Here is a 230686-nt window from a genome sequence, read left to right as displayed (position 1 = left end):
GCGGATCGCCGAGCGACTGCGGGCCGCGCGGGCCGGCCGGACCACGATCCTGCTCACCACCTCGCCGCTGCTGCTCGGCCACGCGGACACCGTCGCCCACCTGCGCGCCGGCCGGATCGTCGCCACCGGCACCCACGCCGAGCTGCTCGACCGCGACCGTGGCTACCGGGCGCTGGTGGCCGGGGACGGCGACGCCGCCGACCTCGACCCGTCCGCCGGGGTCGAGGGGGTGCTGCGGTGAGCGGGCTGCCGGTGGCGGACCGGGCCGCCGTACGCCGGGCCTCCGTGGACCTCGTCGGCCGGGACCGGCGGGCGGTCGCCGTCGTGCTGGCGCTGCACGTCGCCGCCACGGTCGCCGGGCTCGCCGCGCCGTGGCTGCTCGGCCGCATCGTGGACCAGGTCGGCGCGGGCACCGGCGTGGCCACCGTGGACCGGCTGGCGCTGGCGATCGTCGGCTGCGTGCTGGCGCAGGCACTGATCTCCCGGTACGCCCAGTACGCCGGCCACCGGTTCGGGGAGCGGGCCGTCGCGCGGCTGCGTGAGGAGTTCGTCCGGCGGACCCTCGCCCTGCCCGTCTCCGTCGTCGAGCGGGTCGGCTCCGGCGACCTGACGACCCGCAGCTCGGTCGACGTGTCGACCGTCGGGACCACCGTCCGCGACGTCGTGCCCACCATGGTCATCGCGTCGGCGCAGCTGGCGCTGCTGTTCGGGGCGATCTTCCTGCTGCACCCGTTGCTCGGCCTGGTCGCGCTGGCCGGGCTGCCCTCGATCTGGGCGGTGACCCGCTGGTACCTGCGCCGGGCCAGCCCCGCGTATCTCGCCGAGGGGGCCGCCACCGCCGAACTGACCGAGACGCTGACCACCACCGCCGAGGGCGCCCGCACCGTCGAGGCGCTGCGGCTGGCCGAGGAGCGGATCGGGCACGGCACCGACCGCATCGCCCGGCTTTGGGCCACCCGGCGGGCGACCCTCGCGCTGCGGACGGTCTTCTTCACGGTGGTGGAGGCCAGCTACCCGCTGCCGGTCGCCGCGGTGCTGCTCGCCGGCGGCTACCTGCTGTCCCGGGGAGCGGTGTCGCTGGGGGAGGTGGTCGCCGCCGCGCTCTACCTGCAACAGGCCATCGACCCGCTGGACCGGATCCTGCTGTGGACCGAGCAGGCGCAGCGCGGCATCGCGTCGTACGCCCGGGTGCTCGGCGTCGGCGAGGTGCCACCGGAGCCACCCGGCACGGGTTCCGTGCCGCCGGGGCAGCGGCTCGTCGCGCGCGGGGTGCGCTTCTCGTACGCCGACGGCCGCGACGTCCTGCACGGCATCGACCTGGAGGTACGCCCCGGCGAGCGGCTGGCCGTCGTCGGCCCCTCGGGGGCGGGGAAGTCCACCCTGGCCCGGCTGTTCGCCGGCATCGACGCCCCGCGCGAGGGCGAGGTGAGCATCGGTGGCTGCCGGGTCACCGACCTGGACCCGGCCGAGCGGCGTCGCCGGATCGCCCTGGTCACCCAGGAACACCACGTCTTCATCGGCTCGGTCCGCGACAACCTCGCCTTCGCCGCGCCCGACGCCACCGACGATCGGATGCGCTCCGCGTTGGCCGCCGTGGGCGCCGACTGGTACGCCGACCTGCCCGACGGCCTCGACACCCCGCTCGGTGACGGCGCCCGGCAACTCGGCGCGGCCGAGGCCCAGCAGCTCGCGCTGGCCCGGCTGGTGCTCGCCGACCCGCACACGCTGATCCTCGACGAGGCGACCGCCGCGATGGACCCGACCACCGCCCGGCGTACCGAGCGGGCCCTGGCGGCGGTGCTCGCCGGGCGGACCGTCATCGCGATCGCGCACCGGCTCAACACGGCGCACGACGCGGACCGGGTGGCGGTGCTGGAGGACGGCCGGATCACGGAGCTGGGCAGCCACGACGAGTTGGTCCGCGCCGGCGGGACGTACGCTGCCCTCTGGCGCTCCTGGCACGGAACTGTCCAAGGATCACGAGTCATCAGTGGTGGGCGGGAGGACGTTTGAGACCCGCAGCTGCCCAGGGGCAGTCCCAAACACCGGGCTCATTCCGAGGATGATCGCTTGTGTGGGGGAAGTAGTTCGACCCCGACCCGCACCATTCCACCCTGCCTCCGCGCGACTGCGTGCCCGGGTCGGTCGATTCCATCGACTCGCATCGTGATTGGCCCTCCGTCTCTCGTGAAATTTCGCCACCAACCCTTGTGATTCGGGAGGGCGACGTCGATACTCACGCGCTCTCCTGTGCGCCGGTACGCCACAGGAATCGAGAAACTTCGACCAGATTGGCGTCCCGTGTAGGTAACGACAGTCATCCGGTTCCCCGTCAGTCGATTCAACGTGGGTGAAGACACGAGCGGAAGTACGACGTTGTTGACGACTTTCGCCATTCTCTGCAGCAATGTCACCGATTGACTCCTTGATAGTGGAAGCTCGTGTAGATCCGCTTCGTCGGGTATACGAGCGGATTATTGTGCCGCATCCTGCGTAGGGATGCGCGGAGCCGAGGCGTCGCCAGCGCTGCCGACCGTGCGGGTACGCAACCAGCCCGGCGCGGACGCCGACGGGGTGCGCCTGGCCACCTATGCACGCCATGAAAGGGCTGGAGTTCCGGTGCGTCGCGGTGGTGGGCGCGACGGCGAAGACGATGCCGTCCTTCACCGTAGCCGGGGTGCTCACCGACGCCCTGGCCCCGCCGGCCAGCGGATGGCGGCCCGACGGGGCCTGGGTCCCGTACCTGCCGAGCCGCCGGCGGACCTGCCGCGGCCGGCGGGTCGGTCGGCGACTCAGCCGGGCTCGCGCGGCGCGCACGTGCGGGGCGGGGGCTCGTCGGCGTACCGCAGCTCAGGGCAGTAGCGCAGTGTGCGGGCGGGGGAGAGGGTCCACTCGTACCGGGCGGCCTGGAAGCCCATGAAGGTGACACGTCCGCAGCACCGGAAGGGCCCGGTGCCGTTCCGCAGCCTGAGCGTCTCCGACCCCTCGTCGACACCGAGGCGCACCTCCAGGTGGTACTCGACGACACCGGACGGAAAGGCCTTCACCTTGCCCTCGTCGGACCACGCCATTTCGGGACCCACCAGCAGCTCGACCCTCTGCCCGGCGGCGAGCGCATGGGGCGTGTCGTCGGCCGGGTCGGCTCGCGGCGAACCGGCGACGGGACCGGGGACGGTGAGGGGCCCGGCGGCGTCGCGGCAGGCCAGCTCGACCCAGGGCCCGTTCTCCTCGGTAAGGGGAACCTCCGCGACCGGTACCGGCAGGACGCTGAAGACGTTCACGTCCACGGCGCGCCGGGCATGCAGCGACAGGGCGTGGACTGGATCCCAGCCCACCACGATGCCGCCCTCCCGTTGGGCCCAGGCGGCGAACTGGCGGCAGTCCCGCACGTCCTGCGGTGGGCCGTTCCTGGCCTGCTCCTCACGTACCTGGAAGGCCAGCTCCGTGCTGTGACGGGTGCCCACGAGCGTGGCGGTCATGTCCAGCGCGCCGACCGGGCCGGCGTCCATGGTGCCGGGCGGCGCTGCCTGGTGGCCCCCGCCGCCGCCGTCACCCGATCCGAGCGCGCGGACCACGGCAAACGCGAGTACGGCAGGCAGCACGCCGACGGCGACGAGTCGGGTGAGCCGACGGTGTCGGCCGCTCAAGACTGATACTCCGGAGGTCCGGCGCCGTCGGTGCGCCAGCCGCCCGTGATCCGGGCGTGGTACCTCTCCTGGTAGTGGCGGGCCAGGGCGGTGCTCCGGAACGGCCGGCCGTCGTCGTCCACGGTGATCACCCGCCGCTCGCCGCCCAGGGCGACGTCGAGCTCGATGACCCACTCGCAGTACGACCGGTCCGTCTGTGCCTGGACGTCGACGGTCAGCGGTTCCCCCGGCGACAGGGTCAGCGAGTGGCGGTCGATCCACGCCGCCCCGAGCCCGCCGCCGTCCTCGAGGACGCGCGCGACGCTGTCAGGCTCGTCCAGGTCGAAGGCGACCTCCAAGGGATCTTCTCCGCCCTGGCTTCCCCGGAACACGAACGCGCCGGCGAGTGGCGTCGAGCGCTGCCGCACCCTGGCCCGGATCTGGGTGACGAACACCGGTCCGGTCCACTGGCCGACCACCGACAGCCGGACCCGGGTGAACGTCCGGTACGGATGCTGGTCGGAGACGGTCACCACCGCTCGGATGCCGCCCTCGGTGACCAGCAGGTCCTCGGTCCCCATTCCCGACGGGGGCGTGAACACGCGCCGCCGCTGGTCCGCCGTCAATGGCTGGGCGAAGAGGTATGCCATGGCGTCGACGGATCGGTCGTAATAGTAGGCGTTGACGGACAGCGGCGGCTTCTGCCGGGCCGTCGACTGTTTGGCCGCCTCGACCGCGCGGTCGTCGCGCACCGCCTGGCCGGGGGAGGTGAGCCGGCCGGACATCTCTGCGATCGCCGCGCCGACGACCGCGCTGGCCAGGCCGCCGCCCGCCGCCAACAGCAGGTTACGCCGGGAGAACCGGTCCGGCGCCTCGTCGGGCTGCCCGTCCGCGGGGGCCGGCGGGGTGTCCGGGGCGGCCGGACGGGGCTCGGGGCTGCCCTGCCCCGCCGCCCCGGGCTGCCCGGTCTTCTCCCCGCGCTTGCGCCTGCGGGGCGGTGGGGAGGTGCCGACCCGCCCCGCCCCGCCCTCGGGCCGGGCGGCCTGCGAACCGCGCCGGCCCGGTGCCTTTCCGGAAGGCGGCACGCGAATCACCTCCGAGTGCGAACCAAATGAGTCCACAGTGTATTGATCTCGGCAACCCGACGGCCGCGCCGCGCCGCGCTCCGGCTGCTCTCCACGGGCGAGTGTCCACGGCCGGCGGTAGCGCCTGCTGTACCCCCGGGTCGGCAGGTCTCGGGAGTGACCCCGGCTGGGGCCGACTGGTCTTCACGCCGGCCTACGGCGCAGGAAGCTGTCCGGCTCTTCACCGTTGGGCCCCGTCGGGCCGATCCGTCCCGAAGGGACGGTGGTTTGTGCCGGCCGGTTACCGTCGGCGATAACGTCGACACCCGCGCGGAGGGCGGTGCGGGTGGTGGATCTCTCGATCGCTAGGGTAGGGACGTGTCTCTATGGATGGCCGCGATGTGGGGAATGGTCGGCAGCGCCGTCGCCGAGGCACTGAACCTCTACGGCATGATGCGCCCGACCACCGAGTCCGAGGGCCGGTGGCAGTGGCCGTGGCGGGACCGCCGGGACCGGCCGATCGTCGTCTTCGCCGTCCTGCTGCGGGCGGTGGCCGGCACCGGCCTGGCCGCCGCGGCCGGTGCGGGTGGCCTGGCGGAGACCGCGTTCGCCAGCTTCACCTTCGGGGTGTCCGCGCCCCTGGTGATCGCCAAGATGTTCGACCAGGTCCGGACGGTGGAGCCGCCGGCCGACCCGCCCGCCGCCGGACCGGACGGTGAGCACGATGACGGCGCGTGACACCCGGTGGAGCCGCCTGGTCGCCGCGCTGGCGGCCCGGCCGGCCGTCACCGCCACCACCGCCCCGGTGCCCCGGCGCACCAGGTTGGCCGCCGCGCTGGCGGCCCGGCCGGTCACCGCCCCCAGCCGCCCGCAGGTGGCCGGGCCGGCCGATCGGCACACCGGCGACGGCAAGCTGACGGAACGGGTGAAGGGGATCCTGGCCGCCGTCCTCGGCGTCACCGCCGACCAGCTCCGGGTCGACGCCGACGGCGACGTGGGCATCCGCGCCGGCTCCGCCATGATCTTCGTACGCGCCCAGGACGACCCGCCCCTGGTGGACGTCTTCTCGCCGCTGCTCACCGGCGTCGAGCCGACGGAGACGCTGTACCAGCGGCTGTTCGACCTGACAAACGGGCTGGTCGTCGGCCGGATCTACTGCACCGGCGGCACGGTCTGGGCGTCCATCCCCGTCTTCGGGCAGGACTTCGTCCCCACCCACCTGCTGCTGGCCGTACGCGCCATGATCGCGCTGGCCGACGACCTGGACGACCGGCTGCGCCACGAGTTCGGCGGCAGCCGGTTCTTCGGGTCCGAGGCCACCGGGCTGACCCCCGTGCCCGACCCCACCGGGTACCTGCGCGACCTCGCCGACTCCGGTGCCGCCGGCGCGATGGGCGCGGGCAGCGTCCTGGTCGACCTGCTGGCCGACCGGGGGCACACCGACGAGCTGCGGCTGCGCGCCGATCACGGCGACTGGCACGCCGCGGCCCGCCTGGCCGCTCTCCTGGCCGAGCGGGGGCAGGCCGACGAGGCCGAGCGGTACTGGCGGGTCGCAGCCGACCACGGTGACGTGCGGGCGTACGACGAACTGGCCGCCCTGTTGGCCGCCGCCGGTCGCCCGGACGAGGCGATCGACCTGCTCCGCAGGTCCGTCGACCAGGGCAGTCGGCGCTCCCTGCCGCTGCTGGTCACGCTGCTGACCGAGCACGGCCGGCTCGACGAGGGCATCGACCTGCTGCGCCGGTGGGCGGCCCGCAGCGACTCGTCTTCCGGTGAGCGTCCGAACGGTCACGAGGCGTAGTCGAGGGCTCCGACCAGGCACCGCGCGCCAGGATGGTCGCGGCAGCGACCGCGCGTTATTCTTGCCCCAGTTGCCGGAGAACGGAGTGAACGTGGCAGGTGACGACGACATCTCCGGGTGAGATCCCGGACCGGCCGCCGACAGGCGCGTGATCGCGCTGTCGCCGCGGCCATCTTGTCGTCCCTGTTTCCCGCCGGGCACCCCGCTGTGTGTGCGCCCGGATCACGCGTTCTGAGGATCTCACCATGTCCAACGGCTACATCGTCTGCTCCGCCCTGTCCTTCGCCTGGCCGGACGAGACCCCGGTGTTCAGCGGTCTCTCCTTCTCCGTGCCCGGTGGCCGCACCGGCCTGGTGGCGGCCAACGGCGCGGGGAAGAGCACGCTGCTGCGGCTGATCGCCGGGGAACTGCTCCCGACCACCGGATCCGTCACGGTGCGGGGCACGCTCGGCTACCTGCCCCAGCACCTGCCCTTCACCGGCGAGCAGAGCGTCGCCCAGCTCCTCGGCGTCGACCGGATCATCGCCGCGCTGCACGCCATCGAGGCCGGCGACGCGAGTGAGGGGCACTTCACGACAGTCGGCAACGACTGGGACGTCGAGGAGCGCACCCGCGCCGAGCTGGACCGGCTCGGCCTCGGCGATCTCACCCTGGACCGGCTACTGGGCACCCTCAGCGGCGGGCAGGTGGTGTCCCTGGGCCTGGCCGCCCAGCTCCTCAAGCGTCCGGACGTGCTTCTGCTGGACGAGCCGACGAACAATCTCGACAGCGAGGGGCGGGATCGGCTGACCGCGGTGCTGCGCGCGTGGACCGGCTGCCTCCTGGTCGTCAGCCACGACCGGGCGCTGCTGGACGAGGTGGACCGCATCGCCGCCCTGGAGCACGGCGAGATCGAGTGGTACGGCGGCACGTACACCGACTACGAGCAGGCCGCGCGCGGCCGACGCGAGGCAGTCGAGCGTCAGGTGCGCAACGCCGAGCAGGACCTCAAGCGGCAGAAGCGGGACATGCAACAGGCCCGCGAGCGCGCCGCCCGCCGGGCATCGAACGCGTCCCGCAACCTGCCCAACGCGGGACTGGCCCGGATCGTCGCCGGCGGGCTGAAGCGTGATGCCCAGGTCTCGGCGGCCCGGTCGAACGAGACCCACGCGGACCGGGTCGGCGACGCCCAGGCCCGCCTGGACCAGGCCAGCCGTGCCGCCCGCCAGGACGACCGGATCGCGATCGAGCTGCCCGGCACCAACGTGCCGGCCGGGCGCACCGTCTTTCAGGGCGAACACCTGCGGGCCGGGTACGACGGCCGCCCGGTCTTCGCCGGCGAGGGCGTCGACCTGACCATCCGGGGCCCGGAACGCATTGCACTGACCGGCTCCAACGGTGCGGGCAAATCCACCCTGCTCCGGCTGATCAGCGGCGACCAGCCACCGGTGGCCGGCACCGCCGTCCGAGCCGACGGCCGCGTCGCGTACCTGTCCCAGCGGCTCGACCTGCTCGACTCCGACCGTACGGTCGCCGAGAACCTCGCCGCGTCCGCGCCCGCCCTGCCCGACGCCGACCGGATGAACCTGCTCGCCCGGTTCCTGTTCCGCGGTTCCCGCGTCCACCTGCCGGTGCGGGTGCTGTCCGGTGGTGAGCGGCTGCGGGCGACGCTCGCCTGCGTCCTGTTCGCCGAACCCGCGCCCCAGCTGCTGCTTCTCGACGAGCCCACCAACAACCTGGATCTGGTCAGCGTCGGCCAGCTGGAAAGCGCGCTCGTCGCCTACCAGGGTGCCTTCGTGGTGGTCAGCCACGACGAGCGTTTCCTGACCGAGATCGGGGTGACCCGCTGGCTGAGGCTGGCCGACGGGCGCCTGACCGAGACCGGCGCCCCGGAGGTCGGCTGACGGCACCCGCGCTACGGGTGCGCCCGGTAGCGCCCGTTGGTGATGTGGGTGGTGCCGATCGCCTTGCCCGCCGCCACCACGTTGGTCACCCGCTGGGGCAACAGCGCCCCTCCTCCCGGGCGCACCGGACCGGCCGCACATGTTCCCGGGCGCACCGGACCGGCCGCGCCGGGACGTGCGCCGGGTGCCCCGGGCGCGGCTGGGCGGTCCTGGTCCGCGGGCCCGTAAGTCCCCGGCCGGCGGCATGGACGGCGGGGGAGCGGGAAGAAGCGCTTCGCGAGTCAGTGACACGGGCCGGGGAGAGCAGTCGTATGAGTGGCATCCGGGGCCGGGGTTGACTGGACCCGGCGATGGGGACGAATCCGATGGGTCGGTCCTGCCCAGGCGGTTGGTGGTCCGGCTGTTGGTGGTGTTGACCGCCGCGTCCGGCTGCCTCGACGTGTTCTGTCTGACCCGACTCGGTGGTTTCTTCGCGAGCGTGATCACCGGCAACCTGGTGCAGTCCGGCCAGGCGATCGCCACGGCGGATGCCCGGGTGTTGGCGAGTGGGGCGGCGGCGGTGGGCGGTTACGCGCTCGGGGTGGCCGGCACCACCCTGTACCTGCGGCGGGTCAGGCCGGGGTGGGGACGCCGGACCGGGGCCGTCGCGGTGGCCGAGGCGGTGCTGCTGGTCGGCGTGGCGGGTGGCTGGGTGGGCACCGGAGCGCGTCCCGGGTACGCCGGCGGGCTGGCGCTGCTCCTCGCCGCCGCGGCGGCCAGCGGGATGCAGAGCGTGGTCACCATCAGCTCCGGGGTACGGGGCGCGTCGACGACGTACCTGACCGGCTCGCTGACCACCGTGGTCCGCAGCGTGGTGCTCGATCCGCACCGGTTCGCGGCTGGCGCGGGCGGGGTCAGCCGGCTGCTGGGACTGCTCGGCGGCGCCGTGCTGGGCGCGTGGACGTTGCGGGTGGCACCGCTGTGGGCACCCGTCGTGGCGGCGGCACTGGTGGTCGGCGTGGTGCTGGTCGCCGCGGCGTCGGCGGGCGTAACCGCCCGGGGGAGGCACAGGTGAGGGCTGTCGTGCGGTACGGCCGGTCGCGTCGGTACGCCAGGCCCTGAGCGGCAGGGGCAACCGGGCGGCGGACGCGGTCGCGGATCACGGTCGAGCACCGCTGTCACCCTCCACCGCCCCGTCTGTCGCGCGGATCAGCAGGTCCAGTTCGGCGGCCCTGTCCGTGTTGCCCAGCCGGGTGAACAACGCGTGCGCCTCCTGGAACGCCTCCCGCGCGGCCCGCCGATCGGAGTCCAGCCGGGCCCGGCCGAGGATGGTCAGCGTCGCGGCCTGGAAGGAGTGCCAGCCTCGGGTACGCCACAACGAGACGGACTCCTCCAGGTACGGGACGGCCTGGGTCGGGCGGCCCTCGACCAGCTCGATTTCGCCGAGGAGCCGGAGCGCCTCGGCCACGTGGTGGGTCAGGTGGTATTCGCGGCTCAGCGCCAGCGACATCTCGGCTGCCTCCCGCGCGCCCGGGGCACCCCGTCTGAAGTGCAGCTGGGCCAGGGCCAGCAGGGTCAGCGTCGCGGTGTAGTCGTCCCGGTAGGTGCGGGAGATCGTCAGGGACTCGGTGAGCAACCGGTGGCTTTCGTCGAGTTTTCCCAGCTCACGGTGGGCGATGCCGGAGAACTGCAACGCGGTCGCCTCCCAGCGCGGATTGCCGAGCCTCCGGGCCCGGTCGAGAGCGGCGGCCGTGTGGGTGGCCGCCGTGTCGAACTGCTCCTGTTCGAAGGTGGACACCGCCAGCGCGAGGTGGGCCCGCGCCTCACCGCCGAGGTGATCCGAGCGCGAGGCGAGGCGCAGCGCCCGATCGCCCATCGTGACGGCTTCCGGGTACGAGCCGGCCGCCGTCAACGCCCAGGAGCACATCACGGCCGCGTCCGAGCTGCCCTGATCATGGCCGAGGGCACCGAACATCTCCAGCAGCCGGAACGAGTCGGCGTGCAACTGGGCCATCGCGGCGTCGTCGCTCTGGTTGGCGCTCCAGGTGGTGACGTCGATCAGACCGCGGAGCATGACGGCCTCGCCGAGCAGGTTGCCGGCCTGCTGGCAGACCGCCATCACCTCGGTGTTGAGGCGGGTCCAGTCCGCGTACATGCCGCGCAGGTCGAAGTACTTCTCCAGCAGGCCCGCGAGGTCGAAGGCGAGGTCGTCCAGGCCGAGCCGGCAGGCCTGGCGGGTGGCGGACAGCAGTGCGGCACGTTCGGCGTCGAGCCAGTCCAGGGGGTCGACGCCCAGCACGTGCTCCTCTGCCCAGTCGATCGACGGACGCGGCGCGGGGCTGGCGATGAGGGCGAAACACGGGCCCGGGATCGCCGGGACCATCCGCTCCGCGAGCGCGACCCAACCGCCGAGCCCACGCACGACTGCCCGGGCGATGGCCTCCTCCGACTCGTCCGCCGCGGCGGACTCGACCGCGAACAGCCGGACCAGGTCGTGGAAGCGGAAACGGACCTGGTCCGCCACGTCGGTGCCGGCGACGGTGAGGAGCTGAGCGTCGACCAGCGTCTCGACGTGCTCGGCGGCCTGTTCGAACGGGCAGTTCAACACCGTCGCGGCCAGCCAGGTGGGAAAGTCGGGGAGGTCGAAGTGGGCGAGCAGGCGAAAGAGCCGCCGGGGCTCCTCGTCGAGCTCGCGGTAGCTCAGCGCCAGCGACGCACGTACGGCGAGGTCGCCCGTGGCCAGCCGGTCCAGCCGCCGACGTTCGTCGCCGAGCAGCGCCGCCAGGTGCGCCAGTCGCCAGGCCGGGCGGGCCGCCAGCCGTGCCCCCGCTATCCGTACGGCCAGTGGCAGTCCGCCGCAGTACTCGGCGATCTCGGTGGCCTGATCGAGGTGCCGCATCACGCGCTCGCCGTCGGTGATCCGGGCGAGCAGCCGGATCGCCTCCGCCGGCGTGAACAGCTCCAGCCCGATGTGCCGGGCGCCCTCGATGCCGGTCAGCCGTAGCCGGCTGGTGACCACCACGGCGCACGTCGGGGCGCCGGGCAGGAGTGGGCGGATCTGCCGCTCGGAACTCGCGTTGTCCAGCACGACCAGCACCCGACGGGAGGCCAGGAGGGTGCGGTAGATCTCGGCGCGTTCGCTCTGACCGTCGGGGACGGCGCGGGGGTCGACCCCGAGGGCCCGCAGGAACCGGGCGAGCACGTCACCCGGGTCCAGCGGGGAACCCTCCGCGTCGCGCAGGTCGACCCAGAGTTGGCCGTCCGGGTACGCCCCGGCCAGCAGGTGCGCCACGTGCAGGGCGAGCGTCGTCTTGCCGACGCCGCCCATGCCGGAGACCGCCGCGACCACCTGGACGCCGGGGCCGCCCTCGTCGGCCTGGGGCCCGGTGAGCAGGTCCCGCAGGGTCTCCACCTGTGCGGCGCGACCGGTGAAGTCCGCGATGTCGGGTGGCAGCATGCCGGGCGCCGAACGGCCGGGACGGGCAGCCGTCGCCGGGGGCCCGTGCCCCGCCGAGGGCGGGCCCTGGCCGCCCGGCTGCCCGAAGCGGGCCACCAGCGCGTCACGGGCCGTCACCCAGTCGGCCACGGCCCGGTCGTCCAGCCCGCAGGCTCGGACGAATCCTTCGACGACCTCGCGCCTTGGGAGCGTGGACCGGCTCAGCACGGAGGCGAGTGTGCTCACCGCGAGATGGTCGCCCGACGCCCCCGCCTTGGCCGCCAACTGCCGGAAGGTCAGGCCGGACCAGAGCCTCAGCGCGCGCAGCGCGGCGATGAACTCGGCCGGTGTGGCCGGCTGCTCGGGGCGCGGCGGATCGAGACTGAGCTGGGTCATGTCCATCCTCCGGCACGAGGCAGCAGTCGATGCCCATCGTAGTGCCGGCGGACGACCGTCCCGTGCCCCGAGCGAGCCGGGCCGCCCGGGTTCCCGTCCGGATCGGACCGGACGGGAACCCGGGCGGTGGTCAGTACTCGCTGCGGTACTTCATGCTCCGGCCGCCGGTCAGTCGCACGGCCGTGTAGTAGGTGTAGGCGGTCGACCGGCAGTTGGCCCGTACCAGGATGTTGTAGCGGGGGCAGGTGTGGTCGCGCAGCAGGCTGTAGAAGACCGCGTCCACGGACGCCTTCTTGGACTTGTCCCACTGCTGCGTCTTGAGGTAGATGATCCCGTAGCCGTAGTCGTGCGCGTCACAGGCGCTGCGGAAGTCGAAGCCGGACGGTCGGTCGGGCGACGACGTGCAGTGGTCGTGGGTGACCCCGACGACGGCCTTCCGGGTCGGCGTCCGCTTCCACGACGGCTGGATCTTCCGCCCGCCGTACTCCATCGGCACCGGGCCGGCCCAGCAGCCGTTCTGGCCGAGGAGGTACTGCGTGGCGTATCTGCACTGCGTCGGTAGCGCCAGGGGCGCCGGGTCCGCCGTCGCGCCGGAGAGCTTCCCCGGTGCGGCGTACGTGAGGGTCCACGCCCCCTCCTGGGGCGTGTTCAGCCGGGTGATGTTGCCCTTCGTGTCGTAGGTGTACGCGGACACCAGTACCGGATCGCCGTCGACCTGGCGGACGTCGCGCACCTCCCGGAGCCGCTTGAGCTGGTCGTACGCGTAGCGCACCACGGTGACCGGGGTGGTGGCGCCGGCGGCGGTGCGATCGATCTGTTTGAGCTGCCCGGCCACGTCGCCGAGCTGCGTGGCGGTGGCGGTGGTGCTGGTCGCGTAGCCGAAGGTCGCCGAGGCGCAGCCGGCCGCGTTCGGCACCGTGCAGTCGTCCTGCTCCGAGGCGGGTGCGGTGATCCGGCTGATCCGGCCCTGTGCGTCGTACCCGATCAGAACCGTGCCGGTCGCGGCGTCGCCGATGCTGGTGATGAGCCGGTCCGCGCCGACCGTGCGCCAGACGTAGGTGAGGCCGTCGGGGCCGCCGCTCTGGGTGAAGCTGCCGTCCGCGTTCCGGACCACCGTGCCGCCGTCCTGGGCGACGAAGGTGCCGGGTCGCGCCGGGTCGGCCTCGAATCGGAGCGACTGGGTGCCGATCGAGAGCTTGACCTGGAGGTAACCGTTCGCGCTGTAGTCCTTGAGCCGGTTGCCGAGCATGCCGCCGAGGGGTTCGAGACGCCAGTTGGGGCCGAGCACACTCTCGTTGGGGTTGGTGAGGTCGATCCGCTGCCCGGCGCTGTGGCTGCGTACGGTGAGCAGCCCGTCTTCGGTGACGTCCGAGCCGCGGGTGACCCACGACCCGGTCTCGGGCTCCGCGAGGCCCGGCCACTGGTCGGCCGGCGCGGGGCCGGGATCGGCCGGGTCATCCCCCTCGCCGGGCGTGGTCGGGATCTCCGAGGTGACCGTCAGGGTGGGCGGAGGACCCAGCTCCTCGGTGTTCTCGGCGGAGGTGAACACCCGGTAGTTGGCCGTCCTGGTCTCGCTCGGCGCCTGGAGGACCAGGCCGTGGTTCTTCGCGGTTCCGGCGGCCCACTGGGCCACTATCCCGGTCACGTCCCAGGACATCCGTCCGCTGCCGCAGCTGCCCAGCTGCGAGCCCTCCCGGCTCAGCACGGCGTCGGTGGTGCTGCTGGTCGGCTGCGGTGTCCAGGTCTGCGCGGCGGGGTCCCAGAAGTCGGTTACCCGGCGGACCTGGATGCCCGCGCCGACCGTGGCGCCGCACCCGGGGGCGTCCACGTTGGTCAGGGTCAGCTCCGCCTTCGTGGGGACCTGGAGTCCGCGGGTGTCGAACGCCAGGTAGGCCCGGGCTTTCTCTCCGTCGGCCTCGGTGCCTGCCTTCAGGTACTCGCCGTCGGCGTTGTTCCCGTCGAAGTTGCTGTTGACATCGGTGTCGCCGAGGAGCGGAAGCGCCACCGGTGGGTCGATGGCGGACGGTGCGGTCGCGGTTCGGCCGGCGGTGGGCTTCGCCGGCCGCCGGATCAGCGTCCACGACCCGTCTGCCCCCCGTGCGCGGACGGGCCCGGTGGTGATCTCGGTGACCAGTTTGCCGTCCGGGGTCGCCCTGGTGATCGAGGTCGCGGTGGTCGCGGCCGGTACGATCACCGGCAGGCCCGTACGCCGCGCGTCGGTCGCCGCCGTCCGCAGCGCTTCGGCGTGGACGCCGGACACCGTGTCGGCCGGCCCCGTCGTTTCCGCGCTGCCGGGTGCGGCTGGTGCGGCGCCGGCGGGTCCGGCGGGCGTCCACGGCGTCACCAGGAGCACCCCGAGGGCGACCAGTGCTCCGGAGGTCGTCGTCCGTGACCGCCGGGGTGGTGCGGTGGTCAGTCTTGTTCTCATCAGGATCCTTAAGGGACTGGGGGACTGGGCGGGAAATCAGCGGTTGCGCTCCCGGAAGGAATTGCTGTCGGCCCGTTCGGACGCAGTCCTGCGCCGGGCGCGGTGCGGCTATCCGTCGTGCTGGGAGAGCCCTGTTGGACATCGAAGCACGGGCAGGTGGGAAAACGCGTTGTCCGAGCCTTCCGAGACTGTTCCGAACAGATCGGGACACGACAGGGCGTCCTGTGATGAGGCTGGTCGTCATCGTTCGAGGCTGTCCGGACCTGTTCCGAATCAATTCCGAACGACGGTCCTGATGCTAGAAAGGAAACGCATCCATTGTGTAGCCGAGCGCGTCGGGATCGCGCATTCGTGTCGACGGCGACCCGGTGCGTCTGGTCGAGGCGCATGTCGTCGGGCGCAGATCGCTGACTGCACGCCGTAGCAGAGGCTGCGGCCCATCCCTGGAGGACCGATGAACATCGTGAAAAGGACCGTCACCGCGGTTGTGGCTGTGACAGCCGCAGGCGCGGGCGTGATCATTCCGGCGACCGCCGCCCACGCCGCCGACACCAACCTGGGCATCGACGTCGGCAACATCGCGTACAACCAGCTCTACTCGGACAACGCCGAGGTGCTGGAGCGCTTGTCCGAGAAGGGCACCAACTGCAACTTCTACACCGGCTTCTGGGCCGACCCGAACAACGACCGGTACGACAACAACCCGGCCTCCACCTGTGGGAACTCCAGCAAGGGGTACGAGTACCGGGACGGGACGAAGTCCTGGGTGACGGTCAACTGGCGCGCCCGCGCGTGGTGCGCCGACTTCGCGAAGTTCGCCTTCTACTGGGGCACCGCGAAGTACACGGGCCTCAACGCGCTCGCCTCGAGCTTCAAGACCTACGGTGTGAACAACGGCACCTGGCACTCGAAGGGCAGCTACATCCCGCGCAAGGGCGACGCGGTGGTGTACGACTGGGAGGGCGACGGGGTCATCGACCACGTCGGCATCGTCACGTCGTTCTACGAGACCAACACCGACGGCACCTTCAACTCCATCGAAGGTAACCGCTCCAACAAGGTGCAGCACTTCCTCGGCACGTCGAACAAGGCGGCATCCGTCGTCGGCTTCACCTCGCCGGTGCCGAAGTAGACAACGGAAGGGCACGCTCGCCCGGTGGCGGAGGCGCTGTTGCGATCAGGCGCCGAGCCCGCCGGGCGAGCGTGCCCTTGTCCGGCCCAGCCCTACGCCGGGTTCAGGGGCCGTCCGGGTCAGTGTCCGAGCCGGTCGAGGATCCGGGCCGCCACGTCGAGGGTGTTCCCCTCCGGGACGGCGAGGTAGCCCCCGATCGCCCCCCGCCAGGACTCCTCGTGCTCGACGATGCGGGCCCGCAGGACGCCGACGTCCGGCTCCATCCCCGCCGCGGCGGCCCGGGCCAACCAGTCCGCCCACAACTCCCAACGGGGCAGGTAGTAGTCCCGGATGAGGCCGGCCCAGTGCCGTCCGGAGTAGTCGTGCAGTCCACTCGACTGGTGTCCCCAGACGGAGATGAGACTGCGGGCGTCCCGCTCCATGACGTCGGCCTCGGCCGGCGACCCGCCCCACGCGCGGGCGTCGGCGATCCACTGGCCGACCCGCGACTCCGCGCGCGTGCCGGCGAGCTCGTCGAGGTCGAGCAGTTCCGTCCGGAACCGGGCGAAGTGGCTGAGGACGCCGTCTGCGTCGCGCTCGGCGAAGGCCGTCACGATGCCGCGGATATGGACCCGGCACCCTTGCGCCACCACGTGGCCGACCAGGTCGACGACGTCCCGCTCGACCTGACCCCGAACCCCCGCTTCCGTCGCCCGGCCGAGCAGCAACCGCGCGGCCTCGGCGATCCGCGGCAGGCCGCCGAGCACCATCGGGTCGTTCTCGGCGTCGATGTTCGCCGACTGCCGCTGCGGCTCCTCGGTCTGCGGCACGAACTCGCCGGCGAGGCGCTGGGCGGCGAACGGCGTCTCGGCCGACCACGGCCGGGCGATGACCGGCGACGGGATGGATCGGGTACGTCCAGGCCCGTAGAGCGTGTCGGCCAGGATCTGCCAGGCGGAAGCGAAGTCGTCGTGCCCGGCCGCGTAGCGCTGCCGTGCGAACGAGCGCAGCCAGTCCTCCAGCTGCGGAACGTCCCAGGCGAGGTCGGTGGCCAGCTCGTAGAAGACCGTGTTGTTCTCGATCGCCTCCGGCGCGAGCCCGATACCCACAAGCCGGGACGGCCGCGCACGCCTCAGCTCGTCGACGTCGCGGCGCAGACCGCTCAGGTCGCCGAAGAGAGCGAAGCGACCGCCGAAGTTGTGGATCGCGCACCAGACCCAGCGCCGGTCGAACATGTCGTCGCGGCGCCACATGGGGGCGTGCTCGCCCCACAGGTCGAGCAGGACTAACCGCTCCTCCGGTACGCCGGAGAGGAACGCGCGCACGCGCTCCGGCCGCCAGAAGTCGCGCTGGTAGTGGAACGGCCAGCCCTGGAGCACCCAGGTCGCCTCCGGGTCGCCGTCCGTCATCGCCTGGTAGACCGCCCGGCCGACCGCCGCCAGGTAGCCGGGCTCGCCCGACGGGGGCACCGACTCGATGAACGGGTCGACGGCGTAGTGGTGGTCGGTGCCGAACAGGCCCCGCTGGATGCTCAGGAACTCCGCGGTCAACGACGCGAACCGCTCACTGTCGGGACCGAGGATCGGGGTGAGCCAACCCTGCCACTCGATCTCACCGGCCGAAGCATCGGCGAGCTCCGGAGGCACGTGCCCCCCGAACATCGGCAGGACCGGCGTCATGCCCAGCGAGCGTTGCCGATCGAGGATCCGCTGCGCCAGCTCGACGTGACGGCTGATCCAGTCCGCCGGCAGCGGCCCACCGAACGAGTTGGTGTTACCCATCCACGTCCACGGGAAGTGCGCCGCGCTGCCGATCCACTCGTCGATCCGGGCCGTGTCGAGCCCGGCGCGCCGGAACATCTCCGCCAGCACCGCCTCGTGGCCGACCTGCATGAGCGGGTGGGTGACGCCGTGCAGCGCCATCCAGTCGATCTCCTGCTCCCAGCGGTCCCAGTCCCAGTACGCCGCCGAGTAGCCGTAGGTCACGGCGTTGAGGTAGTAACGGACCGGGAACGGGCTGGAGAGTCTTGTCGCGGGTGCCTCCGGCCACGGCTGCGGCCGGGGCTCGAGCCGTGGCTGTTCCCAGGTCACCTGGCGGCCGGCGTGCGCCTTGAGGTACTGCGAGAACGCGGACGCCGCGGCGACGGCGTCCGAGCCGCGCAGGGTGAGGACGCCGTCGCGGCACTCGTACCCGGCGACGGCGGCGTCCTCCCCGGCGGGAACCCTCTCCACCCGCACGTCGTCGGCGGTGCCGGCGACGCGAGCCACGAGAGCGCGGACCTCGTCCACCGTCACAGCTCCTCGAGGGTGTGGTTCAGCCGCGACCGCTCGGCGGCGAAGGCGACGAAGTGGCTCTCCACGCTCTCCTCCAACGAGCTCGGCGCCGCCTCGACATCCTCACCGGCCAGCGCGCGCCGGACGCGCTCGGTGAAGTCCTTCATCAGCCCGGCGTCTCCGCCCCCGTGTCCGGTGAAGGCCTCGGTGACATCGTTGACGCCCCCGGGGTCAACGGCGTCGACCTGGAACGTCTCGTCGGCCGGGTGGGTCTCCAGGCTGGGCGGCGTCTCGACGAAGGGCGTCAGGTCGATCCGGCCCGTACGCATGTCCGCGGTGATCTGGCCATGGCTGCCCATCAACGTGATCGTCCGGGTGTTCCACGCGGTGAACGCCGAGACCACCAGCGACGCCGTGACCCCGTTGCCGAACCGCAGCGCCGCCGTCTGATGGTCGACGACGTCGTTGTCCATCCGGTAGACGCACCGCCCGTAGTCGGTCATCCGCAGGGCCTGCCGTCGGCCGGCCACGCTCGTGTCGTTCGTGACGACCGTGACGGGCGGCCCGTTGACGGCGGCGAGCTGGTCGACATACAGGCGTTCGGCGTTGTAGGGACAGGTGTCGGCGACCGCGCAGCCGTCGATGCAGCGCTCGGTCGACCCCTTCGGCGCGTGCTCGACCCGGAAGTGGCGGCGTTCGCCGAATGAGGCGACCGCCGTGCACGGCGACCCGACCAGCCACCGGAGGATGTCGATGTCGTGACACGCCTTCGCCAGCAGCATCGGGCTCGACTGGTCGGCACGGTGCCAGTTGCCGCGTACGTAACTGTGCGCGAAGTGCCAGTACGCGATGTTCTCGATGTGCGAGATGCCCTGTAGTTCGCCGATCCGGCCCTCGTCGAGCAGGCGGCGCAGGGTGCCGAAGAACGGGGTGTACCGCAGCACGTGGGCGACGGTCACCGTGCCGGGGCTGTCGCGGGCCGCAGCCGTCAGCCTGTTCAGCTCCTCGGGCGTCGGCGCGATGGGCTTCTCGAGCAGGACGTGGTGGCCCAGTTCGAGAGCGCGGAGGGTGGGATCGACGTGATCACGGTCCGGTGTCGCGACGATGACCGCGTCCCACGGCCCACGCGTCGAGAGGGCCTGCGGCCAGTCGGTGAAGCGTTGGGCAGCCGGGATGGCATGCGCGTCACCCAGCCGGTCGCGGCGCTCCGCGTCGGGTTCGGCGACCGCGACCACCCGAGCGGCCTCGGGGTGCTCCAGGCACCACGTGGCGTATGCGTGGGCGCCGCGTCCTCCCGCGCCGAGTACGAGCAGTCGCACTGGACCCGATCCCGGTGTCACAGGGCCTGTCACGTCGATGATCCTTTCGGTGTTCACTTGTCCGCCCCCGCCGTCAGGCCGGCGACCATGTAGCGCTGGGCGAGGAAGAAGATGGCGATGACGGGCACGGTCACGGCGATGGAGCCGGCCAGCAGCACGGTCACCGGCACCTGGAAGTCGGTCAGCTGGGCGAGACCGAGCGGAGCCGTCCATCGTGACCGGTCCTGGACGAGGAACAGCAACGCGTAGAAGTACTCGTTCCAGGCGATCATGAAGACGTAGATGGCGGTCGCCACGACGCCGGGCAGCGCGATCGGCAGCACGACCTTGCGCAGCATCGTCGGCAATGAGCACCCGTCGAGCAGCGCCGCCTCCTCGACGCTCTCCGGCAGGGCGAGGAAGTAGTTGCGCATCATGTACAGCGCGACGGGGACGGTGGCGGCGACGTAGACGACGAGCAGCCCGACGAGCGACCGGGAGAGTCCCAACCGGCTCAGGATGACGAACTTCGGCACCGCGAGCACGATGCCCGGGAACAGGTAGACGGCGAGGATGATCCCGCTCGTGAACCGGCGGCCCCGGTACCGCAGGCGCGCGACGGCGTACGCCCCGAAGATGCACGCGACGATCGACACCACGACGGTGGCGAGGGCGACCAGCAGGGAGTTGAGCACGAACCGGCCGAGCCCGAAGCCGCCCGCCGACTCGTCCTTCATCGCCGTGACGTAGCTGGACAGGTCGATCTCGCCGAGGCCGGGGACGATGTCGAGAGGCTCCAGCAGCACCGCGGAGTACGGGCGCAGCGAGAGCAGCACCCCGTAGAGCACGGGCCCCACCGCGCAGACGAGCGCGACGGCGATGAGCGTCCACCGCAGGACGTTGACCGGGCGCGAGGGCCGCATAGCTGAACTCACAACGCCTCCTTCCGCCGGGAGAGCAGGACGTAGCCGGCCAGCAGCACGCAGAGAACCAGCGACATCAGCAGTCCGTAGGCCGCGGCGCTGCCGATGTCGGACCGGGTGACCAGTTCGGTGTAGACCTTGATCGCCATGACCTGGGTGCCGCCGGCGCCCTCGGTCAACAGGTAGACGTCGTTGAAGTTCTGGAACGACCAGATGAACCGGATCAGCAGCAACAGCAGGAGCACCCCCCGCAACTGGGGGAGGATGATGTGGCGCAGGTTCTGCCACCGGGAGGCTCCGTCCAGCGCCGAGGCCTCCTCGATCCCGCCTGGCACGTTCTGCAGCCGCGCGGTGACGAAGAGGAAGGCGAGCGGGAACGACTTCCAGATCTCGAAGGCGATGACGACGAGCAGCGACACCGGGACGGGCAGGCCCGCCACGTCGGTCGAGGTGGTGCTGAGGAAACCGACGGGATTCTGCCAGCCGAGGTATTCCTGACCGATCGCGTTGACGATGCCGTACTGCGGATTGAGCATCGTTCGCCAGATCATGGCCGCCGCGACGACCGGCAGCACGTACGGGATCAGCAGCAGCGCGCGGACGATCCCCTGGCCGCGGAAGGGGCGGCGCAGGGCGAGGGCGAGGGCGAGGCCGACACCGATGGACCCGATCGTGGTCAGGGTCGCGTAGATGACGGTGGTCCAGAGCGCCCCCCAGAACGCCTCCGACTGCCAGGCGTCGACGATGTTGTCGAACGTCCACTCGATGGTGGAGGGCGACAACCGGGGGATGTCGATCAGTCTCGTGTCGGAGAACCCGAAGACGAGGACCAGGAGGAAGGGGAGCAGGACGACCAGGCCGATCAGCAGCAGAGTCGGGCCGGTGAGCAGCTGGCCGTTCAGGTTCTCTCGCTGGGAGCGGCTCAGCCGCTCCCAGCGAGAGAACCGGCCTGAGGGCGTGCTCACAGGCCGGCCTGGACCTTCTTGACCTCCTCGGCCATCCCCTTCGTCACCTTTGCGGGCGACTCCCCGCCGTAGAGACGCTCAAGGAACTGCGCGAGCACGTTCTCCGCGGTGACCGCCCCGGCCAGGGGCGAGTCCTTCGTGCCCATGCCCCACAGGCTCACGGCGTTGACGCCGTCGCGGATCTGGGTGACCATCTCCGGGCCGTACAGCTCGGCGACGGAGCTCTTGGCCTCCGGCCCGATGCCGAGCTTGCCCCACGCGTCGAGGTAGGCGTTCGGGTCGGCCTTGGTGCCGTTGCGCAGCGGGATCCGGCCCTCGGTCGCCGAGGCGAGCGTGTCCGAGTAGCCCTCCTCCATCATGAACTTGATGAACTCCTTCGCCCCGGCCGTGTTGGCGCCCTCGGGGATGCCGTAGCCGAGCGTGGCGCCGTACTGCGCCGGGTGGTTCCGGTCGAGCACGGTGATGAAGCCGGAGTTCTTCGAGAGGAACGCCGGGTCGGCCTTGCACTGCGGGCACGTCGGCGGGTTGGCCTTGTCCAGCCCGGCCAGCTCGTCGAGGATGTGGGTCGAGAAGAGCAGCATCGAGGCCTTGCCGGCGAGGTACGCCGCCCGCGCGCTGGTCACGTCGAAGTCGCCCTGCGCGCTCGAGTCGCGCAGGACCTTGAACTGCTCAGCCGCCCGGGTGCACTCAGGCGAGTCGATCTTGATGTTGCCGTCCTGCACGAGCTGGCAGCCCGCGCTCTGGAACATGGAGTAGATGCCCTCGGTGCCGGACGGGGTGCCGGCCTGGGTGCCCATGGCGATGCCGGTCACCCCGGTCGCCTTCATCGTGGTGGCGGCCTTCGCCACCTCCTCGAGGCTGGCGGGCACCTTGACGTTGGCGGCCTGGAGGAGGTCCTTGCGGTACACCAGGAGGTGCACCCAGCCGTCGCTCGGCACGGCGCCGACCTTGCCGTCCAGGCTGAACGCCTTCAGGGCGTTCGCGTTGAACGTGTCGGCACCGAGCTCCTCGACGACCTCCTCGGCGGCCTTCGTGTTCAGCAGCCCCTGGGACCGCCAGGCGGCCGTGGTCGTGGCGCCGTGCAACATCACGTCCGGTACGTCCCCGGAGGCGGCACCGGTCGCCAGGGACTGCTTCTGGTCGGCCTCGCTGAGCGGGACGACCTTCACTGCGATGCCGGTCTTCTCGGTGAACCGGGCCGCGACCTTCTCCTGCGCGGCGACCCGCTGCGGGGTCGTCTGCGGCGTCCAGAAGGTGATCTCTTTGGCCTTCTCCGCCTCCGACTCGCCCGATCCGCCGCAGGCGGCGAGGGTGGTGAGCGCGGTCGCGGCGGCGATCGCCGCCGCGAACCGGCGCTTGGTCAGGTGGGTCATGTCGTGCCTTTCCTTGATGTGCGTGTGGTGACGATCAGGACCGCTCGATGGCCCCGCGCATGACGCGCCCCTGTGAGGTCGCCGGCGGCTGGACGCCGAGCAGTGCGCTGATGGTGGCGGCCACGTCGACCAGGCCGACGTTGCGCAGTGGGACGTCGCGACGGATCCCGGCTCCGGAGAGCACCATCGGGACGTGCGCCTCCGGCAGCGCGCCGTGCGAGGCGCGCGGGGCGCCGTCGGTGAGCGTGGACAGGTGGTACGGCTCGACCGGCTCCACGACGAGGTCACCGAGCTTGTCGCTGGCGTTCATCCGGCGCAGGTCCCGCTCGTCGTGGACGGCCGCGATCCCCGGGATGCCCTTAATGATCTTGGCAATGCGGCGCGCGTTCTTCGCAGTGTCCGCCCTGCCGCTCAGGGTGATGTCGGCGGTGCGCGGGGAGGCCACGATGACGATCTCGCTCGTCGGGTCCGGTACGCCTCCCGAGGAGGAGATGACCTGGACCTTCAGGCCCGTCACGGACAGCCGGTCGAGCACCTCGGGCAGCAGCGGAACGGTCCACTCCCGGGCACCGTGGTCGGCGGTGACGAGGAAGGCCGTCCGGTCCAGGATACCGGCCTCGCGGGCGGCGTCGCGGACCCGCCCGATCTGGGCGTCCACCCGGGCCAGGGCGGCCGGAAGGTCGGGGTCGGTGAATCCGCCGTCGTGCAGCGCGCCGTCGACGTCGTCGCAGTAGACGGTGATCAGGTCCGGGATCGCGGCCGGGTCGACCATCGTGCCGCCGGAGTTGACGGGCTCGCCACGCAGCAGCGCGATCGCCTGGTTGGCGCGGGTCTCGCAGTTTCCGCCCGGCTGGGTGTACAGCGCGGCGGGGTCACCGTACGTGGCGCCGTAGTTCTGTACCGCGTACCACTGGAGGTAGGCCGAGGTGCGGTCCTGCCGCTTCAGCGACTGGGCGATCGTCTCGACGCCGGGCTCGATGTACCGCTCCTGGGAGACGCCACGGTTGGTTTCGTGGTTGTAGTAGTAGCCGGTGTTGCGGTGCACGGCGGGGTACGCGCCGGTCGCCGTCGTCGTCCGGGACGAGTTGGAATACGACGAGTACGACCCGTCTGCGACGCCGTGGGCGCCGTTCTCGATCAGTGCCCGGATGTTGGGCAGTTCCGCCAGGTCGGCGTAGCGCCCCTCAAGGAAACGGGGGTCGAACCCGTCGAAGTCGAACATGATCACGTGCTGCGCGGGCCGCGCTGGGCTCTTCGCCTTGTCGGACGACGCCGACGCCGTGCCCGCCGGCAGCACAGCCGCCGCGAGCAGTGCAACCGTACCCGCCGCGATGCCTCTGGCCGCGTTCGAGCGCCTGATCGGATGCGCCACCTTCTGCCTCCCTCAACCCCTTGGTAGCCGTGGACGAGAGTCTGCCGGAGGCACGAGGCAGATTGTCAAGATCGTGGTGTGAGATGCAAGATTCCGGTATGAAGAACCGCTCAGGTGACGGGATAGACGGATCCTTGGACGAACTCGACCGCCGGATCGTCGGCGCGCTGCTCGCTCACCCGCGGGCCACCCACGCGCAGATCGGCGAGGCGGTGTTCACCTCGGAGGCGACCGTGTCCCGGCGGATCCCGCGGCTTCTCCGCAGCGGAGCGGTCCGGGTCATCGGCGTCATGGACGGCGAGGCGACCCGCCGGGCGCGATCACTGTTCGTCCGGCTGCGCTGCCGTCCGGACGCCGCCAGCCGTTCGGCCGAGCACCTGGCCCGGTGGGAGGAATGCGGATCGGTCAAGCTGCTCACCGGCAGCGTGGACTGCCTGGCCGAGGTCTCCTACACCTCCAACGAGCACCTGCTCCAGCTCATGTTCAAGCAGTTGCCAGGCCTGGACGGCGTCCTCGCCGTCTGGAGCAACCAGGTGATCCGCAGGTTCGCCACACCACACAACTGGAGCCCGAGCCTGCTGCCGGCGGAGGTGGTCGACAGGCTACGGGCGCAACGGACGGATCGATGGGACGAACAATCGCTCGTCGAGGCGCCGCAGCGGCTCAGCCCGCTCGACGAGATGATCGTCGCCAGCCTCGCCAAGGACGGCCGCCAGGGTTGGCAGCAGATGGCCGAGCGGTGCGGCGCGAGCCCTGCCACCGTACGGCGGCGGGCCGAGGCGATGATGGCGGCCGGATTCCTGCGCATGCGGACGGTTGTCGAGCCCAGCGTGGTCGGGCTCACGGTGAACGCGTTCATCTTCCTCAGCATCAACCCCACCCAGCTCGGGCAGGCCGGTGAACTGCTCGCCGAGCACCCCGCCGTCCTCATGATCGCCGCGACGACCGGGGACCGGAACCTGTGTGGCGAGGTCGCGCTGGAGAACGACGCCGCGCTCTACGAGTTCCTGTCCGGCACCATCGGCCAGCTGCCCGGCCTGCAACACGCGGACATCGCCGTTGCCCTACGTTCCGTCAAGCGGGCGGGGATGGTCCTGCCGCTCATGCCGAGCCCTCGTTGACCGGACGCCAGGACGGTCCGCGCGTCGACCGGATCAGGGCCCGGTGCCCGGGGTCGGCCGACAGCCGCGAGCCGTTGCGCGACGGCGTCCTCCGGCCTGGCGGACCCGCTCAGCGGAAGATCGCCTTCCCCATGTCGGGCACGTCCCGCCCGAGCGACACCAGCTGTCGGATCGCCGTGAGGTACCCGGCCCGGTCCCGGTGCCCGATGGCGAGGTCACAGGCGCCGCCCGCCTGCCCCGCCCTGGTCAGCAGGGCATTCCAGGCAGCCTGGCCCTGCGGGTCGGGATGGCGGAAGTACCGGCGGGCGCCGGCGACCCGTTCGGAGAGGTCGACGCAGCGGGGCCGCACCTCGGTGTCGATGAACGCCCAGTCGGTCAGTGCCCGGTCCGTCCCGTCGGCGGTGAGCTGATCGAGCCGCCGCAGCACGTCGAGCAGGCCGGTCAGGACCTCGTCGGCCCGCTCGTCCCCGCCGAGCGCCCGCCAGGCGTGCACCTGCGCCGCCCGCACCGTGGGTGAGGTGGCCTGCGCACTGAGCACGGGAGCCAGCGCGGCGGAGGCGGTGGGCGTCGAGGCAGGTGACCGGAGGTCGGACACGGTCACGGCGGCGGTCAACGCCGCCATCAACAAACACGGCGCCACCACCAATGCCCGGCGCGGTGTCAGCCGGCTGGGGTGGACCGGGGCGGGGGAGTCGTCCCCGGCCCGCCGGGCGACCGCGGCACGGGCGCGGAACCGGCGGAGCGTCCTTCCTGCCAGCGTGCCGAGGGCGGCGACCGCGACGGCGAGGAACACGCCCAGGCCCAACGTCGTCGGAGCCAGCAACGTCAACAACGACCAGCCGCCCAGGGGATCGGGCCGGCACGACGACGCCAGGATCGTGAGGGGACGGACGCAACCGTCGACCGAGGCCAGCGTGGCGGTGGTGACCAGCCCGGCCAGCCCGGTGGCGCCCGCCACGACCAGGGCCTGGATCAGCGGGCAGCGGTCCGCCAGCGCGGCGGTGACCCCGGCCGCCAGCCACATGACACCGATGACGACGACCATGAGCCACGTCACGTAGGCGACGAGGTGGGTCTGTTCCCGACTGGCGATAACCGGCGACCACACCCGCAGGGCGGCGGTTGCCGCCACCGCCGCCACCGTGACACAGAGCGCACCGATCCCGGCGGCGGACAGGACCGGTCGCGGCCGGATGGGGCCGGTGGCGCGGGGGAGCCAGGCCAGGAACGGGAGGACCCAGAGTGCCCCGGTGGTCCAGAGCAGCTCCGGGCTCCTGCTCAGGGCCAGCAGCACCGGTAGTCCGGGAGCGAGGGCCAGCAGCGGTCCCTCGTACCCGTGGCCGCCGGTCAGGCTCTGCTCGTGTGCGTCGACGAGATCGCCGCTGAAGGACAGGAGACCGCCCGCGAGGATGGTGCCCTGGGCCTCCCACCATCGCCACCACAGGGCCAGCACGAGACAGCTCACGCCGAGCCCCACCAGCAGCGGCCAGCGTCGTCGCGCACCCGTCGTCCCGGCGGCCGAGACCTGGGCGTACTCCGCCGTCCACCAGACGGCCGCGAGCCCCGCGAGCACGGGCAGCACCAGGAAGACGGGCTGCTCGGGGAGCAGGTCCCAGACGCTGCCGGTGCGACCGACCGCCAGCTCACCCACGACCAGGCCGACCCCCAGCCAGCAGCCGGCCGGTAGCCCGGAGGGTGCCGGGCCGGTGGTGAGCGCCGCGTGGGTCACGGCCGGCCAGAGCAGCAGCCCGGTGGTCGTGGTGACCAGGACCGCGACGACCACCGCCACGGCCCAGCTCTCCCAGCTGCCGGTGACCCCCAGCAGGGACAGCAGCGCCGGCATCCTGGTGGCGGCGATCGTCGCCGTCGCGCCGGTCAGGAAGAAAGGCAGCGCCCGTGGCGTGAACAACGCCCCCGGATCGGCCAATGACCTGAGCCGCTGCTCCCAGCTCGGATGGGTGTGCCAGAGCGAGGCCCCGGCGGCCACCAGCCGCCTCGTGGCGAACCGGGGGGAGGCGGCCCGTTCTGCCACCTCCGGCCCGGCGGCGGCCTCCCAGAGCCGTACGTCCGCGCCCCAGCGCCGGGCCGTGAGGTCGGCGTGGAACTCACGGCTGCGCAGGATGTCCGCGCGCGCCAGGTAGACCAGGACGATCGTGACGGCCAGCATCGCCACGTGGTGCGCCACCCGGGACTGTTCCCGCGTCGCCATGTACGAGCCGGCCGTGTCAGGCAGGCTCACGGCCGCGATGTACGCCAGATCGAGGGGGACGACCACCCCCAGCAGGATCCGCCACAGCGAGACGGTCGCGTACGTGATGTCGACGTCGCGGTTGTGCAGGTGCGCCAACTCGTGCAACACCACCGCCCGGAAGCCCTCGGGCTCACGGTGGCGCTGGGCGACCAGGCCACCGTCCAGGCAGACGGTGTAGCGGCGCAGCCGGCCGAAGACCACAGCGCCGGTGGTCGGCACGGCGGGAGCGATGACGAAGCGGGGTGGGCGGCGCAACCCGGCCACGGCAACCAACTCCGCCAGGGTGGCAGTCAGCCCGCCGTCGCCGTCGACCTGCTCGACCGGCACGACCCGGCCCCGCCGCCCCTTCCACATCGGTAGCACCCAGTACAGCACCGCCGCGCAGACCACCAGCAACAGCAGCGCCGCAGGATTCCACCACCACGCCAGGGCCGGCACGAAGCGGTCCACACAGGTCTCGAACGCGGACTGTTGGTCGACCGTCCGCAAGCTCACGTCGAGGTCGCTCAGGCCCGGGTCGCCTCCGGCCGCGAGCCCGCAGCCGACCCGTACGCCGTTCGGGTCGGTGCGTGCCTTGATGAGGTTGGCCGTGATGACCGCGGCGGTCCCCACGAAGAGGACGATCAACAGGACGAACCGCGGGAGGGTACCCGCGTTCGACAGCCGCTGGTGCGCGGGCGGAGACTCCGCTGGCATCGTCGGGTCCGGGGGCGCCGACATCGTGGGGCTACCGCCCGCCGGCCTGGTCGACCGACCCCGACGGGGCGTCGCCAGCCAGGGACAGCCGGCCACCGGCTGGGCGGCCCGTGCCGAGCCGTTCGTCCGCGCGTCGCGCTACCGGCTCCATTTCCGACCCCCGTGGTGTCGCCGTCACCTGCCGTCGCTGATCCTATTGATTGGCGTCGAGAAAACACACCGGCGTTTCCGTGCCGAGGACGACGAGCTTGCCGGTCAGGGTCCCGCCGTCGCCGCCACCGGCTTCCGCCCCGACCACTCCATCGCCACCGAACTGCGCCTGGACCTGGGCCCGGTCATGGGCGCCACCCGCGCCCTCGCACCGCTGATCGACCCGAACGAGCACTCCTGCGGCACCGTCCCCCCGCACGGCGTGGACGAGTTGTCCCACCCCGAGGCCGGCTACCACGCGGTCGGCGCGAAGAGCTACGGACGGGCGCCGACGTTCCTCATGGCCACCGGCTACGAGCAGGTCCGCTCCGTCGTCGCCGCGCTGGCCGGGACCTGGGACGCCGCCCGGGACGTCCAGCTCGACCTGCCCGAGACCGGCGTGTGCAACAGCAACCCCGCCGACTCCACCGGCGACGACTGCTGCGGACCGACCCCCGCCGCCGAGCCCGCCGGGCGGGGCCTGGCCACCGGCATCTCCGGCGGCCTCCTGGCTGCGCCGCCGAGCCTGGTCACCCTCAACGCCGCCCCCGCCGCCCGGACCGGCGGCTGCTGCTCCGACTGACGCCCGCCACCAACAGCGGCACGGTGCCCGCCGGCCATCCGGTCGGCGGGCATCCACCACCCGCGGCCGGAGCCTGACCCCGCAGGAGATGCGGATCGCGCGGCTGTCGCGTAATGGCTCGACAATCGAGCCATTGTCGAAGGTCTATGATTTCCCTCTGGCAACGAAGGCGCTCCCATCCGGGATTCCTGTAATCGGAGGACAGCGTACGGCAGTGCGAGTCCGAATCACATATCTAACCATCGATGCCTCCTGGCCCTAGCATCTGTGTCAGGCAGATGCAGCGTTGTCGGTCGATGTGTCACAAGCGCGTCGACCGGGGATCGTAAGGAGGCTGGAAGGATGACAGGTTCGTCTCGGCGCCGTTGGCGTCTTGGACTGGCGGCCACCGCGGCCACCACAGTGGTGGCCCTCGGGACACCGGCGATGGCGGCGCCGGCGGAGGGGGAGATCCTCCATGCGGGCGGTGCCACCGCCGTCGCCGACTCGTACATCGTGGTCTTCAAGGACACCATGGTGACCCGTTCCCTGGTCATCGACAGTGCCAAGGCCCTCGCCGCCCGGCACGGCGGCACGGTGGCCCGGACGTACCAGAACGCTGTGCGTGGTTTCGAGGCGCGGCTGTCGGCACAACAGGCCCGTCGACTCGCCGCCGACCCGGCGGTCAACTACGTCGAGCAGAACCGCACCGTGTCGATCGCGGGCACCCAGACGCCCACCCCGTCCTGGGGCCTGGACCGCATCGACCAGCGCATCCTCCCGCTGAACAACACCTTCACCTACCCGAACAACGGCGCGGGTGTGCGGGCGTACATCATCGACACCGGCATCCGGTTCACCCACAGTGACCTGGGCGGCCGGGCGGTCACCGGGTTCGACGCCATCGACGGTGGCAGCGCCGACGACGGCAACGGGCACGGTACGCACGTGGCCGGCACCGTCGGCGGCACCGCCCACGGGGTGGCCAAGGGTGTCAGCCTGGTCGGGGTGCGGGTGCTGGACAACGCCGGTAGCGGCACCTACGCCCAGGTCATCTCGGGCATCGACTGGGTGACCGCGGACCACGACCCGGGCGAACTGGCCGTGGCGAACATGAGCCTCGGCGGTCCCCTCGACCAGGCGTTGAACGACGCGGTCACCGCCTCGATCGCCGACGGCGTCAGCTACGGCGTCGCGGCCGGCAACGAGACCACCGACGGGTGCACCAAGTCGCCGGCCAGCACCCCGACCGCGATCACCGTCGGCGCCACCACCTCCACCGACGCCAAGGCCAGCTACTCCAACTACGGCACCTGCCTGGACATCTTCGCCCCCGGGTCGTCGATCACCTCGGCCTGGAACACCAGCGACACCGCGACCAACACGATCAGCGGCACGTCGATGGCGGCCCCGCACGTCACCGGCGCCGCCGCGCTGGTGCTCGCCGCCAACCCGTCGTACACCCCGCAGCAGGTACGCGACAAGCTGTACAACGACGCCACCAGCGACGTGGTGACCGGCGGTGGCACCGGCTCGCCGAACAAGCTGCTCTACACCGGCAACATCATTCCGCCGACCCAGGACTTCAGCATCGCGGTCGCACCGGCCGCCGGGGCGGTCAACCCGGGCGGCTCGCTCACCGCGACGGTCAGCACGACCACGACGATCGGCAGCCCGCAGACGGTGGCCCTGACCGCGTCCGGCCTGCCCGCCGGCGTGACCGCGAGCTTCAGCCCGTCATCGGTCACCTCGGGTGGCTCGGCGACCCTGACGCTCAGCACCGCCGGCACGACGGTGCCGGGCACCTACTCCGTGACGATCAGGGGCACCGGCCCGGAGACCACCCAGAGCACCTCGTACGCGCTGACGGTCAACGGCCCGCCGGGCTGCTCGCAGACCAACGGCACGGACGCGTCGATCTCGGACAACAGCACGGTGGAGAGCTCGGTCACCATCTCCGGCTGCGCCGGCACCGCTTCGGCGGCCAGCACGGTCGCGGTGGACATCGTGCACACGTTCATCGGTGACCTGGTGGTGAGCCTGGTCGCGCCGGACGGCTCGGTCTACGCCCTGCACAACCGGACCGGTGGTTCGGCCGACAACATCAACCAGACCTACCCGGTCAATCTCTCCAGCGAGACCAGCAACGGCACCTGGCGGCTGCGGGTGCAGGACGCGGCCTCCGGGGACTTCGGCTACCTCAACAGCTGGACGCTCAAACTCGACGGCCCCGTGACCCCGGATTGCAACGGCACCAGCGACACGGACGTGACGATCTCGGACAACAGCACGGTGAGCAGCACCATCGCGATCGCCGGCTGCGCCGGCAACGCCAGCGCGACGAGCACGGTCGCGGTGAACATCGTGCACACGTTCATCGGTGACCTGGTGGTGAGCCTGGTCGCGCCGGACGGCTCGGTCTACGCCCTGCACAACCGGACCGGTGGTTCGGCCGACAACATCAACCAGACGTACACGGTCAACCTCGCCAGTGAGGTCCGTGCCGGCACCTGGACGCTGCGGGTGCAGGACGCCGCCGCCGGGGACGTCGGCTACATCAACAGCTGGACGGTGGCCCTGTAACACCACGCCGACCGGTTCCCGCCGGTCCCGACGTCCGGAGCTCCGGCCCAGGCCGGGGCTCCGGATCGACGCGTGCGGCCCTGCTCCGGCGGCTCAGGCGGCGCCCCCGTTGACGTACAGCACCTGGCCGTTGATCCAACGGGCCGGGCCGGCGAGGAAGGCCACCACGTCGGCGGTGTCGCTCGGGTCGCCGAGCCGGTTCATCGGCGACATCGCCGCCATCTGGGCGATCACCTGCTCGTCCTTGCCCTCGAGGAAGAGCGCGGTGGTGGTGGCGCCGGGCGCGACCGCGTTCACGGTGATGTCGCGCCCCCGTAGCTCCCGGGCCAGGATCAGGGTGATCGAGTCCATCGCGGCCTTGCTCGCGGCGTAGGCGGCGTAACCGGGCAGGGACAGCCGGGGCGTCGTGCTGGAGATGTTGATGATCGCGCCTCCGGGCCGGACCCGGCGGGCCGCCTGCTGGTCGACCACGAAGGTGCCGCGGACATTGGTGCGGTGCACCCGGTCCAGGTCTGCGAGATCCAGTTCGGCTATGGGGGAGTGCATCGCTATCCCGGCCGAGTGCACGACGACGTCGATCCCGCCGTACGTCCGCTCGGCGGTGTCGAAGAGGTCGGCCACCGCGAACTCGTCGGCGACGTCGGCCTGCACCGCGACGGCGTCTCCGCCGGCGGCGATGACCTCGGCCACGGCCTGCTCCGCCTCGACCTTGCTCGTGGCGTAGTTGAGCACAACCGCGAAGCCGTCCGCCGCCAACCGTTCCACGGTCCGCCGGCCGATACCATGGGAGCCGCCGGTGACGATCGCGACACGCTGCGAGACGGTCATGATTAGCTCTCCTTGATCCCTGAAGGGCCGTCGCGGTGGGGCTGCGCCGGAGACCGGATTAGATCAAACGAAGACCTTTGATGTGCACGGCCACCCCACCTGCCCTTCCGTCGGGTACCGGCAGGCCGCCCCGCTCGGCGTGCCCCGCCGCCTCGCCCGCCGACGACGGCGATCGTGGCGCGGCGCCGAACTTCCGCAGGCACCGGCGCACTTTCCCGCCACCCGCCGAGAGTTAGGACCCGCGTGCGCTGGGTAGGCGGCGTGCGCCCTTACCAACGGCTGTGGAGGTCGGATGACGGCGATCAGCGCCTTCTTCACGCGGTTGACCGAAGTTGGCCAAGACCCACGGTTCTGCAAGGTGCGCGGTAACGTCCGGTTCGACATCCGGGACGGGGATCGGGTGGAGCAGTGGCTGCTGGACATTGATCATGGGCGGTTGCGGGTGACGCGGGACGCTGGTCCCGCCGGGACCGTCATCACCACGTCTGCCGAGGTCGCGGATGCGATGGCGCGGGGTGAGCTGAACGGCCTCGCCGCGATCACGCGGGGTGAGATCCTGGTCGACGGGGACCTCGGCCTGGCGCTGCGGATCGGTCGGCTGTTCCCGGTGCCGCCTGCCGCACAGCGGCAAGCAGTCGCCCACCGCGGAGGAAAGTGACCCGATGGAGGACACTCCGGGCACCGTGTCGTGCATCGACGGAAGCACCTTCATCGTGTCGGACGCCAGCGGTGACGTGGACGCCTCGCCCGCCACCCCGGTCGGGTTGTTCGCCGCCGACACCCGTTTCCTGTCCCGATGGGTGCTCACCGTCAACGGCGAGCGGTTGACCGCGCTGTCGGTGGATGACAGCCAGTACTACGAGGTGGCGTTCTTCGTGGTGCCGGGCGGGCGGGTCGACTACGTGGAGGCTGACGTGTCGGCGATCCGGCGGCGGCGGATCGGGCCGGATCTGACCGAGTCGCTGACGGTGTTCAACTACGGCGAGCAGGACGTCGACCTCGACGTGCGGTGGGAGGTGGCGGCCGACTTCGCCGACATCTTCGACATCAAGTTCGACATCCGTGACAAGGCTGGCAGTTACTACACCCACGTCGGTCCGGACGAGCTGCGTCTGGGCTATCGGCGCGGCACGTTCCAGCGGGAGGTGTCCGTGTCGGCGAGTGAGCCGACCACCTTCGATCCGCACGGTCTCCGGTTCAGGCCTCGGGTGCGGCCCGGACAACAGTGGTCGACGCAACTGCGGGTGGTCATGCGGGCGCTGCGCCCGGACGGCGTCGACCTCCGTTCCGCGGTACGGACCCTGCGTCCGGACGAGTCCACCCTGCCGGAGAGCGTGCGCGCGTGGGTCGCGGCGGCCCCGCAGTTGGACACCGAGAACACCGCGCTGCAACAGGTGTACCAGCGCAGCCTGGTGGACCTGGCGGCGCTGCGCTTCGCCCCGCTCTCCCTCGGCGGCTCGACCGTACCCGCGGCCGGGCTGCCCTGGTTCATGACCCTGTTCGGCCGGGACAGCCTGCTCACCTGCCTGCAGACCCTGCCCGTCACGCCGTCGCTGACCCCGCCGACACTGCGGATCCTCGCCTCACTACAGGGCGCCCGGACCGACGACGTCCTGGAGGAGGACCCCGGCCGGATCCTGCACGAGTTGCGCTACGGCGAGTCGGCCGCGTTCGAGGAACAGCCGCACTCGCCGTACTACGGCACCGTGGACGCCTCGCCGCTGTTCGTGGTGCTGCTCGACGAGTACGAACGGTGGAGCGGCGATGCGGCGCTGGTGATCGAGCTGGAGCAGGAGGCCCGAGCGGCCCTGGCGTGGATCGACCAGTACGCGGATCTGACGTCCACCGGCTACGTCTCGTACGAACGACGCAACCGGGCCACCGGCCTGGAGAACCAGTGCTGGAAGGACTCCTGGGACAGCATCTCCTACGCCGACGGCAGACTGCCGGGTTTCCCCAGGGCCACCTGCGAGGTGCAGGGCTACGCCTACGACGCCAAGGTTCGCGGGGCGCGGCTGGCCCGTACGTTCTGGGGCGACCCGGCCTTGGCCGACCGGCTGGAACGCGAGGCGGCGGCGCTCAAGGACCGCTTCAACCGGGACTTCTGGATCGACGACCGCGGCTACTACGCCCTCGCACTCGACCGCGACGGCACCCCCGTCGACAGTCTGTCCTCCAACATCGGACACCTGCTGTGGAGCGGCATCGTCCCGCCGGAGAGGGCCGGGCAGGTCGTCGAGCACCTGATGAGCCCGGCGCTGTTCTCCGGCTGGGGAGTACGCACCCTGGCCGAGGGGCAACGCCGCTACAACCCACTCGGGTACCACAACGGCACCGTGTGGCCGTTCGACAATTCGTTCATCGCCTGGGGTCTGCGCCGCTACGGATTCGCCACCGAGGCTGGCCGCATCGCCGAGGGCATCATCGACGCCGCCGCCTACTTCCAAGGTCGGCTTCCCGAAGCCTTCGGCGGCTTCGCCCGTGACACCACCCGATACCCGGTCCGTTACCCGACCGCCGGCAGCCCCCAGGCATGGTCCAGCGGGGCCTCTCTGCTGCTCATCCGGACCATGCTCGGCATCGACCCCCACGAGGACCATCTCGCCGTGAACCCCGCGCTGCCACCCAGTTTCAGGCGGATCGCACTGCTGGACATCCCCGGCCGCTGGGGCAAGGTCGACGCCTTCGCCCGCCACCGCCCGGACCACCTACCGACCGACGACACAGGCCACCGTCTCGCACCCTCGCTGGAGTAGAACCCGGGTGTGGTCGCCACCGGATCTCCGACGGAAGGTCAGGGGGTCCCCGCATACGTCTGCGCCGTGCTCCGGCGGCGGAGCCTGGCGCGCGTCCAGGCCTTGTCGAGCTCACCGGCGATCAGGATGGTGGAGCCCGCCGCCACGCACGCCAGCCACTGGCCGGAGGTGAGGTCGACGGTGGCGAAGAAGCGGCGCAGGGGATCCATCTCGACGACCAGGACCACAAGCCCGACGACGACCGCGACGGCGATGAACGCCGACGGGTTCCGCAGTGTCTCGCGGGCGAAGACACTGCGGCTGAAGTGCCGGACGTTGAGCAGGTTGAACACCTGGAAGAACACGAAGGTGACGAAGGCCATGGTGCCGGCGACGGTGGCCAGCCCCGGCGCGGGTTCGGGGCCGGGCGCCAGCACCAGAACCGCGAGGGTGCCGGCGGCCATCACCGCACTGGCCAGCAGGATCCGCCCGAGCCGGTGCCGGGTGAGGATACGCTCGCCGGCGGGCCGTGGCGGCCGGCTCATCGCGTCCTGACTGATCGGGTCGACGCCGATGGACATCGCCGGTGGGCCGTCCATGACGAGGTTGACGAAGAGGATCTGCAGGGCGGTGAACGGCGTGCCGCCGGCGATGCCGGTCAGCGACGCGACCAGGAACGTCAGCACGAAGCCGAACGCGGTCGACACCTGGAAGCGCGTGAAGTTGACGATGTTGTCGTAGATGCCGCGGCCCTCGCGGACGGCGCGGACGATGGTGGCGAAGTTGTCATCGGTGAGGACCATCGTCGCAGCCTCGTTGGTGACCTCGGTCCCGGTGCGGCCCATCGCGATACCGATGTCCGCCCTGCGCAGCGCGGGGGCGTCGTTGACCCCGTCGCCGGTCATCGCCACCACGTCACCGCGGGCCTGCAACGTCCGAACGATGCGGATCTTGTGTTCGGGGGAGACGCGGGCGATCACCCCGATGTCGTCGAGTCGGCGGGCAAGCGCGGCGTCGTCCTCGATCCGATCGAGGTCGGTGCCGCTCACCGCCGTCCCCGGGATGCCCAGCTCGGCGGCGATCGAGCCGGCCGTGACGACGTGGTCCCCGGTGATCATCCGGACGCGGATGCCGGCGGCCCGGCACTCGGCGATGGCCTGTCGCGCCTCGGGCCGGGGCGGATCCACGATCCCCACCAGCGCGACCAGGACCACCCGATCGAGCATGTCCTTGGGGTCATCGGTGGGTTCGAACCCATCCGCCGGAAAGTCCTGCGCGCCGACCGCCAGCACCCGCATGCCCTGCTCGGCGAGCATCGCGTTGGCCTGGTCGTAGTGGGCCCGGGCGGCATCGTCGAAGGGCAGGATCTCCGCACCGCCGAGGTGGCGGTCGGCGCGGGCTGCCAGCACGTCCGGGGCGCCCTTGACGAAGGACCGGATCGTCTCGCGGCCGTGCTCGTCGGTCCATCGGTGGAACGTCGCCATGAACTTGTAGTCGGCGTCGAACGGAATCTCCAGCAGCCGGGGGCGCTCACGGCGCAGGCCGGCTACGTCGATGCCGCCCTTCTCGGCGAGCACCACCATGGCGCCCTCGGTGGGGTCGCCGACCAGGTCGCCGTCACGCAGCACGGCGTCGTTGCACAGCGCCATGGCGATCAACGCTTCGTCGAGTGTCCCGGGCAGCGGAGAACCGTCGGTGGTGCGGATCCGTCCGTCGGTGCGGTAGCCCTCCCCGGAGACGGTGAACCGCCGACCCGCCAGCAGTATCTCCCGGGCCGTCATCTGGTTGAGGGTCAACGTGCCGGTCTTGTCGGTACAGATCTGCGAGGTGCTTCCCAGCGTCTCCACCGACGCCAGCCGCTTGACGATGGCGCCGCGTCTGGCCAGCCGGCCGGTGCCCATGGCCAGCGTGAACGCCACCACCGCGGGCAGCCCTTCCGGGATGGCGGCCACCGCCAGCGACACCGCGCTGATGAACAGGTCCCCGAAGTCCTGCCCGCGTACCAGGCCCAGCACGAACACGATCACGATGACCGCGCCGGCGACGAGGGCCAGGGTTCGCCCGAGCGTGTCGATCTGGCGCTGCAGCGGCGTCGGTCCCGGCTTCGCCTGTTGCAGCATGCCGGCGATGCGGCCGGTCTCCGTCGCCATCCCGGTCGCGGTGACCACGGCCGCCCCCCGACCCCGGGTGACCATGGTGTTCATGAACAGCGCGGTCGTCCGGTCTCCCAACGGGGCCCGCTCGTCGATCTGCGCGTCCGCCGCCTTCGCCACCGCCTGCGCCTCGCCCGTCAGCGACGACTCCTGCACCTCCAACGAGGCCGACGTCAGCAACCGGCTGTCGGCGGGCACCCGGGCGCCCGCCTCCACCGCGATCACATCCCCGGGCACCAACTGCGCGGCGTCCAGCCGCACCAGCCGCCCGTCCCGGCGAACCGTCGCGGTCGTGACCAGCATCCGCCGCAACGCCTCCAGCGACGCCTCCGCCCGCGACTCCTGAACGAAGCCGATCGTCGCGTTGAACAGCACCACCACGGCGATCGCGGCCGGTGTCTCCCATTCCCGACTCACGATCAGGCTGACCAGCGCCGAGACGAGCAGGATCAGGATCAACGCATCCTGGAACTGCCGCAGGAACGCGCGCAACCGCGACTCCCGCGCCGCTTCGGTCAGCCGGTTCGGACCGTGGCGCTCCAACCGGCGGGCCGCCTCCTCGGACGACAGGCCGGTCGCCGGGTCCACTCCCAAGTCCCGGACGACGTGCTCGGCGGGAACGGCGTACCAGGCGTGCGCCTGCGTCGCTGATTGGGCCATTGTCCCATCATTCCCGGCCATACCCCTCCGTACCCCGCAAAGATCAAGACTGCCGTGGGCGGGCATCGGCTACTGCGGTGACCCGATCGTTCGTCGGCCCCTGTCCGCTCCGAACGTTCTTGGTCGCCGGTGCTGGATCGAGGCGGCGTCGGGCCAGGGGCGTCAGCTCCCGGCGGTGGCACCCCGGTGGTGGAGGATGGCCACGGGAGCGTGCGCGTGCTGGAGCACGGCGTGGCTGACCGAGCCGAGCAGCAGGCCGGCGAGCGCGCCCCGGCCGCGGGCTCCGACAACCACCAGTTGGGCCGTCTTCGACTCCTCCACCAGCACTCCGGCCGGTGAGCCCCGCATCAGCCGCTGCTGGACCGGCACGTCCGGGTACCGCGCCGCGAAGCCGGCCACGGACTCGGCGAGAGCGCGTTCCTCCTCCGCGGCGAGCGCCTCCAGGTCGTACACCAGCGGCAGGATGTCACCCGGGCCGAGCGGCGCCGGGTAGAGCCAGGCGTGCACCGCCACCAGCGGGACACCCCGGCGGGCCGCCTCATCGAACGCGAACTCGATCGCCTCGGTGGTGAATTCGGAGCCGTCCACGCCAACCACCACCGGGCCGTCGGCGCGCGACTCGCCGCGCACCACGAGCACGGGGCACGCCGCGCGGGCGGACAACTGCACAGTGGCCGAGCCGATCAGCAGCCCGGCGAAGCCGCCCAGGCCGCGGCTGCCCAGCACCAGCAACGAAGCGTCGCGCGACTCGGCGAGGAGCACCGGAGCCGGCGAACCGTCGACCACCGCGCCGGTGACCTCCACCTCCGGGGCGATCCTGCCAGCTTCGGTCACCGCCTCGGCGACGTACCGCTCGGCCTGGTTGCGCAGCCCGGCACCGGCCGGGGCGCCGGGCGCCGGATCGACCGTGACGCGCATCAGCGGCCAGATGAACGCGTGCACGACCCGCAAGGGGCGCCGACGGCTGGCAGCCTCCCGAGCAGCGGTGCGGACCGCGTCCAGCGCGATGGCAGAACCGTCGACACCCACCACGACCGGGGCACTGCTGTCCATGACAGCTCCCTTCCTTGGGCTCCTGCTGTCCCAACCCGCCCTGACGTTGATCAGGCTGGTGATCCAGCCTACCCAGCTCGCGGGTGGTGAACGGCAGCCGGCCCAACCGGGGTGACCTGCGTCAACTCTCGTCCCCTCGTCCCGTCGTCGATGTCGGTGGTGGCCGCCGGTGAGCCGTCACGAGGCCGGGTGGGGCACCGGGCCTCGTGGCGGCCCGGTGCCCCACCCGCGGACTACCGGGGGGCGCTGCCGAACGCGCTGGACAGGTACGCCCGGGAGTCCGCGATCGCGCCCTCGATGATCCGGGCCGCCTCCCGGGCCTCCTCGGGCCCGTGACCGGCCTGTACCTGGAGCCGGAACCGGGACGAGCCGGTCGGCGTGACCGGGAACTCCACCATGAACGCGAGGACCCCCCGGTCGAAGAGCAGCCGGTTCGCGGTTCGGGCGAGCTTCTCGTTGCCGATCAGCAGCGGGACGATCGGCGAAGGCTCCCCCATGCAGGTCAGGCCCCGGTTGGTCAGCTCGTCGCGGAGCGCATGGATCGCGGTGAACAGCCGGGCGCGAAGCGCGTCCCCCTCGGGGGACCGGATGATCCGCGTGGCCTCCCGGACCACCGCGGTCTGCACCGGGGAGAGCGCGTTCGAGAAGAAGTGCGAGCCGCCGAACATCTTGATGTACTGCTTCAGGGCCGGCGAGTTCGACGCCACGAAACCGCCGTTGGAGCAGAACGTCTTCGAGAAGGCGCCCATGACGATGTCGACCTCGCCGAGCAGGTTCTGCGTCCCCAGCACACCAGTGCCGCCCGGCCCCATCGAGCCGAGGTCGTGCGCGACGTCGACCAGCAGGGTGGCGTCGTACTCCCGGCAGACCCGCTGGAGGGTCACCAGGTCCGGCCAGTCGGCGTCCACCGAGAAGAGGCCGTCGGTGACCACCAGGATGCCGTTGCGGGTGTCGTGCGACCGGATGTCGACCAGGTGCTGGCGGACCGCCTCGACGTTGAGGTGCTCATAGCGCACCACGTTGCGGGTCGCCGCCCGGGCGCCCTGCTGAAGGCACGAGTGCGCGAGCCGGTCGATCAGCACGTGGTCGGACTGGCGGACCAGACCGACCACCGCGCCGAAGCCTGCCGCCCACCCGGTCGGGAAGAGCGTCACGTGGTCGAGCCGCACCAGGTCGCCGAGGGCCGCCTCGAGGTCGTCGGAGATCCGGGTGTTGCCGAGCACCATCGGCGAGCCGGCGCTGTGCGGACCGTAGTCGCGCATCGCGCGGGCCGCCGCCTCCCGGATCGCCGGGTGGGTGTTGAACGACAGGTAGTCCTGCGAGTTGAAGTTGATGCCCCGGGTCCGCCGGCCCAGGTCGTTGGTGATCTCGGCGATGCTGTCCGGGGCCGCCTCCAGCACCCGGGAGTACTGCCAGGTCTCCGTACGACGGCGGGCCTGCACCCAGCCGTAGAAGTCCTCGGTGCGGGCGAGCAGGTTCCGGCCGGCGGGGCGGTAGAAGTCGTAGGCGTTCTTGTCCAGCGCGTACTCCTCGTCCGGGTCGACGGGGTTGCGCAGGTGGGCGGGCTCCCACATCTCCGTCAGGTCCGCGACGATCTGGGCGAGTTCGCCGTCGGCCCCGGACCGGTCGAGGGTCGGGAAGTCGTCCCACGGGATGTGGACGGCCCAGTTGCGGGTCATCTCGGAGACCTCGGCCGCGGTACGCGCCATGGCCTCGACGTCGCGGCGCCGGGCCGCGTGCAGGATGACCTCGATCAGCTCGCCGTCGTCACGCTGGTGCAGGTCGGTGATGGTCACGGTGTCGGCTCCCTGGTGCGGCATCAGGCGAAGAGGTTCTGCTGGTACATACGGGACGTCGCGGCGAAGTCGTCGAAGACCGCGTAGTCGGCCGAGGACTCCTTCGCGGCGTCGTTGAGCAGGAAGAGGTTGGACGCCTGGAAGAACTCCGAGACCGGGGCGACGTCGGCGTGCGTGGCGATGAACCGGTCGGTCTCCTCCTGGTTGCCGCGCAACGCGAGGAACAGTTGCAGCTCGTCGTGCCGGTACGGCTGCATCTCCGCGAACGTGCACACGTAGTCGTAGTAGGCGGCGGCGTTCTGGCTGCGGCGGCGGCCCTCGTACGCGGCCATCGACTCGTCGATCGACACCTCCCCGGTCAGCCACCGGTCCAGGGCGGCACTGACCAGTTCCGCGTCGCGGAAGGCGTGGGTCATGCCGATCGCGGTGCACTGGTCCTTCGCGGACTCGGCGTCGCCGACGAGCACCCAGCCGGGCCCGTGCAGCGGTCGGAGGAAGGCCGACTGGTCCAGGGTGCCGTAGATCCGCTCCTGGCGCGTCCCCCGGGTGCGGACCACCTCGCCCAGCTCGGGGCTGACGAAGTCCAGCGCCCGCTGCATGTTGCCCGGCACGTCGGCGCGGAACTCCCGGGACCACTCGCTCGGCCCCCAGACCAGGACCATGTTCTGCGCGAAGTTGGTCGGCACCACCGCGCAGCCGAGCCGGCCACGCCGGTGGATCTGCCCGGACCCGAGATCGAACCCGGACCAGTAGCTCCAGTAGGCGAACGTGCACCGGGGCCGCTCGTCGTACTTGGGCAGATCGAGGGCGCGCGCGACGAACGAGTTCCGGCCGTCGGCACCGACCACGATCCGGGCCCGCTCCTCGAACACCTGGCCGTCGGCCGCTCGCCCCCGGACCCCGACGACCCGGCCGTCTTCGACGATCAGCTCCCGTACGGTGCAGTGGGTGCGGACCTCGGCACCGGCCTTGGCCGCGGCCTCGACGAGGATCTCGTCCAGCACCCGGCGGCGGACGGAGGCGTAGCTCTGCACCACGCCCGAGTCGTCGCCGTGCAGGTCCCGGAAGTACTCGCGCAGCAGGTCCGTCGGCACCGATCCGGTCAATCGGATGCCGTCGTTGACGATGTCGATGCTCGTGTGCGTGGGGGTGACCGCGGTGACCTGGTCCAACAGGCCCCAGCGGTTGAGGTAGGACATCCCGTGCGGCCACAGGAAGTGTGTCGAGATGACGTCACTGGGGAACGACGACCGATCCACCACGAGCACCCGGTGCCCTTGCCTGGCGAGCAGCAGGGCGGTGGAGGCACCCGCGCAGCGGGCGCCGACCACTATCGCGTCGTACATGATTCGCAGTTCCTCCGATGGGGGTTCGGCTGCCCAGCCGGCCGACCATCCGGCGCGGCAGCGACCGGTGCGGCCCGGCAACCGCCCAGAAGGTCGCCGGCCGAGCGGGAATTAGACCGCCACCGTACACAGTGGACCGAAGGGGATCGCCGAGCGGTCGGGGTTTTTGCCTCGCGGCCGGCTCGTGGCGCCACCGTCTCCTACTCAGGTCGCAAACCGATTGCGTCCCTGCGCCAGATGGCGCGGCGGCGCTGCTCCAGCAGGCTGTGCCAAGGGCATTCGAGTGACGCCGAACGGACTTCCTCCGGACACCCGAGAGCCTCGGAAGGCAGCAGACGACCATGTTCCACGCAGACGCACCCGTTCGGCTCACCGCACGACCCCGCCCACCCCGATCCGGGTCCCGCCCCTCGCGCCGCGCGGCGTTCCTGGCGACACTGTTCGCCCTCGCCGCGACGGCGGTCGCAGGCTGCGGCGCCGGCACGTCGCCGACCAACCCGGCCCCGCCCGTCGGCGCCCCGGCCGCCCCGGGCGCGTCGACCGACCCGGCCGCTCTGAGCGGCAGGGACGTCAACGCCTGGCTCGACGGCCTGCTCCCGGCCGCACTCCAACGGACCGGCATCGCGGGAGCCTCGGTCGCCGTCGTCCGCGACGGGAAGATCCTCACCGCACGGGGATACGGCCACGCCGACACGGGCACCGACGAGGGCGCGGTCCCCGTGCCCGTCGACCCCGACCGGCACCTGTTCCGGGTGGGGTCGGTGTCGAAGCTCGTCACCGCGACCGCCGTCATGCAGCTCGTCGAGAAGGGCGCGCTCGACCTCGACGCCGACATCCGCGACCATCTCGACTTCACCCCGCCCCGCAGCTACGACCGGGCCGTCACCCTGCGGCACCTGCTGACCCACACCGCCGGGTTCGAGGAGCGGGTCGGCGGCCTGATCGACCTGGCGGGCACCGGAACCGACCTGCGCGAGGCGCTGGCGACCGACCCGCCCGAGCAGATCTACGAGCCGGGCACCGTGCCCGCCTACTCCAACTACGGCAACGCGCTCGCCGGGTACATCGTCGAGCGGGTGAGCGGAACGCGCTTCGAGGAGTACGTCGAGCGCAACGTCCTCGGTCGCGCCGGCATGACGTCGTCGACCTTCGCCCAGCCGCTGCCGCCGCACCTGCGGGAGCGGCTGTCGAACGGATACGACGAGGCCTCCGCCCCGGCCGTACCGTTCGAGACCGTCGGCGTCCCACCTGCCGGGGCGCTCAGCGCACCGGCGACGGACATGGCCCGCTTCATGCTCGCCCACCTCGGCGCACCGGCCGGTGGGGCAGCCCTGCTCAGCCCCGCGACCCTCGAACTCATGCATCGGCCGGCGCTCGACGCGGCCTCGCTCGGCACCCTCGCCGGCGGCCCCCGGATGACTCTCGGGTTCTTCGAGGAGAACCGCAACGGCCACCGGATCCTCGGCCACGGCGGCGACACCTCGTACTTCCACTCCCACCTGCAGATCTACCCCGACGACCGGGCCGGCATCTTCATCTCGCTCAACAGCAACGGACGCGGCGCGATCGACAGCCACGAACTGCGGCAGGCGGTCCTGTCGGGGTTCGCCGACCGCTACTTCCCGCCGGCCAAGCCCCTGCCGGCCCGGGCCGTCGACGCGGCGACCACCGCCGAGCACGCCGCGATGGCCGCCGGCACCTACGAGAGCTCGCGGGCGATGCGCAGCACCTTCCTGACCGCGATCGGCCTGGTCGGCCGTACGACGGTGAGCGTCCAGGACGGCGGACGGCTGCTGTTCGAGCCCGGCCCGTTGTCGGAGTCTCCCGCCCTGTACGAGGAGATCACCCCACACGTCTGGCGGGAGGTCGGCGGGCAGCGCGTTCTCTCGATGCGGGCGGTCGACGGCAGGGTGCAGGCGATCGGCTTCGAGTCCGCGTTCGCCCTCCTGCCGGTCGAGCCCGCCCGCAGCTCCGCCCTCGCCGTCCCGGTGATCGCCGCGTCGGCGGGCGTGCTCGTCCTCGCCGTCCTGTCCTGGCCGGTCGGCGCGGTCGTCCGCCGCCGCCTCGGCCGCGCCCCCCGCGATCCCGCCGGGCGCACCGCGCGGATCCTGAGCCGCCTCGCCGTCGCCAGCGCCGTCCTCGCGCTCGTCGGCTGGGGGTGGAGCATCGTGAGCATCATGGGCCTCCAGGACGTCCCGAGCGCCGCCCTGCGGGCCGTGCAGGCGTTACAACTGATCGGTCTGCTCGGTGTGCTGCCCGCCGCCGTCCGGCTCGTCGACGACATCCGCCGCCGTGCCGGCTGGCAGCGGAGGGCCGCCAGCGGCCTGATCCTGCTCGCGCTCGCCGGTACGGGATGGTTCGCCGTCGAGTTCATGCTGCTCGCCCCAAACATCTCCTACTGACCCGCCGACGCGCGCCGACCCCCGACGAAGGATGCTGATCGCCATGGCAGATCACCCCGGTGCTGGCCGAGCGCCCGCCGACACCCCCGGCTTGCCAGGGCTGACCCGGCAGTTGGACGAACGACTCACCCGGATCGGAGTGACCGGACGGTTCGCGCGGGACTGCCTGCTGGCAGCCGGTGTCACCGTGGCGACGTTCGCGACGCTGACGACGTTCCTCCGGTTCGCCGCGCCCGTCGAGGGGCTCTCCGTCGACCCGGCGCGGGCCCGGGTGCTCGTCGCCGTCGCCTGCGTGCAGGCGCTGGTGCTGTGCCTGCGTCGGGTACGTCCGCGGCTCTGCCTCGGGCTCGTCGTCGGCCTACAGGTCGTCGTCACCGCGGTGGTCCCGTCCGAAGCGACGGTCCGGGGCGCCGCACCGCTCGTCGCGGCCTACACCGTCGGCACCCTGTTCCCCGCCAGGACGGCGCTGCTGCTGGCCGGCGCGGCCGCGGTGGCCGAGGCGTCGGGGGTGATCGCGGTCACCGCCGGGGTGGCCCCCGACATCCTCGTCGCGGGACTCGGCCACCTCGCCTCGGGTGCCCTGTCCTACCTGGGGGCGACCTTCGTCGGCAGCTACGTCGCCACCCACCGGCGCTACCTGGAACTGGTGCGGGTGCGGGCGGACGACGCGCTCCGGGCGCACCGGGACAAGGTGCGGGTGGCGATCGGCGCGGAGCGCGCCCGGATGGCCCGGGAGCTGCACGACGTCGCCGCCCACCACCTGTCCGGCATGGTGGTGCAGGCGGCGGCGGTCGAGCGGCTGATCGACCGCGACCCCGCGGCGGCGAAGGCCGGCGTCGCGTGGATCCGCGGGCAGGGCAAGGAGACCCTCGACAACCTGAGACTTGTCGTGGGTGTGCTCCGGGGGCGGTCGGTCGACAGGGACAGCGCCGGGCACGACGACGACAACGCCCCGGTGCCGGGACTGGTCAGCCTCGACGACCTCGTGCGCACCGCACGCGACCTCGGCACCTCCGTCGAGTTCGTCGGAAAGGGACCGCGGCGCGAGGTGTCCCCGATCGCCGACGTCGCGCTGTACCGGATGGTGCAGGAGTGCCTGTCCAACGCCCGCCAGCACGCCCCCGGCGCCCCGGTGCGCGTGGAGCTCCGCTTCCTGCCGCGCGAGGTCGCGCTCAGGGTGTCGAACGAACCCGCCACGCGCGCCCCCGAACCTGCGGCACGGACCGGCGGCGGAGTCGGCCTGGTCGGCATGCGGGAACGCGCACAGCTGATCGGTGCGCAGTTCGACGCGGGGCCGACGCCGACCGGCGGGTGGTCTGTCACAGTGACGTTGCCGACGGGACGCGACGACGCGCCAGCCGGTTCGACGGCTACGGCCACGAAGGGAGAGGACCCGGCATGATCACGGTGATGCTCGTCGACGACCAGGCGGTCGTGCGGGCCGGTTTCCGCGTCATCCTGGAGCAGGCGGGGGACATCGAGGTCGTGGCGGAGGCGTCCAGCGGATCCTCGGCTGTCGAGCTGGCCCGCCGGCTGCACCCGGACGTCATCTGCATGGACGTCCGGATGCCCGGCGGCGACGGGCTCGCCGCGACCCGCCAGATCGTCGCCGACGCCGTCGGGGCGCCGCCGGCCGTGCTCGTGGTGACGACCTTCGACCTCGACGAGTACGTCTTCGGCGCGCTCGAGTCCGGGGCGAGCGGATTCATCCTCAAGGACTGCGAGCCCGACGACCTCATCGACGCGGTCCGCCGCCTCGCCAACGGATACGGGCTCGTCGACCAGGCCGTCACCCATCGGGTGATCTCGGAGTTCGCGCGGCGCAGGCCGACGTCCCCGTCCGACGCCGCGGCGGCCCACCAGCTCACCGCGCGGGAGAGGGAGATCGTGGGGCTGCTCGCCCAGGGCCTGTCGAACGTCGAGATCGCCGGTGAGCTGTTCATCGAGACCAGCACGGTCAAGTCCCACCTCGGGCGGGCCATGGCCAAGATCGGCGTACGCGACCGGCTGCAGACCGTGGTCTGGGCGTACCAGAACGGTCTGGTCCCGCGCTGACCGGGCACCCTCGCGTTGCACACTCGAATGCCCCCTCGCCGCCGCGACGGTCAGTACATTTGTCATGGAAAATTCATATCTATGGATGTATTCGTTAGGCTGGTCCGGCCTGTCCCGCCAGTTGCGCGAATCCCGAGGGGATGATGACCATGATCGAACGGGCCTGTCGTGGGGTGCTGACCGTCGCCGTGCTCACCACGGCCGGGCTGGCCGTCGCCGTGCCGGCGCGGGCGGCGACGGCCGACATCACCGTCACCTCGGCCAGCGCGGTGACCGTCGACCAGCTTCAGGTCAACGGCACGGTGACCTGCACCGGGTCGACCGGTGCCGCGCACATCAGCGTGTCGGCGACGCAGGTCATGCCGTTCTCGTTCGGCATGACGTCCATGGACGTGCCCTGCGCGAGCGGTCCGGTTGCCTGGGAGATCCTGATCTTCAGCGGATTCGGGTGGCAGTCCTTCCACCAGGTCACCGTGAACGCGCAGATGACCGACGACGTCCAGGGCGCGGACAGCACCTCCGGCAACTGGTGGGCGTAGGCCGCCGGCCAGGGCGTGTGCCGTCAGGCGCCCGATTCGGCCCTACGTGGCTGGCCGCGCCGTGCGGCCAGCCACGGGGGCGTCAGGTTCCGTAGACCTCGACCTCGTACAGCCGGGCGGCGGTGTCGGTGGTCTGGGTGGCGGTGAGGACGTTCAGGCGCACGTACCGGCCGTCGGTCGAGACCTGGTGGCTGGTGATGTCGGCGGTGTTGCCCCTGACCTGCGCCACGGTCGTCCAGGTCGCACCGTCGGCGGACAGTTGCACGTCGAAGTCCCTGGTGTTCCACGCGCGGTTCTCGCCGCCGGCGCCCGCGTGGTGGATGCCGATCGACCCGACCCGGCGGTTCGCGCCCAGGTCGACGCGCAGGGATCTGGTGCCGCCGGTGGCGCACCACTTGTCGGAGCCGCCGCCCGAGGTGCTGCCGTTGACGGCCTTCTCGGGCCCCTCGCTCGCGGCGCACTGGGAGTCCGCGGTGGCCGGCCCGTTCAGTGCGAGATTGGTCTGGTTGTTCGTGCCGTACACCTCGAACTCGTCGATGCGCGCCGCGTTGTTGCCGTTGTTGGTGGGGGTGGTGACGTTCAGTCGGACGAAACGGGCGGGCGCCGCGAGGATCGGGTGGTAGGTCCGGCTCGACCGGTTGCCGGAGACCGAGACGCGCGTCGTCCAGGCGTTGCCGTCGGTGCTGGTCTGGATCGTGAAGTCGCCGGTGTTCCAGCCGGTGGTCTCTCCGCCGAGTCCGGCGTGCTTGACCACGAACGAGCGGACCGTCTGGTTCGATCCCAGGTCGACCTGGAGGAACTTGGTGCCGGCGGCGAGCGAGCACCACTTGCTGGCGCTGCCGAGCCGGCTGTCGAGGGCCTTGTCGGGGCCCTCGGTGGAGTTGCACCCGGCCGATCCGGTGGCTGGCTTCCCGGCGGCCAGGTTGGGGCCCAGCTCGGGGGCGACGGCCGGAGGGGTGGACCCGTCGGTGAACGACGGCGGCGCGTCGACGGGACTGGTGCCCCACGACGAGGGTGCGGCGCCCATCGCGTACGACAGCGTCGCCCCACCGGCGAGGTCGCCGTACCGCAGCCAGGTGCGCTGCGTCGCCGAGCCGTTCCGGGACAGGCTCTGCACGTACTGGTTGCCCTGCCCGGCGTTGGCGGCGTTGATCTGGAGGTCACCGGTCGGACGGTCGACCAGGATCGACGGGAAGATCGGCCCGTGCAGGGCCAGGGTGTCCGCGCCGGGCGTGGGCGGGTACATGCCGAGCGCGGACCAGACGTACCAGGCCGAGGTCGCGCCGAGGTCGTCGTTGCCGGGCAGCCCGCCGGCGCCGGTGGTGAACGACTCGTTCATGATCCGCCGGACCGCGGCGCTGGTGCCGGCCGGCGCGGCGGCGAAGTGGTAGGCCCACGGCACGCCGTGCTCCGGCTCGTTGCCGATGTAGAAGTACGGCTGCGACTGGCCGCCGTTGGTCTGGGTGAAGTGGTGGTCGAGCCGCTGGATCGCGGTCTGCCGGCCACCCATCAGGTCGATCAGGCCGCCGAGGTTGTAGGGAATCATCCAGGTGTACTGCGACGCGTTGCCCTCGACGTAGTTCGACTGGCTGGCCGGGTCGAGCGGCCACGGCCAGGTGCCGTCGGCGTTGCGCGGATGGACGTAGCCCGACTCGGTGTTGAACACGTTGCGCCACCACTGGGCCCGTGCCATGTGGGTGTCGTACGTGGCCGGGTCGCCCAGGGCGCGGGCGAACTGGGCGACCGCGAAGTCGCTCGCCGAGTACTCCAACGAGTCTGAGGGGTCGCCGTCGATGTACTGGCGCTGCACGTAGCCGCTCTGCCGCCCCCGGACCGGGCTGCCCTGGGTCGTGCCGCCGGCGGAGCTCTTCTTCATCAGCGCCAGCGCGGCGGCGGTGTCGAAGTCGCGGACACCGAACTGGTAGAGGCTGCCCACGACGATCGGGCCGGGGTCGCCGGTCATGACGAACGCCTCGCTGGTGTTGTGCGACCACTTGGGCAGCAGGCCGCCGTGCTGCCCGTCGAGCACCATGGACCTGGCGATGTCGGCCGCCTCGCCGGGTGCGAGGAACGCGATCAGCGCCGCCCAGGAACGGTAGATGTCCCAGCCGGAGTAGTTCTGGTAGACGGGGTGGCCGGCGGTGCGGATGACGTTGTCGAATCCGCGGTACTGCCCGTTGACGTCGTTGGACACGTTGGGGTTGATGAAGACGCGGTACAGCGCGGTGTAGAACTTCTGCAGGTCGGCTCCGGAGCCGCCGGCGACCTGAACCCGGTTGAGCACGGCGTTCCACTGGGCGGCGGCCTGGGCGCGCGTCGCGTCGAAGCCGAAGCCGGGTTGTTCGCCGGCGAGATTGGCCTGGGCACCGGCCTGGCTGACGAACGATATGCCCACCCTGACCTGCACAGTGGGATTGCTGGACGTGTCGAAGGTCAGGTAGCCGCCGGAGTTCGTGCCGCTGGTGCTGGCCGATCCGGCGTTGACCGTCCCGCCCAACCAGGTGCCGGCCCCGGTCGGGGCGCGGTCGAACTCCATCCGGTAGAAGATCTGGTAGGTCTTCGCGCTGCCGCAGAAGCCGCCGCCGGTGACGCTGCCCGTCACGGAGGAACCGCTGATGGTGATCGAGCCGTTCCGGTTGCCCGTGGCGCTGCGGCTGGTGTTGATCAACACTCTGGCCGTGGTGCTGGACGGGTACGTCAGGCGGAGGGCGGCCGTGCGCGTGGTCGCGGTGGCCTCCACCCTCGTGTTGCCGTAGTTGCTGAGCACCGCCTGGTAGAAGCCGGGACTGGCCTGCTCCTGGCCCTTGTTCTGAGTGGCCCGGTAGGACGTCCAGGACGTCCCGGGTGAGGACCCGAGGGCGCCGGTGATCGGCAGGATGCCGAGGTCCTCGTTGTTGGGGCAGCCTGCGCCGTTGAAGTGGGTGAGGCTGAACTCCTCGATCTCGGTGTCGCTGTAGCGGTAGCCGGAGGGCGAGGCCGTCGGTGTGTCAGGGCTGAGCTGCACCATGCCGAAGGGCTGGACCGGGCCGGGGATCGTACTGCCACCGGCGCCGCCGCCCACCGGGTTGGGGGCGTTGCTGTCGTCGGTGCCGATGAACGGATTGACGTGCTGCGTGAGATCGGCCGCCGCGGCCTCGGCGGGCGGGGCGACGGCGACGAGCGCAGACGTGGCGGTGATGGCGGCGGCCAGCAGGCTGAGCAGACGGGACGGGCCTGGTCGGTGCATGCTCCGGGTCCTCCTTGGGCGTGGGGTGGCGCCTTCCGGTGACGAACTTTCTATTTATGACTATCAATGAATTGTTCTAAGCCTTGAATTCCCCGGTGTCAACGGGCGCCGCCCGAACGGCCGGCACGTCGGCCGGCCCACCCTCCGAGGTCACGCCGATACGCCCTGCTCCAAACTGGCGGGCGGCACACCGTGGTCCGGTCCGAGACGGGTCGTTCCCGGAATCTGTTCCGGCCGGGGGAGGCTACGATTCCGGTGATGGTGCGGGGTGGTGGGAGCGACGAGCGGCTGCGCCGGATCGAGGCGGTCGCCGACGCCGCGCTGTCCCAGCTCGGCGTCACCGACTTCCTCGACGAGCTCCTTGACCGCGTCCGAGAGGTGCTCAGGGTTGACACCGCCGCCATCTTGCTGCTGGACGTGCACGCCCAGCAGCTTGTGGCCACCGCGGCGAAGGGGCTGGAGGAGGAGGTCCGCAGGGGCGTCCGGATCTCCGTCGGCAGTGGATTCGCCGGCCGGATCGCTCGGGACAGGCATCCCGTCATGATGGACAACCTCACGGCCGGCGACGTGGTCAGCCCGATCCTCTTCGGCAAGGGGGTCCGCTCGCTGCTGGGCGTGCCCATGTTCGCCGGCGGCGAGGTGATCGGCGTATTGCACGTCGGCTGCCTCAAGCCGCACCGATTCACCGATGACGACGTGAAGCTGCTTCAGTTGGCCGGCGAGAGGGCGAGCCTTGCCAGTCAGGCCGGGGCCGGCAGCATGGACCGTGCCGCTGCCCTCGCCCTGCAACGCGGCCTGCTGCCCACCCACCTGCCCGACGCGCCCGGCGTCGACATGGCCGCCCGCTACGTCCCCGGCCACGACGCCGGCGTCGGCGGTGACTGGTACGACGTGTTCACGCTCCCCTCCGGCTGGCTGGGGGTCGTGATCGGCGACGTGTCCGGACACGGACTGCGCTCCGCCGTGGTGATGGGACGCCTGCGCAGCGCGCTGCGCGCCTACGCCCTGGTCTGCGACGACCCGGCCAGCGCGCTGACCCTGCTCGACCGCAAGGTCCACCATTTCGAGACCGGGAACCTTGCCACGGTCCTGTACGCCATGGTCTCCCCGGACCGCACCACCATCCGACTGTCCCTCGCCGGGCACCTGCAACCCATCCTGGCCGCGCCGGGCCGGCCAGTCAGCGTGTCTCATCTGCTACACCGACGGGCTCGTCGAACGCCGCGGCGAAGTCATCGACGTCGGCATCCAGCGGCTCTGCGCAGCCGTCGAGCCAGGTCCCGCCGAATCGGTCTGCGCCCGCATCATGACCACACTCGCCGCCGAGCAGACCACCGACGACATCGCCCTGCTCGCCATCCACTCAACCCGCCGGGATCAACCCTGACCTGCAAACCGGGCGCTGGCGCCGACGGCGGCGATCGGGTGACGTGATCAGGCTGGCCGCGTGTGCAGCCGCTCCAGCCCGCGCCGTAGCATCCGCCTTACTGTTCAGCGGGGGCCGACGGTTGCGGAAGGCGTGAGACGTGGCGGTAGCAGGGTTCTCAGGGATTCACCACATCGCGCTGAACGTGCGCGACCTCGATGCCTCGGTACGCTGGTACAGCGACGTCCTGGACTTCTCACCGCTGTTCCGGTGGGACACCGACAGCTTCGACCGGCAGCTGATGCGCCACCCGAGCGGGGTCGTCATCGGGTTGACGACGCACAGGCACGCGGATGCCGGCGCGGAGTTCAGTGAACGTCGGACGGGACTCGACCACCTGGCGTTCGCGGTGCGGACGCGGGCCGAGCTGGAGGCGTGGGCCTCCCGGCTGACCGATGCCGGCGTCGCGCACTCCGGGATCACGGTTACGCCACCGATGGACTTCACGCTGATCGCGTTCCGGGACCCGGACAACATCCAGCTCGAGATGTACCTCGCGGAGAACGCCCCGGATCGCTGAGCGGCGGCCTCCGTCGCGCCGCAGCGGAGCCGGCGCTCGACGGACGACCGCATCCGACCTGACGGCGAAGTGCCGGTAAGCTGACGCTGAGTGACCTTGGTAACCCGCGGGCCCCCGTGTTGCCCGAGTCTGTGTCGGTTCTGCCGACCGTTCGACATCGCTGCCGCGGCGGAGGTCCGGGGCCGGGTCCGAGGGCCGGCGTGCGGTGTGGCGGTCGGGGGTCGCGTCCGCCTGTGGCATGCGCTTGATGCCACGTGACGTGCGCCGTAGCCTGTCGAGGATCATTCGTCGCGGGAGGCTCAGAGTCGCGCCTCAGGGGGTTCGTGTGCCGGAAGCCGCATTGCTCCGCCTGGTCCGGACGGCGGCCTCTGACGGTGTGCGGGTGCGCCTCGACGCCGTCCGTGATCCGGACGGCCGGATCACTGACTGTCACCGGCAGAGGTGGCTCGTGTCCTCACTCGAGGGTCGCTCGGCCCGCGCTCGGCGAACCGCATCAGACGACTGCCATGACGTCCTCGACGTCGATCGGGTGAGGTGAACCGTGTTGTCCGCGAAGGAAAACGCGCTGTGGATGCTGGAGCGGTTGCTGCCGGAGACCGGCGTGAACAACGTGTCGCTGGCGCTGGTGACGGCGGAACGGTTGGACACCGCGGCGGTACAGGCGACGTTGGACCAGTTGGCGCGGCGGCATCGGGCGCTGCGGACCCGGTTCGTCGAGGTTGACGGGCTGCCGACGCGGGTGGTGGCGGAGTCCGCGACGGTGCCGCTCGAGGTGGTGCAGGCAGCGTCCGACGAGGCCGGTCAGGTGTGCCGGACCGTCACGGGGCGGCCGTTCGACCTCGCCGTCGACATTCCGGTCCGCGCGGTCCTGGTGCGAAGCTCGGACCGGCACCTCATCTGCCTGTGCCTGCACCATCTCGCGGTGGACGCCGTGTCAGGCGCGGTGCTGATCGAGGAGTTCGCGGCGCTGTATCCGGCGATGCTCGTCGACGGCCGGCCGCCGGCGGCGCTCGCCGGGCCCGGACCGGCCCCGGAGCTCGCCGAGCCGACAGCGGCGGCGCTCGCCTTCTGGCAGCGGCACCTCGCGGACCTGCCGGGCGTCCCGGCGGCGTTGGAGTTCGGACGGCCGGACCCGGCGGCACCGACGTTCGCCGGCGGCACCGTCACCCGGCGACTGTCCGCGGCGGCGCTCGCCGGTATGCGAGACCTGCGCCGGGCGTGCCGCGCGACCGACAACATTGTGTTGTTGGCGCTGTACTACGTGCTGCTGATGCGGCATGGCGCGGGCCAGGACGTCGTGGTGGGGGTCCCGGTCGATCTGCGGGACGGCGCGGCCCGTCGGGCGGTCGGCTATCACATGAACACGCTGCCGCTGCGGCTGGATGTGGCACCGGAACGCACGTTCCATGAGTTGGTGCGGGAGGTCCGTCGGTTGTTCGTCACCGCGATGGACCACGCCGATGTCTCCTACGAGGGACTGGAGACGTCGCACACGCGCAACGACGCGGCGTGGTGGGTGCCGCCGTTCCGCCACATGTTCAACCACCGGCCGCCCCCGGAGCCGATGACCGGTGGCCGGGACGAACTGGCGGCGGAGATGTGGGAGATCGACAGCAATCACAGCAGGGTCGACCTCGAACTGGTGGTGATGCGCGAGGGTGACGGCGTCACGCTGAAGGCGGTCTACGGTTCGGACGTCCACGACGCGGACGACATCGCCGCGCTTTTGGCGCGGTACGAGGCGGTGTTGGAAAGCCTGCCGGCTCAGGTCGACCGGCCGATCGGTGGGCTCGACGTCTGGAGCGCCGCGGATCGGGCCGTGGTCGACGACGCCAACGCGACGACGGTCGACGGCCCGCGCAGAACGGTGGCGGAGGAGATCGCCGCGCAGGCGGCGGCCCAGCCGGAGTCGGCGGCGATCATCGGTCGCGACGGCGTGACGTGGACGTACCGAGACGTGGTGGCGCGGGCGGCCGGTGTCGCCGCGCTGCTGGCGCGGGCCGGGGTGGGAAGGGGCGCGATCGTCGGTCTCTACGCCGAACGGGGCTTCCCGTGCGCGGTGGCCGCGTTGGGCATCTGGCAGGTGGGGGCGGCGTACCTGCCGCTCGATCCGGACCAACCGGCCGCGCGACTCGCGTACGAGCTCACGGATGCCGAGGTCACCGTGCTGCTGGCGGACCGGGAGCCACCACCGGGCGTGGTTCCCGCCGGCTGCCGGGTGATCGCGCTCGGCACGGTGGATCCGGATGAGCGCGGCTGGCAGGCGCCGGCACCGACCGATGCGGCGTACGTCATCTACACCTCCGGCTCGACCGGGTTGCCGAAGGGCGTCGTGATCAGCCACGCCAACCTGGCGAACGTGGTGCGGCACTTCATCGCCGACATCGGCGTGACCAGGCAGGACGCCCTGCTGTGGCTGACCACCTACGCGTTCGACATCTCCGCCCTCGAGGTTTTCCTGCCGCTGGTCGCCGGCGCCCGGGTGGTCGTCGCCGACGACGCCGCCCGCAGCGACGGCGCGGTCCTGCTCGACCTGGTGCAGCGCTACGACGTGTCGGTGCTGCAGGCGACGCCGACGACGTGGCGGCTGGTGGTCCAGGACGCGAAGGGCCGGCTGCGGGGGCGGCGGGTCCTCTGCGGTGGTGAGCCGCTGCCGGCGCATCTGGCGCGGGCGCTGCTCGCGACCGGCTGCACGCTGTGGAACGTGTACGGGCCGACCGAGACGACGATCTGGTCCACCAGCGCGCTGGTCACCGACGTCGACGGGGGCGTGGCGGTGGGGCGGCCGATCGCGAACACCACCGTGGTCATCGCCGACGGGGATGGCCGGCCGCAGCCGCCCGGAATGCCGGGCGAGGTGTGCATCGGCGGCGACGGCGTGGCCATCGGCTACCTGCGTCGTCCCGAGTTGACCACGCAGCGGTTCGGTGAGCTCGGCGGTGCGGGCCGGTTCTACCGCACCGGCGATGTGGGCCGCTGGCGTCACGACGGCACGCTCGAACTGCGCGGACGCACCGACCGTCAGGTCAAGCTGCGGGGCCACCGGATCGAGCTCGGCGAGGTGGAGGCGGTGCTGGAGCAGCATCCGCGGGTGAGCGCCGCCGCGGTGGTACTGGCCGGCGATCCGAGCGCCGACGGCGCGCTGGTGGCCTTCGTGCGCGGTGCCGACGCGGACATCGCCGACGACGTGTGGCGTTTCGCGAAGGACCAGATCGCGTCGTACGCGGTCCCCACCGACGTGGCGGTGCTGGAAGCGATGCCGACGACCGGCAACGACAAGGTGGACTATCCGACGCTGACCGCGATGGCCGAACAGCGGGCAGCGGCCCGGAGGGCCGATTCGGCCGAGGGTGCTCCGGTGGCCGACGGCCTGGTCGGTGAGTTCGTGGCGTTGTGGCGGAGCATCCTCAGGGCACCGCAGCTGCACGAGCAGTCGAATTTCTTCCGCAGCGGCGGTCATTCGCTGCTCGCCGCGAAACTGGCGCAACAGGTCACCAGGTCGACCGGGGTGAATGTGCCGTTGGCCGCGATCTTCTCGGCACCGACACCGCAGGCGCTGGCCGGGTTCGTGCTGAACCAGCAATCGGATGGGGCGTGACGATGAGGCTCGGACTCAGTCTCGGTATGTTGCACGACCGGACCAGTCTCGATGATCTGTTGGCGTTGGCGCAGGCGGCGGACCAGTTGGGGTACGACGCGCTGTGGATCGCCGAGGCGTACAGCAGCGACGCGCCGACGCTGCTGGGCTGGCTGGCCCCGCAGACCGAGTGGATCGACCTGGGCGCCGCGGTCATGCAGATTCCGGCGCGGGCGCCGACGATGACGGCGATGACCGCGGCGACGCTCGACCTGGCCAGCGGCGGCCGTTTCCGACTGGGGCTGGGGATTTCCGGCCCGGTGGTGTCGGAGGGCTGGTACGGGGTGCCCTTCGGACAGCCGTTGACCCGTACCCGGGAGTACGTGGCCGTGGTCCGCGCGGCACTGACCCGCCGGCCGGTCCGGTTCGCCGGGCGGCACACGACGTTGCCGCTGCCCGGGGCGCCGGGCGAGCCGCAACGGTTGACGATGCGCCCGTTGCGGGGCGACCTGCCGATCTATCTGGCGGCGTTGGGGCCGAAGAATCTGGAACTGGCCGGGGAGATCGCCGACGGATCGCTGTCGCTCTTCCTGCCGCCGGAGGGCGTCACGGAGACACTCGCGCATATCGCGACAGGCCGGGACCGGGCGCCGGGCGACAAATCCGAGTTCGATCTGGTCGCCACGTTGCCAATGGCGATCGGTGATGACCTGGAGGCGTGCGCGAATAGGGTGAGGCCGTATGCCGCCCAATTCCTGGGCGTGGGCGGAACGGCCCGTAACTTCTACGTCGAACAGGCCGAGAGACTCGGTTACGGCGACGCGGCGCGCAAGGTGCGAAAACTGTTCCAGGAAGGCGACCCGGACGCGCTCGCGGCGGTACCGTTTGAATTCCTCGACCGTACGTGCCTAATCGGCCCCGCCGAGCGGATCGAGGCCAAGGTGCGCTCGTACGCCGCAGCCGGTCTCGGCACGTTGTCGGTCGCGCCACGCGGCGCCACGATGGGCGAGCGAATCGCCGGGCTGCGGGAGATGGCGGCTATCTGGCGGCGTTGTGGCTTTCCGCTTCGGAGTACTGGATGAGCCAGTCACGGAATTCGGAGGTCGCGAATATCTCCGTGTGTGAGGAGCTGTACCGGATGTCGACGCCGTCGCTGAACATGGTGGCGAGGTGTGCCATCACCTTGTCCTTGCTCTCGGCGATCGAGGTCAGGTAGGAGTCGGTGAACCAGGCGGTCGCCGGGGTGGCGACCGGGACCAGCGTGTCGCCACCGGTGAGGCCGATCAGGTCGGCGACGACCCCGAGCCCGCGGTAGAGGACGCGTTCCATCGGGTCCTGGTGGGGGCGTGGGTCATCCATGCGTTCCAGCACCTGGGCGAGCGGTGTCTCGGTCGCGGGTTTGCGCAGCAGGCGCGCGGCCGGCTCGGGACGGCGCTTGAGCTGGTGCAGCCGGAACATGACGGCGTCGCGTCTCGACGCGGCCAGGTGCCGCAGGTCAGGGTCGATGAAGAACATCCTTTCGACCGTCTCCCCCTGGCCTTCCAGCAGGTTCGCCACCGCGACGGCGATGACGGCGCCGGCGCAGTACCCGGCGAGCCGGTAGGGACCCGCCGGCTGGGCGACACGGATCTGGTCGGTGTACCGGACGGCGAGTTCCTCGATCGACGCGGGCGTGGGCTCGTCGTACCAACCGGGGGCGCGCAGACCGATCAGGGGGGCTGGCAACCCGATCCCGTCGAGGTGCTTGAGGAACCAGCTCACCTCGCCGTCGGCCCCGTGCACCAGCCACGTCGCGGTACCGCTTTCCCCCGCGAGGCGCAATTGCGGGCCGGGCCGGTTGATCGGCTGGTCGGCGATGAACTGGCCGAGCTGTGCCGGAGTCAGCACGCTGAGTGCCGCCGCGTCGGCGCGGAGGTGGAAAATCTCGAACAGATCGCGCCGGATGCGTTCCCATTCCCCGTCGATGATGCCCAACTCACCGAGAGTAACGTGGATCGGCGGCAGCTGTAACAATCCCATCGCCTCGGCGATGACCATTTGGCTGCCGACTGTCGCGTAATCGGCAAATTCGCTACTCAAGCGGCTCAGGGAGTCTTGTGGCACGCGTCAGTGTAGCTGGGAACCGATGGGGGAGGCGTGGCGCAGTGACCGTTGACATGCCCTGGACGCCCGACTATCGTCCCGGAGGCTGGTTGGCCCAAAAGTATTGTAAGGGAGTGTTGGTGACAGACACTCACGGCGCATCCGACAACGCCATAGCTATTGTGGGAGTGGCGGCACGGTTACCGGGCGCACGCAATGTCCGTGAGTTTTGGCGCAACCTCCAAGGCGGTGTGGAGTCTGTCGAGCGACTCGCCCCCGAGGTGGCGCGCGCACGGCAACTGCCGTCCGAAGCGGTGGACACGCCGGGTTTCCAACCGGTTACAAGCACCGCCGCCGATCTCGATCTGTTCGATCCTGAGTTCTTCGGATTCACACAACGTGAGGCCGAGCTTTGCGATCCGCAGTTCCGGCTGTTCCTCGAGCTTTCCTACACCGCGCTCACCGACGCGGGCTACGACCCGCGCGGGATCGGGCAGCGGGTGGGCGTGTTCGGGGGCGCGACCACGAACCGGTACCGGATCGACTACATCGAACGCAATCGCGCCGTCAGTCGCGCCGCCGGCCTGACCAGCATGAGCACCGGCAACAACCCGGACTACATCGCCCCGCTGGTGTCGTACCGCCTCGGGTTCATGGGACCGAGCGTGTCCGTCTACACCGCGTGCTCGACGTCCCTGGTCGCGGTGCACCAGGCGATGCAGGCCCTGCGCCGCGGCGAGTGTGATGTCGCGATCGCCGGCGGCGTGCAGGTCGACCTGCCCTTGGGCGGCGGCTACCCGTACCTGGAGGGTGGGATCCTGTCGCGGGACGGGCACGTCCGTCCGTTCGCGGCCGATGCCACCGGCACGATCTTCGCCGACGGCGGCGCGCTGGTGGTGCTCAAGCCGTTGGCTGCGGCAACGGCGGCCGGCGACCAGGTGTACGCGGTGATCAGGGGCTCTGCGGTCAACAACGACGGCAACCGGCGGGCCGGGTTCACCGCGCCCGGTGTGGACGGCCAGTTGGAGCTGGTCCGGGCGGCGTTGGACGACGCTCAGGTGCATCCCGAGGCGATCGGGATGGTCGAGGCACACGGCACCGGCACGGTCGTCGGTGACCCGATCGAGGTGGCGGCGCTGAGCGCCGCATACCGGGAGCGCACCGAACGTCGCCAGTACTGCTGGCTCGGTTCGGCGAAGGGCAACCTCGGCCACCTCGGCCCGGCGGCCGGCACGGTCGGCCTGCTCAAGGCGATCCTCGCGGTCCGCGACGGCGTCATCACACCGACCATCAACTGCGTCGAGCCGAACCCGGCGATGGACCTCGCGAACTCCCCGTTCCGGCTGGCCAGGGAGGTCCAGCACTGGTCCAACCCGGAGTGGCGCGACCGGGACGCGCCGCGGATCGCCGCGGTGAGTTCGTTCGGCATCGGCGGCACCAACGCCCACGTCATCGTCGAGCAGCCACCGGCACCGCCGGAGCCACCGGCTCGGACGACGGGGACGCCGCAGCTGTGGCCGGTGTCCGCCCGTTCCGCCGACGCCCTCGCCGCCAGTTGCGCGGCGCTGGCCGAGCACCTCGGCGACGCCGGGCACGACCCGGCCGACGTGGCGTTCACGTTGCAGGAAGGGCGGGCCGCGTTCGCGCACCGCAGGCTGGTGGTGGCCGGCGACCCGCAGGCGGCGGTCGCGGAGCTGGGCGGCGAGCCGACGGTACGCACTGTCGCAGGGGTCGCGGGGTCGCCGCAGGTGACGTTCCTGTTCCCCGGCCAGGGCGCGCAGTTCCCGGGCTCCGGGCGCGAGTTGTACCGGACCTGGCCGGTCTACCGGGACGCCGTCGACACCTGCGCCGACCAGTTGGCGCCGCTGCTCGGGTTCGATCTGCGGGAGCTGCTGAACGCCGAGGTCACCGACGAGCAGGCCGCGGCGAAGCTCAACGAGACCGCCGTGACCCAGCCCGCGTTGTTCACCGTGGAATGGGCCATGGCGCAGCTCCTGCGCTCGTTCGGCATCGAACCGGTGGCGCTGCTGGGCCACAGCATCGGGGAGATCGTGGCGGCGACGGTCGCCGGCGTGTTCGCGCTGCCGGACGCGCTGCGGCTGGTCGCGCGGCGGGGACAGCTGATGCAGGCGCTGCCGCCGGGCGGCATGCTGTCGCTGTCGCTGGGCGCGGAAGCGGTACGGGCGATGCTGCCGAGCGAGCTGGACATCGCCGCGAGCAACTCGCCGTCGTCGTGCGTCGTGTCCGGTGAGCTGGCCGCGGTCGAGCAGTTCGCGCAGGAACTGGCCGACATCGGGCTGTCCGGCTCCCTGCTGCGCACGTCGCACGCGTTCCACTCGCGGATGATGGCACCGATCTGCGACGACCTGGCGGCGCTGGTGGACAGCTTCCCCCGGCAGGCGCCGCAGCTGCGGTACCTGTCGAACGTCACGGGCGACTGGATCACCGACGAGCAGGCGACGAGCGCCGCGTACTGGGCGACGCACGTACGGCAGGAAGTGCGGCTGGAGGACTGCCTGGCGCGGCTCGACGAGCTGGCCGACGCGGTGCACGTCCAGGTCGGGCCGGGGCAGTCGATGTGCGTCTTCGCCCGCCAGTACGCCGCCAGTCAGGGCCGGTCGACGAGCGCGCTGACCACGATGGCGCTGCCGAACGACACCACCGCCACCGACGTGACGGTGCTGGCGACCACGGTGGGCCGGCTGTGGGTGTCCGGCGTCGACCTGGACTTCTCGGCGGTGCGGACGACCGACGGCGGCCGGCGGGTGAGCCTGCCGGGTTACCCCTACGAGCGGCGGCGCTGCTGGGTGGACCCGGATCCGGTGCGCCCGGGGGTGTTCGAGGACGACGTCGAGGTGCCCAACGACCCGTTGCTCACGCCGTTGTACCTGCCGGCGTGGCGGTCGCAGCCGGTGCCGCGCCGGGGCGGGAGCCTGCTCGGCGAGACGTGGCTGATCCTCGCGGGCGACGACCCGGTGGGCGCGGAGATCATCGCGGAGGCCCGGCGGCGGGACGTGTTCGTGCTGCCCGCGTACGCCGGCCCGGGGTTCGTGTCGGCACCGGACGGCTACGAGTTCGACCCGGACGACAGCCACGACGTGGAACTGCTGGTGGAGGCGGTGTACCAGGCGGGTCTGCTGCCGGACCGCATCGTCTACGCGGTGTTCGACGGCGGCCCGGCCGTCGATCCGGAACTGGTCGCGATGCGGGGCTACCACCGGATGGCGGCGTTGGCCAAGGCGATGCTTCGGACCTTCCGGGCCGAGGTGGAACTGGTGGCGGTCACCGACCGGGTGTGGTCGGTCAACGGCGAGCCGGCGCGGCCCGAGGGCGCCACCGTCGCCGGTCCGTTGCGTACCCTGCCGCGTGAGCTGAGCACGGTACGGGTGCGGCAGGTCGACGCGGCGCTGACCGCTGCGGCGGTCGCGGTGGCCGTGGTCGGTGAGATCGGTGCCGGCGGCGACGCGGAACTGGTGGCGCTTCGCGGACATCGGCGCTGGGTGCACCACCACGCGTCGATCCCGAACGAACCGGTGAGCGTGCCACGGTCGGTCGACGGCAGCGGCGTCCTGCTCATCACCGGTGGGCTCGGCGGCCTCGGCCTGGCGATCGCGCAGGACCTGGCGGCGCGGCAACCGACCGACTTGGTGCTGGTGAGCCGGGGCGGACTGCCGGACCGGGAGCGCTGGGACGACCCGGGTACGCCGCACGGCGTGCGGGACCAGATCGCAGCGGTCAGGCGGATCGAGGCGAGCGGCGCCCGGGTACTGGTGCTGCGCGCCGACGTGACCGACGCCGACGCGATGGCGTCGGTGGTGCGGCGGAGCCAGGCCGAGCTGGGGCCGATCACCGGGATCATCCACGCTGCCGGGATCGCCGGGGGACAACTGCTGGCACTGCACGACGCGGAGACGGCCGACCGGGTGCTGGCGCCGAAGGTGCGTGGCACGCTCGTGCTCGACGCGCTCGTGCGGGCCGGTCAGCTGCCCGAGCTGGACTTCATCGCGCTCTTCTCGTCGATCGTCGCCGTCTCGGCCGACTACGGGCACAGTGACTACGCGGCGGCGAACACGTTCCTCGACGCGTACGCCACGTCCCACGCGGACGGTTCGCCGTACGTGGTGGCGATCAACTGGTGGGGCTGGCAGGAGGTCGGCATGGTGTCGACCGACCGCGCCGGGGAGGGGTTCCGCACCCTGCGACGGCTGCGGGGCGGCTCGGCGGTGACGGCGCTCGACCACCCGTTGGTGCACCGCGCGTCGCCCGACGGAGAGGGCTGGACCTTCGAGGTCGACCTGGACGTGGACAGCCACTGGGTGTTGACCGATCACCGGATCGGCGGCGTCGGTGTGCTGCCGGGCACGAGCCTGCTGGAAATGGTCCACGCGGCTGCCCGGCACGTGTGGGGTGAGGTGCCGGTACGGCTCGAGGACGTCGTCTTCATCGACCCGGTGCGCGTCACGGCGGCAGCGACCGGAACGATCACGCTGTCGCCGGCGCACGCGGGCGGATTCGAATTCGCGATCAGCTTCGCCCTCGCGGGCCAGTCGGCCACGGTGCACTGTCGCGGCAAGGTCCGTGCCGTACCGGACGGCACCGCCGAGCGTATCGACATCGCGGAGTTCCGGGAGGAACTGGTCGAGGAGGACGCGACCCAGCCGTACTCGGGGCTCGTCGCGTTCGGGCAGCGGTTCCAGGCGGTCAGCCGGTACTGGGCGAAGGACAACCGGGGCCTGGTCGAGTTGGAGCTGCCGGCGGTGGGGCGCGACGACGCGGACCGGTACGCGCTGCATCCGGCGTTGCTGGACCGGGCGGTCTACGGGTTGTCCGGCGTCGAGGGTCGCCGCTACCTGCCGTTCCTGTACCGGTCGGTGGAGGTGCACCGCCGTATTCCGGAACGGTGCTGGGTGGTGCAGACCTATCACAGCGACCCGACGCGACCGGAGTTCATGGAGATCGACGAGGTCGTCGTCGACGCCGACGGCACGGTCTGCGTGACCGTGAAGGGGTACTCGCTGCGCAGCGTGGACGAGGCAGCGGCGGTCACGGCCGCAGTGCCGGGGGTCGAGCAGGCCGCTCGCGGTGCCGGCATGCTGACCAACGCCGAGGGCGGCGAACTGTTCCGGCGGATCATGCAGCTGCGACCGGGGCCGCAGGTCATCACGTCGATCGGATCGCTGCCGGAGCGGTTGGCGATCGCCCGTACGTTCAACCAGCAGGCGGTCGAGGCGGCGGAGACGGTCGCCGAGCCGGTACGCACGATCGGAACGACGTTCGTGGCGCCGCAGACACCGGTGCAGCGGGAGCTGGCGCGGCTGTGGTGCGAGTCGCTCGGGCTGACCCAGGTCGGTATCGACGACGACTTCTTCCTGCTCGGCGGCTCGTCGCTGACGGTGGTGCAGCTGGCGTCGCGGATCCGGGAACGGCTGACGGTGGAGTTGTCCGCCGCGGACATGTTCGAGTACCCGACCATCCGCAAACTGGCGGGCCTGCTGGACTCGGATTCCGACCGGACCGCCAATGCCATCGGCTGAGTACGAGTTCGGCCACGGACAACGGTGGCGGGTGTGGCCGACCCTGGTGGCGCGTACCGCCGGAATGCCGTTCGACTGGCTGGAGATCGAGGCGACCGGCGATTTCGACGTCGACGAGAAGGCGGCGCGGCAGGCGCTGGCAGCCGTCGACGAGCAGCCACGGCTGCGGGAGGCGCTGCTGTGGCAGAATCCCGCGGTCTACCGTCGCCGGTACCGTGCCCGCGAGAAGGCGGGAAAGCCGAGCGAACAACGCAAACGGGACCGGGCACTGTGGGCCTACGCCTCCCGGTACTGCGCCAAGAACGACATGATCGGCTTCTTCGGCCCGGTCGTCTGGGGGCGGTGGACCGACGGGCCCACCGACGTCAGCGAAGCAGGCCGGCCACCACGGCAACGTGGCACGTTCTTCGAGTCGTGGGCGATCCGCGCCGTCACCGACGCCCTGCACGAACGGCACGACCTGAGCCGCTGGACAGTACCGCGACGTGCGCCGGTGACCCACCTGGAAGGCGAGACGCTGTTGCTCGCCGACGGCACCGAACTGCGGCTGTCGGCGCTGCGCAGCCGGGTGCTGCAACTGTGCGACGGCCGTCGTACCGTCGACGACGTCGTGGCGGAGGTCCCCGACACCGACCGCGACACGGTGCTCGGCGAGATCGACCGGCTGCGGACGATGCGGCTACTGACCAGCGGTTTCGCGGTGATCCGAGGCGTGAGACCGGAGCGCGCGCTGCGGGGCCAGTTGCTGCGGGTGACCGACCCGGCCCGACGCGCGGCGGCGCTGACCGACCTCGACCGGGTCGTCGAGGCGCGGGACCGGGTGGCCGCGGTACACGAGGACCTGCCCGCGCTCGACGCCGCACTGACCGACCTCGACGCCCGGTTCGTCGAGCTGACCAGCGGCGACGCGTACCACCGGGCCGGCGACTTCTATGCCGGGCGCACCGTGCTGTTCCAGGACTGCCTGGGCGACCTCGACGTTTCGCTGAGCACCCGGCTGCTCGCCGACGTCGGACCGGCGCTGGACCTCGTGCTCGCCGGGGCCGCGTGGTACTGCCGCCGCACCGCCGCCGAGTACGAGGCGTGGCTCACGCCGCAGGTGGACCCGGTGGCGGGGGTGCCGCTGCTCAACGTCATGGACATGGTCGGCAGGTCGGCCACGTACGGCGACTCGTCGCCGCCCGCGGAGGCCGCCGCCGCGGAGCTGCGGCGCCGCTGGGAGAGCCTGCTGGTACCCGATCCCGACGCCAGGGCGGTGCAGCTGACCAGCGAGGGCCTGCGGGCCGGTGTCGAGGCGGCGTTCCCAGCCGGCCCGCCGCTGTGGGCGCAGGCCCGCTGGCACAGCCCCGACCTGATGTTCGCGGCCACGGACCTGGAGCAGGTGCGCGCCGGCCGGGCGTTGACGGTGCTGGGCGAGGTGCATCCGGCCATGCAGACCATGGACGTGCTGTCGGCGTACGAGTTCCATCCGGATCGCCCGGCGTTGTACGCGCTGATCGACGAGGCGATGGGCGACGACCGGGTCATGCCGCTCTACCAGCTCGGCGCGGGCGTGCTCAACTCCCGCACGGTGCCGCCGGACACGTACCTGTCGGCGCGGTACCGCTACCTCGGACTCACCGCGGAGGCGCCGTACGGCCCGGCCGACAGGCTGCTGCCCGCTTCCCGGCTACGGCTGCGGCGCGGCGACGCGGGGCTCGTGGTGACCGACGTGCGGGGCGACTTCGAGGCACCGGCGGTGCAGGTGTTGGGCGACTTCCTGTCGCACGCGGCGGCGCAGCGGTTCGGGATGTTGCCGACCCGCCCCCACCAGCCGCGGGTCACGGTCGACAACCTGGTCGTGGCGCGGGAGTCGTGGACGGTCCCGGCGGGGCGCCTGGACGGCGCGGGTCGGGTGTCGCATGCCGCGGCCGGTCGGCTGCGCGACGAGCTGGGCGTGCCCCGGCACGTCTTCGCCACCGTTGCCGGAGAACGCAAGCCGTTCCATGTCGACCTGTCGAACCCGATGTCACTGGCGGTGCTCAGCCACCGACTGCGACGGCGGGGAAACGCCCAGCTCCGGTTCAGCGAGATGCTGCCAGGGCCGGAGCAGCTGTGGCTCAAGGACGCCCACGGCCGGCGGTACACCGGGGAGTTCAGGTTCGTCTGCGTGGATCGGCTCGGCCGATGAGCGTTCACCTGGCGCCGACGACGCCGGCTGCCCGCCGCGGCCCGCCCGGCCGCGCGGCGCCATGTCGTGACCGGGGATTGGTTCTTCGTCGTCGACACCGAGCGGTCGGTGGCGGCGACGCTGTTTGGTCAGATCATCGGCCGCAGGGTGCGGTGGTGCTGGTGTTTCGGTGGGAGGCAGTGTGAAAGCCGTCGTGGTGGAGCGGTTCGGCCCCGCGGAGTCGCTGTCGGCGACCGACTTCGCCGAACCGGTGCCGGGCGAGAACGAGGTCCTCGTCCGGGTGGAGAAGGCCGGTATCAACTTCGCCGACAAGCACGTCGTCGAGGGCTCCTACAGTTACCGGCCCTCGTTGCCGTACATCCCGGGCATCGAGGCGGTCGGCACCGACCCCGACGGGCGGCGGGTCGTCGCGTTGCCCCGTACCGGTGGGGCGTGGGCGGAGTGGGTGGCCGCGCCCGCCGCGACGTTGGTCGCGGTGCCCGACGCCATCACCGACCTGCAGGCACTCGCGGTGGCCAACCAGGGGTTCGCGGCGTGGCACATCCTGCGTACCGCGGGCCGGATGACCCGGCAGGACACCGTGGTGGTCACCGCCGCCGCCGGGGGCGTCGGATCACTGGCGGTCCAGCTGGCCCGGGCGTGGGGCGCCAAGCGGGTGATCGCGCTCGCGTCCACCGGGACCAAGCGTGACCTCGCGGTCCAGCTCGGCGCCGATGTGGCGCTCGACCCGACCTCCGAGGACCTCGCCGACGAGCTGGCCGCCGCGAACGACGGCAAGCCGGTCGACCTGTACCTGGAGATGTCGGGCGGTGCCGCCCTCGACACCGCGCTCGCGTCGCTGGGGCGGCTCGGCCGACTGGTCACCTACGGCGCGGCGTCGGGCCGGGGTAGCACACCGATCCGCTCCGAGTCGCTGATGCAGGGTTCCCGCAGCGTCGTCGGTTTCTGGGCGAACGACCTGGTCACCCGCTATCCGCGGATCACGGCGGAGACGATGACCGGTCTGTTCGCGATGATCAGCAGGGGTGCCCTGACCCCGGTCACCGAGCACGTGTATCCGCTGGCCGAGGCGGGCAAGGCGCTGACGGCGCTGGCCAACCGGGAGACGACAGGGAAGCTCATCCTCGATGTCACCGGCTGACGGGGAACCGTTCACGTCACCGACCGACGAGGGACTGTTCTCGCTGATCAGCGCGGCAGGGCAGCGCGACCCCGAGCTGGCCGCGATCCGGTCCGGCGACCGGTCGATCAGTTACGCGCGGCTGCTCACCACCGCGTCGTGGCTGGCGGGGCAGTTGCGCGCCGCCGGTGTCGGGCCGGGCGACGTCGTCGCGGTCTGCGCCGGGCGGTCGACCGAGTACCTCCTCGGTATTCTCGCCGCGCTCGCCGCCGACGCGGTGTTCCTGCCGATCGACCCGGACACGCCACCGGGCCGGGTCGCCGCCGTGCTCGGCGAGGCCGCCCCGGCCGCCGTCCTGCGGGCACCGTCGTCTCCCCTGCCGGTGACGACGACGCCGGTCATCGACCTGGACTGGGCGGCGGCGCCGGCCGCCGCCCCGGTGGCGCAGCCGACGGCGCACGGCGACGATCCGGCGTACCTCATCTACACCTCCGGTTCCACCGGTACGCCCAAGGGGGTGCTCTGCCACCACCGGGGGATCATCAACCTGCTGGCCGACTTCGCGGCGCGGCAGCCGCTCGCCCCGGGCGCGGTCGGCACGATGTGGTCGTCGGTCGGCTTCGACGCGTCGGTGTACGAGATCTTCTCGGTGCTGCTCGCCGGCGGCACCCTGCTGGTCGTGCCCGACGACGTGCGGCTGGAGCCGGCGGCGATGTTCGCGCTGATGGCCCGGCACGCGGTGGCGACCGCCTACCTGCCACCGGCCGTCCTGTCGTCGCTGGGCACGTGGGTGGACGCGCACCCGGGTGCGCTCACGCTGCGACGGCTGATGGTCGGCGTGGAACCGATCCCGGAGCGGCTCCTGCACGGGATCGCCGCCGCCGTACCGGGGCTGAAGATCATCAACTCGTACGGGCCGACCGAGGCCCACGTCATCGCCACCGCGTACGACATCACCGGCGACGACCCCGAGCCGGACGACGGCCGGACCCCGATCGGCACGGCGGTACGCGGCGTCACCACGCACGTCCTCGACCCCGACGGCCGCCCGGTCGCCGCCGGGCAGGTCGGCGAGCTGTGGGTCGGCGGGGTCCAGGTGGCGCTCGGTTACCACCGGCGGCCGGAACTCACCCGGGAACGCTTCGTCCCCGACCCCTTCGACACCGCCCCTTCCGCCCGCCTGTACCGCACCGGCGACCTGGTGAGACACCGCCCCGATGGCAACCTCGTCTACTGCGGACGCGCCGACCGGCAGATCAAGCTGCGCGGATTCCGCGTCGAACCGGCCGAGGTGGAGGCGGTGCTCGAACGCCACCCCGGTGTGTCGGGCGCGGTCGTCGTGCAGCCGGAGTCGGCCGCCGAGACGCTCTGCGCCTACGTCACCGGCGCCGGCACCGCGGAATCCCTGCTCGCCCACGCGCGTGAGCTGCTGCCGGACTACATGGTGCCGAACTGGGCGGTCTTCGTCGCCGAGTTCCCGTTGACGGCGAACGAGAAGCTCGACCGGGCAGCCCTGGCCCGGCGTCCTGCGCCGATCGCTCCGACCGGCGGGAACGCGCCCCGGACGCCGACCGAGGCGACGCTGGCCCGCCTGTGGGCGGAGGTGCTCGGCGTCGAGGCGATCGACGTGGCCGCCGATTTCACCGCGCTGGGCGGGCACTCGCTGGCCGCGGTGCGGCTGGGCGGGCGGATCCGACGCGACTTCGGGGTCACCCTGACCGTCGCCGACGTCTACCGGCACCGCACCGTGTCCGCCGTCGCCGCGGCCATCGACGCTCAGGCGGCCACCACCGCGGTGCCGAGCGCCGCGCGGCCGAGCCGGCGGATCGGGCCGCTCTCATCGGCGCAGCAGGCGTTGTTGCTGCTGCACCGGCTGTACCCGAACTGCCAGGCGTACACCCTGGCGGTGCCGCACCGCCTGACCGGTGACCTCGACGTCGCCGCCCTATCGACGGCGCTGAACCTGCTGGTGGAACGGCATTCGGCGCTGCGCACGATCATCACGACGGTGGCCGACCGGGACGTCCAGCGCGTCGTCGACCACGAGCCGATCGACCTGCCGGTGGTGACGGTGCCGGAGGAAGAGTTGGCGAAGCACTGTGCGGCCGAGGTCGCGGCGGCGGATTTCGACCTGTCCGGAGGCCGGCTGTTCCGGGCGGTGCTGTTCCGGATGGGAGCCGACCAGCACGCGTTGTTGCTGCTGGCGCACCACATCGTCACCGACGGCTGGTCGTTCAACGTGATCCAGCGCGATCTCGGGCTGGCGTACGAGGCCGTACGGGCCGGCCGGCCGCCGGCGTGGGAGCCGTTGCCGGCGCAGTTCATCGACCTGGCGGCCGAGCAGCAGGCCCCCGGATACCAGGAGACAGTCGCCGCTGAGCTGGACTTCTGGCGGCGGGAGCTGGCCGCGATCCCGGCGCCGCTGCGGCTGCCGGTGCAGCGGGTACGGCCGGCCCGGCCACGGTTTCACGGCGGTCGGGTGACGGTTCCGGTTCCGGAGTCCACCATGGACGCCGTCAGGGAACTGGCGCGGGCGCTGCACACCACGGTGTTCGCCGTGCTCGTCACCTGCGTCCAGGTGATCGTCGCCCGATACAGCGGTCGCGACGAGTTCCTACTGGGTATGCCGGTGGCGGGGCGTGACGACCTGCGGGCCGAGGACGCGGTGGGGTTCTTCAACAACTCGCTGGCGCTGCGCTGCGAGGTGGCCGACGACGCGACGGTCGCGGAGCTGACCACCGCCACGCACGAGCGGCTCATGGGGGCGTTGGCGCACCCGCATGTCCCGTTCGACGTGCTGGTACGCGAGGTGAACGCCCCCCGCACGCCGGGCGCGAACCCGCTGTTCCAGATGTGGTGCAACATGCTCTCCTACCCGCCGGCGCCGCTGCGGCTGCCCGGCTGTGTGGTCGAGCCGCTGCCGGTGCCGCTGGCCGGGGCGCTGTTCGACCTGTCCTGGTACTTCGTCGAGGACGGCGCCGACCTGAACGTCGAGGTCGTCTACGACGCGGAGCTCTTCGAGGCCGGCCACGCCCGGGCGATGGCCGAGCACCTGCGCACGCTGCTGCCACTGGCCGCGACCGCGCCGGACGGCGCGATCCGTGACCTCGACTTCGGGCTGCACGACCCTGGCCGGGCGCCACGACAGTTCGTCACGCCGGGCCCGCGCATCGTGGACCGGTTCCGGCAGGCCGCGTCGCGGGACGGGGCGGCGCCCGCGATCGACGACTCGCACTCGTACGCGGAGCTGGACACGGCGGTCACGGAGCTCGCCGCCGGCTGGCGCGGGAAGGGTCCGATCGGCATCGTGGCGGGGCGGACCTCCGCGCTGCCGGTCGGTGTGCTCGCGGCACTCGCGGCCGGCGTTCCGTTCGTGTTGTTCGACGCGGCGCAGCCGCTCGCCCGGTTGCGCCGGATGATCGCGCAGGCGCGGCTGGGCCACTGGTGGGATGCCACCGACGGGCAGTACCCGGAACTGGTCGGGCAGCTCGACGGCTGTGACTGGGGCGCGGGTGCCGACGTCGCTGACGGCACCGCGTACGTCGCCTTCACGTCCGGCACCACCGGTGCGCCCACGGCCATCGCCGCAGGCGAGGAACCGCTGCGGGCATTCCTGGAGTGGTACGTGCCGCGGTTCGGCCTCACCGCGCAGGACCGGTTCGTCCTGTTGTCCGGGGTCGGGCATGATCCGCTCTTCCGCGACGTGCTCACGCCGCTGTCCATCGGCGCGCGGCTCTTCGTACCTCCGCGGGCGGCGGTGGAGTCACAGATCGCGATGGTGCGGTGGCTCGCCGAGATCGAGCCGACGGTCCTGCACCTGACACCCGCCCTGGGGCGGCTGTTGAGTGCCGCGGCGGTCGTCGAAGGAGTCACGCTGCCGTCGGTGCGGCTGGTGGGGTTCGGCGGCGCGGCGATGACGCGCGTGGGGACCGCCGATGCCCGGGTCCTGTTCCCGCAGGCACAGCTGATGTCGTACTACGGCACCACCGAGACGCCACAGGTGGTGAGCGTGGCCGACCTGGGCACCGACGCGGGCATCGGTTCCGGTGGACCGACCGCGCAGGTGTCGGTGGTCACGCCCTCCGGTGCGCGCGCACCGGTGAACGGCGCGGGCGAGATCGTCGTACGCAGCCCGTACCTCGCCCTGGGTTACCTGGGCGACCCCGCCCGGACGGCGCGACAGTTCCGGCTCGGCGACGGGGTGCGCGAGTACCGCACCGGCGACGTGGGGCACACCCGGCCGGACGGCACCGTCGTGATCACCGGTCGGGCGGATCGGCAGATCACCGTCAACGGTCTCCGGGTGGAGCCGGCGGAGCTGGAACTCGTCGCCCGGGAACACCCCCTGGTACGTGACTGCGTGGTGACGACTGCGGTCCGGTCGTCGTCGACCGAGGTCATCGCCTTCGTGGAAGGCGACCCGGGGGCGCTGACCGGCGACACCGTGCTCCGGCACTTCGCGGAACGGCTGCCGGCGACCATGGTGCCGACCCGGGTGATGGTCATGCCGGCGTTCCCGTTGACCCCGAACGGCAAGCCGGACATGGCCCGGCTGGCGGACATCGCGAAGACCGCCACCAGCGCGCCGGCCTCTCCCGTCAAGGGAGCCGCCGCGCTGGTGGCCACGATCACCCACGTCTGGAGCACGGTGCTGGACACGCAACCGGCGGGGCCGGAGGTCAACTTCTTCGACTGCGGCGGTACGTCGGCCGACCTGCTGAAGGTGCAGACGGAGCTGTCCCGTCGGCTGTCGCGGGAGGTGGCGCTGCTGGACCTGTTCCGCTATCCGACGATCGCGGGCCTCGCGGCGGCGTTGGCCACCTGACCGCTACCCGCTCCAGGCGGGTGCCGCCGCGACGGCGGGGGCCAGCGTCGCCGGAGTGGGGAAGTCGAGGATGTCGAGCAGATCGACGTCCTTCGCCAGATCCGTCCGGATGAGGGCCCGGATACGCACCGCCGTCAGTGACGTGCCACCGAATTCCACGAAATCGCTCTCCGCGCCGAGCGCGTCGTTCTTCAGCGCCGTCCGCCAGATGGTGACCAGTTGTGTAGTGACCTCGCCAGACATGGGTTCCCTCTATCTTGTGTTCATTGTGCCGAGTGGCACGGCGACGCTGGTCAGTCGCAGCAGTTCGGCACCTCGTGCGAGTTTCGCCTCAAGGCTTCCGCGACCGAGTATCAGCCGTTGCGCCCCTGCCTCGATCGCGAGCCGCAGCGGTTCGTAGACGACCAGATTGAAATACGAGTACGTACCCGCGGTCCGCTCGTAGTCACAGCCCCAGCACCGCACCCGCCACATCCTGTCCTGCCGCCCGACGATCGTGAACGCGACCGGGTCGCCGCGGTCCGGATCATCGTCGCCGAACACCGCCAGGCAGGTCGCCTGATCGCCCAGTGTTCGCGCGATGCTGGCCAGGTAGTTCTCGTAGTCCTGGACGGTGCCGGCCACCCCGTACTTCAGTTCCACATTCCGCAGCAGTGGCGCCAGGCGCCCGTGCCACGCCGACAGATCGACCTCGACGATTCGTAATCCCGCCGCCCGGAACCGCCGCTGCTCCTTGCGGATCATCTCCCGCCGACTCGAAGACTGCGCCGCCAGGTATCCCGCGAAGGAGTCGAAGGACACCGGGACGAACGCCTCGTTGCTCTCCACCAGCACCGGGTCGTCCGCCGCGACCAACGGCAGCACCGCCGCCAGCAGCTCGTCGTCCAACAGCGGAAAGCACGCGAAGTCCAGCCGCTCGGACTCCTCCGTCACCAGCTTCCAGCCGGCTTTCAGCAGGGCGGCCCGCACGGGGCCCGACTCGGCGGCGGGGCTCACCGCGGCCACCGCCGGTGCCCGGCCGAGCGAACCGAGGTAGCTGCCCGTACGCCATCCCCGGGTCGCCTCCGACCCTTCGAGCACCAGCCGAGGATGAGGCGCCACGGCGTACGGCTGCCCGACCGGATAAACCGGAAGGAGGCCCTTTGGGCCCGGCTTCCCGGCCCCGACGACGACATACCTCGCGAGGTGGCCCATAGCCGCCAGGGCCCTGTCCACCCGCATCATTTCGAGCTGGTCTACTTGACCCGTCAACGCCGGCCCCACGTCACGCAGAACCGTAAACAAATCAGTGCTGACTGTTACATGGTTATCATCAGGCTGCGACATTATGGGGAATGCTAAGGTCTGCCCTCGGCACTGTCAATGATGTCACCCACATCGTGCGGCGTATTCCAAAACGCCTGATTGTCGGGTGACCGGGCCGGTGCGTTCGGTTAGCGGTGGCGGGGGAGAGGTCGACCTCGAAAACGAAAGCGAGGGGTGCCTGGCAAAAGAGTTTCCCGCCCGCATCGGTCTGCATCAGGAACTGACGAGCGGGGGCCACCGGCGTAACGTCGGCATGCCAGTGGACGCGCAGTGATTCCTCGAATGCGCCGAGGTCCGCGTCGATCAACAGCGGGCGGAGCCGCCGAATATGTCGCCATGGCCAAGACGCAGGATCATTGCGTTGTCGCGGGTGCGGTCCCCGGTCAGGGCCCCGGCAAAGTCGTGAGGGGTCTCCGGCTTGGTAGGCGCCCGGGGATGCGCGCGCTGCCGGCATCATCGGCCCCTGCCGGGTCGGTCTGCCCTGTGTTGGTCCCTATGGAGCTGCCCCGTTTGTGCGGTCGGTGGAGTGGGAGCGTGGACGGGGCAGCTCCGTAAGGGCTGAAGGGCAGGTCCCCGGCCGGGTGGGGGCATTTGTCAGGTCGCCGCCCGACTGCCCGGCGCACGGGGCGGCGTAGCTGCGGCCTCCCGGGCATTTGGGCGAAATGTGGAACAGCTGAGGTTCGGCGGAACCGAGGCCCCGGCCCCCGGTACGGCGCACCACTACCAGGAGCGCCATTTCCGACGGCACGACTGACCACGCGGGAGATCTTGGTAAAGAATGGCCCCCGGAGGGGCCAATTCCTTCCATGATCTCCGGCCATCCTGAGATGCGGAACGGGATTCCCGAGGGGTGGATGAACTTCGGGCGGGATCGGACACCTCGCGACTTTGCCGGGGCCCTGGGTCCCCGGTCGGCCGGGGACCGTGGCCCGGCGGAGCTGTGGGCACGGCGGCTCGATGCCGTGGGACGCCGCCTATGGAGCCCGGACTCCCTGATCAAGCGCTCCCGCCCGACTTCGCAATCGCCCTGGGCCAGTATGCTTCGCTGCGGCATCCGCCACGGCCGGGCCCCGGGTAGTTGGGACCTCCAAGTACCGCGAGGTCTGACGCGACGTCCGGGTCGCCCGCACCGGGGTCAGGCGTTCCCGAGCGGGTAGTAGTCGGTGCCCATGAGCCGGCGGACGTCGGTGAGGGTCTGTCGCGCGATTCCGGAAGCGTGTTCGTTCCCCGTCTTGAGGACGGACATCAGGTGGCCGGGATCAGTCAGCAGCGCGCTGCGGCGCTCGCGGATCGGGCGGAAGAACTCGTTCACCGCCTCCGTCACGGCCTTCTTCAGCCCGGCACCGCCGCTGTCGGCACAGGCGGCAGCGAACTCCTCGGGACTCTGGCCCGCCGCCAGAGAGCCCAGCAGCACCAGGTTGGAGACCTCCGGTCGCTGATCCGGATCGTAGGTGACCTCCCTGATCGAGTCGGTCTTCGCACCCTTGATCAGTTTTGCGGTCTGCTCGGCCGTGGCACCGAGGTTGATGGAGTTGTTGAGGCTCTTGCCCATCTTCTTGCCATCGACCCCCAACAGCAGCGGGGCGTTGCTGAGCAGGATCTCAGGCTCCGGGAAGTAGGCTTCACCGGCACCGAACCGCTCGTTGAACCGCCGGGCGATGTCCCGGGTCACCTCCACGTGCGGCAACTGGTCCTTCCCGCCGGGCACCAGGTTGCCCTTGCAGAACAGAATGTCTGCGGCCTGGTGAACCGGGTAGGTGAACATCAGGCCATTCACCTGCGGCCGGTTGGAGGAACGAATCTCTTCCTTGACAGTTGGGTTCCGCTGCAACTCGCTGACCGAAACCAGGCTCAGGAACGGCAACATCAACTGGTTCAGCTCAGGTACGTAACTGTGCGCGAAGATCGTGCACCGTTCGGGATCGAGCCCGATGGCGAGATAGTCGGCCATGCATTCGAGGACGTTCTGGCCGATCTCGGCGCTGATGTCACGATCCGTGAAGACCTGGTAGTCGGCGAGCAGGACGAACAGCTCGACGCCGAGATCCTGCAGGCGGAGCCGGTTCTGCAGAGTGCCGAAGTAGTGACCGACGTGCAGCCGACCGGTGGGGCGCTCCCCCGTCAGCATCCGGAACCGCTCGGGATGCTCCGAAATCTCCCGCACCAGGGCAGGGTTGCGGGCTATCGCCGCCGCAAGCGGGGCATTTGGAGCCTCAGTCATCGGGCAAGTGTAATCGTGTCGAGCAGGTGTGGTCGACGGGAGGGTGGTCGGGCAGGGTGGCCGAACTGAAACTGTTGTCGGTCGCGATGTCGGCCGACAGTTGGGAAAGGACGTCGCGGTAGCGTCCGTGCGCTCAGCTTCCGAACTCCAGACTGCCGTCGGCGCGACCCTTGGTGACCACACGGTTGATCGAGACGGTGGCCAGGGCGAACCAGCCGATGCCGACGAGCGCCTCCAGCGCGAGCCTCGGCCACACCTCGGACCAGGCGCCACCGGCGAGAACGGCACGGATGGCCTGCAGGCCGTTGGTCAACGGGAACAGGTGGAGAACCGGTTGCAGCCAGGCGGGCCAGAAGGAGATCGGAACGTTCACGCCGCAGAACGCCATGATGGGCAGGTAGCCGAGGTTCAGCACGATCACCTGCAGGCTGCGGTAGCGCACGGCGAGACCGGCCAGGAAACATCCGTAGCAGTAGCAGCTGAGCGCGACGAGGAGGATGATCGCCGCCGCGGGCAACGCCTCCGGCCACGGCAGCGGTACGCCCAGCAGCGGCGGCAGGACGAGCCAGCCGATGACAGAGCTGGCGATACCGCTGGCGAGCCAGTGCAGACCGCGCCCGAGGTACACGGGTACGTGGCTGGTCGGGGCTATCGCGAGCAGCGGCAGGGTGCCCAGCCGGCGCTCACCGGCCATCGTCAGCACGACGATCATCGACTCCAGGCACGAGAGCGCGACGATGTTGCCCACCAGCACGAACTGCATGGTGGCGTCGTCGGCGACGAACTTCCCGATCAACGCGAAGAACGTCACCTGCGTCAGCAGCCGTGCCACCCAGCCGAACAGCCAGGTGCGCCACGTGTGCACCGTTCGCATCTCCGCGATCGAGAACAGCAGCGACTGGTACCCGAGGCGCAGCCAACCGGTACCCAACGAAGAAGCTCGGAGAGAAGAAGGACTGTTCATGAGTGACCCACGTGTGCCGTCTCGCGGCTCTGATCGATGATTCGGTTGATGAGCAGGAACCCGGCGATCAGCGCTGCCGCGCCGAGACCGACCGTCATGGCGATCCAGGCCGGCCATGCCTCCGGCAGGTCCCCGCTCATCGAGCCGCGCAGCAGATCGGCGCTCCACGACAGGAAGATGACCCGGCTGATCGGTTCCAGCCAGCCCGGTAGGAGCGCGACCGGCACCAGGACCCCGCCGAGAATGTAGAACGGGTAGGTGAGCGCGTTCTGGAACACGTGCAGCGCGCGCGACCTGATGAACACGGCGGCGAGCAGGGTGGCGGTACCGGCCATCGCGAAGCAGGTGGCCAGGATGGCCACGACGAACACGCCAGGTCGTTCGAGTGGTACGTCGGCTCCGAATCCGACGACTGCCACCAACCATGATTCGAGGAAGGTCAGCGCGCCGGCCAGGATGACGACTCCGATCCGCCCGAACACCACGAGACTCACCGGAGTCAGCGAGGCGACCAGCAGTTCCATCCGCCCGGCCCACCGCTCCTCTTCGATGATCGAGGCGGCCAGGTCCAGCGACATCAGCCAGAGCCCGATCAGGCCCGGCGCGAGTACGCCGTTCACCAGCGTCCCCGACCGCTGTCCGCTCACGACAAGGGACAGGAAGATGACGCTGAACAGCGGCGAGGTCAGCAGGATCAGCAGGTGGCCCGGGCTGCGCCGGGTGATGGCGAGCTGCAACCGGAAGGCCGCGGCGATGACCCGTAGCGCGTTCACACCGACATCGCTCTCGTGCCGATCAGCCGCAGGTACACGTCCTCGAGCGTGGGCTCGCTCCGGCGCGCCGACAGCACACCCCGCTCGATCAGCCACATCAGGAGCCGTGCCACGTCAGCGGGTTCCCTCAGCAGCGCCCGGTGGCCGCCGTCACGTGGTTCGACGCTCTCCACGAACGCCAACTCCGACACCTGGGCCAGCACCGCCGGGTCGTCGCAGGTGAAGTCGACGCACTCGCGGGCATCCAGGTACCGGCCGATGTGTCTGGTCGGTTCATCGAGCACGAGCCGGCCGCGGTCGATGAGGGTGACCCGGTCACAGAGGGCCTCGGCCTCGGCCATGTCATGCGTGGTGAGGAAAACGGTACGCCCTTCCTGCCGCAGTTCCCGCACGAGTGCGCGGAAATCGCGGGCGGCGACCGGATCCATACCGATGGTCGGCTCGTCGAGGAACAGAATGCGGGGTCCGTGTATCAGCCCACGAGCAAGGTGCAGCCGTTGTTTCATTCCCCGGGAGAATGTCTCCACGGGTTCATCCGCCCGGTCGGCGAGCCCCATCCGCTCAAGCAGTTCGGAGCAGCGGGTCCGAGCGGTACGGCGGTCCAGCCGATAAAGTGCGGCCCAGAAGGCGAGATTCTGTCGCGCGCTGATCCGGGGATACAGCCCCCGCTCACCACCGAATACGACACCGACGTTCTCCCGGACCGTCTGCGGATCGGTGACCAGGTCTTTCCCCAGCACCCTCGCGGTACCGGAGGTGGGCAGGAGGACGGTGGAGAGGATCTTGACAAGTGTGGTCTTGCCTGCTCCGTTCGGCCCCAGCAGGCCGAGGACCTCACTGTCATCGACAGTCAGCGTGACGCCACCGAGAGCAACTGTCTCCTCGGCCTTGCGCCGTGTTCGGTACGTGCGGACCAACTCGCGGATTTCAACAACCGCTGGCATTCAGATTCCTTTGTCGCGATACTGGTCTGCCCGACGCTCGGCACGTGGGCACCCCGCCGTCCTGACAGTCGCCCCGGTTGGCATGGCCAATATAGACGGCGGCGCGGGGGTTGGGAAGTCGCTGATACTGTCGTCCAGGCTTCCGCATCGGGAGTTACTCAGCGCAATTCTTGCGGTACTGAAACCGCTGTTGCGGCGCGCGAGGGCAGAACGCGTGAACAATCCAATGTGGCATACCCTCAGGGTCGGTACCGGCAGCGAGATCGTGCCCGTAGTCGACTTCAGCGCCGACGCCCGCCTCGACGCCGCCCGCAGGTGCTGGCCTACGTCTCCGGACGCTCGACGCGGGTGGGGTCGCCGCGTACGAGCTCGTCGTGGATACGCCAGCGGGCGGTGGTCACGGCGCGTCCTGCCGTCTCGTCGCACTGCTCGATGCGCCGTCGTAGCAGCTGCACTGCGATGCGCCGGTTGAGGCTGAACTGCCGCTCCGTGTCGACCACGACGACGAGCCCCGAGGGACGGTGGGTCGCCCGTACCGCCGTGCTGGCCTTGTTCCGGTGTTGACCGCCGGGGCCGCCGGTGCGACAGGCGACGATGTCGACATCCCTCTCCGCGAACGCCGTGTGCGGGGTGTCGACCTGGCACGGTCGGGCGATGACGTACCAGTTCTTCCGTCCGGCGTCGGCCCGGTAGGGGCTGGGCGCCTGCCAGCACAGCGTTCCGGTCCATGCCTCGGCGAACGCCTCGGCGCCGGCTCCGGAGATCCGGACCAGGACCGACCGGTAGGTGCCGGGCCGGTCACCGGGAACGGTCTCGACCCGACGGATCGCCAGGCTCTGCCGGGTGCCGTCGGCCTCCAGGCGGCGCACCAACCGGGCCAGCGCCCACGCGCACTCGCGCGGGCCACGCCCGGCCGACATGAGCAGGTGGACGCTCACGGCCGACCTCGCCGGTGGCGGTGCTCCCGGCGATCCCGTGGGGGCGTGGACCCGAGGTCGGGCGTCTTGTAGGTGACCAGGGGAACCGTGGCGGCGACGGGGGTGGCCAGGTCGTGGGCGACGAGGTCGGCGATCACCTGCTCGATGCGTTTGTAGGCAGTCGGGGCCTCCTCGAACAGCAGTTGACGGTCGCCGCACACCACCAGCGACCCCACCGGCGTGCGGCGAAGCTCCTCGACCGTGTGCTTGGCCCGACCCCGGCGCAGGGCGTCGGCGCGCGACATCTTGCGGCCCGCGCCGTGTGCCACGGAACGGTTGGCGTCCGGCCCGGCGTGGGCAGCCACCAGATAGGAACGGGTGCCTCGCGTGCCGGCGACGAGCACGTCGCGGCCGTCACCCGGCGCCGCCCCCTTGCGGTGCAGGTAGACCCCGTCGCGGACCTCGACCAGGTTGTGGCACTCATCGACGATCGGCTCGGTGGGCTCGGCTCCCAGGGCGTGGGCGACCCGGGCGGCCATGAGCCGCCGGTTGAGCGAGCCCCAGCGTACGGCGTCGTCATGCATCCTCAGGTAGGTCTCGGGATCCGGGGCGGGACCCACGCCGTGGACCTCGGTGTGCGAACGCAGGATCCGCTCGCCCAGCCCTCGGGAGCCGCTGTGGACGATGAGCACGAGGTCGCCGGCGGCGAGCCCGAGACGGTTCGCGTGGTCCGGTTCGAAGACGGTGTCGATCCGGGCCAGCTCGACGAAGTGGTTACCCCGACCGACCGTCCCGAGGCCCTCCACGTGGCCGGCGGGAATATCGCCCGTCACGACGGCCCAGGCCGGGTCGTCGGCATCACGCTCGGGGTCCAACGCGCGGTCGAGGTCGGGAAACCGGGCGGCGAGGCGCTCGGGCACGGCACGCCTGAGCCTGAGCGGGAACACGGCGATGCCGCAACCGATGTCGGAGCCCACCAGGAACGGGTACAACAGGGTCGAGGCCATGGCGGCGCCGATGGGGGCGCCCTTGCCGGGGTGCAGGTCCGGCATGGCGGCGACGTGGATCATGCCGTCGAGGGCGGCCACCTGGTGGCACTGCGCGAGGGCGTCGGACTCGATCCAGCTCGTGGGGGAGGCGAACACGGTGACGGTGGCCGAGCCCGGGGCAGGGGCGGACCGCGGCAGGGACCCCGGCCGGAAGGGTGGTTGAGACAAGGACGCTCACTTCGGTGAAAGCGGTCATGGACGGACGGCACGACGGCGCGGGTCGGCGCCGTGCGGCCGTGGAGCAACTGGGTGCGGTCCGTCAGAACGTCATGGACACACCCTCCCGGACCCCGCCGCGCGCAGCAAGCGCTTTTCGGGCGGGTGCGCCGCCCGGGGCGGTTGCGTCAGTGGTGCGTCGGCGTCGGCGGCACCCGTCGGAGAAGCGGGCGACAGCCAGCCGGTGCACCACCGATCGCGGTCGGGACCGTCAGCCCGCCCTGCTCGCGGTCATCCGGCCATCGCGCGACGGCAGCGGTCAAGTTCCGCGCGCAGGTCGCGCCGTAGCGCCCGGTCCAGGCCGGGCTGGGCGAGCGCGTGGGTGAAGTCCTGGGCGGCCTCGTCCCACCGTCGCAGTCGCATCAGCGCCGTGCCCCGGTTGTAGCGGGGCACCGGCGCAGCCGACAGCGCCACGGCCCGGTCCAGGTCGGCCACGGCGGCGGAAACGTCGCCGCGTTCGAACCGGACGGCGGCCCGGTTCGTCCACGCCTCGACCAGCTCCGGATCTCCCGCCAGGGCCCGGGTGAGCAGTTCGTCGGCCTCGGCGAGGCCGCCGCGCTCCGAACGGATCAGCCCGAGGGTGCACAGCAGCGCCGGTTCCTGTGGGACCAGCGCCAGGCCGGCTCGCGCGCCCGCCTCGGCCGCGTCGAGCGCGCCGCGTTCCAGGTGCAGGTTGACCAGGGCGATCCGGGCGTCGAGGTGCCCGGGGTCGATGGCGAGTACCCGGTCCAGGTCCGCACGCGCCCGCTCGGTGCGACCCCGCTCCTGCTGGAGCACGGCCCGGTTGTAGTACGCCTCGGGCAGGTGCGGTCCCAGGCGGATCGCGGTGTCGTAGTCCTTGATCGCGGCCGGGGCCCGCCCCGCCGCGCGGTGCAGGGCGGCCCGGTCCACGTAGTACTCGCAGTTGCCGGGATCGTGGGCGATCACGGTGTCGAGATCGGCCAGCGCCTGCGCCGGATCGCCGAGGGCCAGGTGCACCTGCACCCGGTTGTGGCGCAGCCGGGCCAGGTCCTGCGGGCGTTCGCCGGGGCCCAGCACCGCCGTCAGCCTGGCCAGCCCGTCGTCGATCAGCCGCAGCGCGCGGGCGGGCTCGCCCGCCCTGCTGTCCAGCAGCGCCAGGCCCTGCTCGTAGAAGACGGTGGACAGCATCCGCTGCCGCGGGTCGTCCAGGCCGGCGGCGAGGTGGACCGCCCGCTCCAGCCACTGTCGCGCCTGCGCCGGGTCCTGGTCGGCCGCCGGCAGGTGTCGGGCGTACAACATGGCGGTGGCGTACGCGGCCGACATGGTGATCTTCGGGTCGTCGGTGGCGGCGCGGGCCTCCCGGTAGAGGTCGAGCGCCTCGGTGGCCTCGCCCAGCGCCGCCAGGGCGGTGGCCAGGCCGGTGGTGAACGCCCACCAGTGCGGCAGGTCGCCGACCGGGGTCACCGTGGCGCGCCCGCGCCGCGCCACCCGGGCCGCGTGGTGGTAGAAGCCGCGGGCCAGGCCCTCGCCGAGGGCCGTACGCGTCGCCTCCGGCGTCGGATCGGCCGCAGCCGGTTCGCGGTCGCCGCCGTCGCGCAGGTCCAGGCGTACCGGGGCCGACCCGAGCCGACGGACCAGCGCGTCCAGCAGTTCGCGGGTGGTCTCGTCGGCGCTGGCGACGTGGTCGAACCGGACCGTGACCGGGCGCCGGAGCTTGCCCGCCCAGGCAGCCACGAACTCCGTCGCGCCGTAGGCCAGGCAGGCGGTGCGCCGGGCGGGATGGAACCGGATCGGCTCCTCCTCGGCGGCCGGGCGTGCCGCGTGGTCGAGCCGGGGCGCGATGGAGTGCAGCTCGACCACGTGGCGGGACGCCAGGCGGGGCTGTTCGGCGGCGACCCGGCCGAGGAAGTCCGCGACCCCGGCGTACGGCCCGTAGGCGCGGTGGCAGTCGTAGCGGCCGGGCTCGCCGGTCACGACCGGGCCCGTCGCCGCAGTGGCGGGCGCCCGAGAGCGCCCGCCGTGCCGGGAACTACCAGCACCACTCGATCCAGAGCCGACGGGCACCGGACACCAGGCGCAGCGCGCTCGTGCGACGGACGGTCATCTTCTTCATGGGGAACCTCCACTATGAGTCGCATCAGGACTGAGGCAGAGCGTAAACCCGATCAAGGAGAATATGAAGAGCGCTCGCGACCCTTCTGGGGTGGCCCGTCCGAGGGCCCGTCAGATGGGGTGAGGTGGGGTGCGCGGTGCGTAGCCGTTGACGACGGTCGGTGCCGGCCTGGTCGGCCGGCGCGGTCAGGACCGCTGTTCGTCGTCGCCCACCGTCTCGATCTCACCGTCATGCTGGTAGCGCACGGCCAGGTGCTCGTCCGGCTGCTTCGCCTCCGCGAGGGTGTGGTGCGGGTCGCCGTCGGGGGAGAAGAGGACACGGTCGGTCTTGGCGCTCTTCTCCTGCTCTTCCTCCGGTTCGGTCATCAGTCGCCTCCCGCTGCTCAGTCTCCGGCCCCGTGACGGGGGTACCCACTGACAACGCTACGACGCCGCGCTCGCCCACAGGCGCGATCGGCGACTCTCGCGGGACATGGCTCGGCCTGGGCGGCTCGGGGGGCGTACCGCGCCCGGGTCCGCCTGGTTCGTGACGGGCCTGGGCGCGGCCGAGTCGGCACCCCGGTCGACTCCCCCGGCCGTGCAACCGGCGGGGGCCCGACCCGCCGGGGCGCCCGCGCAACTCCCGCCGGCACCGATTCCCGCCGAATCGATCCTGTCCCGCCATCCGGTCGGACCGGCACGCGGGCCCGCCCGGCAGGGCCGCCGACCTTGCTTACTGACCTGCGGAGACTCGCCCAATAGCCGCTAATCGTCCGACTTGCCACTCGTCGGGCTGTCGGGACCCAAGGTGTGAGAAGCGGTCGAGTCCGGCCAACCATCACTCTTGCAATCATTGTGAAACCTATGAATACTTCGACGCCTCCGGTCGGGTGAGCCTCACCAGCCGATCGGTTGCCCGGGGCCGCCCGAAAGGACGGTCCGTGCTCAGCTCCATGGAGGTATCCACATGCGACTCTCCGGGTCCCCGCTGCGCCACGTCACCGCTCTCTCGGTGGCCGGCGCCCTGGTCGTCGGAGCGCTGACCAGCGTTCCCGCTCAGGCCGCACCCGCGAAGAACGCCTCCCCCGACCAGGCCACCGCGCTCGCCGCCGCACTCGGCGGGCGCTCCGGCGGGGCGTACGCCCAGGCCGACGGCACCATGGTCGTCACCGTGACCGACGACGCCGCCGCCCGAAAGGTCCGCGCGGCCGGCGCCACCCCGAAGCTGGTCACCCGTGGCGCGGACGAACTGGCCCGCGCCACCGCCACCCTCGACGGCTCCGCCCGGATCCCCGGCACGGCGTGGTGGACCGACCCGGCGACCAACCAGGTCGTCGTCTCCGTCGACAGCACCGTGACCGGCGCGAAGCTCCAGCGCGTCGAGGCCGTCGCCGACCGGCTCGACGGGACAGTCCGCATCGAGCGGGAGGCCGGGAAGCTCAGCACCCGGGCCGCCGGCGGCGAGGCCATCTGGGCCGAGGGCGGCGGTCGCTGCTCGCTCGGCTTCAACGTGCGCAGCGGCGACAGCTACTACTTCCTCACCGCCGGGCACTGCACCGCCATCGCCGCCAACTGGTACGCCGACTCCGGGCAGAGCAGCCCGCTCGGCTCCGGCGGCACCGGCAGCTTCCCCGGCAACGACTACGGCATCGTCCAGCACAGCAACCCGGCCGCCGCCGACGGCAGCGTCGACCTCTACGACGGCACCACGCGGGACATCACCGGCGCGGCCGATGCCTTCGCCGGGCAGTCGGTACAGCGCTCCGGCAGCACCACCGGCCTGCACGGCGGCGCCGTCGAGGCGGTCGGCGCGACGGTGAACTACGCCGAGGGCACGGTCACCGGCCTGATCCGCACCACGGTCTGCGCCGAGCCGGGCGACAGCGGCGGCGCGCTCTTCAGTGGCAGCACCGCGGTGGGCCTGACCTCGGGCGGCAGCGGCGACTGCACCTCCGGCGGGACGACCTACTTCCAGCCGGTCACCGAGGCGCTGAGCGTCTACGGGGTGGAGATCATCTGATCGACGCGCCACCAGTGAGGGCCGCCGCGACACGGGCGGCCCTCACTGGTGCACGGCCCGGGCCAGTTTCGGCACGTCCCGGGCCGGGGCGGACGAGCCGTAGACCGAGGAGCGCAGCGTACGGGCCGAGTGGAAGACGTCCACGGCGCTCAGGGTGACCATGTCGTGCCCGGGCGACCAGTGCCCTCATCGCTGGATCGCCTTGGTCTGGAGGAATTCCTCCAGCCCGTGGCTGCCCAGCTCCCGGCCGAGGCCGGACTGCTTGTAGCCGCCGAACGGGGCGAGCGGGTTGAACGGTGCGCCGTTGACGTCGACCGCGCCGGTACGCATCCGCCGCGCGACCCGCACCGCCCGCTCCTCGTCGCCGGACCAGACCGCGCCGGCCAGCCCGTACCGGGAGTTGTTGGCCACCGCGACGGCGTGCTTGTCGTCGTCGACCGGGATCACCGCCAGCACCGGCCCGAAGATCTCCTCCTGGGCCAGCGCGCTGTCCGGGTCGACGTCGGCGATCACCGTGGGGGCGACGAAGAAGCCGCGCTCCGGAACCGGCGCGTCCGGTCCGCCGAAGACCAGCCGGCCCCCGTCGGCCAGGCCCCTCTCGATGTGGTCGCGCACCCGCTGCCGTTGGGCCGCCGAGACGAGCGGGCCGAGCCGGGTGGCCGGGTCGAACGGGTCGCCGAGCCGGTACCCCTCGGCGGCCCGCGCGGCGAGGGCGAGGGCCTCGTCGTACCGGCTGCGGTGCACCAGCATCCGGGTCCAGGCCGTGCAGGCCTGCCCGGAGTTGAGGAACGCGTTGCCGACGCCCACGTTCACGGCGGTGGCCAGGTCGGCGTCGTCGAGGATCAGGTTGGCCGACTTGCCGCCGAGCTCCAGCGCGACCCGGGCGATGCGGTCCGCGGCGAGGTGGGAGATCCTCCGGCCGACGGCCGTGGACCCGGTGAAGGAGACCATGTCGACGTCCGGGTGGGCGGCGATGGCCTCGCCGACCACCGGGCCGGTGCCGGTGACCAGGTTGACCACGCCGGGCGGGAGGCCGGCCTCGTCGATCGCGTCGAAGAGCAGGTACGCCACCAGCGGCGTCAGCTCACTCGGCTTGAGCACCACCGTGCAGCCGGCGGCCAGCGCCGGGGCGAGCTTGGCCACGACCTGGTGCAGCGGGTAGTTCCACGGGGTGATCGCGCCGACGACGCCGACCGGTTCGCGTACCACCAGCGAGTGGCCGACGGTCTGCTCGGCCGGCGGCCGGGCGGCCAGCTCGACGTACCCGCGCAGGACGGTGAGGGGGAGCCCGGCCTGCACCCGGGTGGCCATCTTGAGCGGGGTGCCCAGCTCGCACGCGATGGTCCGGGCGATGTCGTCGGCGCGGGCGGTGAGCGCGTCGTGCAGCCGGCCCAGGCCCGCCGCCCGGTCGGCGGGGGCGGCGGCGGCCCAGCCGTCGAACGCGGCGCGGGCGGCGGAGACGGCCCGGTCCACGTCGTCCGCGGTGCCGGCCGGCACCGTCGCGATGATCTCCTCTGTCGCCGGGTTCCGCACCGGCAGGGTTTCCGGGGAGGACGCCGCGACCCAGCGGCCGTCGAGGTGGAAGTCGGTCCGTGCGAGATCCATCGAGCCCCTCACGTGCGTCGGCCGGAACCTAGCAGTGGAAGTTCGGACTCTAGTGCGTGTCGGCGGCCGGCGGGAGGGGTGGCAGCGGGCCGAGGGTCCGCTCGTAGGTGTGTGACCACGCGCCTCAGGGCGCGATCCGGCCGGCCGCGACGAAGCGCCCGCCCGTCGGGCTGCCACGGGCGGCTGGTCCACGGCTGCCGGGCGAGGGTCAGCCGTCCGCGCCGCTGACCCTCGGCTGTCGGTGATCGGTCACCCGGAGCCCGACACCGCGCACCGCGACGACGGTGACGCCGGTGCCGAGCTCGCCGAGCTTGCGCCGCAACCGCTTCACCAGGGACTGCACGTCCGCCGTGCGCTGGCGTCCCTCGGCCCGCCAGACCGATCGGTGCAGCTCGGCGTAGCTCCAGACCCGGACCGGCTCGGTGATCAGGCAGGCAAGCAGGTCGTGTTCGAGCCGGGTGAGGGGGACCTCGCGGTCCCGGCAGCGGGCGGTGAGCCGGGCCGGGTCGATCCGCAGGGTGTCGTCCGGTGCCGCCTGCGCGGCGGCGGCGGGGGCCCGCGCCGGCACCGCCCCGGGCGGTGGCTGTGGCTGTGGCTGTGAGGTCGCGATCAGCCTGCGCAGCTCGTCAAGGTCGGCCACCAGCAGCAGCGGCGCGATGCCGTCGAGGTGCTCGGCGAGCCGGATCCGTTCGGCCGGTGACGGTGTCACCGCGATCACCAGGGGGAACGGGCTGCCGGTCTCGTCGAACCGGGCGGGCGTCGTGCTGTCGTCGTCCTCGGTCACCGCACCCACCCGGAAACGTTGGGCAGTTTCTGCCCAACTTGGTCATGGCCGTGACAGTAATTGTCAAACCCGCCGCCAGGCGGGCAACTCCTAGCGACAAGTTGCTCACGTGCCGTGCTTGATCGTTCATCTTTTTCGATCATAGTGTCCACACAGGCAGCCGGCGTGACCCGCACGGCGCCTGGAGCCTGGGGGGTTCGTTCATTCCGGTGTGATCCAGACGGGAGATGGGTCTTTGCACCCTTCGCCATGGCTTGATTAACCGCGGGTCGTTTCTGGAGGAGACAGCACCGATGCTGAGACGTCCACACGGGACGCGCCTGTTCAGGCGCTTGGCGAGCGCAGGCGCGGCGATCGCCCTCGCCGCAGCAGGTTTGGCGACAACCGGTTCCGGAGTGCAGGCCGCCCCGGCGGACAAGATCCGACCCGACCTGATGAACCAGCTCCAGGCGAAGAGCGAGAGCGACTTCTGGATCCGCTTCACCGACCGGGCCGACCTGAGCAAGGCCAGCGCGATCAAGGACTGGACCAAGCGGGGCGCGGCGGTCGCCGACGCGCTGCGCAAGACCGCCGTCGACAGCCAGACCAAGGTCCGCTCCGAGCTCGACGGCTCGGGTGCCAAGTACCAGTCCTTCTGGGCGACCAACGCCATCAAGGTCAGCAGCGGCTCGCTGGCCATGGCGCAGAACTTCGCCGCGCACGCCGAGGTCGAGGGCGTCTACGCCTCGACGGCCTACGAGGTGCCCAAGGTCACCAAGGAGGCCGACGCGAAGGCGGCGAACGCCCTCGAGTGGGGCATCGCCAACATCAACGCCGACGACGTCTGGTCCGAGTACGGCGTCACCGGCGCGGGCATCACGGTGGCGAACATCGACACCGGGGTGCAGTTCAACCACCCGGCGTTGGTGGGCGCCTACCGCGGCAACAACGGCGACGGCACCTTCGACCACAACTACAACTGGTTCGACGCCGCCGGCGAATGCGCCACCGCGCCCTGCGACAGCGACGGCCACGGCACGCACACCATGGGCACGATGGCCGGCGCCGCCGGCGCCAACCAGATCGGTGTCGCGCCCGGGGTCAAGTGGATCGCGGCGAACGGCTGCTGCCCGAGCGACGCCGCACTGGTCACCTCCGGCCAGTGGATGCTGGAGCCCACCGACCTTGAGGGCGAGAACCCGGACGCCAGCAAGCGGCCCAACATCATCAACAACTCGTGGGGCACCACGCTGCCCTCCAACGACCCGTTCATGGAGGATGTGACGCTGGCCTGGGCCGCGTCGGGCATCTTCGGGACCTGGTCCAACGGCAACAAGGGCCCGAACTGCCAGACCAGCGGCTCACCGGGCAGCCGGACCAGCAACTACTCGACCGGCGCGTACGACGTCAACAACAACATCGCCAGCTTCTCCTCCCGGGGGTCCGGGCAGGACGGCGGGATCAAGCCCAACATCTCGGCGCCCGGCGTCAACGTCCGCTCCAGCATTCCCGGCAGCGGCTACGCCAGCTACAGCGGCACCTCGATGGCCGCGCCGCACCTCGCGGGCGCGGTCGCGCTGCTGTGGTCGGCGGCGCCCGCGCTGGCCGGTGACGTCACCGCGACGCGCGCCCTGCTGGACAACTCGGCGATCGACAAGGCCGACGCCCAGTGTGGCGGCACCGCGGACGACAACAACGTGTACGGCGAGGGCCGGCTCGACGCGCTCGCGCTGCTCGACGCCGCCCCCATCGGCGAAACCGGCACCCTGGCCGGCAAGGTCACCGACGCGGACACCGGCAACCCGCTGCCGGGCGCCACGGTGGCCCTCACCGGCCCGGCGGCCCGCGAGCTGACCACCGGGACCGACGGCACCTACTCGACCCTGCTCCCGGTCGGCGACTACCAGGCCGCCGTGACCGCCTTCGGCTACGCGAAAAAGACGGTGTCGGCGACGGTCGCCAAGAACGCGACCACGACGATCGACGTCGCCCTGACCGCCGTGCCGAGCGTGACCCTCAGCGGCTCGGTGACCGACGGCTCCGGCCACGGCTGGCCGCTGTACGCCAAGGTGAGCGTCGTGGGCCTGTCGGCGTCCGACTACACCACGCCCGCCAACGGCCGGTACAGCTTCAAGCTCCCCGCCGGCGCGACGTACCAGGTCAAGGTCGAGCCGCAGTACGCGGGCTACCAGACCGTGACCAAGGATGTCGTGGTCGGCTCGGGCAACACCGTCCACAACGTCGCCGTGCCCGTCGACTCCACCGCCTGCGCCACGGCGCCCGGATACAAGTACGGCTCCGACGGCGTGTACGAGACCTTCGACGGCAACCGCGTGCCGACCGACTGGTCGGTGGTGGACAACGCCGGCACCGGTCAGGTGTGGGACTTCACCGACGCCGGCGACCGGGGCAACCTCACCGGCGGCTCCGGCAACTTCGCGATCATCGACAGTGACAACTACGCATCCGGCGGCCGGCAGGACACCTCGCTGGTCAGCCCGGTCGTCGACCTCACCGACGTCGCGACCCCGGTGATCCGGTTCAACCAGGACTACAACTGGCTGAACTCCGACCGCGCGGACGTCGACCTCAGCCTCGACGGCGGTGCGACCTGGGCCAACGTTCTCCGGCAGGCGGCGGACGTCCGCGGCCCCCGGGTGACCCAGGTGCCGATCCCGCAGGCTGCGGGCAAGTCGGAGGTCAAGGTCCGGTTCCACTACTACGAGGCCTCCTACGAGTGGTGGTGGCAGGTCGACAACGTGCTGATCGGTAGCGCGGTCACCTGCAAGCCGACCAACGGCGGCCTGGTGCTCGGGCACGTGCGCGACAAGAACGACAACGGCTACGTCAACGGCGCCACCGTCACCAGCGGTGACAAGCCGACGGAGACGGCCACCACCGTGGCCACCCCCGACGACACCAAGCTGGCGGACGGCTTCTTCTGGCTGTTCTCGTCGCAGACCGGCGAGCACCCGTTCACCGCGAAGGCCGGCAACTACGTCAGCCAGACCCAGCAGGTCGACGTCCAGACCGACTGGGCCACGCCCGTCACCTTCCAGCTCGCTGCCGGCCGGTTGTCGGTGCAGCCGGCGGCGGTCAGCGCCACGGTCCGGATGCCCAGCGGCAAGGCCACCAAGACCGTCACGGTGACCAACACCGGCGGCGCCCCCGTCAACGTCAAGTTCAGCGAGCGGGACGAAGGGTTCGAGCTGCTGCGGGCCGACGGGTCCCGGCTGACCAAGCAGCAGATCCTGGGCTCCACCGGCGCGCCTCCGCAGCGGCTCACCGCCGCCACGTCGTTCGCCGCGCGGGCGTCGGACAAGGCGAGCACGGCCACCTCCGCCCCGGTCGGCCCGCAGGCCGAGCCCTGGACGGACATCGCCGACCACCCGACGAACGTGATGGACAACCGGGTGGTCAACCTGGACGGCAAGGTGTACTCGATCGCCGGCGGTAACGGCTCGGCGTCGAGCGCGAAGAACTACGTCTACGACCCGATCGCGCAGAGCTGGAAGCCGATCGCCGACCTCCCCGGCGCGCGTAACGCCGTGACGGCGGGCGTCGTGGACGGGAAGATCCTCGTGACCGGCGGTTGGGGGGCCTCCGGCCCCGACGCCGCGACCTGGTCGTACGACCCGGCGGCCAACACCTGGACCAAGAAGGCGAACAACCCCGCGCCGCGCTCCGCCGCCGGCCAGGCGGTCGCCGACGGCAAGCTGTACGCCATCGGCGGGTGCACCACGGCGAGCTGCACGCCGATGTCGAACGACGTCGTCCGGTACGACCCGGGCGCCGACAGCTGGGAGGCGCTGCCCGACTACCCGAAGGCGGTGGCCTTCCTGTCCTGTGGCGCGATCGGCGGCATCGTCTACTGCGCCGGTGGCAACGACGGAACGGCGGCGCAGAAGGCCGGCTACGCCTTCGACCCGGGCACCAACGCCTGGACCGCGATCGCCGACGCGCCGGTCGACAACTGGGCCAGCTCGTTCGCCGTCGCCAACGGCAAGCTCCTGGTCGTCGGCGGTTCGCAGGGCGGTGCCATCACCAACGCCGGCTTCGCCTACGACCCGACCGCCAACTCGTGGTCGAACCTGCCCAACGCCAACACCGCCCGGTACCGCGGCGGCGCGGCGTGCGGCTTCTACAAGGTCGGTGGCTCGTCCGGTGGCTTCACCGCCACGGCGGACAGCGAGGCGCTCCCCGGTTTCGAGGAGTGTGCCGAGGCTTCCGCGGACGTCAGCTGGCTGACGATCGACAAGACGGCGGCCACCCTGGCGCCGGGCGAGAAGGTCACGATCACCGTCGGGATCGCGGCCACCGTGGACCAGCCGGGCACCTACTCGGCGTCGATCCTGATCAAGGAGGACACCCCGTACACGGTGCAGCCGGTGTCGGTGAAGATGACCGCACAGCAGCCGACCACCTGGGGCAAGCTGATGGGTACGGTCACCGGGACGAGCTGCCAGGGTGCCAGCGCGCCGATCGCCGGCGCGTTGGTCCAGGTCGACTCGTGGGCGACGTCGTTGACCTTCACCACCGACGCCGAGGGCCGGTACGCCTACTGGCTGGACAAGCGGAACAACCCGCTGACCATGATCGTCGCCAAGGACAACTGGAAGCCGCAGACCCGGCAGACGAAGATCACTACCGCCACGCCCACCGTGGAGAACTTCGCCCTGTCCCCGGTCCGCTGCTGACAACTGACCGCTGACGAACAGATCCGGCCCGCCTGGTCACCCGACCGGGCGGGCCGGACCCGTCCCGGGGATGGTGAAACGGCCTCGGGGTCAGGACACCGCGAGACGGAAGCCGACCCCACGCACCGTGTGGATCGTCGCCGAAGTGCCCAGGCGGACCAGCTTCCGCCGTACCCTGCGCACCACCGAGTGCAGGTCGGAGCCCCGGCCCAGGTGCTCGGTGCCCCAGACCTCACGGTGCAGCCGCTGGTAGCTCCAGATGTGTCCGGGCGTGCCGACCAGGCAGCGCAGAAGGTCGTGCTCCAGCGGGGTCAGGTCGATTTCGCGGCCCCGCCAGCACAGCACCCGGCGGTCCGAGTCGACGCTCAGCTCCGGCGTCGGCGTACCACCGACGGTCACCGGCTCGGCCGGCCCGGCGGGTTCGTTCCGCTCGGCCTGTTCGGCCTGTTCGGCGGGTTCGGCCTGTTCGGTCGGTGCGGACGCCATCGGCTCCACGGCGTCGGGCCGGCGGGCCACCCCGAGGAACCGTCGCGCCTGGTCGACGCTCGACACGATCAGGAACGCCTCGCTGCCGCCGAACAGTTGCGCGAGTTGCCGGCGATGCGCCGGTGAGGAGGCGATGCCGATGACCAGGGACGCGATCCCGCTCATCCTTCGCCCTTCCCCGTTCACCGCTCACGCGATGGTGTCTTCCTGACGCCGCTCGATCGCCTGGTGGTGGCGGTGTGGTGGAAACGGGGGCAAAGCCGGTCGACGCACCGACAATCCGCAGTGGACCGGTGACACCGTGGTCGCTTCCCGAGCATCGGTATAGTAATGCACGTCTATGCAGTCGGCAATGCCGCGCCGGTTGCCCCGACATGCGCCGGCGGGCGCGGAGCGACGGCATCGATAGCGACGGCATCGATGCGGATGGCTGACCTGTCGGCGCTTGCCCTGTGCGAGCCTTCCGCTGGGCTGCGGCAATCGCTTCCGTCGGCCACGGCCGGGGTGCTGCCACCGTAATGGCAATCAGCCGTATAGACGTGGGCCCCGGGCGCTGCAGATACTTGCCTGGTAGTGATCAGGCTACACCCGGTGACGCGGAAGGTCGTGGCCGCCAGGGTGAGCACCATGACGGAGCGGATGCCGGCATCCGCTTGCAGGAAGGGACAGCCGTGGACTACGCGGACATCGTGCACCTGGTGAACACCGACCCGGTGGCACAGACCCTGTTGGAGTCGCCGGTCGCGATGCGGCTCGGGTACGTGGGACTGGACGGCCACCCGCGCACGGTGCCGGTCGCCTACCTGTGGAACGGCAAGGCGTTCGTCTTCGCCAGCCCGACGACCGCGTACAAGGTCAAGGCGATCGCGGCGCACCCGCAGGTGTCCTTCAGCGTCGACACGTACTCGGCCGAGGTGCGGAGGAAGGTGGCGGCGAAGCTCGGGGCGGATCCGGTCGCCGACTACACGCCCGTTGTCATGCTGGTGCGCGGCACGGCGTCGATCGAGCTTCGGCCGGGGGTCCCGGACGAGCACGTCGAGGCGTCCTGGCGGATGTTCGCGGACAAGAGCCTGGCGCCGGGGTGGGAAAGCCAGAAGCGCGCGCACACGACGGACATGGTGGTGGTCACGATCGTCCCGACCCACATCACGTTGTGCGACTTCGTGACGCGCTTCCCGCCGCCGGTCGAGATCAACGCCCCCGCCCACAACCCCGCCCACGGAGGGGGCGACAGCTCGACGCTTCCCGTCGGCTGACCAGGTGCTGAGCGCCCGGTTCAGGAACCCGGCGTCCTCGCGGCCGGCGGGGGGCACATGACGGTGGTGCGGGTCATGGCGCTCACCACCCTGCCGGTGTGCTGATCGAGGACGCGGGGAACCGTAGCAGGCGCAGCGGGGTGCTGGCCGAGACGATCCCGGCAGAGGGGGCGGCAGCCGGAGCTAGACTGCCGGTGCACGGCAACGAAGCGCCGGGCGTCCGGGCGGTCTCGCCCACCGGGCTGACCGTGGTCGTCCGGAACCGCAGGCGGCGCTGCCGCCGGGACCGCGGCGCGCCGGTGACGGTCCCGCGTGAAGGCGAGGCGGAATGGCGGACGGTACTCGGCGTCCCGAGGCTGCCGGCCTGCCCGAGGACCGTTGGCTGGCCGAGGTGGCGGCGGGCGCGAGCCGCGATGCCGGCGGGGTGGACGTGCAACTGCTGGGGGAGTATCTGCCGATGCTGGCCGGCGCGGCGGTGCACGGACGCCGGCCGCGGCGCGAGGAACTGGACGTGGTGGAGGCGCTCGGCAGGCGGGCCGCGGAACAGGGCATATCGGCGGGGCGGGTGGTGCAGCTGTACCTGTCGGCGGCCCGCCGGCTGTGGCACGACCTGCCGGCCGTGGCGCGCTCGCGTGACTGCGAGGCGGTGCGGGTCGCGGCGACCGCGGTGCTGCAGGTGGTCGACGACGCGGTGGCGACCCTGGCCGAGGGCTACGCGGTGGCGCGGCGCGACCTGGTGCGCCGCGAGGAGGCGCTGCGGCGCGAACTGGTCGACGACCTGCTGCGCGGCGATTCCGACCTGGGCGCGCTGGTCGAACGGGCCGAGCCGTTCGGTCTGGACCTGGCGCGGGCGCACCGGGTGGCGCTGGCCGCGCCGAGCCGCCGGCTGCCTGACGCCGACGCGGCGATCAGCGCGTTGGAGGCGGTGATCTTCGATCGGCTGGGCGACCGCGACGTGCTCGTGGCCACCAAGGAGGGCCTGCTGGTCGTCATCGCGCCGGCCGACGCGACCACCGCGCAACGGGTGGCGCCGTCTCCCGAGCCGAGCGGCGAGTTGGGGCGGCTGATGCACCGGGAACTCACCCGGCTGCCGCGCGGGGACGCGTGGCGGATCGCGGTGGGCCGGGCCCATCCCGGGCTGTACGGCATCGCCCGCTCGTACGAGGAGGCACGTGAGGCGTTGTCGATGGCGGGACGGTTGCAGGTGACCGCCCCGGTGGTCGACGCCCATGACCTGCTGGTGTACCGGGTGCTGCTGCGCGATCAGCCGGCGATCGTCGACCTGGTGCAGGCCGTGCTCGGTCCGCTGGTGAATGCCCGGGGCGGCGCCCAGCCGCTGCTGGACACCCTGCGGGAGTACTTCGACACCGGGGCGGTGGCCACCGAGTCGGCCAAGCGCCTGCACGTGTCGGTACGCACCGTCACCTACCGGCTCGATCGCGTCCGGCGGCTGACCGGCTACCACCCCGCCGACCCGGCCCACCGGTTCACCCTGCAGGCGGCCGTGCTCGGCGCGAAGGCCCTCAACTGGCCGGCGCAACCCCTGCCGAACTCCGGCTGACCGTCACCGACCCGCCGCTGGCGCCGCACCGGGATCCCGGCCCGGCGTTCGGGTCGCCTGACGGGTCGTGGCGGACACGGGGCGGCTCTGGGCAGCGCAAACGGCGAGCGGGTACGGCCCGAGGGGTGGGCTATAGTCGCCGCATGCACGCCGGGCACGCCTACCTCGGCGTCGACGAGCGTAGACCGCTGTCGACGCTGTTCGTGCTGGCCGTGCTCGTGGTCGTCCTCTACGCGGCACGGGCGGTGGGCCTGTGCATCGTCTTTCGACTGGGTCGCCGTGCCGTGCCGGGCTGTGTGCCGGCCTGGTCCGCCGACCGCGCACCGCCGCAGCTCGCCGCCGCCTGACACCTGCTCGCCGCGCACCGACCGCGACCGGACCCGTCGTCGTCCGGGCCTTCGGCGTCGACGGCCCGCGTCGACACCTGCCCGTGCGCCGCTGCCAGGTGTTCGCGTCCTGCCGGCCCCACGCCTCACCCGTCACACCTTCTGCGGAGCTGCCCCATGGAAGTCGAACGCACCCCACTGCCCGGTATCGGCCTACGCCACTGTTTCACCACGGAGCACGGGCGCCGGGTCGGTGTCGTCACCCACCACGCAGGCGGCCGTCGCGACCTGGTGCACGACGACGGCAGGGACCCGGACAGCGCCTGCAGCCTGACCCTGACCCGCGCCGAGGCGATAGCGCTCGCCGGGTTGCTCGGCATCCTGGACATCGTCGATGTGGCCGCCGGCCCGGACCGCAGGGGCGCCGACCGCGAACCGTCGACCGGACCCGGATCGTGACCGCCGCCCCGCGTGCTCCCCGCCGGCCGCGAGAGGAGAACGGGACACGGAGCCGTCCGGTCAGCCGACAGGGCGAGCTCGACGTGCTGCGGATGGTGCTGGAGGAGCAGTACGCGCGCCACCACACGCAACTCGCCCTGCTCGCCCGGCCCGACCACCCGGCCGCCGGCACGGACACTGCCGCGGCGGTCACGGCCGCGTCGCGTCGCGCGCTCGACGACCTCGCCTGCGCCCTGCGCCACCTGGACCAGGGCCGGTACGGCACCTGCCGACGATGCCGGACCGACATCCCCATCGAGTACCTTGCCCACCGGCCCGGCGCGAGGTTCTGCCCGCGCTGCGACGCTGCGTCCACCCCCGCCGTTGAGTCGGGCGGCGGGGCCCGGCGCCGCGAGCCCAGATTGCCGGGCGTCGGCAAGACGGCAGGCCCAGCTTGACCGGCGGCGGCCCTGGCCGGGCGGGTGGCGCGCGGACATGGTTGGCCCATCTGCGGCGCGGGCGGGTGCCCGCCCCTGGGAAGGAGCAGGCAATGTCACCGGAACCCGAGCAGCAGCACGCGCCGGCGTTCGTGGCCGACGCACCGCGTGACGTCGCGGTCGTCGGGGCCGGGATGGTCGGTTTGTCCACCGCCTGGTTCCTGCAGGAGGCGGGTGTGCGCGTCACGGTGTACGAGCGGGACCACGTGGGTGCCGGGGCCTCCTGGGGCAATGCCGGGTGGTTGACGCCGGGGCTGACCGCGCCGCTGCCGGAGCCCGCGGTGCTGCGGTACGGGCTGCGGGCGGTGCTCAGTCCCCGGTCGCCGGTGTACCTGCCGCTGCGTGCCGACCGTGGCCTGTTGCGGTTCCTCACCTCGTTCGTGGCGCACAGCACGGCGCGGCGGTGGCGGCGGGGGATGGCCGCCTACGTGCCGCTGAACGAGCGGGCGCTGGAGGCGTTCGACGTGTTGGCCGCGGGCGGGGTGGCCGCGCAGACGTACCGGGCGAGCAGCTTTCTGGCCTGCTTCGCCGGGAAACGCGACGCGCGAGGCCTGCTGGCCGAGCTGGAACAGATCCGCGACGCCGGCCAGGAGGTCAGCTTCCACCCGGTCACCGACTGGCGGGCCCGCGCCCTGGAGCCGACGCTGACCGACCGGGTGGGTGTCGCGATCCAGATCTACGGTCAGCGCTACCTGGATCCGCCCGAGTTCGTGCGCTCTCTCGCCGAGTCGGTGCGGGAACGCGGCGGTGAGATCGTCGAGGGCGTCGAGGTGGCCGACCTGCGGCCCCGGTCCGGTGGCGTCTCGGTGCTCTCCGGCGCCGGCGAGAGACAGCACGACGCCGTGGTCGTCGCCACCGGCGCGCTGCTCGGGGGGTTGGCCACCCGCTTCGGCGTGCGGCAGCCGGTGCAGGCGGGCCGCGGCTACAGCTTCAGCGTGCCCGTCCGGCAGATGCCGCGCGGCCCGCTCTACTTCCCGAAGCAGCGGGTGGCGTGCACGCCGCTGGGCGATCGGCTGCGGGTGGCCGGGATGATGGAGTTCCGTCGTCCCGGGGACCCCCTCGACCCGCGGCGGATCACCGCCATCGTCGATGCCGTCCGCCCGTTCCTGACCGGCGTGGACCTCGACGACCGGCGCGACGAGTGGGTCGGCTCTCGGCCCTGCACCCCCGACGGGCTGCCGCTGGCCGGGGTCACCGCCTCCCCCCGGGTGTTCGTCGCCGGTGGCCACGGCATGTGGGGCATCGCGCTCGGCCCGATCACCGGACAGCTGATGGCCCAGACCGTGCTCAAGGGGGAGGTGCCGCCGGAGCTGGCGCCGTTCGACCCGCTGCGCTGAGCACGCCACCCACGAGGCGGGCCGCCCGCGCTCACCCGGGCCACCTACCCCGGGTACGGGCGTGCGTGGTGCTCTCCGGCAGCTCCGCCGCCCCGGGTCGACGGTCACCCGGTCGGGAGCAGCGCCGCACGACCCCGCACAGACCAGGCGTCGGCGAGCTCCACCACCAGGGTGTCCAGCAGGTGGGGCACGTCCGTCGCGGCGCGGGCGTGCACCCCCTCGACCACGATCAGCACCGACCGGCTGGTGGCCCGGATCGCCGACCAGCCGCTCTGCCGGCTCGTCCAGCGCCGGGAGTGCGCCCGTCCCGCCCCGTCCGCGAAGATCACCTCTCCGGGCTCGGGGCACTCGGGGTCGCCGGCGAGGGTCAGGTACTCCTCGTCGCCCCGGGCGGGCCGTACCTCGAGGTCGCCGTCGATCCGCTCGACGTCCAGAACCGCGATCGGGATGGCGTACGCCAGTGAGACCGCGTTGCACAGGTCGACCAGCGGGTGCAGTCGGGGCAGGACGCCGTCGCGGCGGAACCGGCGCAGCAGCGACTCCGCAGCGCACCGGTAGCGGGTCGGCGGCAGCCCCATCCGGGCGAAGACCCGCCGCCACGCCTGGATCTCGGGAAAGCTGGCCTCGGTGCCGCACGACAACCGCACCCGGGCCGTCGCCAGGTGCCGGGCCACCGCCGTGGTCACGTCGGCGTCCGCGTCGACCCCGTCGACCGTGATCGTCCCGGCCACCAGCTCCGGGTACGCCGACCGGATCTGCGGCGCGTGCTCGAAACGCATGACACTCCTTGACGGATCAGCGGGTGAGCGCCAGCGCGGCACCCATGGCGAGGAACGAGCCGGCGAATCCGCGCCGCAGCCAGGTGCTCACCCAGGGCCGGCCGAGCACCTGGTCGCGCACCGTGCCGGCGAGGACGCCGTAACCGGCGTACACGACGAGGGTGAGCGCCATGAGCACCGATCCGAGGCCGAGCATCCGGACGAGCCGGTGCGGGTCGTCGGCACCGACGAACTGGGGCAGGAACGCGACGAGGAAGATCGTCAGCTTCGGGTTGAGCAGGTTCGTCAGCACCGCGCCGGTGACCACCTGCCGGGCCGACGGCGCGGGTCGCGTCGCGTCCGGGTCCGACGCGCCGCGGTCCCGCAGCGTCGTCCATCCGAGCCAGACCAGGTACGCCGCGCCCGCGTACCGCAGGGCCTGGAAGGCCGGCGCGGCGGTGTGCAGGAGCGCGGCCACGGCGACCAGCGCGACGGCCAGGTGCGGTACGACGCCGAGGGTGCAGCCGGCCGCGGCGAGCAGCCCGGCGCGGCGTCCCCAGCCCATCCCGGTGGCCACGGTGTACAACACCCCGGCGCCCGGGGTGACCACCACGACGAGGGCGGCGATCAGGAAAGCGATGGTCACGACAGTCCTTCCGGTGAGATGGCCGCGGCCCTGGTCCGGGCCGCCGGCTGTCGTCACCACCACTCTGCTGGCATGATGGCCCGATGGACAGGGCCAAAGAATCTTCGGCGCAGAGGTCCATAACTGCCGGGTCGGACTTCCTGCACCTCGACATCGCCGACGCCCCACCCGGCGGCCGGGCCGACTGGCTCTCGGCCCAGCTCCGGCAGGCCATCGCCGACGGGCGGCTCCCCGTCGGCGGGCGGCTGCCGGCGACCCGCGTGCTCGCCGCCGACCTCGGGGTCTCCCGGGGCGTGGTGACCGAGGCGTACCAGCGGCTGGTCGAGGACGGCCAGGTCGCCGGGCGCGGCCGGGCCGGCACGGTGGTCGTCGCCGCGCCGGCCGGCCCGCCGCCGCCGCGCCGCGCCCCGACCGCCGCGACCGCGCCGGCCGCGCTGTTCCCGCAGGCCCCGGGCAGCGACGTCTTCGACGCGGTACGCGCCGTGCCCGCCCGGATCGACCTGACGCCCGGCCTGCCCGACCTGGCGGCCTTTCCCCGCGCGGACTGGCTGCGCGCCGAGCGGGCCGTACTGGGCCGCCTCGCCCCGGCCGACTTCGGCTACGGGGACCCGTGCGGCGCGCCCGCGCTGCGCCACGCGGTCGCCGGCTGGTTGGCCCGCAGCCGGGGCATCGCCGTCGACCCCATGGAGGTGATTGTCGTCGCCGGGGTGTCCCAGGCGCTCGGCCTGCTCGCCCAGGCGCTGCGCGCCGACGGGATCACCCGGATCGGGGTGGAGGACCCGGGCTCCCTCGGCGTCCGCCAGCACCTGAACAACTGGGGCGTCGACACCCCGCCGGTGCCGGTCGACGGGGCCGGCGTGCGCGTCGACGCCCTCGCCGCCGCCGGCCTGCCGGCCGTGCTGCTCACCCCCGCCCACCAGTTCCCGACCGGGGTGGTGCTCGACGGCGAGCGCCGCCGCAGGCTTGTCGCCTGGGCCCGCGACGGCGGCCTGGTCATCGAGGACGACTACGACGCCGAGCACCGCTACGACCGGCCCCCGGTGCCCGCGCTGCGGGGGATGCTGCCCGACCGGATCTGCTACGCCGGCAGCGTGTCGAAGCTGCTCGCCCCCGCCCTGCGGGTCGGCTGGCTGCTGGTGCCCCGGCGGTACCGTGCCGCCGTGGTGGCCGCCAAGCGCAACGCCGACCTCGGCAACGCGGTGCTCCCGCAACTCGTGCTCGCCGAGCTGATGACCTCCGGGGCACTGGAGCGGCAGCTTCGGCTGCTGCGCCGTCGCCACGTCCGCCGCCGGGACGCGATGATCGCCGCGCTGGCCAGGCACCTGCCCCGGGCCACGGTGCACGGGGCCGCCGCCGGGCTGCACCTGATGGTCACCCTCGACGCCGACGTGGCCGACACCGAGTTGGCGGCGGCGACCCTGGCGCGCGGGGTGAAGACGCAGCCGCTGTCCTGGCACTGCCAGCGCCCGTACCGCCCGGGCCTGGTCCTCGGGTACGCGGCGAACCCGGCCTCGGACATCGAGCAGGGGATCACCACCGTCGCTGACGCCCTGTCCGGGCTCTGCCGGACGCGCGGGTCCTGACCGGGCTGCGCGTCCGGCGGCCGATCCGGGTCCACGGGCCCGCTGCCCGACCGGGGCCGGCCCGCCACGTCGCCGGCCGACGGCCCGGCCCCGGGGGCGTCACTCGTCCAGGCCCGCAGCCGGCGGGGTCGCCATCTTGTGGTTCTGCCCGGGGATCTGGAAGTGGTGGAAGGTGACCGTGGCGCTGACGTCCAGGGCCTGCACCCAGTGCCACCAGCCGACGGGAATGAGTAGCATCTGTCCCGGTTCCAGGACGGTCTCCAGCACGGTGGCCTCGGCGAACCGCGGGTGCCGGGTGAGGTCCGGGCGGGCGGCGTCGACAGCGCTGAACGTGCCGCCGCGCGGGTAGACCAGATGCCGCTCGTACGAGGGAACGAGGCGCACGTGTTTGCGGCCGAGGACCTGGCACAGCAGCACCGTGCTGTTGTCCACGTGCAGCGGGGTCACCGTGCCCGCCGGGCCCAGCAGCAGATGCCCGAGGGCCGTCGGGTCCACGATCCCCTCGGGCGGGCGCACGTCGGCGGCGAGCGGGCGCAGCGCCTGGGACCAGTTCTCGTTGCGGGGGACCATGTAGTAGTCGTTGGTGCGGGTCCCGGACCCGAGCAGCGTCAGGTAGTCGCGGAACGGCATGGTGGTGCGGTGGCGGTCGTACTGCCAGGCGTGGTCGGGGTTGGCCTCCCGCCCGGTCATCACCTCGACGACCGCGTCGCCGCAGGCGGCGGCCAGGCCGTCGAGGGTCCAGTCGAGCGCGGGCCAGTCCGTCATCAGGCCCTCCAGCACGACGGGCCGGTGGCCGAAGTAGTGCCGGGCGAAGAACTCCTCCGGCGTGATGCCCGCGCGGCGCTCCAGGGTTTCTCCGCCGTCGCTGTTGCGCAGCGTCCGGTAGGTGTCGAGCACGGACTCCATCCAGTCGTAGCGCAGCGCGAGGCGGCGGCACACGGCGAAGTACGGGTGGGCGGTGAGTTCGCCCAGCTCCGCGTCGACGGCGTCCGCGTCGGCGCCCCCGGCGACGGCGGCGGCCCGCGCCTGCTCGACGGGTGCGCCCATGGCCAGGTTCTCGGCGAGCCACTCCTGCCAGACCCGGTCCAGCCGGGAGGTGGCGAGCAGGGTCATGCCGCGCCGCCGGGGACGGCGGTGAGCTGCGGCTCGCGGGTGTACTCGGTGCAGTTGACGTAGGAGTTCTTCACGTGGGCCGGGAAGTGGTCGGCGTCCGGGACGGCGGTGAGTTGGGCCGCGCGGGCGTACTCGGCGCAGACGACGTAGTTGTTCTTGACGTGGGCGGGGAACTGCTCGGTGTCCGGGAGGGCGGTGAGCTGCGCCTTGCGGGTGTACTCCTCGCAGTTGACGTAGGAGCCCTTGACGTGGGCCGGGAAGTGGTCCGGAAGTGAAGTCATGGATCAGAGTCAACGCGCCGGATCGACCCGGCCGCCAGGGACAGGCGTCCCGTCCGGCCGGGACGCTCCCGGCACCGCCGTTTCGGTGCGTGTATCAACTCTGTGAACTTGTGTGAACATTGGCTTCGCGGGTCATCGGCCATTCGGCCAGCATGGGTGGCCGATTTCGAGGGTTCGACGGCGAACAGGGTTCAGGCTCTTGTTCACTCTCACTTAATCCGGTAGAACACGGGTAGGTCCTCAGCACGGACCATCTGCCTCGTGTTTCTAGGAGGACTACCCATGGCTCGTTCCCACCGTGCGGGCGGCGCCTCCTCGCCCGCCCTCTCCCGCCGCGGGGTCCTGCAGTTGGGCGGCAGCGTGGCGCTCCTGCTGGCCACCGGCGCCTGCGCCGCCAACAGCGAGTCCAAGCCCCGCGACGGCGCGTCGGGCGGCCCCACCGCCAAGGCGCTGCGTATCGCGGTCTCGAGCTACCTGTCGAGCTGGGACCAGGACTTCGTGGGCTTCGACCTGACCGCGCTGATGCTGTACAAGAACGTCTTCCCCTACCTGATCGACTACGGCGTCACCGCCGCCGGCGACAGCCAGATCCTCGACACCCAGAACGTCCCCCCGACGTTCGCCGAGTCCTTCGAGCCGGACGCCACGCAGCGGGTCTGGACGCTCAAGCTGCGCCGCGGGGTCAAGTTCGCCAGCGGCAACGAGCTGACGGCCGCCGACGTGAAGTGGTCCAAGGATCGCGCCTTCGCCGCCCAGGCCAACGTCGCCGGCGTCTACCGCACCATCGGCCTGACCAAGCCCGACCAGGTCAAGGTCGTCGACGACCACACCGTCGAGTTCCACCAGGCGTTCGCCAGCGCCCTCACCCGGCAGATCCAGGCCATCTCGCTGTACGTCTTCGACTCCACCGAGGCGAAGAAGCACGCCACCGCCGACGACCCCTGGGCCAAGGAGTGGTTCGCCAAGAACCCGCCGACCGGGGGCTACTACAACGTCACGAAGGCCACCCAGGGGCAGGAGATCGAACTCTCCGCGAACGCCGGATACCCGGGCCCCGACCCGGCCAAGACGCCCACCATCCGGATCTCCGTGGTGCCCGCCGCCTCCAACCAGCGGCTGCAACTCCAGGCCGGCGACATCGACATCGCCCTCGGCATCAGTCAGCGCGACATCCAGGACCTCAAGAAGGCCGCCGGCATCAAGGTCATCTCGGCCGCCAGCAACCGTCAGGTCACCATCCAGATGTCCGTCACCACGGCGCCGTTCAACGACGTGAACGTCCGCAAGGCCCTCGCCCACGCGACGCCGTACGAGCAGATCATCAACAACGTCTACGGCGGGGACGCCCGCGCCGCCAAGAGCCCGGTGCCGCTGGACATGCCCGGCTACGACGCCGGCGGGTACCCGTTCACCCACGACCTCGACCAGGCCAGGGCGGCGATGGCCGCGGCCGGCAGGACCACCGTCGACTCCGAGCTGGTCTTCGAGGCCGACAACGAGGAACAGCAGAAGATCGCCGTCCAGGTGCAGAGCGAGGCGGCGAAGGTGGGGATCAACCTCAAGCTGACCCCGCTGGACCCGGCCACCCTCGGCGAGCGGCGGTCCAAGAAGAACGTCCCGCTGCAGATCACCTCCGGTCAGCTCTGGGTCAACGACGTCGAGTACATGCTTGCCACGAGCTTCGTCAAGGGCGCGAACCTCAACTACTCCAACTACAGCAACCCGGAGATCGAGAAGATCTACGAGCAGTCGCACACCACCGTCGACCAGGCGGCCCGCGGCCAGCTCTGGAAGCGCGTCCAGGAGATCCTCGCCGCGGACGTGCCCTGGGTGGTCGTCTGCCAGCCCAACTTCAACCTGCCCGTACGCGACGACGTCGCCGGCTGGGTGCAGCCGATGGACGGCCTCGCCCGCCTGCGCTACCTGACCGCGTCGGCCTAGGTCGGGCGGGACCGCTGCCCATGCGCATCCTCCGGTTCGTCGCCAGACGACTGCTCCAGCTCATCCCGGTGCTGCTCGGCGTTGTCGTCCTGACCTTCCTCCTGGTCCGGGTGCTGCCCGGCGACCCGGTGCGGACCATCCTCGGGCAGAACGCCACCGAGGCCGACGCCGACGCCGCCCGTGCCCGCTTCGGGCTGGACCAGCCGCTCTGGCGGCAGTTCCTCGACTACCTGACCGGGCTGGTCACGGGCGACTTCGGCACCTCGATCCAGAGCGGTGCCCCGGTCGGCGCGGAGATGGCGCTGCGGGTGGGGCCCACCCTCGAACTGGTCGTCATCGCCGTGACCATCTCCCTGGTGGTGGCCACCGTCCTCGGTGTGTGGTCGGCCCGCCGCGCCGACCGGCCGGCCGACCACGGCATCCGGGTCCTCGCCCTGGTCGGCAACTCCGTGCCCGAGTTCTGGCTCGGACTCGTGCTGGTGCTGGTGGGCTACAGCGTGCTCGGCTGGTTCCCGGCCCCCAACGGGCGGGTGGATCCCGACACCGACCTGACCCCGCTGACCGGCGCGGACCTCGTGGACGCCGCGCTCACCGGGAACGGACCGGCCATGGCCTCCGCCGCGGCGTACCTGGTCCTGCCGGTGCTGACCCTGGTCATCGGCGTCGTCGCGCCCCTGCTGCGCAGCGTGCGGGCCTCCGCCCTGGAGGTGCTGCACTCCGAGCCGTACGCCGCGGCGGCGGCGCACGGCCTGCCCCGGCGCACCCTGCTGTACGGCTACCTGATGCGCGCGACCCTGGTCCGGCTGCCGTCGCTGGCCGCGCTGGTGTTCGGCACCGCCATCGGTTCCACCGTGCTCGTCGAGTACGTCTTCTCCTGGCAGGGCTTCGGCCAGTGGGCGCTGCGCGGCCTGCTCTACCGCGACTACCCGGTGGTCCAGGCATCCGTGCTGGTGATCGCGCTCTGCTACGTGCTGGTGTTCCTCATCGCCGACGTGGTCCACGCCATCCTCGACCCGAGAGTGAGGATCTGATGGCCGACCCGCGCACCAGCGGCCCGACCGAAGCCACGGCCCCGCCCGGCCCCGTCACCGGCCCCGCCCCGGGCAGCCGCTTCGCCCGCGTCCTGATCGTCACCGGCGCCGCGATCCTCGCGGTGATCGCGGTGGCCGCGCTGTGCGCGCCGCTGCTGAGCTCCTGGGGCGAGACCGAGATCGACCCCGCCGCCACCCTGACCGGCCCGGGCGGCGGCCACCTGCTCGGCACCGACGGCAACGGCATGGACATCTGGAGCCGGGTGCTCTACGCCGCCCGGCTGGACCTGGGCATCGCGGTGGCCGCCGTCGCGCTCGCCGTCACCGTCGGCACGCTGCTCGGTCTGGTCGCCGGCTACCGCGGCGGCTGGATCGACGACGTGCTGATGCGGGTGGTCGACATCTTCCAGGCGTTCCCCACCTTCATCCTCGCCCTGGCGGTGGCCGCCCTGCTCGGCAACGGCACCGTCAACCTCATCATCACCATCGCGGCGGTGAACGCCCCGGCCTACGCCCGGCTGGTCCGCGCCGAGGTACGTACCCTGCGCGAGCTGCCCTTCGTCGACGCCGCCGTCACCTCCGGGGCGTCGACCGCAGGCATCCTGTGGCGGCACCTGTTGCCCAACAGCCTCACCCCGGTGCGGGTGATCGCCCCGCTCAACTGCGGCTGGGCGATGCTGACCCTGGCCGGGCTGTCCTTCCTCGGCCTCGGCGTGAGCATCCCCGCCGCCGAGTGGGGGGCCATGATCAGCCTCGGCGCCGCGGACGTGGTCGGCGGCCGGTGGTGGACCTCGGTCCCACCCGGCCTGGCCCTGCTCGTCTGCGTCCTGGGATTCAGCCTGCTCGGCGAAGGCCTGCAGGAACGCGCGGACGCGAAGCGGCGGTGACCGGAATGCTGTCGATCGAGAACCTGTCGGTGGCCATCCGCCGCCCCGGCCGCGAGGTGGCCGCGCTCAGCGACGTCACCCTCACCGTGCGACCCGGCGAGGTCGTCGGCCTGGTGGGGGAGAGCGGCGGCGGCAAGAGCATGGTCGCCCGCGCCGTGGTCGGCCTGCTCCCCGGCGGTTCGCACGCCACCGGGCGGGTCGACTTCGGCGGCGCGGACGTGCTGCGGATGGACGAGTCCGCGCTCGCCGCCCACCGCGGCCGGGGAGCGGCGATCTGCTTCCAGAACCCGCGCGGCGCGCTCAGCCCCACCCGCACCGTCGGCCGGCAGCTCGTCGACCGGCTCGTCACCCACCAGGACGTGTCCGCCGACCGGGCCCGTGAGGCCGCGCGGGAGCTGTTCGAGGCCGTCGGCATCCGCAGCCCGCAGCGCCGGCTCGACGCGTACCCCCACGAGCTGTCCGGCGGCATGGCCCAGCGGGTGATGATCTCCCTGGCCACGGGCTGCGCCCCCGGCCTGCTGATCGCCGACGAGCCGACCACCGGCCTCGACGTGACCCTGACCCGGGAGATCCTGCGGCAGTTCCGGCACGCCGCCGACACCGACGGCCGTGCCGTACTGCTGATCTCCCACGACCTCGCCTCCATCGCCCAGGTCTGCGACCGGGTGGTGGTGCTCTATGCCGGCACCGTGGTGGAGAGCGGCCCGGCCGGTCAGGTGCTGCGCCAGCCGGCGCACCCGTACACCCGCGCGCTGCTGCGGTCGGTGCCCGACCTCGGCGGCCGGCCCGTCGTCGCCACCCCCGGCGCGATGCCGCTGCTGACCCGGGCGCCGCTCGCCTGCCCGTTCGCCGCCCGCTGCGCGCACGCCGACGACACCTGCGTCACCCGCCGGCCGCCCACCGAACCCCTCGCCGGCGGTCCGGACGGCTGGTCGCTGGCCTGCTTCCACCCCCGCACCGGCCCCCTCGACGCCGGCTCGGCCGACGTCCCACCGGGCTCCGACGCCGCCACCGTCCCACCGGGCTCCGACGCCGCCACCGTCCCACCGGGCTCCGACGCCGCCACCGTCCCACCGGGCGCCTCCGCCGCCACCGACCTCGGCCCGGGACCCGACGCCGCGGACCCGGCCCCGCGCGGCACCGGAGCCGCCGTGCTGGAGATCGACGACGCGCACGTCGTCTACCGCAGCCGGTTCTCCTCCGGCGGGCACCACGCGCTGCGCGGGGTGAGCCTGCGGCTCGCGCCCGGCGAGACACTCGGCGTGGTCGGCGAGAGCGGCTGCGGCAAGAGCACCCTCGCCAAGCTCATCATGGGCCTGGTGCCGCCCACCTCCGGCACGGTCACCGTCGCCGGGGCAACCCCGGGGCCCGGCCGGGGCCGCGCGTCCGGGCGGGCGGCGCGGCGGCTGCGCACCCGCGCCCAACTGGTGTTCCAGGACCCGATCGGGTCGCTCAGCCCGCGTCGCACGGTCGGCGACTCCATCGCCGAGCCCCTGCGGGCCGCCGGCCTGTCCGCCGCCGAGCGCGACACCCGGGTCGCCGCGGTGCTGGACCGGATGGAGTTGGACCGCGCGATCCTGCGCCGCTACCCGCACGAGCTGTCCGGCGGGCAGGCACAGCGGATCGGCATCGCCCGCGCCCTGGTCGGCGAGCCGGACCTGATCGTCTTCGACGAGCCCACCTCGGCCCTGGACGTCACCGTGCAGGCACAGATCCTCGCCCTCATCGCCGATGTGGCCGCCGACGCCGACCGCGCGGCGGTGTTCATCTCCCACGACCTGGCCACGGTGCGCGGATTCGCCGACCGGGTGGTGGTGCTCTACCTCGGGCGCGTCGTCGAGGAGGGTCCCGTCGACGTCGTCTTCGACCACCCCCTGCACCCGTACACGCGGGCCCTGCTGGCCAGCGCGCCCCGCCTCGGCGGGACCCCGCCGCCCGACGCCGCCCCGGTCGAGCTGGTCAAGGACCTGGAGGAGGCCGACGCGGCGACCGGCTGCCCGCTGGCCGCCCGCTGCCCGTTCGTCACCGACACCTGCCGCACCCAGCCGCAGCAGCTCCAGTCCCACGGCGCGAGCCGGGCCGCCTGCTGGCGCATCCCCGAGCTCCCCGCCCTGATCGGAAAGCAGGCCACCACGCCATGACACGTCGTCCCGTCCGGCTGGCAGTCGACATCGGTGGCACGTTCGTCGACGCCATGGAGCTGGACACCCGCACCAACCGGGTCCGCTTCCGCAAGGCCTCCACCACCCCCGCGCGCCCCGCCGACGGGGTGCTCGCCGCCATCACCGCCCTGGGCACCGACCTGTCCGAGGTGGAGCTGTTCATCCACGGCACCACCCTCGGGCTCAACGCGGTGTTGGAACGCCGGGGCGGACGCACCGGCATCATCACCAACGACGGCTTCCGGGACATCTTCCTCGTCGGCCGGGGCAACGTGCCCAACGACCACATGTACGACTTCCAGTACGAGCGGCCGGAGAGCCTGGTCCAGCGCCGGTTCACCGCCGGGGTGCGGGGCCGGCTCGACCACCGGGGCCGGGTGGTGGAGGAACTGGACCCCGACAGCGTCCGCGCCGCCGCCCGCGCCCTCGTCGTCGACCAGCAGGTCACCTCGATCGCCATCTGCTTCCTGCACTCGTTCCTCGACCCGAGCCACGAACAGGAGGCCGCCCGGCTGATCCGCGAGGAGTTCCCCGAGGTCAGCCTGTCGCTGTCCACCGACATCGTGCGCGAGTACCGGGAGTACGAGCGGACCAGCACCACCGTGCTGGAGGCGTACATCCGGCCGATCTTCGAACGGTACGTCGACGAGCTGGAGGCCGGGCTGGCCGAGCGGGGCTTCACCGGACGGTTCCTGATCATGCGCTCCGGCGGCGGCTCGATGAGCAGCGCGGTCGCGAAGACGTCGCCCACCCACACCGTGCTGTCCGGTCCGGCCGGCGGCATCGTCGGCGCCGCGTACCTGGCCGCCGAGCTGGGCCGCGACAACCTGCTCACCTTCGACATCGGCGGCACCTCGCTGGACGCCTGCGTCATCGAACGCGGCAACCCCGCCGCCGCGTACGAGGCACAGCTCGAGCACTTCCCGCTGCTGATCCCGACGTACGACATCCGGACCATCGGCGCCGGCGGCGGCTCGATCGCCTGGCTGGACCGGGGCCTGCTCAAGGTCGGCCCGCACAGCGCCGGCGCCGACCCCGGCCCGGTCTGCTACGGCCGGGGCGGCACCCGACCGACCGTCACCGACGCGGCCGTCGTGCTCGGCTACGTCGACCCCGACCGCTTCCTCGCCGGCACCATGGGACTGCACGACGCGGCGGCACGCGACGCCGTACGCGAACAGCTCGCCGAGCCGCTCGGCCTGGACGTGGAGGCCGCCGCCGCAGGCGTGCTCGACGTGCTGCTGGCCCGCACGGTCGGCGCGGTCCGGCAGATCACCGTCGAACGCGGCCACGACCCCCGGCAGTTCTCCCTGCTCGCCTTCGGCGGGGCGGGGCCGCTGCTGGCCCCGCTGCTGGCCCGCGAGATGGGCATCGGCGAGGTGATCGTGCCTTTCGCGCCGTCCGGCTTCTCCGCGTGGGGCATGCTGTCGGCCGACATCGTCAACGACTTCAGCCGCACCGTCATGGCCACCCTGGACGACGCGGACCTCGTCGAGCTGGACCAGCTCTTCAAGGCGGTCGGAACCGAGGCGGTCGCGTCGCTCGAGGCGCAGGGCGTGCCGGCCGACCAGGCCCTGCTGGAACGGCAGTTCGAGCTGCGCTACCTGGGCCAGGAACACAGCCTGATGGTCACCGTCGGCGGCACGCTGGACCGCGACGCGGTCCGGACCGCCTTCGACGAGCTGCACCGCAGCCGGTACGGCCACACCATGGGCAACCCGCTGCAGATCCTCAACCTGCGGGTGCGCGGCATCGGTCGCACCGACCGGCCCGAGCTGGGCACCCGTCCGCGTGGCGACGGCGACCCGACGCAGGCCCTGCTGGCCCACCGGGACGCCTACGACTTCGGCCGGCGGGCGGTCGTGCCGTTCGCCGTGTACGACAGGTCCGCGCTGGACGCGGGCGACACGTTCGCCGGGCCGGCGCTGGTCGACGAGGGCACCTCCACGACGGTGGTGCCCAGCGGCCAGCGGGTCACCGTCGACGACCACGGACACCTGCTCGTCACCCTGGAGGCAGCCGCATGACCACCCTGGACGGTGCCCGCGTCGAGGTCGTCCGCAGCTACCTGCTGTCGGCGGCGGAGGAGATGCGGGCCACCCTGATCCGCACCTCGTTCAACCCGGTCATCTACGAGGTGCACGACTTCGGCCTGTCGATCTACGACCCCGACCTGCGACTCATCGCCGAGGCCACCGGCCTGACCTTCTTCCTCGGCGCCAACGACCACTCGCTGGCCAAGGGCGTCGAGTACGTCGGCCGGGACAACCTGCACCGCGGCGACGTGGTGCTGCTGAACTACCCGTACTGGAACGCGGCGCACGCCTACGACGCGACCCTGTTCGCGCCGGTCTTCCGGCCCGACCCGGCCGACCCGGACGCCGACGGCGAGCTGGTGGGCTTCCTCTGCGTCCGGGCGCACTGGATGGACCTGGGCGCCAAGGACCCGGGATACGTGCTCGACTCCACCGACATGCACCAGGAGGGCCTGATCTTCCCGGGCACCAAGGTCGTCTCCCGGGGCGAGCCGGTTCGGGAGATCCACGAGCTGATCCGGTTCAACTCGCGGATGCCCGACGCCGTGCTCGGCGACCTGCACGCGCAGATCGCCGCGCTGCGCACCGGCGAACGCCGGCTGCTGGAAATCGTCGAGAAGTTCGGACGTCCGACCGTGGACGCGGCCGTCGACCGGATCATCGCCGACGGGGAGGCCCGCGCCCGGGCCGCGCTCGCGGCGCTGCCGCAGGGCAGCTGGACCGCCGAGGACTGGGTCGACGACGACGGCATCACCGACGACCCGGTCAGGATGCGGGTCACCGTCACCATCGCCGACGGCACCTTCACGGTCGACTTCGCCGGCTCGGCGCCGGCCACCCGGGGTCCGATCAACATGCCGTTCGGCGCCACCGAGGCGATCTGCAAGGTCATCCTCAAGTCGCTGACCTCACCCGACGAGCCGTCCAACGCCGGCACTGTCGCGCCGCTGGAGGTACGGGCCGAGCCCGGCACCCTCTTCCACGCGGTCTACCCGCAGCCCACCTTCACCCTGTGGACCGGCATCGTCGCCGTCGAGCTGATCCTCAAGGCCCTGGCCCAGGGGATGCCGGACCGGTTGCCGGCGTCCAGCGGCGGTGACGTGCCGGGGTTCATGATGGTGGGCCTGCACCCGGACACCGGGCAGATGTTCGCGGTCAGCAACAACGACCTGGTCGGCTGGGGCGGCACCCCGCACCACGACGGGATGGACGCCGCCACCCACGTCTCCGGCAGCACCGGCCGGGGCACCCCGATCGAGGTCCTGGAGGCGCGGACGGGGATGTTCTTCGAGCGGGTGGAGATTCGTACGGATTCGGGGGGTGCGGGTCGGTTCCGGGGTGGGTGTGGGTTGCGGCGGGACATTCGGTTCGTGTCGGCGGGGGAGTTCCTGTCGGTGATCAAGAAGACGAAGACCGCGCCGTGGGCGCTCGATGGTGGGTTGTCGCCGGAGCCGAACCGGGTGGTGGTGTTTCCGGGCACGGATCGGGAGGCGCGGGTGAGCACGAAGCGCACGCCGGTCGAGGTGGGTGACCGGGTGACCCTGTTGACGGCCGGTGGTGGTGGGCACGGTGATCCGAGGGGACGTGATCCGGAGGCGGTGCGCCGGGACGTCGCCGAGGGTTACGTCTCCGCCTCCGCCGCCCGAGACCTGTACGGGGTGGACGTCGATGAGTGAGCCGGCCGTCGACGGGGCCACCGTCGAGGTGGTCCGCAGCTATCTCGTCTCCGCCGCCGAGGAGATGCGCGCCGCGCTGGTGCGTACCGCCTTCAACCCGGTCATCTACGAGGTCTACGACTTCGGCATCTCCCTCTACGACCGCCACCTGCGGCTGGTCGCCGAGTCCACCGGACTGTCCCGCTTCCTCGGCGCCAACGACTACTCCATCCAGCGCGGCGTCGAGTACGTCGGCCGGGACAACCTGCACCCCGGAGACGTGGTGCTGCTGAACTACCCGTACTGGAACGCGGCGCACACCTACGACGCGACGCTGTTCGCCCCGGTCTTCCTGCCCGGCGACGCGGAGCCGGTCGGCTTCCTGTGCATCCGCGCCCACTGGATGGACCTGGGCGCCAAGGACCCGGGCTACGTCCTCGACTCCACCGACATGCACCAGGAAGGGATCATCTTCCCCGGCACGAAGGTGTACGCCCGGGGCGAGCCGGTCCACGAGATCCACGAGCTGATCCGGTTCAACTCGCGGCTGCCCGAGCTCGTCCTCGGCGACCTCAACGCCCAGATCGCCGCGCTGCGCACCGGCGAGCGGCGGATGACCGAGCTGTACCGGCAGTACGGACCCACCATGGTGGACGCCGTCATCGACCGGGTGATCGCCGCCGCCGCCGACTCCGCCGCCGAGGCGGTGGCCGCCCTGCCGCAGGGCAGCTGGACCGCCGAGGACTGGCTCGACGACGACGGCGTCACCGACGACCCGATCCGCATGCGGGTCACCGTCACCATCGCCGACGGCACGTTCACCGTGGACTTCACCGGATCGTCCCCGGCGGTGGCCGGGCCGGTGAACCTCCCGCTCGGGGCCACCATCGCCACCTGCCGGGTCGCGTTCAAGGCGATCACCACGCCCACCGAGCAGACCAGCGCCGGCCACTTCGCCCCACTGCGGGTACGCACCGAGCCCGGATCACTGTTCCACGCGCAGTACCCGGCCGCCACGTTCACCCAGTGGACCGGCACCGTGGCCCTGGAACTGATCTACCGGGCCCTGGCCCAGGGGATGCCGGACCGGTTGCCGGCGTCCAGCGGCGGTGACGTGCCGGGGTTCATGATGGTCGGCCTGCACCCGGACACCGGCCGGATGTTCGCCGTCAGCAACAACGATCCGGTCGGCTGGGGCGGCACCCCGCACCACGACGGCATCGGGCCGGCCAACCACCTGTGCCAGACCCAGGCCCGCAACACCCCCGTCGAGGTCCTGGAGGCGCGGACGGGGATGTTCTTCGAGCGGGTGGAGATTCGTACGGATTCGGGGGGTGCGGGTCGGTTCCGGGGTGGGTGTGGGTTGCGGCGGGACATTCGGTTCGTGTCGGCGGGGGAGTTCCTGTCGGTGATCAAGAAGACGAAGACCGCGCCGTGGGCGCTCGATGGTGGGTTGTCGCCGGAGCCGAACCGGGTGGTGGTGTTTCCGGGCACGGATCGGGAGGCGCGGGTGAGTACGAAGCGCACGCCGGTCGAGGTGGGTGACCGGGTGACCCTGTTGACGGCCGGTGGTGGTGGGCACGGTGATCCGAGGGGACGTGATCCGGAGGCGGTGCGCCGGGACGTCGCCGAGGGTTACGTCTCCGCCCGCGCCGCCCACGACCTGTACGGAGTGACCGCATGACCACCGCAAGCGCCCCCGAGCCGTCGAGCCTGCTGCTCGGCAACTGCACCGTGCTGGACGCCCGCGTGACGGACGGCAGCAGGCCCCTGCCCGACGCCGGCGTCTGGGTCCGCGGCGACCGCATCGCCGCCGTCGGCCCGTACGCCGAGGTGGCCGCCCGGGCCCGGGCCACCGGCCCGGTGACCGACCTGGACCTCGACGGGGCGTACCTGACCCCCGGCCTGGTCAACATGCACACCCACTTCTCGCTGTCGCTGCCCGGCGCCGGGGGCGACAGCGTCAAGAGCATGGGCCCGCACGACCTCGCCCTCTACATGGCCGACGGTGCCCGCCGGACCCTGCACTGCGGCGTCACCACCGTGCGCTGCGTCGCCGAGAAGGACCACGCCGACTTCGCGTTGCGCCGCGCCATCGCCGCCGGTCGCACCGAGGGCCCCCGCATCCACACCGCCGGCCGCGCCCTCGTCTGCACCGGCGGGCACGGCCACGAGGGCAGCGACACCCTCGAGTGCGACGGGCCCGTCGGCTTCCGCCACGGCGCGCGCAGCCAGATCCGGGCCGGCGCGGACCTGATCAAGGTGATGATCTCCGGCGGCATCGCTGGCGAGCACGAACACATCCACACCCCACAGCTCTTCACCGACGAACTCGCCGCCGTGATCGAGACCGCGCACGCCTGGGGACGCAAGGTCACCGCGCACGCCGGACCGGCGGAGGTGATCGGCGCGGCCGTGGACCTCGGCCTGGACTGCGTGGAGCACGGCTACCAGCTCACCCCGCAGGTCGCCGCGCGGATGGCCGAGCGGGGCACGGCCCTGGTGCCGACCCTGCTGGTGACCCGCTGCAAGGAGTTCTTCGACGAGCTCGGCGTGCCGGAGTGGATGCAGTGCCGCTCGCTCGGCGCGGGCCCCGGGCACCTGGAGAGCTTCGCGACGGCCGTCGCCGCCGGGGTGCAGGTGCTGCTCGGCAGCGACATGCCGCCGTTCTGGCACTTCGAGGGCACCAACGCCACCGTCCGGGAGTTGGAGTACATGGCCGAGGTGATCGGGCCCGCCCGGGCCCTGCACGCCGGCACCCTCGGCCCCGTCCGGTGGCTGGGCGTCGAGGACGACCGTGGCACCGTGCAGGACGGCAAGCTGGCCGACCTGATCGCCATGGACGACGACCCGCTCGACGGCGCCGCCGCGTTCCGGGGCGTGCGCTGGGTGATGAAGGGCGGCCGGGTCGTCCGCGACGACCGGGCCGCCGCGCCGGGAGGTGCGCGATGACGTTCGCCGACGCCGCCGGGCACGCCGGCCAGGACGGCACCGCCGGGCACGCCGGCCAGGACGGCACCGCCGGGGCGGCGGCCATCGCCGCCGGGATCGACGACATGTACGAGGCGTTCCTGGCCGGGGACCGCCCCCGGTTCGACGGCCACCTGCACCCCGAGGTGACCACCTGGGAGACCCACCTGCCCGGCCCGCTGCGTACCCGCTCACAGCTCGACTCCTACCGCGACCAGCGTGACGCCACCGGGCAACGGCCCCGGCTGGCGGTGCTCGCCGCCCGGGACAAGCACATCGACGTCTGGGGCGAGTTCGGCGTCGCCCGTTACGTCCTCGTCGCCCAGGCCCACGCCCAGGGGTCATCCGAGCTCACCCGCGTCACCGACGTGCTGCGCCGGGTCGGCGACCGGTGGCTGATCGTGCACCACCACGCCGAGCTGCTGCGCGAACCGGAGCCGGCCCCGTGATCCGCCGGCTGGTCGCCCACCGTACGGGCGAGCCGACAGACGTGCTGTCGGTGGCGGAACTGCCCGACGACCCGCCGCCGGGCCCCGGCGAGGTACGCCTCGCCGTCCACGCGGTCGGCCTGAACTTCCTCGACGTGTCGCTGTGCCGGGGCGAGTACCCGGTGCGGCCGGACCCGCCGATGACCCCCGGCGTCGAGGCCGCCGGCCGGGTCGTCGCCGCGGGCGAGGGCGTAGCGCACCTGCTCGGCCAGGAGGTCGTCGCCTGCCCGGCGCTGCCCCGCGGCGCGCTCGGCTCCACGGTGACGGTGGACGCCGCCGTGGTCGTGCCCCGCCCGCCCACTGTGGACCCGGTGACCGCGGCGGCGCTGCCGGTCACGTACCAGACCGCGTGGTTCGCCCTGGAACGGGCCGGCGTCACCACCGGGCAGACGGTACTGGTGCACGCCGGCGCCGGCGGCGTCGGCATCGCCGTCACCCAGCTCGCTGTCGCCCGGGGCGCGCGGGTCCTCGCCACCGCCGGCGGCCCCGCCAAGACCGCCGTCTGCCGGGAACAGGGCGCGGCGGTGGCCGTCGACTACACCACCGAGGACTTCGTGGCCGCCGTGCGGGACGCCACCGACGGTGACGGCGCCGATGTCGTCGTCGACCCGGTCGGCGGCGACATCCTGGCCCGCTCGCTGGACTGCCTGGCCTTCGAGGGCCGGCTCGTCACCGTCGGCGCCGCCGGTGGCCCGCCACCGCCGGTCGACCCGGCCCGGCTGATCGCCGCGAACGCCACCCTGGTCGGCCTGTCCTGGGGCTCCCGGTACCCGTGGCGTCGCGCCCCCGAGGTGCGCGCCGCCTACCAGGCCCTGTTCGACCTGTACGCCGCCGGTGCGGTCCGGCCGCCGGTCAGCCGGGTGGTGTCCCTGGAACAGGCCCCCGCGGCGCTGGCCGAGCTGGCCGCCCGCCGGACCATCGGAAAGATCATCGTACGGGTCGAGGAGAGGGAGCAGCCATGACGGAGACCCCGGACGGCGACATGGACATCTACGACCTGCGGGTCACCGTCGACCGCATCGAGGGCCGGTCGGTCTGCGGCATGGCGGTCGGCGACCACTTCGACCTGACCGACAGCGCCCACCTCAAGCTGCCCGCGGGCCAGCACTTCTGCGTGTACGCGCTGGCCGCCGTCCTGCCGTTCCTCGCCGCGAAGCAGCGCGACCTCGCCGCCGGGGACTGGCTGGCCCAGGACTCCCACTTCGCCTGCCCCGACCCCGAGGAGCGGCTTGTCATGAAGGTGGAACGGACCTGCCGGCGACGGATGAGCTCGGCGGACCTGACCTGATGGCCGTCGAGATCGGACTGGGGTTGCAGAGCGACAAGCCGGCAGGCGCGTACGCCGCGTTGGCGCAGGCCGCCGAGGCCCACGGCTTCGACGTGCTGACCGTCTTCGGTGACCTGATGTACCAGCCGCCCATCTTCCCGCTGCTGGAGATGGCCGGGGCGACCAGCCGGGTCCGGCTCGGGACGGCCTGCCTGAATCCGTACTCGCTGGCCCCGTACGAGATCGCCGGCCAGCTCGCCGCCCTGGACCTGGCCTCGCACGGCCGGGCCTACCTGGGGCTGGCCCGCGGCACCTGGCTCGGGGCGGTCGGCCTGGCCCAACCCCGGCCGCTGACCACGATCGAGGAGGCGGCGGCCGTCGTCTACCGCCTGTTGCGCGGCGACCGGGACGGCTACCCCGGCCGGGTCTTCACCCTTGAGCCCGGCACCGCGCTGCGCTACACCGTGCACCGGCCCGACCCGCCGCTGCTGATCGGCGCGTGGGGCCCGCAGGGCGCGGCCCTGGCCGGCCGGATCGCCGACGAGATCAAGGTGGGCGGCAGCGCCAACCCCGACATGGTGCCGGTGATCCGCGACCGGGTGCGGGTGGGCACCGACCGGGCCGGTCGCGCCGTCGAGGACGTCGGCATCGTGTTCGGCGCCGTGACGGTGGTCGACACCGACGGCGAGGCGGCCCGGGCGAAGGCCCGCACCGAGGTCGCCATGTACCTCGCCGTCGTCGCGGATCTCGACCCCACCGTCGCGCTGCCCGACGGCCTGGTGCAGCGGGTCGGCGCCCTGGTCGACGAGGGCGCGCACGAGGCCGCCGGTCGCCTCATCCCCGACGACGTGCTCGACCGGTTCGCGTTCTCCGGCACCCCGGCCCAGGTGGCCGCGCAGGCCCAGACGCTGATCGACGCCGGGGTCCGCCGGGTCGAGTTCGGCACCCCGCACGGGCTGACCGACGACCGCGGGGTGGACCTGCTCGGCTCCGCCGTGCTGCCCCTGCTGCGCAGGTAGAAGGGAACGGCGGATGAGCATCCTCGTCGTGGTCGGCCCGGCGGTGGTGGCGGACCCCGCCCTGCTGGAGTCACTCGCCACCGCCGCGTGCGCGGAACTCGGCGTCCCCGGCCGGCTGGTGACCGCCGCCTCCGCCGCCGAGGTGCGGTCCCTGGTCACCCAGACGGGGTCGCCCGTGGTGGCGCTGCCCGGCCCGGACCCCGAGGTGCGCGCCCTGATCGGCGACGCCCCGCCCCACGTCGTGTGGTACGACCTCACCGTCGAGCCGCCGGTGCCCGGCGCAGCCCACCTTCAGGGCCGGGGCGCCTGGGGCCTGGCCTGGGCCGTCCGGCACGCCCTGCACCGCCACCGGTCGCCGGCCACCCGGATCGCCTACGGCCCGCAGGCGGACCAGTGGGGTGAGCTGCGGCTGCCGCCCGCCGTCGGGGCGGGCCCGGTGCCGGTCGTGGTGCTGCTGCACGGCGGGTTCTGGCGGTCGATGTGGGGAGCCGACCTGATGGACGCCCTCGCCGTCGACCTGGCCGGCCGGGGCTACGCGTCCTGGAACGTGGAGTACCGCCGTCCGGACCGGCACGACTGGGACGCCACCACCGCCGACGTGGCGGCCGGCGTCGCGGCGCTGGCGGGCCTCGCCGACGGCGGCCGGCTGGACCTCGACCGCGTCGTGCTCCTCGGCCACTCGGCCGGCGGCCAGCTCGCGCTGCGGGCCTGCGCCGACCAGGCCGGCGGGGCAGACCGCGACCTCCCCGGCCCGCCCGGGGTCGCGGCGACCCGCGTCGCGCTGGCGGTGTCGCTGGCCGGCGTCCTCGACCTGGCCGAGGGCGAACGGCGGTACCTCGGCGACGGGGCCATTCCCGCCGCCCTCGGTGGCACCCCCGCGACCGTGCCGCAGCGGTACGCCGCCGCCGACCCCATGGCCCGGGTGCCGATCGGGGTGCCGACCCTGCTGGTGCAGGGCGCCGACGACAGCCCCGATCTTGTCGACGCCAACCGCCGGTACGCCGTCGCGGCCCGGGCGGCCGGCGACGACGTCGACCACCTCGAACTGCCCGGCGACCACTTCGCCGTCATCGATCCCGGCTCGACCGTCTGGCGGGCCACCATGGCCGCCGTGGAGCGTCGGTTGGGCCGCCGAGCATAGGCCGCCGCCGTGGCGGACCCCGGAGATGTTCGCGATGTTTCACCAGTGTGAACAAGCGCCGCTGGTGCCGCTACCGCTGCCGCCCTGCGGGCGGCGAGGCGATCGACCGGCGTCAGAACAGCCGCGGGGTGACCACCGACACGACGGTCGTCACCGCGTCGGTGTCGTTGTACATCGAGTGCGGCACCGACGAGCGCAGGTGCACGCTGTCGCCCGGACGCAGCCGGTGCTCGACGCCGTCGACCTCGTAGAGCAGTTCGCCGGAGATGACATAAGCGAACTCCTCTCCGGCATGGCCGTAGGCGGCCTCCCGGCGGCCCCCCGGCGCGATGTGCACCAGCATCGGTTCGAGCACCAGGTCCGGCCCTCGCTCCGACAGCATCCGGTAGGTCTGCTGGGCGGAGACGTACTGGGTGGCGGGGGTTTCCGCCCTGGCGAGGGTGAAGTGCGTGGGCAGCGGGCCGACCGCCTGGTCGGGGGAGTCGGCGCCGGCGTCGAAGAACTCCGCCACCGTGTGGTCCAGGGCCTTGGCGACGCTGCCCAGCGCGGTCAGGCCGATGGAGGAGATGCCCCGCTCGACCTGGGACAGGAAGCCGATCGACAGGCCGGAACGGGCGGCCAGGCCGCGCAGCGTCAGCCCGCGCTCCTTGCGGTACTGGCGGATGCGCGCGCCCACCAGGCCGGCGGGGGTGGCGTCCGCCGCCCGCTCGTCGGGCAGGGGCCGTTCCCGGACCGGGTTACTCTCCATGGACCGCACGGGGACCTCCTGTCGCGTCCCGGCGGGAGAGCCCGCCACGCTTGTTCGATGCTATCGAAACTTCGGGGTACCCGCGATGCCCCGCGCCCGTCCTGGCGGGCAGGCGGCGGGGCGACAAGCGCCTCCGGTGGGCAGTCGGCTGGCTGTCGCTGTCAGGCGTGCCGGGGGTGAGGGGCCGTGATTCGAGGCCGGCTGCGCCGCGCGTCATCAATCTGTACCGGCTCGGTGGGCCGCGGCGTGAAGAAGCGGATGATGTCGTCGGCTGCGGTGGGGGACAGCATCATCGCCTGGACCCGTGCGGACATTTCGGCGATCGGGTGAATTCTGATGAACATCGCCTCCTCGTACGTACGGATCGCCGAGTCGGGGTCGGCGGGGTTGGTGGCGAGTTCGGCGGCGAGTTCGGCGGCGTCGAGCATGGCCTGGTTGGCACCCTCGCCGACCGGCGGCATGAGGTGCGCGGCGTCACCGATGAGGGTGATGTCCGGCTGGTGGGCCCAGCGTGTACCGGTGGGCATCGCCTCGATCCTGCGTGGGATTGGCGGGCTGTCGCCGGCTTCGATGAGTGCGGTGAGGCTGGGGGCCCAGCCGTCGAACATGTCCAGCAGAGCGCGCTTGCTGCCGTAGGTGCCGATATGGCGATCGTCCGCGGGTAAGCCGATCCCGACCCGGATGCTGCCGTCGCCGAGGCGTTGCGCCGCAAGGATCTGGTTCACGCCGATGCACCACAGGTTCCCGGGGCCGACCAACTCGGCGAGATCCGGGTGGCGTCGGTCGGCGTCGCTGATGCTCAGCTCTACCAAGGTGGACACGTGGGACAGTGTCGCGTCGGTGAGCAGCGGCCGGACGACCGAGCGTGCGCCGTCCGCGCCGATGAGGACGTCGCAGTCGGCGCTGTGGCCGCCGTCGAACGTCAGCCCGAAGCCTCCGTCGGGTCGTGGCGTCGCTGCGGCGAGCCGGCGCTGCCAGGCCACCGCGTCGCCGGGGAGCGAATCGAGCAGAAGATCACGCAGTGCGCTCCGATCGATCTCGGGGCGTCCGGAGAACGAGCCGGGTTGTGGTATGTGGTGCACGAGGGTGCGTCCGGCCGGGTCGAGGATGCGATGTTCCTCGCCCTCCGGCCGCGCCTCGGACCGGAACCGATCGGCGAGGCCCGCCTCGGCCAGGGCCTGTTGCCCGGACTCCGGGTGCAGGTCGAGCATTCCGCCCTGTGATCGCGCGGATCGGCTTGCCTCGCGTTCGTACACCACCGCGTCGATGCCTTGCCGGTGCAGGATTCGGGCCAGCGTCAGGCCGCCGAGACCACCTCCGGCGATCGCGATTCGCATCATCATCTCCGTTACCGTACGCTGTATATTGTGGATACGCCGTACGGTAACGCACCGCTGCCCCTCTGGGAACGGCCCGAGCCTCAACCGCGGGCGACGCCCGTGCCGCTGAGCCGCGCGAAGATCGCCGACACGGCGATCCGGCTCGCCGACGTGCACGGCCTCGACGGGCTATCGGTACGCAAGCTCGCCAAAGAGCTCGGTGTCGGTCCGATGCGACTCTACGACTATGTGATCAACAGATCCGAACTGCTCGATCTGATGGTCGACGCCGTCTATGCCCAGATCGCCGAGGCCAGCCATCGCTCCGAGTGGCGCGCCACGGTGCTGGCCATCGTTCATCGGACCCGCGATGCCGCCCTTGATCATGAGTGGTTCTCCGACCTGCTCGGCGGAAGGCCACACTTAGGACCTCACGCGCTCGCCGTAGGCGAATCGACCGCGGCGGCGCTCAGCCAGGCCCCCGGCGTGCGCGGCATCGACGACCTCCAGCGGGCCTTGGGCGCCCTCAACGCCTTCATCATCGGAGCGCTCCGCGGAGAGGTCACCGAGCGACGCACCGCCCGTTCCACCGACACCGACGTGACCGCCTGGCAGACCGCCCTCGGGCCCTACCTGACACGCATGCTCGAAACAGGCCGCTATCCCACCGTCGCCCGGCTCGTCATCGACGGCGCCCACCTCAACGCCGAGGAGACCTTCCACCACAACCTGATCACCATCCTGGACGGCATCACCAGCCATTCCCACCCGTGACCCACTGCTCGCAGGCCAGTACCGGCTGGACACCGATACACCTCGATCAGACATCCGCATCCGCCGCCGACCGGGCGTCACGCTACGTTATGTGTAAGCGGCTGCGTCCGGTGCGCGGTGGTGCCGATGTGAGTGCACAGGGCTCGCCGGCTCAGCTCACCCTTCGGTCGCGACTGCCGCGATGGCGGCGTGCGGCCGGTGAGGGCCTTCGCTGGGCCGCTGAAGGCGCTCGACTTCCGTGAAGCCGGCTCGCGTCAGCCGCGCGGAGAACTCGTCGACGGGCCAGCGATAGGCGGTCACGACCTTGTGGTCGAAGGCCGCGACCTCGTCACCGTCAAAGAAACCGAGCACCAACGTTCCGGCCGGGGCCAATGCTCGCCGGAACTCGGCGAGCACGCCGTCGAGATCTTGCGGCGGTAGGTGGATCAACGAGTAATAGGCCAGGATGCCGGCGATGGAGTGGTTGGCGACGGCGAGCTTCTCCATCGACCCGAGTTGGTACCTCCCGCCCGGGTGGGCCGCCTGCGCGTGGGCGATGAACTCGGGAACGATGTCGATGCCCGTTGCGTCGACGCCCAGCGATCGAAGGTAACCGGTGAGATGGCCAGGCCCGCAACCCAGATCGAGGACCGTGCCAGGTCGGCCCGCCAGATGCCGCCCGATGAATGCGAGGTCGTCGGCGTGTACCTGCTGGCTTGTACCGAACAGCCCGATGTAGAGCTCTGCGACGGACGCATACGCCTGCCGGACCTGCGCCATGTTCACCGCGTGACTGTATGAGCTCTTGGAACGAGGGAGCAAGCCCGGGGCCGGCGCGGAAAGCACATCGGTCCATGCGGTACCCGCGTCCGTCGATTCGAGGGCGCGGTCAGCTGCGCACCTCCGCCGCCGCCGAAAGGCGTTCACACCCGGCTGCGCAGCTGGGCGATCGCCGCAGTGTCCTCAGGCCAGCAGACGCTCGCGCAGCTTCGCGCCCAGATTGATCCCACCCACTGCCCGGGGGGCGGTCGGATCGTGCACGTCGAGGGTGTTGTTCCGGCGCATGAGCTCACGGACCGGAGGTGGCAGCCGGGGCGGGTCGTCCATGGCCGCGAGGATCTGTGCGGCGGTTGAGATCAGCCGATCGGCCAGGGCTGCGGCGTCGGTGTCCACCCGCACCCGGCCGTACTCCCAGCCGGCGGTGGTGAGGTCGAGCACCTCGAACACGCGGGTCAGGAGCGGGTTCGGGTCGGTCACCCGGTCGAGCCGGGCCGCCTGACTGCCGACCACCGCGACGGCGGCGGACAGCTGCGCGTACGGGTGGAAGCCGCACGGCAACGTGAACAGTGGCCACCGCAGTGCCGGGCCGGCCTCCACCCACAGCGGCCGGTAGTTCCGGCGGTGCACCAGGAGCCGCCGGCCCGTTCGTCGGTGTACTTCGTGGGCCTGGGCCTGTAGGTCTACGTGGGCCTCGTCGGCGACCTGGCTCACGATCCGGGCCGCCACTACCAACCCGTCGTCGCCGTTCAGCATCCCGGTGACCGCCTGGACCTGCTCGGGAAACCAGGTCTGCGCGTGGACGCCGTATCGGTACTGGACGTCCCGTAGCAGCGCCTGCTGCCGCCCCGCATCGAGCTGGACCTGTCCGCCGCCCAGCAACCGCTGGAGCCAACGCATTTTGCCTCGTTTCAGCAGAGCCGTCCGGACTGCGGCAATGGTAGTGCGTCGGACCTTCCAGCCCAAGAACAACCCGAGCGTCGGTCTACCCCGGGCCGTGCCCGAAGAAACGAGGTGCGGCGACACGGTTGGTGGCGCGTGCGCCGACGTGGTCACGTGGACGGAGTCCGAGGGCGGTACCGGTGCCCGGGTGGGTCAGATGCCGGGCACGGCGGTGTCCCCGGCCGCCAGTCGGCCGGGGACACCCTCGTAGCTGAGATGGCGCCGCGATCAGCAGATCGGATTCGACCTCACGGGCAGTCGAACCAGCGGGTTTCCTCGCCGTCGCCGTAGTAGGCGTTCATCGGGCAGCGGTACCAGGTCCCGGTGGCGTGCGCGTAGACCTGCGCGTACTCCGGGTACCACTCGGAACCGTTACTTCCCTTGTAGACACCGATGAAATCAGGGCGTCCGATGTCGAACCACGAGAACGGCCCGAAATAGTCGTTGCTGTTGCGCTCGAAGTTGTCGGCCGAGTTGTCGAGGTTGACGTAGCCGGGGGACTCGGCGAGCGTGCCGTACACCTTCATCCGCACGGTGGCGTCGGTGCCGGCCCCGTCGATGTTCGCGGTGTGTACGAAGATCGTGTAATTCTGCACAGCGTTGGTGCCGATGCCGGCGGTCTTGGCGGCCGGGGCCGCGCTGGCGGCGGTACCGCCACCCAGCGCCATCGTCATCATGACGAGCGCGCCGCCGAACACGATTGGGATCCGGAATCTCACGGTGACTTCCTCCTGATGAAAAGTGTGGATGATTGCTGCTGTTGCCGTGAACGAACTCTGACAGCGGCCGCTGTTGCGCGGCTGACGTGGCGCTGGAATGCCGGTACCGTCCGGTGTCCGACTGAGCCGTCCAGGGCGCTTGTTCCGTCGATAGCCTGAGTCGAATCCTGTGGTTGAGGCGGGGGCGGACCAATGCGAGTCAGGCTTCTCGGACCGGTCGACGTGACCGCGGGCACCAAGGCCGGTACGGTTTCCGGAATCCGACGCAAAGGCGTACTCGCGGTGCTCGCCCTGCACCCGGGCGTGATCGTCAGCACCGACCGCCTGATCGACGTGATCTGGGGAGACCAGGCTCCCGCGACCGCGCCGAACAGCCTGCAGAGCCACGTTTCCTACCTGCGGCGCATCATCGGCGCCCGGAGCGCGATCGTGGGTCGCTCTCCGGGGTACGTGCTGGATCTGCCGGGTGAGGCCACCGACGTCGAGGTGGCCGAGCGGCTCATCCGTGAAGGCACCCGGTCGACCGACCACGGGCACGCCCGCACGGTGCTGGCCAGCGCCCTTGAGCTGTGGCGAGGTCGATCGTTGGTCGACGTCGCCAGCCTCGGCTGGCTGCACGAGCAGGCCGAACGCCTGGAACACCTGCGGCTGGTCGCGGTCCGGGCACTGGTCGACAGCCGCCTGGCGCTCGGCGAGCACGCGCAGCTCGTACCGGAGCTGGAGCTGTTGACCCAGGAACATCCCCTCGACGAGCACATCCACGAGCAACTCATGGTGGCGCTCTACCGGGCCGGCCGGCAGTCCGACGCACTCGCGACGTACCGGCGGTTGCGCCGCACGCTCCGCGACGACCTGGGCATCGAGCCGAGCCCGGCGTTGCGCAACCGGGAGAGCGCCATCCTGTCGCAGGACCCGGCGCTCGCCTGGTCCGCGCCGGCCGGCGCGGCGGTCGCGGTCGCGGCCCGGGCGTCCGCGCCAGCCCAACTACCCCCGGCGGTACGCGCCTTCGCCGGTCGTGGCGACGAACTGCGCTGGCTCGACGAACGACTCGGCCGGCCGGGTGAGCCCGATCCGCCGGCGGTGGTCATCTCGGCGGTCTCCGGCACGCCGGGAGTGGGCAAGACGGCGCTGGCCGTGCACTGGGCTCACCAGGTCGCCGACCGCTTTCCGGACGGCCAGCTCTATGTCAACCTGCGCGGCTTCGACGCCGGTGGGGTGCTGGAACCCGCCGACGCGATCCGCGGATTCCTGGACGCCTTCGGCGTACCGGTGGAGCGCATTCCGGCTGGCCTGTCCGCCCAGTCCGCGCTGTACCGCAGCTTGCTGACCGGCCGCCGGGTTCTCGTCCTGATCGACAATGCCCGCGACGCTGCGCAGGTCCGCCCACTGCTACCCGGTGCGGCCGGCTGCCTTGTCGTGGTGACCAGCCGCAACCAGCTCACCTCCCTGGTCGCCGGCGAGGGCGCTCAGCCGCTCGCTCTCGACCTGCTGCCTGAGGCCGAGGCCCGGGACCTGCTGGCCCGCCGGCTGGGCAGTGACCGGGTGGCCGGTGAGCCGGCCGCCGTCGACCAGATCATTACGAGCTGCGCCCGGCTGCCCCTCGCGCTGGCCGTCGCCACCTCGCGTGCCGCCACCCGCCCCGGTTTCTCGCTGGCGGCACTGGCCAGCGAGCTACGCGACGCGGCCGACGCGTTGGACGCCTTCGACGGCGGCGACCCGGCCACCGACGTACGCGCCGTCTTCTCCTGGTCCTACCAGGCACTGAGCCCGGCGGCCGGTAGGTTGTTCCGGCTGCTGGGGTTGCACCCCGGTCCGGACATCGCGGTACCTGCGGCGGCCAGCCTGGCCGGCGTTTCGCTGCGCCAGGCCCGGATGCTGCTGGCCGAGTTGGCCCGCGCTCACCTGCTCATCGAGCACGCGCCCGGCCGGTACGGGATCCACGACCTGTTACGCGTCTACGCGAACGAGCTGACCCACGACCTCGACAGCGACAGCGAGCGTCAGGTTGCCGTGCGCCGGGTGCTCGACTCCTACCTGCACGTCGCGTATGCCGGTGCCCGGCTACTCCAACCGTTCCGCGATCCGATCGACCTGGAGCCCGCCCGCCGTGGCGTGGCAGTGGTGGCGCCGGTCGATGCCGAGCAGGCGATGGCCTGGTTCATCGCGGAGCATCCGGTGCTGCTCAACGCCGTCACCCGTGCGGCCGACGACGGGCTGTACGCGCACGCCTGGCGGCTGGCCTGGACCATGGCCGACTTCTTCGACCGCAAGGGTCACTGGCAGGACTGGGCGGCGACTCACGAGACCGCGCTGACCGCCGCCGACCTGCTGGCCGACCGTCGGGCCGCCGCGAGCGTACGCCTTGGCCTCGGCCGTGCCCGCGCCCAACTGGGCGAGTTCGCCGAGGCGTACGCCCAGCTCCGGCAGGCGGCCCACCTGTACTCCCTGCTGGGTGACGTGACCGGCCAGACGCGCGCCGCCCGGAGCCTCGCCTGGGTCTGTTCCCGGCAGGGACGTCACCGGCAAGGGCTGGCCCACGCGAGGCGCGCACTGGAGCTGATCGAAGCCGTCGGCGACCGCGCCCTGCAGGCCCGCGCCCTCAACTCGGTCGGCTGGCAGTACGCCCAGCTCAGCGACCACGATGCGGCCCTGCACTACTGTCGGCGGGCGCTGCAGTTGGTGCGCGAGGTGGGCGACCGGTTCGGCGAGGCCAACACCTGGGACAGCCTCGGCTACGCCCACCACCACCTTGGCGACTACCAGCAGGCCACCGCCTGTTACCAGCGGGCGGTGGAGCTGTTCCGTGACCTTGGTGACCGCTACTACGAGGCCGACACGCTCACCCACGTCGGGGAGAGCCACCAGGCGGCGGGCGACCCGGAGGCCGCCCGGTTCGCCTGGCTGCGGGCGTTGGACATCCTCGGTGCGCTGGGCCATCCCGACGCCGACCGGCTCCGCGCCATCCTCCGTCGCCGCCCCACCCACCCCCTCGGACGCCCCACAACTCCGTCACCCTGCGCCTGACAGATGCGACTTCGGCCATCGGTTGAGGCCGCGTCGGCGTGGCCGGCGCCGGTGCCGTGGCGTGGGGCCCACCGGCCCCACGCCACGCGCCGATCAGTGGATCAACACCGGGGCGCGGTCGCCGCCCTGCTCGTCGTCGAGCAGGTGCGACTTCTGCCGCCTGCGGGGCAGGAAGTAGGCCGGGACGAACGTCAGCAGCATCAGCGCGAAGCCGACCCAGAACGTGATGCTGAACGAGTTGGCCACGAACTCCAGGCCCCGCTGGAGGATTCCGGGTTCGACCGGGAACTGCTGGGCCAGGTCCGGGTTCTGCTTGACGGCGATCGCGAGGCCGGCCTCGGTGATCGGTGCGCCGGTGTTCGGGTCAACCGCCCCCGGGATGGCCGGCGAGCTGTTCAGCTCCTTGGTCAGGATCACCGACATCACCGCCGATCCGACCGAGCCGGCGATCTGCTGGAGGATGTTCAGCAGCGTGGAGCCACGGGCCACCTCGTGGTTCGTCAGCGTCTTCAGCGCGGACGTCATGATGGGCATCATCGTGCCGCCCATGCCCAGGCCCATGACGAAGAGCGAACCGCACAGCAGCCAGTACGAGGTGTCGGTGCCGACCTGCGTGAACGCGAAGAAGCCGCCCGCGATCAGCACCAGCGCGAACGGCACCGTCCGGCCGACCGGGAACTTGTCGGCCAGCATGCCGGCGATCGGCATGGTGATCATCGCCCCGATGCCCTGCGGCGCCATCAGCAGGCCGGCGTCGAGCGTCGACTCGCCGCGTACCTGCAGGAAGTAGCTCGGGAACAGCAGGCCGGCCCCCATGAACGCGACCGTGAACACGGCCAGCGTCACGGTCGCGACCGTGAGGTTGCGGTCGCGCAGCAGGCGCAGGTCGAGCAGCGGGTGCTTCGGCTTGAACGAGTAGAGGATGAAGCTGATGACCAGCAGGCCGCCCACCAGCATCGGCAGCCACACCTTGCTGTCGGCGAACGTGCCGGTCTCGGGCAGCGACGACACCCCGTACAGGAAGAGGGCAAGACCCGGCGAGAGCATCAGCATGCCGACGATGTCGAACGACTCGGACGGCTCGGGGTTGTCCTTCGGCAGCGCCCACTGCGCGTAGGCCAGGGCGACGGCGCCGATCGGCAGGTTGATCAGGAAGATCCAGTGCCAGCTGGCCACGTCGATCAGCCAGCCACCCAGGATCGGCCCGCCGATCGGGCCGAGCAGCATCGGGATGCCCAGCACGGCCATCAGCCGGCCGATCCGCTCCGGGCCGGCCGCCCGCGTCATGATCGTCATGCCGAGCGGCATCAGCATGCCGCCGCCGAGACCCTGCAGCACCCGGTAGCCGATGAGCTGGCCGATCGAGTCGGCGGTGGCGCACAGGCCGGAGCCGAGCGTGAACAGCAGGAGCGCCGCCATGTAGAGCCGCTTCGTGCCGAACCGGTCGGCGGCCCAGCCGGTCAACGGGATCACCGTGGCCAGCGCCAGCGTGTAGCCGGTCATCGTCCAGGCGACCCGGGCGTACGACGCGTCGAATTCGGTCTGGAAGGTGGGCAGGGCGACGCTGACCACCGTCACGTCGAGGATCGACATGATCGCACCGAGGACCACGACCCCGGCGATCTTCAAAACGGCGGCGTCGAGCTTGGCCGGCGCCGCGGATGGACTACTCAAAACGAATCTCCTGGTGAAACTTGCGAATGACGCCGTCGGCCGCGCGCCACACCGCGCGCAGCCCCACGCCTGAGTCAGGGGTCAGGCGGGGAGGTCGCAGACGACCACCCCTGCGCCCCGGGCCCGCACGCCGTATCTCCCCTCGCGTGCCTGGTCCGCCTGCGGACGCACGTCGCGACGGTAACAAGGCCGACGTCCAACTGACCGCCCTTTATTGGATCATCCGGCTGTGGTCACGGTCACTGATTCCGGGAGGCCGCCGGCCGGTTCTCGTGACCGGGCCGTCCCGACGCCGCGTCACGGCCGGACGGGCCCGCGCCGTCACAGGTTGCGGCGGCGCCACTCCGACTGGTCGTGTTCGGCGGCGAGTTGCTCCTCCAGGGCCGTCTGGCGCACCTGGCGGCGAAGCGGATCACCGCTGCGCAGTCCACCGAGCACCAGCGCGACGCAGATCAGCGCCAGGATCGCCAGGCTGACGGTGGCCGGCAACTTACCCACGGCCACCGCGCCGGCGACGAGCACCACGAGCGCGACCACCGGTGCCGGCCGTACTCGCCGGACGGCGCGCCACTCCAGGGCGAGCAGCGCCGTGAGGTAGATGATCACCCCGCCGAAGAGGGCCACGTCGTCCAGCCCGGCCGGCCGGGCGAGCCAGGGGTTGCCGCGCGCCCCGGCGATGGTGGTCAGGTACCGCTTGAGGCCCAGCGCGAACATGATGATCGCTGCGATCAGGGGAAGGTGCAGGTAGGTGTACGCGTTCCGGGCCAGGACGAACCGCTGCGCGGCGTCCCGGGTGCGGTGCATCTTCTGTTCCAGGGCTGGGGCCAGGACATCGAAGTACATCCACCACAGCGCGGCGATGACGGTGACGCCGAGGACCGCCGCCACCACCACCGGCCAGGTCAACGGAAGGCCGATGGTCAACTGCGCCCCCGTGCCCAGCGCGATGATGGACTCGCCGAGCGCGATGAGCACGATGAGTGCGTACCGCTCCGCCCAGTGGCCAGCGGAGACCACCGTCAGGCCCGAGCCGAGTGCCCGCGGCCCCATGATGAGCTCGACCCCCACCGCGGCCACCCACAACCCGAGATGCAGGCAGCTCACCCGCGACCAATCCGGCGCGGGCGGCAGCAGGCCGGCGGCGAGGATCAGGGTTATGGTGATGATCACCGGCAGGCTCAGCCGCCACAGCGCGCCGCGCCGCTCCCGGCTGCGCGTCACCAGCACGAACACCTGCAGTCCCCGAATGGCCAGATAGCTGCCTACGAAGACCAACGGCCCTGGTGGGCCGCCCGGCCGGTCGGTGAAAGCCTCGGGCAGGGACAGCACCAGCACCAGGAGCGCGGCCACCGTCACCGCGCCGATCAGCGGGACCACTCCCTGGTCGGCCCGCAGGTAGTTGCCCATCGCGGCGAAGCTGACCCAGCACCACCACAGCAGCGCCAGCACCACGGCCCCGTAGAGCAGCGCGATCGGCTTCAGTTCTTCCGCCAGCAGCGTGGTGACGTTGAGGAACGCGAACACGAACACCAGGTCGTAGAACAGCTCCAGCCGGGTGACCCGCGACCCGGGTGCGGCAGGCAGGAACCGGCCGGGCTGGCGGACGGCGCTCATCCTGCCGAGTGTGGCAGCCACGCCGGCGGCCACGGGAAAGAACGAGGAATCCCGCCCCGGCCCCTCGCCTCCGCCACTGCGACTCCGCCCCGTGCACCGGCAGCGCCCGCGACCACGGGTCCCCCGCGGCGAGCCGCCACCCTACCGATCCGCGGGCCGTGGACCGCGCGGCCTCAGGCCCCGCGCAGCCGGGCGAGGAGTTCCCCTCGCTACCCACCCGCCGGGTGGGTTGCAACGGTGCGCGTCCATTGCGGAGATGCCCGCTGACCTGCCCGCTTTTGTGCCGGGATCAGGCAACGCAATCAACTGTCCGATAGCCGACATCACCGCGACTGCTGGGGGTGTTTCGGCCGGTAGGCGGCGCGGGCCCTGTGGGTGATCCCAGCGGGCGGGCCTCCCGTTCACCTGGCGATCTATGCCCGTTGATGGAAACCGCCTACGTTGCCTCCCAGAACGTACCGTCCTGGGAGGCAGCATGTCGGGACCGCTCGGCCCCCGCACCATCCGATCGAGGGTCTGGGCCGGTGCCCGACTGCGGTTCGGCGCGGCCCTCGCCGCACTCGTCCTGCTGCCGGCGCTCGCCGTCCGGGCGGACCTGCCGGACATGGTCCCGGCCTCGGTCTCCTGCGACTCGGTCGGCTACGCGTACGACGCCGCCGGGCAGCTGGCCGGCGTGCAGGACCAGGCCGGCCGGACCGCCCGGTACCGGTACGACCCGGCGGGCAACATCACCTCCGTCACCGGAGAGGGCAGCACCGCGCTCGCCCTGCTGTCGGTGGTGCCGGCCCGGGCGGCCGTCGGCGCCGAGGTCACCCTTGAGGGCGGCTGTTTCTCCACCGTGCCGGCCGAGAACACCGTCGCGTTCAACGGCGTCCCGGCCACGGTCACCGCGGCCGCCGGCCGGCGGCTGGTCGCCCGGGTTCCCGCCGGGGCGACCACCGGCCTGGTCACCGTCTCAGTCGGCGGGGCTACCGCGAGCAGCCCGCAGTCCTTCGTGGTCGTCGGGCCGGACGAGTCCGCGCCGACCGTCACCGGCGTCTCCCCGACCGTCGTCGCCCCCGGCGGCACGGTCACCGTCACCGGCACCGGATTCGCCGCCGAGGCGGCTGACAACGCCGTCACCCTCAACCGCACCCGGGCCTTCCCCTCGGCGGTCGCCGCCGGCAGCCTGACCGTCCAGGTGCCCACCGGCGCCGGCTCCGGCCGGATCGGGGTCCGCACCCGGCACGGCAGCGGCGACGCTGCCGCCGACGTCTTCGTCGCCCCCGCCCCGTACGCCGTCGCCGACGTGGTGCACACCTCCCGGGTCGCGCTCGGCGGCGCCGGGTCCGTGTCGATCCCGAGCGCGGGGGACGTCGCGCTGGTCGTGTTCGACCTGACCGAGGGGCAGCGGGCGAGCGTGCAGTTCGCCGACGGCACCTTCGGCTCCTGCGGCATCTCCACCGCGAAGGTCCTTGACCCGTTCGGGCGCACCGCGGCGTCGTCCGGGTGCGTGGGCGCCACCGGCTTCATCGACACGGTGACGGCCCGCACGGCGGGCACGTACACGCTGCTGCTGGCCGCATCGAGCACTGCCACCGGCTCGGTCTCCGCGACCGTGCGGGAGGTGCCCGCCGACGCGGCGGCAGCCGCCACGCCGGGCGGGGACGCGGTCACCGTCACCACCACCGTGCCCGGCCAGAACGCCGCCGTCACCTTCGCCGGCAGCACCGGCCAGCGGGTCTCGGTCAAGCTCAGCGGCGGCACGTACGGCACCTACAACGCCGCCGTCACGCTGCGCAAGCCGGGCGGCGGCACCGTCACCTCCAACGGATCCTGCGGCACCGCCTGCTTCCTCGACACCGCCGTGCTGCCCACCGACGGCACGTACACCGTCGCGGTGGACCCGCAGTCCACCACCACCGGGGCGATCACCGTCCAGGTGTACGACGTGCCGGCCGACGCCGCCGTGGCGACCACTCCAGGCGGCCCCCAGGTCACCGCCACCACGACGGTTCCCGGCCAGAACAGCGTCGTCTCGTTCCCCGGCACGGCGGGCCAGCGGGTCCTGGTCCACCTCACCGGCGGCACGTACGGGACGTACAACGCCTCGGCCGTGGTGCGCAAGCCGGACGGGTCGAACCTGACCGGCAGCGCGTACTGCGGCAGCTCGTGCCTGTTCGACACCACGGTGCTGCCGGTCGACGGGACGTACACCATCCTGGTCAACCCCGACACCAGCTACGTCGGGGCGGTCACCGCGCAGGTCCACGACGTGCCGGCGGACGCGACGGCGAGCACCACACCCGGCTCCGCCCCGGTCACCTTGGCCACGGTCGTCGGGCAGAACGCGGTGCTCTCCTTCCCCGGCACGGCCGGGCAGCGGGTGTCGGTGCAGCTCAGCGGCGGCACGTACGGGACGTACAACGCCTCGGGGGTGATCCGCAAGCCGGACGGGTCGAGCCTGACGGGCAGCGCGTACTGCGGGGCGTCGTGCTTCTTCGATACGGTCGTGCTGCCGGTCGACGGCACGTACACGCTCCTGCTCAACCCGGACGGCGCCTACGTCGGGCAGGTCGCGGCGCAGGTCCACCTGGTGCCGTCGGACGCCACGGCGACCGCGACCCCGGGCGGTGCCGCGGTCACCGTGGCCACCACGACGCCGGGGCAGAACGCGGTGGTCTCCTTCGCCGGCACGGCCGGGCAGCGGGTGTCGGTGCAGCTCAGCGGCGGCACGTACGGGACGTACAACGCCTCGGGGGTGATCCGGAAGCCGGACGGGTCGAGCCTGACGGGCAGCGCGTACTGCGGGGCGTCGTGCTTCTTCGATACGGTCGTGCTGCCGGTCGACGGCACGTACACCCTGCTGCTGAACCCCGACACCACCTACGTCGGGCAGGTCACCGCGCAGGTCAACGCCGTGCCCGCGGACGCCTCGGCGACCACCACGCCCGGCGGGGCCGCGGTCACCGTGACCACCACCGTGCCGGGGCAGAACGCCGTCGTCTCCTTCCCCGGCACCGCCGGGCAGGTCGTCTCGGTGACCCTGGCCAACGGCACCTTCGGCACCTACAACGCCGCCGTGACGGTGCGCGCCCCGGACGGCTCCACCGTGGTCAGCGAGAGCTACTGCGGCACGAGCTGCGCGTTCAACGCGGTCACCCTCCCGGCCACCGGCACGTACACGGTGTTCGTCAACCCGACCGGGACCACCCTCGGCGCCGTCACCGCCCGGGTCTACGACCTGCCCAACGACGCGGTCGCCAACACCACCCCGGGCGGCGCGGCGGTGTCGGTGACCACCACCGTGCCCGGCCAGAACGCGGTGGTCTCCTTCCCCGCCACGGCCGGCCAGCGGGTCGCGGTGCAGCTCAGCGGCGGCACGTTCGGCGCCGCCGAGGCGACGGTGACGCTGCGCCGCCCCGACGGCAGCACGATCGTGTCCAACACGACCTGCGGCACCTCCTGCCTCCTCGACACCCAGGCGTTGACCGTGGCCGGCACGTACACCGTCCTCGTCGACCCGAAGGGCACGGTCGTCGGCAGCATCACCGCGAAGGTGCACGACGTGCCCGCCGACGCGACGGCGGCCACCACCCCGGGCGGCGCTGCGGTGTCGGTGACCACCACCGTGCCCGGCCAGAACGCGGTGGTGTCGTTCCCCGGCACCACCGGGCAGCGGGTCGCGGTGCAGCTCAGCGGCGGCACGTTCGGCGCCGCCGAGGCGACGGTGACGCTGCGCCGCCCCGACGGCACCACGGTCACGTCAAACACGGCCTGCGGGGCCTCGTGCTTCCTGGACAGCATCCTCCTGCCGGCGGACGGCACGTACACCCTGCTGGTCGACCCGAAGGCCACCGCCGTCGGCGCGCTCACCGCGAAGGTGCACGACGTGCCCGCCGACGCCACGGCGGCCACCACCCCGGGCGGCGCTGCGGTGTCGGTGACCACCACCGTGCCCGGCCAGAACGCGGTGGTGTCGTTCCCCGGCACCGCCGGGCAGGTCGTCACCGTCAGCCTCTCCGCCGGCGCCTTCGGCGGCGGCAACGTGACCGTGACGCTGCGCGCGCCCAACGGCAGCGCCGTCACCAGCTCCTCGTCCTGCGCGACGAGCTGCTCGTTCAGCTCGGTGTCGCTGGCCACGGCAGGCGCCTACACCCTGCTGGTCGACCCGGTCGGGGCGGCCGTCGGCAGCCTGACCGCGCAGGTGTTCGACGTGCCCGTCGACGCCACCGTCAACACCACCCCGGGCGGCGCACCGGTCACCGTCACCACCAGCGTCCCCGGGCAGAACGGCGTGGTGACGTTCCCCGGCACGGCCGGGCAGCGGGTCCTGGTCCAGGGCACCGGCGGCACGTACGGCACGTACAACGCGACGGCGATCGTGCGCAAGCCGGACGGCACGAACCTGACCAGCAGCGCGTACTGCGGGGCGTCCTGCCTGTTCGACGCGATGGTGCTGCCGGTCGCCGGCACATACAGCCTCCTGCTCGACCCGGCGTCCACCTACACCGGCGCGCTCACCGTCCGGGTGTACGACGTGCCGGCCGACGCCACCGCCAGCACCACCCCGGGCGGGCCCGCCACCACCCTCACCACCACGATCCCCGGCCAGAACGCCGTGCTGTCGTTCAGCGGTGCGGCGGGTCAGCGGATCGTGGTGCAGGGGACCGGCGGCACGTACGGGACGTACAACGCGACGGCGATCGTGCGCAAGCCGGACGGGACGAACCTCGGCAGCAGCGCGTACTGCGGTGCGTCGTGCTTCTTCGACGTCACGACGTTGCCGGTGGCCGGGACGTACACGATCCTGCTGAACCCCGACGCGGCCTACACCGGCGCGGTGACCCTGCGGGTGTACGACGTGCCGGCCGACGCGGCGGTCAGCGCCACCGTCGGCGGAGCGGCCGTGTCGGTGGCCACCACCGCCCCGGGCCAGAACGCGGTGCTGTCGTTCACCGGGACGGCGGGTCAGCGGATCTCGGTGCTGGGCAGCGCCGGAACCTATGGCACCTACAACGCGACGGCGATCATCCGTAAGCCGGACGGGACGAACCTCGGCAGCAGCGCGTACTGCGGTGCGTCGTGCTTCTTCGACGTCACGACGCTGCCGGTGGCCGGGACGTACACGATCCTGCTGAACCCCGACGGCATGTACACCGGCTCGGTCTCCCTGCGCCTGTACGACGTGCCGGCCGACGCCACCGCCGGCACGACGCCGGGCGGCAGCGCGGTCACCCTGACCACCACGGTCCCCGGCCAGAACGCGGTGCTGTCGTTCCCCGGCGCCGCCGGGCAGCGCATCTCGGTGCTGGGCAGCGCCGGCACGTACGGCACCTACAACGCGACGGCGATCATCCGTAAGCCGGACGGGACGAACCTCGGCAGCAGCGTGTACTGCGGTGCGTCGTGCTTCTTCGACGTCACGACGCTGCCGGTGGCCGGGACGTACACGATCCTGCTGAACCCCGACGCGGCCTACACCGGCGCGGTCTCCCTGCGCGTGCACGAGGTACCGGCCGACGCCACCGCGGCCGTCACCCCGGGCGGCCCGGGGGCCACCCTGACCACCACCGTGCCCGGCCAGAACGCCACGCTCACCTTCCCCGGCACCGCCGGCCAGGTGGTCACCGTGGCGGTCACCGCCGGCACCTACGGCCAGTACAACGCCACGGCGATCATCCGCAAGCCGGACGGGACGAACCTCGGCAGCAGTGTCTACTGCGGAGGCAGCTGCACCTTCACCTCGGTCACCCTGCCGGTGGCCGGCACCTACACCGTCCTCGTCGACCCGTCGTCGAGCACCGTCGGCGGGCTGACCGGCGAGGTGCGGCTGCCCGCCGCAGCCGCCGCCAGGAAGGCGCCGGCGAAGATCCCGGCCCGGCCGGTCGGCGACGTGACCGAGACCTGGACGCCGGACCGGTTCAACCTGGCCGGCGAGGACTGGGAGAGCCACCGCACCGGCGCGTACGGCAACCTCCAGCCGGCCCTGCGCGCCGAGCGGGGGACGACCGCGCTCGCCGGGCAGGCCCTGCTGCTCAACGGCCGCCCGCTCGCCGACGTCACCCTCAAGGTGGGCCGGCGCAGCACCCGCACCGACGCCACCGGCCGGTTCCTGCTCACCGGGCTCACCGCCGGCCACCACGTCCTGGTCATCGACGGCGCGACGGCCGGCAGCCCCGGCCGCGCCTTCGGCCGCTTCGAGACCGGGGTGGACCTGCGGGCGGGGGAGACCGTCGAGCTGTCGTACCCGATCTGGATGACCCGGCTCGACACCGCGAACAGCGTCCGGTTCCCGTCGCCCACCAGGAAGCAGACGGTCATCACCACCCCGGCGATCCCCGGCTTCGAGGTGCGGCTGCCCAAGGGCAGCGTGATCCGCGACCGGGCCGGCAAGCGGGTCACCGAACTGTCCATCACCGCGCTGCCGGTGGACCAGCCGCCGTTCCCGCTTCCGGCCGGGGTACGCACCCCGGTCTACTTCACCGTGCAGCCCGGCGGTTCGGTGATCCTGCCGAAGGGCGCGCAGATCATCTACCCGAACACCCAGGGCCTGGCGCCGGGCAGCCGCCTGGACTTCTGGGACTACGACCCGGAGCGGGCGCCCTGCACCAGGGCGCCGGTGAAGTCGTACCCGAAGAAGCCCACCAAGGCGGCGAAGACCCCCGCCGTCTGCGCGGTAACCGGCGCGGAGGCCGGCTGGTACATCTACGGCCACGGCACCGTCACCCCCGACGGCCGGCAGATCGTGCCCGACCCCGACGTGCGGGTCTGGGAGTTCACCGGCGCGATGTTCAACGGCAGCGGCAAGCGCCCCGCCGGCACCGGGCCCGGTGAGGACGGCGACTCCGGCGGCGACCCCGTCGACCTGGCCAGCGGCCTCTTCGTCGACGAGCACACCGACCTGACCGTGAACGACGTGCTGCCGATCTCGATCACCCGCACCTACCGGCAGAACGACACCCAGAACCGGGAATTCGGCATCGGGGCGAACTTCACCTACGGCATCTTCGTCTTCTCGAAGCAGGAGTACACCGAGGCCGACCTGATCTTCCCGGACAGCGGCAAGGTGCACATGGTGCGGACCAGCCCCGGGACCGGCTGGACCGACGCGGTGTTCACGGCCGTCGACACCACCGGCCCGTTCCGGGACGCCGTGATGACCTGGAACGGCGACGGCTGGGACCTGGTCCGCACCGACGGCATGGTCTACGTCTTCGGCGAGAACACCCCGTTGCAGTCCATCCGGGACCGGCACGGCAACCAGATCACCCTGACCCGGTCCACCGGCGGCCAGTCCGGCGACATCACCCAGGTCACCTCGCCCAACGGCCGCTGGATCAAGCTCACCTACAGCGGCGGCCGGGTCACCCGGGCGCAGGACAACGCGGGCCGGGCCGTGCAGTACGGCTACGACAGTCTCGGCCGGCTGACCACGGTCACCTCGCCCGGCGGCCGGACCACCACATACACCTACGACACCGCGCACCGGATGACCACGGTCACCGACGCCCGGGGCGTCACCTACCTGACCAACACCTACGACACGGCCGGACGGGTGGCCGCCCAGAGCATGCCCGGCGGCGTCACCTACGGCTTCGAGTACACCACCGACGGCGCCGGCAAGGTCGTGAAGACGGCCGTCACCGAGCCGGACGGCACCGTCCGGGAGACCAGCTTCGACGCCGACCACCGGGTGGTCGCCGAGACCACCGCCGCCGGCACCGCGCAGGCGCGCACCTCCACCACCGCCCGGGACCCGGCGACCCACCTGCCGACCGCGCTGGTCGACCCGTACGGGCGGCGGACCACCCTGGGGTACGGCGCGAACGGGCAGCTCACCTCGCTCACCGCGCTCGCCGGCACCGCCGCCGCACAGTCCGCCACGGTCACCTCCGGCGGCCCGTACCGGCAGCTCACCTCGGTCACCGACGACCAGGGCCGGACCACCCGGATGGGGTACGACGACACCGGCAACCTCACGGCGGCGACCGACGCCGCCGGCCGCACCCGCCGTTACGCCTACAACACCGCCGGCCAGGTCACCTCGTTCACCGACCCGCTCGGCAACACCACCCGCTACACCTACGAGCAGGGCGACCTCGTCGCGGTGACCGACCCGGTGGGCCGGACCACCCGCAGCTTCGTCGACGCCGTCGGCCGCCCCGTGGCGGTCACCGACCCGAGGGGCGTGCTGGAACACGTCCGCTACGACCCGGACAACCAGGTCCTCACCAGCACCGACGGCCTCGGCCGGGCCACCGCCTTCGAGTACGACGGCAACGGCAACCTGACGAAGGTCACCGACGCCCGGGGCAACAGCACCACCGTCGCCTACGACAGCTCCGACCGCCCGATCACCGTCACCGACCCGCTCGGCAAGCAGGCCCAGCAGGCGTACGACGTGCTCGGCCGGGTCGTCTCCGCCACCGACCGGCGCGGCAAGACCACCGTCACCGGCTACGACGTGCTCGGCCGCACCACCTTCATCGGGTACGGCAAGACCGCCGGACCGAGCTACGAGAGCACCAAGCAGTTCGGCTACGACACCCTGGACCGGCTCACCACCGTCAACGACTCGGCCGGCGGGCTGCTCACCCTCGGCTGGAACGACCTCGACCAGGTGGTCAGCGTGGCCGGCCCCACCGGCACCGTCGGCTACACCTACGACGCCGCCGGCCGGCGCTCCGCAATGACCGTGCCCGGCCAGCCTGCAATCTCCTACGGCTACGACCAGACCGGCCTGATCGCGCAGATCACCCAGGGCGCCACCACTGCCACCTGGCACCGGGACGCCGCCGGCCGCACCGACCGGGTCGAGCAGGCCGGCGTCACCACGAAGTACACCTACGACGCCGCGTCCCAGCTCACCGGGATGTTCTACGAGAGCACCGGCGGGGTGCCGATCGGCCACCTCGGCTACTCCTACGACGGCACCGGCCGGGTGCGGGACCTGACCGGCAGCCTCGCCGACGTCACCGTCCCGAGCACCGGCCCCTCGACCAGCTACGACGCCGCCAACCGGCTGACCAACCGTGGCGACCGGACGTTCAGCTACGACGACGAGGGCAACCTGACCGGCGACGGCGTGCTCGGCTACACCTGGAACGCCCGGGGCGAGCTGACCGGGGTCACCGGGCCGGGCCTGACCACCGCGTACGGCTACGACGCCGCCGGGCGGCTCGGCAGCCGCGCGGCCGGCGGGGCCACCACCGGCTTCCTCTACGACGGCCCGAACCTGGTCCGCGAGCAGACCGGCGCGACGGCCAGCGACCGGCTCACCGCCGGGCTCGACCAGACGCTGGTCCGCACCGACGCCGCCGGCCCCCGGGTGCCGATCACCGACGCGCTCGGCAGCGTGCTCGGCCTGGCCGACTCCGCGGGCACCCTGACCACCCGGTACGCCTACGACCCGTTCGGCGCGGTCACCGCCAGCGGCGCGGCCAGCGGCAACACCCAGCAGTTCACCGGCCGGGAACGCGACGCCGCCACCGGCCTGAACTACCACCGGGCCCGCTGGTACAGCCCCGAGACGGGCCGGTTCATCAGCCAGGACCCGGCCGGCTTCGGCGGCGGCAGCGCCAACCTGTACACGTACGCCCTCAACGACCCGGTCAACCTGTCCGACCCCAACGGCGACTGCCCGATCTGCGTGCCGATCCTGATCGGGGCCCTGATCGGCGGCGCCTCCTCGGTCGGCATCGGGGCGGGCCTCGCGGCGCTGACCGGCCGCAAGTACAGCATGGGCGACGCCCTGAAGGACTTCGCGATCGGCGGCGCGCTGGGCGCGGTCAGCGGCGGCCTCGGGGCGTACCTGAAGGCCGGCAGTTCGGTCTGGAAGCTCAACCAGTTCGAGCGCGGCCTGGCCATCGAGGCGAAACTCGGCGGCAACCTGCCGCGCAGCTTCCCGACCATCGACCGGTTCGCCAACGGCACCGCCACCAGCATCAAGAGCGTCGACCTGACCGCGAAGTCGTACCAGACGGCCGGCCAGCTCACCAGCCGGTTGCAGGGCTACGTCGACAAGGCGGCCGGTTTCGCCAAGAGCAACCCGGTCACCTGGGACGGCGTCACCATCAGACCGGGCCAGGTCGCCGCCCGGGAGCTGGAGATCGCCGTCCAACGCGGCGCGGCCACCAGCGCCCAGCAGAACGCGCTCAACCAGATAGTCCAGTACGGCGCCCAGAAGGGGGTGACCGTTCGGATCATCCCGATGAGATAGCCGGGCCGCCGCCGCGGGGACGTCCCGAAGGTACCCTGGGGCGTCCCCCTCCCCACCGAGGACACCGATGACCAGACTCGCCGCACTCGACCTGCGCAGAGGTCGACACGTCGCGCACTCATCCTCGCTGACCGGCGACGGCATGTGGATCGCCAACGGGGCCTTCGAGCTCCTCGACGAGCCGGCCGACGCCCTGCTGGGCGCGGCGGTGCGCCGGATGCTCGACGCCTCGCGCACCGGCGTGCCCACCCCCGACCTGCGGGGCGGGCCCTCGCCGTTCGCGCCGGCCCTCGACGCGCTCGGCCTGCGTTCCTGGGCCACGTACGCCAAGGGCACCCGGCACGTCGACGTCGAGCAGGACGGCGCGACGGTGCTGGTGAGCCCGACCCGCAACGGCGGCGCCCGGGAGGGCTTCGTCGGGCTGACCGGGCAGGCGGTGCGGCTGACCGCGCCGGGCGACGAGGAACTCGGCGGGGCGCTGCGCGCCGTGCTCGACCGGTCGAGCTGAGGCATGGGCGACCAACCCCGGCTGCACCGCCGGACGGTGCTGGCCGGCGGCGCCCTGGCCATGGCCGCGTCCGCGTTGGCGGCCTGCTCGGCCGACGCCCGCACCCCGGACCGCCCGGCCGCGCCCGACCCGGCGCAGGGGCTGCCCGACATCCAGTTCGACGTCGCGCGGTACAGCGCGCCGGAGCAGACCTCGCCCACCGGCGGGCCGTTCGTCATGCCGCCGGTGCACACCGTCTACCTGACCGCCGCGCTGACGCGCGGCCCGGGCCGCGACGACCAGCGGGAGCTGGCCCGGGTGCTCGCCGCCCTGGAATCCCGGTACCCGTTCGGCGCGGCCGGCCTGATGACCTTCGTCTCCTACGGCCTGCCGTACTTCCGGCGGCTGCCGGGCGGCCTGGCCGGCGACCTGGTCGGCGCGCACCTGCCCCGGCTGCTCGCCGATCCGTCCCGGTCGGTGCTGGAGGAGGCGGAGCCGGGGCCGACCGACATCCACCCGGACAACCCGGGGGTCACCAAGAAGCGTTTCACCGTGCCGGTCCGGATCGAGCAGAACGACCTGCTGTTCACCTTCCGCAGCGACCGGGCCACGGTCATCCAGGACGTGCTGGCCTGGTTCGACGGCAGCGGCGCGCTGGCCGGCCGCCCCACGCCCCCGCCGGCCTTCGCCGGGCTGCTCACCGTCACCTCCAGCCGGCACATGTTCACCCAGGCCGGCCTGCCCCGCTCGGTGGCCGAGCAGAACCGGCTGCCGTACGCCCGGTTCATCCAGCCCGACTCGCCGATGTGGATGGGCTTCTCCGATCAGCAGGTCAACGCCTCCGGCCCGCCGGCGATCTGCACCTTCGCCGGCCACCCCTCGGCCCGGCTGACCACCGCCCGCCCCGGCGACTACCTGGACAACGGCGGCATCCAGCACCTGTCGCACGTCATCCTCGACATGCTCCAGTTCTACGACATGGCCTCGCCGGACACCCCGCCCAGCGACAATGGCAACTTCACCAAGCGGGTGCAGTACATGTTCCACGCCCCGCCGGTGCACCCCGGCAACGCCGACCAGCTCACCGACGGGGGCGGGCCGTCCTTCCTGCCCGCCGACAACCGCGGCCCGGACTACGCCGAGCGCACCGCCCGTGGCGTCGGCCTGCCCCGGGGCGAACGCCGGATGGGGCACCTGTCCACCCTCCAGCGCAGCTCCCGGGCACCCGACGGCACCCCGATGCACCTGCGAGTCGACGGCCCCGGCTTCGACGCCCTGGACGTGCCCGACGGCAGCAGCCAGCCGAAGCTGCACTTCAGCGTGTTCGTGCCGACCGCCGACTTCTTCGCCCGTATGCGGCGCAGCCAGGCGTCGGTGGACCTGGCGCGCAAGCACCGGGTGACCGAGCAGGACAATGGCCTGGAACGCTTCCTGACCTGTACCCGCCGGCAGAACTTCCTGATCCCGCCCCGCCGGCACCGGGCGTTCCCGCTCGCCGAGCTGGCCGGCTGAGCCCGGGCCCGTCCGGCAACCCTCCGGTCCCGCGCCGGCCCGGCGGTGGCCTCAGGAGAAACGCCGTCCTCGGCCGGTCCCGCGCCAGCCCGGCGGTGGCCTCAGGAGAACGCCGTCCTCGGCCGGTCCAGCCGCCGGCCGTCCACGACGAGGTCGACGTGCTCGTTGTAGAAGGCGATCAGCCCGGCGACGGGACCCAGCGCGCCCGTCGGGAATCCGTAGGACCAGGCCAGGTCCGGGTGCACGGTGGTGTCGGTCCGCACCGACCAGTAGTCGGTGGTGCGTCCCTTGTACGGGCAGGCGGTTCGGGTGGCCGACGGGACCAGACGGGTGAGGTCCACGTCGGTGCGGCCGAGGTAGTAGCGGGTCGGTAGTCCGGTCTCGAAGACCAGCACCGGGGCGGCCGACTCGGCCAGCAGCACCCCGTCCAGCTCGACCCGCACCCGCCGGGTGGACCGCAACGCGTCCACCCGGCTGTAGGGGCTGCGGGGGTGGACGAACACCTCCTCGTCCTCCTCGAACCACGCGTCGAGCGCGGTCCACTCGAACCGCACCGTGCCCGACAGCCCCGCCGGCCCGTCGTCGCCGAGAACCCGCGCGGCAGACGGCCGCACCGTTTCGCCCGCCCGGATCCCGTGCACCCGGGCCGTCCCGCACGGCGTGCGCTCGGCGCGTCCCTCGTCGACCAGCAGATCCCGGTCGACGTCGGCCAGGGGCACGTAGTACTGCGGGTAGGCCGGCGCCTCCCACACGTACCGCGCCCCGGTGGTGTCCAGCAGCGGGACGCCGCCGACGTACGCCCGGATCCGGCGCGGCACCGGCTCGACGTGGCCGACGGGAACGATCGCCTTCGGGTAGCTCTGCACGTGGTCCTCCGGTTCGGTTCGGTGCGTGCGGGGGCGCGGCGACGCCCGGCCCGACCCGACCGCGCTGGTCCGACCCGCCCGCCCCGACCGCGCTGGGCGTCCGCCGGCCCCGCCTGCTCAAACGAGCCGCGTGCCCCTGCGGTGGTGAGTGCCATACGGCCCGGCTCTCCCGATCGACATGCCGCCCCCGGCGGGTGCTACCCCGCCGAGTCGTCGACGTACCGGTCGAGCAGGGCGTGGAAGCTGGGCGCGAGCACCGTGCTGGTCGCCGAGTCGTGCTCCGGCCGACGGACCACCCCGTCGGCGTCGAGGACGATCGGGTCACCGTTGCCGTCGATCGCGATCACCAGGCCGGTCCCGGTCCCCGGCCAGCCGTCCCGCCGGTAGCGCAGGGTCAGGTCGACGCAGCTGGCCTCCTCCAGCAGGTGGGAGTTTCGCAACCCGTACACGGGTATCCCCACGTGACAGCCGCCGAACCGGGCCACGAACTCGACGTAGTCCGGCGGCGGCAGTATGCCGATCGTCGCCAGCGCCGCGACGGTCTCCGCCGGCGGCGACAGGGTCCCGGCCCCGTACCTGCCGACCGCCTTCTCCAACCTCTCGACCAGTTCACCGCTGAGCGCCATCCGTGGATGGTAGGTGTATGAGGGCTGAACGTTGGTGACGCGGCGAAATCGCCTGATCGGTAGCAGGCGCCGTTGTCGGTGACGATCCGGTCGATGTGGGTGATGCCGTGGGCGGCGAACCAGACCTTTGCTCGGGCGAGGAACGCGGCCGCGGTTGCGCCCTTCTCATCGGCCAGTGGCTCGGTGTAGGCCAGGCGGGAGAAGCCATCGACGATGGAGTGGAGGTAGACGTAGCCGCGTTTCGCGCCGGCTGACTTGGCTCGGTCGGCGGCCTTGCTGATTGATCGTTACGCCCTGGTCACCCAGTTCATCGGTGATCCGTTGGGCGGACCACTTGTGTTCGCGCCGCCAAGTCTCGATGAGCTCGATCACTTCGGCGGGTAACGAGCTCGGACTGGCATGCGGAGTCGAGGAGCGATCCTGCAAGCCAAGTTCACCGTGCCGGCGCCAGTGGTTGACCCACTTGGATGCGCACGCTCGTGAGATGCCCATCTCCGCCGCTACGGGGGCGATGGGACGGTCCTTGCAGCGTTCGACCAGCCGTCGTCGGCCTTCGATGGAGAGAGGTGCGTTGGCCTGGGTCATCGCGCCTCGACCGCCTCGCCGCACTCGCTTTCAGCCGGGTTCTCGTCCCTGGCAGGACGGGGTAGCCAGCGGAGTGCCACTAGGCCGAGTCCGAGGTGCAGCAGGCTGGCTGCTGCGGCGGCGACGTGCATGCCGGTGAGGAAGGCTGATTTGGCGTCGGTGACCAATGTGTCTGCCAGGCCGGGAAGTTGAAGCGTTTCGTCGACTGTCGGTGCGAGGTCGGGCCCCTGGAGTCGGAACAGCAGTGCCGCCAGCGAGCCAAGCAGTGCAATGCCCAGGGCGTTACCGATCTCATTGCTGGTCTCGGCGATCGCGCCTGCCGACCCTGCTCGCTCAGGCGAGACCGCACTAACGGCGGTGTCAGCGACGACTGCGAAGGAGATGCCATAGCCGATGCCAGCGATCGCAGTGGAAGCGACGTACCAGCCGATCCCGCCCGTGATGGTGGTGGGCAGGAGCAGGAGCAGCCCGATGGCGATGGAGAAGTGGCAGACAAGCAGCGCGGTGCGTTTCCCGACGCGGCCGACCAGCGCAGGGGTAGCAATGCAGGTCGTGGTGAGCACGACGGCTCCCGGTAGCGCCAGCACGGCGGCCTGCTGGACCTGGACGTCGAGGACGGACTGCAGGTAGATCCCGGCCAGGTAGGCGGCTGCTGACCACGCCGCCAGCGGGAGCAGGCCGGTGATCACCGCGACGGTGAAGACCCTGTCGCGGAACAGCGAGAAGTCGATGAGCGGATGCTCCAGCCGTCGTTGCCGGATGCCGAACCATGCCAGCACGGCGACGCCTGCGATCACCGTGCCCACTGCGGTGACCGACAACCCCTCTGCGGCGGCATGCTTGAGCCCGTAGATCGCCAACAAGAGCCCAACCGCAGAGGTCACGACACTGATGGGGTCGACCCGTCCGGGCCGGGTGACACGCACCTCGCCGAGCAGCACTGGTGCGAAGCAGACGAACAGCGCGATGACGGGAAGGTTGATCAAGAACACTGATCCCCACCAGAAACGTTCCAGCAACACGCCACCGATGACGGGCCCGATCGCGAAGCCGGCAGCGAAGGCAGCAGCGAAGATTCCGATGGCCTGCGCCCGACGCTTGGGGTCGGTGAACAGTTCACTCAAGACCGCCAAGGCCGACGGAAGCAAAGTAGCGCCGGCGACTCCCATCACGGCGCGGGCGGCGATGAGAAGCTCCGGTGTCGGGGCGAACGCCGCCGCGGCCGAGCCGATCCCGAAGAAGAGCGCGCCGAGCATGAGCAGCTTGAGCCGCCCATAGCGGTCGCCGATGTTCCCGAACGCGATGAGCAACGATCCGACCGCGAAGCCATAGATGTCCAGGATCCAGAGCGCTTGGTCAGCGCTCGGATTGAGAGCCTGACTGACTCGTGGCATCGCGAGGAACAAGATCGACCCGTCCATCGAGACCATAAGCACCGGGCCGAGGACGACCAGCAGACCGAGCCAGGCCCGGACCAGGGTCGTGCGTGAGGCGTCTTGTGTCATGGCTGCAACGCTTCCGCCCGGCGTGGGGAGCAGCCAGACACCTGGTGTGGGTACACCCAGCAGGTACACCCAGCCTTGCGCGCGAGGTGCCTAGGCTCGGTGGTGTGGAGAGCCTTGGAGCATTCTTGAAGAGCCGACGCGACCGGGTCACCCCGGACGAGATCGGGCTACGCACCTACGGAAGTGCCCGACGCGTCCCGGGGCTGCGGCGCGAGGAGCTCGCCCACCTGGCAGGGGTCAGTGCCGGCTACTACACGCGGCTGGAGCAGGGCCGGGCCGAGACGGCCTCCGAACAGGTGCTCGACGCCCTAGCCCGAGTGCTGGAGCTGGATGAGGTGGAGATCGCCCACCTGCACAACCTCGCCCGCCAGCCCTCCCCGCCTGGCCTCGCCGAGCCACCCGCGGAGGGACCCCACCCTCGCGTGCTCGCGCTGCTCGCATCACTGGCCGAGGCGACTCCAGCGATCGTGCTGGGCAGACGCGGCGACGTACTCGCATGGAACCGCACCGGCCACGCTCTGTTGGCCGAGCACCTTGACTTCGATGCGCCACGCGACCCGGGAAGTCGTCCCTCGATCCCCCGGATGTTCTTCCTCGACCCCCTCACCCGGGATATGTACCGCAACTGGGACGAACTCGCGCGCATCCACGTCGCGTACCTGCGTCTCACCGCTGGAAGATTTCCGACCGATGCACGACTGGCGAACCTCATCGGTGAACTGACGATGCGCAGCGACCAGTTCGCCACGATGTGGGCAAGCGGTGACGTCGCCGACTGCACCACCGGCGATATGCATCTACAACACCCCACGATCGGCGCTGCGAGCATCGCCTACCAAGTCTGGTTACAGCCCGACAGCCCCGATCACCGTGTCGAGATCTACACCCCCAACGACGCCTCCTCGGCAGAAGCACTGCAGATACTCAGCCAATCCGTCCCTAAAGAGAAGCACCCGATCGCAGGGCAACCCGAGGAGCCTTCCTCTGGTCGCGATCGATCCGTCAACAACCTCCTGCCCCGCAACAGGTAGGCGGCAGGCCCTCCCTGGCTTCTTGGAGAGGCTCCCCAATGTCGGGTCTGTGCCCTGCCGGCCGGTCGAGTCTGTGATCTTTGAAGGCCTACGGCACTGGATCTTCGTCCTGGTCGCCGCGACCGGCTTGGGCTCGCCGGCCGGGACGGTCGTCGTCGGGGATTGCTGGCAGAAGACCGACATCGACGGGTCGTACACCGGCCACAACTGCAAGGGCGCCTTCACCCCGGCCGGGGCCGACCAGCCGGCGGATGTCGTCACCTTCACCGCCAGCGGCCTGCACCGGTCGGGGAAGGTGATCGAGGTGTGGGGCGTCGAGGGTGCTGCTCCCACCGAGCGGTATCTCGGCCACATCATGGTCATCACCTGGGCAACGCTGGGCATCGTCGTATTCGGCTGGACACCGCTGGTCTGGTTGCTCAGCCCTCTGGGCCGCAACGAGGACGCCGACTTCCCGCGTCTCGTCATAGTCGTCATGCTGTCGTGCGGGGTGGTGGCCGTCCTCGGCTGCGTTCTGCTGTTGTTTCCCTGAGTGCTGCTCACCGTGCTGACCGCTCGCCTCGGAGCGCACCCGCTGTCCTCGGATGGCGGCGCGGTCGTAGCCGATGAGCGTGTGGTGACGCCGTCAGCCGCCAGCGAGAGAAACCTGACGTTGTTCTTCAGTGCCCGCTGTGTCCGGCCTGCCCTGGGGCGGTGAGGTCTCGACCATCTCAACGGTGGCGTCGGGGCGGACCCGCGCTGGCAGCCTGCCGAAGCGGGCGGAGCGACTCTGAGCGCTGTCGAGGTCAGCGACCTGTTTACCCATATGACAATGCTTGCACGTCAGCGTCGCCACAGGGAGTCCCAGGACGTCCGGATCTGCCGCGGGCAGCGCGTCACAGGTCGCGGCCGGCTGGGGCAATACCGACCGGTCGTGCCGATGTTGGTGAGTCATGAGGTCTCGTGCCCCTCCGAGGACGCGCCACGACCGGCGGCCGAGACAAGTTCGTTTCCGGCCCACCCGTCTGCCAGTGGTATGGCAGCCGAGGCGACCCGGATGCTGCGGGTGGCCGGCGAAGGCGGCTTCGACGCGTCCCCGGCGACCTGCCGGCTCGCCCGTCGGCAACTCGTCAACTCTTAATTAATGGCGTCATTAAAGTCTCCACCGGCGGATTCGTCAAGAGCGGGGCGTCCCGAGAGGGCAGAAGTCGCGTCGATTGACAGTGTCGGCTATCGATGTCTTGACGGGGGCGCAATCTCGCCGTAACACTCTCCGAGAGCGCTCTCTCATCGTGCTGCCGCCCCCCGGCAGCGCCGTCCGCGGCGCCACGGTCCTCTCCTCGTCCCCCGTCGCGCCCGGCGTCCGCAGCCCTCTATCGACAGGCGGAGTCATGACATCTCGCGTCCCATCCGTACGTCCGACACCGGGCCTTCGGCCCGCCCGGCGGCGTACCCTCGTCGGGCTGGTGCTCGCGCTCGTCGCGGCGCTGGCACCGACCGGCGGGTCGCCGGCCCAGGCGGCGCCGGTGCTGCTCTCGCAGGGCCGCCCGGCGACCGCCTCTTCCGTCGAGGGCGCCGGCACGCCCGCGTCGGCGGCCGTCGACGGCAACACCGGCACCCGCTGGGCGAGCGCGTTCAGCGATCCCCAGTGGCTCCAGGTCGACCTGGGCACCCGCGCCACCATCAGCCAGGTGACCCTGGTCTGGGAGGGCGCCTACGCCCGGGCGTTCCAGATCCAGACCTCCGACGACGGCGGCGCGTGGACCACCGTCGCGAGCACCACCACCGGCAACGGCGGCACCCAGAACCTGACCGTCACCGGGGCCGGCCGGTACGTGCGGATGCACGGCACCGCGCGGGCCACCGGCTACGGCTACTCACTCTGGGAGTTCCAGGTGTACGGCGAGACTGGGGGCCCGACGCCCACCTGCGGCAGCGCCAACGCCGCCCAGGGCCGCCCGGCCACCGCCTCTTCCGTCGAGGGCGCCGGCACGCCCGCGTCGGCGGCCGTCGACGGCAACACCGGCACCCGGTGGGCCAGCCTCGCCGCGGATCCCCAGTGGCTCCAGGTCGACCTCGGGTCCAGCCGGTCGATCTGCCGGGTCGTCCTGCGCTGGGAGGCCGCCCACGCCCGGGCGTTCCAGGTCCAGACCTCGGCCGACGGCAGCGCGTGGAGCACCGCCTGGAGCACCACCACCGGCTCCGGCGGCGTCCAGTCCCTCGACCTCACCGCGACCGGCCGCTACCTTCGGGTGTACGGCACCGCGCGGGCCACCGGTTACGGCTACTCACTATGGGAGCTGGAGGTGAACGTGACCGGGACCGACACCCCGCCGGTCGAGCCGACCGACCCGCGCAACCCGAACCTCGGCCCGAACACCTTCGTGTTCGACCCGAGCACGCCGACCGCCACCATCCAGAGCCGGCTGAACACCCTGTTCACCCAGCAGGAGACCAACCAGTTCGGCCCCCAGCGGTACGCGGTGCTGTTCAAGCCGGGCACCTACACCGCCGACGTCAACCTCGGCTTCTTCACCCAGGTCGCCGGCCTCGGCATGAGCCCCGACGACGTCAACCTCAACGGCCACGTGCGGGTCGAGGCGTTCTGGATGGGCGGCAACGCCACCCAGAACTTCTGGCGCTCGGCGGAAAACCTGTCGGTGACCCTGCCGGCGGGCACCAGCGTGGAACGCTGGGCGGTGTCGCAGGCGGCCCCCTACCGCCGGATGCACCTGCGCGGCGCGCAGAACCAGATCCAGCTCTGGAACGGCGGCGACGGCTGGTCCAGCGGCGGGCTGATGGCCGACACGAAGATCGACGGCACGGTCGTCTCCGGCTCGCAGCAGCAGTGGTACTCGCGCAACAGCGAGTTCGGCGCCTGGACCGGCTCGGTGTGGAACATGGTCTTCCAGGGCGTCACCGGCGCCCCGCCGCCGAACTTCCCCAACCCGTCGCACACCGTTATCGCGCAGACCCCCCAGGTGCGGGAGAAGCCCTTCCTGTACGTCGACGGCACCGGCGAGTACCGGGTCTTCGTGCCGGCCCTGCGCGCCAACTCGGCGGGCACCAGCTGGTACGGCAGGACCCCCGCCGGCTCGTCGCTGTCGCTCAGCGAGTTCTACGTCGTCCGCCCGGGCACCAGCGCGGCCACCATCAACGCGGCGCTCGCCCAGGGTCGGCACCTGCTGTTCACCCCCGGCGTGCACCACGTCAGCGAGCCGATCCAGATCAACCGCGCCAACACCGTGGTCCTCGGCCTCGGCCTGGCCACCATCCAGCCCGACAACGGCACGGCCGCCATGCGGGTCGCCGACGTGGACGGGGTGAAGGTGGCCGGCGTGATGTTCGAGGCGGGCACGGTGAACTCGCCGGTGCTGATGGAGGTCGGCCCGGCCGGCTCGGCGGCCAGCCATGCCGCCAACCCGACCTCGCTGCACGACGTCTTCTTCCGCATCGGCGGGCCGGGCGTCGGCCGGGCCACCACCACGCTGACCGTCAACAGCGACAACGTCATCGGCGACCACATGTGGCTGTGGCGGGCCGACCACGGCGACGGGGTGGGCTGGGCGGCGAACACCGCCGACACCGGCCTCACCGTCAACGGTGACGACGTCACCATGTACGGGCTGTTCGTCGAGCACTACCAGAAGTACCAGACCGTCTGGAACGGCAACGGCGGGCGCACCTACTTCTACCAGAACGAGATGCCCTACGACCCGCCGAACCAGGGCGCCTGGATGAACGGCGCGTCCCGCGGGTACGCCGCGTACAAGGTGGCCGACGGGGTCACCAGCCACCAGGCGTGGGGGCTGGGCAGCTACTGCTACTTCAACGTCGCCCCCTCGGTCGTCGCCGACCGGGCCATCGAGGCCCCCACCAACCCGAACGTCCGGTTCACCAACATGGTCACCGTGTCGCTCGGTGGGGTCGGCACCATCAACCGGGTGATCAACAATGCCGGCGGCACGGCCAACGCCGGCAACCAGGTGGTCTACCTGACCACGAACCCGTAACCCGGCCGACGGCCACGGGCCCGGTCGGCATCGTCGGCCGGGCCCGTACTCGGCGCCGCCGGTGTCCCTCACCCCTGCCCGGCGCCGCCCCACGCCGCCTCGACCAGGGCGGGGAGGACCAGGGCGGCCGGCCCGCGCAGGTTCACGGCGCAGACCGGATCCAGCGGCGTCCGGTGCGGGTTGACCTGGATCACCGGGGTGCCGAGGCTGGCCGCGACCTGGGGGATCTCGGCGGCGGGGTGGACCAGGCCGGAGGTGCCCACCGTCACCAGGAGGTCGCAGGAGGCCGCGGCGTCGACCGCCGCGGCCAACGCCGCGGCCGGCAACGCCTCGCCGAACCACACCACGCCCGGCCGGACCGGCGCCCCGCAGCGCGGGCACCCGGGCGGTGGTACCCGCCGGCCGTGCGCCGGCTCGACCGACGCCGCGTCCGGCAGTGGCGCCGGCCGGGCGCAGGCCGAGCAGCGCGGCGCGAACAGGCTGCCGTGCAGGTGCAGCGGCGCGGCCGAACCCGCGCGTTCATGCAGGTCGTCGACGTTCTGGGTGATCAGGACGGTGTCCGGGACGCGGGCCCCGATCGCGGCCACCGCCAGGTGTCCCGCGTTCGGCCGGGCCGCCCGGACGCTGGCGCGTCGCCACTCGTACCAGCCCCACACCAGCGCGGGGTCGTCGCGGAACGCCTCTGCCGTGGCAAGCTCCTGCGCGTCGAACCGTTCCCAAAACCCGGTGAGGGCGTCGCGGAAGGTCGGCACACCGCTCTCGGCCGAGATGCCCGCGCCGGTGAACACCACCACCCGGTGCGCCCGGCCCAGCAGCGCCGCGGCCTGCCGGACGTCGTGCCCCATGTCGTCTCCCTCCCGCGCGCGGGCCGACCGCGCGCCCGGACGAGTCTCACAGCCTCGCACGGGGCACCCCACGGCCGCCGGCGCGCGGTCCGGCCGGCGCGGCCGTCAGGCCCGGCTGCGCACGAAGGTCTCCTCGCCCCATGACCCGTCGTCGTTGTCCTCGCGGATCACGAGCCGGTCGCCGGCGCACCGGTACGAGCCGTTCGTGTCCCGGACGGCGGTCGTCACGTCCACCTTGCGGTCGCCGACGCGCAGCAGCACCACGTCGCCGGAGGTGACGGAGTCGCGCTGGGTGTAGAGCCCGGCTTCGGCCGCCCAGCGGTAGGTCACCACTCCCCGGTGGACGCTGCGCACCGCGTGCCCGTTCAGCGTGCCCTCGGCGACGAAGAGGTCGTACAGGTCGGTCGCGCCGCCGTCGGCCCGGTACGCGGTGGCGAAGCCGGTGTCCGGCCCGCTGGCCAGGTCGATGCCGGCGTCGCCGGTGAGGCCGGCCAGCGTGCCGAGCAGCGAGTCGGCCTCGACGGGGAAGTGGTAGCGGCCGGCAGCGAGCCGCCAGACCCCGACCAGGCAGGGGTCACGGGCGGCGGGCGCCGCCGGGGCCGGCCGACCACGGGCCACCGCCACCGTGCCGGCGGACGCGAGCAGCACGGCGACCGCGGTCACCACCCACCGTCGGTGCCGCCCGGCGGCGGCCAGTCCCGCCGCCACGGCCGCCCCGAGCGCGGCGGTGAGCACCGCCGCCACCGGGGCGACGACGAGGGCGTGGGTGAGCGCGCGGACCGCGTCGACTCCGTCTACGGCGGGAGCGCAGCGGTCCGTGGCGCCGGCCACGCAGGACAGCACCGTGCCGGCGGCCAGGATGGCCGGGACCATCAGCAGCCCCGCCGTGAGGGCGGCAAGCAGGGCGTGCGGCAGCGCCAGGCGCCGGGTGGCCACCGCCGCGACGGCGACGGTCAGCTCGACGAACGTGACCGGCAGCAGGGTGTGGCTGTTGACCAGGACCGCGGCGGTGGACGTGGTGAGGCCGGGGTCGCGTGCGGCGACGCCGACACCGAGGGGCACCAGCGGCAGCACCAGGGCGCCGACGGCCCCGCCGACGAGGCCCAGGCGCACCGCCCGCCGGGTGGCGTGGCGGGTGGCCAGGACCGGGAACAGCGCCGCGGCCAGCGGCAGGGCGAGCAGGTACGGCGCCTGGGCGGCAACGATGCGGAAGTAGAAGCCGAGCAGGTCGAGCAGGACCAGCGGGGTGAGGGTGTCCGGGTGGCCCTCGCGCGCGGCGACGAGGCGCCACATGCTGAACTCGCCGTCGGTGGACCAGGCGTCCAGCACGAGCAGGGCCGCCACGTAACCGGCACTGACCGCCGTGGTGGCCAGCGCGGCGCCGGCCCAGGCCAGCCGGGTGCGGGACGCGTCCGACGGCGCGATGCGCCGCAGGTGCGCCCGCGCGCCGTCGGCCACCCACCGGCCGAGCAGTGCGCCGCCGGCGATCCACAGCAGACCCAGGATCACCTCGACCCACCAGGCCCGCCGGTCGCTGGTGTACGCCGCGGACCAGGCCAGCCGCCGACCGACGAGCAGGCCGCAGGCCAGTGCCGCGCCGAACAGCCCGCCCGAGGCCGCCGGCGCGGCGGTGTGCCGCGCCCACCAGGCGGACCGCCACAGCGCGCCGGTGGTGACCAGCGCGAGCGGCACGCCGAGCAGCACGCCGGCGGCGAAGGCGCCGCCCGTCGGGTCCGAGCCGGGCAGCGTGCGCGGCAGGTTGGACATCAGGCCCATCAACGGCGGCGCGGCGATGCCGGCGGCCAGCCCGGCGCCGAGCGCCTCCACCGGGCGGGCGGCGTACCGGCGCCCGGGACGGTCCAGGGCGTCCGCGCGGGCCCGGGCCAGCGGGTGGAACCGGAAGACCGCGCCCAACCGGGCCCACCGGCCGGCCCGCCTGCGGTCGGTGGCCAGCAGCGCCCGGACGGCCGCGCTGTCGTCGCCGGTGAGCCGGGCGTCGGCGGTGAACTCCCGGGCGCGCAGCACCGACCACGCCGACACCTGCACGATCAGCGCGAACGCGGCCAGCCGCCAGGCGTCGTCGAACAGGTCCCGGGCGGGAACCGATCCGACGTAGTTGACCGCAACCGGGACGAGCACGGCGAGCGGGAACGCCCACGCCTGGGCGATGGTCAGCCGGGTGAGGTGGACGTCGGCGTTGCGCACGTGGGCCAACTCGTGCAGGACGACGGCCCGGAACAGGTGCGGCGCCGTGCGGTGGGCGTGCACCAGCCCCAGGTCCAGCCGGACGTACCGGACGGGCCCCGCGCCGAAGGTGTTGCCGCTGATCCGCGCCGACCGGGACACCACGAACGTCGGCGGGCGGCGCAGCCCCGCCTCCCGGACCAGCCCGGCCAGGTCGGACCGCAGCGCCTCGGTGCCGGGGGTCCGGTCGAGGCGGCGCAGGTCGCGCAGCCGGCACTCGCACCAGGGCGCGGCGAGGTAGACGACGGCGGCCACCGCCGCGAGCACGGCCAGCCCGATGAGCATCTGCCGGAGCAGGTCCGCGTCCAGGGTGCCCAGGCAGCGCTGCACCGCCGCCACGGCCTCCTCGTCCACCGTTCCGGCGCGCATGTCGATCGGCGACGGCAGCCCGCTCAGGCACTCCGTGCGGGCGCGGGTGGCGTCGGCGTCGACGAGGACGGTCTGCCAGCCGAACATGCTCGTGCCCACGACCGCCGTCACCGCGGCGACGAACCGGCCGAGGGTGGTGGAGGGCAGCGGCGGCGTTCCCTCGCCCGCCCTGCCGCCCTCAGTTGCCGTCGACATCCGGGGCGGTGTCGCCGAAACGTTGGGCGAACGCGTCCCGCACCGCGTCGCGCAGCACCGCGACCTGGTCCTCGGTCAGCTCCCAGCGCGGGTCCCGGGCGGCGGCGGTGACGGCCTCCTCGATGCGCAGCAGCTGGCCGGGCCCCAGCCGCACGGTGCCGACCGGCGGGAGGCCGGCGGGGGACCGGCGGGCCCGCCAGCGCCGGCCGAGGCCGCGCAGACCGCCGCGAACCGCCTCCGTGGCCTGCTCCCGCAGCCCGTCGCGCAGCGCCTCCACCCCGATGCCGGTCAACACCAGCAGGTACGGCAGGAGCGGCTCGATGGTCCACTCGAAGCCCCCGCCGCCGGCCTCGCCGCCGCCCACCCGCACGAGCCGGGCCGGGTCGCGGCGCCAGTGCTCGGGGCGGCGCCGGTAGGTGGGCGCGAGGAACACCAGCAGCGGCTCCTCGGCGGGGGCCACGGCCCGGACTGCCAGCCGGACCAGATCGTCCTCGATCTCGGCCGTCGGGGTGTGCGTGGACGTGGTCCGGGGCATCGTGCTCCTGCTCTCCCGCAAGTCTTCGCGGTCACCGTACGGGGGACGGCGGCAACTGGCGGTCGGCAACCGGACAGTCGCGCCCGGTCGGGCGGCCTCGGGACCGGCCGTCGACCGGTCCCCGCCCGAGCCTCCGTCACCGGGGCCGCCACCGAGCCGGGACACCCCGCCCCGGACATCGACTAGAGTCGCGGCCGAACAGGGCATCGGGGCGGGGCCGGCGGATCGTCCCCGGCCCACGGGACGCGGTCGCATCCTGCACGGTGGACGGACACACGGGCGGACGGTTGATGGACATTCGGCTGCGCGGGCCGGTCGGGTGGCGGTGGGCGACGGCGGGAGTCGCGCTGGCCGCCGTGGCCATCGTCGGCGTGACCATCGTCGGCGTGGCCCCGGTGGCGGCGGCGGGCCCGCCCCCAGTGCTGTCGTCGGCCGCCGGCACGCCGGTGTGTCAGGTCCGCGACGGCCGGCTGAACGAGATCTCCGGGATGGCCGCCGTCGGCGACGGGTTCGTAGTGGTCAACGACGGCGCCGACGAGGAGGCCCGGCGTCGGATCTTCTTCCTCGACGCCGACTGCGCGGTGGTGCGGACGGTGCGCTACCCGTCGCGTCCCCGCGACACCGAGGACCTGGGCGTCGGCGCGGACGGCACGGTCTGGGTGGCCGACGTCGGCGACAACGACCGCTCCCGCCGGACGGTCGCACTGTGGCGGCTTCGGCCCGGCGGAAAACGCCCGGTGCTGTACCGCCTGACGTACCCGGACGGTCCGCACGACGCGGAGGCCCTCCTGATCGCCGGTGACGGGCGTCCGGTGATCGTGACCAAGCAGGGCGGCGGCGCCGGCCTGTACCGCCCGGCCGCAGCGCTGCGGCCGGGCGCGACGGTGCCGCTGACCCGGGTGGGGCAGGTGCGGCTGCCGTCCACCAGGACCCGCAACCCGTTCTCCTTCGTCGGTCGGGCGGTGGTCACCGGCGGTGCGACCGCGCCGGACGGGCGTCGGGTGGTCCTGCGCACCTATGCCGACGCGTTCGAGTTCGACGTCTCCGGCGGCGACGTGGTCGCCGCCCTGACCACCGGCACGCCGCGGGTCGTCCCGCTGCCGGACGAGCCGCAGGGGGAGTCGGTTACCTACAGCCGTGACGGCCGGTCCCTGCTCACCGTCTCCGAGACCGCGGGCCAGCCGCCCGGCACGCGGCCCACGATCCTGCGCTACGCGCTGACCCCGACGCCGACCGCCACCCGGCCCCGGACCGACCCGACGCCGGCCGCACCCCGGGGCACCGATGCCCCCGACCGCGCCGACCGTGCCGACCACGGCGGTGTCAGGTCTGCGGTCGCGGGGGCGGCGGTCGCGGCGCTGGCCCTGCTCGTCCTGGGGATGGCCAGGGCGAGGGGCGCGGGCCGCCAGGACAAGGGAAAGTGAGGCGCTCCCGGTCCACAGCGGACCTTCGACGCGCGAGCCGCGCCCGGCCGTGCACGACCGGGGCCCGCAGCCGTACGGTCAGGACATGCTGGCCCTCGGGGCGCCCGGGCCGGGGTCGATCCTGGTCGGGCCGCCGGCGGACGGGCGTACGTCGAAGTTGAAGATCTCGGTGGGCAGGTAGACCGTCGCGCAGGAGTTGGGGATGTCCACCACCCCGGAGAACCGGCCCTCGATCGGCGCCGCGCCGAGCAGGAGGTACGCCTGCTCGGGCTGGTAACCGAAGCGGGTCAGGTAGTCGATGGCGTGCAGGCACGCGCGTTGGTAGGCCAACTGCGAGTCGAGGTACCGCTGCTGACCGTCGAGGGTGACGGAGATTCCGGAGAAGGCCAACCACTGGCTGAACTGCGGTGGCGTGTTCCCCGGCAGGAAGATGGCGTTCTCGGCGACGCCGTACGTCTGCATGCCGTTCTTGATCAGGTCGACGCGCAGGTCGATGAAGCCGCCCATCTCAATCGCGCCGCAGAAGGTGATCTCCCCGTCACCCTGGGAGAAGTGCAGGTCGCCCACGGACAGGTTCGCGCCGGGCACGTAGACCGGGTAGAAGACCCGGGTGCCCGCGGTGAAGTTCTTGATGTCCTGGTTCCCGCCGTTCTCCCGGGGCGGGGCGGTACGCGCCGCCTCCGCCGCCACCCGGTCGAACTCGGCGCCGGTGAGCGTGCCGAGGATCGCGTCCTGGGGCTCGGGCGGCAGGGACAGGGGCGGTACCCGGTCCGGGTCGGTGGCGCGCAGCGCGCCCTCGCGCCGGTTCCAGGTGGCCAGCATCCCCGCGGACGGGGCGGTGCCCATCAGCCCGGGATGGGTGATCCCGGTGAACTCGACGCCGGGGATGTGCCGGGAGGTGGCCTGCCGACCGGTGAAGTCCCAGATGGCCTTGTAGGCGTCGGGGAACTGCTCGGTGAGGAAACTGCCGCCGTTGCCGGTGGCGAACACGCCGGTGTATCCCCAGCCCTGACCGGCCAGCGGTCCGGAGTCCTCCTGCGGGATGGGCCCGAGGTCGAGGATGTCGACGACGAGCAGGTCGCCGGGTTCGGCACCCTGCACGGCGAAGGGGCCGCTGAGGGCGTGGACCCTGGTCAGCGGGGCGTCGCGGACGTCCTCGGCCGAGTCGTCGTTGTGGATCGCCCCGTCGAACCACTCCCGGCAGTGGGCGCGGAACGACTGGCCGGGCCGGACGGTGGCCACGGGTGGGATGTCCGGGTGCCACCTGTTGTGGCCGATCTTCTCCTGGTCGGTGAACCGTCTGGCGGAGTCGAGCGGGAACAGTAGTTCGGGCATGTCGTTCTGCCTTTCGGTCGGGCTGGTGGAACGGGCCGGTGTGGGCCGGTCACCAGCGGGGCAGGCGGGCGTGGGCCGGGTTCGTCGACCGCCGGACCGGTTGCCGGCCCGGGACGCGCGTCACGACGTCCGGCGTCTCCGCGCTGCGCTCCGCCCGGTCGATCGCGTGCCGCAGGGGCGCCGGTGTGCGGGCGAGCCGGGGCGCCGAGAAGACCCGGGCGGCCGGGCACCCGCACCGTGGGCAGCGCGCGACGGTGCCGGCGGTGCCGATCGGCAGCGTGGTGTCGAAGCTGCCGTCCTGTGGGCATCGGTACTCGTACGTGGCCATCTCCACCGCCCCCTCGCAGCGTCGCGCGGACGGCGGTCGGCCTGCGGCTGAATCGCCCGCATGCCCATCCTCCGCCGTTTTCGCCCTCAAATGGCATGAAGCCACCAATGGGGGACTGCCGAAGGGCCGGCGAGGGCTCGCGCCCCCGCCCACTGACCGGGCCCGGGTCGACGGGCGACATCCGGGTGGCGGAACCCTACGGCGCGTCGACGACCTCGCGCCCGAGGGGCCAGAACGCGGCGGGTACGAGCTTGAAGTTCGCGATGCCGAAGGGGATTCCGACGATCGTGACGCAGAGCGCGATGCCGGCGAGGACGTGGGACAGCGCCAGCCACCAGCCGGCCAGCACCACCCAGAGGAGGTTGGCCAGGCCGGAGGGGGCGCCGGCGCCGGGCTTGGGCACGAGGGTGCGACCGAAGGGCCACAGCGAGTAGCTGGCCAGCCGCAGTGAGGCGACCCCGAACGGGATCGTGACGACCAGGACGAAGCAGATCAGGGCGGCGATGCCGTATCCGACTGCGAGGACGAGACCGCCGCCGAAGACCAGCCACAACACGTTGAGCAGAAAGCGGATCACCCCTCCAGCATGACTCCCGCCCGCCACCGGCGCGGTCGCGCTACCCCTCGTGGGCGTCCCTGAGCCAGCCGAGTTCGGTGGCGCGGGTCCTGCCCATGCGCTCCGCGAGCCCCCGGGTCTGCGCGTCGGAGCCGTTGGTCCACTCGGCGTCGGCGAGCCGTGCGCCCTGCTCCACGTGCTCGCGCAGGGTCTGCCCGATGGCGCTGTCGAACGCCGGGCCGCGCAGGGAGCGCAGCGCGACGAGATCGGCGGGAACCACCATCCCGGGCAGGTCGTGCCCCTCGTGCTCGTTGACCGCCGGAAGCCCGGCCCTGCCGCGCAGCCGCCGCAGGTCGTCCAACTCCGCGCGCCGGCCCGCCGCGATCCGACCGGCCAGCTCGCGGAACCCCTCGTCGGTGCTGCGCCCCGGCACCAGGTCGAGCGCCGCGAGCGCCTGTTCGTTCATCGGAATCATCAGCTGGATCCACGCCGCGTCGGTGCCACCGAACGTCGCGGTGGCGGCGGGAGTCGGCACGCCGAGGGTCGGCGCGGTGGACGGCTCGGCGACGCAACCGGTCGCTGACGGCCCGGCGACGAGCAGGAGCCCGAGGAGGAGGACGGGGACCCTCGCCGGCCCGCTGCGGGGCCGGCGAAGGGGGACGACCGTCATGGGGTGCCGTTGACGCCGCACTTGACGACCGGACGGATGCAGTCACGCACCCGGCGCTCCATCTCCGCCACGGGCCAGGCGTTGAAGAAGTCGCCGTGCATCGTGAAGCCGGCGCCGGAGGCGAGCCGGAAGCGGGCCGGGTCACCGTTCGCCGGGTACCGGATCACCTGGCGCAGCTTCGGCACGGGCACCGGGTGGGTGGACGGGCAGTCGTTGTTGACCGGGTACGCCAGGTGGCTCTGGTGGTTCGTCGAGTCGAGGTTCACGCCGTCCCAGCACTGTGGGAAGTCCAGGTACGACTCGAGCATGCTGCCGGCCGGGCAGGCGACGAAGTTCTTCGACGGGTTCACCTCGCCGTGGTGCAGGCAGGACCAGCGGGCGATGCTCTGCTCCGGCGCGGTCGCCTTGGCGTTGCCGGCGACGATACGCAGGCCCAGCGGCAGCGGCTGGATCCGTGCGGTCACGTCGGGGCGGACGCCCTCGCCGAGGTAGTAGAAGGTGGCGATCGACGGTTCGACGGGCTGGTTGTCGACGTAGAGCGTCGGGATCCAGTAGGACGAGGTGTCCACCGAGGGGCTGCAGTTGCTCCTGGCGTTGATCAGGTCGTTCACGGTGGTGTGCGCGTTCGTCACCTCGCTGCCGAAGAAGCTGTGCATGTGCGAGGCTCCGGGCAGGCCCGGGAAGACGATCGGGTCGTCCGGCAGCCGGTGGCTGAACGGGCAGTCGGCGAGGAACTCGGAGACCCGCACGATCGGGCCGCCGGGCGGGGTCGTCGGCGTCGAGCCGCCGACGCCGTAGACCTGGAACTCCCAGAGCGACACACCGTACTGGGTGGCCCGCTGGGTCGCGTTGACCCGGACGTACCGGCCGCTGCCGGAGACGACGAGATCCTGTACACCGCCCGGTCCTGTGGTGGTGCTGTAGACGGTCGTCCAGGCGTTGCCGTCGGCGGAGGTCTGCACCGTGAAGGCGCGCGCGTACGCGGCCTCCCAGCGCAGCACCACCCGGCTGACGGTCGCGGTGGCGCCGAGGTCGATCCGCAACCACTGGGGATCGTTGAAGGCGCTGCCCCAGCGGGTGCCGTTGTTGCCGTCGACGGCGTTGGCGGCGGGCGTGCCGCCGTTCTCGGTGGAGGACGCCGTGGCCGGTCGGCCCTGCGAGAGCAGGGGGTCGGCCGCGTCGGCCCGGATGGCGGTGGCGACCAGGTAGCCGCCGAGCAGCGCGGCGAGCGCCACGGCGAGCGCGGCGGTCCGCAGCGGCCCGCGAGTCGGTGTCAGGGACATGGGGACTCCCTTTCGGGCCTGTCGATCCTGAAGGTGATGCCGCCGAGCAGGGTCAGCAGCGCGGTGCCGAGGGCGGCGAGGCGTCGGCTGCGGGCGGCGCGTGCCGGACGGGTGAGCGGCGGGGCAAGAGTCCGAAGCATCGGCACTCCTCGGGAGGTGGTGGTGGGACCGACGGATCAGCGATCGGGGTCCCAAGCGGGAGAGCGCTCTCCCATGCCACCTACTCTCGGCTCTGCCGACCACGGCTGTCAATGACCTGCGGATTGATCCTTGCCGATTGTGCTGTTTCGAGCCGGCCGCCGGCATCCGGGTCGGCGCCGGGGGATCGGCGACCGGCGGGATCCGGCCGCCGACCCGGTGGGGCCGAACGCGGCTACTGGGTGACGGCGATGTTGGTCAGGCCGTTGACCGCGTTGGTGACCGTGTTCGAGGCGTGCACGACGTTGGGGTTTGCCGGGCACTTCGACGTCGAGGAGACATGCACGGCGTACCGGCCGACGCCCCCGAGGTCGGAGGTGTTGCCGCGCCAGACGTTGCCGCAGCCGTACCCGGTGAGGAGGTTGTGGGTTTCGTAGCCGTTGGCGAACGTGCCCGGCGCGCGGAACGTGCCGGTGTTGCCCTCGACGAGGTAGCCGTTGCCCTTGGCGTCGATCCACGAGTCGCCGGAGTTGGCGCCGGAGATGCCCTGGCCGTCGAAGGTGTTGCCACGGATCACGCCGCCCTCGGTGCCCTCCTTGATGTCCACGTGCTCGGCCGTCACGCGGGGACCGATCCGGTTGTCCAGCACCTGCACCCGGTCGGAGCGGTCCATCCCGCCGGAGTTGCCGTGGCAGCCGAAGTTGGACTGGGCCGAGCCGAGGTAGACCCCCTCGCCGTAGCCGGGCTGCGCCAGGCCCGTGTCGGTGATCACCGAGTTGCGGATGATCCCGTCCGCGGAGGAGCGGCGGAAGTGCACCGCCTCGTCCTCGGTGTGGTGCACGTATACCCCGTCGATGGTCACGTGGTGGGAGTTGTCCAGCACGATGCCCTTCTTCGACTCGGCAACGGTGAAGCCGGTCAGGTTCCAGTACGGGGCGTCGAACAGCCAGAGCCCGTACCCGGAGTCCCACCCGGCGGTCGGCGCCGGGCAGCTCGGCCCCGTACCGGCGGGCCCGTCGTTGACCAGCACCGCCCCGCGCGGGCCGGTGAGGGTGACCCGGGACGCGGCGGTCCCGGCCCTCGTGGTCACGAAGGATCCCCGGTACGTGCCGGCGGCGAGTTGGATCGTCTGCCCCGGCGCCGCCGCGGCGAGGGCGGCCTGGAGCTGGGCGGCGGTGGAGACGTTCACCGTCGGGCCGGGCGGCGCGGTCGTGGGCGGCGGGGCGGTCGTGGGGGGCGGCGTGGTCGGTGGCGGCGTGGTCGGTGGCGGTGTGGTGGGTGCCGCCGTCGTGGTCGGCGCGGGGCCGCCACCGGGGCACGGGTTGCCGTTGACCGTGCAGTTGGTGGGATCGCCCGCGCCGCTGACGTTGAAGCCGAAGCTCTCGCTGCCGCCGGGGGCGATGGTGCCGTTGTAGCCGGCGTTGGTGAACCGGTAGTGCTGGCCGTTCTGGGTGCGCACGGAGCTCCAGGAGTTGCTGATGCTGGCCCCGGTGGGCAGGTCGAACTCGACGGCCCAGGTGGTCACGGCGGTGGTGCCGCCATTGGTGAGGACGTAGTCGGCGCCGTAGCCGCCGGGCCAGGTCGAGGCCTTGACGAGGCTGGCCGTCAGGCCCCCGGCGGCCCAGGCGAACGGGGCGGCGCTGACCACGAGGGCGGTGGCGAGGCCGGCGGCGCCGGCGGCCAACCATCGATGAGAGGTCTTCACTGGCATGGCCCTTCGTTGAGGCGTGCGATTGGTGGGATGCCCGGCCGCTGACGCCGAGTCAACCCATGGCATCGATACACGTAGTTATACGCGACCTCGTGCGTCGGCGGCCGGTGCCTGCTCACTGCGCCGCCCGCAGTTGGCCGCCGGCCGCCAGTGCATCCGGTGCCCCTGGCCAACTCGCTCGTACCTGTCCGGGCCGCGCCGGTGACGGCGGTCACCGGCGGGGCGGGTCCGCGTGAAAACGGCGTCAAGAAACGGCCCGTCGCCGTCATGGTCGCGTGAAGGACCCTGTCCGCACGACGCCGGAGGCGTTGTGATTGCCCGGCGCGGCCGGAAGTCGGTCGCGGCAACCGAGTCGGGTAAGAGGAGTCAGCCGTGTCTGACGTGGTGTTCGTGCTGGTGACGGTGGCGCTGTTCGTGGCGCTCACCCTCGTGGTGAGGGGCGTGGAGAAGCTGTGAGCGCCGTCAACGCCGTCGGCCTGGTGCTGGCGATCGGCCTGGGTGTGTTCCTGGTGGTCGCCCTGCTGTTCCCGGAGCGCTTCTGATGACCACGACAACAGCCGGTGTGCTGTTCATCCTCTCGCTCGTGGTGGCGCTGGTCGCCGTCCACAAGCCCTTCGGCGACTACCTGTACCGGGTGGTCGCGGGCACCCGGCAGTCCCGCGTCGAGCGGGGCGTCTACCGACTTGTCGGGGTCGACCCGTCCGCCGGGCAGACCTGGGGCGTGTACGCCCGCGCCGTGCTGGCGTTCTCCGCCGTGTCGATCCTGTTCCTGTACGCGTTCCAGCGCCTGCAGAACCACCTGTGGCTGTCCCTCGGCTTCGACCCGGTCGTGCCGCACGGGGCGTGGAACACGGCGGTGTCGTTCGTGACCAACACGAACTGGCAGTGGTATTCCGGCGAGTCGACCATGGGTCACCTGGTGCAGATGGCCGGGCTCGCGGTGCAGAACTTCGTCTCCGCCGCCGTCGGGATCGCCGTCGCGGTTGCCCTGGTCCGCGGGTTCGCCCGCAGCCGTACGGGCGAACTGGGCAACTTCTGGGTCGACCTGACCCGGATCACGCTGCGGGTCCTGCTGCCCGTCTCGGTGCTCGGGGCGCTCGCCCTGATGCTCGGGGGAGTGGTGCAGAACCTGTCCGCCGGCACCGACGTGACCACTCTCACCGGTGGGGCACAGACGATCACCGGAGGGCCGGTCGCCGGCCAGGAGGTGATCAAGGAATTGGGCACCAACGGCGGGGGCTTCTACAACGCCAACAGCGCCCACCCGTTCGAGAACCCGACGGCCTGGACGAACTGGCTGGAGATCTTCCTGATCCTGCTGATCCCGTTCAGCCTGCCCCGGGTCTTCGGCCGGATGGTCGGCCAGAACCGGCAGGGGTACGCCGTGGCCGCCGTGATGGCGGTCCTGGCGGTGGCCAGCGTCGCCCTGACCAACGTCTTCGAGCTGACCGGGCACGGCACGGTGCCGCAGGCGGTCGGCGCGGCGCTGGAGGGCAAGGAGGTGCGGTTCGACGTGTCGAACTCGGCGACCTTCGCCGCCGCGACGACGCTGACCTCCACGGGGGCGGTGAACTCGTTCCACGACTCGTACACCGCGTTCGGCGGGATGATGCCGCTGGTCAACATGATGCTCGGCGAAGTGGCGCCCGGTGGTGTCGGCGCGGGCCTGTACGGCCTGCTGATCCTCGCGGTGATCACGGTCTTCGTGGCCGGCCTGATGGTCGGCCGGACCCCGGAGTACGTGGGTAAGAAGATCGGCTCCCGGGAGATCAAGTTCGCCTCGCTGTACTTCCTGGTCACCCCGGCGCTGGTGCTGACCGGCACGGCGGCGGCCTTCGCCACCGGCAACGCCGCGACCGCGCTGAACACCGGCCCGCACGGCCTGTCCGAGGTGATCTACGCGTTCACCTCGGCGAGCAACAACAACGGCTCCGCGTTCGCCGGCATCACGGTGAACACCCCGTGGTGGAACACCGCCCTGGGGTTGTGCATGCTGCTCGGCCGGTTCCTGCCGATCATCTTCGTCCTCGCCCTGGCCGGCTCCCTGGCCCGCCAGGCGCCCACCCCCGCCTCCGAGGGCACCCTGCCGACCCACCGACCCCTGTTCGTCGGGATGGTCGTGGGCGTCACGGTGATCCTCGTGGCCCTGACCTACCTGCCCGCGCTCGCGCTCGGCCCCCTGGCCGAAGGGCTGTGACCACCATGAGGAACGACGACATGACCCTTTCCCCGCAGGCGCCGCACGGTGGGGCCGACCCCGCCACCCCCGGCACGCCCGCCACCCGGGGCGACCGGGTCGGCGGCGGCCTGCTCGACCCGAGGCAGCTGCTGACCTCCCTGCCGGACGCGCTGCGCAAGCTCGACCCGCGCACCCTGTGGCGCAACCCGGTGATGCTGATCGTCGAGATCGGCGCGGCCTTCACCACCGTCCTCGCGGCGACCGACCCGTCGGTCTTCGCCTGGGCCATCACCGGCTGGCTCTGGCTGACGGTGCTGTTCGCCAACCTCGCCGAGGCGGTCGCCGAGGGCCGGGGCAAGGCCCAGGCCGCCACCCTGCGCCGGGCCAAGCAGGACACCGTCGCCACCCGACTGGTCGACTGGACCCCGGGCGCCCGCGCCAACGCCTACCGCGACGAGGCGGTGCCCGCGCCCGAGCTGCGCCAGGGCGACGTCGTGCTGGTCCACGCCGGCGGGATCATCCCCGGCGACGGCGACGTCGTCGAGGGCATCGCCAGCGTCGACGAGTCGGCCATCACCGGCGAGTCCGCCCCCGTCATCCGGGAGTCCGGCGGCGACCGCAGCGCGGTCACCGGCGGCACCAGGGTGCTGTCCGACCGGATCGTCGTGCGGATCACCCAGAGGCCGGGGGAGAGCTTCATCGACCGGATGATCGCCCTGGTCGAGGGGGCGAACCGGCAGAAGACGCCGAACGAGATCGCGCTCAACATCCTGCTCGCCGCGCTCACCGTCATCTTCCTGCTCGCCGTGGTGACGTTGCAGCCCCTCGCCGTCTTCTCCAAGCAGTACCAGGCCGCCGCCCCGGACACCGGCGCGATCACCGACGCGGGGGTCAGCGGTGTGGTGCTGGTGTCCCTGCTGGTCTGCCTCATCCCCACCACCATCGGCGCGCTGCTGTCGGCGATCGGCATCGCGGGCATGGACCGCCTCGTCCAGCGCAACGTCCTGGCGATGAGCGGCCGGGCGGTCGAGGCCGCCGGCGACGTCAACACCCTGCTGCTGGACAAGACCGGCACCATCACCCTCGGCAACCGGCAGGCCGCCGAGTTCCTGCCGGTCGAGGGGGTCACGGCCGCCGAACTGGCCGACGCGGCGCAGTTGGCCAGCCTCGCCGACGAGACCCCCGAGGGCCGGTCCGTGGTGGTCCTGGCCAAGAACGAGTTCGGGCTGCGGGAACGGGAGCCGGGCCTCGTGCCGCACGCCACGTTCGTGCCGTTCACCGCCCAGACCCGGATGAGCGGCGTCGACCTCACGCCGGACGCGACGGTCGACGGCGGTGCCACCGGGCCCGCGCGGCGGGTCCGCAAGGGCGCGGCGGCGGCCGTGATGAAGTGGGTCCGCGAGCACGGCGGCCACCCCACCGAGCAGGTGGGCCAGGTCGTCGACGGGATCAGCGGCATCGGCGGGACCCCGCTGGTGGTGGCCGAGCACGTCGACGGTGAGCCGGCGCGGGCCCTCGGCGTGATCCACCTCAAGGACGTCGTGAAGGCCGGCATGCGGGAACGGTTCGACGAGATGCGCCGGATGGGCATCCGCACCGTGATGATCACCGGCGACAACCCGCGGACCGCGAAGGCGATCGCCGACGAGGCCGGGGTGGACGACTTCCTCGCCGAGGCCACCCCGGAGGACAAGCTCGCCCTGATCAGGCGCGAGCAGGAGGGCGGCCGGCTGGTCGCGATGACCGGGGACGGCACCAACGACGCCCCGGCACTCGCCCAGGCCGACGTCGGGGTGGCCATGAACACCGGCACCTCGGCGGCGAAGGAGGCCGGCAACATGGTCGACCTCGACTCCGACCCGACCAAGCTCATCGAGATCGTCGAGATCGGCAAACAGCTGCTCATCACCCGGGGCGCCCTGACGACCTTCTCGATCGCCAACGACATCGCGAAGTACTTCGCCATCATCCCGGCCATGTTCGCCGGCATCTACCCCAGCCTGGACACGCTGAACGTCATGCGGCTGGCCAGCCCGGAGTCGGCGATCCTCTCGGCGGTCATCTTCAACGCCCTGGTGATCATCGCGCTGATTCCGCTGGCCCTGCGCGGCGTCCGGTACCGACCGGCGGCGGCGGCCGAGCTGCTCAGCCGCAACCTGCTGGTCTACGGCCTCGGCGGCATCGTCGTGCCGTTCGTCGGCATCAAGCTCATCGACCTGCTCATCCAGTTCGTCCCGGGGATCTCGTGATGCGTCTACCCACCTGGCTCGCCCAACACCTCGCCGCCCTGCGCGCACTGCTCGTGTTCACCGTCCTACTCGGCCTGGCGTACCCGCTGGCCCTGGTCGCCGCCGGCCGCCTGCCCGGCCTCGACGCCAAGGCGGACGGCTCGCTCGTCGCCGCGGGCGGCCGGACCGTCGGCAGTGCGCTGATTGGCCAGTCCTTCACCGACGCCGACGGCAACCCCGTCCCGCGCTACTTCCAGTCCCGCCCCTCGGCGGCCGGCGACGGCTACGACCCCACTTCCACCGCCGCCTCCAACCTCGGCCCGGAGAGCGTCGTCGACACCCTCGCCGCCGACCCGGCCGAGTCGACCGAGAGCCTGCTCACCCAGGTCTGCGCCCGCAGCCTGGCGATCGGCCGGCTCGACGGCGTGGACGGCCGCCGGCCGTACTGCACCGCCGACGGCGTCGGCGCGGTCCTGGGCGTGTTCCACCGCGACGGGCTGACCGGACCGGTCACCCGGGTGGTGAGCGTCAACCAGGCCATCCCCGCCACCCCGTTCGTGACCACCTGGCAGGGCGTCCCGGTGGAGCCGGCGCGACCGGGCGTGGACCACGTCGCCGCCGGGGCGGTGATCGTCCCGGTCCGTGGCGACGCCCCCGCCGAGCCGGCCGTGCCGGCGGACGCGGTCACCGCGAGCGGCAGCGGTCTCGACCCGCACATCAGCCCCGCGTACGCCGAGATCCAGGTCGCCCGGGTGGCCCGGGAGCGCGGCGTGGACCCGGCCGCGGTCCGGCGGCTGGTGGCCGAGCACACCGACGGCCGGGCGCTCGGCTTCCTGGGCGCCCCCGGCGTTAACGTGCTGGAACTGAACCTCGCCCTCGACCAGCGGTTCGCCGCTCGTTGAACCCCTCGCCGGGCGGGCCACGACAGGCCCGCCCGGCGGTCACCGCCACGTTCACGGCCGCGCCGCCGGACGGCCCGCCCACCGGAAGGACCTGCCCGTGCCCAGAGGGGAACTGCGCATCTACCTCGGGGCCGCGCCCGGCGTCGGCAAGACGTACGCGATGCTCCAGGAGGCCCGGCGGCGGACCGAACGCGGCACCGACGTCGTGATCGGGCTGGTCGAGACCCACGGCCGACCGCACACCGCCGCCATGGTCGGCGACCTGGAACAGGTGCCCAGGCGCACCCTCGTGCACCGGGGCGTCGAGTTCACCGAGCTGGACCTCGACGCGCTGCTGGCCCGCCGGCCCGAGATCGCGGTCGTCGACGAACTGGCCCACACCAACGTGCCCGGCTCCCGCAACGACAAGCGCTGGCAGGACGTGCAGGAACTGCTGGACGCCGGCATCTCCGTGCTGTCCACGGTCAACGTCCAGCACCTCGAATCGGTCAACGACGTCGTCGCCCGGATCACCGGCACCACCCAGCGCGAGACCGTCCCCGACGCCGTCGTCCGCGCCGCCGAGCAGGTCGAACTGGTCGACATGACCCCGGAGGCGCTGCGCCGCCGGATGGCCCACGGCAACATCTACCGCCCCGACAGGATCGACGCCGCGCTCGGCAACTACTTCCGGATCGGCAACCTCACCGCCCTGCGCGAACTCGCCCTGCTCTGGCTGGCCGACAAGGTCGACGACCAGCTCGGCGCCTACCGCGCCCAGCAGGGCATCTCCGACACCTGGGAGGCCCGGGAACGCGTCGTCGTCGCGCTGACCGGCGGGCCGGAGGGCGACACGCTGATCCGCCGGGCGGCCCGGGTGGCCGCCCGGGGCCGGAGCGCCGACCTGCTCGCCGTGCACGTCACCCGCAGCGACGGCCTGGCCGGCGTCGACCCCGCCCGGCTGGCCCGCCAGCGGGTGCTGGTGGAGAGCCTGGGCGGCACGTACCACCAGGTGCTCGGCGCGGACGTGCCGGCCGCGCTGCTCGACTTCGCCCGCGGCGTCAACGCCACCCAGCTCGTCCTCGGCGCCAGCCGGCGGGGCCGGTTCGCCCAGCTGTTCAGCCCGGGCGTCGGGGTCACCACCACGGCCCTGTCCGGGCCGATCGACGTGCACCTGGTCACCCACCCGCAGGCGGGGCGGGGCAGGCGGACCGGCGGGTTGCCGGCCGCGCTGTCCCGGCGGCGCAGGCTGCTCGGCTTCGCCCTCGCCGGGCTCGGCATGCCGGCGCTCACCGTGGCGCTGCGCACGCTGCCCGACCTCACCCTGACCAACGACATCCTGCTGTTCCTCGCCGGCGTCGTCGGGGTGGCGCTGGTCGGCGGCCTGTGGCCGGCGCTGGTCGCCGCCCTCGGCGGATCGCTGCTGCTGAACTGGTTCTTCACCCCGCCGTTCCGCACGCTGACCATCGCCGAGGCGGACAACCTGCTCGCGCTGGGCGTCTTCGTCGGCGTCGCCCTCGCGGTGAGCTGGGTCGTCGACGTGGCCGCCCGGCGTACCCGGGAGGCGGCGCGGGCCTCCGCCGACGCGCAGACGCTCGCCACCGTCGCGGGCGGCGTGCTGCGCGGCGAGCGCCCACTGCCGGCGCTGCTGGACCGGCTGCGGGAGACGTTCGCGTTGCGCGCCGTCAGCGTCCTGGAGCTGGCCCCGGACGCTTGGGGACGCCTCGGCCGGGCCCACGAGCAGGACGCCTGGCGGCTGGTGGCCTCCGTCGGGGAGTCACCGGCGACCAGCCCCGACGCCGGGGAGACGGCGGTACCGGTCGACGACCGGCTCACCGTCGTGCTGTCCGGCCGGCGGCTGGAGGCCGCCGACCGGCGGGTCGTCGAGGCGTTCGCCGCCCAGGCAGCAGTGGCGCTGCGTCAGGAACGCCTCGCCGAGGAGGCGGCGACCGCCCGGCCGCTGGCCGAGGCCGACCGGATGCGCACCGCGCTGCTCGCCGCCGTCAGCCACGACCTGCGTACGCCGCTCGCCTCGGCGAAGGCGGCGGTGAGCAGCCTGCGCAGCCACGACGTCGAGTTCGACGCCGACGACCGGGACGAGCTGCTGGCCACCGCCGACGAGTCCCTGGACCGACTCGGTCGCCTGGTGGCGAACCTGCTGGACATGAGCCGGTTGCAGGCCGGCGCGCTCGGGGTGGCCGCCGTCGCGATCGGGTTGGAGGACGTGGTGCCGAGGGCCCTGGACGAGCTGGGTCCGGACGCCGCCGACGTCGCCACCGACATCCCCGCCGACCTGCCCGCCGCGCTGACGGATCCGGGCCTGCTGGAACGCGTGCTGGTCAACATCGTCGCCAACGCCCTGCGGCACAGCCCGCCCGGCCGGCCGCCCACCGTCACCGCCAGCGCCCACGCCGGGCAGGTGGAGCTGCGGGTCATCGACACCGGCCCCGGCATCCCCGAGGACCAGTGGGAACACGTCTTCCTGCCCTTCCAGCGCCTCGGCGACCGGGACAACCAGACCGGGGTGGGGCTCGGCCTCGCCCTGTCCCGCGGCCTCGCCGAGGCGATGGGTGGCACCATCACCCCCGAGACCACCCCCGGCGGGGGGCTGACCATGGTGCTCCGCCTGCCCGCCGCCGCCCCGACCGGCACCGGAGGGCCGCAGGAATGAGCCGCATCCTCGTCGTCGACGACGAACCGCAGATCCTGCGGGCCCTGCGCATCAACCTGCGCGCCCGCGGCTACGACGTGCAGGTCGCCGACACCGGTACGGGCGCGCTGCGGGCCGCCGCCGCCCACCCGCCGGACCTGGTGGTCCTCGACCTTGGCCTGCCCGACCTCGACGGCGTCGAGGTGATCCGGGGCCTGCGCGGCTGGACGACGGTGCCGATCATCGTGCTGTCCGGCCGGGCGGGCAGCGAGGACAAGGTCGCCGCCCTCGACGCCGGCGCGGACGACTACGTCACCAAGCCGTTCGGCATCGACGAGCTGCTCGCCCGCATCCGCGCGGTCACCCGACGCCTCGCCGCCCCGGCGGCCGACGGGGCGACGGCGGCCCCCCGGGTGGGCCGGCACACCGTCGACCTCGTCGACCGTACGGTGACCCGCGACGACGGCGCGGAGGTCCGGCTCACCCCCACTCAGTGGGCCGTGCTCGACAGGCTGCTGCGCCACCCCGGCAAGCTCGTCAGCCAGCGCCAACTGCTGCACGAGGTGTGGGGGCCGGAGTACCAGAACGAGACCAACTACCTGCGCCAGTACATGGCCCAACTGCGGCGCAAGCTGGAGGACGACCCGGGCCGCCCGCGACACCTCATCACCGAGCCGGGGATGGGCTACCGCTACCGCCCCTGACCGGGTTCGTCGGTGTCGCCGCCGCGAACTCAGCCGCCGCAGTAGAGCAGCCGGTTGGGCGAGCCGGCCCCCGGAGCGCCGACGACGCCGGTGGTGGCGGTGCCGGTGAGATGGGCGGCCACCTGGGCGGGGGTCCAGGTGGGGTGGTCCTGGAGGACCATGGCCGCGCACCCGGCGGTGTGCGCGGCGGCCATCGGCCCGCCGCTGATCGTGTTGGTGGCGGTATTGCTGGTGTGCCAGGTCGAGGTGATGCCCTGGCCGGGGGCGAACAGGTCCAGGCAGGAGCCGTAGTTGGCGGAGCTCATCCGGGCGTCGGTCGGGGTGGTGCCGGCGACGGTGAGCGCCACCGGCACCCGTGCCGGGGAGTAGTTGCAGGCGTTGGCGGCGGAGCTGCCCGAGGTGACGGTGTAGGTGACGCCGGAGTTGACGGAGGCGGTGACCGCGCTGTCGAGCGCGGTGCTGGCGTTGCCGCCCAGGCCCATGGTGGCCACGGCGGGTTTCACCGCGTTCGCGGTGACCCAGTCGACCCCCGCGATGACCTGCGCGTAGGTGCCGCTGCCGGCGCAGTTGAGCACCCGCACCGGGACCAGGTGGACGTCCTTGGCGACCCCGTGCTGCTGACCCCCGATCGTGCCGGCGATGTGGGTGCCGTGGCCGTTGCAGTCGTCGGCGGGCAGGGCGCCGTCGACGGCGTCGTACCCCCCGCCGACGGAGCCGGTGAAGTCGACGTGGGTGGCGCGGATGCCGGTGTCGACGACGTACGCGCGCACGCCCGGCGCGGTGTTCGGGTAGGCGTACTGCTGGTTGAGCGGCAGCAGGTGCTGGTCGATGCGGTCGAGTCCCCACGACGGCGGGTTGAGCTGGACGCCGGCGGCCACCGACACCACGTGGTTCTGCTCGACGTACGCCACGGCCGGGTCGGCGGCCAGTCGCCGGGCGGCCCGTTCCGGCAGGCGGGCCTCGAACCCGCGCAGCGCGGCGCGGTAGACCTGGCCGACGGAACCGCCGTACCGGTCGGCAAGCCTCGTAGCCGTGTCGGCGGCCCGCCCGCCGGCGTCGGCGAGCACCACCACGTAGCTGCCCTCGACGGCGGTGACGCCGCCCGCGCGCAGGATGTCACCGGTGGCCGGGGCCGCGTTCGCCGGAGCCCCGGCCATGGCGGCGGCCAGCACCGGGGCGAACAGGACGGCCGCAGCGGCCGACCGGCGGCGGTGGGGTGACGGCGTCATCTTCCGGCCTCCCGTGATCTGGCCGGTCCCGGGGGCCAGGTGCTGCCGGGAGACGGCGCGAACGGACTGGACCGAGCCTACTCGCCATCCAGGACGGCGAATATATGTCGGATGCCTCATACCGTGGCCCTATGCCTCATCGGGCCGTCGAGAGCTGATACCACGCCCGCGCATCGCCCCGGGCTGCGCTGCGGGATAGTTCAGGGGTGAGGGCCCGGGAGGTCGCATGACCCTGTTCACGTGCGCGGGTTGCGGCGCCCCGCTGACCGTGCCGGTGTCGCGGGTGCCGCTTCCTGCCCACGCCGACCAGCGGTACGGCCACGGGTTGCTCGGCGTGCTGATGGAGCCCGGGACGTATGCGGTGCGCCCCGGTCCTTTCGGGCCGCCGTGGCGACCCTGGGCCGAGGTCGGTGCGGCTGAGGCGGAAGCCCGTGGTGTGTACGCGCCGGAGTACGCGCTGTCGTGGGGGCCGCGAGGAGCTGTCGTGGTAGCACCGGGCGACATGCGCGGGAGGGTCAACTGCGGACGGCGTTCGACCGCGTTGCCCGCCGGCCGGGCAAGACCGGTGAGGAACTCGTGGCGGACCTGGAGACCCGGCTCGACGCGCTCGTCCTGCGCGCGGGGTTCGCCCGCACCATCTACCAGGCGCGACAGGTCGTCACCCATCAGCACGTGATCGTCAACGGCCGCCGGGTGGACCGCCCGTCGGCGCGGCTGCGCCCCGGTGACGAGATCGCGGTGGCCGCGCGCAGCCGCGCCAAGACGCCGTTCGTCGTCGCCGCCCAGGGGGCGCACGCCCCGCAGCGGCCCGCGCCGTACCTGGACGTCGACCTGGCCGGCCTCACCGCGCGGCTCACCCGGTTGCCCGTGCGGGCCGAGGTTCCGGTGATCTGCGACGAACAGCTCGTCGTCGAGTACTACTCCCGCTGACGGGCCGACACGCTCGGCGATGGCGCGGCCACGGGCGCGACGGCGGGCGATGCGCACCGTCGCGCCGACGGGGCCGCCCCTTGCGCCGTCTCGCCGTCCCAGAGTCGGGACCCGGCCCGGTGTCGACCGGCCCGACGTGACGCGGTCCGGCGGAACTGTCGGAGCGATCTTGTACCGTCCCGGCCCGTGAGCACCCAACAGACGTACCGGTACCTGGGATCCTCGACGCTGCGCCGCGACGGTCTCGCGTTGCAGACCAGCGGCGGCCCGGCGCCGAACCCCCGGTTCTTCACCGGGTTCCTCACCACACCCCAGCCGGCCGCCGTCGGGCTGCTCGCCGTCGCCGAGGTGGCCCGCACCCGCTACTACCGGCCGGTCAGCCCGGCGAGCCTGGACCCGGTCGTCACCGGCAGCCGGGACCGGCTCCGGTTCGAGTCGTTCTCCGGCTGCTGCGGGGTCTACGCCCGCCTCGACGCCCTGCCGGCCGGGCTCGACGGCGACGTGGTGGAGCATGGCACCACCAACGTCGACGTCAACAACCCGTTGCGCCAGGCGCTCGCCCGGGTCGGCGGCCTCGACCCGCTGCACCTGTCGGTCGGCCCCGACGACCTGACCTTATCCACCATGGACGGCGCCGTCGTCGAGAAGAAGGTGCCGCTGCCGGTGCGTTGGCTGCGCGGCTTCGCCGAGGTGCAGGTGCTGGCCGCGGCGTTCGAGCCGCGGGCGGAGATCCCGGCGGCCGAGGCCGCCGTCTTCCTGCGCCGGCTGCCGACGTCGAACGACCGGTCGGTGCTCTGGGCGGTGCCCGCGGGGCGGTCGCTGCGGCTGACGTCCCGGCCCGTCCCCGGCGCGGTGTGCCTCGCCGGCGCGGGTCGACTGGCTGCCCTGCGCGGGATGCTGCGCTTCGCCCGGACCCTACGCGTCTACGGGCCGACCGTCGCGCCCGGCTCGGCGGCGCTGCCCAGCACCTGGGAGCTCGACACCGGGGCCCTGCGGCTGTCGCTGACCCTCTCGCCCGAGCCCTACCGCGGGTTCTCCGGCGAGGGCGCCGCGCTGACCGCCCTGGCCGGCGACGACGTCGTCGACGACGCCGAGCTGGTCTCGGCCCTGCTGTCCTGGGACCCGACCGTCGACGTCGACGCCCTGGCCACCTCCGCCGGCATCGACGCGGGCCGGGTCCGGGGTGCCCTCGCCCAGCTCGGCACCGCCGGGCGGGTCGGCTACGACGTCTCCGAGGCGGCCTACTTCCACCGCGTCATGCCCTACGACGCGGGCCGGGCCGAGCGGGACAACCCGCGGCTGGTCGGCGCGCGGGCGCTGCTCGACGCCGGTGCCGTCGCGTCGGATGAGGCGGGCGCCACCGTACGCAGCGGCGACGAGGTCTACCGGGTACGCCGCCTGCCCGACGGCGAATTCAACTGCACCTGCCCCTGGTGGGCCAAGCACCGTGGCCAGCGCGGGCCGTGCAAACACGCGCTGGCCACCCGGATGGCCACGGCCGACGTGCGGGAGCGGGTGTGAAGACCACGGTCCGGCGCCGGTGGGAGTTGGCGGCCGGTGGCACCAGCGACCTGTTCGACCTGATCGATGCCGGGTCGGCCGGCCTGATCGTCGACGCCCTGGCCGGGCTGCCCGAGGACCGCCGCCGCGCCGTCGGCGCCGCCCTGACCGACTGGTTCAAGGGGCAGCGGTCCTTCTGGGGCGCGGGTAAGGGCACCGCCCTGGCCGTCCTCGCGGTCGGTTGCCTGCCCACCGCGGCCCAGGCCGGCGCGATCCTCGCCCGCCGCTCCGTCGCCGCCGACGGCGAGCGGGCGGGGAGTCTCGTCCGCGCGGTCGCCGCCGACCGCGGGGTCACCTGGCTGCCCGACCTCGCCCGGCGGATGGCCGACAAGCTGCACCGTGACACCTGGGTCGAGCACTGGCGGTTCGTCGCCGCGCTGCTGCCCACCGACGCCGAGCCGCCGTCCGGGGACCGGTTCGTCGAGCTGTGGGTGCAGTCCCTGTCGAGCCCCGACCGGCGGCTGCGCGGCGCGCCGGTGCCACTGGTCGACCGGCTCCGCGCCGACCCGCTCCTGCCGGCGCTGTTGCCCCGCCTGTTCGAGGTCGACGGCGTCGGCGCGCTGATGATGTTCGACGAGATCGTCACCGACTGGCGGGACCGCCGCCCGCACGCGTTCCCGACCGCGTTGGCGCAGCTCGCCGCCGAGGGCCTCGTCGACCGCGCCACCCTGCTCGACGGCGCTGTCGGCCGGCTGCTGCGCGGCGACCGACCGGTCGCGCTGCGGGCCTTCACCATCCTGATCGGGCAGCTCCAACCCACCACCGACGAGGTCGCCGCCCGCCGCGCCGACTACCTGCGACTGCTCGCCGACGCCCCGGCCACCGTCGCGACCATGGCCCAGAAGGCGCTGCGCGAGGTGCCAGACCTGGAACTGGAGGCGGTGCTCGACACCTCCCGCGAGGTGCTGGCCCGCCCGGACAAGGTGCTGGTACGCGGCCAGCTCACCTGGCTCGACCGGCTCGCCCGTGGGCACCGGGACCGGGCCGCGGAGGTCGCCGAGGTGATCGCCGTCGCGGCCGAGCACCCCGCCGTCGACCTTCGCGAGCGCGCCACCGCGCTGGCCGCCCGGCACGGCCTCACCCGGAGCGCCGGTGCGGGGCCGGCGGTCACCGGGCCGCGCGGCGACGACCTGCCGCCGCCGGGGCCGTCCGCACCCGCCCCGGCCCCGATCACCGACGTCGACGAGCTCGCCGAGGAGGTCGCCGCGCTGCTGGGCACCGAGCGGCACGGGGAGCCGCTCGACCGGATCCTCGACGGGCTGGTCCGGCTCACCGCGACCGACGGCGCGCGGGTGCGCGCCGCGCTCGACCCGGTCCTCGCCCGGAGGCACTGGTCCTGGGCCAGCGAGCACAGCTGGGACCCGTGCTGCCTGTGCGGCCTCGTCGGCGGCGTGCTGGAATCCGCCGGCGAGCCCCGCCCGGCGGCCCCGCAGCGCGGCCGGTGGGGCGCGCTGCTCGCCGCCGTGCGGCGCACCGACCGGTCGCCCGCGCAACCGGAACTGGTCGCCGCCGACCCCCGGGTCCCGGCGCCGCATGCCCTGCTGCGGGCCCGGCTCGCCGAGATCGGCCACCACCTCGGCGAACCGGGCCACCCCGGCCTGCTCGCGACCCCCACCTCGGCCAACGGCGCGCTCGACCCGCTGGCGCTGCTGGAACGCCTCACGGCGCTCGCAGACCGGGAGCCGTGGCACTGGGATCTCACCCAGGCACTGCTGCGCCTGCCGACCGGCGCCGACGAGGCGCTGGCCGGCAGGTCCGAGGCGCTGCGCACCCCGGCCGGCGACCGGCTCGCCGGCTGGCTGCGCTCCGGTGGGCTGCCGGCCCCGGTCATGCGGGTCCTCACCCTCGCCCGCCGGGCCCGAAGGGCGGGCTACGACTGGGAGTACGACCAGTTGCCGGCCCGCCGCGTCGCGGTCGAGCTGCGCCCACCGCACGGGTACGACGACCGGTACGGCCTGCTGACCACCGACCCGCCGCCGGTGGAGACGGAGTACCACGGCTGGACGCGGCTCTGGCCGTCGGTTCTGCCCCACCACCTGGGCGTGGTCTCCGCGTACGTCCTGCCGGAGGTGGCCGCCGCCGCCGACATGGACCGGCGCGACGGCGCGGTGGCGCTGCCGTCGCTCGTCGAGTGCGGCGGCCCTGGCGGGGCCGCCGTCGACCTCGCGCTCGCCTACGGCCTCGGCGCCCGCCACGGCACCGACCGGATCGCCACGTTGGACGCCCTGCTCGGTTTGGCCGGCGCTGGTCGCCTCGACGCCACCGGGGTGGGCGGGCATCTCGGTGCGCTGATCGCCGCGCAGGTGGTGAAGCCGACCCGCGTGGTCGAGCCGCTGCGCGACGCGGCCGCGGCCGGGGCGCCGCTGAGCGTGTGGCGGCTGCTGGCCGCCGCGTTGCCACCGCTGCTCGCCGCCCCCACGCCGCCCCGGGGCCTGCCCGACCTGCTGACCCTGGCGGCGGAGACGGCCGCGAGCACCGGGGCCCGGATCGAGGTGGCGGGGCTGGCGGAGGTCGCGGGCCGGGGCGGGACGTCCCGGATGGTGACCGAGGCGCGCCGCCTGCACCGGGTGGTCACCGCCGCCTGAGGGGGCGGTCGGTACGGTCGGAGCGGGCGGGCCCGGGCCGCCGGACAGCGGCGGCTGGCGGGCCGACCCGGGGGCGGCCGTGTCGGTGGCTCGGCGAGGACCGGGTCGGCGGCCGGCGGGCCGGTGAGGCCAGGGCGAGGAGGAACGGTGAAGGATCCGGTGCCCGTCGTCATCGTCGGCGCCGGGCCGACCGGGCTGGTGGCGGCCCGGCTGCTCGCCGTCCACGGTGTCCGGTCCGTCGTGCTCGACCGGTGGCCGGCCGCCTACCCCCGGCCGCGCGCGGTCCACCTCGACGACGAGGTGTGCCGGATCCTGCACCGGGCGGGGGTGCACGAGGAGTTCGCCGCGGTCTCCCGGCCGGCCGAGGGGCTGCGGCTGCTCGGCCCCGACCACCGTGTCCTGGCGCAGTTCAGCCGGGGCACGGCGGGCGGGGCCCACGGCCACCCGCAGGCGAACATGTTCGACCAGCCGCGGCTGGAGGCCATCCTTCGCCGCGCCGTCGACCAGGACCCCCTGGTCACCCTGCGCGGGGGCGTCGAGGTCACCGCCGTGTCCGCCGACGGCGACGGCCCGGTGGCCGTCGCCGTCACCGACCGGGGATCGGGGGAGCGGCAGACGCTGCGCGCGCGGTACGTTCTCGGCTGCGACGGCGCCAACAGCACCGTCCGCGCCCGGATCGGGTCGAGGATGCGCGACCTCGGCTTCGCGCAGCGCTGGCTCGTGGTCGACGTCGACACCGACGCCGCGATCGACGCGTGGGAGGGCGTGCACCAGGTGTGCGACCCCCGCCGGGCCGCGACCTACATGCGCGTCGGGGCGCGACGCTACCGCTGGGAGTTCCGCCTCCTGCCCGGCGAGACGGCGGTGGCCATGTCCGCTCCGCAGACCCTGCACGAGCTGGTCCGGCCGTGGACGCGGGACCTGCCGTTCGAGGAGCTCGCGGTCGTCCGCTGCGCCGAGTACACCTTCCGCGCCCAGATCGTCGACCGTTGGCACGCCGGGCCCGTGTTCCTTCTCGGCGACGCCGCCCACCTCACCCCGCCGTTCATCGGCCAGGGGTTGGGCGCCGGTCTCCGGGACGCCGGCAATCTCACCTGGAAGATCGCCGCCGTGCTGGCCGGCGCCCTGCCCGCCGCCGCGCTGGGCAGCTACGAGACCGAGCGGAGGCCCCACGTCACCGCGCTGATCCGGCTCGCCGTGGGCGTCGGCCGGGCCATGACCCAGGGCGGTGAGGCCGGCAACCTGCTGCGCCGGCTCGTCGCGCCCCGGCTGGTCCGCGTTCCGGGCCTGCGGGCCAGGGTCCTCGACAGCACGACCCCGCCCCTGCGACGCTCGGCCCTGCGCCGACGGCGTTGGTCGCCGTGGAGCCGCAACGGCCGGCTCTGCCCGAACCCCGTCCTGGGCGACGGCCGCCGCCTCGACGACGTGCTCGGGTCCTCCTTCGCGGTGCTCACCGTCGGGCCGTTGCGACCGCAGGCGGTCGCCGAGGCACGACGGCGGCGGGTGGTGCTCGTGCCCGTGGAGCCGGCCTCGGGCCTCGGGCGATGGCTGCGCCGAGGCGGGGCCCGCGCGGCGCTCGTACGTCCCGACCGGACGGTGATGCGGACGGGCGGCGACGTGGCTGCCCTGCTCAGGGCCGCACCGGTCCTGCCCCCGACAGCGCCGCCCCCTCGGCCCGACCCGGACGGGGGCCGACGGCGCGGTGCCCCTGCGTGACGGACTCCGCGCAGCGGGTGGGCAGGAGTCGGGCTCCGGACCAGGGCCGGGGGCAGTGACAGGCGGCCAACTGGTAACAGTCTTGACAGAAATCGTTCACATCGACAAACTTCGTTGAGAGCGCTCTCTGGGCGGCCCGCAGCCCTCGCCTCGCCCCGCCGCGACCGCCCACCGTACGACCTCGGGAGGACCCCATGCCGCGACAGCTCCGCGCGTTCGGCACCGTTACCGCAGCTCTCCTGCTCGTCGTCGCGTCCCCGCTGGCGGCCCGCGCCGGCGGCGTCCCGGATGCCGCAGCCCCGGCGGCCACCACGACAGCCGCCGCCGGGCTCCCGCCGGAGCTGGTCACGGCGATGCGCCGCGACCTCGGGCTGACCGCCGGCCAGGTCGCCGCCAGGCTGCGCACCGAAGCCGCCGCGCCGCCGGTCGAGAAGCGGCTGCGCGCCCGGCTCGGCGCGGCGTTCGCCGGCGCCTGGATTCCGGCGGGCGGGCAGCGGCTGACCGTGGCGGTCACCGACCGGGCGTTGGCCGCCGTCGTCCGCGCCGAGGGTGCCGACGCCACCGTCGTCGCCCGCAGCGAGCGCGACCTCGGCACCGTCAGGCGAGCCCTCGACCGGCACGCCGTCCGGGCGGACCCGCAGCGGATCCGCAGCTGGTACGTCGACGTCGCCGACAACAGTGTGGTGCTGACGGTGGCGCCGGGCGCCATTGCCGAGGCGACCGCGTTCGCGCGCACCAGCGGCGTCGCCGCCGACGCCGTCCGGGTCGTCGAGTCCGCCGACGCGCCCCGCCCGCTGTACGACATCCGCGGCGGCGACCAGTACGTCATCAACGGCAACACGCTGTGCTCGGTCGGCTTCGCGGTCGCCGGCGGCTTCGTCACGGCCGGCCACTGCGGCGGGACCGGCAGCCCGACGCTCGGCTTCAACAACGTCGCGCAGGGCACGTTCGCCGGCTCGTCCTTCCCCGGCAACGACTACGGCTGGGTACGAACCAACAGCAACTGGACCCCGCAGCCCTGGGTGAACAACTACTCCGGCGGCAACGTCACGGTGGCCGGCTCGCAGGACGCGGCGATCGGCAGCTCCGTCTGCCGTTCGGGACGCACCACCGGCTGGCGCTGCGGCACCATCCTCGGCCGCAACGAGACCGTGAACTACGCCCAGGGCGCGGTGTCCGGCCTGACCCGCAGCAACGCCTGCGCCGAGGGCGGCGACTCCGGTGGGGCGTGGATCAGCGGCAATCAGGCGCAGGGGGTCACCTCCGGCGGCTCCGGCAACTGCTCCACCGGGGGCACCACCTTCTTCCAGCCGGTCAACGAGATCCTCGGCGCGTACGGGCTGTCGCTGGTCACGACCGGCGGCGGGGGCGGGAACCGGCTGATCAGCAACTGGAACAACAAGTGCATCGACGTGCCGAACTCGAACTTCTCCGACGGCGTGCCCCTGCAGATGTGGAACTGCAACGGGACCGGGGCCCAGGCGTGGACCCTAACCGGCGGTTCTCTGCGCACCCAGAACAACAAGTGCATGGACGTGGCCTGGGGGTCCACCGCCAACGGCGCGGTGATCCAGATCGCCAACTGCAGCGGTAATCCCGCCCAGCAGTTCGTCCTGTCCGCCGCCGGTGACCTGGTCAACCCGCAGGCCAACAGGTGCGTCGACATCGTCGACTGGAACGGCGGCGACGGCGCCCGGCTCCAGTTGTGGGACTGCGCCGGCACCGCCAACCAGAAGTGGCGGCGGGGCTGACCGCGCCCCACCGCCGCCCGTACGACCGTTCCCGAGGAGGCTCCCGTGATCAGATCCCGTTCCGCGCCCCGTGCGCTCGCCCGCGCCGCCGTCGCCCTCGTCGTCGTCGCGGCGTCCCTCGTCCTGCCCGGCCCCACCGCGCCCGCCCAGGCGGCGATCGGCGGCATCACCTGGCAGGACGAGTTCAACGCCTCCGCCGGCACGGCCGTCGACCAGAGCAAGTGGCGGTTCGACATCGGCGGCGGTGGCTGGGGCAACAACGAGAGGCAGTACTACACGAACAGCACCAGCAACGCGGTGCACGACGGCCAGGGCAACCTGGTCATCACCGCGCGCAGGGACAACCCGGCCAACTACCAGTGCCACTACGGTCGGTGCGAGTACACCTCGGCCCGGCTGCTGACCGCCGCGACGTTCACCCAGGCGTACGGCCGGTTCGAGGCCCGGATCAAGATCCCCCGGGGTCAGGGCATCTGGCCGGCGTTCTGGATGCTCGGCAACGACATGGGCAGCGTGGGCTGGCCGAACGCCGGCGAGATCGACATCATGGAGAACATCGGTCGGGAGCCGAACACCGTGTACGGCACCATCCACGGGCCCGGCTACTCCGGCGGCGGGGGCATCACCGGCAGCCGCACCGTCGGCGCGCCGCTGGCCGACGGCTTCCACACCTACCGGGTGGACTGGGAGCCCAACTCGATCGTGTGGTACCTCGACGGCGTCGAGTTCCACCGCGTCGACCCGAGCCGGCTGGGCGGCAACCGATGGGTCTTCGACCACCCGTTCTTCATGATCCTGAACGTGGCCGTCGGCGGCAACTGGCCGGGCTACCCGGACGGCACCACCCAGTTCCCGCAGCAGATGCTGGTCGACTACGTCCGGGTCAACGGCTACACCGACGGCGGCAACCCGCCCGGCACCACGCGGCTGCGGGGCGCGCAGAGCGGGCGGTGCATCGACATCCCGAGCGCCAACCCGGTCGACGGCGCCAAGCTGCAGATCTGGGACTGCAACACCACCGCCGCGCAGGCGTGGACCTTCGCCGGCGACGGCACGGTGCGGGCGATGGGCAAGTGCATGGACCCCGCCTGGGCCGGCACTGCCAACGGCACCGAGGTCAACCTCGTCACCTGCAACGGCAACCCGGCCCAGCGGTTCACCCTGAACGCCTCCGGTGACCTGGTGAACCTCAGCGCCAACCGGTGCGTCGACGTGCGCGACCAGAATCCGGCCAACGGGGGCAAGCTCCAGCTCTGGGACTGCGCCGGCAGCGCCAACCAGAGGTGGTCGCGCTACTGACCAGCAAACGGGGGCTCCGACGAACCGTCCCGTCGGCGCCCCCGGGCCCTCACGGTTCTCCGGCTAACCGATCCGGTACTGGTCGCCGTAGACGGCGAAGACCAGCGGTGTGTTCAGGTCGAAGTTGCCGTTGTTGAGGAACACCCGCTGGGCGGTGTCGACCCGGGACGTGTCGGAGTGCGCCGCCTCCTTCTTCATCTCGGCGACCCGCTCGTCGAGGAAGGCGTTGAGCCAGGTCCGCTCGTCGCCGCCCTGGGCCGGCGGCTTCGTCCGGGCGAGGGCGCGGCTGCGGATCGCCCGCATGCCCTCGTAGCCGTGCATCACCGCCGCGTCGTAGTAGGCGAACTGGCCGAGCGCCCGGACCCCGTCGGCCTTGCCGTCGCGTACCGACGGGTTGAAGTACACCCGGTCCCGCTCGGCCTCCTGGGCGGCCTGGAACACGCCGTCGGCGGCGGCGGTGCGCCAGTCGCGGGGGAAGTTCGGGTCGAGGCCCGCGTGGGAGTCGGTGCCGTTGACCCTGCGCAGGGCCGGCAGGTACGGGGCCAGCACGTTGCCCGGCTTGGTGGCCGTGTACGCCTCGACCAGCTCCAGCATGTCGCCGGTGCCGGAGCAGAAGCCGATGATGCCGGCGGTGTAGCCCCGCCCGTCGCCGATGTCCTCGATGTAGGGGAACTGGGCCCGCCAGTTCAGCGACGAGTTCTCCGCGGCGGAGACGAGCTGCATGGCGACGTCCTTCTTCGCGGGGTTGTCGAGGTTGACGCCGGCGGGGGCGGACGGGCTGGGGGTGGTGCCCCCGCCGGGCAGGGTCCACCGTTGGTTCGCGCTGCCGGCGCAGGTCCAGATCTGCAACCGGGTGCCGTCGGCCGTGTTCCGGTCCGTGACGTCCAGGCACTTGCCCGAGCCGGTGTTGACCAGGGCGCCGTTGGACGCGCTCCACCGCTGGGCGCCGGTGCCGTTGCAGTCGTACAGCTGGACCTTGGCGCCGTCGGCGGTCGACGCCGCGGTGACGTCCAGGCACTTGCCGAGCGCGCGGATCGAACCGTCGGCGTTGCCGACGGTCCAGACCTGGGCGGTGGTGTTGTTGCAGGCGTAGAGCTGGACGGCGGTGCCGTTGGCGGAGCTGGCGGCGGCGACGTCGACGCACTTGCCGCCCAGTCCGGTGATCGGCCCGGCGGTCGCGGCGCTGGCCGACGGCAGGCCGTAGCCGACCACCGCGGCGGGGACCAGCAGGGCCGCGGTGAGGTAGGCGGCTGTCCTCTTGGCAGGCATGGCACTCCTAGCTTGGGGGACGGGCGGTGCCGCCGGCGACCGGCGGCATGGTCGGGGGCCAGCCCCCGTGGGCCCCGATTGTCGGGTGTGGTCGTGGGCGGCCCGGGCCTTTTCGCCGCAGGTGCCGTCGTTCGGGTACGCGCCTGGGCGCGGCCGGTCCCGGTTCAAGGATCCGGCGGCGGGGCCTGCGGCGAGAGGGCGGGAACGCGGCACGGGACCGGGCCTCCTTCGGGGATTGTCGAGGGCCCGTGACAATTAGGAAACTCTATCAACAGATAGTAGTGCGTCGATGCGCTGTCAATCGTTGCGCCCGCCCCGGCACCGCTGCGCTCTCCGCGACTGCGGGACCCGCGCGACGCTCGTGCACGCCCCCTGACCGGTGGCCGCAGCCCGGGGCCCGCTCCGGTCCGTCGGCCCTCCGGGTCGCCGTCGGTCACGCCGTCCGGTTCGGCCGTCCGGGCCGGCCTTGGTCATGCTGTCCGGGTCGGCCGTCCGGGCGCCGTTCGTCACGCCGTCCGGTAGTGGCCGGTGAGCCGGCCGAGCTTCATCGCCAGGTGCAGGCACAGCCGCTCGTTGCCGTCCTTCAGGTCGGTCCCGGCGAGCTGTTCGACCCGTTGCAGCCGGTAGTAGAGGGTGGTCCGGTGCAGCCGGAGCTTCTCGGCGGTCGCGTGCGCGTTGCCCGCCAGGTCGAGGTAGGCCTCCAGGGTCTCCAGCAGCACCTGGTGGGCGTCGTCGCGCAGCAGCCGTTCGAGCCCGGGATGCACGCCCGCGACGTCGAGGTGCTGGCTGTCCAGTTGGGACAGCACCCGGTAGATGCCCAGGCCGGCCCAGGAGACCACCCGGCCCAGCGCGGGAAGCTGCGTCCCGACCCGGGCCGCCTGCGCGGCCTCCTGGTAGGACTCGACCGCGTCGGCCAGCCCGGCGCGGGGTTCGCCGATCCCGGTCACGGTCCGGGCCACCGAGGCCAGGCCCCGGGTCGCGGTGCCCAGCGCCTCGTCCAGGTGGCCGGCGGAGACCTCCGGCGAGGGGCGGCCGGCGACCCGGTCGCCGCAGATCAGCAGCACCCCGTGGTCGTGCCAGACCAGGTGCAGCGTCTCCCGCACCCCGATCCACCGGCGACTGGTCACCAGGGCCTGTTCCAGGGCGATCCGGGCCACCTCGTCGGGCTGCCGCCCGCCGGCCGGCACGAGTTGGGCGACGAGTGCGACGGTGGTCCCGTCGCCGGCCACCGTGCCCTCCTCCAGCAGCGCCCGCGCCGCGTGCTCGCGGGCCTCCCGGCTCTCCACCAGCAGCGTGCGGGTGGCCTCGGTCTCCCGCTGCGAGGCCAGCTCGCCGAGCAGGTTCTCCCGGTACAGGGCGAGCGACAGGTCGGTGAAGGCGCTGGTCGCGGTGGCGATGTCGGCGTCGGTCATCGAGCCGTCCGCGTCGATGAACCAGACGAATCCGAGTAGCAGGTCGTCGTGCCGGATCGGCACACAGACCCTCGGCAGCAGGTCCAGCTCGGCGTACGCGGGGGTACGGACCGGCTCGCGTGTCGTGAGCACGCCCATGCCCCGGAACCAGGCGATCACCTCCGGCGTCGTCTGCCGGCGCAGGATCGACATCCGGCGGACGTCGTCCATCGGGCCGTTGTGCTCGCTGTAGGCGACCACCCGCTGCCGTCGGTCCTCGATGAGGGCGGGCCGCCCCACCCGGGCGGCGACGGCGTCGACGATTCGCTGGAGCTCACCGTGCATGGATCTCCCCTGGTTGCGCCGCGCGACAGGGGCCGCGCGACCGCCAGTCCTTACCATCCGGTGCGGGTGGGCCCCCGCGCAAGGTCCACTGTCGAAGTCGCGACAAAAGGACGGGCGGCAACGCGCCTGTTCCGGCATCTGTCCGAAGACCAGCGGTGAGGGACGTTCCTAAGGTTCCGGTACGGACCGCACCCGGCGCCGGCACGCACAGCGCGGGTGGGGTGACTGGCGATGCCGGCGCATAGGAAGGATGCCCGAGTGAGAGCTGGTAGGCCCTGGCGGGGCGTGCTGGTGGACATCGCCACGCCGTTCCGCGACGACCTGTCGGTCGATCTGGACCAACTCCAGGAACACGTCCGCTGGCTCGCCGCCCAGGGGTGCCACGGGGTCGCGCCGTGCGCGTCGGTGGGGGAGTACCGGGCCCTCTCCGACGACGAGCGGGCCGCCGTGGTGCGGGCGACGGTGCAGGCCGCGCCGCCCGGCTGCGCGGTGGTGCCCGGGGTCGGTGGCTACGGCAGCCGGGAGGCCCGGCGCTGGGCGGAGCAGGCCGCCGAGGCCGGCGCACACGGCGTGCTCGCGCCGCCACCCGACGGGCACGCCGCCCGTGCCGCCGACGTGGTCGCCCACTACCGGGAGGTGGCGGCGATCGGGCTGCCGGTGGTCGCCCACAACGAACCGTACGACACCCGGGTGGACCTCACGCCGGACCTGTTGGCGACCGTCGCCGAGATCGACGGGATCGTCGCGGTCAAGGAGGTCACCGGCGACGTGCGCAGGCTGCACCGCCTGCGGGATCTCTGTCCGCACGTCGACGTGCTGGCCGGCGCCGACGACGTGCTGCTGGAACTGGTGCTGTGCGGCGCGACGGGATGGGTCGCCACCCTGTCCAACGCGCTGCCCCGCGAGGCCGTGCGGCTGTACGAGCTGTGCGTCGCCCGCGACCTGGGCCGGGCGCTGCCGCTCTACGCCGAGCTGCACCCGCTCCTCGGCTGGGCCTCCCGGCCCGAGTCCGTGCAGGCCGTCAAGCTCGCCATGGAGTGCGCCGGGCGGTTCGGCGGCCGGTGCCGCCCACCGCGTGGGCCCCTGTCCGGGCCCGCCGCCGAGCGGGTGCGCCGGGACGTGCTGCGGGCCCTCGCGGCGACCGCCGAACCGGCTTCCGGGGGCCCCGCCGGCTGATCCCCTGGTGAGCGCCGGTCCTTCAGGTGTCGGAAGTCGCCGCCCCACCTGCCGACATCTGCACGGTGACCAGCCCCGGCCCGCCCTCCTAGATTCGCTGCGCGGCCTGCTGACAGGTGTTCCGCGATCCCCCCATCGGGATGCCCGGCACCGCGTTCCCCCCGACGAGAGGTGGTTCCGTGCACCGTGCTACCCCCAACCGAACGCGGCTGAGGCGTTCCCTGCTGGCCGCGGCCGTGGTGACCACGCTCGTGGCGACCGGGGCGGCGCAGGCCGCCGCGGCCCCGGCCAACCCGGCCGGCGGCACCGCGCCGTTCCAGGTCCTCGACCCGCAGGCATGGCAGAACCCGGACACGATGACCTGGAACGACTACAAGGCCGTGCCCGGCAAGAACTGGGCCGACCCGAGCGTGTCGGGTTCGGTCCGCAACTTCAAGATCGCCCTGGTGGCGCTCGACTATCCCGACCAGACGTTCGCGGTCTCCCAGCGGGCCCGCTCGACGGTCTTCGGCAACCCCCAGTCCGTCGCGACCAACATCCCCCGGGCGGACGTGCCGAAGTTCTACCAGGACTTCCTGAACACCCCGAACACCCTGAACAAGGGCCACACCCTGCACGAGTACTGGATGCAGGACTCCAACGGCCGCTACGGCGTCGACCTCGCCGGGTTCGGGCCGTACCAGATGCCGGCGAAGTCCCACCAGTACGGGCTGGACAACAGCTTCAACCCGGGCGCCTGCCCGAGCGGGGACGTGTGCGGCAAGAACATCCGCACCGACGGCCTGGGCGCCTGGCGGGCGGCCGTCGGCGAGGAGGTCGCCAACCAGTACGAGCTGGTGTTCATCCTCAGCGCGGGCCAGGACGAGTCGTCGACCTGGCAGGAGTTCGGGCAGATGATCTTCCAGAACAAGGAGGACGTGCCGGACGCCTGGGGCCCGCCGGACCCCAACCTGCCGAACTGGGCGAAGACCCGCTACGTGGACTGGACCTCGTGGAAGGCGGCGGCGACGCTGTGGCCGAACGCCGGCGGCGGCTCCTCGACGCAGGGGGAGAGCTCCGGCATGGGCGTCTACGCCCACGAGCTGACCCACCTGCTGGGCATCGGCGACAACTACAACAACCCGTACGGCGAGCCGCTGCGCAGGGCGTACACCGGCATCTGGAGCATGATGTCGCGCGGGTCGTTCAACGGCCCGGGCGGCCCGCACACCCGCTGGCAGATCCCGCCGACCAACGGCGGCTCGATGGGCTCGCTGCACACGGTGCGGGACAAGCTCAAGATCGGCCTGCTCGGCGAGGAGCACGTGCTGCGGCTGTCCCGGGAGTCGCTCGCCTCCTCGGGCCTGGTGGTCGCGCAGGTCACCGCCCGCGCGGTCGACGCGGGGCCGAAGGGTCTGACCGGCGTGAACATCGCGCTGAACAAGGACCTGTCGCCGACGTGCGGCGTCAGCACCGATCCGCTGTGCGACGGCGGCAACTTCAACAACTACACCGTCGAGGTCGTCGACCGGATGGGCGCGGACTCCTTCACCCCGGACAGCGGCGTGCTGCTGAGCAAGACGAAGAACGCCGACAGCGCTCCGTACCAGTGGGTGGTGGACGCCAACCCGCAGGACATCGACATGATCGACTTCTACCGCCCGGACGGCACCCCGCAGAAGATCACCATGGGTGACTACCGGCAGCTCTCCGACGCGCTGTTCCACGCCGGCGCGGACACCGGCAGTCAGTACGAGTACGTCGACGAGGCCAACCGGCTGCACTTCTACATCATCGACCTCAAGCGGGACTCGGCCGGCTCGCTGTCCTACACGGTGGCGGTGCGCTCGCTCGACGGCACCGGCGGGCCGAGCAGCCACGGCGTGACGCTGGGCAAGGGTGAGGTGACCGGCGGTGGGAAGCCGACCAACCGCGGGGCGACCTGCTCGTTCGATCTGACCAACACCGGTTCGTACTCGGCCGGCGGGCAGCAGCACCCGGAGAACGTCAGCGCGTACCTGAAGTCGGACGTCTACCGCCTGTCGGCGGAGGTGGCCGGCAAGGGCTGGCGGACCTGGCTGCCCAACCAGCTCGCCACCGCGCAGTTCGGCAAGTCCACCACGGTCAAGGTGTCGGTGGGCGCCACCGCCGCCGCCGCGGACGCCGGCTTCGTGAAGCTCACCGCGACCTCGGAGAGCGACCCGACGAAGACGGTGACCAAGCAGTGCCGGGTCGAGAAGTCCTGACCGGCACCCGAGGCTGACCCCGTTCCTTCCGGGGCCGCGGCGACGGCCAGCCGCCGCCGCGGCCCCGGAAGGCGGGCGAGAGGAGGACGACGTGCGGCGAGGCACCATGACGCTGCTGCCCCTGCTGCTGGCCGGCGCGACCGGCTGCGGCGCCGTCGGCGCCACGCAGGAGGCGGTCTCCCCGACGACGGTCCGGGTCCTGGTCCGTGACATCAACATCCGGGCCGAGGGCGTGGACTGCGCCGGCACCGGCCCGTACCTGCACTTCCACAACCGGGCGCCGTTCCGCGTGCTCGACCCGGACGGTGCGGCGCTGGCCACCGGGCGGCTGCCGGCGGGCACCGCGGTGGCCGCCTTCGCCGAGGACCTCGGGGTCGAGCGGGTACCCACCTACTGCGAGTTCGCCGTCGGTGTGCGGGTGCCGCAGCGGGCCTCCTACCGGCTGGAGGTGGACGGCCGGCCGGCGCTCGACCTGACGCCGGACAGCAGCGAGGGGCCGGCGCTGGTAGCGGTGGTCCCGTCATGAGGCGGATGTTCCTGCCGCTGCTGCTGGCGGTGGCGCTGTCGGGCGGGTGCAGCACGCCCCCGTCCGAGCCGCCCGCGCCGGCACCCGCCGGTGGAGCGGCGACCCTGCCCGGGCCGGTTCCCGCCGACCTGGCGTTGCGCCCGGTGCCCGGGTCCGCACCGGCCGCCCCGGCGTTCACCGGCACGCTGACCGACGGCACCCCGCTCGCCGCCGCCGACCTGTGGGCGCAGCGTCCGGTCGTGCTCACCTTCTTCAACTCCTGGTGCACCACCTGCGCCGGCCGCCAGGCCGCCCTCAGCGAGCTCGCCCGCAGCTACCGGGACCGGGTGGTCTTCGTCGGCGTGGCCGGCGCTGACCAGGCCGACGAGGTCCAGGACTACCTGCGCGCCCACCGGGTGGAGTATCCGGTCGTCCTGGACGACCAGCAGACGATCTGGCGCTCGTACGCGGTGCGGGAGCCACCGGCGGTCGTGGTGGTGGCCAAGGGCGGCGCGCTGCTGCGCGGCTGGCCGGGGGGCCTGGACGCACCGGCGCTCGACCAGCGGCTCCGGGAGCTGGTGCTGGCCGGCCAGCCGTAGTCAGCCCGGGTGGAGTTCGGCGGCTCCACCGCCTGACCTGCCCCACAGTCGTCAGAGGACGGACACGCTCCGTTCCCAAGGTGGCGCACCGGGTACGCGGGATGGCCGGACGTGCTGCTCAGGCTGGCTGTCCGGCCCCTGTCCGCCGGTCCACCGATGATCTAGCGTCCCGTGCGTCTGGTGCCTGTTCGTCACCTCGGGCGCAGCGAACCTAGGGGGGACAGTGCCGTTTCGTGAGGACGCCGTCGAGGCGACCAGCCCTTTCCGCCTCGACCGGTCCGGGCCGGGCGCGACCCGGCCGCCGGGCTGGCGCCCCCTGCGGGTGGCGATGATCGGGCAGAAGGGCGTGCCCGCCACCTACGGGGGGATCGAGCGGCACGTGGAGGAGATGGCCAGCCGGCTCGCCGCGTTCGGTCACGAGGTGACCGTCTACTGCCGGGACAGCTACGGCGACGTGTCCGCCGAGCAGTACCGCGGCATCCGGCTGCGCCGGGCCCGCACCGTCGCCAGCAAACATCTCGACGCGATCGTGCACTCGACCACCTCGACCCTGGCGGCCCTGGCCGAACGGCCCGACATCGTGCACTACCACGGGCTCGGCCCGATCCTGACCGCCCCGCTGGCCCGCTACGCCTCCCGGGCGAAGGTGGTGCTCACCGTGCACGGGCTGGACAACCAGCGGGGCAAGTGGGGTCGGGCGGCGCGTGCCGTGCTCGGCACCGCGTACCGGCTCAGCGCGTACGTCCCGGACGCCAGGGTGACGGTGTCGCGCGGCCTGTCGACGCACTACGCGACCCGGTTCGGGCGGCCCGCCCGGTACATCCCCAACGGGGTGACGGCCCCGCGGCACCTGCCGCCCCGCCAACTCGACGGCTTCGGCCTGCGCCCCGGCGGGTACCTGCTGCTGGTCGGCCGGCTCGTGCCGGAGAAGGCGGCGGACCTGCTCGTGCGGGCGTTCCGGCGGCTGCCCACCGACCTGCGGCTGGTCGTCGTCGGCGGCTCCTCCTTCACCGACGACTTCGTCGCCCGGATCCGCCGCGAGGCCGGCGACGACCCGCGCATCGTGTTCACCGGCTTCGTCTACGGCGAGCAGCTCGCCGAGCTGTACTCGCACGCGGCGGCCTTCGTCCAGCCCTCCCGGCTGGAGGGACTGCCGCTGACGCTGCTGGAGGCCGCCTCGTACGGGCTGCCGGTGGTGGCCAGCGACATCGAACCGCACGTCGAGGTGCTGGAACGCGACGCCCCCGGCCGGCGGTTGTTCCGCGACGGCGACGGCGACGACCTGCTTCGGGCGCTGGCCACCGTGACCGCCGACGTGCCTGCGGAGCGGGCCGGCGCCACGCTGCTGCGTGACCGGGTGCTCGCCGAGTACAGCTGGGACACGGCGGCCCGCGACCTGGAGCGGTTGTACCTCGAGTTGGCCGTTCGATCGCCCCGCCCGCGCCGCCGACCCGAGGCCCGGCGCCGCTGAACCGCCGGCCCGCCCCGGAGCAGCATGCGCCCGGCGGCTCGACTGTCGCAGGTGCGCGATACGGTCCCGTCATGGCAGCCAGGATCGATTTGACGCTCGACTGCGCGGACGCGCAACTCCTCGCCGCGTTCTGGAGGACGGCGCTGGGCTACGTCGACGAGCCACCGCCCGCCCCCTTCGCGACCCGCGCGGAGTGGCTCGCGCAGTTCGACCTGCCGGAGGACGACTCAGAGGACGACGGCGCGTGGCTCTGCGACCCCGACGGCGTCGGCCCCCGCCTCTCGCTCCTGCGGGTCCCCGAGCCCAAGACGGCGAAGAACCGGCTGCACATCGACGTCCGGGTGCCGGGACACGGCGGTCCCGACGAGCGGTGGGCACGGATCAGGGCGGAGTCCGAGCGCCTGGTGAAGGCGGGCGGGAGCGTGCTGGCGGAGTTCGACGGTCACCACGTGGTGATGGCCGACCCGGAGGGCAACGAGTTCTGCGTCGCCGCAGCCGCGCCCTGATCGGCCGCGCGGCCCTCACCACCGCGCAGGGGATCGCGCCCGATGTCCTAGCTTCCCTACCCCGCTTCGTGTCCACCGGCGGGCGGATCGATCGGAGATTCCCATGGGTGTTCTGTACGACTACTTCCGGGCGGCCGACGACGAGACGGTCGCCGCGTCGATGGCCGCCACGAACGGCGGCCCGCTGGTGGGGGCGGCAGCCCCTCCCGGGGCGGACGTCGTGGACGCCAAGGGCGTCGACCCCTCGGTGGTGCTCGGCCAGGCCGTGTCGCTCGCCCTCGACGTCCCGTGGGACGTCAACCTCGTCGACGACCGGCTCGTCTGGCCCGACGCAGGCGCTGCGGCAGCGGGGCACGACGGGCCCTGGGTGGTCAGGCTCGGCGACCGCGCCCGTGACGTGCTCGCCGCGCTTGCGGAGGACCGGCTGCCGGCCCTCGCCGACCGCTGGTCGAGGATCGAGGAGTTGTCCTGGGGCGAGCCGGCCGGGATGCTGCCCGTGCTCCGGCGACTCGTCGGCCTGGCCCGCCGGGCGCAGGCGAGTGGGCAGCACCTCTACTGCTGGATGTCGCTGTGACCGCGCGGGGCTCGGTGCTCTGACCACGGACGTCGGCTCGGGGCTCCTTGGTCCGTGGCCAGAGCAATCAAGGCAGTCAGTGGTCGCTCTCCGCGAGCTCCTTGATGTTCTGCAGCCCCGCGTCCATGTTGGTCCGCAGCTGGCCGAGCCGGAAGGCCACCAGATCCTCCTCGCTCTCGGGCACCATGTCGATGAACAGGCTGATCCCGGACCGGCCGGGGCCGATCCGGGCCGTCTGCCGCAACCGGGTGCCGGTCGTCTCGGGCGTGATCTCGAAGCACCAGGCGGCCGCCGGCTCGGTGTGGTTGCCGTCGGGCCCGGCGAACCTGCCGTCCACGTCCAGGACGATCCACCCGAACCGGCGCTGCTCCTCCAGCTCCACCACCCGGCAGACGGTGCGCCACTCGCCGATCTGCTCGTGGCGGTTGTAGCCGACGAAGCTCGCCCCCAGCTTCGGGCCGTCCGCGCCGTCGATCCACTCCACCCGCTGCAGCTCGGGACTGAGCCGAGGAGGCAGGTGGATGTCGGTCACGAGATCCCAGACCCGCGGCGGAGCCGCCTCGACGTAGAGCTCACATGCCACGCTCGGGCCGTCGGTGTATCGCACGTTGCCGCCTTCGGTGTCGGGCTGGGTCGCCCCGGTCGACCCGTCGTGGACGGAAAGGGAGCCGGGTGCCGCCACAGGGGCACCGACCGCGAGGCTCGCGGGGTCGGCGCGGTGGGCGGACGCCGAACTCATCGACGTACGTGACCAGCTTTCTCAGGTTTATAGAGGGTTCCATGGCGTCCCGTCAATCCTCGTCGTCCCGATCCGACGACGGTCCGGCGGCCCCATCCGTGGGCACACGTCGGTCGGTCGTCGACTCGTGCCCACCCGGTGGATCACGACGCCGTCACTCCTCGTGAGGGGGATCATGGGCCGTGTCGCCGTCGGGGGCCGGACGTTACGCCGTCCACGGCCGACGCAACGGCCCATGTTCCCGGGGCGACGGCAACCGTTAGATTAGGCCGTTCTCCCGGTCCCTCGGCGGTGACCGGCAATGGCACCCATGGAAACGAGTGGTCGGCGAGCGAGTGGACGGACAGCGACACGGCACGGTGCGTGACGCCGGCCCGCCCGACGGGGCCAGGCGTCGCCCGGCCGGCGACCCGACCGGGCGCCTGTTGACCGGTGGCGCCGCGCTGCTGTGCGCCGTGGTGGCGGTCGTCGCCGGCCTGGCGATGACCCGTGGCGACCGGGTGGGCGTGGTGCTGCCCCTCGTGGTGGTCGTCGGGCTGGCGGTCGGGGTGCTCGCGTTGACCCGCTTCGCGGCGTACGTGCTGCTGATGCTCGCCGTGCGCTCCTGCGTCGACCTGTTCAAGCTCAGCGGCCCGACCGCCGGCCGCGCCGACGGCGGCGCCGCCACCCGGACGCTGGACCCGTCGACGATCCTGGCCGTGCTGTTCCTGCTCGCCGCCGGTCTGTGGCTGGCCGCGCAACTGCGCGAGAAGGGCCGGCTGCGCGGCTCCCCGCTCGGCGTGGCGCTGCTGCTGGTCGGCGCGACCTCGCTGGTCAGCGCGCTGGGCGCCGCGCAGCCCGTGCCCAGCGCGCTGGAGGCGCTGCGCATCGGCACCGTGGTGGTGATGTTCGTCGTCCTGGAGCAGCTGATGCCGGACCTGCCGGCGATCCGGCGGTTCCTGCTCGCGGCGTACGCCTCCCTGGCGCTGGCGGTCGGCTACACCGCCGTGCTGGTCCTGCTCGGCGACCCGCCGGCCGAGGTCAAGGGCGACTTCACCCGGATCAGCGGGCCGTTCAGCCAGTCGACCACGTTCGGCCGGTACCTGATGTTCATGGTGATCTTCGGGTTCGGCGTGCACCGGTATCTGGTCCGCCGGCTGCGGGTCGCACTCGGCGTGCTGCTCGCGGCGTCGCTGGTGTTCCTGCTGCTCACCAACACCCGCAGCGCCATCCTCGGCGCGGCCCTGGGCCTGGTCGTGGTCGCGCTGCTGCACCGCAGCCGGCGCCTGCTGGTGGCGCTGTGCCTGGTCGCGGTGGCGGGCGCGGCGCTGCTGCCGACGGTCGCGCAGCGCTTCGGGCAACTCGCCGACAGCACCGCCGTCGGCGGTGACCCGACCGGCAACACCCTCGCCTGGCGGGTCGACTACTGGTCGGAGATCGTCTCCCTGGCCAACCGCAACCCGGTCACCGGCATCGGGCCCAACATGACCAAGTTCGAGGCAGACGAGGCGAAGAAGCCGCACAACGACTTCCTGCGCGCGTACGTCGAGACCGGTCTGCTCGGCCTGCTCGCCTACCTGGCGATGATGGTCCTCTGCCTGCACGCCGGGTGGACGGCGCTGCGCCGGGCCCCGCCGGGCACGCTGGGTCGGGGTGTCGCGGTCGGTTTCCTCGGCTGCGCGGTCGCCTTCGTGGCGGTCAGCGCGGCCTCCAACGTGATCTCGAACGTGGTCACGCTGTGGTACTTCGCGGCGTTCGCCGCCGCGGCCAACGCGATCGCCCGAGGAGTGCCCGTGGGCGCGGACCGGGTCGTGCCGCCCGTCGCGCCGACGGCGCTCGGGCGGGGCATCGGATGAGCTACCGGACAGTGGGGAGCGCAAGGGTGGAGATCGTCGACTATCTGCGGGTCGCGCGGCGTCGGCTCTGGGTGCTGGTCGGAGTCCCGGTGGTCGCTGCGGCGGTGGCCGCGCTGGTCGTCCTGCTCGGCCCCCAGCGCTACACGGCCACCTCGTACGTCGCGGCGCCGGCCCTGGTCGGTGGCAGCGCGGCCCAGCAGTACACCGGCACGCAGGCGGCCAACCAGTTCGCGGCGGCCTTCGCCGCCGCCGTGACCTCCCCGCAGGTGGTCGACCAGGTGTCGGCCGACACCGGCGTCGCGGCGGGGGACCTGCGCGACGGGCTGACGGTCGAGCAGGTCGGGGCGAGCAGTCAGCTCACCCTGGCCTACACGGCGACCAGCCGGTCCACGGTGATCCCGGTGCTCACGGCTACCGGGAAGCGCGCCCTGTCCTTCCTGTTCACCAGCCAGGTCAACATCGCCACCGGCGAGGTGCGGGCGGCCACCGACGAGCTGACCGCCGCCACCCGGGCGATCAACGACTGGGAGAAGACGAACAAGGTCAGTCAGCCGGACAAGCTCTACCAGGCGACCCTGCAGGAGCTCGCCAGCATGCGGCAGCAGCAGTTGCAGATGCAGGCCGTCGGCAACGGCCGGGGCGCCGACGCCGCGGCCGGGGCGATCGCCGCCGGGCAGAAGCGGCTGGACGGGCTCGGCCCGAAGCTGCCCGACTACCAGGCGCTGCTCGCCCAGCGGGACGGTGCCAGCACCGCGTTGTCCTCCGCCCGGCAGGGCCTCCAGCAGGCCCGGGCCCAGGCCCAGGCCGCCGACCCCGCCCAGGTGACCAGCCTCGGCGAGGTCCAGCCGGTCTCCCGGGGCCGGGCGCTGGCCGGTCTCGTGCTGCCGGTCGCCGGTGCCGGCCTGCTGCTGGCCGTGCTGCTGGTGGCAGTCCTGGAGCAGGTCACCCGCAGCCGCGCGGCTGCGGCCGGCCGGACCACGCCGGCGCAACGGGCCGCAGCGACGGGACCGGTCGCAGAGAACGGGCGGGTGGACGCGGTCGCTTCGGCCGGCACGAACGGGCGGGCCGGCGCGGTGAACGGGCGGGCGGACGCGAACGGGCGGCCCGCCGTGCTCGCGCCGCGCGACGCCGACGCCGTGCCCGAGCCGCGGCGCCGGTAGGCGGGCGGCGTGGCGGCCGAACCGGACCGGCGCAGGGAGCCGGCCTCCCCACCGGGCGGCCGGCGGCCGGCGTCGTCCGACCCGCAGCCCGGTCCCGCCGCGTTGGGTGAGGCGGAGCTGCAGGGCGACCGGCACGTCCGGGGGATGGCCCGGGGCGGCGGCCTCAACCTGCTCGGTGCCCTGCTCAGCCAGGCCGCAGTCTTCCTGATCATGCTGCTGCTGGCCCGGGTGCTGGGCATCCGCGAGGTCGGCCGGTACGCCCAGTGCTACGCCGTGCTGTCCCTGGCCGGGTTGCTCTCGCTCTCCGGCTTCCGGGCCGGGCTGACCCGGTTCGTGGCAGTGCACCTGGCGGACTCCGACGCGCCCGCGCTGCGCGGCACCATCCGGCTGGGGCTGGCCATCTCCGCCGCCTCGTCGGTCGTCCTCGCCGCCGCGCTGGCGCTGGCCGCCCCGTGGCTCGCCGCCCGGCTGCACGATCCCGGGCTGGCCACCGGCCTGCGGCTGGTGGCCCTGACCCTGCCCGCCTCGACGATCTGCGAGGCGGCCCTCGCGGCGACCCGGGGCTGGCGGACCCAGCGCCCGTTCACCTTCATCGGCCAGCTCTACGAGCCAGGCACCCGGCTGTTGCTGACCGCGCTCGCCCTGGCCACCGGCGCGGGCCTGACCGGGGCGTACTGGGCGCTGGTCGGCGCCGGTTGGTCCGCCGCGCTGCTCGCCCTGGTCGCGCTGGGCCGGCTGGTCCGCCGGGTGCCCCCGGCCCGCCCGGTGTACCGCCCCCGCCAGCTCTTCGGTTTCTCCACCGTGAGCTGGGTGTCCTCGTTGTCCTCGACCGGGCTGATCTGGGTCGACACCCTGCTGCTCGGCTTCTTCGCCAACCCCGAGATCGGCGTCTACAACGTGGCCACCCGCCTGGTCACCGTCGCGATCTTCGTGCTCGCGCCGATCAACGCCGCGTTCGGCCCGTACATCGCGCACCTGCACCACCGGGGGGAACTGGCCGACGTCCGCCGGGTGTACGCGGTGGCCACCGGCTGGGTGGTCCGGCTGTCCATGCCCGCCTTCGTCGCGTTGCTGGTCCTCCCCGGTGACCTGCTGCGGGTCTTCGGTGGAGAGGTCGCCGCCGGTGCGGCGGTGACCGTGGTCCTTGCCCTGGGTCAGCTCGTCAACGCGGCGACCGGCCCGTGCGGCACGGTGCTGAACATGTCCGGCCGGGTGGCGGTCAACATGGCCGACAACCTGGCCGCCCTGGTGCTCAACATGCTGCTCAACCTCTGGCTCATCCCGGCGTACGGCATCGTCGGCGCGGCGCTGGCGTGGAGCGTGTCGCTGATCGTGGTCAACGTCGCCCGGGTGCTCCAGGTCCGCGCGCTGGTGGGTGCCCTGCCGTTCACCGTTGGCATGCTCAAGGGGATCGCCGCCGGCGCGGCGGCGCTGCTCGCCGGGCTGCTGGTGCGCTGGCTGCTGCCGGGCTGGCCGTGGCGGCTCGGGGTCGGCCTGCTGGCGATCGTGGTGGTCTACCTGGGGGTCGTGCTGGCGCTCGGGCTCGGCCGGGAGGACCTCATGGTGCTGCGGGCCCTGGTGCGCCGGCGCGGTCGCGGCGCCCCCACGCCACCCCCGCCCGGCCCGCCAGTCGACGGTGGCGCACAAACCGACGGTGGCGCACAAACCGACGGCGGCGTACCTGCCGACGGTGGCAGGCCGACCGCGGCCGGCAGCGCGGCGGTCCGGTGAGCGCCGGGCCCCGCCGGGTCGCGGTGGACCGGCTGCGCCGGGCGGTACGCGGCACGCGGGCCTGGGTCCGCGCTGCCCGGCCCGGCCCGGTCGGCGCGCTGCCCGACTTCCTCGTCATCGGCGGGCAGCGCTGCGGCACCACCTCGCTGCACCACTACCTCGCCGCGCATCCCGACGTGCGGGCCGCCACCGGCAAGGAGCTGCAGTTCTTCAGCCTGCACGCCGGGCGTGGGCAGCGCTGGTACCGGGCCCACTTCCCGCCGGCCACCCCCGGCCGGCAGAGCTTCGAGGCCAGCCCCTACTACCTGTTCCACCCCGCCGTGCCGGCGCGGGTGGCCGCGCTGCTGCCCGAGGCCCGGTTCGTGGCGCTGCTGCGCGACCCCGTCGAGCGGGCCTATTCGCACTATCTGCACACCCGCTCGCTCGGCCGGGAGCCGCTGGCCTTCGCCGACGCGCTCGCCGCCGAGCCGGGACGGCTGGCGGCGGCGCTGCGTCGGGGTCCGGACACCCCGGTGGCCCACCGGGCCCTGCGCGACCACTCGTACGTCGCCCGGGGTCGCTACGCCGAGCAGTTGGACCGCTGGTTCGACCACGTGCCCCGGGAACGGCTGTACGTGGTGCGCAGCGAGGACCTGTACGCCGAACCGGCGGCGACGTACGCCGGCATCCTGCGGTTCCTCGGGCTGGCGCCGTTCACGCCGGACGCCTTCGCCCGGCACACCAGGCGGGCCGAGCGGGGTTCCTCCCAGCTCACCGACGAGCTGAGGGCCGACCTGACGGCCCGGTTCGCCCCGCACAACGCCCGCCTCGCCGACCTGCTCGGCTGGCCGCGCACCTGGTGACGCCGGCGCGCCGCGCCGAGGTGGGGCGGTGCCGACCGGCGGGGGCTGGTCAGCCGGCGGGGGCTGGTCAGCGGGCGGGGGCTGGTCAGCCGGCGGGGGCTGCTCAGCGGGCAGGGGCTGGTCAGCGGGCGGGGGCGAGGATCGCGGCGGGGTCGCCGGTGGACCGGATCAGCACCGGCTCCGCCCCGATGGTGACCGGCCCGGCGGCCCGTCGCGGCTCGGTGCCGACCGGGCCACTGTCCAGGCCCGGCGCGACCGGCAACGACACGCTCCCGCCGGAGGTCGACCAGACCACCAGCGTGGTCAGCTCGCCGCGCCGGAACGCCACCCCGGTCAGCCCCTTCGCGGTCACCGGCTCCGCCGTCGCGTCCTCGGCCGCGAGCGCCAGCCCGGCCAGCTTCACCCCGGCCGGCCGCACGGTGCCGTCCGGGTCGAGCAGGCCGTAGCGCACCTCGCTGCCCTGCCGGTTGTTCGGGTTGTACGCCAACGGCAGCCAGAGCACCTGCTCGACGCCGCCGGCCACGAGCTGGACGACCGCCTTGACCATCTCGTCGGCCCGGCTGGCCGCGTCGCCGTCGCCGTCGCGCCAGAACTGGCCGACCTCCCACGCCTGGACCGGCACCCCGGCCGGGGTCTGCTCCCGCAGGTAGTCCAGCAACGCCGGCACCCCGGCGAAGTGTTCGTAGAAGTGCAACTGCCGTACGCCGACGATCCGCTCGTCGAGTAGTTCCTCGGTGACCGCGAGGAAGGCCAGGTTCCTGGCGTTCTGCTCGGTGGCCAGGGCGGTCCGTAGCTGCTCCGGCCCGTCCACGGCCGGGATCTGCCGGCCCCGGGTGCCGACCCGGCGCGGGAAGTACGCCCGGTACGCGGCGACCGCCTCGCCCGGCCGGCCGGCCCGCACCAGCCGGTCGGCGATGCCCATCCCGTACGCCACGCTGCTGATCCCGGAGTCGACCACCCTCGCCTGCGGGTCGGCCGACCGGACCGCCTCCGCGGCCGAGGTGACCAGCCGCCGGTAGTCCGCCGGGCTGCCGGCCCAGTACTGCGGCGCGTTGACCTCGTTCTCGATCGCGTACTCCCGCACCCCGTAGGGCGCGTAGCGGCGCACCACGTCCCGGACGAAGCCCTGGTAGGCGGCCAGGTCCCGGGGCATCGCCGACTCGGTCTTGTTCGCCTGGCCCCGGGTGTGCCGCGCGCTGCCGCCGGTGGCCCAGCAGACCCCGGTGCGGATCTTCAGGTGCAGGGTGATGCCGAGGTCCCGGCTCTCGCGGGCGATCCGGTCCACCGCCGAGAAGTCGGGGCTGCCCTGGGTCTTCTCGATGTCGCACCAGCTCAGCTCGTGGTACGTCGCCGAGCCGGAGAGCTGCTTCAGGTACGGCACGAACGACTCGTGGCGCGACCAGTCCCAGTGCGCGCCGAAGGGGTTCCGCACCCCCGGCGCCGCCGACGGCCCCGGCCCGGCAGTCGGCCCGGTCGCCGACGCCGCCGGGGTCGGCCGGGGCGTGGGGGAGGAGGGGCCGTCCGAGCAGGCCGCCCCGGCGGCCAGGGCGAGCGCGAGCGCGCCGACCAGCAGCGGGGCCCGCCGCGCCGGGCGGCGCGTCACCGGTACCCCAGCTCGCGCAGCGTCGCGCCGGAGAAGACGCGGACCAGCACCCGCAGGAACGGGTCCAGCTCCCGGCGGTACGTGCCGACCCGCGAGCCGTAGATGGCGGCGTCGGTGCGTGCGGCGGCCCGCCGGCGGTCCGCCTCGGCGGTGTACTTGCCCGCCACGTCGTGCTGCTTGCCGCCGTAGTCGAGCACTCCGGCCTCCCAGGGTTCGCCGAGGAACTCGAACAGTGCCCGCATGGCCTTCTCCGGGTCGCCGACGGTGTCCTCGTAGCGCAGTTCGTGGTACCGGTCGGCGGGCAGTCGGCTGCCCGCCGCGCGGGCGACGCGGATGTAGCGGGGCCACTTGACCACGCACTTGACCGCCGACCAGTAGCCGAACCGCTTGCGGTGGGAGACGACCACGTCCCGGCCGTCCCGGATGACGTGCACGAACTGCGCGTCCGGGAACACCTCGGCGAGGAAACCGATCGACAGCGCGTACAGGGGCGTCTTGTCCGCCCAGCGGGTCTTGCCACGGGACCGGGCGTAGTCGGCGTGGATGCCGCCGAAGAAGTCGGCGATGCGGCCCAGCCAGTAGTCCCGGGGGAACCCGAAGCGGGCCAGCCGTTCCCAGTCCCGGCCGACGATGCGCTGCATGTCGGCCAGGAAGCGGGTTTCCGGGCCGCAGGACACCCGCGAGTGCGAGTCGAGCACCAGGCGCAGCATCGTCGTCCCGGACCGCTGGCAGCCGACCAGGAAGATCGGCCCCCGGGGCCCGGCCTCCTCCTCCGCCTTTGCCGCCGCCGGGTCAGCCACGGCCCACCGCCGGGTCCAGGCCGGCCCGCGCGTCCAGCCGCCCGGTCAGCTCGGTGCACAGCGCCCGCACCCGGCCGTCGAGCTCCAGCGGGGGCCGGCGGGGGACGCGCGCTCCGATGTGGTCGTGCAGCGCCGGGTCGTACGGCAGGTCGAGGAACGCGCACAGCCGCCGCGTGTACGCGGCCGGGTCGGCCACCAGCGCGTCGTACGAGCAGAGCAGCGTGTCGTCGCGGCCGGCCAGGCCGAGGGTGAAGAACAGCGAGTTGCGGACGTACCAGAACAGGGCGGCGGCGGTGTGCGGGGTCATCCGGTCGTAGTCGAAGCCGGCGATCAGTTCGCGGGCCGGCCCGTCCAGGCGCTGCCCCTGCCACCGGTCGCCGATCGTGCCGTCGGCGACCGCCCGCAGCGCCCGCAGGTTGGCGTCGCCGAACTTCGCCACCTCGGAGCGGGCCCGCTCGTCGACGTCCCGGTACGCCCACAGCGCCCGGCCGGGCCGCAGCCCGGCCAGGCCGAGCAGCTCGTCCACCCGGTGCGTGTCACACAGCGGCTTGACCAGGACGTACCGGTGCCGGCTACGGTGCACGGCGTCGGCGAGCACCGCGTCGGAGCGCAGCCGGAAACGGTGGAACACCCGCCGGTCGTTCTCGTTGCGGACTTCGAACGACGGCGCCGCGTCCAGCCCCCGGGCCAGCATGTTGGTGCCGGAGCGTTGCAGGCCGACCAGGTACACGGGCACCGCCCCGCCGGGCGGCTGCGGGTGGGCCCGCCGCCAGCGCCACTTCGCCAGCGCGGTGCCGGCCCGCTGGACCGGGTCGAGCCGGTCCTCCTCGATGAGCCGCCGCACCCCCTCGGTGCGCGCCCAGCGCAGGTGCCGCACCACCCGCCGGGCGGTGTACGCCCACGCCGAGGGTTCGTCCTGGTGGGCCACCGGGTCCTCCTCGGGCTGACGGTCGGGCGGGGAACACGCTACCGGCTGATCATCGTGGCTGGCCAAGTGGCCGTGCGGCCAGCGCTGATGGGCCGTGTGGTCAGTTGGGGATCATGACTGGACTCGTCCGCCCGGTTTGCATACCGTGGGGCCCCTGGTCACCGCTGCTGCCCGGTGCCCACCCTTCCCCACCCCTGAGCGGCCACTCAGCAGGCCACCCCTGGAGCAGGCCGATGCGTGTCCTCCACGTCAACAAGTTCCTCTACCGCCGTGGCGGCGCCGAGGGCTACCTCCTCGATGTCGCCACACTGCAGCGGGGCGCGGGCGACGAGGTCGCGTACTTCGGCATGACGCACCCCGACAACGACGCACCGCTGCCGTACGCGCGGCACTTCCCGCCGCTGGTGGAGCTCGACCCGGCGCCGTCGGGGATCGGTTCGCGCGCGACGGCGGCGGCCCGGATGATCTGGTCCCCGGCCAGCCGGCGCGGCCTCGCCCGGGTGATCGACGAATTCCGGCCCGACGTGGTCCACCTGCACAACATCTACCACCAGCTCTCGCCGTCGGTGCTGGCCGCGGCGCGGGCCGCGCGGGTGCCCTGCGTGATGACGCTGCACGACTACAAACTGGCCTGTCCCAGCTACCAGATGCTGGACCGGGGTGCGGTGTGTGACGCGTGCGTCACCGGCGGCCCGCTGCGGGCCGCCCGGCGCCGGTGCAAGGACGGCTCGCTGCCGGCCAGCGGCCTGCTGGCCGTGGAGTCCTGGCTGCACCGCTCCACCCGGGCGTACGGGCCGGTGCAGGCGTTCGTCAGTCCCAGCCGGTTCCTGGCGCGGGTGATGCGCCGGGCCGGTGTCTTCCCGGACCGGATGCACGTGGTGCCGCACTTCGTCGACGTCGCCGCGACGCCCGTGAAGTCGACCCCGGGCGGGTCGGTGGTCTTCGCCGGCCGGCTGTCTGCCGAGAAGGGCGTCGACGTGCTGGTCGAGGCGCTCGCCCTGCTGCCGCCCGAGGTGTCGCTCGACGTGGCCGGCGACGGCCCGGCCCGCGCCGGGCTGACCGAGCTGGCGCTGCGGCGGGCGCCCGGCCGGGTCCGGTTCCACGGGCGGCTGGACAAGGCCCGGCTGCACGCGCTGGTCCGGTCCGCGGCGGTGGCGGCCGTGCCGTCGCGGTGGAACGAGAACCAGCCGATGGCCGTGCTGGAGGCGTTCGCCTGCGGCGTGCCCGTGGTCGCCACCGACCTGGGCGGGCTGCCCGAGCTGGTCACCCCCGGCGTGGACGGCGAGGTGGTCGCCGCCGACGACCCCGCCGCGCTGGCCGCCGCGCTGCGCCGCGTCCTCGCCGACCCGACCCGGGCGCACGGGATGGGCCTGGCCGGGCGGGCCCGGGTGGAGCGGGATTTCTCGCCGCAGGCGCACCTGGCCCGGCTGCGCGAGGTCTACGCGACGGCCGCGCGGGCGCTGCGGGAGCCGGCGTGACCCGCCCGGTGCGGGTGCTCTACCTGGCCGGCAGCGGGCGCAGCGGCAGCACCCTGGTCACCACCGTCCTCGGCCAGTACGCCGGGTTCTTCGCGGCCGGTGAGCTGCGTTACCTGTGGCAGCGCGGCGAGGTGGAGAACCGGCCCTGCGGCTGCGGCCTGCCGTTCCGGGACTGTCCGGTGTGGCGCGCGGTGCGCCGGGACGTGCCGGTCGACCGGGCCGGCGGGATCGCCGCCGGGCTGCGCGGTCGGCTGCGGCTGCGCGGGGTGCCCGCGCTGGTGCGCCGTCACCGGCGCGGCCGGCGTGCGGTGCCCGCGCACCCCGACGACGCGGCGCTGGCCGGCCTGTACGCCGCCGTGGCCCGGCACGCCGGGGCGCGGGTGGTGGTCGACTCGTCGAAGCTGCCGCCGTACGGGGCCCTGGTCGGCGCGCTGCCCGGTGTCGAGCTGCGGGTGCTGCACCTGGTCCGCGACCCGAGGGCCACGGCCTTCTCCTGGCGGCGGCGCCGGGGCCTCGACGGCGAGGCCGACGAGCGGCTGATGAGCCGGCCTCCGGTGTGGAAGGCGGCCCTGCTGTGGCTGGTCTGGAACACGCTGACGGCCCGGCTGTGGGCCGGCGACCCGGGCCGCTACCTGCGGGTGCGGTACGAGGACCTGACGGCCGACCCGGAGGCGACGCTGGGCCGGATCGCCGCGTTCGCCGACGCCGGCACGACCACCGGCTCCGACGCCGAAGCCGGCCTGTTCACCCGTCCCGACGCCGGCCCGTTCACCGGTCCCGCGACGGTGCGGCTGGCGCCCACCCACTCGGTGGCCGGCAATCCGTCGCGGCACCGCACCGGCCCGGTGCCGATCGCCGCCGACGTCGAGTGGCGGCGCGGGCTGTCCTGGTGGTCGTACGCCGTGGTGACCACGCTGACCGCGCCGGGGCTGCGCCGCTTCGGCTACCCGTGGCGTCGGGGCGGCCCGGTGGCACCCCGGCAGGAGGAGGACTGAGATGTTGGCCGTGGTGGTGGGCACCGGGCGGTGCGGCTCGACCCTCGTGCAGGAGCTGCTGTCCCGGCATCCCGGCGTGGGGTTCGTCTCCGGCGTCGACGACAAGCTGTCCCGGCTCAACCTCACCGGCCGGTTCAACGGGCCGCTGTACCGGCGGTCGGCGCCCCGCCCGGCCGGCATGACGTCGCTGCGGCACAGCCGCCGGCTGCTGGAACGCGGCCGGTTGCGGGTCGCCCCGTCGGAGGCGTACCAACTGCTGGACCGGCACGTGCTGGCCGGCTTCTCCCGCCCGTGCCGGGACCTGACCGCCGAGGACCTCACCCCGCACGTGGCGCGGCGGCTGCGCGCCTTCTTCGACGCCCGGATCGGGCGGCAGCGCTGTCCGCTGCTGGTGCACCACGTCACCGGCTGGCCGCGCACCGGGTTCCTCCGGGCGGCCTACCCCGGGCTGCGGGTGGTCAACGTGGTCCGCGACGGCCGGGCCGTCACCAACTCCTGGCTCCAGATGGGCTGGTGGGACGGCTGGCGCGGCCCCGACAACTGGTACCTCGGGCCGCTGCCGGCCGACCTGCGCCGGGAGTGGGAGGAGTCCGCCCGGTCCTTCCCGGTGCTCGCCGCGCTCGGCTGGAAGATGCTGATGGCGGGGTTCGCCGACGCCCGGGCCGCGCACCCGCCCGGGCAGTGGCTGGACGTCCGCTACGAGGACCTGCTCGCCGACCCCCGCGCGGAGGCGGCCCGGATGCTCGACTTCCTCGGGCTGGACTGGACGCCGGCGTTCGAGCGGGGATTCGGGCGGTACGAGTTCCCCGCCGGGCGCCGGGCGGCGTACCACGACGAGCTGGGCCCCGAACAGCTCGCGGCCGTCGAGCGGGCCCTGGCCGAGCCGCTGCGGCAGTGGGGCTACGGGGACTGACCGCTTCCCCCGGGCGAGGGGCCCACCCGTCGGACCACGCCCGGCGAAGTTCCTACATGTGCAGGTGGTGGTGCCGGTCGCCGGCTCGTAGCGTACGCAGCCTCGGACCTCAAGGAGACTCATGGCTACAGTGGGAACGCGCTGGCGCACAGGCGTGGCCGTACTGTCCGCGGCGGTGCTCGCCGCCCTCGGCGCGGCGCCGCAGGCGCTGGCGGCGGACGGCCCGCCGTCGATCGTCGTCCAGGACGGCGTCACCCAGCCGGTGTTCGGCTACGCCGACGCCATCCGGGAGCGGCTCTTCATCGACTCCACGTTCGACAGCGACAACGACGGCCTGCGCGACATCATCGCGTTCGACCTGATGCGGCCGGCGGCGACCGCGAACGGGCTCAAGGCACCCGTGGTCATGGACGCCAGCCCCTACTACTCGACGGTCTGCCGGGGCAACGAGTCCGAGTGCAAGGCGGACCTCGACGGCGACGGGCTGCTGGACAAGTGGCCGCTGTTCTACGACAACTACTTCGTGCCGCGCGGCTACGCGGTCATCCTGCTGGACATGGTCGGCACCAACAACTCCACCGGCTGCCCGACCACCAACGCCAACCAGGACAACCTGAGCGCCAAGCAGGCCATCAACTGGCTCAACGGCCGGGCCACCGCCCGCAACGCCGCCGGTGAGATCGTCAAGGCGGGCTGGCACAACGGCAGGACGGGGATGATCGGCAAGTCGTACGACGGCTCGCTGGCCATGTCCACGGCGGTGACCGGCGTGAAGGGCCTGACCACGGTCGTGCCCATCAGCGGCCCGACCGAGTACTACGACTACGTGCGCAGCAACGGCGTCGTCACCCGGGGCAACAGCTACGTGGCGTCGCTGGCCAACACGGTCACCAACCCGGAGCGCCGGGAGTACTGCAAGCCGGTGCGCGACGCGATGGCCGCCGCCGACGGCGACGAGCACGGCGACTACACCGCCTTCTGGAACGAGCGCAGCTACGTCAAGAAGGTCCCCAACGTCACCGCCAGCGTGCTGCTCTACCACGGCCTCAACGACGACAACGTCCGGCCGGACCACTTCAGCAAGTTCTGGTACGCCCTGGCGGAGAACAACGTGCCGCGCAAGCTGTGGCTGTCCCAGGAGGGCCACGTCGACCCGTTCGACTCGCGCCGCGCGGTGTGGGTGTCGACGCTGCACCGGTGGTTCGACTTCTGGCTCCAGGGCGTCGCCAACGGCATCATGGACGAGCCGCGGGTGGACCTGGAGCGGTCCGCCGACGTGTGGGAGACCCACGCCGACTGGCCGATCCCCGGCAAGGCCGACACCGAGGTGTTCCTCCAGCCCGGCACCACCGGCGCGGGCGGCCTCGGGCTGGTGCCGACGGCGAAGCCGGCGACCGGGGCGTTCCAGGACAGCCGCACGCAGAGCCAGAACACCATGATCCTCAACCCGGACGTGGTGCAGCCCAACCGGCTGGCCTTCCTCTCCGCGCCGCTCACCGCGCCGCTGCACATCTCCGGCACCCCGACCGTGCAGCTGCGGGCCTCCGCCGACCAGACCGACACCAACCTCGGGGCGATCCTGGTCGACTACGGCACCGACGAGCGGGTCGCCCACCGGGCCTCCGGCGAGGGGATCATCACCCTGACCACGGAGGACTGCTGGGGCGAGAGCAGCCCGACGGACGACGGCTGCTACAAGCAGACGACGAAGCGGGTGGCCACGGCCGACTACGAGCTGGTCACCAAGGGCGTCATGGACGCCCAGAACCGGCAGTCGATCCGCTTCGCCGTGCCGCTGGTGCAGGGGGAGTCGTACAACTTCAGCTTCCCGCTGCTGCCGGAGGACTACGTCTTCAAGCCCGGCCACCGGATCGGCGTGATCATCGTGGCCAGCTACCCGCAGTACTCCAGCCAGGCGGACACCACCGCCGCGAACCTGCAGGTCGCGCTGAAGAGCAGCAAGGTCGTCCTGCCCGTGGTCGGCGGCACCGCCGCCGCGCACGCCGCCGGCCTCTGACCGGCTGACCGGCGGGCCGCCCGAGCGGCCCGCCACCGGGGCGGCCCGGCGATCGACCCTCCGCGGAGGACCGTCGATCGCCGGGCCGCCCCGTCTCGTCGGCGGGTGCGGGGCGGGTGGTTACCCTTGCCGGGGAAGCCGCCGAGGGGAGGGCACACGTCGCCGACCGCCACCGTGCTCGTGGTCTTCGGACGCGGCGTGCTGCGCGCCGGGGACACCTGGGCACTCACCCCGGCCAGCTTCGCCCGCGTGCGGGCAGTGGTTGACTACGTCGCCGCCAACGAGGCGTCCTTCGCCCGCGCCGCCGGGCAGGGCCGGGCACCCCGGATCGTGTTCAGCGGCGGCTGGGCGGAGGCCGCCGAGGGGGCGCATCCCCCGCCGCAGGGGTGGCGGGAGGGCGACCTGATGCTGCGCCAGGCGCTCGCCGCCGGCCTCGACCGGCACGCGGAACTGCGCGCCGAGACACGCTCGCGCAGCACGCTGGAGAATCTCCTGCACACCGTCGAGGACGGCCTGCTCGACGGCCACGCCTTCGGCCCGGGGCAGCCGCTGGGCATCGTCTCGCACACCTGGCACCTGCCCCGGATCAGGTATCTCGCCCGCCGGACCCTCGGACTGCGCGGCCCGGCGCTGCTCGACGTCCACGCCTCCGGCGGGGAGGCGCTGCCGAGGTGGTGGCGCGAGCCGGCCGCTCGGATCGCGTCCCGGCTGTGGTTCCTCGGGGCCCGCGACGCGGCGGGCCTGCTGCGCCGGGAACGCCGGCTGGTGACATCGATGCGCCGCGTCGACCGGCTGGCGCGCCACCGTCGGGATCCGGCGGGTGCGGGCGGAGATCGCGCCGGTCCCCCGCCCGGGCAGGCATAGCCGGCGTGGGCGGGGCCGTTGCCTACCCCGCCGCCGGGCCGACGCGCCCGCTCCACGACGTGACGGACGGCCGCCGACGGGGTATAGGCTCCCAGGCCGCCGGATCGACCTCGATGAGGACGACGGTCGCGGCGACATCGAGGAGGTCACGTGGACAGGATGGACGGTCCTTCGAGCGGACGCGCCGGGTGCGCCGCCGCCGAGGGCGCGCCCGGACGTGGCGCTGGCGGGCGTGGCGTATCCGGGCGTGGCGTTGGCGGGCAGCGGTGATCGTCCTCGCCCCGGTGTACGAGCCGGGCCCCCGCCTGCCCGAGTTCGTCGCCGAGCTGCGCGACGCCGCTCCCGGCATCCACGTCGTCGTGGTGGACGACGGCAGCGGACCGGCGTTCACCCGGGTCCTCGACGCGGCGAGGGACCTCGGCTGCACCGTCCTGCGACACGGGACGAACCGGGGCAAGGGCGTGGCCCTGAGGACGGGGTTCCGGCACGTCGCACGCGAGTGTCCGGGCCACGACGTGGTGTGCGCCGACGCCGATGGCCAGCACGGCGTCGCCGATGTCCTGCGCGTGGCCGGGCGCGTCGAGGAGACCGGCGTGATGGTGCTGGGCGTACGGCGGTTCGACGGCGAGGTGCCGGTGCGCAGCAGGGCCGGCAACGGCCTCACCAGGGTGCTGTTCCGCGCCGCGACCGGGCGTCCCGTGCGGGACACCCAGACGGGGCTGCGGGCGTATCCGCACGGCCTGCTCGACTGGTTGCTCACGGTCCCCGGCGAGCGGTTCGAGTACGAGATGAACGTCCTGCTGTACGCCGCCCGGGCCGGCCAGCCCATCGAGCAGACCACGATCGCCACCACCTACGTGGACGACAACGCCTCGTCGCACTTCGGGTCGGTCACCGACTCCGTGCGGATCTACCTGCCCCTGCTGCGGTTCGCCGCCTCGGCCCTGCTGACCCCGGCCGGGATCTCCCGCGGGCCCCGCCGCTGACGGCGACGAGTCGGTCGTGGACGCGCCGCCGGCCGGGCCCTCTTGTCGGGGGCCCGGCCGGTTGCTGTTCGGTGGTGCGGGGGTCAGCTGTTCCAGTGCTCGGCGACGAGGTCGGCGGCCTGCTGCTCCCACTGCGCGTACGCGTCGGGGTACGCCGACACCTGGACGGTCTGGGCGGCCTCGGTCAGGGGCATGTCCTGCCATCCGTCGACCTGCTTGAGGCCCTTGAGGAACGCGAGGGTGGAGTATTCGGGGTCGGTGATCTGCTCGGGGGTGCCCCAGCCGGAGGTGGGGCGCTGCTGGAACAGGCCCTGCGAGTCGTGGTCGTTGCGGTCACCGAGGTGACCCAGGTTCTCCAGCTTCGACTCCTGCAGGGACGTGCCGATGGAGATCACGGCGGCCCGCTCGTCCATGCCGGCCTTCTTCGTGGCGGCGATGATCGCCTTCACGTTGGCGGTCTGCTCGTCGTCGAGGTCGATGCGGGACTGGTCGCCCTGCACGCCGTGCGGGATCAGCTTGCCCTTGTCGACAACCGGCTTGTCGGCCTGCACGGCCACAGCGGCCGGGGTGGCCGACTCGACGGTCGCAGGGGTGGTGGCGTGATTCAGCGGACCGGCGGCCAGACCACCGGCGAACGCGAGACCGGCGATACCGAGAACGCTCTTACGCATGATCGTGTTCATGGGGGTGTCTCCAATCGGGGGTCGACACACGGCGCCCCGGGGGAGGGGCGGGGGTGTGAGCACCACGTCGAGGCGCCCAACAGATCAAAAGGGGGGAAGTCGTCCGACAGCTCACCGCACCCGGGGGGTGCTGATGGCGGCGGGACCATGTGTAACGACCGGCGGCCCACCCACATTCCCCGACGGGGTCACGGGGGTTCGGGTGGCTCAGCAGCGGGGTGCGCTACTCGATCGTCTGCCATGTGTAACGACCCCGGGCCGGCCCATGTTCCGCCGACCGGATGCCCCCGGTCACACCCACGGGCGCGTCGATCCGGACATTCGGCGCGACCGGGCCTCGCGGGCGGGTATCGGGCCAATGCTTGACGCGGGTCCGGCGATGGGCCGGTGTCCGGCGCGCGGAGTGCCCCGACCTTGCCGATCCGGAGCCGGGCGTCCGGCTCGTCCGCGCTTGGCGGCAGTGATCCGCGTTGATACAAAAGCGCGGATGATCGCATAGGATTCACGATGGCTCGGGATGTCACCGGTGTCCGGATGCCCGCCGAGCGCGCCGTCCCGCCGGGTCGGTGACCGGAAGGAGGCGCCGTCGATGGCGGACACCATGCCCGCGTCCGCCCACCGGATCTGGGACACGGCCCCGGCGGCACGCTGGGAGGACGCGTTCCTCTCCGGCAACGGCGAGTGCGGGATCATGGTCTCCGGCGCCCCGTACGCCGAGCGGATCGTGTTCAACCATCACCGCTTCGTGCTGCCCAACGGCACCCGCCACGCCCGGCCGCCGCAGCTCGCCGACCGGCTGCCCGAGGTGCGGGAACTTGTCCTCGCCGGCCGGCGCGCGGAGGCTGCGGCGGTGCTCGCCGACGGGCGGGAGCTGCGCTGGACCCAGCCGTTCCACCCGGGGTACGCCATGACCATCGACGCGACCGCGCAACCGTCCGACCGGCCGGCGCCGGCGGACTACCGGCGCGGGACCGAGTTCACCACCGGGGAGGTCGTCGTCGAGTGGGACGGCGGGCGCCGCAGGGCGTTCGTCTCGCGGGCCGATGCGATCGCGGTCACCCACGTCGAGATGCCCGGGTGCGTCATCGGGCTCACCGGCGACCTGCCCGAGCGCCCGGACGACGTGCGCTACGAGACCGCCGCGTACCGCCGGGGCGAGCACGTCTTCCTCCGGATCCGCGGGCTGTACCCGCCCGACGGCGACGGCGCGTACGGGTTCGAGGGGTTGACCCTTGTCCGGGGCGACGCGCGGGTCGTGGGGGACCGGGTGGCGGTGCGCGGCCCGGCCCTCCTGACCACCGTGCTCGACCGCCGTGACGCGGCGCCCTGGCGTACGGCCGAGCTGGAGGAGGCCCTGGTGGCCCGCTCCGGGGCGGACTACACCGAGCTACTGGCCCGGCACGTCGCGGTGCACGCGCCGATCTACCGGCGGGTGAGCCTGGACCTCGGGGTGTCGGCCGAGGAGCGGGAGCTGCCGGTCGGTGAGCTGCTCGCCCGGCAGCGCGCCGACCGGGACCTGCTCCTGCCGGCGCTGCTGGAGCGGCTGTTCCACTCCGGCCGGTACCTGCTGATCAGCGCCAGTGGGGTGCTGCCGCCCCGGCTCACCGGCCTGTGGCTGGGCGCGTGGGGCGCGGCGTGGGCGGGAGACTTCACCACCGACGCCAACCTCAACCTGCAACTGGCCGGGGCCAACATCGGCGCGCTGCCCGAGGTGACGGCGGCCCACGCCGCGCTGGTCCGGGGCCAGGTCGACGACTGGCGGCGCAACGCGGCGGCGATCTACGGCGTCCGAGGGCTGCTGGCGCCGGGCCGCACCGACGGCGAGCACGGCAACCTGTTCCACTTCCGGGCCGACTGGCCGTGGGCGGCCTGGCTCGCCGGGGCGGACTGGCTGCTGCACCCCCTGTGGGAACACCACCGGGTGACCGGGGAGCCGCTGGGCGAGTTGACCGGCTGGCTGGAGGAGGCGGCCGTCTTCTTCGAGGACTTCCTCACCGTCACCGACTCCTCCGGCACGGTGGTCGTCGTGCCGTCGTTCTCGCCCGAGACCGGCCCGCCCGACGCCGACGGCCGACCGGTGTACCTGGCGGTCAACGCCACGATGGACATCGCCGCCGCCCGGCACGCCCTGGCGACCGCCGCCGAGGCGACGGGCGTGGACCGGTGGGCCGGGTTGCGTGGGCGGCTGCCCGCGTACCGGGTCGACGAGCGCGGGGCGCTGGCCGAGTGGGCCTGGCCCGGCCAGCGGGGCGACGAGGACCACCGGCACGTCAGTCATCTCTACCCGGTGTGGCCCCTGGACGAGATCAACCCCGACGACACCCCTGAGCTGGCCGTCGCCGCGCACCGCGCGCTGATACTGCGCGGCGACGAGAACCTCTCCGCCCACGGCAGCCTGCACCGGGCGCTGGTCGCGGCCCGGCTGCGGGACCCCGCGCTGGTCGCCGGAAACCTGCTCAAGATCATCGGCAGGGACATGTTCTTCCGCTCGCTGATGAGCTCGCACAATCCGGATCTGGAGATCTACAACGCCGACGCGGCGCACACCCTGCCCGCCGTGCTCGTCGAGGCGCTGGTGCACTCCCGGCCCGGCGTGCTGTGGCTGCTGCCCGCCGCGCCGGCCGCCCTGGCCCGGGGTGCCGTCCGGGGGGTCACCTGCCGGGGCGGGGTGACCGTCGAGGAGCTGACCTGGACCCCCGACGGCCTGCGGGCGCGGCTCGTCGCGGCGGCCGGGCAACGGCTGACCGTACGCAGCCCGCACGGCGACGCGGTCCTCGACCTGGCCGCCGCGGTGGCGGTCGACCTGGCCCTGCCCTGACCGCATCCGCGACGGCGCGCACCGGGCCGTCTCCCGCGCCGGCTGCGGGAGCGTGGCTTCGAGGGAGCGGGGCGGCGGGCGAGCAACAAATAGATGTACGTCTAATTTTTTGGTAGGGTGTCCGCTCATCCGAGACCCCGTGGGGGAGACATGCGCCCGTCGTCACCGCGCCTGGCCACTTCGCTGGCCGCCGGAGTCCTGCTGGCCCCGCTGGCCGGCGTCGCCGCATCGGCAGCCCCGGTGGTGCCCCGGCACGCCGTCGTCGTCTGCCAGACCGCGAGCTTCTACGACAACTACGACTCGGCCGGCGGTCCGTCCGGGCTCAAGCGCACCCTGACGTACGGCAACAAGATCGGGCACACGCCGGGCGCCCACCCGGTCTACAACGGCTGGGCCGCAGCCTTCGACTTCGGCCCCAACGACTGGGGATACCTGCGGATCGAGTGCGTCGGGGGGTACGACTCGTGGTGAGCGTCGGATCGCGGCACCGGATCGCGGTGCTGGTGGCGGCCGTGGTGGCCGTGGCGGTCGCCGTGCCGGCCCCGGCCCGGGCCGCGAACGGCACCATCGGGGAACGCGAGACCGTGTGCGCCGGTGACCTGTTCGTGCGCACCCAGCCGAACGGGGCGTGGATGGGCACCCTCTACCAGGGCCAGACGTTCCTGGTGGAGGGCCCGCGCAGCGGCGGCTACGTTTTCGGATTCGCCTACGGGCACCTCAACCGGCGCGGCTGGGTCCAGGACGGCTGGTTCTGCTGAGCCGCCCGTCGCCCGGGTAACGCGTGTCGTCGGTGACGGGCCGGGGAAAGGCTCAGTGGGTGAGGGCCGCGATCCGGCCGAGGTGTTCCGGCTTCCGCGACGCGGCGATGGCGCTGCCGTGTGTCGGATGCGTGAGTCAGTCGTGGACGTTGTCTTCGAGCAGAGTCTTGAAATCCGGAGCGAGCTGCACGACCTTGTTGCCGTTGTCGTGGTCGACGAGGCAAACCGCTCCGTTGGACGCGATCCAGATGGGGTTCCCTGACCCGTCGTCGGCGATCACGACGCCGTCGATGAGGGCTCCATGAGCGTCACGTGCCCAGGCCGTCAACTCGATGCAGCTTTCCCGTCCGAGGATCGAGGCGTTGTCCCATACGTGGACCGATACGCCCACGAAACAGCCGCCCCAGCGGCCCACGAACTCCTCATAGTCCTCGTCCGGCACGAGATCCAAGGCTTCCAGCCGGCCGCGAAGCTCTGCGGCGGGAATAGGGCGCCCGGGACCGTAGCGATCGACCGCGCGTCCGATGCACGCGACAAGCCCGGGACCTAAAGCCATAGAGGTGGATCCTACGTGCCATCACCAAGCTGCGTTGCTACCCCCGCAGGGCCGCTGACTGTCATTGCCGCTTGCAGGTGCTGCCGGAGGGCGGCCGTGTGATTCAGGCCCGGTCGGGTACGGGCGAGGGAATCTTGGTGGCGCGGTAGGAGTCGCCGCTCCGGGTGGGGTGCCAGAGGCGCCAGTGTTTCGCGGACAGCCGGAACGGGAGATGGCCCTGTAGATGACGAGCGCCGGGGGACAGCCGTTGGTCGGCGGGCAGGTTGAGCCACAGGGAGAGTGAGGACGCTGCGGTGCCGAGGGTCGCGCGTATGCCTGAGTCGCCCAGAAGCCGGCCGTACCCGTCCACGGCGAAGCGACCGAAGGCGTCAGGGGTGATGTCGGGGTACGGGGCGCGGGCGTCCGGGTCGACGAGGCGCACGGGCGTGCTGTAGGTCAGCGCGGCCAGGGAACGCCCGTGGGTCGTGACCGCGTCGGGGCCGACGGCGATGAGGGCATCGAGTGCGTGGTCCGCGGATTCGGGTGGAACATTCCATTCCGTGTGGGTTCGCGCACGATAGCGGGGTCCGCCGAAGTGCTCGGTGGCGAGCGCTACCAGCTGCTCGGTCGACGCAGGCGGTCCGCCTGCAGAGACCTCGAACGCCCACGATGCTGACGACACCGGCTCGGTGCAGGCATTGACGAAGCTTTGCAGGCGCTGGAATGCCTCGTCAGGGTGCTTGGCGCGAAGCGAGTGCGCACCGCCCGCAGACCCGGGCAGTCCGTCGTAGGTCACCACCTGCGGGAGCGTGATGCCCTGTGTCCGCGCCATACGCCCACCCTAGATCTCCGTTGTCGCGCGCCCCCCGTGGCCCTCACCGGGAGCATGCCTCCTGTGAGCCTCTCCATCGTGATCAGGCGTCTGCAGCCCTTGCTGGCGGGCGCGGCGGCTGTGGCGATCGCCGTGCCGGCCCGGCCCGGTCGCGAACTGCGCCACGGCCGTGGGTCCCGGCGGCCGGCGGGCGGTGGCCACCGCCCGCCGGCCGCACCTCACCAGGACGCCGGTGGCGGCGGCGGTACGACCGGCGGGCGGTCGTCGCAGGTGATGGTGTTCGGCAGCAGCCACGGGGCGAGCCAGCCGCCGTCGTTGCCGCCGAGGTCGGTGAGGGTGAACTCGGAGCCGGCCGGGGTGAAGTGGAACGACCCGCAGTTGTTGACCCCGACCGCGCCGACGTTGCGGGCGTCCACGTTGCGGAACGAGGCCGAGCCGGCCGAGCGGGCGCTGACCACCGACGTGCCCGCCCCGTCGACCCGGATGTCGCGGAACTGGACGTTCCTGATCGAGTAGAGGTCCTTCACCGGCCAGTCGCTGACCAGCATGACGGCGTTGTAAGTGCTGTCGAGGTAGTGGTCGCCGACCACCTCGACGGTCGCGTCGATGTCCCGGTCGAGCGCGTAGAACCAGATGGCCCCGAGCCCGATCTTCCAGTTCAGCTCGTACGTACCGGCGCGGGCGGTGGTGTTGCCGGTGACCAGCAGCCGCCCGGTGAACGCCTCCGCGCCGAAGCGGGACCCGACGTGGATGGCGCTGCCCTCCCGCACCGGGTCGGCGACCAGGTTGTTCGACACGGTGTTGTCGGTGCCGCCGTACAGGGCTATGCCGTTGGCGAGCACCGGCGACTGCACGGTGTTGTGGTCGAACCTGTTGCGGGCGTTGCCGACCTTTTCCGACCACATCGCGAGCCCGTCGTCGCCGGAGTTGCGGACGAAGGCGTGGGCGACCAGCGAGTCGGTGACGCCGGTGTGGAAGTTCAGCCCGTCGGCGATCTGGTCGACGATGACCGTGTTCGTGACCCGCACGCCGCTCATCGGCCCGTCGAACCAGACGCCCACCTTCGTGTGCCTCAGGTGCAGCCCGTCGATGGTGGAGTCGCTCATCGCGCCGCCGATCGCGTTGACCTGGTCGGTGTCGATCCGCTCGCGGACGTCGCCCTCGATGGCGAAACCGGAGAGGTGCACGTTGCGGCTGCCGCCGTCGGCGGCGTCGCGGCCGTAGAAGCCGACGCCGGTGTGCACCGAGCCGTCCGGGGCGGGCGTCGGCAGCGCGACCTCCCGTCCCTTGATGATCGTGTACCAGCTGCCGGCGCCCTCGATCGTCACGTCGTCGACGATGATGTGCCGGTTCACCTGGTAGATGCCCGGCGGCAGGTAGACCGGCAGGTCCGCCCGCCGGGCGAAGGCGATGGCCCGGTCCAGGGCGGCGGCCGAGTCGCGCCGGCCGGTCGGGTCGGCGCCGAAGGCCAGCACGTTCGCGGCGGCGAGCCGGACCCGCGGCGGGCCGACCAGCTCGGAGTCGAGCAGGTCGATCACGGTCCAGGCGGCGTCGCTGCCGGCGGGGACGGTGAGCCGGATCCGGTCGCCCGCCCGGTAGGTGCGGCCGAGCAGCAGGCGCTGCTCGTCGTAGAAGTGGCTGGGGCGGAACGGGTTGGGGATGCTCGGGTACGGGGTGGTGGCCGACGGCACGCACCCGCACTCGGTGATCCACCAGTCCGGGTGCAGCAGCCCGGCGGCCGGGTCGTTGGAGAACGGGTACTGGTTGTAGAGCCACGCGTACTGCGAGGTGAGGGTCATCGTCCGGACCCGCCGCTGGTTGACCGCCACGTCCAGCGGCGCGGTGATGCCGCCGCCGCCCGGCGCGTCCGGGATGCTGTAGCGCACGGTGATCGCGTTGGCCGCGTTCGGGAGGGTGAACTCGACGTACCGGCCGGGGGTCAGCCGGACCGCCCGGCGGCCGGAGGCCTCCGCCGGCAGGGTGTAGGCGGTGCGGTCGGGGCCGATGACCTCGCCGTCCGTGGCGGCGTTCTCCGCCTCCTGCTCGACGAATCCGACGTCGGCCCCGCGCCCGGAGACCAGTCTCGGGTCGAGCCCGGCCCGGGTCACCACGGGCCCGCCGCCGGTGGCCGGGCCGGCGGTGGCCGGGCCGGGTGCCCCGGCCAGGAGGCCGAGGGCGGTCGCGAGCGCGACGGCGGAGGCGACGACCGCCGGGGGACGGCGTCGAGACGGTCGGCGCGGCGACCACCGCGACGCCGGGATGATGCTCCGGGACATGGGTGACTCTTCTCCGTGGGGGGTGGTGGGAGCCGGCGCGCGGCGGCCGGTGGTGTGCTGCGTCGGGCGCGGGGGACGCCGCGCCGCCGCTAGCCGGCGTACACCTCCAGCTGGGACAGCTGAGCCGCCGGCCAGCCGGTGTTGCCGGTGAAGCGGATCCGCACGTGCCGGGCCGGCGTGGCCGGCACGGTGAGCGTCACCTGGTTGCCGGTGGCCGGGTCGAAGACCCGCCCGGCCGACGCGACGATGGTCGACCACCTGGCGCCGTCCGGGCTCGCCTCGACCGACAGCGTCTGGGTACGCCGCTGCCAGACGGCGGCGGGCGGAAGCCGCAGTACGACCCGGGTCACCTGGTGGGCCGCGCCGAGGTCGACCTGCCACCACTGGGGGAAGACGCCGTTGGTGGACTCCCAGTAGCTGCCCCGGTCGGCATCGACGGCGTTGCCGGCGACGAAGCCGCCGTTCTGGCTGCTCGCCGACGTCGGCCGGCCCGCGGCGAGGTCGCCGCCGGGCGGGGGGCCACCGCCGAGCACGGGCGGCGTCGGCCGTACGGCGGTGAGGGCGAGCTGGCCCTTGAACATCCGTCCGCCGTCGGCGGTGAGCCGCAGGTAGTAGTCGGCGGAGCAGGCGGTGCCGTCCTCGTCCAGCGCGCGGATGCCCGCCCCCGCCGGGGTGGTGGCCTGCGTCTCGCTGGTCTTGGCGATCTGGTTGCCCTCGTTGAACTCGTCGAACATGGACACGTAGAGGCCCTGGGCGCCGAGCCGGGTCAGGTTGTAGAGGTGCCGCCAGTAGAAGTCGCCGTGGCGGCGGTGCCCGGACGACAGGTCGCCCGGCAGTACGCAGGGCTGGTAGTCGATGCCGTGCGCGGCGCAGTCGGCCTGGTCGGGGACGTTGACGTTGGTGTGGAACCAGTCGAGCCCGTCCAGGGTGCCGGTGCGGCCGACCATCCACGGCGAGATCATGTGGAACGCGTGGTAGACCTCGGAGAAGCCCGGCCGGGAGTCGTTGATGCCCTGCCGCCAGTAGGTCGGCACGCCGCCGATGACGTAGCAGCCCTGGGTCCTGAACCAGTTGACGACGTCGAGGCAGGGGGCGGGCGCGAAGGGGCGGTCGTCGTCGTTGAAGCCGAAGCCCCAGATGCAGACCACGGGCCGGCCGTTCTGCCGGGCGTACGCGGGGGAGGCGGTGTGCGTGGACATCCGGTTGGTCCAGTCGTCCTTGATCTGGGTCTGCATCGACGTCCAGCCGGTGACGTCGTACATGATGTAGAACTTGCGGCCGAAGCGCTCGGCCGCGCCGCGGACCTTGACTGTCATGGCGTCGCGCGTGGGCCCCTCGTCGCCGACCGGGTTGAACCGTTGCAGGGCGGCGGTGTCGCAGCCGTACTCCTGCATCCAGCGGAAGTGGGTGTCGACCGTCTGCTGGTCGTAGGAGGAGAAGAGCTGCGCCGGCTGGCCGTTGCCCAGGGCCGGGTACGCGGTGGAGTAACCGCGGGCGTACTCCCGCATGTCCGGCCAGGAGACGATGGTGGTGTTGGCCGGGGCGGGCGGCTGGAACCGGTCGCGGCTCCAGTGCCACCAGCCGCCGATCGGCGCCCCGTCGCCGGGGCAGCTGAACCAGCCCTGGTAGCCGACCGAGATCTTGCCGACGACGTCGCCGGGCGGGCTGGCCGCGAAAGCCGCGCCGCGAAGGGTTGACACCAGGTCGGTCGGGGAGACGGCGGCGAGGGCGGAACCCGCTGCGAGGGATCCGATCAGCCTCCGACGGGACACCACCATGACCCTGCTCCTTCCGCCTGTCCCAAAGATGCATCGATGGCCATCGTGTCAGTAGTGGACTACCGCATGCAAGAGTCGGACGCGTTGAAGAAACGTTTCGACCGATGCATGAAAGATGTTGTCGGGAGTGGACTTGCGATGGCGGGGCCGCCCGCTGTCGCCGGCGAGGCGTACGGCGCGGCGGCGAGTCGGCCGGGACTGCGCGCGGCCCCGGCAGACAATGCGGTGGTGACGACATGGCACGCGGAGCTGAGCCGGCCCGGCGGCGCGCCGCCGGATCTCACGGCGGCGTACCGGCCCGGGCGGGCCGCCCGGGTACGGCAGCCGGCGCTCGACTACTACCTCGTCCGCCCCGACGGCCCGGGCGGAAGCGCCGCCGCACCGGAAGGGCTCGTCGTCGAGGAGTTCGTGCTCGGCGAGGACTGCGCGGCGGTGCGCCTCGACGCCGCCGCGTGGACGCCGGCGGACGGCCACTGGTGGGACTGCGCGGCCTTCAGCCGGAGCATCCGGGTGGACGCCGAACTGCGCCGACGGGTGGTCGGGGTGCCGCGGCACGAGGCGGCGACCGCCTACCGTCGGCTCGGCGGCGGCGAGCTGCCCGGCGAGGAGGCGCTGCGCGGCCACTTCCACGACGGGCAGCCGCTGTCCACGGCGGCCCCGCTGCGGCTCGACCCCCGCCCGGCCGGGACCGGGCCGCGCGACAGCCGCGTCTACCGGGTCCTGTTCGCCGCCGACCTGCGCCCGGACGGGTTGGCGAACCTGGGCGGCGTCTGGCGGATGGCGAGCACGGGTGACCCGGCCGACCCGCAGGCGCGGATCATCGGGGTTGCCGCCCGCCGGGTCGGGGCCGACTCCTTCACCTGGCACCTGCGCCGGATCGGTGGCGGGGGCCCCTGGTGCCTCGACCTGACGGCCGACCTCGCCGCCGGCGGCGGCGCGCTCGGGCCGCTGCTGCGGGAGCTGACCACGACGCTGCGGATGCAGGGGCTCATCCCGGTCACGATCGAACGCTTCTCCTGACCGCCCGGACCGGCGAGGCGGCCGGAGCGCCGGGGCGGTGCCCGGTCGGGTGCCGACGGCACGCCCGGTCGTCCCCACGTGGTGTCGAGGAACGACCGGGCCGCGAGGGCTCGGCCGGGATCAGCCGACGGTGCCGGTGACCGCGCTGCCGGACCTGGTGACCTTGTACGTCACCTTCTCGCCGCTCCAGAAGTGGAAGGTGAGAGTCACCGGTGCGTTGTCGTTCACCTCGGCGAAGAAGTCGGAGGTCAGGGTGATCACGTTGGTGCCGTAGTTCGGCGCGAACGTCCGGTCGAACTCCTTGAACGACGTCCAGTTCTGCGGGCCGGCGTTGCTCCCGTCGGCGTACTTCGCCTCCATCGTGGCGAGTTGGTCGCCCCGGAACTGGGTGGGGACGGCGAAGGAGGCGGTCGTCCCGGTGGCGTTGCCCAGGATCGGCCGGTCGTAGGTGAGCACGTTGATCCGCCACGGGACGCCCTGCGAGAACCGGGCGGACAGCACCGCGTTGACCCCGTACGCCCGGTTGCCGCTCAGCCGGGTCAGCGCGGACGCGGTGAGCGTGAGCTGGTTGCCGCTGACGGTGTAGTCGGTGCCCTGGACGAGGTCGGTGTTGCCCTGACGCAGCCCCAGGAACGAGGTGCCGTTGAGGTTCAGGGTGATCGTCTTGGCGGTGATCGGGCTGGCCTTGGCGGTGAACACCAGGTCCGTCGAGGCGGTGCCCGAGCGGGTGGTCCAGCTCGATTTGATCTGCGCGATCAGCTCCGGGTCGCTCCACTGGAACGTGGTCCGGCCGAGGTGCTGGCCGTTGTCCCACAGCATGGTGGTGATCTTCCTGGTGCGCGCGTGGTGGCCCAGGTACTCGAAGAACTTGAGCTTCTCGCCCTGCTCGATGGTGCCGGTGTTGCGGTCGAAGCCGAGCAGGCCGTACTCCCCGAGGATCACCGGGATGCCTTTGGCCACGAAGGCGTTGTACACCCGGTCCAGGGAGTCGGTGAGGTCCTTCTGCGCGGTCGCGTCGAAGTGGGTGCCGCCCGCGATGTTCACGCTGAACGGCCAGTAGCCGTAGTAGTGCACGGTGGCGACGAGGTTCGGGTCGTGCAGGGCGTTGAAGGTGGTCAGCAGCTCGTCGACGCGCGGCTGGTCGGAGGACGTGTGCAGGGTCGGCAGGACCAGCAGTCGCGTGGCGTTGTTGCCGCCGGACTGCCGCACGATGGTGTGGAACGAGGTGTTGAGCTCGCCCAGCAGCGTCGCGTTCTGGGCGTCGCCGGAGCTGCCGGTGAACTGCGGCTCGTTGACGCTCTCGAACACCAGCTTCGGCGACGAGCTGCGGAAGGAGTTGGCCAGCTGGGTCCAGATCGCGTTGTACCGGGCCAGCACTCCGGTGCGGTCGGTCGGCATGTTGGCGATCCACTGCCACGAGTCGTGGTGGATGTTGACCATCACGTAGAACCCGTCGGCGAGCGCCCAGCCGACGACCTCCTTGACCCGGTTCAGGTAGGCGGCCTCGATGGTGTAGCCCGGCGCGCCGCCCAGGTGCGCGCTCCAGGTGACCGGGATGCGGATGCTCTTGAAGCCCTGCGCCTTCACGTTGTCCAGCAGCGCCTCGGTGATCCGCGGGTTGCCCCAGGAGGTCTCGTCGGCGCCGGTGGCGTCGAGGGAGTTGCCCAGGTTCCAGCCGGGCTGCATGGCGGCCACGGCTGCCATCGCGTCACCGGCCGGCGGGGGTGTGGTGGGCGGGGGGGTGCTGGTCGGCGGCGCGGTGGTGGGGCCGGTGCCGCCGGTGCAGGCGACGCCGTTGAGCGCGAACGACGTGGGGCTCGTGTTCGCGCCCGACCACGATCCGTTGAAGCCGAACGACACCGTCGCGTTCGTGGCGATGGCGGCGTTGTAGCCGACGTCCGCGGCGGTCACGTCGTTGCCGGCGGAGGTGACCGTGGTGTTCCAGGCCTGGGTGACCCGCTGGCCGGAGGGGAAGGTCCAGGTCAGGCGCCAGCCGTTGAGCGGGTCGCCGAGGTTGGTGACGCCCACGTTGGCGCCGAACCCGCCCTGCCACTGGCTGCTGACCTGGTACGCCACCCGGCAGCCGGACGCCGCCTGCGCGCTGCCCGCCGTCGTCATCCCGAGGCCGGCCACCAGGAGCGCGACGGCGCCGGTGACCACGCCGATCCGCCATCGTGTTCGTCGTACGGTGCCTCGCATACCGGTCATGACACTCCTCGCCGGGGACAGTTGCTGCCGCTTCGATCGACCACGCCGGGGGCGCCGTCGCGGGCGTGGGACGACGCCCGATTTGCACCGCAGATTAAGTTGCGAATATAAACTTTGTCAATCGCTTCCTACCTATGTCATGTTGCCCGCGAGGAGGCCGATGTCGCCCACCACCCCCGCCGCCTCGTCCCGGTGTCGCCCTGGCCCGGCGGCGCCGGTCGCGCCAATAGGCCGGTTCCGGCCTCTGGCATCCGGCCGCCGTAGAACCATGGTGGGGCGGGTGCCCCGGGACCTCTCGACCCGGCCGGCCGCACGCCGACGGTGAGGGGCGACGAGGGGACGACGTGGAAGGGCTCGTGCTGATCGTGGTGCTGGCGGCCACCGTGCTGGTCGGCACCACCCTCGGCGGGCGCTACCGCGTCGCGCCGCCCATCCTGCTCATCGGCATGGGCGCGCTGCTGGCGCTCGCCCCGCCGCTGTCCGACGTGGTGCTCGAACCGGACGTGGTGCTGCTGCTGTTCCTGCCGGCGATCCTCTACCGGGAGAGCCTCACCGTCAGCCTGCGGGAGCTCCGCGCCAACCTGGTGGTCATCGTCCTGCTCGCCGTGGCGCTGGTGGCTGTCACCATGGTCGCGGTGGCGGTGGTCGCCCAGGCGGTCGGGGTGGCCGGCCCGGCGGCCTGGGTGCTCGGCGCGGTGCTCGCCCCGACCGACGCCGCCGCCGTCGCCGGCCTGGCCAAGCGGCTGCCCCGCCGGTTCCTCGGCATCCTGCGCGCGGAGAGCCTGATCAACGACGGCACCGCGCTGGTCCTCTTCGCCGTCGCGGTCGGCCTGATCACCGGCGGCGCCCCGCCGGGACCGCTCCCGCTCCTGGAGCGGATCGCCGGATCGTTCCTCGGCGGCGTCGCGGCCGGGTTGCTGGTCGGCGGCCTGGTCGTCCTGGTACGCCGCCGCCTCGACGATCCGCTCCGGGAGGGCACGCTCAGCGTGCTCACCCCGTTCGTCGCGTTCCTGATCGCCGAGGAACTGCACTCCAGTGGCGTGCTCGCCGTGGTGGTCGCGGGTCTGGTGCTCGCCTACGCCGCGCCCCGGGTGATCCGTGCGCCCTCCCGGGTGACGGCCTTCGCCTTCTGGGACCTCAGCACCTTCCTGATCAACGGTGGCCTGTTCGTGCTGCTCGGGATGCAGATCCCCCGCGCGCTGCGCGGGGTGACCAGCACGTCCCTGGCGCGGGCGCTGGTCATCGCGGTGCTGGTCGCCGTCACGGTGCTGGCGACCCGGATGGCCTGGCTGCACCTGTCGGCCTACCTGCTGGAGCTGATCGACCGCCGTAGGTCGCAGCGGGCCCTGCGGGTCAATTGGCGGATCCGCACGGCCGCCGGCTGGGCCGGCTTCCGGGGCGCGGTGTCCCTGGCCGCGGCGCTCGCGGTGCCGCTGTCCACCCCGGCCGGGCAGCCGGTCCACGAGCGTGACCTGATCATTTTCTGCACCGCGGTGGTGATCGTGCTGATCATGCTGGTCCAGGGCACCACCCTCCCGCTCGTGGTCCGGTGGGCGGGCCTCGTCGGGGACCAGCAGCGGGTCGACGAGGCGCGTCGGGCCCGGTTGCGGGCCGCCGAGGTCGGGCTGGCGGCGCTGCCGGAGGTGGCGGGCGGGCTGGGCGCGGCGCCGGAGGCCGTCGACCGGGTGCGCGTCGACTACCAGGCCCACCTCGACGACATGCGGGCCGCCGACGTGGGGGAGGAGTCCGAGCGGGCCCGCGACCTCGAGCGCCGGCTGCGGCTGGCGGTCCTGGAACGCAAGCGCCGCGAGATCACCCGGCTGCGCGACGCGAACGAGATCGACGACACGGTGCTGCGGGAACTCCAGGCCGCGCTCGACATCGAGGAGATCCGGCTGCTGGGCCCGGCCGCCCCCGAGTGACGAGCGGCCCGCCCCGCCCCTCCGCGGACCCGCACCGACGGCCGTCCACCACGGTGGCGGTGCCGGCCGCCCTCACCCCGTCGCGCTGCCACCACCATCGGTGGACGCGACGCGCAGCGGCTGCGGGACGGCCCACCACTGCTCGGGTCGGTCGACGACGACGGCGGTGGTCGGACCCTCGCACACCCGGGCGAGGCGCAGCAGGAACGCGGCGATCCCCGCGGCACCCTGCATCCAGGCCGTCCCCGGCGGAAGCAGGGGCGGGTCCCGCCGGTGTTCCACGAACCGCCACCGGGCGCCGGCGTCGTCGCGGACCGCCCGCTCGACCAGCGCGTCGCCCATGGTCCGGGCGGACCGCAGCAGCCGTTCCGCCCCGGCCCGATCGGGGCAGCCCTGGGCGGCGTCGAGCAGCATGTCGCCGACCCCCGCGGTGCCGCAGCAGCGGCCGTCGTTGTCCCAGAAACCCGGGCGCAGCCGGTGCGGCAAGCCCGCGGCGAGCACCGAACGCAGGCAGCGTTCCCGCAGCTCACCGACCGCGAACCCGGCGACCTGTTCCACTCCGGCGAAGGCCAGCGCGGCGAACAGGTACGACGTCCCCGTCGGCCCGTGGCACCAGCCGTACGTCACCGGCTCCACCTCCCGCCGCGAGGCGGGGATCGTGTGTGGCACGACGAAACCGTCGTCGTCCAGGCAGCCGACGGCGAGCAGGTGCCGGGCGCCCGCGCGGGCGGCGTCGAGGAAGTCGTCCCGGCCCAGCGTGTGCCCGGCGACGGCCAGCGCCGTGGCCACCCCCGCCGTGCCGTGCGAGTAGTTCGGCGTGCTCGACGGGTGCCCCGGGCGCAGGCGCCAGTCCAGCCCGGCGGCGGTCGGCTCGGCCGCCCGCAGCAGCGCCTCCCCGCCGGTCGACATGATCGCGGTGGCGTCGTCGCCACCCGCCCAGGCGGCGGCCAGCACCACGCCGGCCGTACCCATGATCAGGTCGGTGAGTGGCCCCCGGTGGTCCGGCCCGAGGTCCAGGGTGGTGTCCCACCCCGCCGGGGTGCGCAGCTCGGCGAGTCGGCGCAGCGCGATCCCCTCCCGTTCGGGGGCGAGCAGTCGCAGCGCGACCACGTCGCCGGCCAGCCCGTCGCTCAGGGACGGCTCGGCGCGCACCGCCGCCCCGGCCGACAGCCGGTTCACGATTCCCGCCGCGAGGGAACGCTCGGAGTCCGTCAGCGCCCGGTGCCGCTCGACCTCGGCCAGGACCGGGGCCAGCCCGGCGATACCGGCGTACAGCGAGTCGCGGTCCCCGGCCGGGCCACCCGGTGGCCCGTCGTCGGCGACCGACTCCGGCAGCCACGGACCGTCGTCCTCGCGGACCTGGCCGAGCACCCACGCCCACCCCGCCTCGCCCAGTTCGCGGTACCCGCCTGCGTCCGTCATTCGGCCACCGTACCGGCGGGCGCGACACGCCCCTGGCGGTGGCCGGTGCTCACCCTGGCCTCCGCCGACAGGCCGCGCCGCCGCCCGCCGACCACGTGGCGCTGCGGCTGGTCACCTGCGGCGGCCCCCGAGGGCGGGATCAGGACCGCCGCCGCTCCAGCCGGCGCAACGCCGCCTGCTGGGCCGCCTCCAGGGGGCCCCGCCCGAACCTGGCTGTCCACCAGCGCGCCACCAGGACCAGCGTGCCGCTGACCGCCGCCCAGAGAACCAGCACCCACCAGGGCTCGGCCCCCGGCCAGGCCGAGGCCAGCCCCAACCCCCAGCCGTAGCAGAGCACGACGCAGAGCACGTTCTGCAGGACATAGGACGACAGCGCGGTACGACCCACCGCGGTCAGCCCGGCCGTCACCGGGCCCGAGCGGCTCCGGCGCTCCAGCAGCACCCCGACCAGGCCGAGGTAGCCCAGCGCCAGCAGCGGCGCGCAGACGTACCGGTCGATCAGGAACAGCTCCGGCCCGGCCAGCGTGGTCGCGGCGTTCAGCGGGAGCCCGACACCCAGCCCGAGGCGGAGCAACCGCCGGCGCAGCGTCCGGCCCCGGTCGTCGGCGTCGAACGCGCCGGCCCGGAACAGGCGCACCCCGAGCAGGAAGAGGAAGACCAGCAGCGCGAAGCTGAGGATCGGCTCGGCGCGCAGCGGCAACCAGTTGACCAGCCGGAAGTCGACCTGCGCAAGGTAGCTGCCCTCGGTGAACAACCGCGCGGGCGCGGCTTCCTCGGTTGCGGAACCGGGCTCGCCGGTGGGCGGGGCGAGCGCCAGGGCGAGGGTGAGCAGCGTCATGAGGGCCACATGCAGCGCGCCCGCCACGTACATCGCCACCCGCTGCGCCCGCTCGGAGCGGGCCAGCAGCCACGCCACCAGCAGCGCCGTCACCGCGTACCCCATCAGCACGTCGAAGGCGAAGACCAGGACGAAGTGCAGCGTGCCCTCGACGAACAGCAGCAGCGCCCGCCAGCCGTAGCGGCCCGGCCACGCCCTGCCGCCGGCCAGCGCCGAGCGGTGCTGGATCGCGAGGCCGACCCCGAACAGGACGGTGAGCAGCGCGAGGAACTTGCCGTTGGCGAGGAACCGGAACACGGCCTCGACGACGACGCCGACCGGTCCGCCGGACAGGTCGGCGGTGGCCGACACCGCGGCGGCGTCGGCCAGGAAACGGGCCTCAGAACCCGGGGCGGCGAAGATCCACACATTGGTGGCCAGCGTCCCCAGGATCGCCACCCCCCGCAGGACATCGAGCAGGGCGATCCGGGGCGTGGCGGTCGGAGCGGGAGTGGCGGTGGCGGCTGCGGTCATGTGGTCCCCTGTTGCGGCGCGACTGACCCTGTCACGGTGTCAGCCGGGACGCCGCCGATCGTCATGCCGGCCGGTGAGATCGGGATGCTGCTTTCGACGGACGAGGGATCCACCGGGTGATGCCCGTCACGGCTGACGCCCCACACACCCCGCCAGGAGCAGGGGGCAGGCCCGTCCCACCTCACCCCCCGGCTCGTGAAAGGGTCCGACGGGTGAACACCGCCCCGAGGATCGCCGACGACGCGTGGCGCCGCCCCGGCCCCACCCCCGAACAGCAACGACACGACCTGTACATCGGGCTGGCCGTCGCGGTCGTCGCGCTGTTCAACCTCACCCTGACCAGCAGCGCGGGCGTGTTCATGTTCGGCGACCCGCCGTCGTGGCCCGAGCGGCTCCTCTGGTCGGTCGCGGTCACCCTCCCCCTGGCCTGGCGACGTCGACGGCCCGAGGCGGTCGCCGTGGTCGTCGCGGTCGCGTTCATCGCCGGCCAGGTCCGCTCCGCCCCCGAGGCACAGCTCTCCTCCGGGGCCCTGTTCGCCGCGATCTACACCCTCGGGGCGTGGGGACCCGACCGACGCCGTTCGCGCGCTGTCCGGATCGCCGTCATCGCCGCCATGTTCGCCTGGATCGCCCTGGCGTACGCGATCGGCTTCTCCGACCTGCCGCCCGGCGCGTTCGCCGACGCCGCAGGCCCGGTGCCACCCGTGCTCGCCGCCATCGTCAACGGCGTGCTGCTCAACGTTCTCATCTTCGGCTTCGCGTACTTCTTCGGCGAGACCGCGTGGACCGCCGCCCGCCGCGAACACCAGCTCGCGGCCCAGGCCGAGCAGCTGCGCCGCTCCCGGGCCGAGGCCCACGAACGCGCCATCCTCACCGAGCGGGTCCGCATCGCCCGCGAGCTGCACGACTCCGTGGCACACCACGTCTCCGTCATGGGCGTGCAGGCCGCTGCGGCGCGGCGAGTCCTGGACCGCGATCCCGCCAAGGCCCGCACCGCCCTGGGCGCGATCGAGCAGAGCGCCCGCAGCGCCGTCGACGAGCTGCGCCGGATGCTCGGCCTGCTGCGCCAACCCGGCGGCGCGGAACCGGACGAACGGCCCGCGACGACCGGCGTCGACCGGATCCCCGAGCTGCTGGACAGCGCCCGCGCCGCCGGCCTGCGCACCCACGTCGGCGTCTACGGCGACCCCGTCCCGCTGCCCGGCCCCGTCTCGCACACCGCGTACCGGGTCGTGCAGGAGGCCGTCACCAACACCGTCAAACACGCCGGGGCGAGCATGATCGACGTACGTGTCCGCTATCTCGCCAGCCAACTGGAGGTCGACGTCAGCGACGACGGCCGCGCAGCCGCCCCGCCCAACCCCGCAGGCTTGGGTCTGATCGGCATGCGCGAACGGGTCGCCGCCCACGACGGTGAACTGGAGACCGGCCCCCGCACCGGCGACGGCTTCCGCGTCCGGGCACGCCTACCGCTGACCAGACCGGCCGTAGGTAGGGCGGCGTGAGCACCATCCGGGTCCTGCTCGCCGACGACCAGCGTCTCGTCCGCACCGGCTTCCGGGTCATCCTCGAGGTGGAGGACGACATCAGGGTGGTCGGCGAGGCCGCCGACGGCGCACGGGCCGCCGAACTGGCCGCGACGCTGCGCCCCGACGTCGTGCTGATGGACGTGGAGATGCCGGGCGTGGACGGCCTGGAGGGCACCCGCCGGATCACCGCCGTCCCCGGGGCGCCGGCCGTGCTCATCCTCACCACCTTCGACCGGGACGACTACCTCTTCGCCGCCCTCCAGGCCGGGGCCAGCGGGTTCCTGCTCAAGAACGGCACCCCCGAGGATCTCGTCGACGCCGTGCGCATCCTGCACCGGGGCGACGCCCTGCTCGCCCCGGAGATCACCCGACGGGTCATCGCCACCTTCGCCGCCCCGGCCGGCCGCGCCCCCCGGACCGACCCGACCCTGCTCGACGGGTTGACCCCGCGCGAGCGCGAGGTGCTGGAGTTGCTGGGCCGTGGCGTCACCAACGCCGAGATCGCCGCCGCGCTGTACCTCGGCGAGGCCACGGTGAAGACCCACGTCAGCCGGGTGTTGGCCAAGCTCGGGCTGCGCGACCGCACGCAGGCGGTGGTCTTCGCGTACGAGCACGGGGTGGTACGCCCCGGCGGGTGAGCCGGTCCACCCCGTGGCGGACGCCGGGGTCCGCCTCCGGCCGGACGGCAGGAGACCCCCGCGGCGGCTAGCGTCCAACACATGATCAACCTGCTCCGCGTCGAGGGGGTCAGCCGCAGCTTCGGCGACCGGCGGGTCCTCACCGACGTCTCCTTCGACGTCCCGGCCGGCCGGATGACCGGCTTCGTCGGCGCCAACGGCGCCGGCAAGACCACCACCATGCGGATCATCCTCGGCGTGCTCGCGCCCGACTCCGGCACCGTCACCTGGCGCGGCGCCCCGCTGACCCCGCAGTCCCGCCGCCGCTTCGGCTACCTGCCCGAGGAGCGCGGCCTGTACCCGAAGATGAGCGTCCGCGACCAACTCGTCTACCTCGGCCGCCTGCACGGCCTGACCGCCGACCAGGCCCGCGCCAACACCACGGACCTGATCGACCGGGTCGGGCTCGGCGAACGGGCCGGCGACCTGGTGGAGACGCTGTCGCTGGGCAACCAGCAGCGCGCCCAGATCGCCGCCGCCCTGGTCCACGACCCCGACGTGCTGGTGCTCGACGAGCCGTTCTCCGGGCTCGACCCGGCAGCCGTCGACACCCTCGTGACCGTGCTGCGCGAGCGGGCCGCCGCAGGCGTGCCGGTGCTGTTCTCCAGTCACCAGCTCGACGTCGTGGAGCGCCTCTGCGACGACCTGGTGGTCATCGCCGGCGGCGCCGTCCGCGCCGCCGGCCCGCGCGACGAGCTGCGCGCCGCGTACACCCGGCCCCGCTACGAGCTGGTCGCGGACGACGACCTCGGGTGGCTGCGGGACCAGCCCGGGATCACCCTGGTCGACCTCGACGGCGCCCGCGCCGTGTTCGACCTCGCGCCCGGCCACGACGACCAGCGCCTCCTGCACGCCGCGTTGGACCGGGGCCCGGTGCGCGCCTTCCGCCCCGTCGCACCCTCCCTCGCCGAGATCTTCCGGGAGCTGACCCAGTGACCACCTTCGCCGCCGTCCGCCTGGTCGCCGCCCGCGAGATCCGCGTCAAGCTGCGCGACAAGACCTTCCTGATCAGTACGCTGTTCTTCCTGCTCTTCGCCGCGGGTTCGGCCATCCTCCCGGCGCTGCTCGCCGGCACGCCCACGTCGGTGGCGGTGTCCACCCCGGCCGACGCCGACGTGATGCGCCAGGCCGGCCTGGACGTCCGCCCGGTCGTCGACGACGCCGCCGCCGAGCGGCTGGTCCGCGACGGCGACGTCGACGCGGCGGTGGTCGCCGGCCCGCAGGTCCTCGCCCTCGACGAGCGCCCCGCCGACGTGCTCCGCGCGCTGAGCACCGAGCCGCCGGTGCGACTGCTGGACCCCGACACCGTGGACCCGGTGGCCGCGTTCCTCGTCCCGCTGGCCTTCGCCATGACGTTCTTCTTCACCTCCCAGCTCTTCGGGGTGCAGATCGCGCAGAGCGTGACCGAGGAGAAGCAGACCCGGATCGTGGAGATCCTCGTGGCCGCCGTGCCGGTCCGGGCGCTGCTCGCCGGAAAGGTGATCGCCGGCGGCGTGCTGGCCCTGGGACAGATCGCGCTGATCGTCGTAGCGGCGGTCGCCGGCATGCGGATCGCCGACGGTGGGGGCGGGATCCTGCCGCTGCTCGGCCCGGCGCTGGGCTGGTTCGTGCCGTTCTTCGTGATCGGCTTCGTCATGCTCGCCGCGCTGTGGGCCGTCGCCGGCGCGCTGGCCAGCCGGCAGGAGGACATCGCGGGGGTGTCGATGCCGGTCCAGCTCGCGGTGATGCTGCCGTTCTTCGCGGTGCTGTTCCTCAACGACAACCCGCTGGCCATGCGGATCCTGTCCTACGTCCCGTTCTCCGCGCCGACCGCGATGCCGCTGCGGCTGTTCACCGGCGACGCCGCCGGCTGGGAGCCGGTGCTGTCGCTGCTGGTGCTGCTGGCCACCACCGTCGCCTGCCTGGCCGGGGGAGCCCGGCTGTACGAGGGCGCCCTGCTGCGGACCAACGGGCGGGTGACGCTGCGCCGCGCGTGGCGTGACCGCGAGTCGATCGGCTGAGCGAGGCCCGTGCCGCTCGTCGGCCCCCTCCCGGATGGGGGAGGGGGCCGATTTGGCGGGGTGGAGGGGAGGGGGTAATGTTCCGCGTCGGCAGGGAAACGGACGCCAAGTGGGAGACCACGGCGGGCGGCCTGCCGGACCCCAGGAAGCGCCCGACGAAAGTCGGTCGCAGAATGGTGCCCGTCAATTGGGTGGAAGTTGGTCGGATCGGGTTACACCGGTTTGACACGGCGGAAATCGGCGGGTAACGTAGTAAAAGTGCCCGGCGCGAGAGCGGCGGGTGCGGGAACGGAAAAGCCCCGGACGGGGCCCTCCTGGTGGGGGTTTTCGGATGGTGTGTGGTTGTTCTTTGAGAACTCAACAGGGTGCTTGATAAGCCAGTGCCAATATGATTTATACCCGGGCTGGTTGGGGCTTTAGGGC

At 72.5% G+C, this 230686-nt stretch carries 162 protein-coding genes and 4 pseudogenes (1 of these 166 cut by a window edge); 94 read left to right on the top strand and 72 right to left on the bottom strand.

Features of this window, described 5'->3' with window-relative positions:
- Both ACH4T9_RS17590 and ACH4T9_RS17585 read left to right on the top strand, forming a co-directional pair.
- Positions 1 to 241 carry the end of an ABC transporter ATP-binding protein gene (locus ACH4T9_RS17590; RefSeq protein WP_396672390.1) on the top strand. The gene continues 1742 nt to the left of window position 1, outside the view, so 241 of the gene's 1983 nt are visible here — the last part of the coding sequence; the start codon falls outside the window, past its left edge; it ends in the stop codon at positions 239 to 241.
- The gene (locus ACH4T9_RS17585) at positions 238 to 2013 is read left to right on the top strand and encodes an ABC transporter ATP-binding protein (protein WP_396672391.1); all 1776 of its coding nucleotides are present in this window, start codon (positions 238 to 240) and stop codon (positions 2011 to 2013) included. The genes ACH4T9_RS17590 and ACH4T9_RS17585 overlap by 4 nt, the downstream gene beginning before the upstream one ends.
- 779 nt (positions 2014 to 2792) lie before the next feature.
- On the opposite strand, the gene ACH4T9_RS17580 is transcribed toward ACH4T9_RS17585, so the two are convergent.
- Both ACH4T9_RS17580 and ACH4T9_RS17575 read right to left on the bottom strand, forming a co-directional pair.
- Positions 2793 to 3647 carry a hypothetical protein gene (locus ACH4T9_RS17580; RefSeq protein WP_396672392.1) on the bottom strand — a complete coding sequence of 285 codons (855 nt, stop codon included), beginning with the start codon at positions 3645 to 3647 and terminating at the stop codon, positions 2793 to 2795.
- On the bottom strand, positions 3644 to 4711 hold the full coding sequence (locus ACH4T9_RS17575) for a hypothetical protein (protein ID WP_396672393.1): 1068 nt from the start codon (positions 4709 to 4711) through the stop codon (positions 3644 to 3646). The genes ACH4T9_RS17580 and ACH4T9_RS17575 overlap by 4 nt, the downstream gene beginning before the upstream one ends.
- Before the next feature lie 357 nt (positions 4712 to 5068).
- Here ACH4T9_RS17575 and ACH4T9_RS17570 point away from each other — a divergent pair, with 357 nt between their 5' ends.
- The 3 genes from ACH4T9_RS17570 (at position 5069) to abc-f (ending at position 8374) form a co-directional block, all read left to right on the top strand.
- Positions 5069 to 5428 carry a hypothetical protein gene (locus ACH4T9_RS17570; protein WP_396672394.1) on the top strand — a complete coding sequence of 120 codons (360 nt, stop codon included), beginning with the start codon at positions 5069 to 5071 and terminating at the stop codon, positions 5426 to 5428.
- Positions 5415 to 6491, top strand: a complete 1077-nt coding sequence (locus ACH4T9_RS17565) for a T3SS (YopN, CesT) and YbjN peptide-binding chaperone 1 (protein WP_396672395.1) — start codon at positions 5415 to 5417, stop codon at positions 6489 to 6491. The genes ACH4T9_RS17570 and ACH4T9_RS17565 overlap by 14 nt, the downstream gene beginning before the upstream one ends.
- A 245-nt stretch (positions 6492 to 6736) precedes the next feature.
- Positions 6737 to 8374, top strand: coding sequence for a ribosomal protection-like ABC-F family protein (gene abc-f / locus ACH4T9_RS17560; RefSeq protein WP_396672396.1), 1638 nt, complete (start codon positions 6737 to 6739; stop codon positions 8372 to 8374).
- 11 nt (positions 8375 to 8385) lie between these two features.
- Here abc-f and ACH4T9_RS17555 read toward each other — a convergent pair whose 3' ends face one another.
- Positions 8386 to 8475, bottom strand: a complete 90-nt coding sequence (locus ACH4T9_RS17555) for a hypothetical protein (protein ID WP_396672397.1) — start codon at positions 8473 to 8475, stop codon at positions 8386 to 8388.
- Positions 8476 to 8708: 233 nt separating this feature from the next.
- Here ACH4T9_RS17555 and ACH4T9_RS17550 point away from each other — a divergent pair, with 233 nt between their 5' ends.
- The gene (locus ACH4T9_RS17550; protein ID WP_396672398.1) at positions 8709 to 9428 is read left to right on the top strand and encodes a YoaK family protein; all 720 of its coding nucleotides are present in this window, start codon (positions 8709 to 8711) and stop codon (positions 9426 to 9428) included.
- 84 nt (positions 9429 to 9512) lie between these two features.
- Here the strand turns inward: ACH4T9_RS17550 and ACH4T9_RS17545 are convergent, their stop codons facing one another.
- Together ACH4T9_RS17545 and ACH4T9_RS17540 are read right to left on the bottom strand one after the other, a co-directional pair.
- Positions 9513 to 12185, bottom strand: coding sequence for an ATP-binding protein (locus ACH4T9_RS17545; protein ID WP_396672399.1), 2673 nt, complete (start codon positions 12183 to 12185; stop codon positions 9513 to 9515).
- Between the two features lie 130 nt (positions 12186 to 12315).
- The gene (locus ACH4T9_RS17540) at positions 12316 to 14613 is read right to left on the bottom strand and encodes a phospholipase A2 (protein WP_396672400.1); all 2298 of its coding nucleotides are present in this window, start codon (positions 14611 to 14613) and stop codon (positions 12316 to 12318) included.
- A gap of 493 nt (positions 14614 to 15106) precedes the next feature.
- Between ACH4T9_RS17540 and ACH4T9_RS17535 the strand changes: the two genes are divergently transcribed.
- Positions 15107 to 15745 carry a CHAP domain-containing protein gene (locus ACH4T9_RS17535; RefSeq protein ID WP_396672401.1) on the top strand — a complete coding sequence of 213 codons (639 nt, stop codon included), beginning with the start codon at positions 15107 to 15109 and terminating at the stop codon, positions 15743 to 15745.
- Positions 15746 to 15864: 119 nt separating this feature from the next.
- On the opposite strand, the gene ACH4T9_RS17530 is transcribed toward ACH4T9_RS17535, so the two are convergent.
- The 6 genes from ACH4T9_RS17530 to ACH4T9_RS17505 are packed head-to-tail and all read right to left on the bottom strand — an operon-like array spanning position 15865 to position 23928.
- Positions 15865 to 18012, bottom strand: a complete 2148-nt coding sequence (locus ACH4T9_RS17530; RefSeq protein WP_396672402.1) for an alpha-N-acetylglucosaminidase TIM-barrel domain-containing protein — start codon at positions 18010 to 18012, stop codon at positions 15865 to 15867.
- A gap of 2 nt (positions 18013 to 18014) precedes the next feature.
- Positions 18015 to 19316: a Gfo/Idh/MocA family protein gene (locus ACH4T9_RS17525; protein ID WP_396672403.1), complete on the bottom strand. Its 1302-nt coding sequence runs from the start codon at positions 19314 to 19316 to the stop codon at positions 18015 to 18017.
- Positions 19317 to 19369: 53 nt separating this feature from the next.
- Positions 19370 to 20230 (bottom strand): carbohydrate ABC transporter permease, encoded by an 861-nt coding sequence (locus ACH4T9_RS17520; RefSeq protein ID WP_396672404.1) that lies wholly within the window; start codon positions 20228 to 20230, stop codon positions 19370 to 19372.
- Positions 20227 to 21183: a carbohydrate ABC transporter permease gene (locus tag ACH4T9_RS17515; protein WP_396672405.1), complete on the bottom strand. Its 957-nt coding sequence runs from the start codon at positions 21181 to 21183 to the stop codon at positions 20227 to 20229. The genes ACH4T9_RS17520 and ACH4T9_RS17515 overlap by 4 nt, the downstream gene beginning before the upstream one ends.
- On the bottom strand, positions 21180 to 22556 hold the full coding sequence (locus ACH4T9_RS17510; protein ID WP_396672406.1) for an ABC transporter substrate-binding protein: 1377 nt from the start codon (positions 22554 to 22556) through the stop codon (positions 21180 to 21182). The genes ACH4T9_RS17515 and ACH4T9_RS17510 overlap by 4 nt, the downstream gene beginning before the upstream one ends.
- A 34-nt stretch (positions 22557 to 22590) precedes the next feature.
- Positions 22591 to 23928 (bottom strand): alkaline phosphatase family protein, encoded by a 1338-nt coding sequence (locus ACH4T9_RS17505; RefSeq protein ID WP_396672407.1) that lies wholly within the window; start codon positions 23926 to 23928, stop codon positions 22591 to 22593.
- 134 nt (positions 23929 to 24062) lie between these two features.
- On the opposite strand from ACH4T9_RS17505, the gene ACH4T9_RS17500 reads away from it, so the two are divergent.
- On the top strand, positions 24063 to 25049 hold the full coding sequence (locus ACH4T9_RS17500; protein WP_396672408.1) for an Lrp/AsnC family transcriptional regulator: 987 nt from the start codon (positions 24063 to 24065) through the stop codon (positions 25047 to 25049).
- Positions 25050 to 25158: 109 nt separating this feature from the next.
- Here the strand turns inward: ACH4T9_RS17500 and ACH4T9_RS17495 are convergent, their stop codons facing one another.
- On the bottom strand, positions 25159 to 27996 hold the full coding sequence (locus tag ACH4T9_RS17495; protein ID WP_396672409.1) for a M48 family metalloprotease: 2838 nt from the start codon (positions 27994 to 27996) through the stop codon (positions 25159 to 25161).
- A gap of 268 nt (positions 27997 to 28264) precedes the next feature.
- Here ACH4T9_RS17495 and ACH4T9_RS17490 point away from each other — a divergent pair.
- Together ACH4T9_RS17490 and ACH4T9_RS17485 are read left to right on the top strand one after the other, a co-directional pair.
- Positions 28265 to 28768: pseudogene (locus tag ACH4T9_RS17490) on the top strand (flavoprotein); the annotation flags it as partial.
- Between the two features lie 342 nt (positions 28769 to 29110).
- The gene (locus ACH4T9_RS17485) at positions 29111 to 31330 is read left to right on the top strand and encodes a S8 family serine peptidase (protein ID WP_396672410.1); all 2220 of its coding nucleotides are present in this window, start codon (positions 29111 to 29113) and stop codon (positions 31328 to 31330) included.
- A 93-nt stretch (positions 31331 to 31423) separates the two neighbouring features.
- Here ACH4T9_RS17485 and ACH4T9_RS17480 read toward each other — a convergent pair whose 3' ends face one another.
- Positions 31424 to 32158 carry an SDR family oxidoreductase gene (locus tag ACH4T9_RS17480; RefSeq protein WP_396672411.1) on the bottom strand — a complete coding sequence of 245 codons (735 nt, stop codon included), beginning with the start codon at positions 32156 to 32158 and terminating at the stop codon, positions 31424 to 31426.
- 292 nt (positions 32159 to 32450) lie between these two features.
- Here ACH4T9_RS17480 and ACH4T9_RS17475 point away from each other — a divergent pair, with 292 nt between their 5' ends.
- On the top strand, positions 32451 to 32816 hold the full coding sequence (locus ACH4T9_RS17475; RefSeq protein WP_396672412.1) for an SCP2 sterol-binding domain-containing protein: 366 nt from the start codon (positions 32451 to 32453) through the stop codon (positions 32814 to 32816).
- A gap of 4 nt (positions 32817 to 32820) precedes the next feature.
- Complete coding sequence (locus ACH4T9_RS17470; RefSeq protein ID WP_396672413.1) at positions 32821 to 34914, top strand: glycogen debranching N-terminal domain-containing protein; 2094 nt, start codon at positions 32821 to 32823, stop codon at positions 34912 to 34914.
- A 38-nt stretch (positions 34915 to 34952) separates the two neighbouring features.
- Here ACH4T9_RS17470 and ACH4T9_RS17465 read toward each other — a convergent pair whose 3' ends face one another.
- From ACH4T9_RS17465 to ACH4T9_RS17450, 4 genes are all read right to left on the bottom strand, one after another.
- Positions 34953 to 37706, bottom strand: coding sequence for a cation-translocating P-type ATPase (locus tag ACH4T9_RS17465; RefSeq protein WP_396672414.1), 2754 nt, complete (start codon positions 37704 to 37706; stop codon positions 34953 to 34955).
- 162 nt (positions 37707 to 37868) lie between these two features.
- Positions 37869 to 38759: a universal stress protein gene (locus ACH4T9_RS17460; protein ID WP_396672415.1), complete on the bottom strand. Its 891-nt coding sequence runs from the start codon at positions 38757 to 38759 to the stop codon at positions 37869 to 37871.
- Between the two features lie 233 nt (positions 38760 to 38992).
- Positions 38993 to 40555 carry an aminotransferase class I/II-fold pyridoxal phosphate-dependent enzyme gene (locus tag ACH4T9_RS17455; RefSeq protein WP_396672416.1) on the bottom strand — a complete coding sequence of 521 codons (1563 nt, stop codon included), beginning with the start codon at positions 40553 to 40555 and terminating at the stop codon, positions 38993 to 38995.
- Between the two features lie 23 nt (positions 40556 to 40578).
- Positions 40579 to 41901 (bottom strand): NAD(P)/FAD-dependent oxidoreductase, encoded by a 1323-nt coding sequence (locus tag ACH4T9_RS17450; protein WP_396672417.1) that lies wholly within the window; start codon positions 41899 to 41901, stop codon positions 40579 to 40581.
- A gap of 341 nt (positions 41902 to 42242) precedes the next feature.
- Between ACH4T9_RS17450 and ACH4T9_RS17445 the strand changes: the two genes are divergently transcribed.
- The 4 genes from ACH4T9_RS17445 (at position 42243) to ACH4T9_RS17430 (ending at position 46897) form a co-directional block, all read left to right on the top strand.
- Positions 42243 to 44303, top strand: a complete 2061-nt coding sequence (locus ACH4T9_RS17445; RefSeq protein ID WP_396672418.1) for a serine hydrolase domain-containing protein — start codon at positions 42243 to 42245, stop codon at positions 44301 to 44303.
- A 43-nt stretch (positions 44304 to 44346) separates the two neighbouring features.
- Positions 44347 to 45705, top strand: coding sequence for a sensor histidine kinase (locus ACH4T9_RS17440; RefSeq protein ID WP_396672419.1), 1359 nt, complete (start codon positions 44347 to 44349; stop codon positions 45703 to 45705).
- The gene (locus tag ACH4T9_RS17435; protein ID WP_396672420.1) at positions 45702 to 46358 is read left to right on the top strand and encodes a response regulator; all 657 of its coding nucleotides are present in this window, start codon (positions 45702 to 45704) and stop codon (positions 46356 to 46358) included. Before ACH4T9_RS17440 ends, ACH4T9_RS17435 begins: the two co-directional genes overlap by 4 nt.
- Before the next feature lie 149 nt (positions 46359 to 46507).
- On the top strand, positions 46508 to 46897 hold the full coding sequence (locus ACH4T9_RS17430) for a hypothetical protein (protein ID WP_396672421.1): 390 nt from the start codon (positions 46508 to 46510) through the stop codon (positions 46895 to 46897).
- Positions 46898 to 46979: 82 nt separating this feature from the next.
- Here the strand turns inward: ACH4T9_RS17430 and ACH4T9_RS17425 are convergent, their stop codons facing one another.
- The gene (locus ACH4T9_RS17425; RefSeq protein ID WP_396672422.1) at positions 46980 to 50123 is read right to left on the bottom strand and encodes a GH92 family glycosyl hydrolase; all 3144 of its coding nucleotides are present in this window, start codon (positions 50121 to 50123) and stop codon (positions 46980 to 46982) included.
- A gap of 258 nt (positions 50124 to 50381) precedes the next feature.
- On the opposite strand from ACH4T9_RS17425, the pseudogene ACH4T9_RS17420 reads away from it, so the two are divergent.
- The 5 genes and pseudogenes from ACH4T9_RS17420 to ACH4T9_RS17400 form a co-directional block, all read left to right on the top strand.
- Positions 50382 to 51239, top strand: a pseudogene (locus ACH4T9_RS17420) (GAF domain-containing protein); the annotation flags it as partial.
- A complete protein-coding gene (locus ACH4T9_RS17415) occupies positions 51202 to 51510 on the top strand; it encodes a SpoIIE family protein phosphatase (protein ID WP_396672559.1) in 309 nt (102 codons plus the stop codon). The pseudogene ACH4T9_RS17420 and the gene ACH4T9_RS17415, both read left to right, overlap by 38 nt.
- 139 nt (positions 51511 to 51649) lie before the next feature.
- Entirely contained in the window at positions 51650 to 52069 is a 420-nt protein-coding gene (locus ACH4T9_RS17410) for a VOC family protein (protein ID WP_396672423.1), read from the top strand.
- A 544-nt stretch (positions 52070 to 52613) separates the two neighbouring features.
- Entirely contained in the window at positions 52614 to 55667 is a 3054-nt protein-coding gene (locus ACH4T9_RS17405) for an amino acid adenylation domain-containing protein (RefSeq protein ID WP_396672424.1), read from the top strand.
- A 2-nt stretch (positions 55668 to 55669) separates the two neighbouring features.
- Entirely contained in the window at positions 55670 to 56728 is a 1059-nt protein-coding gene (locus ACH4T9_RS17400) for an LLM class flavin-dependent oxidoreductase (protein ID WP_396672560.1), read from the top strand.
- Here the strand turns inward: ACH4T9_RS17400 and ACH4T9_RS17395 are convergent.
- The gene (locus ACH4T9_RS17395) at positions 56685 to 57683 is read right to left on the bottom strand and encodes a thioesterase domain-containing protein (protein WP_396672425.1); all 999 of its coding nucleotides are present in this window, start codon (positions 57681 to 57683) and stop codon (positions 56685 to 56687) included. The two genes, ACH4T9_RS17400 and ACH4T9_RS17395, sit on opposite strands and share 44 nt — an antisense overlap.
- Before the next feature lie 119 nt (positions 57684 to 57802).
- Between ACH4T9_RS17395 and ACH4T9_RS17390 the strand changes: the two genes are divergently transcribed.
- From ACH4T9_RS17390 to ACH4T9_RS17375, 4 genes are all read left to right on the top strand, one after another.
- Positions 57803 to 63262 carry an SDR family NAD(P)-dependent oxidoreductase gene (locus ACH4T9_RS17390; protein WP_396672561.1) on the top strand — a complete coding sequence of 1820 codons (5460 nt, stop codon included), beginning with the start codon at positions 57803 to 57805 and terminating at the stop codon, positions 63260 to 63262.
- Positions 63249 to 65432, top strand: coding sequence for a lantibiotic dehydratase (locus ACH4T9_RS17385; protein ID WP_396672426.1), 2184 nt, complete (start codon positions 63249 to 63251; stop codon positions 65430 to 65432). Before ACH4T9_RS17390 ends, ACH4T9_RS17385 begins: the two co-directional genes overlap by 14 nt.
- A gap of 181 nt (positions 65433 to 65613) precedes the next feature.
- Positions 65614 to 66573, top strand: coding sequence for a zinc-binding alcohol dehydrogenase family protein (locus ACH4T9_RS17380; protein WP_396672427.1), 960 nt, complete (start codon positions 65614 to 65616; stop codon positions 66571 to 66573).
- Positions 66560 to 71377, top strand: coding sequence for an amino acid adenylation domain-containing protein (locus ACH4T9_RS17375; RefSeq protein ID WP_396672428.1), 4818 nt, complete (start codon positions 66560 to 66562; stop codon positions 71375 to 71377). Before ACH4T9_RS17380 ends, ACH4T9_RS17375 begins: the two co-directional genes overlap by 14 nt.
- 3 nt (positions 71378 to 71380) lie before the next feature.
- On the opposite strand, the gene ACH4T9_RS17370 is transcribed toward ACH4T9_RS17375, so the two are convergent.
- The 10 genes from ACH4T9_RS17370 to ACH4T9_RS17325 all read right to left on the bottom strand — a co-directional run bounded on the left by ACH4T9_RS17370 (position 71381) and on the right by ACH4T9_RS17325 (position 82205).
- Positions 71381 to 71620, bottom strand: a complete 240-nt coding sequence (locus tag ACH4T9_RS17370) for a phosphopantetheine-binding protein (protein WP_396672429.1) — start codon at positions 71618 to 71620, stop codon at positions 71381 to 71383.
- Positions 71621 to 71629: 9 nt separating this feature from the next.
- A complete protein-coding gene (locus ACH4T9_RS17365; RefSeq protein ID WP_396672430.1) occupies positions 71630 to 72703 on the bottom strand; it encodes a GNAT family N-acetyltransferase in 1074 nt (357 codons plus the stop codon).
- Between the two features lie 1114 nt (positions 72704 to 73817).
- On the bottom strand, positions 73818 to 74903 hold the full coding sequence (trpS, locus tag ACH4T9_RS17360; RefSeq protein WP_396672431.1) for a tryptophan--tRNA ligase: 1086 nt from the start codon (positions 74901 to 74903) through the stop codon (positions 73818 to 73820).
- Positions 74904 to 75036: 133 nt separating this feature from the next.
- Positions 75037 to 75834, bottom strand: a complete 798-nt coding sequence (locus ACH4T9_RS17355; RefSeq protein ID WP_396672432.1) for an ABC transporter permease — start codon at positions 75832 to 75834, stop codon at positions 75037 to 75039.
- 29 nt (positions 75835 to 75863) lie between these two features.
- Positions 75864 to 76640 (bottom strand): ABC transporter permease, encoded by a 777-nt coding sequence (locus tag ACH4T9_RS17350; protein ID WP_396672433.1) that lies wholly within the window; start codon positions 76638 to 76640, stop codon positions 75864 to 75866.
- A complete protein-coding gene (locus ACH4T9_RS17345; RefSeq protein ID WP_396672434.1) occupies positions 76637 to 77584 on the bottom strand; it encodes an ABC transporter ATP-binding protein in 948 nt (315 codons plus the stop codon). The genes ACH4T9_RS17350 and ACH4T9_RS17345 overlap by 4 nt, the downstream gene beginning before the upstream one ends.
- A gap of 323 nt (positions 77585 to 77907) precedes the next feature.
- Positions 77908 to 78522 carry a peptide chain release factor H gene (gene prfH, locus ACH4T9_RS17340; RefSeq protein WP_396672435.1) on the bottom strand — a complete coding sequence of 205 codons (615 nt, stop codon included), beginning with the start codon at positions 78520 to 78522 and terminating at the stop codon, positions 77908 to 77910.
- Entirely contained in the window at positions 78519 to 79718 is a 1200-nt protein-coding gene (locus ACH4T9_RS17335) for an RNA ligase RtcB family protein (RefSeq protein ID WP_396672436.1), read from the bottom strand. The genes prfH and ACH4T9_RS17335 overlap by 4 nt, the downstream gene beginning before the upstream one ends.
- Positions 79719 to 79997: 279 nt before the next feature.
- Positions 79998 to 81701 carry a tetratricopeptide repeat protein gene (locus ACH4T9_RS17330; protein WP_396672437.1) on the bottom strand — a complete coding sequence of 568 codons (1704 nt, stop codon included), beginning with the start codon at positions 81699 to 81701 and terminating at the stop codon, positions 79998 to 80000.
- Between the two features lie 324 nt (positions 81702 to 82025).
- On the bottom strand, positions 82026 to 82205 hold the full coding sequence (locus tag ACH4T9_RS17325; protein ID WP_396672438.1) for a hypothetical protein: 180 nt from the start codon (positions 82203 to 82205) through the stop codon (positions 82026 to 82028).
- A gap of 580 nt (positions 82206 to 82785) precedes the next feature.
- Here ACH4T9_RS17325 and ACH4T9_RS17320 point away from each other — a divergent pair.
- A complete protein-coding gene (locus ACH4T9_RS17320) occupies positions 82786 to 83838 on the top strand; it encodes a S1 family peptidase (RefSeq protein ID WP_396672439.1) in 1053 nt (350 codons plus the stop codon).
- Between the two features lie 186 nt (positions 83839 to 84024).
- Here ACH4T9_RS17320 and ACH4T9_RS17315 read toward each other — a convergent pair whose 3' ends face one another.
- Positions 84025 to 85443, bottom strand: a complete 1419-nt coding sequence (locus tag ACH4T9_RS17315) for an aldehyde dehydrogenase family protein (RefSeq protein ID WP_396672440.1) — start codon at positions 85441 to 85443, stop codon at positions 84025 to 84027.
- A gap of 208 nt (positions 85444 to 85651) precedes the next feature.
- Positions 85652 to 86227, bottom strand: a complete 576-nt coding sequence (locus ACH4T9_RS17310) for a winged helix-turn-helix domain-containing protein (protein ID WP_396672441.1) — start codon at positions 86225 to 86227, stop codon at positions 85652 to 85654.
- Between the two features lie 395 nt (positions 86228 to 86622).
- On the opposite strand from ACH4T9_RS17310, the gene ACH4T9_RS17305 reads away from it, so the two are divergent.
- Positions 86623 to 90903, top strand: a complete 4281-nt coding sequence (locus ACH4T9_RS17305; protein ID WP_396672442.1) for a S8 family serine peptidase — start codon at positions 86623 to 86625, stop codon at positions 90901 to 90903.
- Positions 90904 to 90993: 90 nt separating this feature from the next.
- Here ACH4T9_RS17305 and ACH4T9_RS17300 read toward each other — a convergent pair whose 3' ends face one another.
- Positions 90994 to 91554 (bottom strand): winged helix-turn-helix domain-containing protein, encoded by a 561-nt coding sequence (locus ACH4T9_RS17300; RefSeq protein ID WP_396672443.1) that lies wholly within the window; start codon positions 91552 to 91554, stop codon positions 90994 to 90996.
- 506 nt (positions 91555 to 92060) lie between these two features.
- Here ACH4T9_RS17300 and ACH4T9_RS17295 point away from each other — a divergent pair.
- The 6 genes from ACH4T9_RS17295 (at position 92061) to ACH4T9_RS17270 (ending at position 96804) form a co-directional block, all read left to right on the top strand.
- Positions 92061 to 92645, top strand: coding sequence for a pyridoxamine 5'-phosphate oxidase family protein (locus ACH4T9_RS17295; RefSeq protein WP_396672444.1), 585 nt, complete (start codon positions 92061 to 92063; stop codon positions 92643 to 92645).
- A 328-nt stretch (positions 92646 to 92973) separates the two neighbouring features.
- Positions 92974 to 94206: a PucR family transcriptional regulator gene (locus ACH4T9_RS17290; protein ID WP_396672445.1), complete on the top strand. Its 1233-nt coding sequence runs from the start codon at positions 92974 to 92976 to the stop codon at positions 94204 to 94206.
- Between the two features lie 143 nt (positions 94207 to 94349).
- Positions 94350 to 94553, top strand: a complete 204-nt coding sequence (locus ACH4T9_RS17285) for a hypothetical protein (protein WP_396672446.1) — start codon at positions 94350 to 94352, stop codon at positions 94551 to 94553.
- A 156-nt stretch (positions 94554 to 94709) separates the two neighbouring features.
- Positions 94710 to 94991: a potassium transporter TrkA gene (locus ACH4T9_RS17280; RefSeq protein WP_396672447.1), complete on the top strand. Its 282-nt coding sequence runs from the start codon at positions 94710 to 94712 to the stop codon at positions 94989 to 94991.
- An 83-nt stretch (positions 94992 to 95074) separates the two neighbouring features.
- Entirely contained in the window at positions 95075 to 95428 is a 354-nt protein-coding gene (locus ACH4T9_RS17275) for a TraR/DksA family transcriptional regulator (RefSeq protein ID WP_396672448.1), read from the top strand.
- 92 nt (positions 95429 to 95520) lie between these two features.
- On the top strand, positions 95521 to 96804 hold the full coding sequence (locus ACH4T9_RS17270) for an NAD(P)/FAD-dependent oxidoreductase (RefSeq protein WP_396672449.1): 1284 nt from the start codon (positions 95521 to 95523) through the stop codon (positions 96802 to 96804).
- 104 nt (positions 96805 to 96908) lie between these two features.
- Here ACH4T9_RS17270 and ACH4T9_RS17265 read toward each other — a convergent pair whose 3' ends face one another.
- Together ACH4T9_RS17265 and ACH4T9_RS17260 are read right to left on the bottom strand one after the other, a co-directional pair.
- Positions 96909 to 97583: a B3/4 domain-containing protein gene (locus ACH4T9_RS17265; RefSeq protein WP_396672450.1), complete on the bottom strand. Its 675-nt coding sequence runs from the start codon at positions 97581 to 97583 to the stop codon at positions 96909 to 96911.
- 16 nt (positions 97584 to 97599) lie between these two features.
- On the bottom strand, positions 97600 to 98208 hold the full coding sequence (locus tag ACH4T9_RS17260) for a LysE family translocator (RefSeq protein ID WP_396672451.1): 609 nt from the start codon (positions 98206 to 98208) through the stop codon (positions 97600 to 97602).
- Between the two features lie 83 nt (positions 98209 to 98291).
- Between ACH4T9_RS17260 and ACH4T9_RS17255 the strand changes: the two genes are divergently transcribed.
- On the top strand, positions 98292 to 99791 hold the full coding sequence (locus ACH4T9_RS17255) for a PLP-dependent aminotransferase family protein (protein ID WP_396672452.1): 1500 nt from the start codon (positions 98292 to 98294) through the stop codon (positions 99789 to 99791).
- A gap of 99 nt (positions 99792 to 99890) precedes the next feature.
- On the opposite strand, the gene ACH4T9_RS17250 is transcribed toward ACH4T9_RS17255, so the two are convergent.
- The gene (locus ACH4T9_RS17250) at positions 99891 to 100904 is read right to left on the bottom strand and encodes a cupin-like domain-containing protein (protein ID WP_396672453.1); all 1014 of its coding nucleotides are present in this window, start codon (positions 100902 to 100904) and stop codon (positions 99891 to 99893) included.
- Positions 100901 to 101185 carry a hypothetical protein gene (locus ACH4T9_RS17245; protein ID WP_396672454.1) on the bottom strand — a complete coding sequence of 95 codons (285 nt, stop codon included), beginning with the start codon at positions 101183 to 101185 and terminating at the stop codon, positions 100901 to 100903. Before ACH4T9_RS17245 ends, ACH4T9_RS17250 begins: the two co-directional genes overlap by 4 nt.
- Before the next feature lie 282 nt (positions 101186 to 101467).
- Between ACH4T9_RS17245 and ACH4T9_RS17240 the strand changes: the two genes are divergently transcribed.
- Genes ACH4T9_RS17240 through ACH4T9_RS17180 form a run of 13 tightly spaced genes read left to right on the top strand, consistent with a single transcriptional unit; the run spans position 101468 to position 117782 of the window.
- Positions 101468 to 103126 carry an ABC transporter substrate-binding protein gene (locus ACH4T9_RS17240; protein WP_396672455.1) on the top strand — a complete coding sequence of 553 codons (1659 nt, stop codon included), beginning with the start codon at positions 101468 to 101470 and terminating at the stop codon, positions 103124 to 103126.
- A 20-nt stretch (positions 103127 to 103146) separates the two neighbouring features.
- Complete coding sequence (locus tag ACH4T9_RS17235) at positions 103147 to 104157, top strand: ABC transporter permease (protein WP_396672456.1); 1011 nt, start codon at positions 103147 to 103149, stop codon at positions 104155 to 104157.
- Positions 104157 to 105044: an ABC transporter permease gene (locus ACH4T9_RS17230; protein ID WP_387023169.1), complete on the top strand. Its 888-nt coding sequence runs from the start codon at positions 104157 to 104159 to the stop codon at positions 105042 to 105044. Before ACH4T9_RS17235 ends, ACH4T9_RS17230 begins: the two co-directional genes overlap by 1 nt.
- A gap of 5 nt (positions 105045 to 105049) precedes the next feature.
- Positions 105050 to 107185 carry a dipeptide ABC transporter ATP-binding protein gene (locus ACH4T9_RS17225; RefSeq protein ID WP_396672562.1) on the top strand — a complete coding sequence of 712 codons (2136 nt, stop codon included), beginning with the start codon at positions 105050 to 105052 and terminating at the stop codon, positions 107183 to 107185.
- On the top strand, positions 107182 to 109233 hold the full coding sequence (locus tag ACH4T9_RS17220) for a hydantoinase/oxoprolinase family protein (protein WP_396672457.1): 2052 nt from the start codon (positions 107182 to 107184) through the stop codon (positions 109231 to 109233). The genes ACH4T9_RS17225 and ACH4T9_RS17220 overlap by 4 nt, the downstream gene beginning before the upstream one ends.
- The gene (locus tag ACH4T9_RS17215; protein WP_396672458.1) at positions 109230 to 110918 is read left to right on the top strand and encodes a hydantoinase B/oxoprolinase family protein; all 1689 of its coding nucleotides are present in this window, start codon (positions 109230 to 109232) and stop codon (positions 110916 to 110918) included. Before ACH4T9_RS17220 ends, ACH4T9_RS17215 begins: the two co-directional genes overlap by 4 nt.
- The gene (locus tag ACH4T9_RS17210; protein WP_396672459.1) at positions 110911 to 112581 is read left to right on the top strand and encodes a hydantoinase B/oxoprolinase family protein; all 1671 of its coding nucleotides are present in this window, start codon (positions 110911 to 110913) and stop codon (positions 112579 to 112581) included. Before ACH4T9_RS17215 ends, ACH4T9_RS17210 begins: the two co-directional genes overlap by 8 nt.
- Positions 112578 to 113849 carry an amidohydrolase family protein gene (locus ACH4T9_RS17205; protein WP_396672460.1) on the top strand — a complete coding sequence of 424 codons (1272 nt, stop codon included), beginning with the start codon at positions 112578 to 112580 and terminating at the stop codon, positions 113847 to 113849. The genes ACH4T9_RS17210 and ACH4T9_RS17205 overlap by 4 nt, the downstream gene beginning before the upstream one ends.
- Positions 113846 to 114316: a nuclear transport factor 2 family protein gene (locus tag ACH4T9_RS17200; RefSeq protein ID WP_396672461.1), complete on the top strand. Its 471-nt coding sequence runs from the start codon at positions 113846 to 113848 to the stop codon at positions 114314 to 114316. Before ACH4T9_RS17205 ends, ACH4T9_RS17200 begins: the two co-directional genes overlap by 4 nt.
- Positions 114313 to 115317: an NADPH:quinone oxidoreductase family protein gene (locus ACH4T9_RS17195; RefSeq protein WP_396672462.1), complete on the top strand. Its 1005-nt coding sequence runs from the start codon at positions 114313 to 114315 to the stop codon at positions 115315 to 115317. Before ACH4T9_RS17200 ends, ACH4T9_RS17195 begins: the two co-directional genes overlap by 4 nt.
- A complete protein-coding gene (locus tag ACH4T9_RS17190) occupies positions 115314 to 115643 on the top strand; it encodes a TIGR04076 family protein (RefSeq protein WP_396672463.1) in 330 nt (109 codons plus the stop codon). The genes ACH4T9_RS17195 and ACH4T9_RS17190 overlap by 4 nt, the downstream gene beginning before the upstream one ends.
- Positions 115643 to 116641 (top strand): LLM class flavin-dependent oxidoreductase, encoded by a 999-nt coding sequence (locus ACH4T9_RS17185; RefSeq protein WP_396672464.1) that lies wholly within the window; start codon positions 115643 to 115645, stop codon positions 116639 to 116641. Before ACH4T9_RS17190 ends, ACH4T9_RS17185 begins: the two co-directional genes overlap by 1 nt.
- A 13-nt stretch (positions 116642 to 116654) precedes the next feature.
- Positions 116655 to 117782, top strand: coding sequence for an alpha/beta hydrolase family protein (locus ACH4T9_RS17180; RefSeq protein WP_396672465.1), 1128 nt, complete (start codon positions 116655 to 116657; stop codon positions 117780 to 117782).
- A gap of 112 nt (positions 117783 to 117894) precedes the next feature.
- On the opposite strand, the gene ACH4T9_RS17175 is transcribed toward ACH4T9_RS17180, so the two are convergent.
- Together ACH4T9_RS17175 and ACH4T9_RS17170 are read right to left on the bottom strand one after the other, a co-directional pair.
- Positions 117895 to 118530, bottom strand: coding sequence for a helix-turn-helix domain-containing protein (locus ACH4T9_RS17175; RefSeq protein ID WP_396672466.1), 636 nt, complete (start codon positions 118528 to 118530; stop codon positions 117895 to 117897).
- Between the two features lie 161 nt (positions 118531 to 118691).
- Positions 118692 to 119873 carry an FAD-dependent oxidoreductase gene (locus tag ACH4T9_RS17170; protein ID WP_396686836.1) on the bottom strand — a complete coding sequence of 394 codons (1182 nt, stop codon included), beginning with the start codon at positions 119871 to 119873 and terminating at the stop codon, positions 118692 to 118694.
- A gap of 24 nt (positions 119874 to 119897) precedes the next feature.
- Here ACH4T9_RS17170 and ACH4T9_RS17165 point away from each other — a divergent pair, with 24 nt between their 5' ends.
- A complete protein-coding gene (locus tag ACH4T9_RS17165; RefSeq protein ID WP_396672468.1) occupies positions 119898 to 120623 on the top strand; it encodes a TetR/AcrR family transcriptional regulator in 726 nt (241 codons plus the stop codon).
- 156 nt (positions 120624 to 120779) lie between these two features.
- On the opposite strand, the gene ACH4T9_RS17160 is transcribed toward ACH4T9_RS17165, so the two are convergent.
- The 3 genes from ACH4T9_RS17160 to ACH4T9_RS17150 form a co-directional block, all read right to left on the bottom strand.
- On the bottom strand, positions 120780 to 121388 hold the full coding sequence (locus tag ACH4T9_RS17160; RefSeq protein WP_396672469.1) for a class I SAM-dependent methyltransferase: 609 nt from the start codon (positions 121386 to 121388) through the stop codon (positions 120780 to 120782).
- Positions 121389 to 121565: 177 nt separating this feature from the next.
- Positions 121566 to 122279 carry a hypothetical protein gene (locus ACH4T9_RS17155; protein ID WP_396672470.1) on the bottom strand — a complete coding sequence of 238 codons (714 nt, stop codon included), beginning with the start codon at positions 122277 to 122279 and terminating at the stop codon, positions 121566 to 121568.
- 290 nt (positions 122280 to 122569) lie between these two features.
- Positions 122570 to 123040 (bottom strand): PLAT/LH2 domain-containing protein, encoded by a 471-nt coding sequence (locus tag ACH4T9_RS17150; protein ID WP_396672471.1) that lies wholly within the window; start codon positions 123038 to 123040, stop codon positions 122570 to 122572.
- 222 nt (positions 123041 to 123262) lie between these two features.
- On the opposite strand from ACH4T9_RS17150, the gene ACH4T9_RS17145 reads away from it, so the two are divergent.
- Complete coding sequence (locus ACH4T9_RS17145) at positions 123263 to 126064, top strand: BTAD domain-containing putative transcriptional regulator (protein WP_396686835.1); 2802 nt, start codon at positions 123263 to 123265, stop codon at positions 126062 to 126064.
- A gap of 93 nt (positions 126065 to 126157) precedes the next feature.
- Here ACH4T9_RS17145 and ACH4T9_RS17140 read toward each other — a convergent pair whose 3' ends face one another.
- Positions 126158 to 127738 carry a DHA2 family efflux MFS transporter permease subunit gene (locus tag ACH4T9_RS17140; RefSeq protein ID WP_396672473.1) on the bottom strand — a complete coding sequence of 527 codons (1581 nt, stop codon included), beginning with the start codon at positions 127736 to 127738 and terminating at the stop codon, positions 126158 to 126160.
- A gap of 321 nt (positions 127739 to 128059) precedes the next feature.
- The gene (locus tag ACH4T9_RS17135; protein ID WP_396672474.1) at positions 128060 to 129352 is read right to left on the bottom strand and encodes a low temperature requirement protein A; all 1293 of its coding nucleotides are present in this window, start codon (positions 129350 to 129352) and stop codon (positions 128060 to 128062) included.
- 475 nt (positions 129353 to 129827) lie between these two features.
- Here ACH4T9_RS17135 and ACH4T9_RS17130 point away from each other — a divergent pair, with 475 nt between their 5' ends.
- The 3 genes from ACH4T9_RS17130 (at position 129828) to ACH4T9_RS17120 (ending at position 141552) form a co-directional block, all read left to right on the top strand.
- On the top strand, positions 129828 to 139553 hold the full coding sequence (locus ACH4T9_RS17130; RefSeq protein WP_396672475.1) for an RHS repeat-associated core domain-containing protein: 9726 nt from the start codon (positions 129828 to 129830) through the stop codon (positions 139551 to 139553).
- A gap of 67 nt (positions 139554 to 139620) precedes the next feature.
- Entirely contained in the window at positions 139621 to 140061 is a 441-nt protein-coding gene (locus ACH4T9_RS17125; protein ID WP_396672476.1) for a hypothetical protein, read from the top strand.
- Between the two features lie 3 nt (positions 140062 to 140064).
- The gene (locus tag ACH4T9_RS17120) at positions 140065 to 141552 is read left to right on the top strand and encodes a hypothetical protein (protein ID WP_396672477.1); all 1488 of its coding nucleotides are present in this window, start codon (positions 140065 to 140067) and stop codon (positions 141550 to 141552) included.
- A gap of 101 nt (positions 141553 to 141653) precedes the next feature.
- On the opposite strand, the gene ACH4T9_RS17115 is transcribed toward ACH4T9_RS17120, so the two are convergent.
- From ACH4T9_RS17115 to ACH4T9_RS17100, 4 genes and pseudogenes are all read right to left on the bottom strand, one after another.
- Entirely contained in the window at positions 141654 to 142418 is a 765-nt protein-coding gene (locus ACH4T9_RS17115; RefSeq protein ID WP_396672478.1) for a DUF427 domain-containing protein, read from the bottom strand.
- 197 nt (positions 142419 to 142615) lie between these two features.
- Positions 142616 to 143044, bottom strand: coding sequence for an SMI1/KNR4 family protein (locus tag ACH4T9_RS17110; protein ID WP_396672479.1), 429 nt, complete (start codon positions 143042 to 143044; stop codon positions 142616 to 142618).
- A pseudogene (locus ACH4T9_RS17105) lies at positions 143044 to 143629 on the bottom strand (helix-turn-helix domain-containing protein); the annotation flags it as partial. The pseudogene ACH4T9_RS17105 and the gene ACH4T9_RS17110, both read right to left, overlap by 1 nt.
- Positions 143626 to 145134 (bottom strand): MFS transporter, encoded by a 1509-nt coding sequence (locus tag ACH4T9_RS17100; protein ID WP_396672480.1) that lies wholly within the window; start codon positions 145132 to 145134, stop codon positions 143626 to 143628. The gene ACH4T9_RS17100 and the pseudogene ACH4T9_RS17105, both read right to left, overlap by 4 nt.
- Positions 145135 to 145238: 104 nt before the next feature.
- On the opposite strand from ACH4T9_RS17100, the gene ACH4T9_RS17095 reads away from it, so the two are divergent.
- The 3 genes from ACH4T9_RS17095 (at position 145239) to ACH4T9_RS17085 (ending at position 150157) form a co-directional block, all read left to right on the top strand.
- Complete coding sequence (locus ACH4T9_RS17095) at positions 145239 to 146165, top strand: helix-turn-helix transcriptional regulator (protein WP_396672481.1); 927 nt, start codon at positions 145239 to 145241, stop codon at positions 146163 to 146165.
- Positions 146166 to 146238: 73 nt separating this feature from the next.
- Positions 146239 to 146697, top strand: a complete 459-nt coding sequence (locus ACH4T9_RS17090; RefSeq protein WP_396672482.1) for a hypothetical protein — start codon at positions 146239 to 146241, stop codon at positions 146695 to 146697.
- 838 nt (positions 146698 to 147535) lie between these two features.
- A complete protein-coding gene (locus tag ACH4T9_RS17085) occupies positions 147536 to 150157 on the top strand; it encodes a discoidin domain-containing protein (protein WP_396672483.1) in 2622 nt (873 codons plus the stop codon).
- A 68-nt stretch (positions 150158 to 150225) separates the two neighbouring features.
- Here the strand turns inward: ACH4T9_RS17085 and ACH4T9_RS17080 are convergent, their stop codons facing one another.
- The 3 genes from ACH4T9_RS17080 to ACH4T9_RS17070 all read right to left on the bottom strand — a co-directional run bounded on the left by ACH4T9_RS17080 (position 150226) and on the right by ACH4T9_RS17070 (position 154345).
- Entirely contained in the window at positions 150226 to 151002 is a 777-nt protein-coding gene (locus ACH4T9_RS17080) for an SIR2 family NAD-dependent protein deacylase (RefSeq protein WP_396672484.1), read from the bottom strand.
- 105 nt (positions 151003 to 151107) lie between these two features.
- Positions 151108 to 153810, bottom strand: a complete 2703-nt coding sequence (locus tag ACH4T9_RS17075; RefSeq protein WP_396672485.1) for a M48 family metalloprotease — start codon at positions 153808 to 153810, stop codon at positions 151108 to 151110.
- Positions 153794 to 154345: a hypothetical protein gene (locus ACH4T9_RS17070; RefSeq protein WP_396672486.1), complete on the bottom strand. Its 552-nt coding sequence runs from the start codon at positions 154343 to 154345 to the stop codon at positions 153794 to 153796. Before ACH4T9_RS17070 ends, ACH4T9_RS17075 begins: the two co-directional genes overlap by 17 nt.
- 263 nt (positions 154346 to 154608) lie before the next feature.
- On the opposite strand from ACH4T9_RS17070, the gene ACH4T9_RS17065 reads away from it, so the two are divergent.
- Positions 154609 to 155769: a hypothetical protein gene (locus ACH4T9_RS17065; RefSeq protein WP_396672487.1), complete on the top strand. Its 1161-nt coding sequence runs from the start codon at positions 154609 to 154611 to the stop codon at positions 155767 to 155769.
- Between the two features lie 78 nt (positions 155770 to 155847).
- On the opposite strand, the gene fmdA is transcribed toward ACH4T9_RS17065, so the two are convergent.
- From fmdA to ACH4T9_RS17030, 7 genes are all read right to left on the bottom strand, one after another.
- Positions 155848 to 157104, bottom strand: coding sequence for a formamidase (fmdA, locus tag ACH4T9_RS17060; protein WP_396672488.1), 1257 nt, complete (start codon positions 157102 to 157104; stop codon positions 155848 to 155850).
- Between the two features lie 49 nt (positions 157105 to 157153).
- Entirely contained in the window at positions 157154 to 157432 is a 279-nt protein-coding gene (locus tag ACH4T9_RS17055; RefSeq protein WP_396672490.1) for an FmdB family zinc ribbon protein, read from the bottom strand.
- A 196-nt stretch (positions 157433 to 157628) separates the two neighbouring features.
- The gene (locus ACH4T9_RS17050) at positions 157629 to 158009 is read right to left on the bottom strand and encodes a YccF domain-containing protein (protein WP_396672491.1); all 381 of its coding nucleotides are present in this window, start codon (positions 158007 to 158009) and stop codon (positions 157629 to 157631) included.
- Positions 158010 to 158049: 40 nt separating this feature from the next.
- Positions 158050 to 158658, bottom strand: a complete 609-nt coding sequence (locus tag ACH4T9_RS17045; RefSeq protein ID WP_396672492.1) for a DUF305 domain-containing protein — start codon at positions 158656 to 158658, stop codon at positions 158050 to 158052.
- On the bottom strand, positions 158655 to 159941 hold the full coding sequence (locus ACH4T9_RS17040; protein ID WP_396672493.1) for a DUF1996 domain-containing protein: 1287 nt from the start codon (positions 159939 to 159941) through the stop codon (positions 158655 to 158657). The genes ACH4T9_RS17045 and ACH4T9_RS17040 overlap by 4 nt, the downstream gene beginning before the upstream one ends.
- Positions 159932 to 160081, bottom strand: coding sequence for a hypothetical protein (locus tag ACH4T9_RS17035; RefSeq protein ID WP_396672494.1), 150 nt, complete (start codon positions 160079 to 160081; stop codon positions 159932 to 159934). Before ACH4T9_RS17035 ends, ACH4T9_RS17040 begins: the two co-directional genes overlap by 10 nt.
- A gap of 233 nt (positions 160082 to 160314) precedes the next feature.
- Entirely contained in the window at positions 160315 to 161790 is a 1476-nt protein-coding gene (locus ACH4T9_RS17030) for a cellulose binding domain-containing protein (RefSeq protein WP_396672495.1), read from the bottom strand.
- A 452-nt stretch (positions 161791 to 162242) separates the two neighbouring features.
- Between ACH4T9_RS17030 and kdpF the strand changes: the two genes are divergently transcribed.
- From kdpF to ACH4T9_RS17000, 6 genes are all read left to right on the top strand, one after another.
- Positions 162243 to 162332, top strand: coding sequence for a K(+)-transporting ATPase subunit F (gene kdpF, locus ACH4T9_RS17025; RefSeq protein ID WP_036343797.1), 90 nt, complete (start codon positions 162243 to 162245; stop codon positions 162330 to 162332).
- Positions 162332 to 163987: a potassium-transporting ATPase subunit KdpA gene (gene kdpA, locus ACH4T9_RS17020; protein WP_396672496.1), complete on the top strand. Its 1656-nt coding sequence runs from the start codon at positions 162332 to 162334 to the stop codon at positions 163985 to 163987. The genes kdpF and kdpA overlap by 1 nt, the downstream gene beginning before the upstream one ends.
- Before the next feature lie 20 nt (positions 163988 to 164007).
- Positions 164008 to 166218 carry a potassium-transporting ATPase subunit KdpB gene (kdpB, locus tag ACH4T9_RS17015; protein ID WP_396672497.1) on the top strand — a complete coding sequence of 737 codons (2211 nt, stop codon included), beginning with the start codon at positions 164008 to 164010 and terminating at the stop codon, positions 166216 to 166218.
- A complete protein-coding gene (locus ACH4T9_RS17010) occupies positions 166218 to 167099 on the top strand; it encodes a potassium-transporting ATPase subunit C (protein WP_396672498.1) in 882 nt (293 codons plus the stop codon). Before kdpB ends, ACH4T9_RS17010 begins: the two co-directional genes overlap by 1 nt.
- Positions 167100 to 167196: 97 nt before the next feature.
- Positions 167197 to 169749 carry a DUF4118 domain-containing protein gene (locus tag ACH4T9_RS17005; protein ID WP_396672499.1) on the top strand — a complete coding sequence of 851 codons (2553 nt, stop codon included), beginning with the start codon at positions 167197 to 167199 and terminating at the stop codon, positions 169747 to 169749.
- Positions 169746 to 170432: a response regulator gene (locus tag ACH4T9_RS17000; RefSeq protein ID WP_396672500.1), complete on the top strand. Its 687-nt coding sequence runs from the start codon at positions 169746 to 169748 to the stop codon at positions 170430 to 170432. Before ACH4T9_RS17005 ends, ACH4T9_RS17000 begins: the two co-directional genes overlap by 4 nt.
- 29 nt (positions 170433 to 170461) lie before the next feature.
- Here ACH4T9_RS17000 and ACH4T9_RS16995 read toward each other — a convergent pair whose 3' ends face one another.
- Positions 170462 to 171661: a S8 family serine peptidase gene (locus ACH4T9_RS16995; RefSeq protein WP_396672501.1), complete on the bottom strand. Its 1200-nt coding sequence runs from the start codon at positions 171659 to 171661 to the stop codon at positions 170462 to 170464.
- 501 nt (positions 171662 to 172162) lie between these two features.
- Between ACH4T9_RS16995 and rpsD the strand changes: the two are divergent.
- The 6 genes and pseudogenes from rpsD to ACH4T9_RS16965 all read left to right on the top strand — a co-directional run.
- Positions 172163 to 172591: pseudogene (gene rpsD, locus ACH4T9_RS16990) on the top strand (30S ribosomal protein S4); the annotation flags it as partial.
- A 186-nt stretch (positions 172592 to 172777) separates the two neighbouring features.
- The gene (locus ACH4T9_RS16985; protein ID WP_396672502.1) at positions 172778 to 174112 is read left to right on the top strand and encodes an SWIM zinc finger family protein; all 1335 of its coding nucleotides are present in this window, start codon (positions 172778 to 172780) and stop codon (positions 174110 to 174112) included.
- Positions 174109 to 176736: a hypothetical protein gene (locus ACH4T9_RS16980; RefSeq protein ID WP_396672503.1), complete on the top strand. Its 2628-nt coding sequence runs from the start codon at positions 174109 to 174111 to the stop codon at positions 176734 to 176736. Before ACH4T9_RS16985 ends, ACH4T9_RS16980 begins: the two co-directional genes overlap by 4 nt.
- Before the next feature lie 147 nt (positions 176737 to 176883).
- Entirely contained in the window at positions 176884 to 178452 is a 1569-nt protein-coding gene (locus tag ACH4T9_RS16975; protein WP_396672504.1) for a bifunctional 3-(3-hydroxy-phenyl)propionate/3-hydroxycinnamic acid hydroxylase, read from the top strand.
- Positions 178453 to 178646: 194 nt separating this feature from the next.
- A complete protein-coding gene (locus tag ACH4T9_RS16970; RefSeq protein ID WP_396672505.1) occupies positions 178647 to 180203 on the top strand; it encodes a ricin-type beta-trefoil lectin domain protein in 1557 nt (518 codons plus the stop codon).
- A gap of 45 nt (positions 180204 to 180248) precedes the next feature.
- Positions 180249 to 181502: a family 16 glycosylhydrolase gene (locus ACH4T9_RS16965; RefSeq protein ID WP_396672506.1), complete on the top strand. Its 1254-nt coding sequence runs from the start codon at positions 180249 to 180251 to the stop codon at positions 181500 to 181502.
- 63 nt (positions 181503 to 181565) lie between these two features.
- Here ACH4T9_RS16965 and ACH4T9_RS16960 read toward each other — a convergent pair whose 3' ends face one another.
- Both ACH4T9_RS16960 and ACH4T9_RS16955 read right to left on the bottom strand, forming a co-directional pair.
- Entirely contained in the window at positions 181566 to 182771 is a 1206-nt protein-coding gene (locus tag ACH4T9_RS16960; RefSeq protein ID WP_396672507.1) for a chitosanase, read from the bottom strand.
- 506 nt (positions 182772 to 183277) lie between these two features.
- Entirely contained in the window at positions 183278 to 184507 is a 1230-nt protein-coding gene (locus ACH4T9_RS16955) for a PucR family transcriptional regulator (protein WP_396672508.1), read from the bottom strand.
- A gap of 258 nt (positions 184508 to 184765) precedes the next feature.
- Between ACH4T9_RS16955 and ACH4T9_RS16950 the strand changes: the two genes are divergently transcribed.
- The 7 genes from ACH4T9_RS16950 (at position 184766) to ACH4T9_RS16920 (ending at position 191563) form a co-directional block, all read left to right on the top strand.
- Positions 184766 to 185683 carry a dihydrodipicolinate synthase family protein gene (locus tag ACH4T9_RS16950; protein WP_396672509.1) on the top strand — a complete coding sequence of 306 codons (918 nt, stop codon included), beginning with the start codon at positions 184766 to 184768 and terminating at the stop codon, positions 185681 to 185683.
- Between the two features lie 179 nt (positions 185684 to 185862).
- A complete protein-coding gene (locus ACH4T9_RS16945; RefSeq protein WP_396672510.1) occupies positions 185863 to 187908 on the top strand; it encodes a M6 family metalloprotease domain-containing protein in 2046 nt (681 codons plus the stop codon).
- Between the two features lie 91 nt (positions 187909 to 187999).
- Positions 188000 to 188434 carry a hypothetical protein gene (locus ACH4T9_RS16940; RefSeq protein WP_396672511.1) on the top strand — a complete coding sequence of 145 codons (435 nt, stop codon included), beginning with the start codon at positions 188000 to 188002 and terminating at the stop codon, positions 188432 to 188434.
- A complete protein-coding gene (locus ACH4T9_RS16935) occupies positions 188431 to 189012 on the top strand; it encodes a TlpA family protein disulfide reductase (RefSeq protein WP_396672512.1) in 582 nt (193 codons plus the stop codon). Before ACH4T9_RS16940 ends, ACH4T9_RS16935 begins: the two co-directional genes overlap by 4 nt.
- A gap of 223 nt (positions 189013 to 189235) precedes the next feature.
- Complete coding sequence (locus ACH4T9_RS16930) at positions 189236 to 190483, top strand: glycosyltransferase family 4 protein (protein WP_396672513.1); 1248 nt, start codon at positions 189236 to 189238, stop codon at positions 190481 to 190483.
- Between the two features lie 71 nt (positions 190484 to 190554).
- Entirely contained in the window at positions 190555 to 190989 is a 435-nt protein-coding gene (locus tag ACH4T9_RS16925; protein ID WP_396672514.1) for a VOC family protein, read from the top strand.
- A 103-nt stretch (positions 190990 to 191092) separates the two neighbouring features.
- The gene (locus ACH4T9_RS16920) at positions 191093 to 191563 is read left to right on the top strand and encodes a hypothetical protein (RefSeq protein WP_396672515.1); all 471 of its coding nucleotides are present in this window, start codon (positions 191093 to 191095) and stop codon (positions 191561 to 191563) included.
- A 76-nt stretch (positions 191564 to 191639) separates the two neighbouring features.
- Here ACH4T9_RS16920 and ACH4T9_RS16915 read toward each other — a convergent pair whose 3' ends face one another.
- Entirely contained in the window at positions 191640 to 192302 is a 663-nt protein-coding gene (locus ACH4T9_RS16915) for an SRPBCC family protein (RefSeq protein WP_396672516.1), read from the bottom strand.
- Between the two features lie 335 nt (positions 192303 to 192637).
- On the opposite strand from ACH4T9_RS16915, the gene ACH4T9_RS16910 reads away from it, so the two are divergent.
- From ACH4T9_RS16910 to ACH4T9_RS16895, 4 genes are read left to right on the top strand one after another with little or no spacing between them, the layout of a single operon-like run.
- A complete protein-coding gene (locus tag ACH4T9_RS16910) occupies positions 192638 to 194137 on the top strand; it encodes an O-antigen ligase family protein (RefSeq protein WP_396672517.1) in 1500 nt (499 codons plus the stop codon).
- 26 nt (positions 194138 to 194163) lie between these two features.
- Positions 194164 to 195297: a Wzz/FepE/Etk N-terminal domain-containing protein gene (locus ACH4T9_RS16905; RefSeq protein ID WP_396672518.1), complete on the top strand. Its 1134-nt coding sequence runs from the start codon at positions 194164 to 194166 to the stop codon at positions 195295 to 195297.
- Positions 195298 to 195306: 9 nt separating this feature from the next.
- The gene (locus ACH4T9_RS16900; protein ID WP_396672519.1) at positions 195307 to 197028 is read left to right on the top strand and encodes an oligosaccharide flippase family protein; all 1722 of its coding nucleotides are present in this window, start codon (positions 195307 to 195309) and stop codon (positions 197026 to 197028) included.
- Positions 197025 to 197870: a sulfotransferase family protein gene (locus ACH4T9_RS16895; protein WP_396672520.1), complete on the top strand. Its 846-nt coding sequence runs from the start codon at positions 197025 to 197027 to the stop codon at positions 197868 to 197870. Before ACH4T9_RS16900 ends, ACH4T9_RS16895 begins: the two co-directional genes overlap by 4 nt.
- A 121-nt stretch (positions 197871 to 197991) precedes the next feature.
- On the opposite strand, the gene ACH4T9_RS16890 is transcribed toward ACH4T9_RS16895, so the two are convergent.
- Genes ACH4T9_RS16890 through ACH4T9_RS16880 form a run of 3 tightly spaced genes read right to left on the bottom strand, consistent with a single transcriptional unit; the run spans position 197992 to position 201201 of the window.
- The gene (locus ACH4T9_RS16890) at positions 197992 to 199473 is read right to left on the bottom strand and encodes a hypothetical protein (protein ID WP_396672521.1); all 1482 of its coding nucleotides are present in this window, start codon (positions 199471 to 199473) and stop codon (positions 197992 to 197994) included.
- On the bottom strand, positions 199470 to 200273 hold the full coding sequence (locus tag ACH4T9_RS16885) for a sulfotransferase family protein (RefSeq protein WP_387025309.1): 804 nt from the start codon (positions 200271 to 200273) through the stop codon (positions 199470 to 199472). The genes ACH4T9_RS16890 and ACH4T9_RS16885 overlap by 4 nt, the downstream gene beginning before the upstream one ends.
- On the bottom strand, positions 200266 to 201201 hold the full coding sequence (locus ACH4T9_RS16880; RefSeq protein WP_396672522.1) for a hypothetical protein: 936 nt from the start codon (positions 201199 to 201201) through the stop codon (positions 200266 to 200268). Before ACH4T9_RS16880 ends, ACH4T9_RS16885 begins: the two co-directional genes overlap by 8 nt.
- A 233-nt stretch (positions 201202 to 201434) precedes the next feature.
- Between ACH4T9_RS16880 and ACH4T9_RS16875 the strand changes: the two genes are divergently transcribed.
- The 6 genes from ACH4T9_RS16875 (at position 201435) to ACH4T9_RS16850 (ending at position 208454) form a co-directional block, all read left to right on the top strand.
- Entirely contained in the window at positions 201435 to 202679 is a 1245-nt protein-coding gene (locus ACH4T9_RS16875; RefSeq protein WP_387025305.1) for a glycosyltransferase, read from the top strand.
- Complete coding sequence (locus tag ACH4T9_RS16870) at positions 202676 to 203674, top strand: sulfotransferase family protein (protein WP_396672523.1); 999 nt, start codon at positions 202676 to 202678, stop codon at positions 203672 to 203674. The genes ACH4T9_RS16875 and ACH4T9_RS16870 overlap by 4 nt, the downstream gene beginning before the upstream one ends.
- A 1-nt stretch (position 203675) precedes the next feature.
- On the top strand, positions 203676 to 204587 hold the full coding sequence (locus ACH4T9_RS16865) for a sulfotransferase family protein (protein ID WP_396672524.1): 912 nt from the start codon (positions 203676 to 203678) through the stop codon (positions 204585 to 204587).
- 154 nt (positions 204588 to 204741) lie between these two features.
- A complete protein-coding gene (locus ACH4T9_RS16860) occupies positions 204742 to 206604 on the top strand; it encodes a CocE/NonD family hydrolase (protein ID WP_396672525.1) in 1863 nt (620 codons plus the stop codon).
- 180 nt (positions 206605 to 206784) lie between these two features.
- Positions 206785 to 207468 carry a YdcF family protein gene (locus ACH4T9_RS16855; RefSeq protein WP_396672526.1) on the top strand — a complete coding sequence of 228 codons (684 nt, stop codon included), beginning with the start codon at positions 206785 to 206787 and terminating at the stop codon, positions 207466 to 207468.
- A 188-nt stretch (positions 207469 to 207656) separates the two neighbouring features.
- Positions 207657 to 208454: a glycosyltransferase family 2 protein gene (locus tag ACH4T9_RS16850; protein WP_396672527.1), complete on the top strand. Its 798-nt coding sequence runs from the start codon at positions 207657 to 207659 to the stop codon at positions 208452 to 208454.
- A gap of 83 nt (positions 208455 to 208537) precedes the next feature.
- Here ACH4T9_RS16850 and ACH4T9_RS16845 read toward each other — a convergent pair whose 3' ends face one another.
- A complete protein-coding gene (locus ACH4T9_RS16845) occupies positions 208538 to 209137 on the bottom strand; it encodes a hypothetical protein (protein ID WP_396672528.1) in 600 nt (199 codons plus the stop codon).
- Positions 209138 to 209726: 589 nt separating this feature from the next.
- Here ACH4T9_RS16845 and ACH4T9_RS16840 point away from each other — a divergent pair.
- The 3 genes from ACH4T9_RS16840 to ACH4T9_RS16830 all read left to right on the top strand — a co-directional run bounded on the left by ACH4T9_RS16840 (position 209727) and on the right by ACH4T9_RS16830 (position 212713).
- Positions 209727 to 211955, top strand: a complete 2229-nt coding sequence (locus ACH4T9_RS16840) for a glycosyl hydrolase family 95 catalytic domain-containing protein (RefSeq protein ID WP_396672529.1) — start codon at positions 209727 to 209729, stop codon at positions 211953 to 211955.
- 150 nt (positions 211956 to 212105) lie between these two features.
- A complete protein-coding gene (locus tag ACH4T9_RS16835) occupies positions 212106 to 212426 on the top strand; it encodes a hypothetical protein (protein ID WP_350889368.1) in 321 nt (106 codons plus the stop codon).
- Entirely contained in the window at positions 212423 to 212713 is a 291-nt protein-coding gene (locus ACH4T9_RS16830) for a hypothetical protein (protein ID WP_396672530.1), read from the top strand. Before ACH4T9_RS16835 ends, ACH4T9_RS16830 begins: the two co-directional genes overlap by 4 nt.
- 136 nt (positions 212714 to 212849) lie before the next feature.
- On the opposite strand, the gene ACH4T9_RS16825 is transcribed toward ACH4T9_RS16830, so the two are convergent.
- From ACH4T9_RS16825 to ACH4T9_RS16810, 4 genes are all read right to left on the bottom strand, one after another.
- Entirely contained in the window at positions 212850 to 213269 is a 420-nt protein-coding gene (locus tag ACH4T9_RS16825) for an SMI1/KNR4 family protein (RefSeq protein WP_396672531.1), read from the bottom strand.
- 103 nt (positions 213270 to 213372) lie between these two features.
- Complete coding sequence (locus ACH4T9_RS16820; protein ID WP_396672532.1) at positions 213373 to 214080, bottom strand: hypothetical protein; 708 nt, start codon at positions 214078 to 214080, stop codon at positions 213373 to 213375.
- Between the two features lie 218 nt (positions 214081 to 214298).
- Entirely contained in the window at positions 214299 to 216356 is a 2058-nt protein-coding gene (locus ACH4T9_RS16815) for a glycosyl hydrolase family 28-related protein (RefSeq protein WP_396672533.1), read from the bottom strand.
- 89 nt (positions 216357 to 216445) lie between these two features.
- Positions 216446 to 218134 (bottom strand): discoidin domain-containing protein, encoded by a 1689-nt coding sequence (locus tag ACH4T9_RS16810; protein WP_396672534.1) that lies wholly within the window; start codon positions 218132 to 218134, stop codon positions 216446 to 216448.
- Positions 218135 to 218272: 138 nt separating this feature from the next.
- Between ACH4T9_RS16810 and ACH4T9_RS16805 the strand changes: the two genes are divergently transcribed.
- Positions 218273 to 219154 carry a hypothetical protein gene (locus ACH4T9_RS16805; RefSeq protein ID WP_396672535.1) on the top strand — a complete coding sequence of 294 codons (882 nt, stop codon included), beginning with the start codon at positions 218273 to 218275 and terminating at the stop codon, positions 219152 to 219154.
- Positions 219155 to 219274: 120 nt separating this feature from the next.
- On the opposite strand, the gene ACH4T9_RS16800 is transcribed toward ACH4T9_RS16805, so the two are convergent.
- Positions 219275 to 221362: a cellulase family glycosylhydrolase gene (locus tag ACH4T9_RS16800; protein WP_396672536.1), complete on the bottom strand. Its 2088-nt coding sequence runs from the start codon at positions 221360 to 221362 to the stop codon at positions 219275 to 219277.
- A 344-nt stretch (positions 221363 to 221706) separates the two neighbouring features.
- Here ACH4T9_RS16800 and ACH4T9_RS16795 point away from each other — a divergent pair, with 344 nt between their 5' ends.
- Positions 221707 to 223284 (top strand): Na+/H+ antiporter, encoded by a 1578-nt coding sequence (locus tag ACH4T9_RS16795; protein WP_396672537.1) that lies wholly within the window; start codon positions 221707 to 221709, stop codon positions 223282 to 223284.
- Between the two features lie 72 nt (positions 223285 to 223356).
- Here the strand turns inward: ACH4T9_RS16795 and ACH4T9_RS16790 are convergent, their stop codons facing one another.
- Both ACH4T9_RS16790 and ACH4T9_RS16785 read right to left on the bottom strand, forming a co-directional pair.
- Positions 223357 to 224706, bottom strand: a complete 1350-nt coding sequence (locus ACH4T9_RS16790; RefSeq protein ID WP_396672538.1) for a lanthionine synthetase LanC family protein — start codon at positions 224704 to 224706, stop codon at positions 223357 to 223359.
- A 139-nt stretch (positions 224707 to 224845) separates the two neighbouring features.
- Positions 224846 to 226057, bottom strand: a complete 1212-nt coding sequence (locus ACH4T9_RS16785) for a DUF418 domain-containing protein (protein WP_396672539.1) — start codon at positions 226055 to 226057, stop codon at positions 224846 to 224848.
- A 212-nt stretch (positions 226058 to 226269) separates the two neighbouring features.
- Here ACH4T9_RS16785 and ACH4T9_RS16780 point away from each other — a divergent pair, with 212 nt between their 5' ends.
- The 4 genes from ACH4T9_RS16780 to ACH4T9_RS16765 all read left to right on the top strand — a co-directional run bounded on the left by ACH4T9_RS16780 (position 226270) and on the right by ACH4T9_RS16765 (position 230263).
- The gene (locus ACH4T9_RS16780; RefSeq protein ID WP_396672540.1) at positions 226270 to 227562 is read left to right on the top strand and encodes a sensor histidine kinase; all 1293 of its coding nucleotides are present in this window, start codon (positions 226270 to 226272) and stop codon (positions 227560 to 227562) included.
- Positions 227559 to 228224, top strand: a complete 666-nt coding sequence (locus ACH4T9_RS16775) for a response regulator (protein ID WP_396672541.1) — start codon at positions 227559 to 227561, stop codon at positions 228222 to 228224. Before ACH4T9_RS16780 ends, ACH4T9_RS16775 begins: the two co-directional genes overlap by 4 nt.
- Before the next feature lie 81 nt (positions 228225 to 228305).
- Complete coding sequence (locus ACH4T9_RS16770; protein ID WP_396672542.1) at positions 228306 to 229199, top strand: ABC transporter ATP-binding protein; 894 nt, start codon at positions 228306 to 228308, stop codon at positions 229197 to 229199.
- On the top strand, positions 229196 to 230263 hold the full coding sequence (locus tag ACH4T9_RS16765) for an ABC transporter permease (protein WP_396672543.1): 1068 nt from the start codon (positions 229196 to 229198) through the stop codon (positions 230261 to 230263). Before ACH4T9_RS16770 ends, ACH4T9_RS16765 begins: the two co-directional genes overlap by 4 nt.
- Positions 230264 to 230686: the final 423 nt, after the last annotated feature.

Origin of the sequence: Micromonospora sp. NPDC020750 (assembly GCF_044334565.1) — a bacterium.
Taxonomy (GTDB): Bacteria; Actinomycetota; Actinomycetes; order Mycobacteriales; family Micromonosporaceae; genus Micromonospora.
This window is presented reverse-complemented; position numbering and strand designations above follow the sequence as displayed.

What these genes read in the sequence shown, in the direction of transcription:
- kdpA (WP_396672496.1), top strand. Translation starts at nt 162,332, where the DNA reads ATGACCACGACAACAGCCGGTGTGCTGTTCATCCTCTCGCTCGTGGTG.
- ACH4T9_RS17085 (WP_396672483.1), top strand. Translation starts at nt 147,536, where the DNA reads ATGACATCTCGCGTCCCATCCGTACGTCCGACACCGGGCCTTCGGCCC.
- ACH4T9_RS17425 (WP_396672422.1), bottom strand. Translation starts at nt 50,123, where the DNA reads ATGCACCGACCAGGCCCGTCCCGTCTGCTCAGCCTGCTGGCCGCCGCC.
- ACH4T9_RS16805 (WP_396672535.1), top strand. Translation starts at nt 218,273, where the DNA reads ATGGCGGGGCCGCCCGCTGTCGCCGGCGAGGCGTACGGCGCGGCGGCG.
- ACH4T9_RS17250 (WP_396672453.1), bottom strand. Translation starts at nt 100,904, where the DNA reads ATGACCCTGCTCGCCACCTCCCGGCTGGACCGGGTCTGGCAGGAGTGG.
- ACH4T9_RS17540 (WP_396672400.1), bottom strand. Translation starts at nt 14,613, where the DNA reads ATGAGAACAAGACTGACCACCGCACCACCCCGGCGGTCACGGACGACG.
- abc-f (WP_396672396.1), top strand. Translation starts at nt 6,737, where the DNA reads ATGTCCAACGGCTACATCGTCTGCTCCGCCCTGTCCTTCGCCTGGCCG.
- ACH4T9_RS17205 (WP_396672460.1), top strand. Translation starts at nt 112,578, where the DNA reads ATGACCACCGCAAGCGCCCCCGAGCCGTCGAGCCTGCTGCTCGGCAAC.
- ACH4T9_RS17070 (WP_396672486.1), bottom strand. Translation starts at nt 154,345, where the DNA reads ATGCCCCGGACCACGTCCACGCACACCCCGACGGCCGAGATCGAGGAC.
- ACH4T9_RS17230 (WP_387023169.1), top strand. Translation starts at nt 104,157, where the DNA reads ATGGCCGACCCGCGCACCAGCGGCCCGACCGAAGCCACGGCCCCGCCC.
- ACH4T9_RS17325 (WP_396672438.1), bottom strand. Translation starts at nt 82,205, where the DNA reads ATGACCGAACCGGAGGAAGAGCAGGAGAAGAGCGCCAAGACCGACCGT.
- ACH4T9_RS17565 (WP_396672395.1), top strand. Translation starts at nt 5,415, where the DNA reads ATGACGGCGCGTGACACCCGGTGGAGCCGCCTGGTCGCCGCGCTGGCG.
- ACH4T9_RS16960 (WP_396672507.1), bottom strand. Translation starts at nt 182,771, where the DNA reads ATGCCTGCCAAGAGGACAGCCGCCTACCTCACCGCGGCCCTGCTGGTC.
- ACH4T9_RS17035 (WP_396672494.1), bottom strand. Translation starts at nt 160,081, where the DNA reads ATGCTTCGGACTCTTGCCCCGCCGCTCACCCGTCCGGCACGCGCCGCC.
- ACH4T9_RS17495 (WP_396672409.1), bottom strand. Translation starts at nt 27,996, where the DNA reads ATGCCAGCGGAGTCTCCGCCCGCGCACCAGCGGCTGTCGAACGCGGGT.
- ACH4T9_RS17180 (WP_396672465.1), top strand. Translation starts at nt 116,655, where the DNA reads ATGAGCATCCTCGTCGTGGTCGGCCCGGCGGTGGTGGCGGACCCCGCC.
- ACH4T9_RS17045 (WP_396672492.1), bottom strand. Translation starts at nt 158,658, where the DNA reads ATGACGGTCGTCCCCCTTCGCCGGCCCCGCAGCGGGCCGGCGAGGGTC.
- ACH4T9_RS17075 (WP_396672485.1), bottom strand. Translation starts at nt 153,810, where the DNA reads ATGTCGACGGCAACTGAGGGCGGCAGGGCGGGCGAGGGAACGCCGCCG.
- ACH4T9_RS17135 (WP_396672474.1), bottom strand. Translation starts at nt 129,352, where the DNA reads ATGAGCGCCGTCCGCCAGCCCGGCCGGTTCCTGCCTGCCGCACCCGGG.
- ACH4T9_RS17320 (WP_396672439.1), top strand. Translation starts at nt 82,786, where the DNA reads ATGCGACTCTCCGGGTCCCCGCTGCGCCACGTCACCGCTCTCTCGGTG.
- ACH4T9_RS16810 (WP_396672534.1), bottom strand. Translation starts at nt 218,134, where the DNA reads ATGGTGGTGTCCCGTCGGAGGCTGATCGGATCCCTCGCAGCGGGTTCC.
- ACH4T9_RS16925 (WP_396672514.1), top strand. Translation starts at nt 190,555, where the DNA reads ATGGCAGCCAGGATCGATTTGACGCTCGACTGCGCGGACGCGCAACTC.
- ACH4T9_RS16970 (WP_396672505.1), top strand. Translation starts at nt 178,647, where the DNA reads ATGCCGCGACAGCTCCGCGCGTTCGGCACCGTTACCGCAGCTCTCCTG.
- ACH4T9_RS17155 (WP_396672470.1), bottom strand. Translation starts at nt 122,279, where the DNA reads ATGCGTTGGCTCCAGCGGTTGCTGGGCGGCGGACAGGTCCAGCTCGAT.
- ACH4T9_RS17385 (WP_396672426.1), top strand. Translation starts at nt 63,249, where the DNA reads ATGCCATCGGCTGAGTACGAGTTCGGCCACGGACAACGGTGGCGGGTG.
- ACH4T9_RS17130 (WP_396672475.1), top strand. Translation starts at nt 129,828, where the DNA reads ATGTCGGGACCGCTCGGCCCCCGCACCATCCGATCGAGGGTCTGGGCC.
- kdpB (WP_396672497.1), top strand. Translation starts at nt 164,008, where the DNA reads ATGACCCTTTCCCCGCAGGCGCCGCACGGTGGGGCCGACCCCGCCACC.
- ACH4T9_RS17010 (WP_396672498.1), top strand. Translation starts at nt 166,218, where the DNA reads ATGCGTCTACCCACCTGGCTCGCCCAACACCTCGCCGCCCTGCGCGCA.
- ACH4T9_RS17445 (WP_396672418.1), top strand. Translation starts at nt 42,243, where the DNA reads ATGTTCCACGCAGACGCACCCGTTCGGCTCACCGCACGACCCCGCCCA.
- ACH4T9_RS17545 (WP_396672399.1), bottom strand. Translation starts at nt 12,185, where the DNA reads ATGACCCAGCTCAGTCTCGATCCGCCGCGCCCCGAGCAGCCGGCCACA.
- ACH4T9_RS17300 (WP_396672443.1), bottom strand. Translation starts at nt 91,554, where the DNA reads ATGAGCGGGATCGCGTCCCTGGTCATCGGCATCGCCTCCTCACCGGCG.
- ACH4T9_RS17190 (WP_396672463.1), top strand. Translation starts at nt 115,314, where the DNA reads ATGACGGAGACCCCGGACGGCGACATGGACATCTACGACCTGCGGGTC.
- fmdA (WP_396672488.1), bottom strand. Translation starts at nt 157,104, where the DNA reads ATGCCCGAACTACTGTTCCCGCTCGACTCCGCCAGACGGTTCACCGAC.
- ACH4T9_RS17030 (WP_396672495.1), bottom strand. Translation starts at nt 161,790, where the DNA reads ATGCCAGTGAAGACCTCTCATCGATGGTTGGCCGCCGGCGCCGCCGGC.
- ACH4T9_RS17430 (WP_396672421.1), top strand. Translation starts at nt 46,508, where the DNA reads ATGATCGAACGGGCCTGTCGTGGGGTGCTGACCGTCGCCGTGCTCACC.
- ACH4T9_RS17000 (WP_396672500.1), top strand. Translation starts at nt 169,746, where the DNA reads ATGAGCCGCATCCTCGTCGTCGACGACGAACCGCAGATCCTGCGGGCC.
- ACH4T9_RS17080 (WP_396672484.1), bottom strand. Translation starts at nt 151,002, where the DNA reads ATGGGGCACGACGTCCGGCAGGCCGCGGCGCTGCTGGGCCGGGCGCAC.
- ACH4T9_RS16875 (WP_387025305.1), top strand. Translation starts at nt 201,435, where the DNA reads ATGCGTGTCCTCCACGTCAACAAGTTCCTCTACCGCCGTGGCGGCGCC.
- ACH4T9_RS16995 (WP_396672501.1), bottom strand. Translation starts at nt 171,661, where the DNA reads ATGACGCCGTCACCCCACCGCCGCCGGTCGGCCGCTGCGGCCGTCCTG.
- ACH4T9_RS17240 (WP_396672455.1), top strand. Translation starts at nt 101,468, where the DNA reads ATGGCTCGTTCCCACCGTGCGGGCGGCGCCTCCTCGCCCGCCCTCTCC.
- ACH4T9_RS17485 (WP_396672410.1), top strand. Translation starts at nt 29,111, where the DNA reads ATGACAGGTTCGTCTCGGCGCCGTTGGCGTCTTGGACTGGCGGCCACC.
- ACH4T9_RS17170 (WP_396686836.1), bottom strand. Translation starts at nt 119,873, where the DNA reads ATGATGATGCGAATCGCGATCGCCGGAGGTGGTCTCGGCGGCCTGACG.
- ACH4T9_RS17365 (WP_396672430.1), bottom strand. Translation starts at nt 72,703, where the DNA reads ATGTCGCAGCCTGATGATAACCATGTAACAGTCAGCACTGATTTGTTT.
- ACH4T9_RS17375 (WP_396672428.1), top strand. Translation starts at nt 66,560, where the DNA reads ATGTCACCGGCTGACGGGGAACCGTTCACGTCACCGACCGACGAGGGA.
- ACH4T9_RS17400 (WP_396672560.1), top strand. Translation starts at nt 55,670, where the DNA reads ATGAGGCTCGGACTCAGTCTCGGTATGTTGCACGACCGGACCAGTCTC.
- ACH4T9_RS17185 (WP_396672464.1), top strand. Translation starts at nt 115,643, where the DNA reads ATGGCCGTCGAGATCGGACTGGGGTTGCAGAGCGACAAGCCGGCAGGC.
- ACH4T9_RS17465 (WP_396672414.1), bottom strand. Translation starts at nt 37,706, where the DNA reads ATGGCCCAATCAGCGACGCAGGCGCACGCCTGGTACGCCGTTCCCGCC.
- ACH4T9_RS17470 (WP_396672413.1), top strand. Translation starts at nt 32,821, where the DNA reads ATGGAGGACACTCCGGGCACCGTGTCGTGCATCGACGGAAGCACCTTC.
- ACH4T9_RS16815 (WP_396672533.1), bottom strand. Translation starts at nt 216,356, where the DNA reads ATGTCCCGGAGCATCATCCCGGCGTCGCGGTGGTCGCCGCGCCGACCG.
- ACH4T9_RS16935 (WP_396672512.1), top strand. Translation starts at nt 188,431, where the DNA reads ATGAGGCGGATGTTCCTGCCGCTGCTGCTGGCGGTGGCGCTGTCGGGC.
- ACH4T9_RS16820 (WP_396672532.1), bottom strand. Translation starts at nt 214,080, where the DNA reads ATGGCGCGGACACAGGGCATCACGCTCCCGCAGGTGGTGACCTACGAC.
- ACH4T9_RS17245 (WP_396672454.1), bottom strand. Translation starts at nt 101,185, where the DNA reads ATGACTTCACTTCCGGACCACTTCCCGGCCCACGTCAAGGGCTCCTAC.
- ACH4T9_RS17225 (WP_396672562.1), top strand. Translation starts at nt 105,050, where the DNA reads ATGCTGTCGATCGAGAACCTGTCGGTGGCCATCCGCCGCCCCGGCCGC.
- ACH4T9_RS16955 (WP_396672508.1), bottom strand. Translation starts at nt 184,507, where the DNA reads ATGCACGGTGAGCTCCAGCGAATCGTCGACGCCGTCGCCGCCCGGGTG.
- ACH4T9_RS17280 (WP_396672447.1), top strand. Translation starts at nt 94,710, where the DNA reads ATGGAAGTCGAACGCACCCCACTGCCCGGTATCGGCCTACGCCACTGT.
- ACH4T9_RS16790 (WP_396672538.1), bottom strand. Translation starts at nt 224,706, where the DNA reads ATGACGGACGCAGGCGGGTACCGCGAACTGGGCGAGGCGGGGTGGGCG.
- ACH4T9_RS17220 (WP_396672457.1), top strand. Translation starts at nt 107,182, where the DNA reads ATGACACGTCGTCCCGTCCGGCTGGCAGTCGACATCGGTGGCACGTTC.
- ACH4T9_RS16800 (WP_396672536.1), bottom strand. Translation starts at nt 221,362, where the DNA reads ATGACCGGTATGCGAGGCACCGTACGACGAACACGATGGCGGATCGGC.
- ACH4T9_RS17055 (WP_396672490.1), bottom strand. Translation starts at nt 157,432, where the DNA reads ATGGCCACGTACGAGTACCGATGCCCACAGGACGGCAGCTTCGACACC.
- ACH4T9_RS17315 (WP_396672440.1), bottom strand. Translation starts at nt 85,443, where the DNA reads ATGGATCTCGCACGGACCGACTTCCACCTCGACGGCCGCTGGGTCGCG.
- ACH4T9_RS17255 (WP_396672452.1), top strand. Translation starts at nt 98,292, where the DNA reads ATGGACAGGGCCAAAGAATCTTCGGCGCAGAGGTCCATAACTGCCGGG.
- ACH4T9_RS16920 (WP_396672515.1), top strand. Translation starts at nt 191,093, where the DNA reads ATGGGTGTTCTGTACGACTACTTCCGGGCGGCCGACGACGAGACGGTC.
- ACH4T9_RS17285 (WP_396672446.1), top strand. Translation starts at nt 94,350, where the DNA reads ATGCACGCCGGGCACGCCTACCTCGGCGTCGACGAGCGTAGACCGCTG.
- ACH4T9_RS17435 (WP_396672420.1), top strand. Translation starts at nt 45,702, where the DNA reads ATGATCACGGTGATGCTCGTCGACGACCAGGCGGTCGTGCGGGCCGGT.
- ACH4T9_RS17290 (WP_396672445.1), top strand. Translation starts at nt 92,974, where the DNA reads ATGGCGGACGGTACTCGGCGTCCCGAGGCTGCCGGCCTGCCCGAGGAC.
- ACH4T9_RS16785 (WP_396672539.1), bottom strand. Translation starts at nt 226,057, where the DNA reads ATGACCGCAGCCGCCACCGCCACTCCCGCTCCGACCGCCACGCCCCGG.
- ACH4T9_RS17390 (WP_396672561.1), top strand. Translation starts at nt 57,803, where the DNA reads ATGCCCTGGACGCCCGACTATCGTCCCGGAGGCTGGTTGGCCCAAAAG.
- ACH4T9_RS17395 (WP_396672425.1), bottom strand. Translation starts at nt 57,683, where the DNA reads ATGGTCATCGCCGAGGCGATGGGATTGTTACAGCTGCCGCCGATCCAC.
- ACH4T9_RS17175 (WP_396672466.1), bottom strand. Translation starts at nt 118,530, where the DNA reads ATGGAGAGTAACCCGGTCCGGGAACGGCCCCTGCCCGACGAGCGGGCG.
- ACH4T9_RS16835 (WP_350889368.1), top strand. Translation starts at nt 212,106, where the DNA reads ATGCGCCCGTCGTCACCGCGCCTGGCCACTTCGCTGGCCGCCGGAGTC.
- ACH4T9_RS17210 (WP_396672459.1), top strand. Translation starts at nt 110,911, where the DNA reads ATGAGTGAGCCGGCCGTCGACGGGGCCACCGTCGAGGTGGTCCGCAGC.
- ACH4T9_RS16915 (WP_396672516.1), bottom strand. Translation starts at nt 192,302, where the DNA reads ATGAGTTCGGCGTCCGCCCACCGCGCCGACCCCGCGAGCCTCGCGGTC.
- ACH4T9_RS17450 (WP_396672417.1), bottom strand. Translation starts at nt 41,901, where the DNA reads ATGTACGACGCGATAGTGGTCGGCGCCCGCTGCGCGGGTGCCTCCACC.
- ACH4T9_RS17100 (WP_396672480.1), bottom strand. Translation starts at nt 145,134, where the DNA reads ATGACACAAGACGCCTCACGCACGACCCTGGTCCGGGCCTGGCTCGGT.
- ACH4T9_RS17215 (WP_396672458.1), top strand. Translation starts at nt 109,230, where the DNA reads ATGACCACCCTGGACGGTGCCCGCGTCGAGGTCGTCCGCAGCTACCTG.
- ACH4T9_RS16840 (WP_396672529.1), top strand. Translation starts at nt 209,727, where the DNA reads ATGGCGGACACCATGCCCGCGTCCGCCCACCGGATCTGGGACACGGCC.
- ACH4T9_RS17110 (WP_396672479.1), bottom strand. Translation starts at nt 143,044, where the DNA reads ATGGCGCTCAGCGGTGAACTGGTCGAGAGGTTGGAGAAGGCGGTCGGC.
- ACH4T9_RS17125 (WP_396672476.1), top strand. Translation starts at nt 139,621, where the DNA reads ATGACCAGACTCGCCGCACTCGACCTGCGCAGAGGTCGACACGTCGCG.
- ACH4T9_RS17120 (WP_396672477.1), top strand. Translation starts at nt 140,065, where the DNA reads ATGGGCGACCAACCCCGGCTGCACCGCCGGACGGTGCTGGCCGGCGGC.
- ACH4T9_RS17480 (WP_396672411.1), bottom strand. Translation starts at nt 32,158, where the DNA reads ATGACCGTCTCGCAGCGTGTCGCGATCGTCACCGGCGGCTCCCATGGT.
- ACH4T9_RS16865 (WP_396672524.1), top strand. Translation starts at nt 203,676, where the DNA reads ATGTTGGCCGTGGTGGTGGGCACCGGGCGGTGCGGCTCGACCCTCGTG.
- trpS (WP_396672431.1), bottom strand. Translation starts at nt 74,903, where the DNA reads ATGACTGAGGCTCCAAATGCCCCGCTTGCGGCGGCGATAGCCCGCAAC.
- ACH4T9_RS16825 (WP_396672531.1), bottom strand. Translation starts at nt 213,269, where the DNA reads ATGGCTTTAGGTCCCGGGCTTGTCGCGTGCATCGGACGCGCGGTCGAT.
- ACH4T9_RS17270 (WP_396672449.1), top strand. Translation starts at nt 95,521, where the DNA reads ATGTCACCGGAACCCGAGCAGCAGCACGCGCCGGCGTTCGTGGCCGAC.
- ACH4T9_RS17265 (WP_396672450.1), bottom strand. Translation starts at nt 97,583, where the DNA reads ATGCGTTTCGAGCACGCGCCGCAGATCCGGTCGGCGTACCCGGAGCTG.
- ACH4T9_RS16770 (WP_396672542.1), top strand. Translation starts at nt 228,306, where the DNA reads ATGATCAACCTGCTCCGCGTCGAGGGGGTCAGCCGCAGCTTCGGCGAC.
- ACH4T9_RS16845 (WP_396672528.1), bottom strand. Translation starts at nt 209,137, where the DNA reads ATGAACACGATCATGCGTAAGAGCGTTCTCGGTATCGCCGGTCTCGCG.
- ACH4T9_RS17235 (WP_396672456.1), top strand. Translation starts at nt 103,147, where the DNA reads ATGCGCATCCTCCGGTTCGTCGCCAGACGACTGCTCCAGCTCATCCCG.
- ACH4T9_RS17200 (WP_396672461.1), top strand. Translation starts at nt 113,846, where the DNA reads ATGACGTTCGCCGACGCCGCCGGGCACGCCGGCCAGGACGGCACCGCC.
- ACH4T9_RS17370 (WP_396672429.1), bottom strand. Translation starts at nt 71,620, where the DNA reads ATGTCTGGCGAGGTCACTACACAACTGGTCACCATCTGGCGGACGGCG.
- ACH4T9_RS17510 (WP_396672406.1), bottom strand. Translation starts at nt 22,556, where the DNA reads ATGACCCACCTGACCAAGCGCCGGTTCGCGGCGGCGATCGCCGCCGCG.
- ACH4T9_RS17460 (WP_396672415.1), bottom strand. Translation starts at nt 38,759, where the DNA reads ATGGACAGCAGTGCCCCGGTCGTGGTGGGTGTCGACGGTTCTGCCATC.
- ACH4T9_RS17040 (WP_396672493.1), bottom strand. Translation starts at nt 159,941, where the DNA reads ATGTCCCTGACACCGACTCGCGGGCCGCTGCGGACCGCCGCGCTCGCC.
- ACH4T9_RS17440 (WP_396672419.1), top strand. Translation starts at nt 44,347, where the DNA reads ATGGCAGATCACCCCGGTGCTGGCCGAGCGCCCGCCGACACCCCCGGC.
- ACH4T9_RS17475 (WP_396672412.1), top strand. Translation starts at nt 32,451, where the DNA reads ATGACGGCGATCAGCGCCTTCTTCACGCGGTTGACCGAAGTTGGCCAA.
- ACH4T9_RS17345 (WP_396672434.1), bottom strand. Translation starts at nt 77,584, where the DNA reads ATGCCAGCGGTTGTTGAAATCCGCGAGTTGGTCCGCACGTACCGAACA.